The sequence below is a fragment of the Laspinema palackyanum D2c genome, assembly GCF_025370875.1.
Classification (GTDB): domain Bacteria; phylum Cyanobacteriota; class Cyanobacteriia; order Cyanobacteriales; family Laspinemataceae; genus Laspinema; species Laspinema palackyanum.
On record NZ_JAMXFD010000001.1, the window covers coordinates 95,853 to 326,538 of the forward strand.

Sequence of the window (230,686 nt, forward strand, 5' to 3'; positions counted from 1 at the left end):
ACTGTCCGGGGTGTACCCTAATGCTGGCAACAAGTAACTGACGATTAGTTTACTCTCAACTTCGCTCTCGTTTCGGCAAAGGTCTGGATGGAAACTCAAGGTTTTTACCCGGATTATCCGGTGCCTTACGGAATCGTTTTAGATCTTACCTGATCTGAGGTAAAACCCGAACAATATCTTAATATTTTTTAACAAAAAAAGCCGATCGCCACTGAATCGAGAGGGTGCGTTACTTTAGATTGTCGCGCACCCGATGATCAGGGATGTAACTGTTTTCAATTTGCCGATCGCTCTTTAGAACCCGAAAAACTCTCTTTCAACTTGGCGATCGCACCTTGGATAAAATTCGGCTGTTTTTCTGGAGGACGCACTGCTAACTCGATAGGATCTTCGGCATATTCTTTCCCTTTTAAGCGATACCCATATTCCAGATTCTGTTGATTTTTTCGCAGAATAGGAAACAAGCGAAATCCGCCTTCTCGCAACTCTTCCTCTGTATCAAAAATCGCTTGATTAATCTTACTGGTTCGATTCACCATCAATGAACCCACGGGAAACCAGTTCTTTTTGCCTTGTATCCGCATAAAAATATGAAATTCGGGCATATCCCCTTCTTTCATTTTCTCATACTTCTGTGCTGCCTCTTCCCGCTTTGCTGTGCCTTTGCCGCTTTTCTTGCGCGGTTGCACTTTCCCAAATCCCTGTTGTGTCGTCACTTTGGCTTCCTCCTGGGTGGTATTTACAAAAGTTTACAGTATTTCTCAGAATTCTGCAATCCTTTTTGTCGTTTGTCCTTGGTTGTTCGTCCTTGGTCCTTCTGGGTTGCTTGCAGAGGGGGACCCCACCCTAACCCTCCCCTTGCCAAGGGGAGGGGACCGGAGATGCCGTCAATTGCTAAATATAGGGTTGATTCGCGAATCAACCCTACAGTTTGGAGGCGTCAGGGGGGCTACAATTGCTCATCCTCGGGTGGAATGATTTTTAACTGCAAGGTTTCGGAAGTTTCAACGGACATGGGGAGGCGATCGCTGACGGCATCTAACTGAGTCCGCATTTCCTTCGTCAGAGTGAGAACACAATCAAAATCAATCTGTTCCTCTTGCACGAGTTTCGCCAATTCTGAAAACGGTGTTTTATACGTCGATCGCTCATAACTGGAGAATTTAACTCGATGCATTTGCTTGATCCGTTGAGCTTGCATTGCCGATTTGAGGCGCTTTTCCACATAACTCAATTCCGACTCCAGTAACGCCGCTTCCTGCTTTAATCTTGTATATTCTGCCGCTAGAACCTGCACGTTATCCGTTGCTGGATCTCGCTGAGTCATGCCTTCAATTTCCATCAGACGGCGATGCACATAAGCTAAATAAATCGGGTCGAGGGTGGCATATCGAACTTGGCTCTCACTTAGCGATCGCCTTCCCCAGTCACTTTGTTGCTCTGAACTATCTGGACGAGGTAACCCGCACAATTCACAAGCTAAAGTTTTGAGTTGAAAATTGGAGGTTTCTAACATAAACAACGGCAAACTTTTCGCCAAAAGTAACGTACAAGTTACATTTCTGGCTTGGGCTTTTCCTAAAAACCTCAAATCATAACTGGCATTGTGAAACACTTTTTCAATGGCAGGGTTAGCCATGATAGTGTTGATAAACTCGGCAGTTAATTGGGGGCGATTAAGAACATCTAAGAGATAAACCCGGTTCATTAACAGTTCTAGGGAGTTGGGGAATTCTCCTGGGAAGTCTGGCAAAATCTGAATCAGAGAAAGTCGGGGGTTTTTGGTTCGATAATCCGCCACTTCTGTATCCACCCAAAGGCGTTCAACTTGGGTACAGGTGGCGATCGCATCTTTAATATCCGTGGGATCCGTTAAATAGGGCATCGTCCTAACTCGGGGTGATTATTCTTGATCGAGGTTAAATCTCTAGGGTACTGGGAATTTAACCCCGAGTGAAGGGCAACCCGTCCTAGAAAGAGTGCCGAAGGGAATCTAAGTTATCTTTGAAAGAGTCCAAACTCTGAAAATGCTAAACAATCGACAGCGAACTCATTAAACTCATATATGAAAAAAGCGCTAATTTGTGGAATTTCCGGTCAAGATGGAGCCTATCTAGCCCAATTACTCCTTTCCAAGGGCTATACGGTTTGTGGTACCTCTCGCGACGCGCAAATGTCATCCTTTCGCAATCTGACCCGCTTAGGCATTCGCGAACAAGTCAAGTTAGAATCCATGTCCCTAAATGACTTTCGCAGTGTGTTACAAATTTTGACAAAAATTGAACCCGATGAGGTGTACAATCTCGCGGGACAAAGTTCTGTGGGGCTATCCTTCGATCAACCTGTGGAAACGTTAGAAAGTATTGCCACCGGGACGCTGAACTTGTTGGAAGCGATTCGGTTTACGGGAAAAACCATTAAATTTTATAATGCGGGGTCCAGTGAATGTTTTGGCGATACGGGCGATCGCGCGGCGGATGAAACCACCCCATTTCGGCCCCGCAGTCCCTACGCTGTCGCCAAAGCTACCGCCTTTTGGGAAGTCGCCAACTATCGGGAAGCTTACGGATTATTTGCCTGTTCTGGAATTTTGTATAATCATGAGTCTCCCCTGAGACCCGAACGGTTTGTCACGCAAAAAATTATTGCTGCTGCCTGTCGGATTGCCGGGGGGAGTCGCGAAAAAGTAAACCTCGGGAATATTTCCGTACAACGGGACTGGGGTTACGCGCCGGAATATGTAGAGGCGATGTATTTGATGTTACAGCACCCGGACCCGGATGATTATGTGATTGCCACCGGGGAAACCCATCGGTTGGAGGATTTTGTGGCGATCGCCTTTTCTAGTGTGGGACTGGATTGGCAGGAGTGGGTCAATATTGACACCAGTTTATATCGACCCACCGATATTGCCGTGGGTCGAGGCAATCCAGGCAAGGCGAAAGCCAAGCTGGGATGGGAGGCGACGTCGAAAATGCCCGAGGTGGTTAGACAGATGGTAGAGGCCAAAAGGCAAGGGATTTAAGCAACACCGGGCGGGCAACAACCGGCGGGGGCAGCAGCAACAACCGGCGGGGGATTTATCCCCCGCCGGTGTTGCGAGGGGTGCAAAATGTCCGTTGAAACCGACTGAAAGCCTTATCCCGTAGTATTTTTAGTCGGTTTTAACCGACTTTAGCTATTAGGCGGGGGTTTTAACCCCCGCCGGTTCCCCCCGCCGGTTCCGCCGGTTGTTGCTTTCAAATGTCAGGGTTTTGTAACAGGTGGATACTCAATTGGCGACTTTTACTCCCCCTGAGATTGAAGACAAAAATCGACGTGAAATTTAACATTTCAGACCCAGAAAGTTTGACAAAATAACAGTGCCACCAATCTAGCCTCAACACCTTGTTGTCTAGGCAAGAATCATTATGTAAATTGGAGATGAGCTCGTGGCTATTGCCAGTATCAACCCGGTGACGGGAGAAACGATACAAACCTTTACAGCCCTAACCGATGCGGAAGTCCAGGCTAAACTGGAAAAAGCGCAACAGGCTTTTGAAAAATATCGGCGGATTCCTCTTGCCCAACGGGCGGTATGGATGAATGCCGCAGCGGATATTTTGGAAAAAAATAAAGAGCACTATGGGAAAATCATGACCCTGGAAATGGGCAAAACCCTCGCTTCGGCGATCGCAGAGGCGGAAAAAAGTGCCTTGGGTTGTCGGTATTATGCAGAGAATGCCGCCCAATTCCTGGCAGATGTTCCCGGACAAACCGACGCCAGTAACAGCTTTGTGCGCTACCAACCCCTGGGCCCGGTTTTAGCGGTGATGCCCTGGAACTTTCCATTTTGGCAAGTATTTCGCTTTGCGGCCCCGGCCCTGATGGCGGGAAATGTGGGTCTACTCAAACACGCCTCCAATGTGCCGCAATGCGCCCTTGCCATTGAAGAGATTTTTACCGAAGCGGGATTTCCCGAGGGTGTCTTCCAAACTTTGTTAATAGGTGCTGACAAAGTAGGGAACGTGATCGCTGATGATCGCGTCCAAGCAGCGGCTTTGACCGGATCCGAGTTTGCCGGTTCCAGTTTAGCGGAAAAAGCCGGGAAATATATCAAGAAAACTGTCCTAGAATTAGGAGGGAGTGATCCGTTTATTGTAATGAAGAGCGCGGATCTAGAAGTTGCCGCAGCAACGGCGACCAAAGCGCGGATGATTAATAATGGGCAGTCTTGTATCGCAGCAAAACGCTTCATTGTCGAAGAAGCGATCGCGGATGAATTTGAGCAACGCTTGATTGAGCATTTCAAAGCATTACGGGTAGGAGACCCAATGGATCCGGCCACGGATATCGGACCCCTGGCCACTCGCTCAATCCTAGAGGAATTACACCAACAAGTGTTAGCTTGTGTGGAAAATGGAGCAAAAGCGGCGACTGGGGGCATTCCTTTAATTGATCGTCCCGGAAACTTCTATCCGCCAACGCTAATCACCGATATTCCCCTCGGAATACCGGCAGAACGGGAAGAATTTTTTGGACCCGTGGCCTTGTTATTTCGGGTGGCCAATATAGATGAAGCGATCGCCCGGGCGAACGATATTCCCTTTGGTTTGGGTGCTTCTGCTTGGACGAACGAACCCCAAGAGCGCGATCGCTTTATCGAAGAACTCGAAGCCGGTGCCGTCTTTATTAATGGCTTAGTCAAATCCGACCCGCGCCTGCCCTTTGGTGGCATCAAACGGTCCGGATATGGACGCGAATTAAGCATTCAAGGCATTCACGAATTCGTGAACATCAAAAGCGTTTGGGTCAAATAAACCCTAACCTTACCCTGACCGATTGTCAGAGGTTCCTAACTTACCGAACCCCTGGGCAATCTCCGCAGGTTCTCACTTTTACCACCGTCATCAACCCCACATTTCTCTGAGGTAACACAAGATTATGGGTGAACTTAACACCGCCGAACTCTTAGTTCATTGTCTGGAAAATGAAGGCGTCCAATACATTTTTGGACTCCCCGGAGAAGAAAACCTCGCCGTTTTAAAAGCGCTGAGTAACTCTTCAATTCAATTTATTACCACCCGTCACGAACAAGGCGCGGCATTCATGGCCGATGTTTACGGACGGTTGACCGGAAAAGCCGGAGTCTGCCTCTCCACCTTGGGTCCCGGTGCCACCAACTTGATGACAGGGGTCGCCGATGCCAACTTAGATGGTGCTCCTCTTGTCGCCATTACTGGACAAGTCGGAACTGATCGGATGCATATTGAATCCCATCAATATTTAGACTTGGTGGCAATGTTTGAACCCGTCACCAAATGGAACGCACAAATTGTCCGTCCCAGCATCACCCCGGAAATTGTTCGCAAAGCTTTTAAACGGGCACAAACGGAAAAACCTGGGGCGGTTCATATCGATTTACCGGAAAATATTGCCGCCATGCCGGTTGTCGGTGAACCCTTGAGAAAAGATAAGCAAGAAAAAAGCTATGCCTCTTATCAAGGATTAAATGAAGCAGCAGCAGCGATTTCTCGGGCGAATAATCCCCTCATTTTAGTCGGAAATGGCGCAATTCGCGCTCATGCCGGGTCTGTGTTAACGGAATTTGCCACTCGCCTGCATATTCCGGTGACCAATACCTTTATGGGGAAAGGCGTCATTCCCTATACTCATCCCCTTGCCTTGTGGACAACCGGATTGCAACAGCGTGATTATATTACCTGTGCGTTTGAGCAAACGGATCTGGTGATTGCCGTGGGCTATGATTTGATTGAGTATTCCCCGAAAAAATGGAATCCAGACGGAAAAATTCCAATCATTCATATTAATGCAACTCCTTCGGAAATTGATAGTAGTTATATCCCAATTGTGGAAGTGGTGGGGGATATTTCTGACTCGTTGATGGAAATTTTGCATCGCGCCGATCGCCAGAGTAAACCCACCCCTCACGCCTGCGAACTTCGCGCCGATATTCGCGCCGATTATGAACAGTATGCTACGGATGATGGATTTCCCATCAAACCGCAAAAACTGATTTATGACTTGCGCCAGGTGATGGGACCGGATGATATTGTCATCTCTGATGTGGGTGCCCATAAGATGTGGATTGCCCGCCACTATCATTGCGATCGGCCCAATACCTGTTTAATTTCCAATGGATTTGCTGCAATGGGAATTGCGATTCCTGGCGCATTAGCGGCTAAATTAGTCTATCCCGATCGCAAAATTGTAGCCGTAACCGGCGATGGCGGATTCATGATGAACTGCCAAGAATTAGAAACCGCCCTGCGCGTCGGAACCCCCTTCGTAACCATCATCTTTAACGATGGCGGATACGGACTGATTGAGTGGAAACAACAGAACCACTATGGCGAATCTGCCTTCATCAAATTCACCAATCCCGACTTTGTGAAATTTGCAGAAAGTATGGGATTAAAAGGCTATCGCATTGAATCCGCAGCGGATTTAATTCCCACTCTGAAAGAAGCCCTCGCCCAGGATGTTCCAGCGGTGATTGACTGTCCGGTTGACTATAGCGAAAACATCCGCTTTAGTCAAAAAGCAGGCGGATTGAACTGCACCATCTAAATCACCATGAGTTAGGAGTTAAGGAATGAGACAAAACGCGGTACAATTAAGCCCTCATTCTTAATTCCTAACTCATGAAAATTGCCACTTGGAACGTTAACTCGATTAGAACTCGATTAGAACAAGTAACCGACTGGTTACAGACCAACCCCGTTGAGGTATTGTGCTTGCAGGAAACAAAGGTAGTCGATGCGGATTTTCCGCGATCGCCCTTAGAAGCATTAGGCTATCACCTTTATATCTCCGGCCAAAAATCTTACAACGGGGTTGCTTTATTAAGTAAAACTCCCCTCACCGATGTCAGCATCGGTTTCACCCCCATCCTCGGTCCAGAAGTCGCCGAATTAGACGAACAAAAGCGCGTCATCACCGGAGTTTTTGAAGATATTCGCATCCTCAATCTCTACGTTCCCAATGGTTCATCCGTCGGCAGTGATAAATATAGCTATAAACTAACCTGGCTGAAAACCCTGGAAAACTATCTTAAAAATATTCTTGACAAAACCGATAAATTATGTATTTGCGGTGACTTTAATATTGCCTTAGAAGCCATAGATATTCATCGAAAAACCACCCCCAATGATATCATGGCCTCCCCCGCAGAACGGGCCGCCTTAACCCAAATTTTAGAACTCGGCTTAACCGATGCCTTCCGCCTATTTAATTCAGAACCGGGACAGTTTAGCTGGTGGGATTATCGCGCCGGTGCCTTCGCCCGAAATCGCGGCTGGCGCATCGACCATCATTATGTTACCCCGAAGCTGAAAGAACGGGCGATCGGCTGTACCATTGACACTGCACCCCGGCAGTTATCCAAACCCAGTGATCACACCCCAGTGATTTTAGAATTAGAGTGATTTCAGGCGAGTAGGGTGGGCAATGCCCACCCTACTAGATGGGTTTAAAATCATTCGGAGGGTTAAAGATGAGCCATTCATTATCTATGGATGACGACGAATTAGCCAAAATGAAAGAACTGCTTGAATTGGCTAAAATTACTGAGCATCAGATGAAAGAGGTAGCTGATTTAACATTGGAGATAGACCAAAAATATGAAAAACGGTTAGCTGAAATTAGAGTGGCCGAAAAGATGGAAACCCAGGGGATTGAATAGCAAAAATAAAGTAGGGTGGGCAGTGCCCACCTTCAGCCTCGTGAGGGGCTTCAGCCAACTCGTCGGTGGGCATTGCCCACCCTACAATTACTCTAAATTATTTAGGATTTAATGTGAAAGATTGCGTCAGTCGGTGGGCAATGCCCACCCTACAATTACTAACTATTGCTTTAAACACGGGAGCAAAAAAGTTAGCAAAACTTTAGCCATTTAAACCGGAAATGGCTGGGTTAAGGTGAGCCTAGGGATAGGTTGTGCAATTCTTTGATGGCATTGCCTAAAATGTCTGTTGTTGGACCTAAACTTGTCAGTCTAAGCTAATCCTGACCTCTACAGCTAGAGTTTTTCCTAACCCGATTTGCGATCGCCTCCTTAATAAGCTGGAGCCTTGGATCGCAAAGCGAAACCCATACCACTAGCCAGCTTGATCCCCGAATCATTAAGTGGGAACTCCCTGACATCTGTACCCACGGACGGAAAGGGAACAGAACCCACATCAACTTCTGATTGTTGCTAATATTTTTTCTAGGCTTTTAAAAACAACATGAAAATTGTTTAACCTCAAACCCTGAAAGAGTGAGGTTTTTTTCACAGTGTAACTATCGCTATGCCTTCTCGTGTTGAGACTCACTGTCAATATTCATTTTCTTTAAATAAACCCTTTATAATGATTTAATCTTCAAAATAGATATCTTATATTGACATTATTTCCCCGGGTTACTAGATTGGGGATAGCCCAAGTTGAGAGGTCAAACGACTTAACCGTTACATCAGACCCAACCCACCAGTTTCCTTTGCATCCTTTCTGGTTTTCTATCCCAGGAGATGGAGTGAGAATCCATCTGAACTGCCCGTTCAGGAGACTGGAGGAAATTTTGTCTTGCTTTTGATTCAATTCATGAATCATCACCGATATTATTTCTCAGCGACCCTAGTTTCGGCAAAAACTTAAGGCGTCTGTTGTTTATCGACAGCGCCAACATCCTGAAAACCAAAGGAGTCAACGATTATGACCACTGTTCATCGAGAAAAAGTCAAATGTCCCTGTTGCAAAAAAGCTCTAACAATTGATGTTTTAGGAAGCACCAATTCGGTCGGTTGCTATACAGATTTTCACGGCCTCACAATGGGTTATGCACCCCTGCCCATTCTCATGAATACTTGCCCCAATTGTGGGTTTTCGGGTTACCGTCAAGATTTTAGCACTAAATTAGATAAAAATCTCAAAAGTCAAATTGAGACAGTGATTACCCCATTGTGCCCAGCAGAAGAACTCAATGCAGGGCGTCGCTATGAACTCCATGCAAAAATTCGGGAAATGGCGGGGGATAATGCTTGGGAATTGGCCCAGGAATATCTGAAAGGAGCATGGGCGGCATTCGACGAACAAACAGTCAATGAGACCCATTTACGTCAGTTAGCTATAAATTATTTCGAGAAAGCTCTAGCAGAACAGCTTGTGCCTCCGGATGAGAAACCAAATATTACCTATTTGATTGGGGAACTATATCGGCGCATTGGTGAGATTGAGGCGGCGCACCAGTATTTTAATCAGGTGATTCAACAAGCGGAAACCAACCCAGCATGGGACAAAATGGCAAACTATGCCCTCCAACAACGGGATAATCCGCAACTAAGGTTTAAAGCTTAGTTAAACCCAGAGCGAAGTGGTTCCTGAAATCAGGAGTGCGAGCATCTTGCTTGCTCTTTATTCTAGCGAGCAAGATGCTCGCACTCCTCTCCTCTAAATATCTGTTCATCATCAGTCCGGGAACCGCTATAGCATAAGCTGCTGCCTATCTAAATTGGCAATTCAAAAATTACGAACTCCTCGGATTACCAACATCTTCCTGAATTGCATTCTCCCATTTCAATGTAGTAGCTAAATCCAGACCCTCCCCAAAATCAGCCCTAAACGGTATCGTTTTTCAGGATTTCCATCGATTAAACCCAGCCCAGAGGTAATATGAATAAACTGAATGTTTTCCTAGTCGGATTAGCAGTTGCATCGGTCTTTCAGACACCGGCAATCCTCGCTCAACCGATTACTCCCACCCCTGATGGGACGGGAACCGAAGTCACTTCAGAGGGAAATCAGTTTAATATTACCGGCGGCACTCTCTCCCCGGATAACAGCAATTTATTCCATAGTTTTGAACAATTTGGCCTAGATGCGGGTCAAGTGGCGAATTTTCTCTCTTCCCCCGAGATTCAGAATATCCTCGGACGAGTCACCGGGGGGGATGCCTCAATTATTAATGGCTTAATTCAAGTCACTGGCGGCAATTCTAACTTATTTTTGATGAATCCTGCGGGGATGCTCTTTGGACCGAATGCGGCCTTAAATGTACCCGCTTCATTTACCGCTACGACTGCGACGGGTATCGGATTTGGAAATGATTGGTTTAATGCCGTTGGCGAGAATAATTGGGCGAATCTAGTCGGAACTCCCAGTCAATTTGCCTTTGATATTGCCCAACCGGGGGCTATTGTTAATTTAGGAAACTTAACTTTATCAGGCAATCATGACTTAACCCTGTTGGGTGGGACGGTGTTAAATGCCGGAACGCTTTCTGCACCTGGGGGAAATATCACCATTGCCGCAGTACCCGGAGAGAGTCGAGTTCGCATTTCTCAAGAGAACCATTTGCTGAGTTTAGATTTGACCCCCTCGGGTACAACCGCTTTGACTTCCCAACTGACTGCGCTAAGTTTACCGGAACTGTTGACAGGGAGTGGGGTGAGTCATGCCAGTCAGGTGCAGGTGAATCCCGATGGCACCATTACCCTGACGGGTTCTCAACAGCAAATTCCCATCCAACCGGGAGATGCCATAGCTTCCGGTGAGATTGATACAGTGGGAGAAACCGGCGGCATCGTCCAGGTATTGGGAGAGCGAGTTGCCGTAGTCGATGGGAATATTGACGCCTCGGGGATAAATGGCGGTGGGACAGTCCTAATCGGGGGAGAATATCAGGGAAAAGGGCCCGTTCCCAATGCCTCGAATACGGTTGTGAGTCAGGATTCGATGATTTCGGCAAATGCAATCTCCCAGGGAGACGGGGGACGAGTGATTATTTGGGCGGATGATACCACAGCATTTCATGGTACAATCAACGCCCGTGCAGGGGTTGAACCAGGGAATGAACCGCAAAATGGCGGGTTTATAGAGGTATCCGGGAAGGAAAACCTGATTTTTCGCGGGTTGGTGGATTTAAGCGCGCCTTATGGGAGTATGGGGACGTTACTCCTCGATCCAGAAAATATCAGTATTGTCAGTGGGGGAGCAGATGATAGCGAACTCAACGCTGATGTTCCAGTGGGACAAGCGCAAGGTGTAATTTTGTCGGGGGATGGGACTGGATACTACACAATCTCCGAATCGGCTTTAGAGACTTTGCCGGGGAGTGCAAATGTCATCCTAGAAGCGACGAATGATATTACTATTGAAAACTTGGCTGATAATTCCCTATCTTTTCAGACTGGAACGGGTTCAATAACCTTTACTGCCGATGCTAACAAGGATGGAACCGGATCGTTTCTCATGCAAGATCTAAATGATGCGATCTGGGCACCCGGGAGAAATCTCTCTATTTCAGGGGCGAGTATAACCACTGGAACTCTGGATACTAGGTCCATTAATGGAGGAGGAGCAATTAATCTAACTGCGACGAATGGCAACATTGAAACCGGCAATATTAATACTAGAGCCTGGGCATATGAAGGGTCATCCGGAGCAGGTGGTTCAGTTACCTTTTCTACAACCAGTGGCCGCATTCAAACCGGCTATATTGATACTAGATCTAGAGCAGAGAAGGGGTCATCTGGAACAGGGGGTTCAGTTACCTTAGAGGCTACAGAAGGAATTGCGACCGGCTTTCTTGACATTGGTTCTTATGGAATTCAAGGTAGTAGTAGTGATGGGGGTAGCAGTGTTATAACTACTTCAGGGGGTGATATTGGGATACAATCAATACATACTACTAGCCATTCCGGTACTCTACAGTCCGGCAATGCTGGCTCTGTCCAGATTCGTGCAGGAAATCAAATTAGCATTAATGATAGTGGTGCGTGGGGGATTGGCACCGAAAGTTCAGGTCCTGGTAGTGGGGGTAAGGTAGAGTTAACCGCTAATGAAATTGCTCTATCTATAGCTTACATTATTACCTCGGATCAACCACTCATCCTCGAAGGAAATGTCACCCTGAATAGTCCGATTGCCCTGACCACCGGGAATGCACCGATTACCGTGACGGGACGTGTCGATGGCACTCAACCCTTAACTTTAAATAGCGGCACTGGGAATATTAACATCACCGGAGCTATGGGCAGTGTGACCCCAATTGGTGACTTAACGGTAAATAGTACCGGCATCACGAACTTTGGAGGGCCAATTTCTGCCCCAGGGAGAAACATTTCTATTTCAGGAGCGAGTATAACTACTGGAAATTTGTTTACTGGAGCCATTAATGGAGGGTCAATTAATCTAACAGCAACGAATGGCGGCATTCAAACCGGCGATCTTGTTACTAAAGGCTATGCATCTAGCGGGGTAGCTGGAAATGGGGGTGCAGTTACCTTAAATGCTACACAAGGAATTACTACGACCGGCATTATTGAAAGTATTTCCGATTCAAAATCAAGTGCAGATAGTAGTGATGGGGGAAACATTACGATAATTACTTCAATTGGTGACATTGAAATACAATCGACAATACATTCTGCATCTATTTCAAATGGAACTTCTCATAATGGGGGCAATATTGTTCTACAAGCACCAAATGGTTCTATTTATACACGTGCTGCTATTTCTACCGCCAGCCGTTCTTGGAACGGAACTGCTGCCGGGAATGGTGGATCGCTCAACATTGAGGCAGGAAATCTATTTAGTAGTAGTAACCTTAATCCCAATTGGGTGGGGATTGGCACTGACAGTGGAGGTAAGACAGGTTCTCGTGATGGGGGTCCTATAAATTTATCCGCTCCACAAATTGAGATATCATCTCTACCTGGCATACAAGCAACTCTAGTTGGTATGGACACAACACCTGGGATGTACACAACGAATCAACCGATCGCCATCCAAGGAAATGTCACCCTGAAGAGTCCGATTACCCTCGCGACAGGAAGTGCACCGATTACCGTGACTGGACTTGTGGATGGCAATCATCCCTTAATTTTAAATACCGGCACTGGCAATATTAGCATTACCGGAGGCATTGGTAGTGTGACCCCTATTGGTAACTTAACGGTGAATAGTACCGGCATCACGACTTTTGGAGGGCCAATTTCTGCTGCAAGTTTGACCACCAATGCAGGTGGGACAACCCAACTCAATGGGAATGTTACTACCACGGGAGGTATCGCACAAGTCTATGGAGATAATGTTCTTACTAATGGCGATATTACGTTCACCGGCAACGCGCTTAACTTTGGGGGAACGGTCTCGGGAAGTGGGAATCTGACGCTTAATAGTAGCGGACTGACTCGATTGGGCGGAACTGTTAATGCTGGCAGTCTGACTACCGATGCGGGGGGAACAACCGAACTGAATGGGAATGTTACCACGAGCGGGGCAGTAGGGCAAGTGTATGGAGATAATGTTACCACGATTGGCGATATTATCTTAACCGGGAATGAAATCGACTTGGGTGGGAATGTGACGGGAACGGGTCGTTTAACGCTGCAACCCTTTACTCCTGGTCAATCCATCGCCGTGGGGGTGGAGGCAACGGGGTATGGCACGACTGATGCTTTAGATTTGACGACGGAAGAAATGGCCCGGTTGCAACAGGAGTTGAGTGAGGTTTATATTAATACCACCGGCACTATTAATACCGGAACGTTAACGGTTGCCGACCCGCTGAGGTTACAAGGGGGAACTCTATCTCTGGGAGGCAATATTACCGGGACGGATAACGCCTCAATTACCCTCAATAGTAGCAATATCAGTCTCAGTGGGGATACGACGATTACCACCGCTAGTCGTGATATTACCTTTAGTGGCAGTGTCAATGGTGGCAGTTATAACCTGACTACTCAAGCATTCAGTGGCAGTGCGATTCTGAATGGGGATATGACGGCGGGGAATCTGACGTTTAATAATAGAGTTACCCTGAATGGCGATACGATATTAACGGCGGATGAGGTCAACTTTGGGAGTAGTGTGACGGGAACGGGGTATCATCTGACGTTGCAACCAAATTCCCCCAACAGCGCGATCGCCATTGGTGGGTTATCGGACACTAGCGCATTCGATATAACCACCGGGGAACTGGGGTATTTAGGAAATGGGTTTAGCGGGATTACCATCGGACGCAGTGACGGCAATGGTGCAATTACGATTGAGAATGGCGGGGTCACGTTCCCAGATCCGGTGACGTTGCGATCGCCGTTAGCAGTCGGAACCCTGACCACCAATGGTCCCATTACCCTGACGGATAATGCTACTCTCACCCTGGAGATTTACAAAACTAATCTGAATGATAATATTACTGCCACAAATCCCACAGGAAATGCCATTGACTTCGGAAGCGGTGCAGTCCAACTGGGAGATAATGTAACAGTTCAAAGTAATGGGGGAAATGTCAGCTTTGGCGGTGCAGTGGATGGTAATTTTCTGCTGACGGTGAATGCCGGTTCGGGTCATTTAACCTTTGGGAGTGAGGTGGGTAGTTCTAACCCGTTAACGGGTCTATCTGTCACTGCTGGAAATACAGAAATTGCCAGTAATATCACGACCAATAATGGAAATATTACCTTGAATTCCCCGAGTAGCTTAACCGGAAGCAGTAGCATCAATGCGGGAACAGGAACGATCGCATTTAACCAGACTTTTGCAGCGGGAAATCATCCCTTAACCCTGACTGCCGATGAAATTAACTTCCTGGGGGGGAATAATAGCGTTAGCGGCAGCAGTAGTCTGGTTTTACAACCGGCGACGCCAAGTCTAGCGATTAATCTAGGCTATACTGTTGACAATTTGGGACAATTAGACATCACTCAGACGGATTTATTGGCTTTACGAAATGGATTTAGTTCGATTACAATGGGCAGTGCCTCCGGTAGCGGTGCAATTGATATGGGAACTGTTACTTTTTACGACCCCATTATATTGCGATCGCCTCAAGTCGGGGGAACCCTGACCCTCAATGGTGCAGTTAGTCTGCTGGATGATGCTACCTTGACGCGGGACATTGCGGGACTGACAACTTTGCTCAATGATATTTACACGGAAGGAACCGATATCATTTTTGAGGAAGATGTTCTACTGGGTGCTGATGTCACCTTTAGTACCGGAGAAAATCTTCCCGGCAATATTATTTTCAAAGGTCTCCTGGATGGAAATCGAACGCTTAATTTGATTTCTGGATTGGGATATATCGATTTTCAGCGTCCGGTTGGAGTCTTTGAAGCGTTGGGTAATTTAACCTTTGGACCCGCAGCAGAAATTAAAGTCGGCGGTGGGATTCGCACCCAGAATAGCGATTTAACGTTCAACAGTCCGGTGAATTTGCAACGGGATTCTAGTTTCAATACAGGTGAGGGAATTTTAACCTTTAATGACAGCATCACTGCTGGCACTAACGCACTGATTTTAGCGGGGAATGAGATTAATTTAACCGGAAATGTCAGTGGCACTAACTATCTGGAAATTCAACCCTCGATCGCCACCCAAGGGATGACTATTGCAGGAACAGATAACAATACTGCTGTGCTGGATTTGACTCAAACAGAATTGAGCTTAATTCAACCCGGATTTAGTGAAATTCGCTTGGGACAAAGTAGCGGTTCTGGAACCCTTAATGTCAATTCCCTCACGGTGGGTCAACCCACTACGATTCGGTCCGGGGTGGGAGTGGTGAATCTGAATGGTGCTTTGACGGCAACGGGTAGCGCTGGGGTGACTCTGGAGGCGCAAACGACGAATCTATATTCTAATATTACGACAGAAGGCGGCCCGATCGCCCTCAATGGTGGAGTGCAATTACCCAATGATGTTACCCTCACCAGTAATAACGGTGATGTTACTTTTACCGGGACTATCGATGGTGCGAATAGCTTATCGGTGAATGCCGGACGTGGGAATGTGCGCTTTGAAGGCGTCGCTGGAGGCGTGAACCCCTTGGCAGGACTGGACATTACCGCAGGAGAAACCTTCGTCAACGGTGGCGGCATCTATACTCAAAATAGTCCCCTGACGTTTAACTCCTCGGTGACGGTGAGTGGCAATAGTACCTTGTCTACGGGAACCGCAACCCTCACGTTTAATCAAGCGGTGAATGCGGGAACGGGAGATTTAACCTTAACTGGGGATGAAATCAACTTTGGCGATCGCATCAGTGGGACGGGTTCTCTGGTGTTGCAACCGGCAACTCCCTCTCAGGGAATCACCATCGGGGATTCCGGAAACACTGCCGGTTTAGATATGACTGCCGCAGAATTGGCGCAGTTACAAGATGGATTCCGCAGTATTGCGATCGGACGCACTAATGGCAGTGGTAGTGTGGTGATTCAAAATGCCAGTTTTAATGATGCCGTTGCCGTGCGATCGCCGGACGGTGAAATCACCGTGAATGGCGCGGTTTCTGGGAATGGAGGCATTACCCTCAATGCCTCTACCCTCAATCTGAATAGCGGATTGAGTAATACTGGGGGGGAAATGAACCTCACCGGAAATACACAAATTGCCAATGCTGTCAATCTCAGCAACAATGGGAATATTTCTCTCTCCGGTGCAATTAATGGCAGTGGGAGTCTGGCGATCGATGCGGATACCTCTCAGGTTACGTTTGGTGGCGCAATTGGCAGTAGCACTCCCCTAGAACAGTTAACCGTCACTGCTGGGAATGTGACCGTACCCGGCGCAGTCGCCACCACGAACGGCATCACCTTGAACAGTCCCGTGAGTGTCACCAATAGCGGCGGTACCTTTAATGCAGGCACAGGCAGTCTCGCCTTCAGTTCCTCCCTCACTTCCCAGTTCCAGGATCTAATCTTTACCGGCAATGAGATCGACTTTGGCGGTCCCCTAAGCGGTAGCGGAAAAGTCTTCCTGCAACCGGCAACGGCATCAACGCATATCGAAATAGGGGGTTCGGGGACAACTGCCAACCTGGATTTAACCGCTACAGAACTCGCCAATTTCGTCAGCGGATTCCACAGCGTCACCATTGGACGGACTGATGGCAATAGTAATATCACGATTGGTACTACCTCTCTCCCAGTTCCGACTACAGTCCAGTCTGCGACAGGTGCGATCGCCGTGGATGGAACAATCACCAGCACAGGAGGTCTCACTCTGACTGCACCCACGGTCACTCTGAATGCCAATATTAACAATTCTACCGGCACTGTGAATATCCAAGGCCAAACCGAAATTAATAATGCAGTAAATGTGAGCAATAATGGGAATATTGCCTTTGCTGGCGCGATCGATGGCAGTGGAGAATTGACCTTAAATTCCGGCAGTGGTAACGTGCAGTTGAGTGGTGCAGTCGGCAGCAGTACCCCATTACAGCAATTGACCCTTGATGGTAATCTCGCCACGGTTAACGGCGCAGTCGCCACCACTAACGGCATCACCTTGAATAGTCCCATCCAACTCGGTGCCAATGGCGGCAACTTTAACGCCGGAAGCGTTACCCTGACCTTTGGTTCCACCCTCACTGCCAATACCCAAGATTTAACCCTCACTGCCAATGATATCAACTTAGGCGGTGCCGTCAGTGGGACAGGGAACCTAGTCCTAGAACCGACAAACCCCACCCAAAATATGGCGATCGGCGCTGCTAATGGCAATGCTGGATTCACCCTCACTGCTGCTGATATCGCCAACCTGCAAGACGGATTTACAGGGGTGACGATTGGACGGAGTGATGGCAGTGGCACCGTGGCGATCGGGACCATCACCCTCCCTGACCCCACCATTGTGCAAGTTCCTCTGGAACCCGGTTCTATCTCCGTCAATGGCAACACCACCCTGATCGGCAATGGTTCCCTCACCTTAATTGCTCCCCAAACCCAGTTAGGGGGAAATATTACCTCACAAAATGGCAATATCGCCCTGAATAGCAACGCCATTGAACTCGGCAACGATGTCACCCTGAGTACGCAAAATGCAGGTAACATCACCCTCAGCGGTACCATCAATGGCGCGAATCAGTTAACCGTGAATGCTAGTGGAAACGTGGAATTAGGCAATTCCTTGGGAAACATCACTGCCTTAACGGGATTAACCGTCATAGGTCGAAATCTCGCCTTGAATGGAGATATCACCACCAATCAGGGGAATGTCAACATTGATGCACCGATTTCCTTGCAACGCGATACGTTTGTAACCACTGGCAGCGATGCCACGGGATATGGCGATGTGACCGCCACCAGCACCATTGATGGCAACTATCGCTTACGGATCAATGCCGGTAACGTGAGAGTGGACGGGGCGATCGGGGGGAATCAACCCTTAGAAAGCGTGACCGTTGTGGCGAAAAAAGGCATTAACTTGCAAGATGTTACCACCGACGGTGGCGATATCCGACTCCGTGCAGAAGAAACGATCACCACGGGTGATCTCTCCACCCGTAGTGAGACTGGAGAGGGGGGTCAAGTTGAGCTAGAAGCCAAGGGCGATATTACCACGGGAAATATTACTACCAGCGGATTTTTAAATGCCGGAAATGTGCTAATTAACAGCATTTTGGGGAATATAAGAACGGGAAATATTCTAGCCACCTCAACCCAAGGAGCAGGTGGGACCGTGAACCTCAATGCTGCAGGGAATGTGAACACCGGAAATATAGATACCAGCGGATATTCAGAAGCGGGTGAAGTTAACTTAGTGAGTACCGGAGGGGGAACGATCTCAACGGGAAATATTACCGCACTCTCGGAGCTAGGAGGCCCCAGTACGGTCACGATTTCCACGTCAGGTGAGGTGAGGACAGGAGTGATCACGGCCAAACCGGAACCGGCACCAGAACCGGAACCGGAACCGGAACTGGAAGCAGAACCGGAACCAGCACCAGAACCGGAACAACCTCGATCGCCTCAGCAATCTACGCGGATTCAACCCGCCTCAAATGTGCCAACCCAGGCGGCAGGTAGCGTCCCGACAACAGAAGAGAGTGGGACAGATTCACCCAGTACCAACCCATCCGGTGAATCCGCAGCACAACCGGCAGTCGCTACCCCAGAGTTAGGAGGGACAGAAACAGCCACCCCACGGGTTGTGGAATCCCCGGCGATCGCCACAGCGGAGGTTTTGCAACCCGTACAGGATCCGGTGCAATCCCCCCAACCCGAGGCAACGACTCCAGCACCCGCAGGGGTAGGTCCCGATCACAGTCCACCGGCCAATTCCACCGCACCCGTGGAAACGGCATCTGGTGCAATCATAGCCATGCCAGAGGGAAACCCCGCTCAAACCCTGATACCAAGTTCCACCCCCTTGGAAATCGTCACCAACCCCGGAAACGTTCAAATCCCTCAAGCTACGGTTCTCAATAACCCGGTTTCCATGTCTCAAATCCTCGATATAGCGCGCTATAACCTTAACCAGAACTTGGCATCCGGGAACCTCGTTGACGCTGTGGGTGGCATTGAAGAAATGCGATCGCAAGAATTTACCGACTATTTTGGCTCCGAGTTCCAAGAAGTCCCCACCAGCCTCCAAGGGATTCGCGATAGCCTGGGTAACATCAGCCGCGAAACCGGCTCAAACCCAGCAATAATTTATACATTAGTTCAGCCGGAGCAACTTGAATTGATTGTCATCACCGCCAATGGTGCTCCCATTCGTCGAACTGTAACGACGGACCGGGAGACCCTACTCAAAGCCGTGACAGCATTTCGGGGAGAACTGACCACTCCCAATCGTCGCCATTCCCAGAACTATTTACAGGAGGCACAACAACTCTATCAGTGGCTAATTGCACCCATCCAACCTGAACTAGAGGCAAACGGGATTGATACTCTCCTGTTTAGCATGGATTCGGGACTGCGCGCTTTACCAATCTCCGCCTTACATGATGGAGAACAATTCCTCATTGAAAAATACCCCGTTGCTTTGATTCCCAGCATCAGCTTAACCAATATGCAGTATCGCTCCTTGGCGAATACCCGCGTCTTAGCAATGGGAGCCAGTACCTTTACGGAACTCAATCCCTTACCTGCGGTCCCGGTGGAACTCTCCACCATCACTGAGCAGCTTTGGCAAGGTGTCCAATTGTTAAATGCTGACTTTACCCGTGCCAATCTCGTGGCAACGCGCCATGACTATCCCTATGAGATTATTCATCTGGCAACTCATGGGGAATTTAGCGCCGGTGCCTTGAGTAATTCCTATATTCAATTATGGGATGAAAAACTGACCCTGGATCAATTGCGAACCCTGGGATGGCAGAACCCCCAAGTGGAGTTATTAGTCCTCTCTGCCTGTCGGACTGCGCTAGGGGATGAAAAAGCCGAATTAGGCTTTGCGGGATTTGCCTTACAAGCGGGAGTCAAAACAGCGATCGCCAGTTTATGGTATGTGAGCGATGAAGGCACTTTAGCCTTAATGAGCGAATTCTACAAGCAGTTACGCACCGCACCCCTGAAAGCAGAAGCCTTGCGCCAAGCTCAAATCGCCATGATTCGCGGGAATGTGCAAATCGAAAACGGCATCCTGCGATTCAGAGGAGAATCCCAGGGGATTTCTCTACCGACTGAATTCTTTGGCACCCAAACAACCCTTCTTTCCCATCCCTATTACTGGTCGGCTTTCACAACCATAGGCTCTCCTTGGTAAGTCCCGTTCTCAATCTGTAATACTATCAGACAACCGAATTGGGTATCACTCCTGATTGTAGAGTTAGCCTGATTTAGACTCGTGATCACACTGTAAATTCCCGGAAAAAACAGTCTGCTCTCATCCCCTGTGCCCCTTCTCCCAAAAAGGGCGGCAAAAGTGCGATGCTCTCGGGCTGGAGACTTCGGAAAACCGCCTCTAGCCCTTTTTTTTAGAATCGGTTAAACTAAGCAAAAGACTGATTCATTTATCCATAAATAAAGATGTTCTTAGTTACTGGAGCAACAGGCAGTTTAGGACGGCGCGTGGTGCGGGTTTTGACCAGCAGACAAGCCCCTGTACGGGCTTTTGTGCGGTTGAGTGCGGACTACAGCGAGTTAGAAAACCGAGGCGCTGAGATATTCATTGGCGATTTGAAGCGGGAGCGAGATATACAAAAAGCCTGTGAAGGAGTGAAGTATATCATCAGCGCTCATGGCGGGAAGGAAACCGGAGGCGCACAGGCGATCGACTATCGCGCGAATATTGACCTGATTGATTACGGGAAAGCAGCCGGAGTCGAGCATTTTGTGTTGATTTCTGTCCTGGGTTGCGATCGCGGTTATCTGGATTCCCCCGTGTTTAAAGCCAAGCGCGAAGTGGAAAAATATTTACAAAAAAGTGGCTTGACTTACACCATTTTACGTCCTTCTGCTTTTGACTCGGCTTTAATTCCCTTTGCACAACGATTCAAAGAAACGGGGATTTATTTAAGTCTGGGGGACTTGCGAAATCGCACCTCCCCGGTGAGTACCGATGACTTAGCCAAAATAGCCGCAGATTCCGTATTAGTCCCGGAGGCAGCAAATCAAATTTTCCCGGTGGGAGGCCCAGAAATTCTTTCCCGCGAAGAGATTCCCAAGATTTTTGGCCGAATTTTTAATCGAGAACCCCTGATTATTAATCCACCGATGATGGTCTTTGATGGAGTCCGCAATGGGTTGGGATTGGTGAATCCAGGTTTACAGAAATCTCTGGGAACTGTGCGAGTGTTGGTTTCTAATGAGTTTTTCTGCACTGCACAAGAGATAGACACTTTAGAGTCCACCTTTGGGATAAAAATGGAGTCTTTAGAAAGTTTTATCCGCCGTTATGTGAGTTGTTGATTCAGGTATTTTGCGTCTTTTTATGACCTAGGATTATAGCAGAAATAGCGAGATAACTCTTGGAAAAGTTGTCTCGCTATTTTTATTTATATTTAAAGTTTCCTTCTAAGAAGGGTTACAGTGAGCCCCGCTACTTTTAAGAGGTAGAGTTAATCGATAAAAATATTATTTTTTGTTACAGAGTGAGGAATATTTAAAGCAATAATGCTATAAAATAAATATTTACTTGACGCAAATAAGGTGGGTAAGATGCGGGGAAGATTAAGACTCAAAATCACAAGTAAGCAGGTTGTGGAATGGGTCATTTTGGCAATTCTTTATGGATTGTCTGGTAAAATTGGATTACAGTTTGCTTCTCTCCCGGGCAATATTACGGCAATATGGCCCCCCACAGGAATTGCATTAGCAGCGGTCTTGCTACGTGGCGATCGCATCTGGCCTGGAATTTTTGGGGCTTCTTTTGTATTAGCACTCTATGATCTCCTGACCCTAACGCCACCCCTTGCGATCGTTCCGGCCCTAGCAATTTCCGTGAGTCAGGCGATGGGTAATGCGCTTCAGCCGCTGATCATCAGTTGGTTAATTCACAAATTGCTTCCTTCGCGCGCTCTGCTGACCTCGATTAACCACATCAGTCTATTCATTTTGTTGATTACCATTGGCCCCTGTATTAGTGCCACAATTGGGGTGACAGGTTTCTACCTCGGAGGGCTGATGTCTGGGTCTGACTATCTGGTAATGTGGTTGACTTGGTGGTTTAATAGCGTGCTGAGTTATCTCCTCTTAACCACACCCTTTCTAGCATGGCAGTGTTCGCCGGTTCCCAAGAAAATATCCCCGAGTAAAATCGCTGAAACAATTGCTTTACTTGGCTCAGTCCTGTTAGTAAGCTGGATGGCATTTATTCGAGGATATTCTTTTGAGTACGCATTGATTCCTTTGCTGATTTGGTCAGTCTTTCGATTTGGCAAGTTTAGCGCCACCCTGTTAGTTGTTTTAGTCTCATTCATCGCCATCCTCGGTACGACTCAGGGTGTAGGTCCATTTGTTAAAACTTCTACTCACGAGTCTTTGTTGTTGTTACAATCTTTTATGAGCGTTTGTGCGATTACTTGCTTGGTGTTATCTGCTGCCATCGATGAACGGGAAACGGTTGAGACCAAACTCCGGGAGGCCAACCGGCAGTTGCAAGAGAGCAAAAGCAATTTGGCACAATTGATAGAAGCCATTCCCGTTGGAGTGGAGGTTTACAAGCAGGACGGAGAACTGACGTACCTGAATAAAACCGCAGAACAGTTACTCAATATCAAACAGGGAGCAACACCCTCTGCGGAAGAAATCCCTGATATTTATAAAATTTATCGTGCTGGTACGACTGATCTCTATCCCGTTGAAGAAATGCCTTTTATGCGATCGCTGGCTGGAGAACGGGTGCGGGTGGATGACCTCGAACTTCACCAACCAGACCGGATTTTGTCTTTAGAAGTGGCAAGTACCCCCCTTTTTGATGAAAGGCGTACTGTAGTCGGTGCAATTGTGGCCTTTCAAGATATTACCGATCGCAAACAAGCTCAACAGGTCATCGCTGACTATAATCGCACTTTAGAAGAAAAAGTCGCCAGCCGGACTACGGATTTACAAAGAACTCTGGCTGAACTGCAACGGACCCAAGCTCAATTAATTCATACGGAAAAAATGTCCAGCCTCGGCCAAATGGTCGGTGGTGTGGCTCATGAAATTAATAACCCGATCAATTTTATTTATGGAAATATCACTCATCTGGAAGAATACTTTCAAGATTTACTCAACGTCCTAAATATCTACCAAGAAGAATACCCCACTCTCCCAGACCCTCTTCAAGAACGGGTAGATGAGATAGAGATTGAGTTCTTAGAGGAAGACTTACCCCAACTTCTCAAGTCTATGAGGTTGGGTGCCCAACGCATTAAAAAAATTGTTGAAAATTTACGCAATTTTTCGCGGTTGGATGAGTCGGAGTTGAAGTCGGTGAATATCCAGGACGGGATTGAAAATACCTTGATGCTGGTCCAGTCTCGCCTGGATAATCCGCGTAATGCTCCAAAAATTCAAGTGATTAAAGAATATGAAAGCCTCCCAGAGGTGGATTGTTATGCGTCTGAACTGAATCAGGTGTTTCTCAATCTGCTGAATAATGCGATCGATGCTTTAGAGGAACGCCGATGGACGGTGAGTAGCTTGGGGGAGGGGAATTCTATAAATACCAGTCCCGATCTGATCCAGCCTTCATCCCAGGTGAGTTATTCTGTACCCACGATTTGGATTCGCACCGAGAGGGTTGGAAATGAGGCGATCGCCATTCGGATTACCGATAATGGGGTGGGGATACCTGAAGCGGTCCTTTCCAAGGTTTTTGACCCATTTTTTACAACAAAACCCGTGGGTTCAGGGACGGGTTTAGGGTTATCGGTTTGTTATCAAATTGTTGTGCAACAACATGGGGGTCAATTAACTTGCCTTTCTACTCCGGGATTGGGAACAGAGTTTAGGGTTCAGATTCCGAGAGTTCCGAACTCTTTAATCTAGCGATCGCACCGGAACAACCCTAGAGCCCCTCTCTCCATCAAAAAGGGGGAGTCTACATAGACTCCCCCTTTTTGATTGGGTAATATTCCGTTGTCAGACTAATTAATTGTTGCTGCATTTAAGCGGTTCCTGATTGACTGGATTTAACCTGCTGAATGATGAGAATTAAACCGATTAAGCGCTGCGTTTGAGGGAACCATCGGAATATAATTCCATTGGCACTAACTCTAGTTTTCCGTTGACTTGCACTTTCGAGTAAACCATTTTAACGAATTGGGCGGTGTGGGTCCGATAGCGAGGTAACATGATTTTGTCCTCCGATTGGCTTCTTCTTTTCTTATACTCCCATTATCTCTCTGTTCAGGATAAATTAGGGTGATTTGAGGACGAAGGCAGGGTGATAGTTACCTGACGTGAAGCCGATCGCCCTCATCGGTAACCGTGATTTGAAACACAGTCTCGGAGGAGGATAATTAATTAAAAGTTACCAACACTCTAATAACCTTTTGTTAATCCGTAATAGGTCATTTATTTAGACCCTTCTGCCTAAGAGACTTCCCCCTCAGTCCCCCGAGAATGGCGATGAACCATAAAGGTTAAAACTGTTTCATCAATGCCCTTCAATTGCAGGGAACCAAACTTAACAATTTCATCATCATGGAGATAATCTGCCACCGCCGCAGACACCAGAATTGTACCCGGATCGGCAGATTCCTGTAGGCGGGAGGCAATATTCACACTGGGACCGATCGCCGTATAATCCGATCGCAAATTGCCGCCAAACATCCCCACCACCGCAGTCCCTTGATGAATCCCACAACGGAACTGGACCCGAGGTAAACCCTGCTGTTCCCAGTTCTCATTCAATCGATCGAGCGCTTGTAACATTTGTCTGGCGGTGGCGATCGCCCGTCTCACTTGTTCATTCGGCGTCAAATCCTCCGGTGCACCAAACATGGCCACGATCGCATCCCCAACAAACTTATCCACCGTCCCGCCATTATCAAACACCGCCTGAGTCATTTCCGTTAAATACTGATTCAGTACCTCCGCCACCCGGCGCGATCGCAACGTATTCGCCAACTGCGTAAACCCGACGATATCGCTAAACAAAATCGTAATCAACCGAGGTTCCGGACGTAAATCCAGAGATAACTCCCCAGAGGCCGCTTTTTGGACCATAGAAGGGGGTAAAAAGCGGCGCAGGACTGACTCAGTTAAATAAGTATTCAACTGGGCCACCCGGCGCTCATTTTCCTTGAGGGCCAGTAAGTTCCTCACTTCCGCTAACAACTCGCGATCGTTAAACGGTTTCGCCAAATAAGCATCCGCCCCCTTTTCCGCCCCTTCAATGCGCGTATCCTCATTCACCTTCGCCGTGAGCAAAATAATCGGCGTTCCCCGTAACGACTCATCCTCTCGAATCATCTGGATCATATCCAAACCCGAGACTAACGGCATCATCAAATCCGTAACAATTAACTGGGGACGATGGTGGAGCACCACATCAAATCCTTCCGCCCCATTCCGGGCCAAAATGACGCGATATCCTTCTTTTGTGAGAATGCCTGAGACGTAATTTCGCAAATCTGGATTGTCATCCACCACCACAATCGTCGGGTGGAGAGTGTGAATCGTTGAAGGTTGTGCCGGTTGCACCATCCCTCCGGGACCGATAAACCCGACCCCATCCTCTTCCATCTGGACATCAGCCAACTCTACAGAGGCCCGGGCCGGTTCTACCCCGGTGGGAACTTCAATAATTTGGTCCGGGGGTAAGTGAGAATTGCCCAGGGGTAACCAGACCATAAAAGCGGAACCTTCCCCATAATTAGATTCAACGGCAATGGTTCCCCCATGTAGTTCCACCAATTCTTTCGCTAAGGCCAACCCTAATCCACTGCCTTCATAAGAGCGATTTGCGGACCCTTCCGCTTGACGAAAACGCTCAAATAGGTGAGGAACTTGATCCGTGCGGATGCCAATTCCTGTATCCTTAACTTGGAGTAAAGAATAATCTCCAGCCTGTTCTAAAAAGACCATAATTTTACCTCCAGAAGCGGTAAATTTCATGGCATTGGAGAGGAGATTGTAGAGGACTTTATCAAATTTTTCCAAGTCCAAATATAACGAAGGACAAGGTTGTAAATCCGTAGTGATTTCTATACCTTTTTTCTCGCAATAGGGGCGAAAAATTTCCACGGTTTGGGAGACAAAGGCGAGTAAATCGCAGGGACGAAACGTCGGCTGCATCCGACCAGCATCGAGACGTTGTAAGTCCAGAAGTTGATTGACCAATCGCAGGAGGCGGCGGGTATTGCGTAGGGCGATCGCCGCTTGGTCCAAGGGTAAATCTTGGTGATGCTCTACGGCAGATTCCAAAGGACCCATCATTAGAGTTAAGGGAGTGCGGAACTCGTGGGAAATATTTTGGAAAAATTCCGTTTTGAGGCGGTTGAGTTCCAGGAGTCGTTCCGCCTGCTGACGAGTTTTTTGGTAGAGACGAGACTGCTGAACCGCGATCGCCCCTTGTGCAGCCACCGCTTGGGCTAAATCGATTTCCGACTGATGCCAGTGTCGGGGTGCTCGGACTTGGCGCAGGGTAATGCTGCCGATAATTTCGCCATCAGAGATTAAAGGAACGACTAATAAAGCCTTGGCGGGCGATCGCAGGGGTAAATCCATGACATTCCATTCCGCCTGCTTGTCCAAGTCATCCACCACCACCGGAGCCCGAGTGGTGAGGAGTTGTTGCAACACCGGATTTCCGGCGATCGGCACCACTGATCGCGGCAATTCCCCGGAATTAGAACGAGGTTCCCCTTTGACTTCCTCGGAGGGATTAGCAGAAGAAATTCCCCCCTGTTGAGTGTCTTCATCCTCCAGTCGTTCTCCCTCCGATGCCTCCACCGCTTGTAAGGCCGCATCGTATAATCCCACACACTGTACATATTCATCTTCCACCGTCCATAACGACAGGGCACAACCATCAGCCTGTAACGCTTGGCCGAGTTGTTGGGCGATCGCCGCAAAAATATCTTTCGGATTCAGACTCGACCGAATCGCCGTGGTAATCGTATTCACCAGGGCCTCGCGCTTGGCGAGGGCCTGGACCTGTTCATAAGCGCGCGCCTGGGACAGGGACAACACCGCCTGATCCGCCACCATAAACACCAGTTGCACCTCATCATCCTGCCACTCCCGACCAGATCCACATTGGTGCAATGCCAAAACTGCCATCAGTTCCAAGCGAAACATCAGAGGGACCACCAAGCAGGAGCGAATATCTGCCGCTTTTAACATCTGTCGCCGTTGCTGGAGTTGAGGCGTCTTTCCCTGTAACCGTTCATCGGTTTCCACATCATTGATCACCTCAATATCGTGGGTTTCCCAAACCGTCTGAGCTAATCCCTGGGGTTCTGAAATCGGTCCTGCGGGAGCAAGTGGCAGTTTTGGCCCTTGACCATTGGACTTGATCGTGCCGAGTTCCCGCTTTTGATACATAAACCATTCATCAATAAAGCGGCCATCCTGATAGGGACGTAGAATGCAGTAGCTCACCTCAAACATTTGGCCGAGGGTATCGACAATCGTCTGCAAAATCTGCGCCTCAGTCGTCCGAGAGCGAATGGTGTTGGTAATGGCATTGAGCAACGATTCCTGGCGCAGAGTGCGGCACAGTTCCCTTGTCCGCGCTTTCAAGACATTGTGGGTATCTAATGCTTGTGCCACTAATGCCTTGAGTTCATCAGCATCCCAGGGTTTGGTGACATATTTAAAAACCTTTCCCGCATTGATGGCATCCACCAGGTCCTCGACATCAGTGTAAGCGGTCAAGATAATCCGGATGGCATCGGGATACTGAGTCGCTGTCAGACTGAGTAACTCAGTCCCACTCATTTGCGGCATCCGCTGATCGGAAATAATCACCGCCACGTCCCCCTCCTTGGCGAGAAGCTCTAACGCTTGTGGGGCATTTTCTGCCGTCAGCACTTGATAGTCCCGATAAAAGGTGCGATAGAGCAAGTCGAGATTATCTGGTTCGTCATCTACTACCAGAAGTTTCGGCTTATTATCTGTTTCGATACTCATGCACCGCTCTCCTACAATCAGGGGGAGTTATATCCAATTTCTTATTGTTCTCTTGACTGGTTTTTAGGGTTACCGAACCGCAGAGGCTGACGCAACCTGTACCGAGGTTCTTGAGTAGGGGTCATTCTGAATGTACACTACTCAACATGATCCCGATGGGTTAGGGGTTAGGGGTAATAGATCACTCGCCTCATGCACCCTGGCAGATTTACCCCTTGAGTTGCATCCTGATGGAAAAATTGATGAGGGCGATCGCCCCACGGATGGGTCGAAATTATGGGTAATAATGACGATATTCTACTGGCAACCGTCGGATCCTGCATGAGAAATTTCACCGATTTCCCATCGCGGTCCTTCGTTCCCGTTTCACTCCGCGTTTCCTGAGACAGAAATTTCCAAATTTAAACGGTCCGCGTTGCACGGATAGTTGGGGCCAAAAACCCCAATTCGGGTTCTTTCCTACACAATTGGCGGACGAATGCTCTTAAACAGTCACGGAAGATTGAGCAGATCTCGGCTGCATTGGGTCTTTAGAAGTAACAGGTAATTCAATGATAAATTCACATCCCCCTTCGGGTAGATTTTCAAAAGTCAAGCGGCCATGATGTCGGTCTACGATAATTTTATAGGCGATGGATAAGCCTAATCCTTTGCCACTCCCCACAGGTTTGGTGGTAAAAAACGGATCGAAAATTTTGGTTTGATGTTGGGGGAGAATGCCACAACCTGTATCCCGAATCCGAATTTGCACCCACTCTCCTGTCGGGAGGTTCGGGGTTTGACTGGGAAGGAGACTATCCCAGGGAAAATGAGATTGAGCAATCACGGCGGTGGTGATCGTAATTTGCCGATCGCCCATAAGATTCCCGGGGAAATGGGTCGAATTGCACCCCTGATCCGGTGGTTCAATGGCATCGATCGCATTGGAAAACAAATTCATAAACACCTGATTCAGTTGTCCTGGGTAGCAACATAATCGGGGAATATTGCCATAAGATTTAATCACCTCAATATCATGGAGACGATGGGCTAATAAAATCAGGCTACTATCAATCCCTTCATGCAGATTAACCCATTTTAATTCTGCTTCATCTAAGCGAGAAAAATTGCGTAACGTCAAAACAATTTGCCGGACCCGTTCAGCTCCTTCCTTCATGGAATGAAGGATTTTTATGATGTCAGTCTGAATAAAATTGACATCAATCTCCGATTCAAATTCAGCAATAGATTGGGGAACGGGCTGCAAGTTTTCTCGATAACGGTCTACAAGTTCTACGAGGTCGGAGCTGTAATTTTCAATATGAGGAAGATTGCCATAAATAAAATTAATTGGATTATTAATTTCATGGGCAACCCCGGCCACCAATTGACCTAAGCTAGACATCTTTTCGCTTTGAACCAGTTGAAATTGTGTGTCATGAAGGGACGCAATTAATTTGGTTTTTTCATCCAGGGCTTTTTTAAGTTTTTGAGCTTGCGATCGCGCTTGGCGAGCTTGGTCCTGGGTACGTTGATATAACTGCGCCTGAGTAATCGCGATTCCTAGATGCAAGGAAACCGATTCCATCGCGGAAATTTCATCTTCATGCCAATCATAAGCTTGGGGTTTGATTGCCGAAACATGACCTAATAAAGTTTCGCGATGCCAAATTGGAATACTTAATAAACTGCCAATTTGTAGCTGTTGAAATAAGGCGCGATCACGCTCTCCAAAATCTGAACTTTGAGTATTCGCGACTGCGGTAACTTCTTGTCCGAGCAAACTTTCAATCAATCCCGACTCAAACTGAAAAAGCTTGATTTCTATCCCTATAGCCAGAGGATGTTGATCCAGAAAACTCGATTGACTGGGGCGAGAGACTCGGTGAGTAATTCGCAGTGATCGGCAGAGGTGATGGATACTTTGAATTAAAGAAGTCGGAGTTGAAAATAATATTAAATCGGCTTTTGTGAGAGTTAATAATTCCGATAAAGCCGTCTCAATCGTGCGATCGAGATTTAAAGAAGTCCGAATTCGTCCGGCTATTCGGTTCAGAACTTGTTCCCGTTGGGCGTGTTTTTTGGATTGGATATAATGCCTTGCATTGAGGAGGGCGACGGCTGCCTGTTGTGCCACCATTTGAGCAAATTTCATTTCCGACGGGTTCCACCGATGAGCAACCCGGGTGTAGCTCAGATAAACCGTGGCGATCGCTTCATTTTGGTAGAGGATGGGCACCATCAATGTAGACTGTAACCCGGCACCAAGCAACAGCAATGGCTCTATTTCGGCCATCGCTGCTGTTTCGATATCCCCAACCACCCAAGGACTTTGCTGCGATCGTAAAGTATTCCAGTCTTTCAATCCCTCCACTTGCAAGGGGACTCCGATCGCCTGATGGCGCAGGGGTGACCCTGGGGATTCCTGCTGGCGATGATAAACCGCCATTTCCATCAAGGTTTGTCCCTGGAGATCATGGAGAATTAACCCCGCACAGTCTGCCTCAAAAACCTCACACATTTGCTGGACGATCGCCTGATAAATCTCCGTCTCATCCAAGGACCCATGAATAGCCTGGGCGATCGCATTTAAACGCTGTACCGATAGAACTTGTTCTCCCACCCCTGGGAGTTTTTCCCCGCAAACCGGATGGTTTTCAGATAGATTCCTGGGCGCTTGTGGGGATGTCACTGTTCCCGGACTTGCGGTTAAAGATTGAAAAATTTCCGCTTCCCCGTTGCCCTCACCATCGGTATTTTTATTTCCACAGACAGAGGCAGAAATCTTTTCTTGAGAGGATAATCTTTTTTCAGAACAAAGTTGCTGGACTTTGGCAACTGTCCCTCGGTCAATTTGGCCCAAAAACTCCAAACAATCCAGCCAACCAGCAGTCCATGCGGCATTTTCAGCCTCGTTCTCCCCGAGGCGCAAGTGAGTTTGTCGCCCCAGGAGTTCGGCGATCGCCATTCGCGGCGATGTCCGGTTCACAGAACCGACCTCCTGGGGGTCACACGGAAAAATATCTGCATTCATCAGAATTTAACCTCATGTTATAATTGATAATGATTATTTATGTTTTTATGCTTTTTGTCCACTTTATATTTATTTTATATTTGAACCCCCTTATCAGCTTATGTTATAAGAGTAGAGGGTTCCCTTCGTGTCAAAACCAATCCGTTTCAACCCCCTTAATGTGAACTCCTCGTGAACTCCTCTTTCACGTCCCCAACCCATCGCGATCCCCCTGCCTCTGAGCCATCCTCGGGAGGTGCATCTGGCTTTTTGATCCGCGCCGCCCAACCCAAAGATCTCAGCAGCCTCGCCGAGATTTTAGTCGATAGCTTTCATTCTCGCGAAGGACTTGGGGGTTGGCTGTATCCCATTTTGCGCCTGGGAATTTATGAAGATTTGCGAGTGCGACTGCGATCGAACTCGTCCCATTGTATTTGCTTGGTGGCGATCGACCCCCAATCGGAATCGCCCTCCTGCTATGAATCCGTCCGAGACTCCCCATCGGGGAATGGCGTGATTGTTGGCACCGTAGAAATGGCCTTGCGCTGTATCAACCCTTGGACCTTGGGAATGACTCAGTTTCCTTACTTGTCCAATTTAGCCATTGGTGACTCTTATCGCCGCCAGGGGGGAGCTCGTCAATTGCTGCAAGCTTGCGAAGGCATAGCCCTAGATTGGGGATTCCAGGACCTGTACCTGCACGTTCTCGAAAATAACCGACCGGCAAGACGACTTTATTACAAAGCAGGCTATCGAATTCACTCGATTGAGTCGGGGTGGGGTCCTTGGTCTTTCGGGCAACCCAAACGAATGCTTTTGCACAAAGCACTCGATCGCAGTTGAAGCAAGGCGATCTCCGCCTCTAGGAGACCCGCTGAGGATCGAGAAGATATACCCCGGATCTTCACCAAATCTATACCGATTAGCAACAAGCCGGGGCAAAAAACCCGGTTTCTGAATCATTCGGATTGAATCGAGTACAAAAGTCCTAGCAACTCCACTCCTTCTTTTTGACCAGCAGTAGGCGGACTTTACTCCCCTAATTTTAAAATTATCTGAGGAGTCCAGCCGACCGGGTTTATCTCCCTTAAACGGCGCTCCCCGGCTTGTTTGCAAGCAGGAGACCGCTGCTCTTGAATCCGTGAAAATTTTTGAGAGCCAGGTAAACCTGCGTTTAAATAGAAAAGCACGTTTATTTGTCTAATTAGGGAATGATAAACAAGAGCAAAAATTTATTCCTTAAATTTGGGGACTTTTTTAACCCCATCTTGTAGTCATGAGTTGCCCGGTTTAGATGTAGTGATTTTCGGCATGAGAAGGGAACCCTCAAATGACTCAATACAAACATGAGGACCGGAACCAAAATAGAGAGGCCCAAGGAGCTAATCCCTTGGGTCCCCTTCCGTCTGACTCTCCCTCTCGCCCTCCCGTCAAGGGAGAGAGGAGCAATCCTTCTCGTGCCTTGATTAAATACGCTCATAGTGCTCAAATTTTGACTCAACTCAATAGCGGTCAACTGTTTGTTGTGGACAGTCGTCGGCGCTGCGGATTGATTGTTTATAAACAGTTTCATGCGGAGTTTGTAGGTCCCGGGGCCGCCGTTGGAGGCATTTTTGACATTGAGTGTCAGCAAACGATTCCCGTGGGGGATCTGGTGTTGCTCTATCCGGAAAGTTACGAAGAACGGCAAAAGGCATTTGCCATTCGCCGCCATTGGATCCGATTAATGGAACAGCTTACGGTCCAGCCGGTGTCATTGCACCGGACCCAAATGCTGCTGACTCAGTTTCAGCATTATTTCGATCGCGAAACCGTGATCCGACTCCCCGATGAGGCGATCGCCCGATTGGTCGGGGTCCTCCCCCAAACTGTGCGGACCATCCGCCGTTTAGAACAAAAATCCCCGGTCAAGGTGGCGGCGGGCTAAGCAACAACCGGCGGGGGTTTAAACCCCCGCCTAACAGCTCAAGTCGGTTGAAAACCGACTGAAAACACCATCCCATAAGACTTATAGTCGGTTGAAACTGACATCTTGCACCATTCTCAACAACCTGCGGGGGATAAATCGATTGGCGGCCTCAGAGCTGCGAGTCGGTTAAAAACCGACTGCAAGTCTGATACAGTGGTGTTTTCAGTCGTCTTTAGACGACTTTAGCTGTTAGGCGGGGGTTTTAACCCCCGCCGGGTGTTGCCACTTTAGCTGTTAGGCCGCCAATCGTTCAAACCCCCGCAGTTTGTCCCTGAACTCTGCGTTGTGGACGGTCTAATCTCCGAAATTAAATTCCTGCAAGCGGGATAAGGTGCGCTGATTTTCCTCCGGGGTGCCGAGGGTAATTCTTAAACCGCCCCCGGTGTGACGAATCAGAGTCCCTTGGGCCTTGAGTTCCTCAGTGATGCGAGTCAGGGTGGGACCGATCGCCCCTTGGTCCTGGAGATTCGGGCGCAGGTAGATAAAATTAGCTGCACTCGGCCACAGGAGAAATTTTTGCAGGGGTTGCAATCGTTCCCCGAAGCGATCGCGCTCGGTTAAAATTTCGGGAATGGTACTCAGGAGTTCCTGACGATGGGCGATCGCCATCGATGCGGCAATCTGGGAGAATGCGGGGAGATTGTACGGCAGACGGACTTTTTCCAGGGTCGCCGTGAGTTCCGGATGGGCGATCGCATAGCCCACCCGCAGGGCCGCCAAGCGAAAGGCTTTGGAAAAGGTCCGCATAATCACCCAATTTGGATGCTGGAGTAACTCACTCACCACACTGGTTTGACTAAATTCAAAATATGCCTCATCGATCGCCACCAAAATATGCGGTGGCAAACTACGGATCCAATCCAGTTCAGCCCGGGTTAAAGCATTGGCCGTGGGAGAGTTAGGATGGACCACGAACACCACCCGAACCGGGGGATTTTGGGTATTGGCAACCGCTGCCTGTGCTGCTGGGATGTCGATTTCAAAATTCGTCTCGTTGCGCCCGACTTCCACCACAGGAATGCCCAGGGTTTGGGCTAAAATCCCATACATGGAAAAAGTGGGATGGGCGACCAAAACCGACCCTTCACCCCCCAAACAGGTGGCAATCAGTAAAGAGCGAATTAGTTCGTCGGAACCATTGCCGAGGGAAATATGGGTGGCGGTGATGGGGGAATCAGGGAGTTGGGCTGATTCGTTGACATATTCAGCGATCGCTTGCTTTAAGGAGGCATGACTCCCATCGGGATAGCGATTCGTTTCAATCTCCTGTTGATAGGTCCATGCCAGCTTTTCTTTGAGGGCCGCAGGCAAGTCGTAGGGACTTTCATTCGTATCCACCCGATCAATTTGGGCAGGTTTCTTCCCCCCAGGGGAATCGAGAGTACCACCCGGGTGGGGAGTATAGGCAATCAGTTGAGCTAGATCTGAGCGAAGAAAACTCAGCATAGAATTGTAGAACCATGAAAAAGCCGCAATTGGGTGACAAGCACCGCTGTCTTTAGTATCGGTGTTTGGGTTAACTTCGGGCAATAGGCTTTTTTGCCTCTGGGGTATTTTGGGGTCAGGATGGGGCATTGGAGGCGATCGCCACTCCCGGGGACTCCCCTGGGGGTTGTTGTAATATTTCAGGGCATCAATCAGTTGGGGCAAAGGGTATGGAATCATTCTGTCGGAACTCACCCTTGCATAAATACTCTAAAATGTTCAGGGAATAGCAACAGGCTATTCTCTGATTACCGAGGGTTCTGGAGCCAGTTTACCCAACCGGGACTGCACTTACCCTCATAAAGACAAAGCCGGTTGGAGGGGACAACTTCGGAGGCAGCCCGGTTAACCCCCTGATTTTCCCTCCGTTAGTTATGTTATTGTTAACGTTGACAATTTCGACAAATGCAAGTACGCGAGACGGGGACTGATTGTGGAAAAAATTAAACTAGCGATCGTAGGTGTTGGTAACTGTGCTAGCTCCTTGGTGCAGGGAATTTACTTTTATAAAGATAAGACTTCTGAAGAAGCGATCGGGTTAATGCACTGGGAGATTGGCGGGTATAAACCGAACGATATCGATGTAGTCGCGGCTTTTGATATCGACCGCCGAAAAGTCGGCCAAGATGTCTCTAAAGCTATCTTTGCTGAACCGAATTGTACGACGGTTTTCTGCGAAGACATTCCCGAAATTGGCACGAAAGTCAGTATGGGAAGAATCTTAGATGGGGTCTCGGAACATTTGGTCAATTATGCAGATAAATATACCTTCATCCCCAGCGATACCCCAGAACCAACCCGAGATGATGTCATTGCTATTTTAAAAGAATCCGGCGCTCAGGTCCTCGTGAATTATCTCCCGGTGGGGTCGGAAGAAGCGACGAGTTTTTATGCAGAATGCTGCTTAGAAGCGGGAGTTGCATTTGTCAATTGCATTCCGGTCTTTATTGCCAGCAATCAGTTATGGGCCGATAAATTTGAATCCCGCAATATTCCCATCGTCGGCGATGACATTAAATCCCAGCTTGGGGCGACGATTGTTCACCGGATGATTACTGACCTGGCTAAAAAAAGAGGGGTCAAAATAGAACGGACTTATCAACTCAATACCGCAGGAAATACGGATTTCTTGAATATGTTAAATCGCACCCGCTTAAAGTCTAAAAAAGAATCGAAGACGGAAGCGGTTCAGTCGGTCTGTGAAACTAGATTGGAGGATGAAAATATTCATGTGGGGCCGAGTGATTACGTCCCCTGGCAAAAAGATAATAAAGTCTGTTTTATTCGAGTGGAAGGCAAACTCTTTGGAGATGTGCCGATGAATATTGAAATGCGCCTGTCCGTGGAGGATTCGCCGAACTCCGCAGGGGTGGCGATCGATGCGATTCGTTGCTGCAAATTGGCCCTCGATCGCGGAAAAGGTGGCGTCCTCTTTTCTCCCTCTTCCTATTTCATGAAGCATCCGCCTAAGCAATATCCCGATGGTGATGCCTACCGGATGACCGAGGAATTTATCAACGGATTTAGAGAGTATTAATCAACTCCCCATCGCCTCATTCTTGACGAGTGAGGCGATAATTTTTTGAAAAACCAGCCAGTTTCAAGCTCAATTCTTGCCATCCCTGTCTCCCTAAATCTTGCCTAAATTGTCGAATGTTTGATGTTTGTGTTATCGGCCATGTCACCCAGGACCGGATTAGAATTGATGGGAAAGTTGTCCAAGAAATGGCTGGTGGGACGGCAATTTATACCGCCAGTGCCTTAAAAACTTTGGGGTTAAATGTGGCCGTATTAACCAAAACCTCTGGTGCAGACCGGATTTATCTGTTAGAAGAATTAAAAAATCGGGGCATTGCTGTTTTTTGGAGCGAAAGCCCCGAAACCACCCAGTTTGAAAATAGTTATCAGCGCGATCGCCTGGATAGTCGTCAACAAAAAGTCCAGGGGGTTGCTTCCCCCTTCACTCCCCCAGACTTAGGCCAAATTCAATCCCGGATCTTTCATCTAGGCGCACTCACCAATCAGGAGATGTCCCTGGAATTTCTGCAAGCGGTTTTCGCAACCAAAGCCTTAATTTCTTTAGATGGACAAGGATTTTTACGGCAAGTCATTCATCAAACAGTCCAGGCAAAAGATTGGGCGGAAAAACTACCTGGACTGGCTGGAGTAGATATTTTAAAAGTGGATATCCAAGAGGCACAACTGCTATCGGGAAAAACCGCCATCGAACCGGCGGCGATCGCCCTGCATCAGTGGGGAGTTCGAGAAGTCTTAATCACCGCAGGAAGTCAAGGTTCTTGGGTTTATCAATCCGGGACTCTGAAGCAAATTCCGGCCTTTCCACCTACTACCTCCGTCGATCCAACCGGCTGCGGAGATACCTACATCGCCGGTTATTTATATTCTCGATTAACCGGAGAACCCTGTCATCTTGCTGCCAGATTTGCCGCCCAAGTTGCCACCCGCAAACTCGAAAATTTCGGTCCCCTCCGGGAGTGGCAAACGGGCGAATCAATGCCGAGTTAAAAATCGGGGGGGAATTAACAAACCGACAGATCCCCAGATCTATCGGTTGCGTCAAATCTTACGAAACCCCCATTTTCGATGAATCCTCCCCTGGATGGGTGACCCGATAAACATGAATAATCCGCTGTAAACTGGTCAATAAACTGGCGATCGCTAGGACCGACAACGCCACAGGCAACTGATCCACAATTAACCCCACCGCCATCACAATCACCCGAGGCAGTCGGGGAAACCACCCCACCTTGCACTCAATCTTCAATCCTTCCGCCCTTGCACGGGTATAACTAACCATCTGTGACCCCAGCAGGGCCAACAAACAAATCGGAATCGAGGGATATTCTTGACGGTGGATCAATAAAATTGTGATGCCAATCAAGATGGCCCCTTCGGAAAATCGGTCTAAGACCGAATCAAAAAACGCCCCAAACGCATTCTGTTGATTGAGTAACCGGGCCACGGCCCCATCGATCGCATCTAGGGGCATTGCGATCAATCCCATTAACAATCCCCCCCACAACGGTTGATCATTGGCAATCACCCCTGCCGCCAAAATATTCAACAACAAGCTCAATAATGTAATCGTATTGGCAGAAATGCCCAGTTTTGCCATCCCCTTGGCAATGGGTTCAACGATAAATTTAGTGCGATCGCGCGCCCAAGTCTCCACAACTGCTAACCCTTTAGACTGAATTTTGATTTAGCTATGGTAACCTTCCCAACCAAATTCCGGCGAAAACGGGGACGGATAAAGCACACAGCATGAAATCCCCCCAGTTCGTAGTAACGCCTTCAGGCGTTCTCTTCGTTCGTAGTAACGACTTCAGTCGTTCTCCGGTGTTCGTAGTAACGCCTTCAGGCGTTCTCTTCGTTCGTAGTAACGACTTCAGTCGTTCTCCGGTGTTCGTAGTAGCAACAACTAACGGGGGTTTAAACCCTAACAGCAACAACCGGCGGGGGATAAATCCCCCGCCTAACAGCTAAAGTCGGTTAAAACCGACTGAAAGTCTTATGGGAGGGTGTTTTTAGAAACCGGCTGAAAGTCTTACGGGGTAGTGTTTTTAGTCGGTTTTAACCGACTTTAGCTGTTAGACGGGGGTTTAAACCCCCGTCGGTTGTTGCCTTCAGTCGTTATCCCCACCCCCCCTCCAATCAAAACCGATCGCGTTTACCCTAGATAGTTGACTCAACCCTCAAACCGGATCATGACTCAGACGAATCCGATTGTTTCTGCCGAATGGCTATTCCAACACCTGGACGATCCGCAAATTGCGATCGCCGATTGTCGCTTTTCCCTTGCCGATCCTGAACTGGGACAACACCAGTACCTCCATCACCATATTCCCGGTGCTCACTATCTGCACCTGAATCGCGATTTATCTTCCCCAGTCCAACGACATGGGGGACGACATCCCCTCCCCGATGCCGAACTATTCGCCCAAAAATTAGGGGCAATCGGGGTCACCTCTCCAGAAGTCTTACTCGTGGTTTATGACGACTCCCGATTTGCCTTTGCCTCCCGACTCTGGTGGTTAATGCGCTATCTGGGACACGATCGCGTTGCCATTTTAGATGGCGGATTTAAAGGGTGGCAATCTGCCGGATATCCCGTCACCGATGCGATTCCTCGGTCCAATTTGGGGACCTTTTCTCCTCAAATCCGCCCCGATCGCCTCGTGGATATCGAGACCGTCAAAACCCGGTCCCCCTTGCCCGAAGTCGCCCTCATCGACTCCCGAGAACGCGATCGCTATCTCGGCAACCATGAACCCATCGACCCGATCGCCGGGCACATTCCCGGTGCACTCAACTATCCCTGGCAAGAAGTCACCGACGAGAACGCCCAAGTCAGACCCCACAGCGACCAAGTACAACGCTGGGCTGATATTGCCGGGTCCGAGGAAATTATCGTCTATTGCGGGTCCGGGGTTACTGCCTGCGTGAATCTCCTCTCCCTGGAAATGGCAGGAATCCCCAACGCCAAACTCTACGCCGGAAGTTGGAGTGATTGGTGTTCCTATCAGGTGGAAGACTCATCCCCTAACCCGTGAACCTCCCCTGCCTCTGGTTTCTTGCACCAGTCCATGTCAAAATCAAGCTAAATTAGCCTCAAAACTGAACCGAATTATGACCATGATTCCTGCTTTAGACCGTGCCTTTCAACAAGGACGTGCCTTAAAAATTATCACCGGATTGACCAACTTTGACGCCGAGAAGGTTGCTACCGTGGTTCGGGCCGCCGATCGCGGGGGTGCGACTTTCCTCGATATTGCTGCGGATCCGGCTTTAGTCAAATTAGCCAAACAGTTGACCGATTTACCCATTTGTGTGTCTGCCGTTGAACCAGAAAAATTTGTCGCCTGTGTAGAAGGCGGTGCAGATTTAATCGAAATTGGTAACTTTGATGCCTTCTATGCAATGGGACGGCGCTTTGAAGCCGCTGAAGTGCTGCAACTGACTCGGGAAACCCGCGCCTTACTGCCGAATATCGTGCTGTCTGTCACCGTTCCCCATATTTTGGAATTGGATCAGCAAGTGGATCTAGCTGAGGAATTGGTGAAAGCTGGTGCAGATATTATCCAAACCGAAGGCGGCACCAGCAGCAATCCCGTCCACGCGGGTATCTTAGGGGCGATCGAAAAAGCAGCACCCACCTTGGCTGCTGCCTCCGCCATTTCCCGGGCAGTTTCTGTGCCGGTTCTGTGCGCCTCGGGGATTTCCACGATCACGGCACCGATGGCGATCGCTGCTGGGGCCGCTGGGGTAGGCGTCGGTTCAGCAATTAACCGTCTGGATAATGAACTCGCGGCGATCGCTGGGGTCAAGAGTTTAGTAGAAGCCTTATCCACCGTTAGCCGTTCCACCATCCACGCCTAATTCTCCATTGAGTTGGGTGAGTTGCCATAACTTTTGAAGAAACGACTGAAGTCGTTACTACAAACTTATGATAACGACTAAAGTCGTTTCTTCAGTTCGTAGTAACGACTTCAGTCGTTATCCCCATCAAAGCTAAAAAATCGCCACTACAGTTCATTTGGGTTACAACTGAGTTAAAACAACAGGTTGATCGGCTTGAAATGTCCAACACTTTTTTACATTTACACTCCGTTCGATGCTTACCCAGTCCTCTCCAGTCCATAAGCCGCAATTCATGAAACCCATTCTCTTGACCCGCCCTCGGTTCCAATCCTTGGGGAAATTTCGCCTTCGCACGGTTCTGGTGGTTCCGTTTATTATTCCTGTCTTGCTCTCCACTGGACTGGTGGGGTGGTTGTCCTTTCGCAGTGGACAGCAAACCGTCAATGAACTTGCCAGTCAACTGCGGGGGGAAATTGCCCTCCGAGTGCGAGAAGAGGTGCAGCGTTATTTAGATCGACCCCATGTGGTACATCATCTGAATGCCCAAGTGTTTCGTAAAAATGCACTTGACCGAGAGGACCCGGAAGTGCTGCTGGAGTATTTTTGGGAACAAAGTCGCGAGTTTTTGGACTTGGGGACGATCGCCTATGCCAATGAACGGGGGGAGTTTGTGGGGGTCAACCCCTTAGAGCATTATCTGGTGTTGTCCCATGAGCGAACTGGGCGGAGTTTACAGCGTTATGCTCCTGGGGAGGATGGGAAACTGGGGGAATTGCTTCGGGAACGTCCTAACTATGATTCCCGAACTCGCCGTTGGTATCAACAGGCGGTGACGGAGGGGAGGCCAATTTGGACTGGGATTGAACCCAGTGCGATCGGGCAACGGTTGGATATTTCTGCGGTGTATCCGGTTTATGACCGCGATCGCCAGTTTTTGGGAGTGCTCTTATGGGATGTCCCCGTCTCAGGAATTAACCAGTTTTTAGAAACCCTCAAGATTGGCAAAACGGGCGAGGCATTTATCCTCGAACGCAATGGTTTACTGGTTGCCACCTCGACGCGAACCGCTACTTTGATTCCGGGACGGGATGGGGAGGAACCTCAACGGCTGCCTGCCACCCAAAGTCAAAATCCGCGCTTAAATGCGGCCCTCAATGCCTTAATTGCTGAGTTTGGGTCTTTGGAGAATATTAAGCAATCCCAGGGGGTAGAATTTTTCCTCGAAGGTGGAAAGCACTTTCTGCAAGTGATGCCGTTTCGGGACGATCGCGGGATTGATTGGTTGATTTTAGTGGGGATACCGGAAGCGGATTTCATGGAGGAAATTCATGAGAATACTCAGCAGACGGTGGTGCTCTGTTTGTTAGCCCTGATGGTCTCGATTTCCTGTGGGGTGGCGATCGCTCAATGGATTTTACGGCCTATTCTGCGGGTGACGCGCTCCTCGGAACAAATCGCCACCGGCCAACTCGATCGCCATGTTTATGCCCGAGGAATTATTGAACTCGAAAAACTGGCGGATTCTTTTAACCAGATGGTTGATCAGCTTAAAGCCTCTTTTAGCGCTTTAGAACAGGCGAACCGTGACCTGACCCATCACGAACAAGAATTAGCCGCCTCCAAAGAACAGCTTGAGGCGGTTTTAAATGCAGTTCCCGGTTCGATTTCTTGGGTTAATACCAGTGGAACTTATCTCGGGGTGAACCGTTATCTAGCCGATAGCCTGAATTTAGACCCGGAAGACATGGTGGGTCGAAAAATTGGGTTCGCCCAAAATAGTCATGAATATGCTGAGTTTATGCAGCAGTTTCTCAACAGTTCAGACCTCTGTGCATCCCAGGAAATTTGCATTGTGGTTCAGGGTAAGCCCCGGTATTATTTAATGGTGGTGCAGAAATATCAGCAAGGAACAGCGACGGTATCTGTGGGAATTGATATTAGCGAATGGCGCTATGCTCAACAAGAGAGCGAGAAGCTCAAAGGGGAAAATATCCGCATGAGTGCTGAATTGGAAGTCACTCAACAACTGCAAAAATTGCTGTTACCCCAACCTGAAGAATTAACCGCAATTGAGGGGTTAGAAATTGCGGCTTTTATGGAAAGCGCGGAGGAAGTGGGGGGAGACTATTATGATGTACTCAATTATGATGGGGTGGGGACGATCGCCATTGGAGATGTCACTGGACATGGACTCGAAAGCGGGATCCTCATGGTCATGACCCAAACAGCGGTTCGCACCCTCAAAGAGAGTCGGGAAACCGACCCGGTAACGTTTTTAGACACCCTCAACCGCACGATTTATCACAACGTCCAGCGCATGAAGACCGATAAAAATCTCACTTTAGCTGTGTTAAACTATAGTCAGGGCCAAGTGAGTATCTGCGGACAACATGAGGAAATTCTGGTGGTCCGTGCGGATGGACAGATTGAGCGGGTCGATACAATGGATTTAGGCCTACCCATCGGGTTAGATGAAAACATTACTGACTTTATTGCTCAGATTTGTGTGGAACTCAACTCCGGAGATGGCATCGTGGTTTATACCGATGGGATTACTGAGGCTAAAAATAGAGACAACCAACGATATGGAGTGAATCAATTGTGTGACTTCATCACTCAGCATTGGCACCAATCTGTTGAGGAAATTAAACAGGCTGTGATCGCAGATGTCCGAGAGTACATTGAGGGCCAAAAAATGCTGGATGATATGACTTTGGTCGTCATTAAACAAAAATAGGTTAGAAAGGAGTTCAGACGGTCATGAGTGAAATATTTGGAGACTATCTTCCCGATTTACCTCCCGGGCATGATTATTTAGATCTGGGATTTTCCGCTAACTCTCGCCCCATTAAAAACCGCTGGCGAAATAATTTACTTTCGGCTTATTTTGTTGCGGATTATCTGGCTACCTTTTTGCCCATTGATGAAGATGACCCTGCGGCTAAACGGCGTCAACAAGACTACAAGGCTTCCGTGAGCTATGTGGCCAATGAACTGTTAGAAAATACGATGAAATTTCATAGTCCCTCGGATGAATATCCGGTGAGATTTGGGATTCATTTCATCGATGGTCCGGAAAAAATAATTGTTTTAATGTCCAGAAATACGGTGACCCGTGAAGCAGGCGATCGCTTTAAAGCCTTTATTGAAGAACTGCTCTCCTCGGACCCGCAAGAGCTATATCTGAAACATCTGGAACAAAATTCCCTAGACGAAAATAGTCAGGATTCTGGCCTGGGGTTTCTGACCATGATTATTGACTACTCTGCAAAATTAGGCTGGAAATTTGACCCAATTCCCGACCATCCCCGACTCTTTCTAGCGACCACCCTGGTTCAATTGGTGTTATAACCTTATGGTTTGGATTTTAACCGTAATGAGTCCAGTTCAGGTAAACTTTAACCAGAGCACCTGCTCCGGAGGCAATAGAAGATGAATTTTCAAGAAATCAAAGGTGAAGACTACAGTGTACAGTACATTCCGGAATCCGTAACGGTTAAACTTCAAGGAGAACTCAGTCTCACAGGGTCAGCAGATTATGCTCCGATCTCCCGGTTATTGAATGACATTGCTGAGCTCAATCCCCCCACGATCACCCTAGACCTTACCAAACTGGAGTTTCTGAATAGTTCGGGGATTAGTATGCTCTCTAAGTTTGTCATTTCTATGCGAAAAAAGACTCAGATTAAACTGGCAGTGGTCGGTTCTGATGAAATTGCGTGGCAACGAAAGTCGCTGCAAAACTTACTGAAACTTTGTCCTAACTTACAGTTAACCCTAGAATAATCCCGATTGTAAAAAAAATACCCTCAGCCTTGATGTCGAACAATTCAGAGAACAAAACCCGCTGAAGTGGGTTTTGTTCTCTGAATGGGTGAAATGATTCAGATGCACCCGACTGGATGGAAACTCACTGTCTTATTTGGTTTTCGCTTCTAAATGTTCCAAGCGACTGCGGAGTTCCTGGTTTTCTTTCTTAATCTGGTCAAGTTCTTGGCGTAATTGCTTCACCGCTTTATCGGAACCGATATTTTTCTCAACCTTAGAAACAGCTTCTTCGGCAACGCGACGAACTCGGCCATCGGGAGTGGAATTCGCTAAACTTTGTAGAATGGCGATCGCTTTGGGTGTTTCCATTTGTCCCAAGGCGGAGGCAACCGCAACTTGCGTCAGGAAAAAAGTTTCCGCAGATAAGTCGGAAAGACGGTCCAAAATTCGCTCTAAATTCCCCGGAGTTTGACCTGTCGAAATGCCACCCAGGGCACGAATTGCCGCTAATCGCAGGGGTTGGGGTACACCATTGGCGGTATAATCCAGAATGATATTGAGAGCATCTTCTGAGGTTTTGAGCTTGCTTAAGCCAGAAATTGCCCCACTGCGTACCACTTCATTCCATCCGGCGCGTTCCTGCAACACTTTTTGCAAACGGGCGATCGCATCCCCTTCATCCAGAGGTTCGTTCCGTTTTCCGGCACAGATTGAGGCAACTGCTCTTGCTGCTGCCGCTTCTACATTATAACTCGCATCTCCCTGTTCCAAGACTTGGGCGATCGCCTGATAGCTTTCCGGGGTTTTATGCTGTGCTAATGTCTCCACCACCGCATATCGCACCCGCGCATCTTCATCCGCTAACCCGACGATTAATTCGTCAAAAGCTTGGTCCAATTTAATCTTACCCAGTTGTTTCGCAACCTCTAAGCGCACCCCCCAAAACCGTTCGGTTTTTAAGGCAGAACCAAGGGCTTTAACCGCTTCTAATCCGCCTTTTTTCGCTAAGGCAATCGCCGCATAAATTCGCGATACCGGGTCAGGGTCATATTGTAACTGCGCTTTCAATTCAGCGACTGGATACTCTAAATGCACCGTTTTGAGGGTGGCATTTCCCACATCAAAGCTAATATAACTCGGCTTTTCCCCAACGGCAAAGTAGAAACTCTGTTCCCGCTGATTCACGCGCACCGTAAAGGTTTTCAGGGGTTCGCCATTCTTGTACCCAAATCCAATGGGAATTTTGAGGTCAAATAACTCCTTCTCATTCCCTTTTTCCCCGGTGGTTTTGACATGACTTTGGGTGACAGTCACTTTCGCCAGTTTGCTGTCTCCATCCCAGTTGTAAGAGACTTTGTAATCGGGATGACCCCCGCGATACACATATTGGTCAAACAAGAACATCAAATTTCGACCCGTGGCCTTTTCAATGGCCCGCAGCAAGTCCACGGTTTCTACGGTTTGATGAGCGTTATCATTGACAAAGGTATGAACGGCTTTAAAGAACAGTTCATCCCCTAACTCTGCCCGAATCATGTGATAAACACAAGCACCTTTTTCATACAAGTGGCGGTCATAAAGCTCGATCGCCTCCCGATAAACGTGAGTGACAATCGGTCGCCGATAGCGGGTTTTATCTTCATTCAAATAACTCCGCGCTTCATTCAGCAAATAATAGGCCGCATCTTCTGCCCCATATTCTTCATCAGTCCATAACATCTCGGAATAAGAAGCCATCCCTTCTTTAATCCAGGCATGGGACCAATGTTTAATTACCACTAAATCCCCAAACCACTGGTGGGCGAGTTCATGGGCAACTAAACTTTCCGTGCGTTGGTTATCCAGTTGGGCGCGTTCATCCAACAAACAGCGATCGGTCAGTAGGGTAGTTGAAGTATTTTCCATGCCCCCGAAGATAAAATCTTCGACGCACACTTGGGCATATTTAGGATAAGGATAAGCATAGCCAAATGCCTGACTAAAATATTCCATCATGCGCGGGGTTTTACCCATGCTGCGACGGGCATCTTCTTCCCGACCTTTGGCTACATAGTAAACCACAGGTTTGCCGTTCCATTCATCACAAATTTCGGCAAAATCTCCCACCGCTAAGGTCATTAAATAGGTGGGATGAACTTGTTTTTGGAACCAATGATAAATTTTATCGCCGCCTTCTTCTTCCGTAGAAATCAGTTCCCCATTAGAAATGGCGAGGTAGGGTTTGGGAACCCGAACGCGAATTTCTGAGGTGGCGAGTTGTCCGGGGTAGTCAAAGCAGGGAAACCAGAAGCGGGAATCTTCATCTTCCCCTTGGGTCCAAACTTGGACGGATTTCTGAGGATAATGGGCATCTGGGGCGATAAAATAGATGCCACGTTGGGGCTGTTCGACCCCGTAGGTGACTACGAGGGTGAGGGGATGTTCTGCTTGAGTGGGTTGGGTGAGGTGAATGTCTAACCGTTCCCCATCATAATCAAAGGGTTGGGGGGTATCGCTGACGGTGACTTCCTGAATATTCAGGTTGACGGCATCTAACGTCAGGCGATCGATGCCGGTTCTCACGGGCATGAGTCGAATGCTACAAGTCCCTTGATAGCTTTGATTCGCCAAGTCAAGGGCCAAATCTAAGCAGATATGTTCGACTTGTCCGGGGCGATCGGGATTGTAATGGGGTTTGGCCCCCGGGAGTTCAAAGGTTTTATGACCGTTGTTTTCTGTATCAAAATAAGAGTATTGGTTTGACATGGTGATGAATCTATCTTTAAGACTGAATTTGCTGCAATTGAGCTAATGAACGCTATCTTATACAGGGTAACGTTTTGCGGTGATAATCACCACCCTGGATAGATGGCAGCAGGGGTAAGCTAGGTATGGAGGCGACTCGGTGGCGGTGGGTTGTAGATTCAGGTTAGGGGGTTAAGAATTGGGAATGAGTGATGGGGTCAGGGATTCAGAGTTTAACGATAACACAGACTGGGTGTTGGGCATTGATGGGGGAGGGACCAAGACGGTTTGCTTGGTTATGGATGAAACTGGGTCGATCGCCGGACGGGGTGAGGCAGGGCCATCGAATTATCAAACCATTGGGTTGGCGGCAGCAGGGGAGTCCATCTCACAGGCGATCGCCTTGGCGGTGAAGGAACTCCCAGGGGTGGCGATCGCAGGAATTGGCGTGGGTTTGGCCGGGGTGGGACGTCCGGCGGATGTCCAGGTGGTGCAAGGTTTGGTGGCGGGGTTGTACCCGGAGAGTCCCCTGCCGATTCGCTGGAAACTCGGTTCTGATGGGGTGGTGGTGACTCATGACTGCGCGATCGCCTTGGTGGGAGGGACGGGATCCGCCTCTGGGGTGGCGATCGTTGCCGGTACGGGTTCGATCGCCTATGGTTGCAATTCCCAGGGAGAAAGCAAACGCGCAGGCGGTTGGGGATATCGATTTGGAGATGAAGGCAGCGGGTATCAAATTGCGATCGCGGGGTTAAAGGCAGCGGCGCGATCGCAGGATGGGCGAGGACCCAAAACCGTCCTCACGGATGCTTTCCTAGATTATCTCAACCTGAATCAGTTAGAAGACTTAATCGAAGTCATCTATCGCCGGGGATGGGGGGTGACGGAAATTGCTGCATTGTCTCCCTTGGTCGATCGCGCTGCTGCTGCTGGAGATGCGATCGCCATCCAGATTCTGGAGGATGCTGCTGCTGAGTTGGTCCTGATGACTCAAACCGTTGCCTCGGCCCTTTTTACCCCGGAACAGGCATTTGAGGTGGTCACCATTGGCGGAGTCTGGCGCAGTGTCTGCCATTTGGGCGATCGGTTGGGTGAGTCCCTTCGCACCCAATTTCCGGCAGTTCAAGTCATTTCCCCTCGCCATGAACCCGCCTATGGTGCCGGTTTATTGGCCCTGGAACGACTCGGGAAGAGGGTACTGTCCCCCTGATAAGGGGATGTTTTTCATAGCGTCTCTGGCGGACCATTTGTCATAACAAAAGCGGGCAAGATGCAAAGCCTATGACATAGCTTATCCGGAATCGGGCTTTTAAAGGTCTATCAAAACACTGCCAACGGGAGTTGGATTTAAAATAACACTTAAAAATACGTTTCCCAATCTGGATTGGGTTTAACATGAACCTAGAACGAGATTCTAAAGCGGTGTATCGACAGATTCGGAATTATCTCGTGGGTCGCTTCCTCGGTGCAACTCGGGATGAAACCTTACTGCAAGAAACAATAAAATGCTTATTTTGCAAGCTGTATTTTCAGCAAAATCCGTCCTTATTTGACCCGATTCATGACAGAACAAATGTAGAGGCGATCGCCCGTCGATATCATAAGTCTTTTGCCCAACTGCGTCTACTTTTGCCGACCCTGTTTCCCCCTGAGCAACCTTTGCTTCTCGACCCTCATAGTCTGGCTCAAATTGATATCCTGCTGAATACTGCTAACTTGGAAACCCCCCTTCATGACCCCTTTGGAGACATCTATGAAGTGTTTATGGGGTCACAGATTCGCGGACAGGAAGGGCAGTTTTTTACGCCAATGAATGCGATCGCCTTATTGGTGGCTTTAGTCAATCCTCGTCCTGGAGAAACCCTCATTGATCCAGCTTGTGGGGCGGGTGGATTTTTAAGTGTGGCGGCTCGCCATTTAAAAACAGCCGGTGCCTCTGTTCCACAAATCCTCTCTACAGTTTTTGGACTAGATAAAGACCAGTATCTCGCCGGATTAGCGGCAACTCGTTTATCTCTGTTGACCCTCAAATCGGCTCAGGTCTTTTGTGCGGATTCCCTCGCTTGGGAACTGGAATCTCTCGCCCCCAATTTTGCCATAAATCCTGACAATAATTCATCCAATTCCCAGCCTTTGCCCTTCCCAACTCAGGTCGGTGAATTTGATATTGTCCTGACCAATCCTCCCTTTGGGAGTCGCATTGTTGCCGCATCTCCCCAGGTTCAGGCTACCTTTGAATTGGGATATCGATGGCGGTTAGAAAAAGATAGCCTATCTTTTAAAAAACTGCCCAAATTGCAACCTTCTGTACCCCCCCAGGTCTTATTTATGGAACGATGTTTATCCCTGGTTCGGCCCGGAGGTCGGATTGGCATGGTGGTTCCTGAAAGTCTAATTTCTAGCAAAACCTATCGGTATGTGGTGGATTATATCCAGTCAAAATCTGTGATTAAAGCCGTGATTGGAATGCCCGATGTGTTATTTAAAATCTCCGGAAAAGGCGGCACACATACCAAAACTTGTCTCCTTTTATTACAAAAAAAATTGGGGATAACAGCAGAGGATGAAAGCAACCCCTCTATTTTCATGGCGGAGGCTCAATGGTGCGGACGGGATAGCCGGGGACAACCGATTGACCGAGATGATTTACCGGAAATTGCCGCCCGCTACCGAGACTATGAAAAAGGAATTTTAAGGAAACCGAGTCAGTTAGGCTATTGGATGACTTGTGATCGCATTCAAAATGGCATTTTAGCCCCGCATTATTACAATCCCGCTGCTATTTCAGAATTAGCCAACCTCCAAAACAGTCATGACTTTATTTCTATGGGAGATTTGATATCCCAAGGGATGATAGAGGTCAGCAGTGGCGATGAAGTGGGAAAATTGGCCTATGGGACAGGAAATATTCCTTTTATCCGCACTTCAGATATTTCTAATTGGGAAATTAAAGCCGACCCTAAACATTCGGTGAGTGAAGAAATTTATCAATCCTTAGCTGCAAAACAGGACCTGCGCGAGGGAGATATTTTGATGGTGCGCGATGGCACTTATTTAATTGGAACTTGTGCGTTGATTACCGCTGATGATACGCACATCCTTTATCAAAGTCATTTCTATAAATTGCGCGTTCGGGAAACCTGTCCTTTCTGTTGTTATTTGTTGTTGGCGGCCCTAAGTTCAGTCCCGGTGCAAAAACAAATCTTGGCAAAGCGTTTAACCCAGGATATTATTGATTCTCTAGGGAATCGAATTCAGGAGTTGATTTTACCGATTCCCAAGGATCAAGGGCGTCGGGACAACATCGCGCAGATGGTTAAACAGACGATTCAACACCGAATAGAAGCTCGAAAATTGGCCCGCCAAGCTTGTTTAGAATTAATTGCAGGATGTAACCCAGACTTATGGCAGAAATGATGCCCTTGACGCCTCAACAGACCTCTGATGGGTCTTTTACGTTTTATTCCCCGGAATTTGGCGAGCTGTTTCATTCGTACCACGGGGCGCGCCAAGAGGCGCGGTGTAAATTTGTAGAACCCACGGAGTTAGCGGAGAAAGCCCAAAATCCCCAGGTGCGAGTGCTTGACTTGTGTTATGGATTGGGGTACAATACCGCATCAGCATTAGAGACGATTTGGTCAATTAATCCAGCTTGTTGGGTGGAGTGGGTCGGGTTGGAATTGGATGCCGCGATTCCCCAAGCCGCGATCGCCCAAGGGTTACTTCAAAGTTGGCGATCGCCCATTCCCAAACTTCTAGCTGCACTGGTTAGCGCAGAAGCAGAGGGCGAATCGACTATCCCGGGAGTCCATTGCTCGGTCCTAGAGTTGCAGGGTGAATCTAGGTGTGCCAGGACGGTGAGTACCCCCCAGTTCCAAGGGACTTTATGGCTGGGAGATGCCCGAAAAACCATTCAACAGGTGGTGAATCAAGGGTTTCAAGCCGATGCCATATTTTTAGACCCGTTTTCCCCTCCCCATTGTCCGCAACTGTGGACCGTTGAGTTTTTAGGGTGGGTGGCGCGCTGTTTGAGTCCGACGGGAAGATTGGCAACTTATTCTTGTTCGGCCTCGGTGAGAACGGCATTAATGGCGGCAGGCTTGAAAATTGGGGCCACTGCGCCGGTGGGCCGACGATCGCCCGGAACTGTGGCGAGTTTTTGCGATCGCGATTTACCCCCTCTTTCCCCCCAAGAACAGGAGCATCTACAGACTCGGGCGGCGATTCCCTATCGAGACCCCACCCTGTCGGATACCGCTGAGGAAATTCGCCAACGGCGTCAACAGGAGCAAGACTTATCCCCCTTAGAACCGACCTCTAATTGGAAAAAAAGATGGGCCAGCATTGCAGAAAAATAGTGAGGGATCAATCGCTTTACAGGGGCAGATAGTTAGGCGGGGAGGTAACCTAAACCCCGGTTAACCTGATCGGCCCGCTATAATCGAGAAGGCGATGAAGGTAAAATCTCATCGCGGTCAATGAGAAAAACTTTACATTTTTTAAAAAAGATGGCCGAGACCGGAAAAACTCCGGCATTCTTTATAAAGTCTCTGTAAAACAGCGGATTTTTTAAACAAACGCGGTCCAAATAATGTAAAGATAGTCAGAGATAGTACCAAAAGCGATTAATTTACTCAGTCGCTTGACGCAGAACTAGCTAATAGAAATACTCAGAGCAAGGTGTTTGTCTGTGAACTTCCTTGATGCAGAACAGTCCAAAATTCTCGTCGTAGACGATCATCCAGCCAGCCGGATGACGGCAGTGGCTCTTTTGTCCGTAGAAGGGTATGAAATTCTGGAAGCTGACAGTGGCCCTAGTGCCCTGGCTTGTGTGAAGGAAACCCAGCCCGATTTAATTCTGCTGGACGTCATGATGCCTGGAATGGATGGATTTGAGGTATGCCGCCATCTGAAACAAGATGAGCAAACCCGCCTGATTCCCATCATTTTCGTGACCGCACTCAATGATCGGCGATCGCGGATCCGGGGGATTGAAGCGGGAGGTGATGACTTCCTGACTAAACCCTTCGATCATCTAGAACTATCCGCCCGAGTGAAATCCCTTGTCCGCCAAAAACGGCTCAATGAGGACCTCGACCATGCGGAACAAGTCCTCTTTTCCATTGCCCGGACTGTGGAAAGTCGCGACCCCAATACCGGGGACCACTGCGAACGATTGGTCTCTCGTGGACAAGCGTTTGGCGAGTTTCTCCACCTTTCCCGCAATGAAATTCGCGATTTAATGTGGGGGGGATACCTCCATGACATCGGCAAAGTGGGGATTCCCGATGGGGTGTTACTCAAAACCGGGAAACTCACCGCCCAAGAGTGGGAAATCATGAAACAGCACGTGGTGATTGGGGAGAAAATTTGTCTACCCCTGCGAACCATGCGCGGCGTCCGTCCTCTGATTCGCCATCATCACGAACGATGGGATGGGACGGGATATCCCGATGGGTTGGTGGGGGATGAAATTCCCTACATTGCCCAAGTGTTTCAAGTGGTGGACATTTACGATGCCCTCACCAGCGAACGGCCCTATAAACAGGCGTTTACCTCAGAAAAAGCCCTGGAAATTATGGCTGAAGAAACGGCGAAGGGATGGCGTAACCCGCAACTGGTGGAACAATTTACGACTTTTATTCGGACGACGGAGATGGGAGAACCGGCAAGGGCAGTCAATCGCATTCACCTGATTGAATCAGAAGAACCCGCTGCGATCGCCGGAAGTTGGCGTCTTGCCAATGGCTAGGCCCCGGTTTTCCCCGGGGCGAGCGCCCTTAACTGTGGCGATCGGGATGTCATTGTGGATGTGTTTGCTTCAATAGAGCGGAAACCGCGCTATACTCCGTTGAGATTAACGGGCTCAAAGAAAATGGTAGCAGTAGCGATTTTAGCCGCTGGACGCGGGACACGCATGAAATCAGACCTTCCCAAGGTCTTACATCCTTTGGGGGGGCGATCGCTGGTTGAACGGGTACTCGATAGTCTCTCGGCAATTCAACCTTCCCGACGTTTAATTATCGTCGGCTATCGAGGGGAACTCGTCCAAAACGAACTGATTCAACGATTTGACACTTTAGAATTTGTCGAACAAACAGAGCAATTAGGAACGGGTCACGCCGTCCAACAGGTAATTCCCTATTTAAAAGACTTTACCGGGGATTTGTTGGTTTTAAATGGCGATGTCCCCCTCTTACGACCAGAAACCATTAAGCGGCTACTGGATACCCACAAAGAACAAGGGAATGCCGCCACCATTCTCACCGCGCAACTACCCGACCCCAAAGGGTATGGCCGGGTCTTTTGTGACAGCGAAAACCTGCTCAAGGAAATTATTGAGGACCGGGATTGTACCGCCGATCAAAAGCAGAATCGGCGCATTAATGCCGGTGTTTACTGTTTCCGTTGGCCGGACTTAGCCAAGGTTTTACCCCAATTAAAATCGGAGAACGATCAGGCAGAATATTATCTGACTGATGCGGTTAATTACTTAAATCCTGTGCGGATTTTAGATGTGGAGGATTACCAGGAAATTCTCGGCATCAACGATCGCAAGCAATTGTCAACGGCCTATCAAATTTTGCAAACTCGGGTCAAAGATGACTGGATGGCCGCTGGGGTCACTCTCATCGACCCGGATAGCATTACCATCGATGATACGGTGACCCTCGCCCCGGGTGCCATCATCGAACCCCAAACCCACCTGCGCGGACAAACCACCATCGGTTCCGGTTCTCGCATCGGTCCCGGGACACTGATTGAAAATAGTCAGATAGGGGATCAGGCAACGGTTTTATACTCGGTGATCACAGACAGTACCGTAGCTGCCGGAACCCGTGTCGGACCTTACGCTCACTTACGCGGTCAGGCCCAGGTGGGAGAAGGCTGCCGGATTGGTAACTTTGTAGAATTGAAAAATACAAAGTTAGGAAATCGCAGCAATGTATCTCACTTATCCTATTTAGGCGATACCACCACTGGCGATCGGGTGAACATCGGTGCCGGAACCATTACCGCCAATTACGACGGCGTAAACAAACATCCCACCCAAATCGGCAGTGGGACGAAAACGGGTTCTAATAGCGTCTTAGTTGCGCCAGTCAAACTCGGCGAAAACGTCACCATTGCCGCCGGTTCGACGATTACCGACGATGTGGAAGATGACAGTTTGGCGATCGCCCGCGCCAGACAAGTGGTCAAAAAAGGCTGGAAACTGAAGGCGAAAGAGTAGGAACTCCCTTCAGGGATAAGCGGCAGGGTTCAACCTGCCGCTATGAGGATTGGGGAGAATGCGTTAATGCTTTAGACTTAATCCTCCCTCCGAAAACCCCAGAACCCCCAACATCCTCAGAAACTCGATAAACTAGAAAAGGGCATCTTGTCTTTATTCTGGAGTCACATCATGATTTGGTTATTCTCCCTCTTCTTTGTTTTACTGTTAATTTCTGCTACCCCCTTACTCGGAACCTTGAAGGTTAGGTGGTCCTTTGAAATTATGGTGGGATTGTTCGCCTTTTTTGCCGTGGCAGGTTGGGGGCTGTTTTTGGGGTATTCTCTATTGTTTCAGTAACCCCCTAATAATCATAATCCCGCCAGAGAAACTCTGACGGGACTGATTCGTATAATTGGTTCTCTATAAAGTATCCAGACCTTCTGTCAATTTAGGATGACAGCTTACTCGGTCGGTCTGAAGTTCAGCACCCAACTTTCTTTTGATGCGCTTGAATCTATATATCTACTGTAGCGAACCTATCCGCTTCAGTGGTCTGTCTGAGGAGGGAACTGTCTCTCTGCCTTCTGTGAGAACTAGCGGAGTAGACTACTCTACTCATCGGTAGAGAGAGCTTCCTTGTGGAATTTTCCGCTCTCAGATTTCGATATATATGGGCGCACACACTCCCATTATTTTATTCTCTGTCAAGATGCTACGATTGTCAATACCTTGAACTGATATTTTTTGGGGAGAAAAGTTTCGGGTCCCCTCACCCAGAGTTAGAAACCGGGTTTCTTGCCCAAAATTCTGCTAACTTGCAACAATCTGGTTCAGAAACCCGGTTTCTGGTCCCATTGAACTCACCTAGGCGATGCCGACACCCATTTCTGGACTCATTTCCAAGGCATCGCCGATGCGATCGCCGGTGTGATAGGCAGCGAGAACCACCTCACAAGTTTTACCCCAGGCGATCGCGCCTGTAGCATCAATCCCGATCGCCCCGAAATCTCGTTTATTCCGTTCCGCTTCTGCAAACGATCGCTCAAAAGCATTCATCAACGATAATCCATCCGTCACACGCACCACAATTCGCGCCGCGAGACACTCATCGATAATATCTTCCCCAATTCCTGTGCAACTAATTCCCGCCTTGGGATTGGCGTAATTTCCCGCAGGCATTGCCGAATCGCTGACGCGCCCGATTCGCTCAAATCCTTTCCCTCCCGTGGAGGTTCCTGCAGCAATTTTACCCTCGCGATCGAGTACCACAACCCCAATCGTTCCCCGTCCCGAGGATTCTGCCACCACATTCGCCATACTGCGGGAAAAATTATCTTTGCGTTCCTCCATCCACTCCTGCAACCGCTTATCCGTGAGTGGATTATGAATCGGCAGTTGCAATTCGCGCAACAATTCTGCTGAACCGAAATCCGACAACACGCGATCGGGGGAATTCTGTAAAAATAGGGCTAAATCGATGGGATTTTTAACCCGAGAGACATTGATTGTTCCGCTAAAGCGTTGCAAAGTGCCATCCATTAATGCTGCACTCATCCGAATTTGTCCATCAGATTGCAACACCGAACCTGTCCCGGCATTAAAACGCGGTTCGTCTTCCAGGAGTTTGCATCCGCGCACCACCGCTTCCGTGGCAGAGGCCCCTTGCATTAAGATACCATACACTTCCTCTATAATGGTATGGAGCGCGCCGCGCACCGCTTCAAGTCCACCTTTGTCTTTAAGAGAGTTCCCCGCGCCACCGTGAATGATCAGCTTGGGTTGTACCGCACCCGTTGTCATGAATTCAGCCTCTGCCTTCGGTTAATATCCAATCTTTTATGGTAACCCAAAGAGTACCCTTTGCCAGCCACTAATGGGGGCATTTTGGGGAGATTCCCCAGTTTATTCTAGGGATTGAGCTTGGGAACGGCGACGGCGACAGCGTTCCGAGCAGTATTTCACCTCATCCCAACAATCCGCCCATTTTTTCCGCCAGGTAAAGGGACGTTGACAGACGGGGCAGATTTTTTCGGGAAAGTCAGCTTTTGCTCGGACTCGGCCCATAAAGGTTAATTCTTGCTGCGGTTTGGGTTGTATTATAAGCCATTTTCACCGGATGGGAAAGCCTGCTCAGGGTTAAGGCCGAGTTAGAGGGCGATCGCCTGAATTTTCAGTGATTTAATGTCTATAAAAATGGATTATTTCTCGCACCTACCCTAAGACAGATATTCGGTCGGATGCGGGGTATAAATTGAGTGAAATGTATTTTTTGATTCATCCTGACGGTAGAGGGTTTTTCTGGAAAATTTTGATTTAATTGAATCTATTGTAAAACTCAGTAAATTAGGAGAATTAATGATGGCTTACCAAACAAAAGAAGATTTACCCAACGATGTAAAAGAAAAACTACCTGAAGGCGCACAAAATATTTTCTTCACCGCTTATAATAGCGCTTCCTCCAATGGAATGAGCGATGGCGCAGCTACAGATGTGGCCTGGAATTCCCTGCGGAGTAGCTATGAGGAAGGAAGTGATGGCAAATGGCATCCACGTCCCCAAGTTGGTGCTCATCGCAGCCCCACGGGGACTATGCCCGGAGCCTAAAATCGGAATTTGGAGCGACTCAATTAGGGATGCGATCGCAATGATCGCAAATAGGTTTTCATAAAAAAAAGGACAGGGTATTCCCCTGTCCTTTTTGGCACGCTTTGCAATGTTATAAAGCGTTCCCCAGTGTTATGAGGTAAATTTTATAGGAGTGCGAGCATCTTGCTCGCTATTAAGACAAGCGAGCAAGATGCTCGCACTCCTATAAATATCTATATCCCCCCAAGTCTGGGAACCGCTATAAAGTTCTAATTCCTTTTAATTTGGTCCAACAAATCATAAAACGGCTGCCAATTATCTTCCTGAGCGATCGGTTCCCAAACCGCCTCAATTTTAGGCCGGAGTATCACCGTTTCTGGATTGTATTTAGCCATCCGTTCTCGCATTAACTCTAAATCCGCTGTTCCCACAAACTGCAATAAATGGAAATAGGCTTGTTGCCAAGATGCGAACAGTTCTGACTCGGTTTCCAGAGTGCCAAAAATGCAGTCACTGTTTTCCCTCCACTCCGGACAAAACTGCTGTCTGAGTTGCCAAAAGAATTCCGGATACTCCACCTGAGACTCCGCCAAAAGTTGCAAAGTTAATTGCACCAACTCCGTTGCTGCCTCTTCTGGCATTTCTTTCCCAAATCCCAACTTACTCAGCATCAGTTGGCGATATTCTCGGTTATAATGGTCGTAATATTCTTCTAAAGCGGCTTCCATGTCCGCCTCATCAATCACAGCCTTTAAAGGCACTTGCAACATTTGCAGGTTCCAGCGACAGATGGCGGGTTGATTGCCGTAACTGTAGCGCCCATAATAGTCAAAATAGGCGGCTGTAAACTTTAAATTGTAAGTTGGAATAAAGGCAAAAGGTCCATAATCGAAACTTTCCCCAGTGATGGACATATTGTCAGTATTTAACACCGCATGGCAAAATCCGGCTGCCATCCATTGTGCCGTTAAAGTAGCCACCCGTTGCACCAATTCTTGATAAAATCGGGCATATTTCTCTTTCGGGTTTCCCGTACCCTGGGAAGTCAAGGGCGGTAGAGTATCATTGAGGTGGGGATAATAATGGGCGATCGCCCAATCTAAGAGTTTTTCAATTAAATCTTTTCGTCCTAAATAGTGCAACCGTTCAAAGGTGCCAAATCGAATATGAGATTCACTAAAGCGGATCATCACGGACGATCGCGTAGGAGAGGGTTCGTCTCCTCGCCACAATTGTTCGCCGGTTTCAACTAAGCTTAAACAGCGAGAGGTTCTAACTCCCATCCGATGCAACATTTCCGCTGCTAAAACTTCTCGGACTCCACCTTTTAGGGTTAACCGTCCATCAGCATGACGGGAATAAGGGGTTCTGCCACTGCCTTTGGTGCCAAAGTCGTAGAGTTTGCCATCAGTACCCCGGACTTGAGCGTAGACAAAACCCCGTCCATCGCCTAAATTGGGGTTATATTCTCCAAATTGATAGCCATGATAGCGCAGGGCTAAAAACGGTCGTACCCCCTGAAAATAACCAAAAGCTTCGATAAAATCTTCATCGGTTACGGTTGAGGATTCTAATCCTAATTTTTGTAATAATTCGTCATTGCGAAATCGGAGAAGATGCTGGGGAAATTCAGCAGCCGGAACGATATCGTAGTAGTCTTCACCCAAGGATTCTAGGGCAGTTTCAAGGTGCAGAGACAGAAATGGATTGGCGCGTTTTCGAGCTTGAGCAGAGTCAGCAACAGTCATAAAAGCAACGGTTCTTTACATTGTCTTGTTCTATTTTAATCTATTTTAATGTTTTGGAATGATAAATGAGGTGCAGTCCCACGGAAAGGCTTTCAGGGTGGGGTTTTTGGGGGTTTAAAACCTTTTGCAATAAAGTGTTACGGTTATTTACACCTCCAAGGTCGGGTGGTCAAGCTACAATACAAGTATGAGGTTTGCTTGAAGGAATCGACTAGAGTCGGGTGCTTGAGAAACCTATTAATTTTTGGATGAGGTAATCCGTCATGGCTCAAGTTTTAACTAGAACCCAAAGGCTCGCAAATACCCGGAATCATGGGTCAAATTCCGAGGGGAATCAAGGCAATACCATTCCCCTGAGCCTACGCATTGAAATGGCACGGGACGAAGCCAGGGCGATCGCAGCAGCAAAAGGCATTGAATCTCCCGAAAGTGCAGTAGCATGGGATATTGTCGAGGAACTCCTCAGCGTCGCAGCACACAGAAGAACCCAACAACCAAAATCGGCTTTTGAACGCTACTGTTTAGAGCATCCAGATGCTTCTGAAGCTAAGATTTACGATGTTTAATTCTCCAGTAAAATAGTTGATTTTGTGGCCCAATCTTACTCTCCAGATTGGGCTTTTTTTTATTTATTTTTTAGATTAAAAATTATTACAATTTTGGAAATTTAGTCAAAAATACGGTACTGCTGATCGCTTCAACTGCCGGAAACTCGGTTGTCAGCGATCGGCATCGAGGTCAAGTATGATCTCGATCGCAGGGTAGTCATGAATGCGATCGCACCCAAATCTCCCTCTTGCCGCCAGAATTGAAAGAATTATTTACGAACTCTCTTTAACCCTTATGAAAATTTTTGATAGCAAGCACCCCAAAACCCTGGAAGAATTATTTGGTGATATCTTGTTCTCCGGCCAAATGACAAAAACCGATCGCTATCGTCTGCGGACGGCAATCTTACGCAACTCCCTGACTGAGGAACATCAAGATATTATCAATCGCCTCATCTACAGCACTAAACGCGGCAGACTCCGCATGATGGATTAATCAAATTCGCACGGTTCACCAACCCAACATCACTTCCCCCGTTCGTAGTAACGACTTCAGTCGTTATCTTCAGCACTTCCCCCGTTCGTAGTAACGACTTCAGTCGTTATCTTCAGTCGTTCGCAACTATTCACCAACCCAACATCAGTCTCCCCGTTCGTAGTAACGACTTCAGTCGTTATCTTCAGTCGTTATCCAGCCGATCGCAGGTGCATCAGATCATCAGTTAACCAAATGAGTGAGTATATCTATCTGACGCACCTTGCCGCTTTCAATTTATTTTTCCCGTCACACTGATTCAGTAGTTTTTTCAGGCACCTCCGGTACAGGGTCATATCCCCCCGGATGTAACGGATGACAGCGCAACACCCGACGGAATGCCATCCACCCCCCCCGCCTGGGTCCAAAACGGTCGATCGCCTCGATTGCATATTGGGAACAAGTTGGATGAAATCGACAAGTAGGCGGAAATAACGGAGAAATTAACAGTCGATATCCTCGAATTAACCGAATCATCAGCCATTTCATAACTTAATCGAATAGAAAATTGCCAGGGTTTATTTATTTTGACTCGTTCTGGGACTCCCTAATCTCGGGAAGTCTTAAATTTTTTAGAGGTTGACGATCGCCCGATGGCCTCAATCCCCTACACTCATAGAAACCTTTAAGATATTTTAGTCATTGAATTCTGTGTTAACTTCCCTATTCCCATTAGAATCCATTTTACCCCTGGGGTTACAAGTAGCAGCCGTTGGGTTGTGGTTGGGGTTGCTACTGATTGTTGCTGAGGGGTTGCATCGTTTTACCCAAACTGATTCCGAAGTGGTTCGCAAAGTCGTTCATATTGGCACCGGCAATGTGATGTTGTTGGCATGGTGGCTACAGATTCCCGGTTGGGTGGCGATCGCTGCTTCTATTATAGCCGGGGCGATTGCCCTGATTTCTTACAAATTTCCGATTCTCCCGGGAATTAATAGTGTCGGACGCCAAAGTTTAGGAACATTTTTCTATGCCATTAGTATTGGCATCTTGGTGGCCTGGTTTTGGCCGTTAGAACTTCCTCAATATGCCGCGATCGGGATTTTAATCATGACTTATGGAGATGGTTTAGCCGCTTTAATCGGTCAGCGGTTCGGTCAGCATCCCTATCAACTTTGGGGAGAAAAGAAGAGTTTAGAAGGGTCCGCTACGATGGCTATAGTTAGTTTTATGGTCACCGCTTCTATCTTAGCCCTTGTAGAGGGAAATCTCTGGAATATTGGGTTAATTGCCCTTGGGGTGGCAGGGGTAGCGACCGTCTTAGAAGCGTTTTCTAAACTGGGAATTGATAATCTCACGGTTCCCATTGGGAGTGCAGCGTTCTGCTTTTTCTTGCATCAAGTTTTGTAAGGGTTGTCCCTGGAACTTCTCGTACTCTGGAGAGGTTTTTTATCAAATTCTCCATAAAAAGAACCCCATCGGTAAGGATAGGGTAGGGATGGGGTTCTTTTTATGTATTTCAACTAATTTCAACACTCAGTTTTTTTTACCCTCCTGTCCTAATAGGACCTAGGACCATTCTTCTTCTCGGTTGGGATCGCCGTCAAAGGGTTGAACCCCGGTTTCCGGATATTTGTCATCGTTGGGTCCAAAGATTCGAGCGGCTGCTTCTGAGACGTGTTGGAAAAAGTCACCAATGGTTTTTGAAAGGTTCATGATAAAACTCCTCATCAGGTTTATTTAGGTTAACCGAGTCAGCGATCGCAATCCCTAGACCTCGTTACTTTTTACTTTACCTGACTTCCCTAGGAAGCGGTCACTTTTGCAATATTTTTTAGGATAACTTATTAGTTCGCAATAGTTGAATCCCCGACTAAACTGGAATGGGGCGGGAGAATGGGTTTACAATTTGTTACGATTTTAAATCCCCAGTAATCCGCATTAAATTATAGCATATTTATCCTTAAATCCCGTCTTTTTGGGTCAATCTATACTCAGAGGAATACCCTCGGAAAAATATTACTTCTGATATTTTTAATGAATTCCACCATAACCCAGGGTGGAAAAATTGCTGAAAATCCCAGGAATTGTGAGCGATCGCTGACCTCAATCCGAGGATTTTTATCCGGACCCCGTGACAAATTTTGGTAAATGCCACTATAATTGAACCAACCCCTCTCAGCAAGGAAGCTGGCACATGGCAACTGCCACTGAACCGAATGATCTCAATCCGCAACCCCCTTTCCAAGCGGGTAAAGACGGATCAGAACTGACTGTTGTCCCGGAGGACTATAGTCTGTTGACCGATCTCTATCAATTGACAATGGCCGCCTGTTACACCGGGGAAGGTTTGGACGGCAGAACCGCCAGCTTTGAGCTGTTTGTTCGCAGACTTCCTGAAGGCTTTGGTTATTTAATTGCAATGGGGTTAGCTCAAGTTTTTGAGTACCTAGAGCAATTCCGGTTCACCGAGGTGCAGATAGCCAGTTTGCAAGCCACTGGAATTTTTTCCAGGGCCTCTGATAAATTTTGGTCCCTCTTGGCCGATGCAAGGTTTGAGGGTAATGTTTGGGCGGTTCCCGAGGGAACAGCAGTCTTTGCCAATGAACCATTACTCCGGGTGGAGGCTTCCCTGTGGCAAGCTCAAATCGTCGAAACCTATTTACTGAATACGATTAATTATCAGACCCTTGTCGCCACGCGATCGGCGCGTATTCGCGATGTCGCCGGTCCCGAAGCCTCAATTTTGGAGTTTGGTACCCGACGAGCCTTTAGTCCTCAAGCCTCGCTGTGGGCTGCACGAGCAGCTTTGGCCGCTGGAATGGATGCCACCTCGAATGTGTTAGCCGCACTTAAATTAGGTCGGAAACCTTCGGGAACGATGGCTCACGCTTTGGTGATGGCCCTCTCAGCGACGGAAGGGAGTGAGATGCAGGCGTTTCGAGCGTTCCAGCATTATTTTCCCGGTTCTCCCTTACTCATTGATACTTATGATCCGATTGAAGCCGCGCGGAAAATCGCCGATCGCCTCCAAGCGGGAGAAATGGAAGTGGGAGGAGTGCGCCTGGATTCCGGGGATTTGGTCCAATTGTCTAAACAGGTCCAAGAACTGCTTCCCGATGTCCCCATTTTTGTGAGTGGGGATTTGGATGAGTGGAAAATTGCTGACTTGAAAGCCTCGGGTTGTCCAATTGATGGCTTTGGCATCGGGACTAAGTTAGTCACAGGTACTCCCGTAAATGGGGTTTATAAAATTGTAGATATTGATGGCGTGCCGGTGATGAAAAATTCTAGTGGAAAAGTCAGCTATCCCGGACGGAAGCAGATTTTCCGACGCTATCAGGATGGACAGATTGCGGGCGATCGCCTGGGATTGGTCAGTGAATCGGTTCAACCGGGTGAAGTGCCGATGATGCAGCTACTTTTCAAAGAGGGAAAGCGGGTTCATCCTCCGGAAATGTTAGAGGCGATCGCCGAAAGAACCAGGCATTCCGTGGAGTCGCTTCCCCCAGAACTTCGCCGGATCAATCACCCCAGGGGTGCATCGGTAGAGATTTCGACTCCCTTACAAACACTGACGGCAGAAACCTTGCAAAATTATAAAATGTGAGTCATTGTTTCAACCACCGACTCTTTTAAACAGTCCGGGTGCACCATCAGCGAGTTTTGCCTTGACCCTCAATTTCTGTTTTTCTCCGGGAGTGGTGAGGACTTGCAAACTCAGCACTCTAGCATTGATAGATTTTGTCGTTCTCACCCCCTCATTGAAAGATGATTACCCTTGCACTTTTTGGTACCAGTGCCGACCCCCCGACCAAAGCCCATGAAGAGATAGTGAGTTGGCTGTCTCAAGAGTTTGATGCCGTGGCGATTTGGGCGTCAGACAATCCCTTTAAATCTCATCAAACCCCCCTGTCTCATCGATCGCAGATGTTACAGTTGCTGATGGAAGACCGGGATAATCCTCGGGATAATCTCTACTTTGATGCCGAACTCAGCCAACCTCGGACCTTAGAAACGGTGCGAATTGCCCGCCAAAAATGGCCTGAAGCTGAACTGTATCTGGTCATCGGGTCAGACTTAATTCCCCAGTTGCCTCGGTGGTATCAGGTGGAGGAGTTGCTCTCTCAAGTCAATCTGTTGGTTGTCACCCGACCGGGAGCACCCATCCAGCAACCGGAACTCGACAGACTCCGGGAACTGGGTGCATCGGTGGCGATCGCTGAGTTGCATCTTCCTGATGTTTCCTCCACAGTTTATCGTCAAACTCAAACCTCACAAGTTATCACCCCCCCAGTTGCCCGTTATATCCAACGGGAAAACTTATACGCCTATCGGGATGTGAGCTAAACCAATGGCAGCGTCTTTGGGCCTTCCACTCAACTTTAAAGTGGGAGTTGATAATGCAATCTTCTCCGTCGATCCCGCACAAAATCGCTTGCTGGTTCTCCTCGTCATGCGCGAAAGTGAACCCTTTCTCGGACAGTGGAGTTTACCCGGTACGTTAGTTCGTCACGGGGAATCCCTGGAAGATGCAGCCTATCGCATTTTATCCGAAAAAATCCAAGTCCAGAATCTCTACCTAGAACAACTGTACACCTTTGCTGGACCGGGACGCGACCCCCGCGAACTTTCCGACTCTCAACCCTTGCGCTATCTGTCCGTGAGCTATTTTGCCTTAGTCCGGTTTGAAGAAGCACAATTGATGGGAACTGGAGTCCGGGGGATTGCCTGGTATCCCCTGGATGAAGTGCCGCATCTGGCTTTTGATCACAATCGCATGGTTGAATACGGTCATCGCCGCCTGCGGAACAAACTGGAATATAGCCCGATCGCCTTTGATGTGCTGCCGGAATTATTTACCTTAAGTGAATTGTATCAACTCTATGCAACAGTTTTAGGGGAAAATTTCTCCGATTATTCTAATTTTCGGGCCAAAATTCTCAAACTGGGCTTTTTATCCGATACAAAAATGAAAGTATCTCGCGGTGCAGGGCGGCCAGCAGCCCTCTACCGCTTTGATGCCGAGGCATTTGCTCCGTTGAAAGATAAACCTTTAGTGTTTATTTAGGGATAGTTTTAACCCCAAATTTTACCCGTTTATCCCCCAATTGGTTACTCAATCTTATGAAAATTGCGATCGCCCAACTCAATCCCACCATTGGAGATCTCCAAGGCAATTCCCAACAAATTCTGCAAGCGGCCACCCAAGCTGCCGCCCAGGGAATTGACCTAATGCTGACTCCAGAACTCTCTTTGTGCGGTTATCCCCCTCGGGATTTACTCTTGCGTCCGAGTTTTATTGAGGCAATGTCTTGGCAATTACAACAACTGGCCCAAAAATTACCTCCGGCAGTCGCCGTTTTAGTGGGAACCGTGGAAACCCATACCCTCGCCCATACCACCGGAGGCAAATCTTTATATAATAGTATCGCCTTACTTTTCAATGGCAAAATTCAACAATATTTCCACAAACGGCTGTTGCCGACCTACGATGTGTTTGATGAAAATCGCTATTTTGAACCCTCCTATGTGAGTAATTATTTCAATTTAGGTGAGTTGGGCATTCCTTCTCACCCCGAGGTTTCTCCCCCCATCCGCATTGGGGTAACCATTTGCGAAGACTTATGGAATGATGAAGAATTTTGGGGAAAACGGCAATACCCCACTAATCCCATTGCCAATTTAGTTGAAGAAGGGGCGGATATCATTATTAATTTATCCGCCTCTCCCTACAGTATGGGGAAACAAAAACTCCGAGAAGCAATGCTCAATCATGTCGCAGTCCGGTATCACAAACCGATTATCTATGCCAACCAAGTCGGAGGCAATGATGACTTGATTTTTGATGGATATAGCGTGGCGTTTAATGGAGTGGGAGAACGGGTGGCCCTCGCTGCGGGATTTCAACCGGATTTAGTGGCGGTGGAGTTCGACGAAAAAAGTCGAGAGTTACGTCCCCTTTCCCTCAATGGTGGGGCGATCGCACCCGTGACGCCACCCCCAGCAAAACCCCTGAGTCAACCGGAAGAGATCTGGTCCGCCTTGGTGTTGGGAGTGCGAGACTATACCCGCAAATGTGGATTTTCTAAAGTGGTGATTGGGTTAAGTGGCGGGATTGATTCGTCTCTGGTGGCCGCGATCGCCAGTGAGGCGATCGGACCGGAAAATGTGCTCGGCGTCCTCATGTCTTCCCCCCATACCTCTCAACAATCGGTGATTGATGCACTGGAACTCGCCGAAAACCTCGGCATGAAAACCTACTCCCTTCCCATTGCGGATTTAATGGCAGGTTATGACAACACCCTAGAAGATTTGTTTGCCGACTCCCCCCGTGATGTCACGGAAGAAAACCTACAAGCGCGGATTCGCGGGAATTTATTAATGGCCATCTCCAATAAATTTGGATATCTCCTGATTTCCACAGGGAATAAATCAGAAATGGCCGTGGGATATTGTACCCTGTATGGCGATATGAATGGGGGATTAGCTGCCATTTCTGATGTGCCAAAAACTCAAGTTTATGCCATTTGTCAATGGCTCAATTCCCGAGAACCGGGGAAAATTGTTATTCCTGAAAGTGTCCTAAGTAAACCCCCGAGTGCTGAACTCAAACCGGGACAAATTGACCAGGATTCCCTGCCGCCTTATGACATTTTGGATGATATTCTCGATCGCCTGATTCACAAGCATGAATCCATTCCCCAAATAGTCGCAGCAGGATATGACCCCGCCTTAGTGCAACGGGTGGTGAAGTTGTTAAATGGGGCGGAATTTAAGCGCCGACAAGCCCCCCCGGGATTGAAAGTCACCGATCGCGCCTTTGGAACAGGGTGGCGGATGCCGATCGCCGCCAAAGTGCCCCAGATTCCCCTCTCTCGGGAATAAGGGCAAATCGACAACCGGCAAGGGTTTTAACTCTTGCCGGTCTTGTTTTATGGAGGCACCCAGTCTACCTGTACCCCCAAGATGGAGCGGGAATCGGGGTGCGAGAGGGGCTGATGATTGATTAAATGGGTCTATCGGCTTTATAGAATAAAAAAATATCAAAGTAGATGCACGAAAGTAGATGCAATTAACTCGATGACTGAGTTATTTAATGAGCATCACCAGGGGCGATAGGGTTCCCTGATCTGATTGCTGCGAGTGTCGTTGCGGAGCAACTTGGTCAGAACCACTGGCAAAAACACTCAGTATTAATGTAATAATCGCCGCTAAAAATAGTTTTTCCCACATGATTGGCACACCTTCCTTATCAATGGCCGATTCAACTCCTCTATTAGTAGAATCCCTGATTAACCGGAGCCGGTGAGTGATTTAGATCGCAAAGGATTGGTGAGATTTGAGCAAATGGGAGTGCGATCGCGATCGCACTCCTTGGGTAAATTCACCCAGAATGGGCAACCCCAGGCCGGGGATCGCCCATTCTGCGGTAGATTCAGTTCATTTACCTCTAAGCCGGTTAAATCCCAAATCTCACCATCGGACAAAAAGTTTACAACATTAATCGCAGCAATAGTAACCCCATTGAACCGACAAAACGCATAAAACCGCCCCCGCCTGACTCTCCTTCTTCTGGATTTTGAGCCGCTGCAATTTGAGCAAGCAGGACCTCGGTGGCTTCAAAAGCCTGAGTATTGTTTTGAATTGCAAACAATTGTTTCGCATATTCCGCATCGCCTTGAGCACCGGAGAAATCGCCTGTATCCGCACGAACGATACTCCGTGCGAGATAAGCGGGAGCAAATTCCGGATCCAGGACTAATGCCTGCTCGAAATAGGCGATCGCCTTTTTATGATTGTTGCGCTGGGCTTCTGCAACCCCCCAGTTATAAACATCCTCGACCGCTAACACCGTCTGCGGAGTGCCGATTGATCCTTCGAGATTTGCCCCATCCAACTGTGCCCCAGTGAAGTCCACATCCACAAGATACGCCTCTCGCAAATCTGCACCCCGCAGATCCGCACCCTGGAGATTCACCCCCATCAGGTTCGCGCCAAACAAAGATGCACCCTTGAGGTCCGCACCACTGAGGTTCGCACCCGTGAGTTGAGCACGACTCAGATTCGCCCGGACCAAATTTGCCCCACTCAGTTGAGCATTTGACAGATTTGCCATCACCAAACCCGCACCACTGAGGTCGCACTGGGCACATTGCTTGGTGGAAAGCAGTTGTTGGGTATGTTGAATATTTTCGGCAGTGGCAACAGTCGTCAAGCACAGGGTACTAAACAAGACGGAGGGAAGGAGAAATTTTCGGTTCATAGTCGATCCTTAATGGCTACAGAAACACAGGAATCTCGCCCTGGGAAAAACCCGTGGAATCAATGCTGGAATCAACACGTTGACCCCAGAGGTCACTTGATTATTTTAAAGGGTTTGGGGAGTTGCCAACGGGTCAATCCCAGGGATCGCTGGGGTGGTGGTGGGTGTCTCTTGGGGTATCGATGCGATCGGCCTCACCAGGTTCTGTAGAGTTCAGTCACACTTTGAACCCAGGCGGACTCACCGGGCCCCTCGCCTGCGATCGCTGCATCAGGAAAACTTTTAGGAGATATTAGTTATATTAATAAGTGGGAAATAGCTATGTCAACTTCGCCTTACTCTGGCCAACCCCCAGAACCCCAGCCGCTGTGCGATTTGAGATCCCGTCTACTCCAGACCGTTGGCAAGGAGTTTCTAGCCCCCCTAGAGATCGTTCACCAGTCCACCTATTTATTAGCCTGTTTTGGCAATACCTGGGAAATCGCGACCTGCATTCAACATTTGCATCGCATTCAAGAGGCGGTTGAACAAATGAATTCAGTTTTAGAAAAGTGTCTGGAGGCACCCAGAGAAGGGGACTGAATTAAAGCTGTTGCTATAGCTATTTTTTCGGACTTTCTTCTAGTCTCTCTTTAAGTTAAATTCTGCCCGTTGCTTTCTGATTAGCTATCTTTCTAATTTTTTTATTCCACGGATCAGCATTCAATTCAATGTTTTTTGAGCCAGACCTCGGGGTTGGTTGGCTGGCTCTCTTTTTTGGATTTATGAATCCTGAACACCTGACCGATTCAGATAGGTGTTGGGCATGGAAATTGTGTACTATTAGCGAGCAAGATACTCCCCCGGACAAAAATGTAGGCGCATAACTGTGGGACTATAGATGATGGAGTCGTGCCGATCGCCTTGAGGACAGACCCAAGACCTGTCTCATACACAGGGGCAAAATGGAGCGGATCTGCAACAAAATCACCCCCAAATTTTCATGGGGAATCCGTGACCTAAATTTTAGCGCCCCAGTGGTACTCTTAAAAAGGCCAGGGTTAACATGGCCTGAGACAAGGCGGTGATGCAGCAGACCTCGATCTGTTCTTGTGGCGCTATTTCGCACAGTCCAATCGGCGATCGCATCTTGTTGATCGCCGGGGAGAAGTGACATCCGTCCCCAGTCCATTCCGCAGTTGCAAGGCGATCGCCACCGCGTAGATCTGGGATCCTCTGAACAACCCGTTAGCCATAATCTTGTGCCAAGACAATCCCAGAGTTCCTCAACTGGGAGATCCCAGAGCGATCGGATCCGTTGAGATCCCCATGAGCACTTCTGAAAGAGTCCCTGATCAGGAAAATAAGCTTAGAGGGTCCTGGGATCATAGAGTCAGGCGATCGCGCATTGAGATTAACTCAATCTCCCTTCCCCGATCTCCCCGTCAAATCTCAATTTACGGATACCGGGATCAGGCCAACAATCCCGATCTGGATTGCCTCAATCGGTACTATTTTAACAAACCCTGAGGCGAAGTCTTTTTTCTCCTTCTCGTTATTTACCTGCATTATTATAGACGGGCATTTCATGAAACCTAAGTGGCTGTTTTTTTTAGCAATATTAACCCTTATTTTGTTGGGAGTTCGCGAGGTGACCCAGGTCCAAAAAGACCCCAGTCCCCCTGCTACCTTTACCACAGAAACACCCGACACAGATTTTCCCCTAGTCCCAGGAAGCTACTGGGTTTATGAAGGGATGACTCAGTGGATGCCCCCAAATTCAGGGGAAGTCAAACAAACCCCGATCACCTGGAAAATGGAAGTGGTAGATACCTTGGAACGGGGCCCGTTGAAAGTTGCGATTTTAAAAGGATATCCCGCTGATGTAGCCTGGTATAGTGACGGAAAAGAACGGGGAGACCATCTGATTATTGAAGTATCGCCGGGAAGGTTTTATTTAGTCAGTGATGAAAGAGCCCGACAGGTCTTACAACGGTTAACCGATGAGGCAGATGTCTTGGTGAACCTACTGGAAGACTTAGAACTCTTGCTAGATCTGCCCCTAATTCCGGGGAAAGTGTTTGGTTCCTCCGAACAAATCACGCGCCTTGATGGTGGATATCGATGGAACGTTGAGACATCCGAACCAGTGGGATTAGACGCCGAGGGAATTTCATCCCGGGAGGGTCATATTCAGTATCATTTAACCTTCCGAACTGCACCGGATATGATGAGTATTTATTTTGTCCCCGGCATCGGTATTACTCGATATCAATATCAACATCATGGGGCGATCGCAGAAACTGATCTAAAATTAATTGAATATTATCCGGGAAATTAGCGGTTTTAAAATTAAAAGCAGATTCACCCGGAACTTTAGGCGGTGCGATCGCCTTTAGGTCAATCCAGTTTCATCCAAAACTCAGGGTCATCCCCGTTGAGTTGCCTACTGAATCCGCTGGGGTTTTTAAGGTCCCTAAACCCTTATTTTGGCCATTTGAGGAGTTCAAAAATTGTAGCTGATCCCGACAGGGGGGTAAGTTAACTGAGGCCGTATTTATCCACAAGCTAAACTAGCTCACTGCGGGAGCAGCGACCAACTGGGTTACTCCTCTATTCATTTTGTACGAATTCGATTGACTGGGAGAGACCGAGAGTTCATTGACTCGCTGAATCACATCCAAAAAGTCTTTAACTTCCGATGGACTCCGAAGAATAAAAACTCGTTTATCTCCACAACATTGGTCGATTTTTTCCCGGACCAGGGAACGCTCTTGTTTCATATAGTTCCAAGTCTGACTCAACCCTTGCAAAAATCCATATTCCTGGATATTTTGAGGGTAATTACTTAAGAAAAATTGCCGTAATCTACCCTCCGGTTGAAATAATCTTTTTAACAGTCTCCACACACAAACATTGGAAGGTAAGTCTAACCATATAATTGTGTCAGCCGCAGCAAAACGCCGCTCGTAAATAAAATCTGGATTCGTAGGATCTCCATTTCCTTCAATAATCCAAGCCGGTTGTTGGAGATAGCTTTCTAACCGATTTTTGCCATGAGATTCCGTTGTCACAGACTCTCCCCATTGGCCCAGGATGGCATCAGCATGAATGACCTCTACATTTACAATTGAACAGAGGTGATGAGCGAGGGTGGTTTTTCCCGATCCTTTAGGCCCGATAATTGCTATTTTCTTCATATTTCTATTATTCATGAATTGGGTGTTAGCCTCAGTTAGTAATTTTAAGTTTAGTTTAAGATTTCGGGAAGGATGATCTATCTAACAGCATAGATTTTTTGAACAAACTTGGAAAAATCGGTGAGATAGGAGATAACTAAGAAAATTAATTTTAAATTAAGTTAGGAATTCCAGAAATCCTGGGGAATTAATTTTCTCAATGACTGAAGTTATAATTTACTAATTTCAGAAATACTGACCTCTAGGATTAGGAAGAATTAAAGGGTTTTCCTCGTCCTAAACGAGGGGAAAATCTGTAAATTTAGATACAAAATTTAGAAGATTTTGAGCCCTGTGGAAGGACTGGCTCCCACTGGCATCTGAAACCCCTGTTGTTAGGTATGGTAAAGCCTAATTGGGTATTTTGAAATCTACCCAAATATATATCTCCGTATATTCCACAGGTTGTAGCTACAAGGCGGAATACCCGATAAATTCCAACGTCTTTGAGAGTCAGGGGGACGGGTTTCCCTACGACTCATCTAGGTTTCAAGTTGTTTGCCCTCATGCCATGAGCAGCTCGGTTTTGAGATCTCTCTCTGGAGTTAGTCTAACTGACGAGGCCGATCGGATGCCTCTATCTAACTGTAGATTTGTTAAGATATCTGTATTTTTACGGGGTCCCGAGCAAGGGGGAAGAGAGGGAAAGAGTGGGGAGAGGTTCTGACAAGTCCAGGTTTTTGACCCAGAGGATGATGGAGACAGCCTCTGGTCCTCTCTTCAGTGTGTGAGGGAGGACGATCGCACCGCAAACTGTACCCCGTCCTAGAGGGGGAAGATCGAGGAGACTAGAGAAAGGGTCTCCCGGCTGGAGTTCATAAAATTTAACAATCAGCCGATGGGCATTGGGGAGAATCTGGGAAAGGGAGCCGGTAGGGATGGCGATCGCCCCGCCGGATCGAGAAACCCTAAAGCGGAACCGCGATCGCAGGCGATCGCCCTTTGCATTCCCACCCCAATGACCCCAGACAACCCAATGATTTTGCCCCCCTGACCCCCGCCATTACCCCGATCCCCACCGCCAATTCCAGGCAAGTAATGCAGTAGTCTATATTGAAGTACCGTATTCGGCATAAGCCACCCAACCTCAAGATTATGAACGCTACTGTTTCCGGACCTCCCCTCACGGTTCACATTGGATCGAGAAAAAGCCAATTGGCTTTAGTGCAAACCCATTGGGTGCAAGAAGAACTCCAAAAACATTTTCCCGATCGCCGGTTTGAAGTTCATACCATGAGCACTCAAGGGGACATCATCCTCGATGTTGCCCTGGCCAAAATTGGGGATAAAGGACTCTTCACCAAAGAATTGGAAGTCGGTATGTTGCAGCGAGAAACCGATCTCGCCGTCCATTCCCTCAAGGACCTCCCCACAAATCTACCGGAAGGACTAATCCTCGGATGCATCACCGAACGGGAAAATCCCGCCGATGCGCTGGTGGTCCATGAAAAACACCAAGATAAACAACTGGAGACCCTACCCCCAGGGGCCGTCATTGGCACCTCCTCCCTGAGACGACTCGCTCAGTTGCGCCATCACTATCCCCATTTGGAGTTTAAAGACATTCGGGGAAACCTAAACACGCGATTAGCCAAACTGGATGAAGGACAGTATGACGCGATTATCCTCGCCTTCGCCGGATTACACCGACTGGGAATGGGCGATCGCATCCATCAAGTCATTCCTGCTGAAATCTCCCTTCATGCCGTTGGACAAGGTGCATTAGGCATCGAATGCCGCGCCAATGACCCGGAAATCCTGGAACTCATCAAAGTCCTGGAACATCAGGAAACCGCTCAACGCTGTCATGCAGAACGAGCCTTTTTACGCCGACTCGAAGGCGGTTGCCAAGTCCCGATCGGTGTTAATACTGAGATCAAAGACAACAACCTCACCTTAACCGGCATGGTTGCCAGTCTCGATGGCAAGCGACTCATCAAAGAAAAAGTCGCAGGTCCTGCCACCGACGCGGAACAACTCGGCATCCAACTCGCCGAAACCTTGCGTCAAATGGGAGCTCAAGAAATCCTCGATGAAATCTTTGCTCAAATTCAGCGTAGTTAATCCCACCTAGGGAGATAAATTTACCGGGAGAGTACGGTTAAGTCTTTTGCGCGAGTGAATTTTAGTAGAGATGCATTCGATCCGATGCGTCTCTACTTCACCCTTGCACTCACAGTAGCGAAGACTTTATGACTCACTCCATTAACCCGTTTGCCATAGCCCTACAGTTTACCCTCAAATGGGAAGGGGGGGCCGGACATCCCCAGGACCTCGCCGGTGCCGTCAATCGCGGGATTAGCCAAGGCACTTATGATACCTATCGTCGCAACAAAGGTTTATCTGTCCAGTCGGTCCGGTTGCTGACGGACTCAGAACTGGAAGAGATTTATTATCACAGTTACTGGAAACTGTCCAAAGCGGATTTGATGTGTTTGCCCTTGAGTATCGTGCATTTTGATACTGCCGTCAATTTTCATGTCCCTGGCAGCATTGAATTTTTACAAGAAGCGATCGGGGGGTTAAGCATTGACGGCAAATTGGGCCCGAATACCCAACGCGCTTTGGAGAAATACAACAATCTGGAAACGGCTAAACGGTATTGTCATAGCCGGATTGCTTATCGTCATCAGCGCGTTAAAGCTAATCCCAGTCAGGAGATATTTTTAGAGGGATGGTTAAAGCGCGATCGCGATTTACTTGCCTATATTGAGCAATTGCCTCAATCCGCCACCGGGACGCCACCGGAGAAATCTCCCATCTTCTCCTCAGTCCCGCCATTGCCGGATAAAACGCCGGTGAAGGAACCCCCGACCCTGGACAAATCCGAGCAAAAATCAGAAGAAGTCTTTAAAAAACTCCAGCAGGCGATCGCCTTGCTGCAAGATGTCGTTGATACCCTCAAAACCACCCGATAGCCGTCATTTCCCTAGCGCCACCCCGGAAGCATTGACCTCCTCGCAATCTAGTTTTTCATCTAAACATCTCTACCATGTCCCAGATTTACGATACCCCTCCACAGGTATGATGGCGGTACGGATAACTTAAGGGAACTACGCGAGTGAAGTTAAAAATATTATTTGTTGCCGCAGAAGCGGCTCCCATTGCTAAAGTGGGTGGCATGGCAGATGTCGTCGGATCCTTGCCTAAAATTCTCAGAAAGATGGGACATGATGTCCGCATCTTTCTTCCCTACTACGGCTTTCTCCCGGATAAAATGGACATTCCCGAAGACCCCATATGGTCCGGCTATGCCATGTTCCAGGATTTTTCCGTCTATGAAAGTGTCCTACCTGGAACCGATGTCCCCTTGTATTTATTTGGACATCCCTCCTTTATGCCTCGGCGGATTTATGCCGGGGAAGATGAAGAATGGCGGTTTACCCTGTTTTCCAATGGTGCAGCGGAATTTGCCTGGAACTACTGGAAACCCGATTTAATCCATTGCCACGATTGGCATACCGGCATGATTCCAGTCTGGATGAATCAATCCCCGGATATTGCCACCGCCTTCACAATTCATAACTTAGCCTACCAAGGACCTTGGCGCTGGAAGTTAGAACAGATGACCTGGTGTCCCTGGTATATGCAGGGTCATAATACAATGGCCGCAGCGGTGCAGTATGCCAATTTGGTGAATACCGTTTCTCCCACTTATGCCGAGCAAATTAAGACCCCGGCTTATGGCGAAACCCTAGAAGGGTTAATGTCTTTTATCAGCAGTAAATTAGTTGGAATTGTCAACGGGATTGATACGGATTCTTATAATCCCGAAACCGATAAATATTTAGAGCAAAATTTCACCGCTGAAACCATCGAAAAGCGGATTGCAAACAAGATTGCTCTGCAAGAAGAAGTCGGTCTGGAGGTGAATAAAAAAGCCTTCTTGATTGGGATGGTAACCCGATTGGTGGAGCAAAAAGGTTTGGATTTGACCATTCAGATCCTGGACCGATTTATGGCTTATACCGACTCCCAGTTTATTTTGCTGGGGACTGGCGATCGCAACTATGAAACCCAAATGTGGCAACTGGCGACCCGCTATCCCGGACGCATGGCCACCTATTTACTCTACAATGATTCCCTCTCTCGCCGCATCTATGGCGGAAGCGATGCCTTCCTGATGCCGAGTCGCTTTGAACCCTGTGGAATCAGTCAACTCTTAGCCATGCGCTATGGTTGTGTTCCAATTGTTCGTCGCACTGGGGGTTTAGTGGATACCGTCAGTCACCATGATCCCGTGAATAAACAAGGGACAGGTTACTGTTTCGATCGCTATGAAACTTTAGACCTATTTACCTGCATGATTCGCGCCTGGGAAGGCTATCGTTATCAGGATTATTGGCAACAACTCCAAATCCGAGGGATGCAGCAGGACTTTAGCTGGAATAAATCCGCCAAAGAGTATGTCAAGATGTATCATTCCATCTATGGCATTACCGAAGAACCCGACGAAGCCCTTGAAGCAGCAGAAAGCGCTCAATCTTAGGCAATGATTAGATGCTGAAATAGCCAGGACTAAAAGCCGGGTTTCTCTTCCTAATTTATGGCATTTCTGGCCAGAATTTGGGCAAGAAACCCGGTTTATAGCTGTTACCTTCCTAAAATTTGAGCGCGGATGAAATCTTCGGGATTTTCTGCCACCCATCCCTGGTCCGAAGTAGCGCGAACTTCAAAATGGAGATGGGGTTCAGTGCTATCAGGATTCCCCGAGTAACCAACCCTGCCGATTTGTTGAGACTGCCGCACCTGTTCACCCAGGGTCACCGAGATTTCACTCAAATGGGCGTAGCGAGTTTGTTTACCCCCGGCATGATTAATCACAATGAGATTGCCATAGGCACCGCGATCGCCTGCAAAAACAACCACCCCATTATCCCCCGCTAAGACTGGGGTTCCGATCGCCGCCTTGTAATCAATCCCACTATGAAACTTCGGTTCTCCACTGCCTGAATTTAACCGAGTATAGCCAAATCTTAAAATCGGTTCCGCTTCGACCGGGAGGGGATAACCGGGAATAGGATTCAAAGTCGGATCCACAAAAGATGTCACAGTTCCGGACCCTTCTGGATTGGTACTGGACCAGATGACTCCGGGAACAAAAACAACCAGAGGAGGGGAAACTAAACAGCCATTATTATCAAAAATTGCTGCTGCGGGGATCTTATAAATTGCTTCTAAGTCATTCCAACTTTGTCCCGGTTGGACTCGGACCTCTATCCCATCAAAAGGAGCAATCCGAATGGATGTTCCCACCGGCGCTAAACCACTTTGTAGAGGCGGATTCATCCCCATCAGGGTTTCTGGTTTCAGTTCATATTGGGCGGCAATACTTTCGACTGTTTCACCGTTCGCAATCTGATGACGTTGAATGCGATCGAGTGCCGGAAGTCCCAACATGGCCGGACAATTATTTGTCGGCGTTTCGGTATTGGCCGTGGCACTCCAGGGAGTCAGGGTTAGGGAGAGAAGGGTGGGCAAGAAAATCAGCCAACGGGATAACATCATAGCAATTCCACGGTAAGTATTGAGAGTGAATCCTCTATCAAAGTTCAGGCTAATTTTGGAAAATCAAGGTTTTTGGTTCGATTTTAACATGATTTTTCACCCCCTGCCCTCCCACCGTCGTTTCTTCTTCCTGTTCGTAGTAACGCCTTCAGGCGTTATCAATGTTCGTAGTAACGCCTTCAGTCGTTTCCGGACGTTCAACGTCACGACTTCAGTCGTCTCCGGATGTTCGTAGTAACGACTTCAGTCGTTCTCTTCCCCAAGTTCCAATCTCCCGAAATTAAAGATATTTTTATGGTGTAAAAAATATTATTCTTGTGATTTTTGCATAACAATTCCCTGGCTTTTAATTGACAATATTAAGTGAAATGTGACTAATGAATTACCTCTAAAAGGTAGGGGCGATTCGCGAATCGCCCTTAAGAAACGACTGAAGTCGGGACGTTGAACGAAGAGAACGACTGAAGTCGGGACGTTGAACGAAGAGAACGACTGAAGTCGGGACGTTGAACTGGGGGAAATGTTGGAAATTGGGGGGCTTCAAGCAGCCCAAATAACAACAATCCCGTCCGAATGCCTCGAACGGGATTGTCTCTTATAGGGATTATTAAAAAGGCCAAGGGCCTGTGTTATGAACACCTGAAACGGTGCGGTTTGTTATGTTTCTACTGTATCTGAATCCTGGGTGTCAGATTATCCCCCTTTGGATAGAACTCCACGAACCAGTAGAGAGAGACGGATTGAGAGAGGTCCCTCGCTGGTCCCCATTCTTGGACTGGATTTAACTTAAAATTCCGGCAATCATGCCAGCGAGTAAGACAAATCCGATCGCCACATTTTGACCAAAAATCTGGCCGTAAGTGGTTCTGGGAATGTCTTCCTGGCGCAGTTGGAGATATTCCCAACTCCACAGCAGAATGGCGATCGCCACGGCAACCCAAAAGGGTATGGTCAGATTTAACTGGACTCCCTCCCAAATCAATAATCCCGCCGTCGCCAAAAAGAAGAAAGCAACCGCTTCTGCCGCCCGACTGCCAAAAAATAAGGCACTAGAGTTCACCCCCAACCGGCGATCATCCTCGCGATCGCTCATGGCATACACCGTATCAAATCCCAAGGTCCATAACACCGTGGCCCCCCATAAAATCCAGGTGGAGGTCTCTAAGTGAGATGCCGCTGCACTCCAGCTAATCAGGACCGCAAATCCCCAGGCGATGGACAAAACCAACTGAGGAACCGGAAACACTCGTTTCGCCAGAGGATAGCCAATAATCACCGGGACTGCCGCCACGGACAACCCAAAACTGAGGGGATTGAGATACAGTGCCAGAATCCCTGCACAAGCAAAAGCGACGATCGCAACTACAATGCCAATTTTGATGGAGAGTTCGCGGGATGCCAACGGGCGATCGCGCGTGCGTTCCACTTGCGGATCAATATCCCGATCCCACAAATCATTCACCACGCAACCGGCGGCACTGGTTGCCAAAGACCCTAAAATAATCACCCCAACCAGAAGTACCGGGGGCGTTCCTTCCGCCGCTAAAAATACGGCCCATAGCGCCGGAATCATTAAAATCAGGCGTCCGGCAGGTTTATTCCACCGTAACAGCCGAATTACTGCTTGCCAAGTCGGTTCGCTCGGGTTGGGTTGTGACGTCACCATTACATTTACTTAAATTAATTCGCGAGATGTTTCATTAATACGATATCGTTATCTTGGGTTCAACAGTGGAATCGATCCCTAACCCCGGGATATCGGTTGGATGCATTCTCGTCATCCAGAGCGAAAATTTGTCAATGCCTTAATTAGCAACCTCCGGGTGAGTTAAGCCAATCCCACACAAAGAATGCAACAGTTGCCTCTTTGACCGGAGATATTCCTCAATTCCGGTTCGATTCCGGCTTGCACCCCATAGTCACGCATCGCCGCCTTACTTTCCTGGAGGGAAAAACAATGACCTTGAGCAAATCCGTTCCCATCGTGAGGATTCCGGATCCCGATGTGGGGAAACAACATATTCTCGCTGCGATCGATATGGGAACGAACTCCCTGCACATGGTGGTTGTCAAAATTGACCCAACCCTACCGAGTTTTACGATTATGACCCGGGAAAAGGAAACCGTGCGTTTGGGCGATCGCGAGATCAAAACGGGCAACCTCAAACCGGAAGTCATGGCACGCACTCTCTCAGCGCTGCGACGCTTCCAGCAACGCGCTGAGAGTCTGAATGCCGAACAAGTGGTTGCCGTGGCTACCTCTGCGATGCGCGAAGCCCCCAATGGCAGGGACTTTCTCAAGGAAATTGAAACCGAACTGGGACTCCGGGTCAGTTTAATTTCTGGACAGGAAGAAGCGCGACGAATCTATCTCGGCGTTCTCTCGGGGATGGACTTTAATGAAGAACCCCATATCATTATTGATATTGGGGGCGGTTCCACGGAACTGATTTTAGGGGATGGTCATGAGCCCCGGTTCCTGAGTAGCACGAAAATTGGGGCCGTGCGTCTGACCAGCGAATTTATTACCACGGACCCGATTAGTAACAGCGAGTTTGACTTTTTGCAAGCTTACATTCGCGGGATGTTAGAGCGTCCAGTAGAGGAGTTGCAGGCGCAGTTGTACTTGGATGAACAGCCTCGGTTAGTGGGGACCTCGGGAACCATTGAAACCCTCGCCGTGGCGATCGCCCGGGAAAAACAGGGACTCGAACCCTCTCCCCTCACCGGCTATCAATTCAAATTAAAAGACTTATCTGATTTTGTCCAACGCTTGCGGAAACTCTCCTACCATCAACGGTTAGCCATTCCGGGGATGTCGGATAAGCGCGCCGAAATTATCCTCCCGGGTGCTTTAATTTTGCTCGAAGCGATGACTTTGTTGAAGATGGACTCCCTCACCGTCTGCGAGCGATCGCTACGAGAAGGCGTCATCGTCGATTGGATGCTCACCCACGGTTTAATTGAGGACCGTCTGCGCTACCAGAGTTCCATCCGGCAACGCAGTACCCTCAAAATTGCCCAAAAATACCGCGTTAATCTCGACTCTGCCGAACGAATTGCCGGATTTGTTCTAACTTTATTCGATCGCACCCAAGGGTTACTCCATGACTGGGGTTTAAATGAACGAGAATTACTCTGGTCAGCCGCAATTTTGCATAACTGCGGGATTCATATCAGTCATTCCGCTCATCACAAACACTCCTATTATCTAATTCGTAATGGGGAGTTGCTGGGATATACGGATACCGAGGTGGAAATCATTGCCAATCTCGCCCGTTATCACCGCCAGAGTGCACCGAAGAAAAAGCATGATAATTATCGGAATTTGACCAGCAAGCCCCATCGCAAAATGGTGAGTCAATTGAGTGCGTTGTTACGCTTGGCTGTTGCCCTAGACCGCCGCCAAGTTGGGGCGATCGCTCAACTCGGTTGCCGCTATTTCCCCAACACCAAACAACTGCATTTAATCCTCCATCCCAATGAACCGGATGATCCGTGCGTTTTAGAACTCTGGAGTTTGGACCAGAAAAAAATCGTATTTGAAGAGGAATATGACATTCAGTTAATTCCAAAACTAGAAGCGGTTCCGGTTGCCCTGCGCTAACCGTTTTATTTCCTGATTTTGCTAACCCTTTAATCCGGTGTCTGCAAGCCATGAATCTTTCTTTTGTTTCCCGCTATCTTCACAGTTTAAATCGTTACAAATGGCTAGTTTTGGCGCTGATGACTGCCGGATTGGGCATCGGAGGTGTGATGGCTTTGCAGATAGAACCCATTCCCAAATATATTGCGACGGGTTCTTTACGCGGGACTGAACTGCCGGATTCTTTGTCGGAAACCACCCGGCAAATTATTAATCAAGGGCAGCAATTTTCTCAGCCGGAAGAGTTGGTCCGGTTACTGTTGGCGGATAATGTAATTCAAGCGGTGGCAGATAATGTGAATCTGTCTCCGGTGGAAGTTCGCGATCGCCTGTTATTGAAACTCCCCAGTCCCGAAACCTCCGGGTCTCTCCGGGTGATGTATCGAGATAATAACTCCGAACGCGCCCTCCAAACTGCATCGGGACTGATGCAGGCAATGGTCCAGCAGAGTCAACTGATTAATACAGCGCGTCTCAATGGCGTGGTGGAACAGCTCAATCTCCGCCTCTCCCAAGCGCGTCAAGAACTCCAGTCCGCCCAACAAAATTTAGATGAGTATTATGGAGTCGATGAGGCAGAGCGATCGCAACTGCAACAAGCGGTGACCCTCAAACAAGAAAGACTGACTCAGATCCAAACTGCCATAACGGAAGCGACTCAGGCGCAAGGGGAAATGATCAGCAGTTTGAGGATTGCTGAATCCCCCCAAGTTGCCGAAACCAAAGCCAATCAACCCTTTATTGCAACCTTAACCCTCGGGGCGATCGCGGGATTAGCCTTCAGTGCTCTGGTTATTTTACTCTTAGCTTTAGTCACGAACCCACTTCATTACAAAGCCTTTCGCCGTCAGTTATTGACCGCCTATAAAGGACGATGCCCCATTACCGGCTGTGATGTAGAAGAGGCCCTGGAAGTGGTTCGTCTCGACCCCCATCAGCCAACCCGTTCTAGTGATATCTGGAATGGCTTAATTTTGAGGGCGGATATTCAACGCTTATTCGCCGCCAAACAAATTGCGATCGAACCCGGAACATTGCAAGTCCTGCTTTCTCCCGAATTAGGCCAAACCAACTATGGCAAATTAGCCGGTCGGCGGCTGTCTGTCCCAGAGGAAGAAGCCCATAGACCTAATTTAGATGCCCTAGATGCACATTATCGCCAATGTCCGTGGAACACTGACTGTACTCCAGAACCGAAAGAAACCGAAGATTTAACATCAGTTTAATTGGCGGGTCTATTGTCCGTAATTCCACCGATAATGCCCAGAGTTGGCGGATTCTGCCCTCTTTAGTTCGGTGCAGTTTTCTTTAAACTTTTCATAAAGAAAAGCCTAAAAATCTGCAAAACTTCATCAAATTTTCACAATTCTCTGCCACCCAGTAAAAATAAAACAATTTAATGACTCCCCGAAGGGATAAAAGGTTCAATCCATTTTAAATCAAGGGCTGTAGCGGGGGATGGAATGCAAAAAATCCCAGTAAAAGTTGCCTGAAAACCTTCTGTATTCATATCTTCTGGAGTTGCAGACTGGGTTATTCTCACCCCCCTCAAAAAACAATTTATTTTTTTATCTTTCTTGTCCAGATAGAGCAGAAGGAATGCGTATTAGGGATTATCAGTTACCCTAGGCAATTCCTTTATGCGCCTCTCTACTATTCTTGTTCTCTCTACTCTGTTATTTGCTAATCTTGCTCCGAGTGCCAAGTCTTTCTCCCTAGAGCCTTTGGCTACCGACAGTAAGGGATTCTTTTCTCATCCCTATTTAGCAAGCTTCACCTTACCCTCGGAAAACAACCAGATTAACCCTTGCGAGACTGAGGATAGCAAACCGGGTTGCAGCCGCCGGGACTTGCGCGCTTCGGAAGGAGAACAGTCCCCGACTGATAGCATCCTGATCGCTCAAAACCTCGTGAAGTCTAACCAAGCTGAGCCTAACTGTCCGATGATGAAAACTCATCACCAAGTGGGACGCGGTAGTGGGCGATGCGAACCCTAAGTCACGAACAAACTTTTTCCTCACCGCAAACATTCCTATCCAATCGCCTTTTCCTTTTGGGTATAGCAATGTTTGATTCCTTCAATCAAAAGCCGGTAGTCACCTTGAGGACTACCGGCTTTTGATTTAGGGGAGATGGGGGAGAGCCCCAATCGAGATGGGGGAGATGGGTCATTTGTCATTTGTCCTGGGTTGATAGGGGAGATTGCCATCGAGATGGGGGCTTTATTCGGGTCCCCGGAGGTTTTGATAGCGGGATAAGGCATAGGCATCAAATAAGATTCCGACTACGCTACAGGTGAGTCCAATAACGATCGCCCCTTGGAGGGGATGACCACTGCCAAAGGTGGATAAGAATTGTAACAACTGCTTAACAGCGGATTGACCGAGGTGGGTCAGTCCGGGAAGGTGGGCGATCGCCTCGGCAATGACTAATCCACCGGCCAAGGTTAGGGTCGGGACGGCAAAACTCAGTAAACTGGTTAATAATAGCGATCGCAGAACATGAGGAAACCTATTCATAAAATCAAAACGGGATACCGATAAACTCTCTTTTTCGCCTGAATCTGAAACGCTTTGATTTATAAGATAGGCCCGATCGCAGCCCTCAAACAGTTCTGTCACAAATATTAAATTTTGATTAAAAAAGTTGTTTAAAATTTGTAAACAACTCCACCCTTACCTGTCGTCACGCCCCTCAATACTCCTTTGACTCAAACTAAGTCAACCTCCAACTTAAGCCAGTGGTTTCAACGGTTGCTCTCCGCCATCGTCCTCGGTGGACAGGTGATCTTTCACCTCGTCTCCGGAAAAATTCACCGCCGCAACACCATCGAACAGATGGCCCTCGTCGGACCTGATTCCCTCTTTATCGCCCTCCTCACCGCCAGCTTTGTCGGCATGGTGTTCACCATCCAGGTGGCGCGGGAGTTCCTCAACTTTGGGGCTGGAAGCGCCGTGGGTGGGGTGTTGGCGATCGCCTTAGCGCGGGAACTGGCCCCAGTTTTAACCGCGATCGTTCTCGCCGGACGAGTCGGTTCTGCCTTTGCCGCAGAAATCGGCACCATGCAAGTCACCGAACAAATTGACGCCCTCTACATTCTCAAAACCGACCCCATCGATTACCTCGTCATTCCCCGAGTCCTCGCCTGCTGTATCATGCTCCCCGTGTTGACCCTGCTCTCCTTTGCCACAGGAATGATCGGGGGAATGCTGATCGCCACCAATTTCTATCCCATTTCTCAAACCGTCTTTCTCGATTCCGTCCGCAGCTTAGTCCAAACCTGGGATTTAATCACCGCCTCGATTAAAGCCTTGTGCTTTGGCGGGTTAATTGGCATCATTGGCTGTAGCTGGGGCTTGACCACCACCGGAGGGGCCAAAGGCGTAGGACAATCCACCACCACTGCCGTTGTTACCTCCCTACTCGCCATCTTTACCTCCAACTTCTTTCTCTCCTGGCTGATGTTTCGCGGCATGGGGAGTGGGGTCTTCTAATCGGATTCCGCGACTGAGCCTTTAAAATAGAAACATTCACTTCTCTATCAGCCTCGATCGCAATACAGGGTACTGTTGTGACCACACCAACTTCCACTTCCACCTCAACCTCAACCCAAGAACTGGCTCCCAGTTACGTCCTCCCTTGGGCCTTTATCATCGGCAGTATTCCGCTCTTGGCCGTACAACCTTTGGCGAGTTTACCCATAGCCGCCTTCGGGTTATTTTTAATGGTCCAAGCGGCAACCATTCGCCTGCAATTTACCCCGAAAGCCTTAGATGTTTATCGCTCGGGAAACTTGATTCGCTCCTTTCCTTACGCCGAATGGATCAATTGGCGAATTTTCTGGCCTGGAGTTCCCATTCTGTTTTACTTTAAGGAAGTGAAAAGCATCCATTTCCTGCCAGTTTTGTTCGATCCCAAACAACTTCAAGCCTGTTTGGAAGAACGCTGTCCCCGGATTTAAGGCCGATCGCCATCGTTGTACCACCGATTCTTTTACCCCTTTGAAATCCCACCCTATCCCCAACCTCGGGCTAGAGGCGCGATCGGGCCCTTGAATGGTTCTTTGACAGCACGCATCCCCGCCTTCCTAACTCCCTGCTCGGCTCTGGGTCATCTCTAAAGTTTAAAATATTTTGCCATGAATGCAGACGAAACACACAATCCAGAACCCTTAGAAACTCAGGACAAATCCGACTCCCCAGAGCCGTTTGAGGCTTCCTCCTCCTCATCGCTCTCGGAGGATTCCACTCAGGGGATCAATCTCTCAGAAGACCTCTGGAAAGAGCCAGAACCCTCTATCCCCGATGAAGCGGCACTACCCCTACCAGAGTTGACCCTACCACGGGCGGAGTCGCAGAACTGGGAACCGGAAGCGGAACTCCCAGTGGAACCCTCGGACCTACCGGAGGAAGAACCACCGGCAGAGGAACTCACGGAGGAAGAACCACCGGAGGAAGAACCACCGACGGAAGAACCCCCGACGGAGGAGATTGCGTCTCCCCCCTTGGCGATTGAGGATGAAGCGGCATCCTTGGCGCGACGGGTGGCGCAATTACAGGAACAAGAACGGGAACTCAAAGCTGCTATTTTGCAATTGCAGGCGAGTCGTGCCGAACTCTTGCAAGAACAGACAGAAACCCAAGCAGCGATCGGTCGCTTGGTCCAAGATGCCTTAACCGAACTGGAACAGCGCAAGCACAATTTACAAATTTCTGTAGAACAACTGGAACGCCGCCAAGAACGCATCCGCACGGAAATGCGAACCACCTTTGCTGGGGTGTCCCAAGACCTCGCGATTCGGGTTCAGGGCTTTAAAGACTATCTGTCCGGCAGTTTGCAGGATTTGGTCAATTCCGTGGAACAACTGGAGTTAACCCCGCCAGAACCGGAACCGGCGAAAATGCCTCCGAAAGCAGCAGCAAAAGGTGGCGATCGCACGGGTTCACCCACTCCCACCTTTGGCGAACAGCCGTTTCAAGACCGCGCAAAACAGATTCGCCGGTTGTTGGATAAATATCGCACCATGCCGGACTATTATGGTCCGCCGTGGCAAGTCCGGCGCACCTTTGAACCCGTACACGCCGAACGGCTTTCCAACTGGTTTTTTACCCAAGGTGCAAGAGGTGCAGTCCGGAGCTTGGGGAGTCGCTTACAAAATATTCTGGTGGCATCAGCAGCCATTTCGGTCCTGAAGAGTCTCTATGGCGATCGCCTCCGCACCCTCGTCCTCGCCAATTCTCCCGAACGTCTCGGCGAATGGCGCAGGGGTTTACAGGACTGTCTCGGCATTTCCCGGATTGATTTTGGTCCAGAAGGGGGCGTGGTTCTCTTTGAGGCTCCCGAAGCCCTCTCCCAAAAAGCGGACCGCTTGCTTAAACAGAAGCAAGTTCCGCTAATTTTGATTGATGAAACGGAAAACCAAATCAACCTTGGACTCCTCCAATTCCCCCTCTGGTTAGCATTTGCTGCTGATCCAGAATTGCCTACCCTTTAACCCTTTGGGTCTTTGGTCCTTACCTAAGGACCAACCCCAAACTTGACTCTAAATTGCTTAAAACTGAGGATAAACGTTTATGAGTTTGTGGCTAATTTTAAATGGGTTGTTGTTAATTGCTGCTTACCTATTTGGTTCATTCCCTACAGGTTATATTGTGGCTCGACAGTTGAAGGGAATTGATATTCGTCAAGAAGGGTCGGGTTCAACCGGGGCGACTAATGTCCTGAGAACTGTGGGGAAAGGACCGGCTTTGGTGGTGTTTCTGGTGGATATTTTAAAAGGGATAGCCGCGATCGCCCTGGTGCGTTTTGCTTACGCTTTGCCAGTGGTCCAGAAACTCGCTGCAAATATTGGACCTGCTGCCAGTTGGCTGTCTTGGATGGTCATCCTCGCTGGATTAGGGGCGTTGTTGGGTCATACCAAATCAATCTGGATTAATTTCAAAGGTGGAAAGGCGGTTGCCACCAGTTTAGGGGTGCTATTTGCTCTAAATTGGGCGATCGCCCTCGCCGGGTTTGGGGTCTTTGGAATTGTCCTAGCCTTTACCCGCATTGTCTCCCTCAGTTCAATGTTAGCCGCCCTCGCCCTACCGGGGATCATGTTTGCAATGCATCAACCCCTGTCCTATCAAATTTTTATGTTAGCGGCTTCCCTCTATGTCATCTGGCTACACCGCAGCAATATTAATCGCCTACTTTCTGGCACCGAACCCCGCATCGGCCAAAAGTTACCCCAACCCTCGGAAAGTATTCCCTCTTAGGATGGCAGTACAGTAGCCAGAAAATTACGGAATTGGGTTACAAAAATGCAGGGAATTAGCAACAGATTCCGTTGGTAAAATCTGGTTTTTTGTCTATCTCATACTATTAAAATGTCCTAGGACTGGATACAGCAACAACCGACGGGGGTTTAAACGATTGGCGGCCTCATAGCTAAAGTCGTCTAAAGACGACTGCAAATCTTATACCGTGGTGTTTTCAGTCGGTTTCAACCGACTTTAGCTGTTAGGCGGGGGTTTAAACCCCCGCCGGGTGTTGCTAGACGCAGATGCCTAGTTCGTTTAACTTCCTAGTTGTCGCGATCGCTCCGTTGCTGCTTCCACAGCTTCGATACAGGCGGAGCGAAATCCGGCTTTTTCTAACTGCGCGACTCCCGCTATAGTTGTGCCTCCGGGACTGGTTACCCGGTCTTTCAGTTCTGCCGGGTGCAGTTGGGTTTCTTGAATCAGAGTCGCTGTTCCCAATACGGTTTGTAAGGCGAGTTGGGCGGCAATGGCTCGGGGTAGACCAGCACGAACGCCGCCATCTGTCAAGGCTTCGACAAAAATTGCTACATAAGCGGGTCCAGAACCGGAGAGGCCGGTGACGGCATCCATCAAAGACTCGGGAACCTGGACTACATCTCCCACGGCTTGTAAGACGGTTTTGGCCCGTTCGAGGTGTTCGGGTTGGACTTGAGTTCCTGGGGCGATCGCAGTAATCCCAGCACCAACAGTTGCCGGGGTATTCGGCATGGAGCGGACAATTGGTGCGCCGGGAAAAGCCCGTTCTAATTTACTTAGGGGGACTCCGGCTAAAATGGATAGGATGACTGGGACTTGTCCATTTTGGCCGGGGGAAGGTAAGGCAGCGGTGACGGACTCAAAGACTTGGGGTTTGATGGCGAGGAGCAAGACTTCTGTTGCTGCCGCCACCTTTGCATTGTCTCCAGTGACTCCGACCCCATACTGTTTCGCTAAAAACTCGCGTCGCTGCTGCACGGGATCGCTAATCAGAATATCCTGTGGCTGATAAGCGGCACGAGCAATTAGGCGGGATAGGAGCGCTTCTCCCATTACCCCGCCTCCAATAATTCCTAGTTTTACCAACAACGGTTGCTAATTTCCTGTAAAGGGTTTAAGGTCCTTGGTCAACTTGGCTATAAGGGCGATCGCTGACCAAGAACGGTTCATTTACTTTGCCTACTGTGCCATCCGGACTTGTTCCGGGGTCCAGCTTGTTTGGACAGAGGGAGGACGGGCGGTCCGCAGGTGGGGTTGCAGGACATCGTGAACCACACCGCTTTGAGTGCTGACTTGAACACAGCTGGGGGTAAACAGGAAAATGCTTTCCCCAATTCGTTCTTGATGCCCATCTAAGGCATAAGTCCCACCGGCAATAAAATCAACGGCTCTTTGAGCTTGGTCCGGATCCATCATCGTCAGATTGAGGACGACGGATTTGCGTTCCCGCAGGGCTTGAATCGCTTGAGGCATTTCCTCAAAGGATTTCGGCTCCATTACCACCACTTCAGAAATCCCGTTGGCAGCCCCAGGTAGACCGATCACGTTATTGATAGCATTCATACTTGATCCCATTGCGCCTTCTGCTCCAACCATTCCCATTCCGGTTGTGGTCGTCCGCACGGGAGTGCGATTCCGGCGAGCTTCTGCTTCGGGAGAGGCTGCGGGTTGGTCTTGGTAAAGGTTTTGGTATCCTTCTCCTTCTATTTCGTCGTACTCATACTCGTAATCCACAGATTCGTTGAGTCCGACCATATCTCGTAGCTTAGAAAAAATCGTATTCACGGCTTTTGCTCCATCAAAACTAGGGTAACATCAGGGCATTCTGTCTAAAATCCCCATTCCAGCCCAAATCAATTTTGGATGTTAGTTCGGTATAGACTCAGGTTCCGACTCAATCAACCCCTAATCAGAGGTGGAGTTCCAACGACTGAGTGCGGCTTAACCCTTGGCTCCCGCTTCGGTTATAGATGCCCTTGAGCGTGACTGAGCGCCGGGGTAAACCCCGTTGAGGAAGGAACTCTCTCCTAATAGGAAATGCACTCCATTCGCCATGCCCAACCCTACCCAAGTTATCAGTTTATTGTATATTGCCATAAGTTGCCGATTATGCCCAAAATTTTCCAGACTTCTTGCTGGGAATTTGGTGCAATCGGGGGCGGTGGTTGATCACTATAATTGAAAACTGGATTTGAATGGGATTTGAACTGGATTTGGGAGGGGTGGAACCCGGAGATTGCCGATCGCGATTGGGATTGGACTAAAGGGGGTAAGGGGAAATGATTCGCCCACCTTTTCCTCAATTCTAACGGTCCGGGGCTAGATTTTACGGCGATCGCTCTCCAAATAGGATTGTCCCTAGTCTGACCATTGTGGACCCAGATTGGACAGCTAAATGATAATCCCCTGACATTCCCATTGATAACTCCTGCATGGAAATCTGATCCCAATTTTGGGCCTGGATTTCTTGAGCGAGTTGACGAGTGCGCTCGAACAGGGCCAGGGTTTTTGCTTGATCCAATCCCAAGGGGGGAATGGTCATTAATCCTTTGATTTCTAAGTTTTTACATTGATTTAGGGTCGCTAAATCCTCGATGAGTTCAGGAATCTGCCACCCAGATTTGTTGGGGTCGGGTACGATTTTTACTTGGAGGCAGACTTTTGGTTTAATTTCGAGTCCGTCCGCCAAGCGATCGATTCGTTGCGCTAATTTCAAACTATCAATAGAATGGATCCACTGAAAGTGGTCTAAAGCGGGTTTAACTTTATTACTTTGTAGGTGTCCAATCAGGTGCCAGGTTAGACCGGGCAGGTCCCCGAGTTGCTCCGATTTCGCTTGGGCTTCCTGAAGGCGACTTTCCCCAAAATCTCGAATTCCCGCCTGATAAGCTTGCATCATGGCATCCACCGACACCTGTTTGGTGACGGCAATCAGTCGGACTGATTCGGGTAAGTGGGCGCGGATCTGAGCAATCCGTTGGGCGATCGTCATTGAAACGTGCGTTTGTGGATGAGTTGAAGTTCAGCGAATTCCTGAGTTTGCCCCATGCGTCTGAGCAATCGCAAGCGGTTTTCGACGAGGAGGCGAGCATCGGCACGGGTGACCGGCTCAAATCTTAACCCGTCTATGCCAGAAAGCGCTAAAAAAAATAGGCGTTGGGCATAGAGGGTCGTGAACAACTCCTGATTTTGTTCGATCAGACACACCCGATAGAGTAGACCAAAAGTAGGATGATTTAAGTAAGTTTCAGTGTTCATTCAGGTTCAGATGAGTACCGTTAATCATAACGGTTATAGAGTCACTAAGGTCCCTCTGGCGGAGTCAGTTGGTATGGAGTTTCGGGATGTGACCCGTTTCTCCCCTGAGTTTTTGCCGCAAGCTTGGACGGGGATAATTTTATCAGAAATCGTGGAAATCCCCATACTCTTAGGCTAGGGATAGATAATAAATTCAATAATTCTTCCCCGGAGTGGCCGCGTCTCGTGTTCTACGACTCATCACCGAGGGAGACACTCCCTCTCGTCAATTCTATTATCTAACTGCTGCAAAATGACCTACTTTCTTCTTTTAAGCTGCAGCTAGATTCTCATCTTCTGCACCGCCATCAAATTGGAGTGATTGCTGCATTAATCATCGGCATTTTTATCACATCTGGAGCGAGCGATCGCCATTGTCATCACCCTTCACCGGATGCGATCGCCATCTGCAATGCCGCCAGTTGGGCGCGGGCTTTATCTAGGGACTCATACCATTCTTTTTCCGGTTCACTATCAGCAACAATTCCGGCCCCCACTTGTCCCCAGACTCGATAGTTTTTTCCATCATTTTTGGCAGTTTCCGATGCCTCTGGCGCAAATAATAAGGTCCGAATCAAAATATTCAAATCAAGCTGTCCTCGCCAGTCTAAATAACCACAGGAACCATAAAACAGACTGCGCCGCACTGGTTCTAGTTCTTCAATAATTTCCATGCATCGGACTTTGGGACAGCCGGTAATAGTGCCACCAGGAAAGGTGGCGCGAATTAAATCAATACTATCGCGATCGCCACGGAGAGTACCCACGGCATTACTCACCAAATGCATGACATGACTGTACCGTTCAATGGTCAACAATTCGTTAACTTCTACCGTTCCCCATTCGCAAACTCTCCCTAAATCATTTCGTTCCAAATCGACCAACATAATATGTTCGGCACGTTCTTTCCGGTTAGCGAGTAATTCCCTGGCGAGTTGTTCATCCAGTTCGGGCGTTTTCCCCCTAGCACGAGTTCCAGCAATCGGACGAGTCTGGGCAGTTTTTCCTTGTAATTGCACCAATCGTTCCGGAGAACAACTCACCACATCTCCCCAGGGAGTCCGCCAATAACTAGCAAAGGGAGAGGGATTAATAGTATGCAAGGTCCGATAAACGTCCCAACTTTCCTGCTGAGTTGTTGTTTCAAATCGCAGAGATAAATTGGCTTGAAATATATCCCCAGCGGTGATATATTTTTGTGCTTTCCTAACCCGTTCTTCATAGTCAAATTGGGACAAATGAAACTGGGGGTAAGGGGAAATAACACCTTCGGTATTAGGGGATTGGTGAGGAGAGGGTTCCGGGGTGAAAGAGTTTTCTAATTTCTGTTCGAGGAGGTCCAGTTCATCGCGATCGCTACTGGCAATCCACAACTGTTGTTGATGATGGTCAAGAATTGCAAAGTTGGCGGGTTCATACCAGTAACTCACCGGAAAGGGCAGGGGATCATCGTTCAAATGGGGGAGGTTTTCAATTTCCCAGGCTAAATCATACCCCAACCATCCTAACCATCCTCCGGTGAAAGGAAGCGCATCGCGATTAAGGAGTGGGAGGGAATCAAGTTCTTGAATGGGTTCAGATTTTTCTGGCTGTTTGCGCTTAAGCAATTGCCGCAAACTAGGCAGAATTTCTCCAACTTCTGGCGTCCACAATTGAGGACGGTTGTCAATCCATCTCGGTGCACCGGCACAGATAGAATATCTCGCTTCTGGAATGGGAGTGGGAGTCGGATAAGGACTTTCTAAAAGGGTGGCGATCGCCGCTTCTGGTTGCTTGTTTTCAGATTGAGGGATGAGAAATAAGGCCTCAAAGACTTGAGTACCCGTCCGCTGTTTTAACGGCAGCGATCGCCAATACCAAGGGGGAATGGATGTTGTATTTAATCGCTTCACACTTGCCATCCCCATAAGAAACGCATCCCCCAAAATCCTACCAATATGGCGATCGCCACCCAGTCTCCATTTCTCAGTTTTAACGGATGCCACTGCACCCGATGGGTGTTCGGGGTAGTAAATCCTCGCACCTGCATCCCTCCGGCAATTTGTTGAGCACGCAATAGCAGATTTTCCAGCAATCTTTCTACTACAGAAAACCAGACTTTAGTGGTTCCCCGCAAGCCTAATTTTTTCCAATTAATTGCCCGAGTTCGCACAGAACGAATTAAGTTCTGAACTTCTTCTAACACTAGGGGGATAAAGCGCAGGGATAGGGTTAAAGTTAAGGCAATTTCCGTAGTGGGAATATTAAACCGTTTCAGGGGACTCATTAACTCCTCAATTCCCGCAGCAATCTCTTCCGGGGCAGTAGTAAGTAGATAGAGATTGGTGCTATAAATTAGGGTAAAAAATAAAGTGCTGATCCGGATTCCTAAATCCAAAGAACGACGGGTAATTGTAAACCGCCCTTGCTCAAATAGGACGTAACGGTAATCAGTGGGTTGGGGAAGTTCACTGTCAATCGTCTCCTCCGGTTCGGGGGTTTCTTCACCCCAGCCAAAGGGATTGTACCAAGGATTTCTGACGGGTGTCGGAGGGAGAGTGAGGGGTTGGCGATCGAAGGTGATTTCTTGGGCGGGAAGGCGCGGTTGGTGTTCTACCGGGAGTCCATCAGGTGCGATCGCTGTAATCAGACAAACTAACAGAGATAGGCTTAACAACCACCCCATTTGTTTGCGCCAAACTCGCAAAGGAATTAAGGCACTAATCGTAATCAAAATTAGCAGTAAAACCAACCCAAGCCGCCAAATCGGATTCGCTAAGACTGGCGCAATTAAAAAGCTCATCAACCACAGCAGTTTGACTCGCGCATCCAAGCCATGTAACCAGGTAATGGGTTGTTCTAAATACAAGCCGATAGGCAGCGATCGCAATAAATCCATCGGATTCGAGAAAGTAAATGTTCAAAGCTTCTAAAACCGCTGTCCAAGGGGTTCGGGTTCACCCTGTCTTTTTTGTAGGGGAATTTCATAAATTACCCCCACGCCGAATAGCCAGTTATTGGAACAACCTAAACCTTAACGGCTCGATTGGTGGTATTATTATCCTCAAAGTCACGAGCTTTTTTCCCACGCCATAACAACCGCAATGGACTCCCAGTAAATCCCAGTTGTTCACGGAACTGACGCTCGATATAACGGCGATAATTATCGTTAAATCGTTTCGGGTCATTCACAAACAAAGCAATGGTGGGAGGTTGACTGGTAACCTGTGTCCCATAATAGATTTTGCCCTGTTTTCCTTGACGACTGGTCGGAGGGCTATGCCAATGCAAGGCATCTTTTAGCACTTCATTAATCACTGAAGTGGAAACCCGACGAGAATGTTCTTCCGCCGATTTATCAACTAAATCAAGGATGTTTTCCACCCGTTTTCCGGTGACGGCACTCACAAAAATTGCTTCTGCCCATTCTAGGAAATAGAGGCGACTTTTGATATCTCGTTCATAGTCATAAATGGTATAGGAATCTTTCTCGATCGCATCCCATTTATTAATCACCATGACGCAGGCGCGTCCTTCTTCTTCGATTCGTCCCGCCAGTTTTTGGTCCTGTTCCGTTACCCCATCCACGGCATCAATGACCAACAGCACCACATCCGCCCGACGAATCGCTTTAAACGCCCGGTTGATGCCAAAAAATTCTGGTCCATATTCCACATTTTTCTTTTTCCGAATCCCGGCAGTATCGATAATTCGGTAGGTTTTTCCGTTCCGTTCCACAAAGGTATCGATACTGTCGCGAGTCGTTCCCGAAATTGGACTAACAATTGCCCGCTTTTCTCCGACAAAGGCATTGAGTAAGCTAGATTTACCCACATTGGGACGTCCAACGATCGCCACTTTAATTTCCGGCGTTTCTTCAATTTCAGAAGGCGGGGGCAAGTGGGGAATCACCATATCTAATAAATCTCCCGTTCCACTGCCGTGAATGGCAGAAATGGGATAAGGTTCACCCATGCCTAATTCCCAAAATTCTGCCGCTTGGGTCAATCCTTCCATTAAGGATTCACACTTATTTACAGCTAGGACAACCGGGACTTTTTGATGACGCAACCAGTTGGCAATTTCGCGATCGGCTTCCGTAACCCCTTGTTGTCCATCCACAACAAACAGCGCAACGCTGGATTCGGTCAGCGCTGTCAGGACTTGTTCTCGAATTAGGGGTAAAAATTCGGTCTCATCATCAAAGACTAATCCGCCAGTATCGACGATCTGAAAATCTCGGTCTTGCCAGAAGGCATCTCGATAGGTGCGATCGCGGGTGACTCCCGGTTCATCATGGACGATCGCCTGTTTACCCCCAGCAATCCGATTGACAAGGGTTGATTTGCCCACGTTAGGGCGTCCGATAATAGCAACTATAGGTAAAGCCATAGAGGTGAAGGTTCCTGGGATTGAGCGAAGCAATCATATCTGTTTATTTTTTTATTATAGCGAACCGAGGCGATCGGCACGCTTATTAATTAGCCCACATCTTTACCCGGGGGCTTCCCCTCTGTAGCTAACTCCCACTCTTTAATCGCTTTTCGTCTTACCGACAGGTTAAACTTTCATTCACCGCTGCAAAATTTTCGTTGCTTTCTTTGTCAATCAGTCGCTTATAGTGTTCGGGGTTTTGAATCAATATGACTCGGGCCGTATCTAAGTCCGTATTTCTATAAGTTAACTCTCGTCTGCCTGAGAGTTCAATCGTCTCATCTAGCATTTCACTGGGGTCAGGTTGATAGGTAAAAATCGTGTTTCCCTCTTGTTCTCGAATCCTGAAACTCGCTTGTTCCCCTAATGGATTGGGTTGGCCCGCAGCCGGAGTATATTCGCAAATTCGGCCTGCTGTCTGTTCGGTACAGCTAATCAGTCCAATTAAGGAGACTAAGCTCAAGCCTAGGGATATTTGATTAATTCTCATGAGTATTCTGAGTGGTCATATTCTATGATTTTCACTGTTCATTATATCACATAAAATCCATTTAATTAATTATTAATTTGGCAAAATTTGACAAATTTAATATTTTATTTACCTAAAAAATTTACCGATTTAGGATTTATTTAAAAGGAAGGATGTATCACAGAATTTCGGTTTAATTGGAGCTTCAAATAAAAAAGCGCCCCCAATCGGGATCGCTTTGGGTTTGTGGATTTGCACAGATGCAGGGGCGATCGGCTTAGATATCCCCCTCCGCATCCGGGTCAATTCCGAGCGATCGCAAACGTTCCGCTAATCGTGCCGCTTTCCGTTCTGCCGCTTCCGCACGCTGTTTTTCCTGTTCCGTTCGCTGTTTTTCCTGTTCCGTTCGCTGTTCTGCCGCTTCCGCACGCTGTTTTTCCTGTTCCGTCCGCTGTTTTTCCAACTCAGCGCGTTCCGAACCAATCAACAACAGATTCCCTTCCAAATCCCACCACCGTAACCACAATTGGTTTTGATTTTGATAGGTCCCATGCCATAATCCCAACTCCACTCCCATCGGCTCAATTGGATAATGACCTCGTTCATTCGGTTCTATCATTTGATAAGAAAAATCCGTCAAATGATAAACCTCTAACTGACCCGACTTGATTTCATAAATTCCATAGTAAGGAATGCGGATAATCTGTTCATACACCCAAAACTTACCCGGTCTAACCGTTTTTCCCTCCACAGACACCCCCAGCGGAGTTCTATCGCGTTCTTCCGCGCCATTGCCACTGGCAAACTCTAAGGCAATCAAAGGGGCCCTCAATTCTCGCCAAAACACATAAGAACGACGCACCTCCCCATCCAGTTTCGGGGGCACATTCGGCACATAAAACCAATCCGGGGCCTCCGCTCCCTTTTCCGGGGGGTCCGTTTCTCGCCAGTAAATGCCGCTATCTTGTCCAATACAATACTGTCCATCCGGATGCCGTTGCTCTAAAACGGGTCCGAGGGAATCAGTCAGTAGTATGCTCTGGGGATGCTCCTGAAAATTTTTCACAAACGTGCCGTCTTCTTCTGGTAGTTGCGTATGGTCAGGGAATGGCGCTAGGCGGTTGATATCGGTTACTGTTTCGCTCATAAAAAAATGTTTCCCTTAGCTTTTATTTATTATCTCAAATTGGTGAGGAAATAGGCTAAATACCCATGACAAATCCTAACTCTCTGCTGAAGTTGAGACCCATCATAAATCCCTTCAAAAATCATAGCAATCAGCAATGGGTAAAGTCTGACTCGGGCTGCATACCAGATATTTAGATATACTTTACGATTGCGCCTGACTAACCCAGTGCGGCGATCGCATCTTTAACTGTCACCATTAGTGTCATTGGCTCGATCGCAGAAGCAGTAAATCCACACTTTTCATAAAACTGCTTGGCATCTTCCGAAATCGCATGAACAAGAATTGCCCGAATTCCTGCAATGTCAGCCGCTTTCAGGGTTCGCAGAATGGCATCTCGTAGCAGTGCACGCCCAATCCCTTTGCCTTGCCAGTGGCGATCGACAGCCAGTCTTCCAATCACCATCACCGGAATCGGATCCGGCATATTCCTGCGCGATCGACCTGTTGCTGTGGTTTGGGCCACGGCCCCCTTTGCAAGACAGTAATATGCAATCACCACCTCCCCCGCGCATAGAACATAAGTTCGGGAAGCCCCCTCAGCTTCATTTTTTAACGCACGGCGTTTGAGCCAGTCATTGAGCGGGTTGTTTCCTGAGTCAAAGGTCTCAATTTGATGGGACGAATTCAGTTTTTCCGGAGGGCGAAGCGCGTCGCGATCTAATCCCACGGAGAGTTAGTGCTTAAGAGATGGTGTAACTTGGCGTTTGGCTGAGGGCCTCCATCCAGCAGGGTGACAAATTCCTGATATTTTTGGTGATCTAACCCAAAAAAAGTCCGGTCTAGCAAAGCATCTTGTGCTTTTTGATAGGCTGATTCCAGCATGAACTCGGACCGGCTTTTTCCCTGGATGTGAGCGGCTTGATCAATCAGATCCCTCTGACTCTGTGTGGCTCGGATGTTGATCGTTACATCACGAGTCTGGCGAGATGAGTCTTCAAATTCTGAGCGAGACATAATTTTAAACCTAGCAGCGACATGGATATAAGGCGACTTCATGCCGACCCATCATTAAATAATATTAGGCAGTTGTACATACAATGTCAATACAAACTCTAGGGTTGACCCCGAACCTAACCTTGATAAGCCCTGCTTATCACTCTCATCAGGATTGCTGGAGGTGAAACCCCTTTACAAATCGTTACAAACCCGTTAATCTAAAAACATCATAACTACCTCGACAAACCAATAGCAATCATAAAACTATGACCACCACTTTACAGCAGCGCGAAAGCGCTAATCTGTGGGACCGCTTCTGCGAATGGGTCGCTTCTACCGAAAACCGCCTCTATATCGGCTGGTTCGGCGTGTTGATGATCCCCACCCTCTTAAGCGCCACTGTTTGCTACATCATCGCCTTCATCGCTGCTCCCCCCGTGGACATCGATGGTATCCGCGAACCTGTTGCCGGTTCTTTACTGTACGGAAACAACATCATCTCTGGTGCAGTTGTTCCTTCCTCTAACGCGATCGGCTTGCACTTCTACCCGATATGGGAAGCAGCAAGCTTGGATGAGTGGCTCTACAATGGTGGCCCTTACCAGCTCGTGATTTTCCACTTCCTCATCGGCATCTTCTGCTACATGGGTCGTGAGTGGGAACTCTCCTACCGCTTAGGTATGCGTCCTTGGATCTGCGTTGCTTACTCTGCACCTGTTGCAGCAGCTTCTGCAGTGTTCTTGATCTACCCGATCGGACAAGGTTCTTTCTCTGATGGTATGCCCTTGGGTATCTCTGGAACCTTCAACTTCATGTTGGTGTTCCAAGCTGAGCACAACATCCTGATGCACCCCTTCCATATGTTGGGTGTTGCCGGTGTGTTCGGTGGTTCCTTGTTCAGTGCCATGCACGGAAGCTTGGTTACTTCCAGTTTAGTTCGTGAAACCAGCGAAACCGAATCTCAAAACTACGGTTACAAATTCGGTCAAGAAGAAGAAACCTACAACATTGTTGCCGCTCACGGTTACTTTGGTCGTCTGATTTTCCAATATGCTTCCTTCAACAACAGCCGTTCTTTGCACTTCTTCTTAGCTGCTTGGCCGGTTGTGGGTATCTGGTTCACCGCTTTGGGTGTGTCCACGATGGCCTTTAACTTGAACGGATTTAACTTCAACCAGTCCATCATTGACTCTACGGGTCGTGTTGTGAATACCTGGGCTGATGTGATTAACCGGGCTAACCTGGGTATGGAAGTGATGCACGAGCGTAATGCTCACAACTTCCCCCTTGATTTGGCTGCTGGTGAAGCGACTCCGGTTGCTTTGACTGCTCCTGCTATCAATGGTTAAGTTTTAATCTTTGAATAAAAAAGCGCTCCCAATTGGGGGCGCTTTTTTTATGTTTTAATCAGATTGGGTTCAATGATTTCAGGACTTACGCAGATTTTGAGAATTCATCCTAAATGTAGAGGCGATTCGCGAATCGCCTCTACATTTAGGTTTTGCTCTCCCCCAATGCGTAAGTCCAGGATTTAATAAAACCAAATTATTTAGGTTAATTGAGACTGAATATAATGTTGAAATACCGGATTGAGGAGGAACCGATATCCCGATTCAACGGGCAGTTTTTCCACTAAACCGCGTCGGGCTAAAGATTGAACCCCTTGCCAAAATTCAGATTTGGATAATCCAGTCTCTGCGGGGTGCGGAGAAATCTCGACGGCTTCCCCTTGACCCGCTAACCAGCCACTCACGGTTTTCTCCACCTCAGATAATCGTTCTAAATGAGCTAATAATAAGGGTTCTAAGTCACCTAAAAATAGTTCAGTTGGGTTAGATAAAAATAAGGAAAGGTTTCCGTTAAACAGTTCGAGGATAGTGGAAGCAATAATATTTAACCAGCAAGGATGACCTTGATAAAGGCGAATTAATTCTTCCCATTGAGTTTCATCCTGCAAGCCTTTATCTTTGATGATTTGTTTAGCTGATTCTGCTTCTAAGCCGGGGATGTGTAAGCTTCTCAGAGGGCGTTTTTCCGCTTCTAATGTCGCCAGTTCTCTGGCATTCTCCCAACTCAGGAGGATGACACAACTGGAGTGAGATGAGGTGGCAAGTTGTTTAAAAAATTTGCCATACTCTTCATATTCCGCTAAATATTGACCAGCTATTTCACCGCTTTTAAATAGATTCTGGACATCATCCAGGATGATTAAACAACGAAATGAACGCAAATACTCGATCAGTGTAGAGCAAGGTTTGGGTTGTGACTGGGAAAAAAATTGGTATAGATCGGTTTGTAAAGTCGAGAAGGAGGGAGGATTCCCCAGACTTCGCCAAATAATGTAATCAAATTCGGTTTGAATATCTTGAATCAGTATCATGTTCTACCCAAGAGAGACCTGAGTTGTCAGAAAAAATCAGTTTAGATGAATTAGTTGATTATTGTAATTTCAATCGTCAGGAAAATACTAATATTAGGCAACTAGCTATTCTTCGGGAAAAGTCTGCCGAAGAAGAACCCAAATGTCAATGTTTAACTCTGGGGTTTGTAGATGAAACTAATAATCTGGTTTGCCTTCCCAGTGGTGTTCCTGTAGGACGGAAGATTATTGTTAAAGATTTAGATAAAAAATTAAGTGATTTTTTGGGCGAGCGCGATTTCAGTCTGGTTGAGTTAAAACAAAGATCTATCCTATTCAAAGCGATTAAGATAGCGAGTATCATCTTTTGGAGTCTGGTGATTTTACTGGTATTATTTCCCTTGCTGGGACGCTTGATTATGACTCAAGCTTTAGCTGCTGAATTAAATCCGCCTTCATCCTTGGAAATTACGCCAAATATGGTTGCATTTTGGGGCACCTCAAACACTCAACAAGCTTTTGAGCAAGCTCGTCAAACAGCCTATCAAAAGGCTCAAGAATATGCGGAACGGGAATTAGAGCAATGGGAAGCCGAATTAATTGATCGCCTAGATACAGATTTTTTAAATTGGTATTTTAATTATTTTAATCAAAGAACACAAGAACTTCTAATTTTTTTAGACTATTTAGGTGAAATGGCTATTACAGGATTTGACCCGTCTATAGTTGACGATAGAATTAAAGACCGGATCCTGTCCAATATTAACAGAGAATTTGCTCGGCGCGTTGTTAGCTCAAAATCTGCCAAAAGTAAATTTAAGACAATCGTGATAGATACAACTGAGTTGTATCTGGGCCAACTATCTTACGGACTAAAAAATGTTCCCAGGAAGTATAACCTTGCTCAAGCAGACTGGCAGGAATATTTAGATACAATCAAGGTCAGATTAGAAAATGAACGAGGAAATGAATCATTGTCCGTAGAAATTGTAGGCGCAGGAAGTTATCTGGCAATTAAAGCTGGCTCTTTAATTGCAGCTAAAGCAGGTAGTAAAATTGCGGCCAGCTTACTTTCTCGCTCAATAGTATCTATAATTGACCCGGCTATTGGTCTTGGATTAATTGCCTGGGATTATTGGGATTATACCAATGGAGTTGCTATAAACAAACCGCGTTTGCGAGAGGATTTAGTTGAGTCTCTACATGAAATCAAAAAGACTCTTTTAACGGATCCTGAGTTTGGTGTAATGTCTGCGGTGAATGAATTAGACGAAAAAATCGCAGATAGCCTTTAAAGTTAATGTGGCGCGATCGCAGCAATAAGATTGCCAAAAAAGCGGGTTTTCAAAAAAAACCGCTTTCTATGCTGCCTATAGTCTGATAGAAGAAGGAAGCGCGACTCCCGAAAAGCGATCGCTTCTATAGAATCGCCCCCAGAGGAGTTTCTTTCAATGCAGGTTTCTGGCAAAATTTCCCGGCTTTAGCTCCCCCTGCTATAATCGACTTTAAATGACTGACAAAGGGCGCTTGAGTGGGACTGTTCCTGGCTTAGTCAGAGCATTTGTAACAAACTTGGATAAATCTGATTCCATATCTGAGGAAAAACTGACTTCAACCCATGCCAACCGTCTTAAGATTTGAAGCCTATCGCTTTTATTTTTATAGCCATGAACCTAATGAACCACCCCATATTCATATTGATAGAGATAATCTTTCAGCGAAATTCTGGCTATCTCCAATATCTTTAGCTAAAAATATCGGGTTTAATGCTAAAGAATTAAGAAAAATAGAATCCCTGGTGGAATCAAATCAACAAAAATTTTTGGAGGCTTGGCATGAATATTTTGACAGTTCAAACTGATATCCGGGTGAAAAATGTTCTCATCCATGAAGATACTTTTAGTGTTGAATTAATGGATGGACGCACTCTCACCGTTCCTTTAGCTTGGTTCCCTCGACTTTTAAAAGCTACTCCCGAACAATTAGAAAAATGGGTAATTTGTGGCGGGGGTTATGGGATTCACTGGGAAGAAATCGATGAGGATCTTAGTACCGAAGGATTATTACGCGGTGCTCCGGCTCCTCGGAATCAAGCGCGAGCATAAGCCAAGAAACCGGGTTTTTTCAAAGAAATCCGGTTTCTTGTTTTCTCATTCCGCCATTAATGATCATGCCAGAACCCGCGCTTGAGCAATCTCTCTGTGACCGATCGCCCGAACTTGAGAACTCAATAGAGAAACAATGGCTATAGTTTCTCCTGTGAGGGTCATAAACTCTACTTCATAGCCCAAACCTTCTTGATGGACTAAAACAACCGTGCCAAGGTCGCCCGGTTTTAAATCATACTCCGGTAAATTTACCGTTAAAACAACTCGGTCTAATTCGCTAATCATTTTACTTAAATTCACTAATTTTATTCGAGTGGATAGGCAGTGACCAGTCTAGGAATATCATCTCCACTAGAAATAAACCAAACAGAACGTAATTGGGGGTTTCTGCCATCTGGTGTCATGACTCTGCCTTCAATAACATACCTTGTCCCGAACGGAGATGCTTCTATTTTAGCTAATTCATGGTTAGCTGCATGATTGATTAAAGCATTAGCCATAATTTCCCACGAATCAACTTCAAACCCAAAGTTGAGAAAAAATTTTGCCTTACTTTTGCCATCAGGATGAGTCAGTGACAGTAAATATTGGGTAATTTTTGTCTGAGGAACGATGGCTTGTTTATAATTCGGTAATTTCACAGACGAATACTACGCGACATAAATGGCCTCTTGTTCTACCCTACCGCGAATCAGAGGGTTAAGCGATCGCCCACTAACCAAATCCACTTTTCTGCCTAGACTGTCTTCTAGATAAAATTTAACATCCATGTAACGGTCAAATGTCACTCGCCCGTCAAACTCTACTAGAATATCCACATCACTCTCCGGTCTGGCTTCATCCCTCGCAACAGACCCAAATATCGCCAGAGAGCTAACGCCAAAATCTTGTAATGTCTGCCGGTGCTGTGCCAGTATTTCTAATACCTCATTTCGTCGCATGATTCATCACGATGATCAAATAGTAGAGTCTTGAAAGAACCTCAATCTCCTAATTTAGGACTCCTGTTTTACAAGTGACTGAATTTCTCCATTAAACCTTTGGTTAATCGTCTCTATGACCTGGGCTTCTTCTGGTGTAACGATGCCATCTAATTCAGCCAGTTTTTCACATTGAGCGAGAAGCGGTATAGCAAAATCGCTATTAATTTGTTCGAGCAAGGTTTGCAATGGCGGGGGTGATTGGAGATTGCTGGCGATCGCATCCAGTGAAGCGGGACTAAAGTTCAAAGTTTGTAACTCCGGCAAAATTTGTTCCCAAGTTTTATCCGGATTCCCTGCTAAAATGAGATGAACGAAAATCCGATCCATCAGGGATTGTTGCTCGATCGCCTCTTCTAAATATTTTTGACTTTCTACTTGCGTTTCTGCGATCGTTGCTTCCATTGTTAACGGATTCTGGTAATTTTCTTGATAAAAATGGCAGGCAGCATATCCGAGGGCATACATGATCACTGCATTGCTACTGGCTCCAATTACCGCTCCAGCTAAGGGTATATTCCCCAGCAGGCCCACTCCGGCTTCAATGGCTAAATTACCGCCCAAGGATAAACTAAAAATGGCTAAGGCTTCACCTTTGCGCTCTGGAGCTTCCAAATCATACCCATAAACCGCAGCAATTTGATAAATTAATTCGGCTGATAATGCCGTTGTTGCCGCTAAATCTGCCCCTAACATCGCCAGGGCGCTTCCAGGAACTAAGCTACTCGCCAATCCGCTTCCCGCTGCAATTAAAGCTTTTTTTAACATCAGGCGATGGGCAATTTCTTCAGGTTTTTCCTGGGGATATTGCTGCTGTAACTCTCGAACTTCTGTTTCAGCTCTGACTACATCTACTCCTTCTATAAAATGGACGACCCAATCAACCTTTAACGCTTTAGTTAGATTTTTCAGCAGAGGACTCTTTTCAATTATTCCTAGGATATACCCCGCTCCTTTGGTTGATTGCATGGCGGTATATTTAGCGGTGTCGATCGCCACTTTACCCGTTTGGAATGCTGTATTGGCAATCGCACCGCCAAATTCAATGGCGGTACCTTGAGCAGTTTTGATCGCCACCTTACCCGTTTGGAATGCTGTATTGGCAATCGAACCGCCAAATTCTGGCGCATTCTGGAAAACTGCTTGACCTGATAAGGTAGCTTCCGTAATTCCCCCCCAAAGGTTTGTTGCGCTTTCCGTTGCTACTTTACCTGCACCCGAAGCCATCCCTGAAATCCCGCCACCAACTTCTGTAACTTTTTCCAGAGAAGATTTACGAGCTTGTTCGGTAGCATCTGCGATCGCGTCCCCTGCTTGTTTCGCCTTTTTGGTCATCTGCTCCCAAAAAGATAGCTGTTTTGATTCCTCTTGAAGCGATAATGAGTTATCTGCTTTCACCTCAACCAGCTTATTATTATTATTATTATTTTCAGATTCATTCGCGATCGCTTCCGGTGTTTCTGTCCGTACAGGTTCCGCTTTTTCTACAGCAAACTCTTGTTCCCACTCCGGAAAATCATCGCCGCTCTGTTGGGCGAATATCTTCACTCTCGCCAAAGTTGGAATTCCTCTATCAATTAAACCCCTCTGAATTATCGGAATTACGCTCTGTTGTTGGGGTACTTCGTCTGATTCAAGTTTCACCTGCAAACAATCATTTTTCCAACTCGCTTTAACCGCAATTCCTGGGGAGTTTAGCCACCGCTTGATTAAAGTGGCGATCGCATTCACATCCCCCTGTTGAGCCGCTTCCTCCAAACTGACAACAATCTGCGCCTCCACTTCAAATTCTTCACTCCAATTGGGAAATTCTTCCGGTGTTTGTTTCCCGTAAACCTTCACCCGCTTGATAGATTCAGCCCCCAAAGTTGGAACCCACTTCCGGATAAGCGCCACTAATGTTTCTTGGGGGGGTACCTGCGCTGATTCGAGCATAATTTGCAGGCAATCATTTTTCATTGAGGCTTTAGCGGTAATGCCTTTGGGTTGCAGTTTGCGGTTCATTAGGGTGGCGATCGCCTTGGCATCTCCCTGTTTGGCCAGTTCCAGAAGATTCGGCTGATTCATATCTAGCAGAGACGGCGAGTCTCTCGGATAAATTTGAGTTTAATTATACCTCCATTGCCCGCAGCAAAAGATAAACAGGCTACTCAATTTGGGTTTAATCAACTCTCCTGCTGGGCGAGGATCCGCCTGAAATCTGGAACTCTACCCCTGGGATATCCACCGATTTGGCTGCGAGGGAAGCGACTCCGGTTGCTTTGACTGCTCCTTCTATCATACGGAATCCGGTAGTTATAGGTCTGTTAAAAGGAGCGCAACTTAGTGGACCCCACCCTAACCCGGACCTTGCAAAGGTCCGGGAACCATTAGATGAAATTAAAACGACTTTTGATAACCGGATTCCGTATCAAGGGTTAATCTCAGATTTGACTAAAAAAAGCGCCTCCAAATTGGGGGCGCTTTTTATTTGGGGCTAGACAGAGTTCTGACAACCTATCCCAGAACCCATCTAAGGGAGGTCAAACTTTAGCCGGGTTAGATTTGCTGGCGGTAGCGTTTGCTTTGCCGTTTTTGGTCTGACCATTGCCATTGCGGGGTTGAAGAACGCCGTAACCGCCGTGGTTGCGTTCGTAAATCACATTAATTTCACCCGTTTCGGCATTGCGGAACATATAGAAGTCATGATCCACGAGTTGCAGTTGTTCCAAGGCATCGAGAACCGTCATCGGAGGCATGGCGAAATATTTGGTTCGCACCACTTCCTCTGGAAGTTCGGGGGTGCGTTCGCCAATGAGGTCCTCGACCAGGGGTTGCTCTTCGAGAAGCGCTTCATTAAGCGTATCTGGCGCTTGAGTTTTCTGAGCGTGACGTTTTTCTTTGTACTTACGCAATTGGCGAGCGATTTTATCAGCGACTAAATCGATGCTTGCGTACAGATTTTCACTGCTCTCCTCAGCTCGAATGATAGTACCATTTGCAAAAATGGTCACTTCAGCAGTTTGTTTAGAATTGTTCCGAGGATTTTTGGCCACAGACAGATGAACGTCTACTTCCGTGGTCAAGTTTTGAAAGTGACTCACTGCTTTTTCAACCTTTTGGTTGACGTATTCGCGAATGGCCTCGGTTATTTCAATATTTTTGCCGTGGATAACAAGCTTCATATCAATCTTCCCACTGAAGACTCCATCGTATTAATGATTTAGATTTTAGGGTTTGGAGGGGTGATAAAAAACGCGAAATACGCATCTCCAAGCCTGGTTTCTAAAGAAATAGACGGAGGGAAAGCGGGGCGGGTAATGCCGCTTTCCTAACATTAGTTCTTTTGCCCGTTTTTGGCGTTTCGCTCGCTTAAGAACGGAGCCAAAACTTATCAAGGTTGACTACGCTTGAAAGGGTGGAATTACTCTGCCCTGAGTTGCCCCGAGATTATGGCAGATCTTTCAGGCATCGCGGTTGGGAATTTGCTAAGGCGATCGCCCTTCAGTCACCGGAGTCACCAGAGACTGTGGATAACTCGTCATCAACTGCGATGGCACGAGCTTCAAAGTCTGATGAAGATGATCATAGCAATCAAGAGCCCAAATTGTAAGTCTGGGAGACTTGAGTCAGAGGGTTCTGTGAAATCCTGTCCTCGGGGACAAGGCCATCTAGCCTACGGGCTCAGTCAACTCAATAGTGTTGTAGGTTCTATAATAGATGGCTTTTGGGAAACTCCTCCTGTGCTGCAATTCAACTCCTTACCTTTCACACTACCACCTTGGATTGAGAATTACACCGAATTTTGTTATCTCTTCAAAATTCGTTGCAATACGTTACGAAATGACAATCCAGCTACCCTGGGCTATAGTAGTTGTCCGGATTCCCAACCTGATATTTGTCTAATTTTCTGCCAAAAACCCCTTGCTTTTTTGGATGATCTATAGTAAAAGTCTAGCCAATACTGTTGAAGCCAGTTCCCCGCGTCGGCGTTGTGGGTTCTACAATTTTGATCGCCTCCCCTATCAGGAGGCTTGGACCTGGCAGCAGTCTTTAGTGGCTGCCCGACGGTCCAATCCAGATTTAGAGGATGTCTTCATTTTGCTGGAACATCCTCCAGTTTATACCTTGGGAAAAGGGGCGAGTTTAGAATTTCTCAAGTTTGACCCCAGCTGTAGTGATGTGGAACTGCATCGGGTGGAGCGTGGGGGCGAGGTTACCTATCATTGTCCCGGTCAAATCGTGGGGTATCCGATTTTGAATCTGCGATATTACCAGACGGACTTGCACTGGTATTTGAGGCAGCTAGAAGGGGTGATTCTTCAGGTGTTGGGGGAGTATGGCTTAAAGGGCGATCGCATTGCCGGGATGACCGGAGTTTGGCTAGAGGGGCGAAAAATAGCGGCGATCGGGATTAAAGTCAGTCGATGGATTACGATGCACGGTTTTGCCCTGAATGTTTGCCCGGATTTGAAAGGGTTCGAGCAAATCGTTCCTTGTGGGATTGCCAACAAACCCGTGGGGAGTTTGGCTGAATTTGTAGAGGGGATTAACCCCGATCGCGTGCGCCAGCAAATCGCTACAGCGTTTGCCGATACCTTTGCCGTTGAATTGACTGAGTTAAAATTGCCTACACAGGGCGAGCCGATTTAAGAGCCATCGACACCGAACCCGTGCGATCGCTCTGGCTTTTGGGGTGCATCAACAAAGAAAACTCAGAGAGGATAAGCGAAAAGCGGCATTTATCCATCCAGCTCAAAGCGGCTGCATAGCCAACACCCGGTTACCCGGTGAGCGATCGCCTGTTCCCCGGTGTCGGAGGATCGCGCTTTAAAGATTAAGAAAGGATAAAGAATTGCAGGGCGGATCAACCGGACCTTCATTCCTAGGACCCATGACTGCCTGTGATTGTCGCCCCCTCTCTTGAAAAACTCTCCTATCAACTTGATTGCACATCCGCGCACCTGATTCAGGGTAAGCGCGGGAATTTTAAAATCCCTTCCCCAATTATGAGTTCATCTACCAACTCCAGGGATCCCTTTGTTACCCAACTCCTTGAATTTAGTCAAAAGGCAGCAGTCTCAAAACCATCAAGACTGTGGCGGCGTTTTTTCCCAAGCAAAATTGAGCCCCAATCAGACCTAGAGATCGCCAGCTCCGATTTTACCGCCAATTCCTTTGAATTCTCCACCGAGGCAGCGGAACCCTTGTCTGCCCTCAAAGAACGAGATACTAAAGCCTTAGCCGAACTATTCGAGGACGAAGAGATCGAAGCCATCCAAGCCGATATTCTTCTGTGTTTGAGCTTCCTCTCTCCCGCACCCTGTTGGGATGAGCAAGCCTTTGAGTTTTTAAAAGAATTCCTTTAGCCCTCGGATTTTTTGCGTTATAATAGCAAGATAAAGCATCAAATCAAACCCAAATCCGATTAGGTTGCAGGGCGATCGACAAGTGTTCGCCCTGCAACCTAATTCCTACATTGCCCATAGCCAAAAGCAATGTCCTTTCCCAAACCTTGTCCCCACTCCGAACACCTGATTCCATTGAAAAGACTCAAGGCCAATTCACCCGCAGACCGAAGGACTGGGTAGCACTTGGGCCAGTTCACGACTACAATAACAAACAAGCCGAAAGATTTCTAAATCATCAACCCTGAAAGGAAGAGATAGCCACTTTACCCTAAATAGGCTTAACCCAAAGGGAACAAAGCCGGAGAAATGTAGACTCCTCCATGCATTCTTTACCGAGAAAATTTCTCTATTTTCTCTTTCCATCCCCCATCCCCGGTTACCCAACCCCCGTTACCTAACCCTCGTTTTTCATCATTTTTTTGATATGCCTTCAATAGCCCGAAAAAACCTATTTGAAGATCTCCCCCGCTTTTTGGTTGCCCAAGCGGGCATTATGTTTGCGGTGAGTTTGATTACCATCCAAACGGGAATCTTCAAAGGGGTCATGCGCTCAACCGCCTTACTGGTGGACTATTCTCCAGCGGATATTTGGGTCACGTCCCAGGATATGGAAACCTTAGAAATGACCCTCCATATGCCCTACAAGCGACTAAAAGAAGCGCAAGAAGTGGAAGGGGTCGCCCAAGGGGAAGCGCTGATTGTCCAGGGGACCCTGTGGCGAGATTCAACAGGGCATATTAACCATGTCCGGGTGTTTGGATTTGACCCAGATGGGGAACTGTTCGTCCCGGGTCAAATTGTCCGAGGCAGCTTAAGCGACCTCCACAAACCCTACACCATGTTTGTGGATGAAGCGAGCTTTGATACCCTCAAGGTCTCATGGTTGGGGGACAAAGTGGAAGTGGGGGCATTTTCCGCCACGGTGGTGGGATTCACCCATGACACTCAATCGATTGTGGCGAGTCCCTATATTTTCACGTCCTTGGACAATGCGGATGCCTTCACCACGACTCGTCCCAGTGAAGAGGCAGCTTCTGAAGTCCAAGAGGATCCAGAACCCTTAACGGAGGATGATCCGATCACCTACATTTTGGTCCAAGCTGAACCGGGACAAAATTTGCAGGAACTCAAAGAGAGACTGCAAGAGGCATTGCCCTATACCCGGGCTTATACCCGGGAAGAAATGGCCCAACTCAACCGCGTGTATTGGCAAGAACGGACGGGTATTGGCTTTGTGCTGAGTTTAGGGGCCGGGGTGGGGGTGATGGTCGGCATGGTGGTTGTCGGACAGATTCTGTACGCTTCTGTCTCGGATCACATTAAAGAATTTGGCACTCTCAAGGCGATGGGGGCCTCCCAGAGCGTGATTTATGGGGTGATTATTGAACAGGCCCTGTGGATGGCTGTCTTAGGATACCTGCCAGGAATGCTGCTGTGCTGGGGGATCCAATATTGGGCTCTGGCGGCCCAGGGATTGACCATCTTGATTTCACCGGGAACTGCTGTGGGAGTATTTGGGATCACTGTGGTGATGTGTGTATCTTCTGCAATTTTTGCCATTCAGAAAATCAACCGAGTCGATCCAGCGATTGTTTTTAAAGCCTAGGTTGCAATTCTTGGAGGGATTGGTCATAATTACTCAGACCGATCGGGGGATGACGATTTGAAAAGTGGCACAGACAATGAAACTAGAGTGAGGGACTACTGCCAGAATGCGATCGGGCATCCTCTTAACTTCTAAATCCTGATTGTTTTGCTCTCACAGCCTACCGTCTATAGCATATTCACTAAACATTGAGACTAATGACTGCTTCACTAAACTTTAATGAATCTATGGGAAATCTCTCCACTCAGGTGATTGCACCCCCGTTAGTCGCACCCACAGCGGCACCGACAACAATAAGTGCGATTAAAGCTAGAGGCGTCAAGATGGTCTTCGAGTCCGGTTCCGAGGAGTTTCACGCCCTCAAAGGGATTGATTTGGAAGTCCGTCCCGGAGATATCCAACTTTTGATGGGACCATCGGGTTCGGGCAAAACGACTTTACTCTCAATTTTGGCTGGGATGCTAACCCCAACAGCGGGAACGGTTAAATTACTTGGGGAAGAAATTACCTGGATGTCCCGGGCTGAATTATCCCGGTTTCGTCGAGATAATATTGGCTTTATTTTTCAAGGTTTTAATTTATTTCCCGCACTCACGGCGGCGGAAAATGTAGAAGTGGCGCTGAATTTGAAAGGAATTCGGGGACGCAATGCTCACCTAGAAGCGCAGCATCTTTTGGAACAAGTGGGGTTGGGAGCGAAGGTTCATCAGTTGCCTCGGGATTTATCCGGGGGACAAAAACAGCGGGTGGCGATCGCCCGCGCTTTGGCAGGTCATCCTCAGTTGATTATGGCCGATGAACCCACCGCAGCGTTAGATTCGCATAGCGGTCATGCGGTGATTGAACTGCTTCGCAAATTGGCAAAAGAAGGAGGCAGTACGGTCCTCATGGTGACTCACGATCCGCGTATTCTGGATGTGGCCGATCGCATTCTCTATCTCGAAGATGGGGAATTACAAAAGCCCACTTCCGCTTAAAGTTAGGGGATAGAGAGTCTCACTCCGATGGCTCTAGTAAATTAAAATTCAACACAGGGAGCGAAATGCTCCCTTTATTTTTGCCTGATTTTAGCTCCAATTCACCCAAATTTTGAGAAATTATTAATCCCCCAATAGAGGAAGAAAGCCAACCCGACTGCCCAGACGGGAATTAAGGCTAACAAAGTTTCTTGAGAGAACCATCGATTCAAAAAATTACCCTGTATGCTCTGTATTGGGCCCGTGGGCTCGCGACCGACTTGAATCTGGGTTTCGGTTCCAGAAAATTGGACTTGAATGCCGGTAGGATTATTGTCTTGGGGATTAGAGGACACAAGTGCGATTGTGTCAAGTTTTTGAATCTCTAAATCCGTTGCTGTTTCTCCCATTAAAAAATCGTTTTGTGATATTTGGAGTGATTGCCTTGCCATCCCAATTTGACCCGCGATCGCAGTAGACTCATAGATCTGTGGATCGGTAGCCGTTTGTGCGGGGTGGCGGCGGTAAAATCGCACATTTTCAACATTCAGATTACCCGGTATCCATTGAGTCGAGGGTTCTGGAACGATCGCCGCGATCGCCGCTTGCTCTCTCAAAGTTAAGGTTAGCCCTGTTTCCTCGGGAATCCAGGTAAATTCTAAGGCAGTATCGGGGTTGGGGCGACTACTCCCGGACTGAAGTTCAGTAATTTGATATCCTCGTAAACTCACCCGCAACGGCTGATTGCCAAAGTCAAGTTCTAGCACATTGGGACGAATGGCCGGTTGTAAGACAAGTTGGAGACGACTGCGATCGTAACTGAACTGTTCGACCCAGGTATGTTGTCTTAACCACAAGCGTTTGAGGGTCAGCTCACTCCGGCGATCGGCTTCAACGGGCGTGATTTCCCATTCACTCTCCGCAGCAAGGAGATCAATTGTGAGACTTGATAACTGATTCAATCGCGGAGCATTGGCACTTTCAAACCGTCCGGTTAAAGTGAAGCTTTGTTTCCCGGCGATCGCCATCTGACGCAACCCGCTTATCCCCTCAAATAAGACAAAACTTTGCGGTGATTCTCCATATCTAAAGCTAAGTTCTTCTACTAGAATACTCCCTTCAAAGGGATGGGGAAATCGGACGAATGTTACCAAGGGTAGGACGGCTAGGCAGAGGGCAATTAATGCGATCGCCCGATAGAAATCTTGGGGGAGTCTCCCGGATTGCTTCCGGGGCGGATCCTCTGGGGGAATGGACTGTAGTCTGGGTTTAGAAATGCCCGACTTTCCAAGGGAATTTCCCAAGGGGGGAACGGTTCGGGTCAGTGTTGGCAAATGGGTCATATACCAGACCATCAATTCAATCAGATGGATCAACAACCAGAAACCTTGAAAGGCGAATTGCCAAATCCCCAGCAGTAGCCATTTGAAGGGGACGAATAAAATCATGAAATCTTTCTGGGCGATCGCTTCCTTGAGTTGAGCGAACAGTCGCTGTATCCACATTCGGAGTTCTGAAGAGGCCCACAACAACAATTCAATCAACTGAATTCCCAGCCAAAACAGGTTAACCAGCAGGTTCCAGATTCCCACCAGAACCCACCGACCCAATTCCTGCACCCCCTTAAAAATTAGTCGAACGGTTGGTTTCACAGATGGTTCTAAGGCTTTGATTGGTTTAAGACAAGAGCATCATACCATTTTAGATTTTTTACCCGGGCTTGAGGCGATCGTCTGGGGTTGGTCCAATCCAAGGGCGGTTTAAGCGCTAATCCGCAATTCGGTTGTGATAGGTCTGTAAAAGCCCGCACCCTGTTCTGGAAGCGTTCCGTAAGGAAAGGGTGGGGAAAAAGTGGACAAAGGCGTAGAAGGCAGGCTACAAGAGTAAGGGAGAGTCTTTGACAACCGGATTGGGTATGAGCCCTGCCTGTCAGAAGGTGTAAGGAGAAATATCTGCATTGAGGTTTATATTGCCCAAATTCTGTCTCAGCAACCTAGGGGAACTTATCCGCCACCGGCTGTACCCCCGCAGGAGAGGAAGGGCTAGGTCTCTAAGACGGGGGATTGGGAAGTTGAGTCTCAACTTTGTAAGGCTTGTTGTAGGAAAATCTATACCAATAGATAGAGGTGATTTTCTGCCTTTTCCTCTGGTTCTCCTTCCTGAACGGGGATTGATAAATTTTTCTTGTGATTCACAAGTATTTTGGATGGATTATATCATTTTAGTTGATGGCGATCGGTGTAGTTTTTTCGGGAGAAAGTGGGTAAACTCATGTATAGAGAGTTTCTCACGCGAGCAACTCTCTAAAAGGACGTTTTATCCGAAGGAATCCCGGTGTTTATAAGCTGATGTAAGAGTTTAATCCCGCCAGGAGAAATCACGGGTGCTACTGTTGAGACCGATGCTTCAGGGAAGAGGCTTTGGGTGCAAACATCAATCCGCGATCGCCTGAGCTGTCGTTTTCTCTCTACCCTGACGAGTATTTTTGCTTATTGCCAAAACTGTATTATTGTTGTAACATAAACAGAAGGGCTTGCCCCTAACGAAGGAACAACACCAGGAACATCACTCTGTAGAGAGATAGAGATGCACTTTGAGTGAACCCTACACCTTCAAACCCAGTCTAAAAGGAAAGGAGACTCATACAGTCACAGCAAGAAGCAGTTGCGAAGAAGCTAGACGTAAAGTTTTTCTAAAATTTATACCCTTGCCTACTCCCGCAGCAGGATTCAGGTCAAGAAAGGGAGGTGGTAAACTCAGTCTACTAAGTAGCAAGCTCTCTCATTCAGTGGGGGAAACCCCCCTGTTACCCAGCTTTAAAAGTACGGGGATTGCCCTGTTTAAGGCGCTGTCAAAGGCAAATGAAATAGTGCATGATCTGTAAATAGAGGAGAATATCGTGGAAGTAGATTGGCACAACAGACCTAAAACTAGAAACGCGATCCTAGGGGGTTTAACGGTTAAAGCCTATTATCCCCTAGTTTCTAAGTTGAAATCTAAAATCCCTCTTCTTTCACTTCCCATACATTGGATTGCTCAAATCCTCGTGGACCCGGGAAACGGGAATATTAAGGAAACTTTAACGTGACCAGGACTGACTCTAATCTCAATAACCCTTTACTCAATTGTAGATCTGACATAAGATAGAAGAAGTCAAAATCATAATGACTTTGAGTTGACTAGGCGTCACCCCCGGTCTGGTGCAGCAAACAAGCCCCCCCGAACAGGCATCTGTAAGGCGCTGACCCAAATCGCGAGGAGGATGTAACCCAGTCAGTGAGACCAAACCGCGAAATGCTACCCGTTGAGTGGGGCGAGTGCTTGCTACGCATAAGAATGTATTTCGTTTGGAGAACTGCAAAATGCCCACAATCAAATCTCGGCCAACCACTGTTAAGCAAACTTATATGGGCGCACGACAAAGCGATTCTACTGATACCATTCGTTCGTATTTACATGAAATTGGTCGTGTGCCGCTGCTGACCCATGAGCAAGAAATTGTCTTTGGGAAGCAAGTGCAGCAAATGATGGCGTTTTTGGAAGCGAAAGAAGCGCTAGAGAAGAAGCTCAAACGCGAACCTACGGAAGAAGAATGGGCCGAGGCGGTTGGACAAAGCGTTGGAGATCTCAAGAACTTGGTCAAAATCGGTCGGCGATCCAAGCAAAAGATGATTGAAGCGAACCTGCGCCTGGTGGTGGCGATCGCCAAGAAATACCAGAAGCGCAACCTAGAATTCCTGGACTTGATCCAAGAAGGAACCCTCGGATTAGAGCGGGGTGTAGAGAAATTCGACCCGATGCGGGGATATAAATTCTCCACCTACGCCTACTGGTGGATTCGTCAGGCGATTACGCGGGCGATCGCCCAACAAGCGCGGACAATCCGCCTGCCGATTCACATCACCGAGAAACTCAACAAAATCAAGAAAGTGCAACGGGAACTCACCCAAAATTTAGGCCGGAGTCCTTCTCCTTCCGAGATTGGTGAAGCCCTGGAGTTAGAACCGGCACAGATTCGGGAATATCTGTTAATGGCACGTCAGCCAGTTTCCCTGGATCTGCGAGTGGGAGATAACCAAGACACCGAACTGCAAGACCTCCTAGAGGACGCAGATGCTTCTCCGGAAAATTACATCACCCAAGAATTGCTGCGGGAAGATTTAGAGAGCCTTTTGGCAGAACTCACCACTCAGCAGCGGGATGTGATTATTTTGCGATTTGGCCTAAAAGATGGGCGGGAATTGTCCCTAGCCAAAGTCGGTGAAAAACTCAATCTCAGTCGCGAACGAGTACGCCAATTGGAACATCAAGCGCTCGCGCACCTGCGCCGTAGACGAGCCAATGTGCAAGAGTATTTAGCCAGCTAATTTATGGCTAATAGCAATGAGCTATTGGCGTTGAAGATGCGGAAGGGGATCTATTGAAGGTCCCCTTCCGTGTTTTTTAGGGGAGGATTGGGGGGATGGGGGAGAATTGGGAGATTGGGGAGAATTGGGGGATGGGGGGGACTTACAAGAGTAGGTTTTTTACGTTCATGGTAATTTACTTCAAATTAATTGCACTTCCGGTCCCCTCCCCTGTGTCTTGGTCCGGGTTAGGGTGGGGTTCCCTCCCCTTAAAATGTAACCCGATCGCGCAAGCGTTCTGATAGGGTGGGACCAATTCCTGAGACCCGTTGCAAATCCTCCACGGACGTGAACGGTTGCTCTTGCCTGGTGGCAATAATCCGAGAGGCTAAAGCGGGACCAATTCCGGGTAACGCTTCTAACTCCTGCTGAGTGGCTCGATTCACATTGATTCGCGCTTCGGGAGATAATGCGGCAACTGGAGTGGACTCGCCACATTGCTGAATCTGCTGTTGGATTTTGGCCTCAATGTGGGTGGGTAATCCTAAACGAGCGGTGCTATAAAGGCGTTCAAACTCTCGTTTAAAATGGGCAGCGACGAGGGGAGAGTCAATGACCAAGAGGGTTTCATCATTACGAGAATTAGCGGCGGCGGACCAGTTATGAGACCCGGTGATCACGATGCGATCATCTAAGAGGGCAAATTTATGATGGAGGCGATCGCCCGGAGGTAATTGCGGAACGCCTACCGTATCCAGGGGCGTAGACCAAGGTTGGTTGGCCTGATCATACTGACAATTTTGATTGGGTAAAGCCACCCCCATCATGTCCAACCCTTCGCTATAACTGCGGTAGGCAAAACTGGGATCAATCAGAGCACGGACCTGTACCCCAGTGCGATGACGAGCATAAAGGGTATCGCTCAACTGCTGTTTTGAGAAGACAAACAGGGCCAGGTCCACGGATTGAGTGGCGAGATTCAATGTATTGGCGATCGCCCCATTGACACTCTGCGCCCAAGGAACTCGCGCCCCCGTCGGCGCAAATTGCACCCCCACGGAACTGGCCCCCAAATTCACCGACTGCTTCGGACGGAATGGTTTTTGCACTCCAAACAAACTATCGGGATCACCCCCGGGGCCATCTCCCCACATCAGGTTAAACTCTTGTTGGAATAAACCCGCCAATGCCGGACTGTCAATTTTGAGTAAATTATTGGGATTACCCAGACTGGTCTGAGAGAGAAAATCTCCGTGGATGTCACTGGTGGTAAAATTGGCCGAAGTGACGAGCACCCGGCGACCATCGGCGATCGCAAATTTGTGGTGCATCAACCCGCTGCCTTTAGAACCATCTGCCGTATCGTCAATTAAAGGCACTCCGGCATTTTTTAAAATGATTAAAGCATCCCCCTGGGCGATTTCCTCTGGACTGAGGACACCATCCTGGTTGCGATCGATCAGGTGACGCCATTCTTCATAACGAGCTTTGCTGCGTTCATCCAAACCGACGACTTGCTGCGGCGTCAACTCACTGAGGGCTTGGTTATAGGTATTTTCCAAAATCACCCGGACCCTGACACCGGATTGATGCTTAAGGGCGATCGCAATCGCAATCTTAGGCAACTGCAACTCCTGAACGGCCACATCCACCGTGGATGTCGCGCCATTGATAGTATCCACAATCAACTGTTCCAAATCATCCCCCGGTCGCGTGATGCCTCGGTAAGGCTCTGGGTACTCACGGACCGGATTCTGGTTCAAATAAACCTCCACAAAGGGATCTTGGGGTAGGGGAGGGAGTCGATGCAGGGTGGGCTGAATTTCCTTACACCCGCTTCCGAGCAGGCCCAGGGTCACCATCAGCAGAGGCCGGAGAAAGGGCCAGAATTTAGGGGATTGTGGGGTTTTTCGTAGGATCAGCAGTAGGAGCATAAGACCCGACAAAAGAGAATGGGGAGATGGGGGAAGGCAGATAGAAGACTTTAGGAAAAAAGTATCGGGAAAGAGTAGGGAGTGTTAACGCATGGTAGAATTGCGATCTGTTAAAAAAGATTTGTCCATCGTCTTCGCCCTCCTTGTCCGGCATCATAGCATTCAGGATAAGTTATTCTACCCTTTCGAGGGAAGGATCCATGTCAACAAAATTTTAAGGGTTCAATTCAGCAGTTGAACCGGCAGGGATTGGGTTGACTTAACGGATGTCTGGTGATGGCATGGAAATATGGCCGAAATTAGGTTTCGGCTCGGGGATTAGGGTAACATCGGATCTATTGCTGACTGAGGACGTTCGTGCAACGGAAAACAGTGGGCATAGACCAGAGCCTATGGGTTGAGGATAAGCTCTCATCACGAGTTGAAGTTGGAGGTTTGGGCCAGACAAACCAACACCAGTGTTTTATGCCGAGAAGAAAAAAAATCTTTCCATGCGGTCACAAGGGTTATGGTCAAGTTTGTCACCGTTGCGCCCAAGATCAAGAGGCCCAGGAGCAAGCGGTACGTTCGCTGGCGGAAAAACGACAGCAAAAAATGGAATGGGAAGCCACTTTTGACAATGACCCCATTGATTTGAGAGAGTTACCCGATTATGTGGTTCACAAAGCCCGGAATATTATCGAGGGACTCAGTGAACGGCGTAATTATCGAGAGTTTGGCGGGAAGCGCCTCCGTCACAATCGCTGTATTATCAGCATCCCGGTTACCCGAAACTATCGGATGATTTGCCGAGAGGAGGGGAATATTACGATTCCAGAATCTGTATTGTCACATGAAGATTACAATGTGTGCAAGCCGGGGAGTTAAGGGTGCTGAGTGAATGGAGCGTGAATTCTCGATCGCACCGATGAAAAGATTGATAAACTGCTTAGGGGGCGATCGCCAGTCCTCCCGGGTTATAGAGTCAGGCTCTTAGACCGATGGAGCGGCGATCGCTCCTTTAGTCGCTGCTGGATCAAGGCTCACGAGAGAGTAGCCCTGTAGCGGCTTATCCTCAATCTGAGTAAAGAGATGCAAATCTATTTAGATTACAGCGCAACTACACCGACTCGACCCGAGGCGATCTCTGCTATGCAAGACGCCCTCACCCAGGATTGGGGTAATCCTTCCAGCATCCATGAATGGGGCCAAAGAGCTGCAACGGTGGTGGAAAAGGCTCGAATGCAGGTCTGTAATCTCATCGATGCACCAGCGGATTCCCTGATTTTTACTGCTGGGGGAACGGAAGCGGACAACCTGGCGATTATGGGAGTAACTCGTCACTATCAGACCCCACAACATCTGATTATTTCTGAGGTGGAACATTCTGCAATCAGCAAAACGGTGGAGTTGCTAGAGCAGTGGGGATGGGGGGTGACGCGGTTGCCGGTTGATCGCCTAGGAAGGGTGAATCCCGAGGACCTGAAATCTGCTCTGCGCTCCGATACGGTGTTGGTGTCGGTGATTTATGGACAGAGTGAAGTGGGAACGGTGCAACCGATTCAAGAATTGGGGGCGATCGCTCGCGCGGCAGGGGTGTTATTTCATGTGGATGGGGTACAGGTTGTCGGGCGATTGCCGGTGAATGTGCAAGAATTGCCGGTGGATCTGCTCTCCCTCTCCAGTCATAAAATTTATGGCCCTCAAGGGGCAGGGGCGCTCTACGTTCGGGACGGGTTGGAACTGGTTCCTTTGCTGACGGGAGGGGGACAAGAATCAAATCGGCGATCGGGGACTCAGGCAGTGCCTGCGATCGCCGGATTTGGGATGGCGGCAGAATTAGCGATGGAAGAAATGCCAACAGAGACTGCGAGATTAATTCAATTGCGCGATCGCCTCTTCGAGTTATTAGCGGATACCCCGGAACTGATCCCCACAGGCGATCGGCTGCATCGTTTACCCCACCATGTCAGTTTCTGTCTGCGGGAGGATGCTCATAGTCGAGGCAGTCAACCCATCTCCGGCAGGGCGATCGTCCGTCAAATGAACCTCGCCGGAATCGCCATCAGTTCCGGATCCGCCTGTAGTAGCGGCAAACTCAACCCCAGTCCCGTCCTCTTAGCAATGGGATACAGTCCCACCGAAGCCACCGCTGCTGTGCGCCTCACCCTCGGACGACATACCACCGCAGCCGATATCGACTGGACTGCAATGGTCCTCAAGCAAATTTTAGCCAGACTGATGCCCAAATTAGCCCTTGCTAGACTTTAATTTCCCCGTCTGATTTTCTCTGCCTTTTGAGACAGAAGAAACTATTATTCGGCAAACCCTAAAAAAAGTTATAAACCGGGTTTCTACCGCAGTTTTTGCCGCAGTTTCACCGATTTGGACAGAAACCCTGTTTCTTGAGAATGTCAGCAAAAAGTCTGGTTTTCTGTTGACACTGGGTCGGGGGCTTTGTCCGCTGTAGCCGCACCCTTGAGGTGGGTTTTTCTATTCATAATGTCCCCCAGTGATTTTGCCTCGGAATACAACATATTGATAGAGATTGTAGAACAACATCACCGGAATCAGCGCCCCAATCATCACGATCATAATCACTAACGAACTGGGGTCCGCTGCGGCTTCGTAGATGGTAATTTGCGAGGGGATGATGTAGGGAAACACCACAAGGGCCAAGCCTAAAAATGTTAAGACAAACAGCAGAATTGTCCAAACAAACGGCATTCTTTCCTGTTTGCGATCCAAGCTTTTCAGCAATAGCCAAATTAACACCACACCCAGTAAAGGAATCAGGGCAAACACATAAACTTGGGGTCGGTCAAATAAGCGCATTCTGGCTTGTTCATAAAAGATGGGGGTGACAATGGTAATCAAAATTGCGCCGATTAAAGTTGTTATGGATGCCAGTTTGGCCGTCTTATAGTGGGTTTCTTGGAGTTCGCCAGTGGTTTTCCAAATCAGATAAGTTGATCCAATCAAAACATAGCCTTGAATTAAAGTTAAGGCCACTAAAATAGATTGCCAACTCAACCAGTCCCAAGTGCCGCCAATAAAATGACCTTTGGCATCGACTTCAATGCCTTTCAGGACAGCACCCAAGGCAAATCCTTGACCCAATGCAGCCAGAAAACTTCCCCCACCAAAGGCTAAATTCCACAAGACTTTGCGGGTAGATTGCTCTCGAAACTCGAAGGCCACCGCCCGAAAAATGAACCCAAATAACATCACAAAAATGGGAATATAAAGCGCGTTGAGAATGGTAGCATAGGCTAGGGGGAATCCCCCAAATAAACCCCCTCCCATCAACACAAGCCAAGTTTCATTGGCATCCCAAATATTGCTCAAGCTGGTCATTAAAATATCGCGTCTGTCTTCAGATGAAGCAGTCACGGATAAAATTCCTACTCCTAAATCGAACCCGTCCAACATGACGTAAAGAAACAGGAAGAGGGCTAAAATTCCAAACCAAACTTGAGGTAAAAAATAACTGAGTGTCTCCACGATCGCTCCTATTGTTTTGCTTCTACAGGTCGTTCATCGGGGATAAATTCTCCCGGTTGAGTTTCTAGGGCCGGTTGTGGTTCTAACCCAGGAATGGGTAAGTCAAATCGGGGGCCGCGACGAATAATCCGGCTGCCAAAATAGAGGACACAGAAGAATAAAATGCTATAAACGACTGCAAACGCAGTTAATGAGGTTAAAACATTACTCGCCGGAAGATTAGAAGCCGAATCAACGGTGCGGATTTGTCCATATAAAGTCCAGGGTTGCCTCCCCACACAGCGCACAATCCACCCGGATTCAATGGCAATATATCCCAAGGGTGCAGCAAAAATCCAGCTTCCCATTAACCACCGTTGTTGGCTAATATTTTCGGGAGAAAGTTTCCCGCGCATCCATTGAAGGGTAGAAATTAGCATTAAACCCGCTAAAAAGAACCCAATGGCAATCATGGTCCGAAAGGCATAGTAAATTAACCCGACTAAATGGGGTCGGTCCTCCGGTTGCCATTCTTTCAGTCCTTTGACGGGAAGGGTGAGTTCTTTTTTAAATTCCAAAATGTATCCCAAGGCATTGGGAACTGTAATTTCCCAGTCATTTTTCTGGGCTTTTTCATTGGGGAATGCTACTAAACTCCAATCTCCCCCTTGTCCAGCGGGAATGGTTTCCCATTGAGCTTCCATTGCGGCTAATTTGGCCGGTTGGTAGTGATAGACTTGTTCACCGCTTAAATGGCCGATATAGAGTTGTAACGGGGCCACTGCGATCGCTGCTGCCACGACAATTTTAAACGACTTACTAAAAAATTCATGGTGGCGATTTTTAAGAATGTAGCAGGCGCTAATTCCTCCAATCACAAATAGCGAGGTTTCCAGAGTGGCAAAAAACATATGCAGGACGCTGTTCAGCATGAAGGGATTGGTAATCGCTTCAAAATAATCCCGCACTACAAATTTTCCATCTACTAATTCTCCTCCTGCAGGAGTTTGCATCCAGGAATTGGCGGTTAAGATCCAAAATGTGGATAAATTGGACCCGACTGCCACTAAAATAGTAGACAAATAGTGAATCACGGAATTCACCCTTTCCCAACCAAACACCATAATTCCTAAAAAGGCCGCTTCTAGCATAAACGCCCAGGATGCTTCAAACCCAATGACACTGCCAAAAAAGTTGCCCACTGCTTCAGAAAACGGTGCCCAGTTTGTGCCGAACTGGAATTCCATCGGAATCCCTGTTGCCACCCCAATTCCAAAATTTAAGACAAATAATTTGGACCAAAATCGGGCATGGTAGTAGTAGTCTTTATTGCGCGTTTTCAGCCAAATTCCCTCGACAATTACCAAATAAATTGACATCCCGGTAGTCAGAACTGGCCACAGCATATGAAAAATAGCGGTCAGCGCAAATTGCATCCGCGATAACACTAGGGTATCGGAAAGAAAATCCACAAGTTCACCTCCTTCAGAGTGTTATCAAAGTTTAACAAACTTTTTAAAAATTAACGGTTATCTAAGCAACATTTATCCTCTAAATTTAGGGACCAGCATCCAACTCATAATTAAGGGATAAACATCCTCCATCTCACCAGGATATCCCGGGGATTAGACAGCCGAAAACCGGATTGGTTATGAATAGAACTTATACTCCATACGGTACTGATAAGTCTATAAAAACGAGCCGCGTCAAGCGGTATTTGTAGGGGCTTCGATGCGCAGGCTTCTACAATCCGTTTTTATAGACCTTTAAATACCGTATGGAGTATTAGACATCCCTGTACTTTACCCAGGCGCTGAATCAAAGAGCCTTTGGTAAAATCTCCGGGAGAATATCCGTCATTTTTTTCTTTTAAATTTTGAATTATCCTTAATTTTAGATTGTTGCTCGGTGACATAAGCCAAGGTTTTTTGGGCATCAGAGCCTGGGGTTTTCTCGGGGATATCTGTAATATGCCACCAGGCATAAATGAACCCTGCTGCCACGCCTCCAACCACCCCAAATAAAATACTCAGAGTGGTGGAATATCCCAACAAGCCAAACATAACCATAAAAAATATCCACATTCTAACCCCAAAAGAAATTCCTTTTTCTTTTGGGGTTTTGGGAGGTTTTTTGACAGGGGCTGTCCCTTTTTTATCTTGCAAGTTTGCCATATAATTGCTCTGAATCGGGAAAAGGTGAAAAATGGGCGAAATTATACACTGAGTTGGCTGATAATTGGCTTTAATTGGGCATCGATATCGGCGGTGGTGTCTAGGGAGATAACGTAGGGAAGTTCACTCTCACAAAAGACTTCAGCAGTTTGTTGTTGGCGATCGAGGAGATCAGCAGTGGCATCGGCGATATCTCCTTGGCGCTGATTGAGCCGATCGCGCAAGATGGCGATCGGGGCGGTACAATGCAGAATCTGCAACGGCAATCCTCTGTCTTTAGCAGCAGCGATCGCCTCTTCCCTCAACCCTTGCCGGTCATATTTTGCATCCAAAATCACCGTCCATCCCTCACTTGCTGCCATTATCCCCAATTCTAACAATCGAGCATAAGTCTGGGCGGTCATTTCTGCACTGTATATCTCATCACTCCCTGTGGATTGGAGGGGAATCCCCGCCAAATGCTTGCGGACTGCATCTGAACGGATCTGAATCGCCCCAGTCGCCCTCGCCAACTGGCGGGCGATCGTACTTTTTCCCGAACCGGATAAACCGGACATTAAAATCAATCGCCCTTGGCGAGGTTGGGTGTACTGCCATGCTAATTGATAATACTGGGCGGCGGTTCGCCATGCTTCTTCCTTCTCCTCCTGGGCAATGTTGGCATCATCTAACATCAATGAGGTCACTTTAGCGCGCACATAAGCCTGCCGACTTAAGTATAATCGTAACACTTGCAACCCTTGCCAGTCGCCAGTTTGTTCCAAATAAGTATTTAAAAACCCGTTAGCGAGGTCCTGCCGTCCCCGGGCTTCTATATCCATGACGATAAAACCAATATCATACATGACATCCACAAACCGAAAGGCTTCGTTAAATTCAATGCGATCGAACAGCAGAATCTGATTATCCCACCGGGCAATATTTTTTAAATGTAAATCCCCGTGACATTCGCGAATTTTATCCGTTTGCATTCGCTGCTCAAAGTTAGCGGACCGTTCAGCAAAAAAGTTGTCGCTGTAGGCTTTGGTTTCTTCAAATTGCTGGCGGGTTTGGGGTCCATTGATATAAGTTTGGGATTGCTTGTAATTATTATCGATCGCCTCCCGGATTTTAGCCACTGTGCCAAAACTTTTAATCGAGTCATTCGTTGGCGTTTGCCGATGGAACTCCGCCACAACTTGGCCTAATTGTTCCATCTGCTCTTGGGTGAGTTGACCCTGCTCAAATTGATGAATTAATAAAGATTCTTGAGGAAACTGCCGCATTTTCAAGGCATATTCGACGGGTTCTCCCTTGCCATTCAGTTCCAGGTGACTGCCCTTTTTAGTAACCGTCACGACTTCCAGATAGAGTTCAGGGGCAATCTGTTGGTTTAGGCGCAACTCTTCATCGCAGAAATGATGGCGTTTTTCCAGGGTGGAGTAATCTAAAAAGCCAAAATTAACTGGTTTTTTGACTTTATAAACATAGTCTCCCGTCAGCAGCAAAAACGAGGCGTGGGTTTGCATCAAGGTGATGGGTTCTTGCACTGGATGGGGATAAAAGTCCCCCTGCATCATCTCGGCGATCGCCTGGGGAAGTTTGGACTGACTCATGTTGTCCTCCATTGTCATAAATTCGGCTTATGGAAAGCGGAAGGATGAAATTTTCCACTTCATCCCTCCTGCTTTCGCTATTATCCTGCTAGGAGCGATCGCGTCTCTTCTTTCGATAACCGAGGGCCGTAGGTGGTAACAATCCGCCCTGCTGCTTTCGCCGCTAATTGTCCCGCTTCGGCATCACTCATGCCATGAGTCATTCCATACAAAAAGGCTCCGGCATACATATCTCCCGCGCCCACGGTATCGATCGCCTGCACGGAAATTGCCGGAATTTCGATGAGTTTTTCCCCATCAAAAATGATTGACCCTTTCGCACCCAGGGTAATCGCAAAGCGTTTGGCGAGGGTTTTTAAATGGGCAACTGCCTCATCAATGGTATCCGTTTCAGCCATTGTTAAGGCTTCACTTTCGTTGGCCAAAATAAAATCTAGTCCGGGTCCAATTATGTCCCACAAACCCTGTTTGAAAAAGTTCACCATATTGATATCCGAGAGAGACAGGGCAGTTTTAACTCCGGATTGACTGGCGATTTCTCGGGCTTTAATCGCCGCTTTTTGTCCCGTGGGGGAACTGACGAGATAGCCTTCGATGTAGAGATATTCCGATGCCGCAATTGCATCCGGAACCAGTTCCGTTGTTCCAAAACTGCCGGTAATCCCTAAATAAGTATTCATGGTGCGATCGGCATCAGGAGTTACGAATACCAGACATTTTCCGGTTACCCCTTCCGGTCGAGTTTGATTTTGTAAATTTGTCTCTACGCCGTTGCGGAGGAGGTCTTCCAGATAGAACGTACCCGTTTCATCCTGGGCAACTTTACAGGAATAAAAGCCTTTGCCCCCCAATTGACTGACGGCGATAATGGTATTGGCGGCAGAACCCCCACAACTTTTTTTACAAGGGCGATCGCTGAATTGTTCCAGAAGGGAATGATGCCGATCTTCCTCAATTAAGGTCATGACTCCTTTATCGATTTGCATCTGGGCCATGAGTTCGGGGGATATTTCATATTCTATATCCACCAAAGCATTGCCGATACCATAAACGTGATAATTGCTCATGAATTTGTTAGTTTTTACGACGATACAGGACAATAAATGTTGGCTTAAGCCCTACGATACAAAGCAAAAAGGAAAAAGGCAACAGGGAGTAACCTGCCTGCCTTTTTCCTTTTATAAAATCAGAGGTTGGATTGTCGGAACCCAGAGAAAGGATGCGATCGCCCCGGGTATGCCTGCCTTGGCGGATAAAACCGTTACCTGTGGACAGGAATCTCTAGTCCCCGGGACTCGCCTAGGATCACAGACTAGAATCAAACTAGGCAGTGACTCCTTCCTCCGCACTCTCTTCGTCGGTGGATTTCTCGGTATTTCTGGACTGGAGAATCGTCAAGACGATGCGATCGCCTTCCACATGAGCGCTTACCCCTTCCGATAACGGAAGTTCGCTCACGTGCAAAGCATCCCCCAGTTTGAGGTGGGTAATATCAATTTCAATGGAATCCGGGATATTGTCCCGGGTGCATTGGATCGGGAGTTCGGTCATCACCACATCTAAGACGCCCCCTTCCTGGGTGACCCCATAAGGTTCTCCCACCAAATGTAGCGGCACAACCAAATCCAAGCTGGTTCCTGCCGACACCGCAAAAAAGCTGATGTGGTAAACAGAGGTTGATTTCCAAGGATGAGTTTGAACTTCTCTGAGGATAGTTTTGCCCTTCCAGGAAAGATCGGGGATATTGAGATCCACCAAGGTATTGTTCACTGAGGCTTCTTTCAGCAATTTCTCAGCGACTTTGGCGGGAATCGTCAGGTCAATGGATTCGCTGCCTTGATGACCATACAGGGACGCCGGAATCAATCCTTCCCGTCGCAGGGCCTTGGGTTTGCTTCCTTCCTGGCGTTTTTGGCATTCAACGATGACTGTCATTTTAGGTGTTACTCGTTAGGGGTTAGCGATTAATGATGGATCGGACGTTGTTCACGGTTTCACCCGAGGGTCCGGGAAAAACGCTGCAACCTCCTATTCTATCAACAGCGGGGACAGATATTCAAGCCCGTTGGAGATATTGGTAGGTTTCGTTTTCCACACAGCGGCGTAATTCATGCAGCTTTTTCAGAGGATAGGTCAGTTTTTGATACTCCTCTTTGGACGGATCATCTCCCAGGTTTTCAATGATTTTTTCACTTTCTAGGATAATCGCATCCCGCAGAAAATACTTGAGAAGCTGGCGATTTTCTGGATCGAGTTTAATCAACAGCAGTTCTTCTTTATCTTCTTCTATTTTAATCACCGTCGGGTGAGATTTGCCTATCCTGGAAAAGTTCGTATGAGCCAACCACTCAAAAAAATTTTCTGTCATCTCTATCGTATGTGGTTCTTGCCCTTCTGTGTAAAAGCTGATATCTAACATTAGCTTTCCTCCTGGAATTCTGATTCCATAAACTCGCTTTCTGGAACATTCTCAGCCCAAGCTATTTGCGCTTTATCGAATAATTGTTTGGCATTCGGTGAAATGCGTCCGGTGGTCACCACTGCGATGATTGTCCCTTTATTAATAATTTTCTGCGCTTCTCCTGGATAAATAGTTTTTTTAGTCTTGATTTCGATGTAGGGCATCCCTCTATCCATTAAATTGTCTGTTAATCCCCCGAATTATCTCTTGGACGCGGGGAGCCTGATCTGGATTAATCAGCAAAATATCGCCATTTCGGTCGTTTCCCGTTGTTCTTTGACAGGAAATATTTTCTTTTTCTAATTGTTGGATCACCCCAGTAATCAAATTTTTGTGAACGGTCAATTTCTGAATCATTCTATCTTCATCAGTTTCCCATCCTTGATTTGCCATTTTTATGATGTACCTTTGAAATTTAAAAAATATTGTCAATAGATGGAAACGATCAAGACATGAAACCCATGTTACTCGGGGGAAAGGGTGGTGTTAATCCCCCAGGAATTATAATCTGGAGAACTGCCCCTAACAGAAAAAGGGGGACAGTCCCCCCTTTTAATGTATTTTAAATTTCCCCATTCAGGATGTCAAACCTGAGCTTAGACGGGAGTGCCGTTGGCATCTAAAAGACCGCGTTTGGGTCCGTGGATGGGGTCTTCAACGATGATGGTTTGGTCACGACTGGCCCCAATGGAGACGACGGCGATCGGGACTGCCATCAATTCGGCTAGATATTTGAGGTAGTCTAGGGCTTGCTTGGGTAAGTCTTCCAAGGTGCGACAGTTCATGGTGGATTGCTGCCAACCGGGAAGGGTTTCATAAATGGGTTTACACCGCGCAAACAGACGGGAACTGCTGGGGAAATTATCGCAGCGAGTGCCATCAATTTGGTAGGCAACGCAGACTTTAATTTCGTCGAGTTCGTCTAAAACGTCGAGTTTGGTAATGGCGAGACAGTCGATGCCGTTAATGCGGACTGCATAGCGACCGATGACGGCATCAAACCAGCCGCAGCGCCGTTTTCGGCCCGTGGTGGTCCCGAATTCTGCTCCGCGATCGCACAGAATATCGCCGATTCCCTCGGTCATTTCTGTGGGGAAAGGCCCTTCACCCACCCGCGTCGTGTACGCTTTCGCCACACCAATCACGCGATCGATCATCGTCGGACCGACTCCGGCTCCCACGCAGGCCCCACCTGCTACCGGGTTCGACGAGGTGACATAGGGGTAAGTCCCATGATCCAGGTCCAGCAGGGTCCCTTGCGCCCCTTCAAATAATATATTGCGCTTTTCTTGTACCGCGTCATAAATTTTCAGGGAGGCATCCACCACATGAGGACGCAGACGTTGAGCGTACTGCTCATACTCCTGGATCACTTCCTCCGGGTCAAGGGGAGGCAGATCGTACAATTTCTCCAAAATCACGTTTTTATAATTAATCGTCCAATTGAGTTGCTTGCGCAGCCCCTCGGGATCGATTAAATCTAAAACCCGAATCCCAATCCGTTCGGATTTATCGGCATAAGTTGGGCCAATTCCGCGCCCGGTTGTGCCGATTTTGTGGTTTCCCCGACGTTCCTCCGATGCCTGATCGATGAGGCGATGGTACGGCATCGTCACATGAGCCGTCTGGGAAATCATCAGATTTTCCGTAGAAATATTGAGGGCTTCGAGGCGATCGAGTTCTTCAATTAAAGTTTTTGGATCGATTACCGTTCCCGAACCAATGATACATTCGGTTTCTGGATAAAGGATACCAGAGGGAATCAGGTGCAGTTTGAAGGTTTGGTCCTTGACTACTACCGTGTGACCGGCGTTGACCCCCCCTTGGTAACGGACTACAACATCTGCCGATTTGCTTAACAGATCGGTAACTTTGCCTTTTCCTTCATCGCCCCACTGGGCACCGATTACAACGACGTTAGCCAAGGGTCTTTTTTGCTAAAGTTTACACAATCCACAATTATCTCCAAGTACCGTCCGACTTGTCAAATAAATTTTTGTTAAATTTCCGTTTCCAAAAAACCACACTAAAATATAACGTAATGGGCTTGACTCGGAGTGCATCTTTTCGATAGTCTAGATCTAATTAGCTCTCCGAACTCATTGACCCCTCACCCATCCACAAGAGGAGAAGCTGCTGTGGCTTTATATGCTGAACTGCACCGACATCTAGGAGGTTCGGTGGTGCCTCGGGTTCTATGGCGATATTTTCAGCGCCACGATCGCGAACTGGCGCTGCGCTTTCCCGAATATCTTGGGTTTGAAGAGTTTTACACCAAACCCCGGGATACCCTTGATGAGTATTTAGAACTCCACACCCTGGTTGAAAATGTCCAAAGCGTTGAAACTCTCCCCTATTTTATCTATCGGTTGATTCGGGGGGCCTATATTTTTGAAAATCTGGCCTATTTAGAACTGCGTTATACCCCATACCTGCGGACCCCTCATGATTTGAGTCAATCTCAGCGGATCGATCGCATGGCAGAGATTGTGGAAGTTGTCGGCAAGGCGTCCCAGTTACCGGAATATCCCATCGTCACTCGCCAAATTCTTTGTATGCATTCGCGCCTGCCGGATGAGGTGAATCGGGCGATCGTGGACTTGGCGAGTCAGATGCCGCAGTATGTCTGTGCGATCGATGTAGCGGGAGGGGACAATCATTATGGCGATCGCCTCGATGAATTTGTCAAACTCTACGCATACGCCCGTAACCTGGGTATAAATACCACCGGCCACCTCTACGAAACCCCCGACGGATGCCATCCGGAACTCCTCCCCTACTTAATGCGAATCGGACATGGGATTCAAATTCCCTTAAAACATCCGGAATTATTACCCGAAGTCGCCCGTCGCGGACAATGTTTAGAAGTCTGTCCCACCACTTATTTTAAAACTGGAACCCTCCAGGATATCCAAGACCTAAAAATCATCTTTGACCGCTGCTTTGAGGCCGGGGTTGATATTGCGATTTGTACGGATAATGCTGGATTACATGATATGCGCTTACCCTTTGAGTACGAAAGTCTATTAACTCAGGATATTATTGATTTTCGCCAGATGCAAGCCTGTCAGGAAGCCGCATTTCGTCATGCCTTTGCATGGCCTTATCAGCAACCTCCAGCCGAAATGTTAACGGATTTGTTGAAACCAGAATCTATGCCAGTCATGCCCGTGGGTTAGGGTAAATTATCATCCAGGATTTCCCCTAAATCATGGGTGTAATCCTTATAAATTAGGCCCCGACAGGGGCTTTTTTGTGGGCCGGTGAGTAGATTTACGGAGTTGGGTGATTCGCCTAATCTGCTAAGGTCTAAGTCCATCTTGACAAAGTAGCGATCGGCCTCTTATTATTAAAAATAAGGGAGTCCTCCAAAAAATTAGTAAAATCACCCCTTAATCATAACCCTCCTGAGATAAAATCAGACGCTCTAAAACTCAATCCCTTAACTCGAACCTAACTCGTTCATAGATTATGCCCCGGAAAAAGAAAGAACCCAGTGGATGTGGATGTGCAAGCATTCCGTTTTCGGTAATTCTCCTATTTTTAGGGGGGAGTTATTTTTTATTCACTCAGCGAGAACATTTGATCAGCCGATTGATACCCGAGGATGTCCGAGAAAATATTCCTTCGCAAATCGGTCAATTTATTCCCGAAGATTTACAAGCTAAAATTCCCTTTCTGAAGGGGTTTGATTCAGCGGATGCAGAGGAAATAACTCAGACTTTGCCCGAGGCAACCCCAACTCCAGAACTGCCACCACCCCCACCACCCCGGTTACCCCAAGCGCCAATTTCTAATCCCTCTCCACCCCCGCCAACGGCTGAAATTAAACCCCCAGGTAATTTACCCGAAAATCCCATAACCCCCTCCAATCCTCAAAGTCCTTGGGAAAAAAAAGCGATTCGAGGGATTTATTTTAGTCGCTACCAAATCACTAATAATGCAACGGAAGAAATGATTAGAGCGAGGGTCAGGTATTATCGCGATCGCGGGATTAATACCCTGATTCATGGCGTCTGGGGGAATGCTTGCACCATGTACAACAGTGCAGTTATGCAGGCAAAATTTGGCTATGAGAGTTGTCCCAATGAGTTTGAGGATAAATGGCTGGATTGGTTAATAGACGAAGCGCATAAACATGGCATGGAAGTCCATGCTTATTTTGAGAAAGGTATTAAAATAGATGAAAATAGTCCAGCATTCGATTTAGCCGTTCAGCGGGGATGGATTGTTCCGGGAGTGGACCGCACCCATCCCGGCGTTGACCATTATGTTTTGAATGTTGGCGTTCCGGAAGTTGCGGAATTGTTCACCAATATTTTGGTGGAGTTTGTCACAAAATATCCCAAAATTGATGCGGTGCAGTGGGATGATTATTTGGGATATCATGCCGAATTAGCGGGACAAGTCGATCGCACCCTGGAATTAACCAACTTTGTGAAGAAAGCGATTTCAGCAACAAAAGCCGCCAATCCATCGGTGAGTTTTGACATTTGTCATCATAATCCCTATTGGGCCAAACGCTACTTTGCAGCAGATTGGGAAAACTGGGGAGTCGATCGCGTGTTTATTCAAGTCTATGCCGATGAAAATTTCGCGCAAGAACTCCCCTATGTAGAGGCTTACGATGGGATTTCAATTACCGAACGACAATTTAACCGTTTAGAAGAATTAGTCAGGAATCCGAAAGTGGATAATATTTTGTTATTTCCGCTGTCAGGAGAACCGGAAAAAATGGCCGATGAGGTTAAGCGTTTGACGGCTAAGATTAAGTAGGATAAATCTGAAATCTTGCACTCGTTGCACCAACCGGCGGGGGATAAATCCCCCGCCTAACAGCTTAAGTCGGTTGAAACCGACTGAAAGCCTTATCCTGTGGGGTTTTTAGTCGGTTTTCAACCGACTGTAGAGGCGCTTCGCGAAGCGCCTCTACAGGCCGCCAATCGATTTATCCCCCGCCGGAGTTGAGAATGGTGCTTTTTTCTTAAACATCAATTGACTTTCAATCTCCGGGTTTTCTTCTGCTGCTGCCACCTATTCTGATAGAATTTTGTGGAGACAATTCCGGTCAGGGTTTACCTTGGAAACTAAACCATCAAAACGATTCGGTTTGTTCTTCATAGTCGTAAATGGTCAAACCCAGTATTTTCAGGTAGGCGCGATCGTCCGCGTTTAATTCTGGCTGATCTAAAATTTTGTTAATCTGGGTTTGCGTAGCTTGGTATTCAACCTCATTGGTGATAGGGCGAGGGGGAAATGCTGTCATGAGTTCTAAGTAGTAACGGCTAGGATTCTTTAAACCACTCGTCATTTTTCCAGTTCTCCTTACTATATTCTGCATGGGTCCAAACTGACTGACCCTCTCTCCTGAATATTTGACTTATTGCTGAGTCGGAGAATAGTGAAGCCGCAGAATTTGATGAACCTGGAGGGGAAGCATCGCATAGGTTTGCCCTTCATCATCAATAAATTCTACTTCATAAACATTGGGGGCGAGTTCTTCTACAATAGTTCCCACTTGACCGGGAATTAAGTGATGTTCGGGGATGGCTTCTAAAAGAGCAATCACATCACAGAGTTGGAAAGTTTCGAGAGTTAGAGTCATGGTTTTGTTTTGATGATATAACAACTGGTTAAGCGAGGAAATGTTTCCGAGATGCGGACAATCCAAGTGCTGCGAATGGTCGCAGTTTGACCTAGGCGCGTGACTGCAAAATCAATACAGTAGCGTTGTCCATATTGATCGTTCTCCGTGGGGACAGCATCATAGTTCTGGGCCGCTTCGGCTAAGAGATATTGTAATTCTTCCGCATCGTCACAGGTTAATCCTAACATTGACGCAAATAAGCGGGCTTTGTGTTTGCCGCGATGATGTTCGCTGTTGAGACTATAGTTTCGCAGTTTATCCAGATCGATAAATGCAGATTGAGCATTAGGGAGTTGCATATTAGATAATAAACGATTGCGCCTTTAGTTTATTGAGGTAAGCGGACCAAATCAAGAAAAGTCGGACCGCTGAAAAGATGCGTTGGGACTGGGTTTTTGAAGCGCTAAATCCATCTTTAATCTTTCTATTTTCAATGATTATCATCATAATTCACTTCTTACTTTCGTGCAAGAGTAACGCAGATCATTCATCCCTTTGTCCCGCTCTCTGTCAATTTTTGAGAGTCGGACTGAGAGGATAGCGCGTGAATTGACGGGGGATGGAGTGCGGAACTCTGGCCATTTATTCGGGATGAATGGGGAGGGAAATCAAAAATTCGCTTCCCTGTCCGGGGATGGAATAACATTCAAGTTTTCCGCGATGTTTTTCGACGACGATTTGATAGCTGATGGATAAGCCTAATCCGGTTCCGGCACCGACGGGTTTGGTGGTGAAAAATGGATCAAATATGCGCTGTCGGACTTGCTCTGTCATGCCGGTGCCGTTGTCGGAAATTCTGATTTCAATTTGGTTTTTCCCCGGGCGGGTGGTTTGAATTCGGATGTAAGGGGCATAATTTGGGGGGGCTATGGCGGGATCGACTTCGGTCTGGGTGACGCTGGGTACCAGGGCTGTATTTTGTTTTGAGTTATTTTTTTGTAGGGGTCGTTCTAAGGCATCGATCGCATTACTCAGCAGGTTCATAAAGACTTGATTCAGTTCACCGCCATAGCACTCGACTAGGGGCAATGTATCGTACTCTTTAATAATTTTAATTTCACTTCGTCCCGGTTTAGCTTTGAGGCGATTTTGTAAAATCAAGAGAGTGCTATCGATGCCTTCATGGAGGTTAACCGATTTCATTTGCGATTCATCTAACCGGGAGAAGTTTCTCAAAGAAAGGACGATTTCGCGGATGCGGTTGGCTCCGACTTTCATAGAAGATAAAAGTTTGGGAAGGTCATCAATGATAAATTCTAAATCGATATCTTCGATGACTTCTTGGATTTCGGGGACGGGTTCTGCATAGTGGGTTTGATATAATTCTAATAAATGGAGTAAGTTGTGGATGTATTCGGTGGCGGGTTCGATATTTCCATAGATGAAGCTAACGGGATTATTGATTTCGTGGGCAACTCCCGCTACCATTTGACCAAGGCTGGACATTTTTTCGGTTTGGATGAGTTGGGTTTGGGTTTTTTGCAACTCTCGTAAGGTGTGTTGGAGTTGTTGGGCTTTTTCGCGGGCATGGCGGGCGGAGTCTGTGGCGCGGGTGTATAATTCGGCTTGGGAAATGGCGATCGCCACTTGATTGGCGATCGCTTTGAGGAGTAACAGTTCGCGATCGCTCCATCGCCGAGGACCCTGACAGTGACCACAACTAACTAAGCCAATTTCCCCATTCAAGGTTTGAATCGGTAACGCCACAAAGGCTTGATAACCCCATGCGGTTTGTAATTTCTGGTAGTCGGGATTTTGGCTTTGCCTCACGTCGTCTACCTGAATGGTTTCCCGATTCAAGAGTTTAGCCATCAGGCAACTTTCTGGATCTGTGGGATAGTACCCTAAGAGGCTGGTTAAGTCCGGATTGTGAGATTCTTTGACCACCTCCCAGCAAGGGGAGAGAGTAGGAGTTGAGCCATTGTGAGAAGCATTGATATTTCCTGACCCTTGGGGACGATACCAGATAAATAAACAGCGATCGACCTGCAATAAGGACCGGATTTCACTCACAGCAGTTTCCAGAATGGTATCGATTTCTAGGGAGTTCCGGATTTGGTCGGTGAGGCGGTTAATTAAGGCTTCTTGTTTGGCGAGTTTCCGATAGCGTGATTCGGATTTGCGTAATTTGGCCTCCGCTTGTTTGCGATCGGTGATATCGCTGGCGATGCCATCGATTCGGAGGGGATTGCCCTCGCGATCGCGTACTAACCGAGTGCGTTGCCGCAACCAACGAACCTCTCCCGAGGGTCTCACAATCCGATATTCTAAGTCTGTACTGCCGGTTTCCAGACTACTTTTAAAAGCTAGATCTACCACGGACCGATCCTGGGGATAAATCACTTCCTGCCAGAGATTGAAGTTTTCAAAAAAGGCTAAGGAAGGTCTTTGGTATATGGTTTCCACTGCCGGACTCAAATAGAGCACTTCTGAGGTGGTTCCGGAAACGGACCAGACGACATCATCGATGGACTGTAAGATGCCGTTGAGGCGTTCTTGGCTTTGATGTAATGCCTCCGCGACTAACTTCCGTTCTAGGGATTCCCGTTGCAATTGTTCCAAGGCTTGCCTTAACTCAAAGGTTCGATTTTGAACCCGCGTTTCTAGTTCGTCATTGGCTTCTTGGAGGGCTTCCTCCATCCGCTTGCGTTCGGTGATGTCCGCAATGGTTCCCACATAATCGCTGCCGTTACAGTCTTTGTCGCGTTGGCAGATAGCTTGGCCCCAAACCCAGCGTTCGGTGCCATTTTCATCTAAAAACCGAAACTCAGATTGGAAGGGTAATTGCTCTTTTACAGACTGATGCCATTCCTGGAACACCCGATCGCGATCGCTCGGATGAATCGCCTCAAACCAATCTCCAGTTTTAGCTTGGTTTTCAGTGAGTCCGGTAATTTGAGATAAGCGCTCATTCAAATACAAAAATTGACCCGCTTGACTCATGCGGAAGATTCCCACCGGGGAAATCGATGCCAACGTATGATAGCGATATTCGCTTTCTTTCAGGGCAGATTCGGCGCGTTTTCGCTCGCGAATATCCTGGGCTAAACAGACGATCGCCTCAATAGAACCTCCTTGATCTCGCATCACGGACGCCGAAAAATACACCGGGATAGTCTCCCCATTTTTACTCAAAAACTCTACTTCTTTCCGACCAATTAAACTATTGGCTATTCCGGCTTTAGTTGCCAATTCATCATAGGTAATCCGGTCTTTCAAAAACAGGGTAATAGCGTGTCCTAACAGTTCGGTGTCGTCTTCATATCCCAGCAAGAATAAAGTGGCAAAATTAAAGTCTCGAATTGTTCCATCGGGGTTTAAAACAATTAAACAATCAATCAGTGATTTAAAAATATTATCAACATAGTGCTTGGAGACGGTTTTTTTTGTGAGTTCTTCTGCCATGCTATTAAAGGTATCCGCTAAAATGCCAATTTCGCTGCTGCTGTTGATCTGAACGCGGACATCTAATTTACCTTCCCCGATGGCAAGGGCTGCATTTTTGAGCTTGATAATCGGTTTGGCAATATTTTCGGCTAACAACAAACCCAAGCTAATGGCTAAAAACGCGATTAAAACAATTAAAACAATATTAATTAAGTTGGACTGAGCCGTGTGATTTATAATCAATCTCTCCTCTTCTTTAAGCTGAGCAATAGAGAGGGCTGTCTGAGCATCTAATTGTTGTACAAAAACTTCTTCTAATTCTTCTAATTTTTGATAAATGCTAAAAACCGGATCCGCTATATTTTGAGACTTTAATTGAATAATTTCTTGGGCAATTCGGTCAATCTCTTGGGTGACTTGCTTCACCTCTTCCAGGAAAGCTTGCTCCTCTTCACCGTGGGGGGTTAACTGCTCTAATTTAACAATCCATGTTTGTAGAGTTTGATAGGCTTCTTGATATTCCGTGGATTCTCCCCCTACGAAACTAGGGGGATTGTTCTGGTTTTCACCCAAACCCTCTAGTTCGGATTGGAGTAGAGCATAGGAGGTCACTTCAGTGATCATCCGCAGAGAAGTTGCTTTTATTTCTTCCAGGGCCACGATTCGGGGAATTTCATGAGTAGAAATTTCCTCAATTCTTCTAGTGATTTTTTGGTTGGAATTGACATAATTAATGCCCAGAAGAGCGACAATGGCTGTTAACCCCAAAAAACTGGAAACTAATTTTGTTTGTAACTTCATCTTTTTTTGAACGAAGAATAAAAATAAAGGGAAATAGATGAACCATTACTCTAGGGATTAGGTCGATGGATGAAGGGACCTAACTGGGGTCATGAATCGATCCAATAGAGGCAGGCGATCGCTGCGGGACCTCCCCCGGTAGATTTACCGGCAAGGCGCTTTTAGAGATGAACCCGGGTATAGCAGAACCAAGAGACAGCTTGGCGATCGCCTCTTTTCTCCATTGATTGTGATGCCGAAGAACTCCCCCCTCGATTCAGGACAGTCGCCTGGGAACCTAAAAAGGGGTTCATTCACACTCCCTGAGTCAGAATCAAAGAGGTGGTTGGTGCTACCCTATTCTAAGAGTTCCCGTTTGACCTGTTGGGTTGACTAGAATGTTTTTATTTCTTTCCAAGCTGCTTCCCGTCTTCATTTACCCCCTCGGACTCAGTTGCTTATTGATGCTGGTGGCATTAGTCACTCTATGGAAACGTCCAAAATGGGCATCGGTGGCGATCGCCTCAGCGTTGGTGATTTTGCTTCTGAGTAGTAATGGATGGGTTGCCAACGGCATCGCCCAATCCCTAGAATGGCAGAATTTACCCTCTGGGGAACTCCCCAATGCAGCGGCAATTGTTGTCTTAGGCGGCGGCATCAAACCGGCAATTTACCCTCGTCCCTGGGTGGATGTCAGTGAAGCGGGCGATCGCGTCCTGTATGGGGCCCAACTCTACAACCGGGGAAAAGCACCTGTAGTCATTCTCTCCGGGGGTCGCATTGACTGGAAAGGCGGAGGCCCCCCGGAAGCAGAAGACATGGCCTACATTGTAGCCGCAATGGGGGTTCCCACTTCCGCGATTCTCCTGGAATCCAACTCCCTAAATACTTATGAAAATGCCGTGGAAGTCCGCAAACTCCTAGAAGCGCGAAATATTGAAAAGCGCATCTTACTCGTCACCTCCGCCACCCATATGCCGCGATCGCTGCGGATCTTCCAACGTCAAGGCATCGATGCCATTCCGGCACCCACGGATTTTCTCGTCTCCCAACAGGAAAGCGATGAACTCTCCGAATCCTGGCAATCCGTGACCCTGAACATTCTCCCCGATGCCTATCGCCTCCAACAAACAACCCAATCTCTCAAAGAATATATTGGCACCCTCATCTATCGTCTCAGAGGTTGGCTATAAGGCTGCCAATTCTCAGAAATTGCCGAAATTTGCCCCCCTCCCGGTCCTTTGAGGCAGATGTTAGAATCAAAAGCAGTTGTCCTAGAGCATCGGTACCCTTTTAGATTCCAGGGACAAGAAACCGGGTTTCTACCTCCAAGTCAGTTACGAAGTTCCAAAAATTTTGTCCAGAAACCCCGTTTCTAACCAATGAAGTACCGACGCCCTAAAGGATCGGGATGGAGCTCAGAAAGCGGGTTGTTTTATAAAATTCAGGCATTTTTTCTAGCCCATTAGAACAGAATCTCGGTTTCTATTTCCCTGAATTGAACTCTGGGGCGATAAAAAAAGATTTAGGTAAAAATAATTATGATGCTTCCCAACGAGTTTCCCCAAAGTGCACCGATTCCTCAAGATGTGGCTCAAAATTTAGAATCGGCAAAAGTCACGCGGGAGTTTTATCACGAACTAGAATATCGACAAGCCTTTGAGGGGTATTGTCAGTGGTACTATCAGACCGCAGAACGTCACCGCCAAGAGGTTAAAAAAATGCGAGGTGATATTAATATTCTCGGCTGGTTTACCCGGCGAAAATAATAGGTGATGTTTTCAATTAGCAATTAGCAAGACCGCTAATTGCTAATCAGTCAGCGGAGTTTACACCGAGTCAGTTGAGCTTTTATTCAATGGCTTCTATCTCATCTTCGCGGAAATGGGCTTTAAACTTTTTGTCAAACTGAACATAGACTGGCAGGTTAGCACTCACGGGTCTCCCCTGCCATTCCGTAACAATGCCGATGACTTCGCCTTCTTGACCCTTGACATCATAGGGTTGATTGCGATGTTCGGGGCTGTGGTAAACGATAACCGACTGTGTGATGCGGACGCGATCGCCAACTTTCATAGATCTCTGTTAATTCTAATGTGCTTCTCTTCTCTTACCGACTGCACGGACCAAAAGTGCAGGGTTTCAGTATCTTATCAAACAGCGTTTCCCTTTGGTCCTTGGTCCTTGGTCCTTGGTCATTGGTCATTTGTGCTTGGGGAATGGGGGAATGGGGAGATAGGGGGGATGGGTGTTTTATTCTTGTTGTTGTTGGAAGATTCTTTCGCGGAGTTGGGTGAGTCCTGCTGAGTCGATTTGCCACCAGGCGGCAAAGCCTACGGCTGCGCTGATGAGGGTCACAGCGACTAGAAGGGCGATGGTTTGGGAAAGAGTTAATCCGGTGCGATCGCCCTTGGACTGGCGACGACGGCCCGGGGATGGGTCTTCCTCTTCATAAAGTAAAGCTTTAGACGCATCGGAGAGTTCATCCTCGGATAATCCCGTAGGAGGGAGTTGATTCGGGTCGAACAGGACCAGTTTTTCCGGGGAAATGCGGCAATAGGAGAGGACCACAGAAACATTATCATGGCCGTTCTTTTCATTGGCAAGGTCTACCCACCATTGGGCCGCTGTTTCTACGGAAATTGCCCCGCTAAACAAGTCATGGGCGCAATCGGACCAAAATTGCTCCACGCGATCGTTATCGCTTAATCCGTCGGAACAGAGTAGCAGCAACCCATCTTCTTCCACGACAAACCGCTGAATCTGGGGGCGCAATAAGTCCCCTTCCCGGGTGCCTAGGGCTTGGGTGAGCGCCCCACCATCGCGGCGACGGATGGCTTGGGAATAAGGGGCGCGACCGAGGCGGACCTCTCGGGAGGCGACATCATCATCTACGGTGAGTTGTTGGCAATAATTGGGGGTAATCCAATAGGCGCGACTGTCGCCAATATGAACCACATAGAGTTCATGGGCGTTGGCAAATTCTTGACCACTGGCGGTGGTGACTTTTTGGGGGAGTTGCAGGGTCATGACTAAGGTTGTCCCCATGCGCTGCCGGGAAGCCCGTCCTTGTTTGTCATTTTGGGCGGCGATCGTGTTGTTGACCACGCGCAGAATGGCTTCTAGTTGTTCGCTGACGACTTCAGGCATGGCGAGGCCCGGTTCTTCGGCGATTTCCCGCATCAGGGCTTGAATGGGCAGTTTCAGGGCTTGGACGGCCAGTTGACTGGCGACTTCGCCCCCTTCATGTCCTCCGACGCCATCACAGACAACGGCTAAGTGATTGAGGAGGGGATGGGTATGGGGTTTATCGATTTGGGCGATGTCATTGAGGGTGGGATAGCAGGAATCTTCGTTATGGTGGCGATTGGGTCCTGAGTCGCTAACTCCGGCGACGCGCACACGGAGGGGTAATTGGGCGGTGAGTTCGAGGAGGAGTTGGTTGACTTGGGGGGCAATCGCCTGGAATTCAGCATTGGGACGCCGCATTTGTTTACCAATCTCTTGGAGGCGATCGCCCACTGGGGCGGCCACTTTTCCCGCCCAAGTTAACCAGTGATACCCTAAATCTTGTAAATCCGGTTGGGTAATTAAACTGGCATCGCCATAGAGTTCTCGCAACCAGACTCGCGACCCCTGGACCCGGATATTGTCGGCTTTGAGTAAACTAGAGGCGACGCCCAATTCTAGTAAGGGTTTCCAGAGTTGCAGAATTTGCCATAACCAATAGACTTGGCGGACTGGGGGACTCTGGGGCCAGAGTTCCAACATTCCCGGATAAAGGGTGGCGGTATTGCCATCGACGGGGACATTATCGAGTAATAACAGATTGGGGGCGTTGGATCCTTCTCCGAGGGGACAAAACCCATAGACCTCGGGAATATGAAGGCGATGGGGATATAATTGAAGGTAGCTCAAAATCGCCTCGGGTAATGTCTCTGGAACGAAAGGGGCCAAGGCGGGTTGAATATCGAGCCAAATTTGGGGACTCACCACACGGTAGCGATCGCCGATGAGTTCGCCAATGGGATACCCCGCTGCTGCGGAACCCACCGCCCACAAGTAGCGGTACAGCAAGGGGGTTTGACAAGCATCACAGAACCGATTTCCCACCGGGTTTTCGGGCTGGGTACAGGTTGGATTCGGACAATAGAGTGGCTCAGAACTGCTCATAATCTCTGCGTGCAATGACAGTATGAAAAGATGTCGATCGTTCCTGGCGATCGGTCCAAAGCCAGCCTACACTGGTTGTAGCTACTCCAAACAGCCTCGACCGTTACCGTGCCGCCAGTCGGGGAACGCCAATGGCGAGATTTTTGGGACTGGATGGACCTGGGGTCGGTGGATTGGCGAGGAAGACCCCATTAATTTTATCCCGAACCTACTCCAATCGGCGATCGCGACCGGAACACAATCTCGTAATCTATCTTAACCTTGGAAGAAGACGCTATGGCACTTGACCCCATCTCTGCCATTCTCCTGTTTTTCAGCCAGCTTAATCCGGCGGTTTTATGGTTAGCCGTTGGCATCATTCTCTGTGTGATGGAACTGGTTCTCCCCACTGCCTTTGTGGAATTTCTGCCCGGAGTCAGTGCCTTAATTGTTGCCGGACTCTCCTTATTTATCCCCAATTTTTTGATTCAGGTGGTGTTATGGGTGGGACTCTCGGCTGTCTTTATTGTCCTCTTTAGGCGGTTTTTGTCCAAGCAAAAAGTACCCCCCTCTCTGGCGGAGGCACAAGAGGCGCAAACCTTAACGGCAATTCCTCCGGGAGAGGCGGGACGGGTAATCTACGATGGGAACTCTTGGCGGGCTAAATGTTCCGATCCCGAAGAGGCGATCGCCCCCCATCAACCTGTCTTTGTTGTCGGACGCCAAGGGAATACTTTGATTGTTATTCCGGAGCATCTGTTGCATTCATAAACTTAATGGATTCAGAGGTGATTGGGTTAACTTGAGGGTTACCTTTTTCCTAAGTGAATGGTTTCAATTTTAGCCAGATTCAACTTCAAATTGGAGGTTTACGGTGGAACAATTTATCTTTATTATATTTTTGGCCCTCGGCGGTTCTGCCCTAGCCGGTAGTGTCAAAATTATCAATCAAGGGAATGAAGCCTTGGTTGAAACTTTGGGAAAATATAATGGCCGAAAACTAGAACCGGGACTGCGATTACTCACCCCCTTTATGGACAAAATTGTTTATAAAGGAACGATTCGAGAAAAAGTATTAGACATCCCCCCTCAACAATGTATTACTCGCGATAACGTTTCGATTAGTGTGGATGCGGTGGTTTACTGGCGGATTATGGACATGGAAAAAGCCTACTATAAAGTAGAGAATCTCCAGTCTGCAATGGTGAACCTAGTCCTAACTCAAATTCGCTCAGAAATGGGTAAGTTAGAACTGGATGAAACCTTTACCGCCCGGTCAGAAATTAACGAGATTTTATTGCGAGAATTGGATATTTCCACCGACCCTTGGGGGGTGAAAGTCACTCGGGTAGAATTGCGGGATATCGTTCCTTCTAAAGCGGTGCAAGATTCGATGGAATTGCAAATGGCCGCAGAACGTCGTAAACGGGCCACTATTTTAACCTCAGAAGGGGAACGGGAATCGGCAGTTAATAGTGCCCGAGGCAAAGCAGAGGCGCATATTTTAGATGCAGAAGCGCGTCAAAAAGCAGTAATTCTGGATGCGGAAGCGCAACAAAAGACGATTGTTTTAAAAGCGCAAGCAGTCCGCCAAGAGCAAGTTTTGAAAGCGCAAGCGACGGCAGAAGCCTTGCAAATTATCACAAAAACCCTCAAAGATAACCCCGATGCTCGGGAATCTTTACAGTTTTTAGTCGCTCAACAATACATGGAAATGGGGTTAAAAATTGGGGCGAGTGACAGCAGTAAAGTGATGTTTATGGACCCGCGCACCATTCCCGCCACCTTGGAAGGAATGCGATCGATTGTGAGTGAACAAGAACGGTAAGGGTGGGGGATAACGACTGAAGTCGTTACTACGAACCTAGATAAGATAACGACTGAAGTCGTTACTACGAACCTAGATAAGATAACGACTGAAGTCGTTACTACGAACCTAGAACTTAAATTTCTTCGTTTGTAGTAACGACTTCAGTCGTTATCCGGGTAAGCCCAACTTAAACACTGCCATTTTGTTGCAGTAAATGACATTTATTGCAGAGTCCAAAAAACTCTAAGGTATGGTAAAATATCTTAAATCCGTGAGCCTTTTGTAGTTCCACTTCTAACTGATGAACCGGACATTCATCGAGGGGGAGGGATATGCCACATTGTAAACAAGTCAGGTGGTGCCGGTCTTGTTTTAGGCAACTATAAAGGGACTCGCCATTTGCCAAGGTCCGCACCTGGACCACCCCTTCCAACTTCAACGCTTCCAAGGCGCGATAGACGGTGGCAAGACTGACGCTTTGGTTACGATGGCGCAACTCGACATAAATATCTTGCGCGGAAATGGAGTCGTTGAGGGTTTTGAGGAAATTGAGAATACGTTCTTGAGACCGGGTGCGTTTGACTGTCATGGGATTAGATTAACATCTGCATGGGTTCGTCTGGCCTACATTTCTGAAGTTAGACGAGGTTGAGGGTTTGAAAAAAGCCCGGGTGTCAGTTTGGGGATTAAAATAAAAGATGCTGTGGCATCTAATGGCATTATCACCAGAAGTTAGGGCGGATTGTTGTGACTTTAAAGAAATATCAGGCTCATATCTATGTTACTCTGCGGCCTTCGGTTTTGGATCCGGCAGGAACTGCCGTGGAGTCGGGATTGCAGAAAATGGGCGATCGCAATGTGGAAGGGGTCCGCATTGGCAAATATGTGGAATTGACGATTACTTCGGAATCCCCTGAAGCAGCAACGAAACAACTCGATCGCATCTGTGACCAACTTTTAGCCAATCCTGTGATTGAAAACTATCGGTTCGAGTTAGTTGAAGTGGCAACCATGATGAAGGCGGGGGCATAATACGGTGAAATTTGGAGTTGTAGTCTTTCCAGGTTCCAATTGCGATCGCGATGTGGCGTATGTCACCCAAGGATTACTTGATCGTCCCACCCGGTTAGTCTGGCATCAGGAAACGGATATCTCGGATTTGGATGTGGTGGTGTTACCCGGAGGATTCAGCTACGGGGACTATTTGCGCTGTGGGGCGATCGCCCAATTTTCCCCCGTCATGCCGGAAATCATCAAACACGCCGAACAGGGTAAATTAGTCCTGGGAATTTGTAATGGGTTCCAAGTCCTTACAGAAGCGGGACTGCTACCGGGGGCCTTAATTAGAAATCGCGACTTGCACTTTATCTGCGATCGCGTCCCGATGAAGGTGGAAAATACCCGTCTGCCTTGGACTTCCAACTACCAATCCGGGGAAATCATCACCCTACCGATTGCCCACGGGGAGGGCCGCTACTATGCCGATGCGGATACCCTCGCCCAACTGGAAGAGAATGGACAGGTGGTGTTTCGCTATTGCAGTCCCCAAGGGGAAAGTAATCCGGAGAGTAATCCCAATGGGTCCTTAAACCAGATTGCTGGGATCTGCAATTCCCGAGGGAATGTTTTAGGCATGATGCCCCATCCCGAACGGGCATCGGACCCCATGTTAGGGGATACCGATGGGATGAAATTGTTTGAAAGCGTGTTAACTGCTGCGATCGCTGGAGTCCGATAACGGTTTGGAGTCAGGAGTTGTTTGAGGGGACCGGAAAAGAGGACTTCTCCCCCCTTTCAAAAGTGGACCCCACCCTAACCCTCCCCTTGCCAAGGGGAGGGGACCGGAAAAGAGGACTTCTCCCCCCTTTCAAGAGTGGACCCCACCCTAACCCTCCCCTTGGCAAGGGGAGGGGACCGGAAGTGCACTTAAAGCGGTTAGGTCCTCTTTTTCCGGTTTCGGTACTGTATCGGTCAGAAACTGGGTTTTTTGTGAAATATTTGGAGCAATTTGTGCTAAATCTGGGCCAAAAACCTGGTTTCTTGTCCCTTGAGAATCAAGACTCTATTGATACTTTCCATGAGAACAACAACTTTAGCAATGCTACCAATGGAAATCGGAACTCGATTGCGATAAGCTAGGATTTAATTTCCCCGAGACAGGAATGGGGAAGGGAGTAGATTTGGAACGGGCGAAAAAATAGAATTATAAACGTCATGGTTACGGGGAAACGAATTCACAACTGATTCAATCGTGAAACGAACCCAGGAAAACCCAATTGTTCAGACTAAAGAAGGGAGGGAGATCGTGAGGTCACCTAAATTAATGGGATGGGTGTTAGCGTTGTCTGTGATGATAACACCTCAGTTAGCCGTTGGACAATCTATTGAAGAACTTTCGCAACAGGGCAATACTGCATTTACGGCGGGAAATTATGCCCAAGCGGAACAGATTTGGCGTCAGATTGTGACGCAGGATGCGAATAATCCAGCGGCTCATATTTGGCTCGGGTTATCCTTATTTTATCAGGATAAGGTGGAAGAGGCAATCGCCCAGTATCGGCAAGCGTTAGTCTTGGACCCAAATAATGCCAGTGCGTATAATAATTTGGGAAATGCCTACACCGATCGCCAACAACATGAGGAGGCGATCGCTGCCTATCAGCAAGCATTACGCCTGAACCCCAATCAAGGGCAGACCTTTTTTAATCTAGGAGTTGCCCTCACTGCGGTGAAGCGAGGGGATGAGGCACTCGCTGCCTATCGTCGCGCAGTCGCCCTTGATCCGAATGATGCGGAAGCGCAAGTAAAAATTGCTAATTTGCTGGTTCGGCAGAACAAGTTAGATGAGGCTGTCACTGCTTATCGGACGGCGATCGGGCTCAATGCCAATGATGCGGAGGCGCATCTGAATTTGGGGTTAGCTTTAGCGCGTCAGGATAAAGTAGACGAGGCGATCGCCGCCTATCGGCAAGCGCTGAATATCAATCCCAATCTCGCCGAAGTGCATAATAATTTGGGTGTGATGTTGCGACGGCAGAACAAGTTAGAGGAAGCGACTGCCGCTTATGAACGGGCGATCGCCATCTCACCGAATCTGGCTACAGCATATAATGGGTTAGCCGCAGTCTATCGAGAACAGGGCAACTTGGACCAAGCCATTGCCGCCTATCGCCGTGCTTTAGCCCTCCCGGATCGACCGGCAAATCCAGCCAGTGCTCATACTTTGGCGCATAATGGATTGGGACTAACCCTGAAGCAACAAGGCAACATTGCGGAGGCGATCGAGCAATTCCAACGGGCGATCGAACTCTCCCCCAATTACGCCCCAGCGCAATACAATCTCACTCAAGCTCAACAGCGATCAAATTAATTCCCCCAAGGGACGCGGCAATCCCGCGTCCTCTTTCTTTGCCAAGAGATCATCGCTAAAAAGGCAGTTGATTCCCGAGCGCAGAAATAACAATAGCTCGTGATCAATAGATTACAATTCATCTGATTTGGTTGCAAATTGTGATTTTTTATGAAAATTTTGTCATGTCCGGACAGAAGTAGGGGTGGGGTCTATCCTCTAAGGGAACTCCAAAAAATAAAACCCGCAAAAAGTTCAACGTCCCCCCTTGACGGGGTTTCTTTAAAGATGACTCAGTTCATGAGTCACTACGAACGTTTATATGATTTATTTGTTGGAAATCCCTAAGTATTAGACCCGGGGACTGCCGGTAAAAAACCTACCGTGGTAAGCCCCCATCTCCCCCATTCCTCGATTACCGGAACAGGAACTGCCTGAGTTGTAAAACCAGCCAGTAACCGAATGGTTGAGAATTGCCCAATTCGGGGTTAAATAATTTAAGCTCTTTCGCGATTTGTGAAGATTTGTGTCTGACCTAAAAAAACCCGCTCGTTCTCTAGCTGGAATTGCCGGTCTTGTGGCGATCGCCACTTTGATCAGTAAAGTCTTTGGTTTAGTGCGTCAACAGGCGATCGCCGCTGCTTTTGGGGTCGGTCCTGCCTTTGATGCCTATAACTATGCTTATGTGATCCCCGGTTTTTTGCTGATTTTACTCGGGGGCATCAATGGACCCTTCCATAGCGCGATCGTCAGCGTCTTGGCTAAACGTAAACCGGAAGAAGCAGCCCCCCTCGTCGAAACCATCACCACCCTGATTGGCGGATTGCTGCTGATTGTCGCCGGGGTTTTAGTCCTGTTTGCCGAACCTCTGATGGGTTTAGTCGCACCAGGTTTGAACATTTCAGCAGCAGAAGCAGCGGCCCAGGGCCTTTCTACCCCAGAATTTGAAACCCTGCAACTGACCCATGCGATCGCCATCCAACAATTCCGGATCATGGCCCCCCTCGCTCTCCTCGCCGGATTGATTGGCATTGGATTCGGAGCCCTCAATGCTGCTGACCATTATTGGATTCCCTCCATCAGTCCCCTCTTTTCCAGTGTGGCGCTCATCGGTGCTTTAGGCATCTTCATCCTGCAAGCAGGCCGTGATATTGGCCTTCCTGAATATGCCATGACGGGTGGGATGGTGTTAGCTTGGGGAACCCTTGCCGGGGCGATTCTCCAGTGGGTGGTGCAAGTGGTGACCCAGTGGCGCAGCGGCTTAGGAACCTTACGTCTGCGGTTTGAGTTTAATCATCCCGGGGTTAAAGAGGTGATGAAGGTCCTGGGACCGGCCACCTTCTCCTCGGGAATGCTCCAAATTAATGTCTATACAGACTTGTTTTTCGCGTCTTACATTCCCCAAGCGGCGGCTGCTTTAGGTTATGCCGGACTGCTGGTCCAGACGCCCTTGGGGATTGTTTCTAATATGTTGTTAGTGCCGCTATTGCCGGTATTTTCCCGATTAGCTGACCCCAATGATTGGCCACAACTGAAACAGCGGATTCGCCAGGGGTTGATGCTGACGGGGCTAACAATGTTACCTCTGGGCGCTTTTACTATTGCTTTGTCCGTGGCGATCGTGCGCGTCATTTATGAACGCGGGGCCTTTGACCAAGCCGCTTCAGCATTTGTCGCCCCGATGCTGATGGCCTATGGAATTGGGATGTTTGTTTATTTGGGACGGGATGTGCTAGTCCGGGTGTTTTATGCCTTGGGAGATGGGGATACGCCGTTTCGGGTGAGTATGGTGAATATTTTTCTGAATGCGGTCCTGGACTTCTTTATGGTGAGAGCATTTGGCGCACCGGGTTTGGTTCTCGCAACGGTGGGAGTGAATATTATTTCGATGCTGGCGCTGTTGATTTTGCTCGATCGCAAGCTGAATGGATTGCCTTTAGCCGAGTGGAGTAAACCGATCGCCTTGTTAACCGGCGCAAGTGCGGTAGCCGGTGTGGTCAGTTGGGTGATTCTCCAAGGTTGCGATCGCTACTTTGAAGGGACTGGATTATTGATTTATCTCGTGGAATTGGGTCTGTCTAGTTTGGGGGGATTCTTGGTATTTGTGGCGATCGTCACGCAAATCGAATTACCCGAAGTAGATATATTTATGCAGCGCATCCGTCAACGCTTTGGGCGATAAACTGGAGCTGAAGCCCGGATTTTGATTGCCTTAATAGCCCGCTTGAGCGGGCTATTTTAATGGAGAACAATTCCAAAGTAGGCATGGAGTCTAATATAGGTTCTGTTCCGCTTGTTGGAAATAAAAGGCGATCGTTCCGCCTAGAAATATCACCCCGGTAAAAATTAAAACAGTCCCGATCGCACTAGCTTGTCCCAATCCGACTTGAATCATCTGCCAGTTAATCAAGAAAAATAGCCAGATAATTTGTACCTTCATCCATCCAAACAGTTCACGCACCAGTCCTAACAGTCGGTCCCCTTGGTCCTCGGTTATCGGGAACGGACTCTCTAACAGTTGCGGCAACAACGGGGAAAGGGTTAAAACGAGGTAAATACAAGTTCCCATGCTGGGTAATAGCCACAGAATCGGTTTGGAACCCCAGTTATCCGGTTGTCCAGTGATGCCAAAATGAATGGGGATAGTCTCGGGAAGGTTTCCCCAGGATTGGACAATCGCCAGAAAGGTGCAGAGAATCCCGGCTAAAGCGGCAATTTCCAAAGCCAGTTCCAGAGGCGATCGCACGATTGCTTTTAACAGACTTTCCGTGTTTTTGTTTCTATTCATAAGCATTTTTAAGCCAAGGTGATACCGATTGTTTTCTATCTTAGCGAATTACCTCGGAACCGGCTTGCCTCTTCCGGGGTAAATGGGTCACCCTGTTTGCATCGGCTTACCCTAGAGAAGAGAGTCAGCTAATTCATGTCGATCCTAACCCCTCCATACTTTTGATTTGTCCGGAAATCTCCATATTCATTCTGTTCTTCCATCCCGGTCTCTAATAGGAGTCTATCTCTCGATTTCAAAGTAACGATCTTGACAGAATCCTCAAAATTTGGTATTAAAAATAACAAACGGGTATCATCAGAATTTCCGGCGGCATATAGCCCGCTTAAATGAATTGTCCTCAGACTGCAAGACGCGCTATAACTGCTCTTATCAAGAGTTCTTAACCATAAAAGAAGGCCAATCGTACTCCACCGGGAAGGAGAGAGCTACTATTAGGGCATCGGGTCATAATCCAGCTCACAATCTAATCCCCATAAAACAAGTCCATGTTAGATAACCTTGATCTCAAACTTTCCCTGGATAAAAAGACATATCACGAACAGATCGAAGCCTTGATGCAGCAGATCCGACAGCTCCAACAAGCCTGTTGGGAAAAAAAACTCACCTCTATCTTCGTGTTAGAAGGTTGGACGGCTGCCGGGAAAGGGTCTCTGGTCAAAAAAATGGTCGGTTATATGGACCCCCGGGGATTTCAAGTTCATCCGATCTGGCCCCCCAATGAAGAAGCGCGGCAACACCATTTTCTGTGGCGATTTTGGCAAAAACTGCCAGCGCGAGGCAGTATGGGAATTTTCTATCACAGTTGGTACATTCGGATGTTAGAAGATCGGTTATTTGGCCGACTGACGGATGCCGAAGTCCCCACGGTGATTCGACAAATCAATGCCTTTGAGCGGCAGATGGTGGATGATGGCGTGGCGATCGCCAAATTCTGGATTCACATCAGCGAAAAAGAACTGAAGCGACGGCTGAAAAAATCTGAGGCAGACCCCCTCACCGCTTGGCGAGTCCGTCCCGAAGACTGGCAACAAGCCAAAAAATACGACACCTACAGGGCCTTAGCCGAAGACATGGTGATTCAAACCAGTACCGGACCCGCTCCTTGGACCCTGGTTGAAGGAGACAATCAGCGCTGGGCACGGGTGAAAGTGCTGGCCAAAATGGCAACCACCCTCACCGAAGCCCTCGATCGCCTCCATTATCACCTACCCGTGCCGAGTTTACCCCCCCAAGAACAACTCCAACCCACGGAACCGGATTTTCTCTCTCAAATCGATCTGAGTGTGAGCTTAGATAAACAAGACTATAAAAAACAACTCCGCAAAGAACAAGTTGAACTCACGAAACTGCAACTGGAGATTCACGAACAAGAAATCCCCGTCCTCGTGTTATTTGAAGGATGGGACGCCGCTGGCAAAGGGGGAGCCATCAAACGCTTGACCGATGTCCTCGACCCCCGCAGTTATGCCGTCAATGCCTTTGCTGCACCGAGTACGGAAGAATTAGCCCATCATTACCTCTGGCGGTTCTGGCGACGATTACCTCTCCCAGGCACCATTGGCATTTTCGATCGCAGTTGGTATGGTCGAGTTTTAGTCGAACGCATCGAGGGATTTGCCAGCGAACCAGAATGGCGCAGAGCGTATCGAGAAATCAATGAATTTGAAGAACAACTCACCAGTGCCGGTTATGCCGTGGTTAAATTCTGGCTGCATATTAGCCCGGAAGAACAACTCAAGCGGTTCAATGAACGCAGCAACAATCAGTTTAAGGAACATAAGCTCACCGATGAAGATTGGCGCAATCGGGAGCAGTGGCCCCTCTATAATGTGGCTGTGAATCAGATGATTCAGCGGACCAGTACCCCCTCGGCCCCTTGGACAGTGATCCCGGGGAATGATAAATATTATGCCCGAGTCAAAGTGATCCAAACCGTGATTCAGGCGATCGAGACTGAAATCAAACATCGCAAATAATTCGAGAGAGTAGGGTGGGCAATGCCCACCGATATGAAGGTGGGCAATGCCCACCCTACTCCTTTAACAACCGAATAGGAATGATTTATTTTGTGGAATACCCTAATAGAAAGTTCCTAGAGTCATCTGCGGTGAAAAAGCGGCAATGTTGGAGGCGATCGCCGCCCGATACTCCTGCATCGCCCCTTCTACATCATTGAAACTGCGAAATTCTGCACCATCGTAAGTCGCGCCCGAAAAGTTAGCATCCCGCAGATCCGCATCGGTAAAATCCGTCCGGGTCAAATTTGTAGAATTTAACCGAGCTTGATTTAATAAGGCTGAACTTAAATCCGCCCCGGTTAAATTCGCCCCGGTGAAATTCACCCCGCGCAGCTTGGCATCCGTAAAATTTGTAAACCTCAGATTCGCCCCGGCGAGATTAGCGCCACTCAGCTTTGCCTCGCTCAAATTCACCCCATCGAGATCAACGCCAGTCAAATCTACCCCATTCAAAAAAGCGCCACTGAGATTCACCCCCGTCAATTGCACGCGATCGAGGATGGCACCGCTCAACCGCGCACCACTCAGATTGGCCCATTTCAAATTGGCCCCAGTCAGGTTGGCACCGCGTAGGTTAACCCCTTGGAGATTGGCCCCACATAAATTGGCCTCGCGCAAATCTGCCCCTCGGAGATTGGCACTGCTGAGATTGGCTCCACTCAATTTCGCCTGATTCAACTGGGCCTTGACCAGAAAGGAACCCTGGAGATCCGCTTTTGTCAGATTTGCCTCGGTTAAGCGGGCGTCACTGAGTTTGGCAAAATTAAGATTAGATCGATTGAGGGCAGCGCGAGTTAGATTGGATTTAGTTAAAAACGAGCGAGCGAAATTCACGCCTTCGAGATAGGCACCGGTGAGGTTAACCCCAATCAGGGTCACCCCCATCAATTGCGCTCCACGCAAGTCTAAACCCGAAAAGTCTCTAATTCCCTGGTCGTAAAGGGTCAGCCAATGATTAATATTCATTATGGGTGCTATTTGTCTCAACCGAGCACTTTGGAGGAACTGAGAATTTCAATTTTAATTGCTCAACTTCTATCAAGTATGGCGCGGGATTGAAGGATTAACAGAGGATTTTTTATTAATCTTTGTAACACTTTCATCGCCTCGATTGGATGACTCTTAATCAGTTTAGAGAAAACAACGAACCCCGTCGGTTAACTGCCCCGGAACGACCTTTGAGGGGTCTGCCACTCTGCCTCCGAGGGCAGAACTGGTATCCGGGAGTAGGCTTTCTCTTGGGTCTAAATTCGATTCTACTGCGGTTGACCTTCAGAAAAATTTAAGAAACTCATAGATTTGTCAAGCAAAATGTAACAAACCAGAATACCTCCGAATAAATACTTAAATTTCCCCCAGTTCCCCAGAGTCCCCCCAGAGTCCCCCCAGAGTTTCCCCAGAGTTCATTGTTTTTACTGAACTACAGCCGTAGGAGCATACAGAAGATGATTCGATCGCCCGTTAACTTGCACCTTGAGGACGTCCACCAATGTTTTTAGTCATAACCCAGCTTCTCCTGTGGGTAATTGTCGCCCTCCTGATCTGGTATGTCCTCCTCCAGCTTATTCCTCGGGAATATCTAACCTGGCTCGGGGGCGCAATCCTGTTAAGTATTATCATCTTGGCGTTTTTCTTTCCCACGGAACAGGGGGTTGCCACCTTGTGGTACATTCTCTCGTTTCCCCTGCGACCCCTAGGATTGTGCATCATCCTCTTATGCACGGCCACCCGGAGACCTAAACAGCGACTACATCTGGTTTGTGCCGCCCTCGCTGTCTTGGTTCTGTGTAGTGTTCCTTGGCTGGCGCAAAACTATCAATATTGGTTGATTCGCTCTAATTTCCCGATCGCCTCAGTTTGTCCAGCCCAGGGAAACCCCAATCTTGTCCCCGTTGTAGGCCGTCCCGAAGCGATCGTCCTCTTATCCTCGGGCATTTCTCAGCCTTCTTTGCCCTATCAGCCCGAATTGATAGAAGCAACAATGAGCGATCTCATCGTCACCACCGTTCGTCAGTACCAACTCCAGCAACAGGTGGGCCACTCCCCGAGGGTGATTATCGCCGCCCGACCCCAACCCTTTCCCTGGCAAGGGGTGAGCGCTCCTTGGTATTCGGTCAACTCCACAGATATCCTGGAAGCGGACATTATTAGAAGCCTATTAATCGCCCAAGGCGTCTCCCCTACTCATATTTTTGTTTTAAATAAGGTGGAAAACGTCCGGCAAAGTGCCGAAGCCGTTGGAGAACTCCTCCCTCCACGGGCTAACCGCAACCCTCGGGTGATTGTCGTCGCCTCAGTTTTACACTTACCCAGGGCCAGCCTAGCCTTTCAACGCCTGGATCTCGATGTCATCCCGCGATCGCCCAGTTTCTACCCAGAAATCTGCGCCCTAGACCAAGTTCGCACCGGCATTTATGACATCATCCCTAATGCCACCAGCTTAGCCCTCACCAGCCGAGTTGTGGAGGAATTCTACACCTTGATGTACTATTTCCTCCGGGGTTGGGTCGAACCTTGTGCACGTTGCTTGTCTAACTAAATGGGAAGCTTGGGTAGATGGAGTTCATGTTCGTAGTAACGACTTCAGTCGTTACCGCGTTACTTGGCTGATGCCAAGTAACGCCCCTGTGGACGCTTCAGATTCACTCCCCAAACAGGCGCTTAAGCCTAGAAGGGTGCGTGTCATGGCGATCGCCATGACACGCGAGCAACGACTGAAGTCGTTACTACAAACGAGGCGGAAACGACTGAAGTCGTTACTACAAACGAGGCGGAAACGACTGAAGTCGTTACTACAAACTTAGACCCTCTCCCCATTCCCCCCATCTTCCCCATCCCCCTCTACACTAAAAGAGGGGTAAAAACATATCAATTTGACATGGCTCGCTCAAAACTTCAAAAACTGGCCTCTTATATGCGTCCCCACTGGCAGAATGCCTTGGTGGGGGTGGTGGCCCTATTTATCGTCAATGCTCTGGGGGTGTACATTCCCCTGCTGATTCGCAATGCAGTGGATGAGCTCGGAGTCACTTTTAGCTTCGATCGCATTCTGTACTTTGTCGGAATCATCCTCCTCCTCGCCTCCCTGATGTGGGTGATTCGGGTCGTCTCCCGGATGTATCTGTTTGGGGTGGGACGTCAGGTGGAGTTTGACCTCAAACAAGGCATTTTTCAGCACGTCCTCACCCTGGAACCGGCCTATTTTGCCCTGAACCCACCGGGAGATTTGATTAACCGCGCCACCTCGGATGTGGACAATATCCGACGTCTGCTGGGATTTGCGGTGTTGAGTGTGGTGAATACAATTTTTGCTTATGGATTGACCCTGCCGGTGATGTTGGGGATTAATGTCCGGTTGAGCCTGTTGGCTGTGGCGGTGTATCCGTTTATGCTGATTATCGTGCAGTTATTTAGCGATCGCCTCCGCACTGAGCAGTTGGAAGTCCAAGAGCAACTTTCGGGACTCAGTGACTTGATTCAAGAGGATATGAGCGGGATTTCTTTGATTAAAATCTATGCTCAGGAAGAAAACGAACGCCTTGCGTTCCGCCAACTCAATCAACAATATTTACGAGCCAATCTCAAATTAGCCCAAACTCGAAGTTTTCTGTTTCCTGTCTTGGGGGGATTAGCCAGTTTAAGCTTATTGGTGTTACTGACTTTTGGTGCCGGGGCGATCGCTGATGGGGTAATTTCCGTGGGGGATTTCATCGCCCTGTTATTGTATGTCGAACGTCTGGTATTTCCCACCGCCCTCCTCGGATTTACCATTACGGCATATCAACGGGGAGAAGTGAGTATCGATCGCATCGAGTCTATTTTTGAAGCGAAACCGAAAATCCAAGATACACCGGAGGCGATCGCGCTTACCGAACAGGCTCAAGGTCATTTGAGGGCCAATCACCTCACCTACAGCTATCCCGAGGCGCAAATCCCCGCCCTGAATGCTTTGAGCTTTGAGATTACCCCGGGTGAGACGGTGGCGCTCGTGGGTCCCATTGGTTCGGGAAAATCCACCCTCGCCAATGCCATCCCCCGCTTACTGGATATTGGTTCTGGACAACTCTACCTCGATGGCAAAGATATCACCACCCTCAAATTAGAAACCCTGCGGGGGAATATCGCTTACGTTCCCCAGGAAAGCTTTTTGTTTAGCACATCCATCCGGAACAACATCCGCTATGGGAAACCCCTGGCAGAGGACCCGGAAATCATCGAAACCGCCAAACAAGCTCAAATTCACCCGGAAATTCTCAATTTTCCGCAACAGTACGAGACGATGGTGGGGGAACGGGGGATTACCCTTTCCGGAGGACAGCGCCAGCGCATGGCCCTCGCTAGAGCGCTGCTGATGGATGCGCCAGTGCTGATTTTAGATGATGCTCTCTCTAGTGTGGATAATCAGACGGCAACGGATATTCTCCAAAATCTGTCCTCGGGGACGCAGCGCAAAACGGTGTTGTTTATTTCCCACCAAATGTCTGCTGCTGCCTCTGCCGATCGCATCTTTGTCATGGATCGCGGGGCGATCGTTCAAGTTGGGACTCACACTGAATTAGTAGAACAACCGGGTTTGTATCAGCAACTATGGAATCAACAAAAGCTAGAGGCACTCTTGCACTAAGCTGGGAAAGCGGTGACAATAAAGCCTTTAAATCCGCATTTTGAAGCATGACTCTAGCCCTTTGTGCTTCTGATTTCTCTCGGGGATAGGCGTTCTGATTCCCCTTCAGTCCAGATTCCCTAGCACCTGAGTCTGGATATTCTTGGCAGTTCTTTTGGAATGAATTAACATGGAAACGGAAAAATTTATCACCATTGATGACGAAACCATCTCACTGCGGCAAGCCCTCGGGTATCTGCGGACCAGTGGCGACTTGCAACAGTTTATCATGAAGATTCTGCGGCAGCACGTCATCGAACAAGAGTTGCAAAGCCAAGCTGATTTAGAAATTGATGGCTCCCTGTTAGAACAGGCAATCATTAACTTTCGTCTTCAAAATCAATTGGTGCAATCGGACCGCTTTGACCAATGGCTACAAAGTCAAAGTTTAACTTATGGCACATTTCGCAATCAGTTCGCCGCTGGGTTAAAAATTGAGGAAATCAAAAATAAAGTCACCGCTGAACAAGTGGAAGACTATTTCCAGAAAAATCAGCAAGCTTTTGAGCAGGTTGTTCTTTCCCGCATTGTAGTAGAACAATATGATAAAGCTGTAGAACTCAAAACTCAATTAGAACAAGCAGGAGCGAGTTTTGAAGCTTTAGCAAAAGAGCATTCTATCGCCGGAGAACGGGCCTATAATGGTATGATGGGAGCGATTTTGTTTAGTCAACTTCCCCCCGCTATTCGGGAGGCGATTTCCAAGGCTCAACCGGGAGATATTGTCGGTCCATTGGAATTGGAAGGTCGCTACAGTTTATTGCGCTTAGAACAACGAATTCCCGCCACCCTAGAGGGACAACTCAAACGCCAGCTTCAAGAGCAATTGTTTGAGCAGTGGTGGCAAAGCAAACTGCAAAATAAAAACGTGAAGTTGCAGGTGGAATAACGTAAAAAACTATAGACGAGAAATTTCTCGTCTATTTTCGCGTTTTTACAACCGTAATGAGTGGTGCGATTAATCGGGTCGTTCATGCACATTATTTGGGGGCGATCGCCGGTTTTGAGAAGGGCGATCGCCTCTGGACTAACTGTCCCAATTAAAAGACGTAAACTCTACCATTTTCATCGAAATAAAGTTCGCGATCAATCCGCTGTCCCGCATTAGCGCGGCGGATAGTAACGGTGACATTATTATTTCTTACGTTGGACTCTAGGTTAAAGTGCAACAGAACCTGACTATAACCTTCGATGGGTGGATTGATCTGAACGTGCAAATTCCGATCGCGATCGCTTTGGGCGTTGGGGTTAATCGTATAATCACCCAACACTACTTGTCCTCCATCGCTTAGGCGTTGAATTTGGCTATTTCGGACACTATATTCCAGGGGAATTCCTGTATTATTGACGACAGTAAGACTCACCGGACGGTTAACATTGACCGTGGCTAAGGGTTGCCAATATCCTGGCTCTCGTTCTCCAGTAGGGCTGGGTTGAGAAATCCCTAGGCTCGGGTTCATTAACAAAGTGGCTAGGACGGTTGCTGTTACAACAATTTGGCGCTTCATAAGGTTTTTGCGGTATTGACCAAGTGGCGAGTTGGGAGGGTTAGCCCCCGTCTTTGATAATTACTATAAACTGCTTTTGTCTCCTTGTCAGTAGCCCAGGGGAAAAAATTAGGAAACGATCGCCTAACATTGTCTCAAATACTTAACAATTTTTAATAAATCTTACTTGACAAACTTAGCCAAATTTGCTTAAAGTTGCAATTTTTGATTAACCCAACGACAAGGGGCGCAATACTCCGCCTAGGGCAGGCCGGGACAGTAAAGGGAAGACAACCGGGTTACTGCACAAATTTTTACTGATGAGCAATAAATTTAAGCCAGGAACCCGGTTTTTTATCCTCTGGAAATCATCCTAGACTGATCGCCTAATTATTTCCAATTTTCCCAAGTATTGTTAAAAATGGACGTATTGGGAAAGGCAATGGGATTGCCGCTATCAACCAGGCGAGTTTGTAACTCTTCTAACTGGGGTTCCCGTTGGGGGAGATTGTCCACTAACTGATAGGGGAGGATGCCTTTTTCTAGGGAAAAATCGGCGGTTAAGCCTGCGGCAACTCCAGAGGACCATTCAAAGGAATGAACCCGATAGGCAGCGGCAGCAATATGGCTCGTGGCGATGCTTTTTCCAGCAATTAAGAGGTTATCAATCCGTTGGGGAATTAAGGCCCGGAGGGGAATTTGGAAGGGATAAGCGGTGCCAGCACCCCGACGTTCTCCTTCCAGTTCGGTGTTACCGGGCGCTTCCGGAGGCGAGAGGGTCATGCAAGGATGAAAGTCGATCGCATAGTGGGCAATTCCCACAGAATCGGGGAAAATTGTAGAGCGCGATCGCGAGGGTCGTCCTTCCAAATTCGGTCGTTGCCCGATCGCCTCTAAAGTTTGTAATCCCGAAAGAGATTCCCACAACCTGCGATACTCCTCCGGCAACAAACTCGTGCGATAAAATTCGTCAGAATAATCCGCCCGAGAAATATCAATTTCCCAAACGGTAAACCCATCGGGATGACCCCAACCGGGCCGCCCAATAATCCGACGTCCCTCGCGCATATAAGGATATTTCGATAATCCATTGGCGGTTCCCATGGGCGAATCGAGTCCAGAAAGATAGCGATGATTTGGATTAGGCTGTTTAACCCCATCTCCTAACTGAGAATCAGTAGTTCCCTGGACCAACCAATAGAAAAAGCCGATCGCGTGTTCTTCTCCCGCTTGCAGGGTTTCGGTTCTTAGTCCTCCCATCCAACCCCCCGGTTGCAGTTGCCCACTGGATTGCAACTGTTGTCGAGTATAGATTAAATTATCTTGAGCCGTTCCCGGTCGATAATCATTTCCCCAAGTCCAGTTTTGCATGGAGATATCCCCGGGATTAATAGGATATTCTCGGGGGTTAGAGGGGAGAGTTTTCTGATATTTTTCGCTCCAGATCCGTCGGTAGGTATAAACTAAATTAAAATTCGCCAATCGTTCCAGTTCATAACTGTAATAAGGCGCGTAACGGTCGTAAAAGGCCGGTTTGACGTGCTGTTGGGGGTCCTTAGTCGCTTGCATAGCGAACGTATAAGTAAACCCTTGAGTACAGTAGGGATTGCCCTCTGCGTTGGAAGAGGAGGGTTCAAGGGGCGATCGCGGATCAACCCCGAGGCGGTAGGGTATATCCGCTAACCCGATTAGTTCTCCGGTTTCCGTGGCATCGATCACATACCATTGGGCCGGTTGTGCGACATTGTTCCCATTTTGGGAATTGCGATCGCCTGTCATCGGCACAAACCGCACAAGGGTTTTATGAAACCGGGCGGAATTTTCGTAGCGATAGGCATCTTCCAGGATTTGCGAGAGGGGTTCCGCATTTACGGGGGGCTGACCTGGGGCCGGTTCGATTTGAATGGCGATCGCACTTTGAATTTGTTCGCCACCTTCGGTCCCTGGGGAAATATCCAACTCTTTAATCACCGTGTTGGGATACCATTTGAGAGTCCCTTTCCCCCGTCGGGCCGCTCTTTCCAATTGGTCAAAGAGGAGTTTATGACCGTCATACGGCATAAAACAGGATTCACTCACCCAACATTGACCCGGGTTGAGGCGTCCATACTTGCGCCGGATGCTCTCGCGAAATTCCAAGTATCCTTGAGGATAAAATAACTGTTGTCGTTGGGTGGGTCGTTCATCCAGGGCCGAAGTGCCTTGGGAGGAAATTTGACCCCCGATCCAGTCGGTAATATCCGTGATGCAAACCGTCCGACCCGCCAATAAGGACTCGTAGGCGCTGGCAGCACCTGCTAATCCACCCCCGGCGACTAAAATTTCGCAGGCAACTTCTTGATCTGGGGCACGAGGGGGTGTGGCATCCGCTACGGAAGTCGCTAATGCCAGGGTGATTAAGCTCACGAGGAGACTGAAACAGGACCGAGTTGGGGAGATGCCTCGAACGAGATGCTGTGGTAAAAACTGCGATTGACGCTGCATAGGTATCGAATTGGGTAAGCTGGTAAACGGTTACTTTGAGAAAGGGGATCCGCAGTGTCTGTAACAGTAGTGTCTGTAACAGATGCTACTTTTCCTCCTTGTTCATGTTAGCTATACGGAGGTGAATTGGGGAATTCAGGTTGCAAAATTTGGCGATCGCTCTACTCTATTCAGTAGGGATTCAGGGATTAAAGGTCTTTAAATCGATTGAACCCGTGGAAAATTTAGGACGTTATTAACCTATGCACGTTACCTCATCCAATTTACATATAAAACCGTTTGAAAATCCCGGGTTTGACGGGGACCCGTCCTGGGAGCATCCCCCAGAGGAGAACGAAGCTCTGTTGCACAGTATTGTTAATAATATTCCCGGGGCCATTTACCGATGTACCTATCAAGGTAACTGGAAAATAGCGTTCATTAGCAAAGGAATTGAGCAAATTTCTGGATATCCTGTCTCCCATTTCCTCCACCATCCCATCCCTCGATTTAAAACTCTTGTTCATCCCGAGGATCAAGGGATTGCTCAACAGATTGTGGAAGCGGCGTTATTATCTCAACAGCCTTATCGTTTAGAGTACCGAATTATCAAGGCCGATGGGACGATAGGTTGGGTCCGCGAAATCGGTCAAGGCATCTGCGATCGCCAGGGAAATCTCTGCGGATTGGATGGCATCCTCTCTCCCTTGGCTGAGGTTGACTCTCGCCCCCTTGACCAAAATCGCCGAGAATTATCCCCAGAAATTGCCCCAAAATTGACCATTTTAGAACAAATTAATGAAGGATTTTTAAACTTAAATTCCCAAGGCCAGGTCATTTATATCAACCCCCAAGGGGAAAAATTATTACAAACCAGCCGTCAGACCCTTTGTCAACCTAGGGAAACTCCTGAATTTTTTCCCGAATTGGCTCAATTTTTTGCAGATTTGCAAACCGCTTTAGCGGGTCCAAATCCTCGACCTGTAGAAGCCTGTTATCCCTATCGCGAAACCTGGCTAGAGGTTCGTGTTCATCCTTATGACGGAGGCATATTAGTCTTTTTAAGTGATATCACCTCCCGCAAACAAGTTTTAAATTCCTTACGGCAACGGGAAAATCTCTATCGGACCTTTGTCAAAAATTTTCCTAATGGCGTAATCTTGTTATTTGACCGAGACTTGCGTCATACCTTGGCGGAAGGTCGGGATTTAGAGGCGATTGATTTAGCTAAAACGGATGTAGAAGGAAAAACACTCCAAGAGGCATTTCCCTCGGATATTTGCCACACCCTGGAACCTTTATATCGGGAGGTACTCGCCGGGGAAACTCGCGTGACAGAACTCACCTTTGGCAGTCGCATTTATTTGACCCAAATTCTTCCTATCAAAAATGAGGCGGGAGAGGTTTTAGGGGGTATGGTCATGACTCAAAATATGACGGAATGCAAACTCGCTGAAGGGGAAAATGCCCGGTTAATTGCTTCCTTACAGAAAAGTGAAGCTAAAACTCGGGCAATGGCTTCTTTACTGTCGGAAGCAGAAAAATTAGCTCATGTGGGATGTTGGGAATTTGAAATTGCCACAAACCGAATTATTTGTTCTGATGAAGTTTACCGAATGTTGGGATTAGATTTGAAGGAAGTCTCGCCAACCTATCCAGAATATTTGCAAAAAATTCACCCGGAAGACCGAGAGACTGCTGCACAAGTGATTGAACGCGCAATTGAGGCAGGAGAATCCTATCAGGTAGAACAGCGCATCGTCCAATCTGATGGTTCAATTCGATATATTTCGGCCAATGGAGAACCGATTTTTAATGAAGCGGGGGAAGTCGTTAAGGTTTTGGGGAGTCTGTTAGATATTACCGATCGCCATTTATCCCAGCAAGCTTTAATTAAGTCGGAGGCGCAGTTAGAATTGCGGGCGCGGGAGTTAGAAGAAACGCTGCATGAACTGCAACGCACTCAAACTCAACTCATTCAAACTGAACGGATGTCTGGGTTGGGCCAGATGGTGGCGGGAATTGCCCATGAAGTGAACAATCCGGTCGGGTTTATTTATGGAAATATTGTTCATGCGACTTCTTATATTGAAGATTTAGTGGATTTAGTCAATCTTTACCAAAAACATTACCCCGAACCAGACCCGGAAATTTTAGAGCAGATTGAGGAAATAGATTTAGAGTTCTTATTTGAAGATTTGCCTCGCTTGTTGCGTTCGATGAAAGTGGGGGCGGAACGCATTCGGGAAATCGTGCGATCGCTGCGGAATTTTTCTCGATTAGATGAAGCCGACAACAAACAGGTGAACCTTCATGAAGGGATTGATAGTACCCTGTTAATTTTACAGCACCATCTCAAAGATGACAGCCCGAATCCCAACTCGGATCATAATATTACCGTGATTAAAGAGTATGGAGATTTACCCCGAGTTCATTGTTACCCCAGCGAACTCAATCAAGTATTTTTGAATATCATCACCAATGCGATCGATGCTCTCAAACCCCAGGAACCCCCACGCCAAATCACCATTCGGACTGAAGCAGTCATCCGTGAGCAGACCTCTGTAGAACAGGCCAGTCCTGACTGGATTATCATCCGAATTATCGATAATGGTCCAGGGATGACAGCGGAGATTCAACAACGAATGTTTGATCCGTTCTTCACCACCAAACCTGTGGGAATGGGGACCGGGTTGGGATTATCGATTAGCTATCAAATTATTGTGGAACAACATAAGGGCAAGTTAACTTGTTCCTCGGAAGTGGGAAAAGGGACAGAGTTAATCGTGGAGTTGCCCGTGCATCAAAACTATGAGGAACCGGCGTTGTTTGAATGAATATTCTGGAGTCAAAAAATCAGGTCATGCGGTCAAAAATAAAAACCTTAATTTAGAGGGGTTCTAGTTCTTTGACCACTCTAAGAATCACCCAACAGATTAAAACACTGGCTAATCCGAGTTGCCACAATCCACAACCAATCAACAGTCCGAGGGCAGCCGCGACCCAAATTGCGGCTGCGGAGGTCAATCCCCGAACCCGATCGCGATCGCGCAAAATCGTTCCCCCTCCCAAAAAACTGACCCCGGTAACAATGCCTTGAATGATTCGACTAAAGGCATCGGTACTGTCTAATGCCACCCCCAGTTGCACCGGCAACAATGCCAATAGGGTTGTGGCAAAAGTAACCAGCATATAGGTTCTTAACCCCGCAGGTTTATGTTCTCTTTCGCGATTGAATCCGATGACTGCCCCGACGAACAATGATAACCCCAGTCGTCCCAACAAGTGCAAGGTATCAACAGGAGCAAGGGTGCTAAGATTTGACAAGGTAGAGTTGGCTCCATAGAGTCTGTATCCGTTACTGTACAAGGAAAAGGGTCAAAATGCCACCTCGCCCTCCGAAGGATCCGGACTAGATGCAGGGTCTAATAAGTTTCTTTTATAGTTATAAAAGAGGGTTTTTCGGGTTTAATCCCGGGCATGACGATCGCGATGAAGTTAGCCATCCCTTTCCCTTGAGCATTTTGGTCGGGCATAGGGTCTCATCAGCTCGGTTTTGAGCCGGGTGGAATCAATTTAAATTATATAAAAATAATTTATTCCCAATCAAACTATGCCTTTAGATAGAGGTCAACCTAGGTGGAGTTATGAGAAAAAGATAAAAGAGAACAGTGAAACAAACGAGATGGCTATGCCTAAATCGACGAATTCTCTCTCTTTTCCATCCTCGGATGAACTTCTTTGTTATTATTTGAATTCCACAAGTGAGATTCAGGTAATTAAAAGTGAATGTCGAGAAAGTTGGGATTTTGAGCGTGTTGTATTTCCGGGACAACGGCTTTTTTTTGAAGCTCTTTCTACAGCCCATTTAGAAATTTACAAGGCGAAAAATTCAGGTTTAGAGTTGGCGGCTCGGGTGAAATGCGATCGCTTGCAAGTTACGCAGGAGAGCAGTTCATCTTTCACAACGGTCTCTCAATTCCTAGGGCAACAACTAGCAGCTTGTTAAGTTTCAACAAAATTCTGGGTGATTCATAGGAGTTTAAACACTGCCTATTGATGTAATGATTGGGTGATGCATGGGTGTTAAAAAGAGAGGAGAAGAAGCCATCGCTTTTTCTCCTCTCTTTATTTTAGTTACGGTTTTGACAAAAATCCGGGTTAGTTGGGGGTCCCTCCAATGAGCAAAAGCCGAGTCCAAGGGTACAGTATGGGTTAGAAACCCGGTTTCTTTACAAAATCCGGGCTGATTCGCCACACAGAAAGGGCCAGAAACCGGGTTTTTAGTCCTATCTATTTAAGACTTCACCGGAGTCCTAGCGCTTAAATAACTCAGGACTTCCGCCGATTTTAAGACCCTACGCAACTTTTGAGTGTCCCTTTTGGTGTAAAGTAGAGGCGATCGCAGTCAGGATCGAGAGGGCATCCGGGGCGAGGGTTGAAGCTGGGGTGCAAAATTTAGCCGGTTGAGGATGCGATCGTTACTACTCACGAACGAGGCAGGACTATGCGGACTTACACGATGCAAGAAAGTACCCAAGTTGCGAATCGGGCCACGGCGGATATTACCCAGTGGTTGCAAAATTCACCCCGGACTATTTCGATTCAAAATGTTGAAAATGACCCACACTATCGCGCCATTGATGTGGATTTACTGGTGACGACGGACAGGGGAGAATCTAAGCTAGAAATCAAAGGCGATCGCTATCATAAAACCGGAAATTTCTTTTTTGAAACCCACAGCAATCGGGAAAAAGATACCCCCGGTTGCTTTCTCTACACCGCAGCGGATTGGTTATGCTATTATTTTGTGAAAATCGGCCTGTTGTACTTGCTGCCGATGCCTCAGACCCGGGATTGGTTTCTGGACAACCTCGATCGCTTTCAGTCCAAGTCCACCACGACTCCCATTAGAGGAGGGGGTCATTACACCACCGTGGGACGGCTGGTCCCGATTGCAGTGGTCCTCCAGGAAGTCCCCGAGGTGAAAACATATCAACTCCCCTCAGCTTGGGACGGCAAATCGACACAAGGGCAGTGAACGCTATCTGGGATGTGGGATGCGATAATCCCCGGGGATAGGGGGGTTTCAAACCAGTCTGGCTTCAGCACAGGTGCTCAACCCTTCCGCATTCATGCAATGGATGCCAGATCTCAGTTAAAACTGAGAGGGAGAGAATCGTTAATTAGAGGGAGTCTGCTGTGGATCCGGAGAAGCAACAACAGATCATGGGGTATTTCATCGAGGAAGCTCGGGAGCACCTCGAAACCATCGAAAAAGGACTGTTAGAGTTACAGTCCACCATGAACGATCAAGAACAATTGAACGAACTATTTCGCGCCGCACACTCGGTCAAAGGGGGTGCAGCGATGTTGGGCTTTGGCAGTATCCAAAAGACAGCCCACAGCTTAGAGGATTGTTTTAAGATTCTCAAAGAGGAGCCAGTTCCCGTTGACCAAAAGTTGGAAACCTTATTTTTAAAAGGGTATGACACCCTGCAAAAATTACTGGAACGCCTCCAAGGGCCTTTTGGGTTGAGAGAAGAAGACGGGGCAGAAATTGTCCAAAAGTCCCAGCCTGTGTTTGAGGAACTGAAAAAATATCTGGATGCTCTCGTCAAGGGCGGGGGTGAAGCGGATGCTAGTCGTGATGTTGGGTTAGAGATTGCCAACGAAGTCATTAATCTGTTGCGACAAATGTTGATGCTATTCAAGCAAAAGCCCGATGCAGAAAACCGCAAACGGATCGGGACCCTGTGCAATCAACTGGCTGAAATGAGTCCGCAGATGCAGAATTGGCAAACTTTGGTGAAAACTGCTGCCGGGGCGATCGCCAATCCGAAGAACAGCTATGATTTAATCGCCCCGGTGACGATTAAAGAACTCAAATATGCCAGCGATTTTATCGCCGTGGGCAAACCGGATACGATGCCCCCGAGTTCCTTATTGTTGGAATTGGCGGGTCAGTCACCCCCCCCAGCAGGTATCAAGCTCAAAGACAAGGAGTTTATCATTACGGCAGAGCCACAAGCAGCAGCACAGAAACTCATCGAAACCTTTGATAAAAAACAGCTTACTGTCCTGACGAAGTTGTTAGTCAAAGCGGTGAAATCCTAATCATTTCCAGACCCTTACCGGAGGCTTAAACAGGATAGAGGGCGGCTCGTAGAAATTAAATCATTCTATTGGTCTGTGGGAGCATCTTGCTCTCTATAAGTAGTAGGGAGCAAGGCGCTCCCACTCCTTAATTGTCCGGTATTCCTCTAGGGTTAGGGAGTGGGCCAAATCCGTTGCTCGTAGGCATCAACATTGGGATCTGGGTCGGAATGGTCGTGGCTGTGGCTATGACCGTGATACTGGGTGTGACCGTGACCCTCTGACTGGCGTATCGCTGAGGACCCCACCCTAACCCTCCCCAAGACACAGGGGAGGGGACCGGAGGTGCTCTTATGGGGAAAAACCCTAGTCTTGGAAGGGGGATAGAGTGGGGCATCCCTCGGGTTAGTCTTGACCTGAACTGATGTAAGATAAAGAATTAAGTATTAATAACCCAGGATTTTTTAGGCGGTCAAGGAGGCAGTTTGGCAATTTTCAAAGGGCAGATTTATCTATCTCCAAAGCCGGTTTCAGCCTTTCCCTTCCCCCCAAATTTATAAATTTTCCCTAAATTGTCCCGGTTGTGGTGTATAATCAAACTAGACTGACCCAAGCTAAAACTGGGGGTGGATAACTTTAATTGGATATAACCAAACGTTAACGAATCGATAAGTCAAGAACAGGAAACTCGGTCACTCTACGGATGCAAGCGAACAGAAGGGTTCGACTTGGATCGAGTTTGTTGCCGTAATCAAACCCAGTCATTTAAAAGGATAGAACTTGTATGAGACTGCCTCATACTTAGCGTTTGAGTCTCAAAAAAAAGCATCACTGAAACAAATCGCATCAGGCGATCGCCCTGGGGGATCGGGCGGTTGTAATAGCTTGTTGCGGACAAGCGATCGCCGTTCAATCTTGATTTTTATACAAAAAATTGAGGGAATAGGCTCAAGAGGCCCAATTGCCGGATCTACAGTCCCGATGTTTCCTTGATGCAAAATGATTTGTCTTCCCTCCAGAGGGTGAGAACGTTGCAGAGATTGGGTCCAAAAACTCAGTGTCTTAACTCTATCCCGATGGACTCCGAACTATACCGCATGGATCTCCAGTTTGCCTTCCAACTTATAAACAAACGCAGTGGCGTTTGTCCTGTCCTTTTTTTTCAATTTCTTGATGTTTTTATGAGTATCATCAGTAGATGCCCCGTAGCGGGCGAAACAGACTTACAACAGATTGCTGATCTAGTGAAAACCTGTGAAGTCGATGGTTTACTAGACGAAGATAAATCAATCGCAGATCTTAAATGGATCGTTACCACCTCATCGGTCCGGTCCCGGCGTTTATGGAAAGACTCGAACGGTCACCTGCGAGGATTTGGACAACTTTGGATACCTGAACCGGACGAAGGACTCGATGGATATTTGTGGTTCTACGTTGACCCCAAAGATTCCCTGCAAAATAGCTTTACCGATGGCATTATTCCTTTAGAAACCGAGATTTTAGATTGGGCAGAAAATCGCCTGCGGGAGATTGGCAACAAGAGTGGACTGAGTATCCACTTACATACCAAAACTCGCGCCGAAGCCTTAGTTAGAATTTCCAGCCTAGAACGGCATAATTTTAGCCTAGAACGAACCTTTTTGACCCTGGTTAAATCCGACCTGGAAACCCTACCCCCCCCAGAGTTTCCCCCGGGATTTACCCTGCGATCGGTAGAGGCCCCCAGAGATAATCAAGCCTGGGTAGACTTATATAACGAATCCTTTATCGACCACTGGGATCACCACGATTTAACCCTGAGTAGTTTTGAGGATTGGCAACAAGATCCGAACTACCAACCGGAATTTGATTTAGTGGCAGTCGCCCCCAATGGCACCTTTGCCGCCCTCTGCCAAAGTTCCCTCCAAAACTCCTTACCTCATTCCAGCAAAACCGGCTGGATTAGCTGGTTAGGAACCCGCCGGGGCTTCCGCCGGATGGGGTTAGGACGTTCCATCCTCCTCGCTGCCATGCAACGACTCTACTCTGCCGGTGCAACCAGCATCAAGCTAGGGGTCGATGCCGATAGTACGACAGGTGCAACGCGCTTGTATGACGCGATGGGCTTCCATCCGGTCCAAAGTTGGCTGTCCTACGTTAAAACACTATAGAAAACTGTTCAACGTCCCGACTTCAGTCGTTCTCTTCAATTGTTCGTAGTAACGACTTCAGTCGTTCCCTCCTGTTCGTAGTAACGACTTCAGTCGTTCCCTCCTGTTCAACGTCCCGACTTCAGTCATTCTCTTCAATTGTTCGTAGTAACGACTTCAGTCGTTCTCTTCAATTGTTCGTAGTAACGACTGAAGTCGTTCTCTTCAATTGTTCGTAGTAACGACTGAAGTCGTTATCCGATCGCCCAGGGTTCAGGGAGTGCAAGCATCTTGCTCCAGTCTTAGGGAGCAAGATGCTCGCACTCTTTTCATAAGCATTTCTATAATCCATAATAAAATTTGTACCACAACCGGCGATGCCGGTGCCTGCTTGATCGGATTGGATTAACCCGCAACCATGAAACAAAAAATCTGGATTCTGCTCTGCCTGCTGAGTGCGATCGCCATCATCTTAGTGAGTCTTACTCGCCATCCATCCCCGGTATCCTTTGAGCCGCCGGATGCTCCTCTCTCACAGCAACCGGCAGATCCAGTCCCCCCCCTTCCCGAACCCAGTCCCCTCACCCTGGAGTTCAGGCGGGCTCCCGCAGTTGTCCCCAGTCGCCTGATGGCCGATTTAGAAGCATTAGCCTTTGATCGCTCAACTCCAGATAGCCGAGAACAGTCCCGAGAGTATATCCGCAGTCGCCTCGTAGCCGCCGGATGGGCACCGCAATCTCAACCCTTTGCAGACGGAATCAACCTGATTGCCAAAAAACCGGGTAGGAATCCTGAAGGGGGAAGTATCCTCCTCGGCGCACATTATGATACCGTTCCCGGTTCTGCCGGTGCCAGTGATAATGGCAGTGGGGTGGCGGTGTTGTTGGAAGTGGCGCGACTGTTGCAGGACCGGCAAACTGAGCGATCGCTAGAGTTGGCCTTTTTTGACTTAGAGGAAATCGGATTACATGGCAGTTTTGCCTTTGCCAGCGATCCCAACTTAATCGCGGACTTGCGCGGTGCGATCGTGGTGGATATGGTGGGATATGCTTGTTATCAAGCGGGATGTCAGGATTATCCCAGTCAACTCCCTATTCAACCGCCTAGCGATCGCGGTGACTTTATTGCCGTTATTGGGGATACGGAACATTTACCCCTGCTGGAAGTGTTCCAGATGGAAACGGCGGCTAATAATTTACCGCCAGTTTATACTTTACCCGTTCCCTTTAAAGGGTTATTGATTCCGGATACCCTGCGAAGTGACCATGCTCCCTTTTGGTATCATGGGATTGGGGCAGTTTTAGTGACGGATACGGGAAATTTGCGATCGCCGCACTACCATCAACCCAGTGATATACCTCAAAGCATTGATCAGCCCTTTTTTATCGGTTCCGCACAACGGATTGCTGATGTGATTGTAACCTTATTAGAGAGTCAGGGAAGCCTAGAAACGAACTCGATTCGGACTGAGGCCAATTTGGGGATGTAAGCCGTTTGAATGCCAGGGAAGTAGATTTACGGATTGGGAGTGCGAGGATCTTGCTCGATTTCTTCATGTCAAACTCATAAACGATTGCTATAGAATTAAGGAGAAAACCTAACTTGGGAATCCGTTATGTTAGAAGCGCCCACTCAGATCACCCATCAGGATTTAGCCACCGAAGCGATCGCCTTGATTCGGCAAGCGGGGTGTGAGTATGGGGAGATCCGTCTGTGTCGTTATCGCGATCGCAGTCTAACCGCACGGGATCGCTCCTTAAGTAACTTGAGCGATCGCGTGAGTGCAGGATTTGGGGTGCGGGTGTTACATCAAGGGTCTTGGGGATTTGCGGCGAGTCCCCGCAGAACAGCAGCAGAAGTTAGACGAATTGTGGCCCTCGCGGTAGAGATTGCCAAAGGCAGTCACCTCACGCAACAGACGCCGGTGAAGTTAGTCCCAGTAGAGGGATATCGAGATAGTTATAGGACCCCGATTGAAATTGACCCGTTTACCATTCCTATTGAGGAACAAGCGGATTTGTTGTTAGAGATTAATGAGCGGTTGTTAGGGTATGGCGATCGCGGGATTAAAAAAGCTTCATCTTTCCTGCGCTTTACCCAGGAACAGAAAATTTTTGCCTCTACGGAAGGGTCGTTGATTGAACAAACGATTTACCGCAGTTATCCAGGATATAATTGTACCGCGATTGCCAATGGAGATGCCCAAAGTCGCAGTTATGAACGGCCTCCGTTGAATTGCGGCTATGAACATATTGATAGGGCAGATTTGCTGGGAGAAGTGGACCGCGTGGCAACGGAGGCGATCGCCAAAGTTCATGCTCCCAAGGGCCCTTCGGGAATTAAAACTACTTTAATCCTGAAACCCACCAATCTGTTTCTCACGATTCATGAATCCGTCGGACATCCCACGGAACTCGATCGCGTCTATGGTTATGAAGCGAACTTTGCCGGGACCAGCTTTGCCACCACCGACGGCTTAGGAAGTCTACAATATGCTGCCCCTTGGGTCAATTTTAAGGCCGATCGCACCCAACCGGGGGGACGGGGAACAATGGGATATGACGATGAAGGAGTTATATCACAAGAATGGTACGTTGTCAAGGATGGAATTTTAGTAGATTATCTCACCGATCGCGAGACGGCAGCGCGACTGGGACGAGGGAGCAGTAATGGATGTGCTTATGCGGATAGTTGGTATAACGTGCCGATGGTACGGATTCCCAATCTCGGCTTAGAACCGGGACCGGATGGGGGGAGTCATACAGCGACTCTCGCCGAAGCGATCGCCGATACCGAAGACGGGATTTTAATTGATGGGATTGGTAGCTATTCCATCGACCAACAACGGCGGAATTTTCAATTTGGCGGGGATGCCTTTTGGCAAGTCAAAAAAGGAAAAGTTGTGGGAATGTTAAAAGATGTCACCTATCAGGCGATGACCACGGATTTTTGGAAAAGTGTGGATGCGATCGGGCCCAAATCGGAGCAGATTCAGTGTGGTACCAATCTGTGTGGAAAAGGAGAACCGATGCAGGTCGCCCAAATGACTCATGCCTGTGTCCCCGTCCGAGTTCGAGACATTTTCATTGGCGGCCCTTCTTAAAGAAGGGTGGAGTCAACTCCCCGAATCCATGAAACCCGGTTGCTGAATTCATCAAAAATGGAGCAAGCGGTAGGGACTGTTCCCCAGTCCCCATTCTGTGAGTCACCGGGAAGAAAAAGGTCGGTCCTCTGTGGCCAGAAAATACCAGAGGCCCGACTCAATTTATCAAAAATTCAAAAAAACAGGGAGACAAGGGCAGAGATTGCGGATAGAATCAGAGTAATAAAACTCGCTTGAGCCCAAAATATAGGAGTAACCTGACCCCGAGCAGCAAGCACAAAAAACAACTGAAATAAGACCCAGAGAAACCCTCGCTTTTGAACCTTACCGTCCGGCCATACCCGACGACTATAAAAAAAAGCGGTTTTCTTCAGATTTCCCTTAAAAATGTTATTCAATAAAAACACCGATTGATGCCACAACTAAAACTCAGCGATTCCATACTCAATCGCCAAGAACTAGCGTCGTTGGATGTGTTGGTTTCCCCCATCTGGATTTGGGACTTGGACCAAAATCAGGTGTGGTGGGCAAACGCTGCGGCCCTAAGTCTGTGGGGGGTAAAAAGCATAGCAAAACGGCCCGAAGGAACTTGGAGTAACCCATTTGACGAGAATTCAAGCGGGATTGAACTCGACCTAGAACAATTAGAGCAGGGTACAACAGTGGTGAAACAATGGACCTTTCAAGCGGATGGTGAACCCGTATCCATTCGATGTGCTTGTTCGGGAATTCGGATTGAATCGGGAAGAATGGGGGTGTTAGTTGAGGGAATGACGGAGGTCATGAAGCGCCATGACTGGGAACTTTGGCGCTCAAATGAAGTGCTCAAGCAGGCAACGGTGATGATTTCTCTGTACAAAACCGATGGCACGATGGTGATGCAAAACCCGGTGGCAAAACGGTGTTATGGGGAGGGAAATAGGGAAAAAAACGCCTGGAAAGAGCGATTTGTCCAGAGTAGGGATGGGGAACGAGCGTTAGCTTGTCTTGAACAGGGGAATGTCTTTTATCATGAAACCCAGATGCAAACGTTGCAGGGGGTGCGCTGGCACGCCGTGGAGATTCGCAATGCTAAGGATCCGGTGACGGGCGATCGCGCGATTCTGGTGAATGAGAAAGATATTACAGAACTCAAGGAAGCGGCAGTCCAACTCGAACAGCGCGATCGCCTCTTAGAAGGGGTGGCATTAGCAACTTACGCGCTATTAACCGCCCCCAATCTATCTGAAGCGATTTCTAAGGCATTAGCTGAATTAGGAAATGCCGCCGGAGTCGATCGCGCCTACCTGGTGGAAAATTACCAAAGTCTGACCGAAGAACATCTGATGCGGATCTGCTGGGAATGGGTTGGGGAGGGGATTACTTCCTCGAAGGAGAAACCGGAATTCCAAACCCTTTCTTATGAGGAAAATTTACCGGGTTGGTATGAGACTCTCTGTGCTGGAAAAGCGATCGGTCTCAGGGTTAAAGACTTAAGTGACAATGAACGAAGGCTGTTAGAAGCCCAAGGGATTCAATCTATTTTAGTCATGCCGATCGCCATTGAAGGGCGGTTTTGGGGGTTTATCGGCTTTAACGATTGCCATTATCAACGGCAATGGTCCGAAACAGAAGAATCAATTTTGAAAGCGGCAGCGGGAAGCATTGGAGGGGCAATCGCCCGCCACCAAGCGGAGTCTAAATTGGCGACCTTGAATGCTCAGTTAGAGGCGATCGTAGAGGAACGCACCGCCAAATTAAAAGCCGCCAATGATCGACTCAGAGCGGAAATTTCTGAAAAAGCTAAAATCGAAGAAAAATTGCGCCATAATGCGTTTCATGACGCCCTAACGGAACTGCCCAACCGGACGTTATTTATGCAAGAACTGCGTCAGGAGTGGGAACGGGGGAAACAAAATCCTAACTATTTATTTGCGGTGCTATTTTTGGATCTGGATCGGTTCAAAGTGATTAATGATAGTTTGGGACATGGGGTGGGCGATCGCCTGTTGATTGAGATTGCCGAACGCCTTCGCAAGACTCTGGCAGTGCGTCCCCATAGTTTTCGACGCAATGAACACGCGATCGCCCGCTTGGGAGGGGATGAATTTGCTATCCTCCTCAAAGATATCCGCGCCTTACGCACCGCAAGGCGGGTGGCGGAACGAATTCACGCTTGCTTAACCCGTCCTTTTGCGATCGAAGGACAAGAAGTGTTTACCAGTGTGAGTATTGGGATTGCCCTCAGTTCCCGGGGTTACGAACGCCCCGAGGACCTATTACGGGATGCCGATATCGTCATGTACCGCGCCAAAGCGCTGGGACGCTCTCGCCATGAGGTGTTTGATACCGCCATGCACGATCGGGTGGTGCGCTTGCTCAAGCTAGAAAATGACCTGCGGCGGGCCTTTTCCGAAGGAGAAAAGCGATCGGCCAATCCCCGGTTTTACCTGTCTCCCACCCCAGATTCACAGAACAATGATAGCGCAGAAGAATTGGGGATTCAGACCCCATCCCTGCCCTTTAATTCCGTCAAAAAACCCTTCGCCTTTACCTTGCATTATCAGCCGATTGTTTGCCTAAGAACCGGACGCATTGAAGGATTTGAGGCGCTCTTGCGATGGGAACATCCTGAGTTGGGGTTAGTGCCACCGGGGGAATTTATCTCCATCGCCGAGGAAACCGGCTTAATTGCCCCCCTCGGTCAATGGGTACTCCGTGAGGCGTGCCAACAGTTGCGTCTCTGGCAAGACCAATTTCCCCAATTATTACCCTTAACCGTGGCAGTTAACCTATCGGGACGACAATTTTCCCGGGTTGATTTAATCTCACAAGTGGATCGGATTTTGGCCGAAACCGGGATCGATGGCAGTATGTTAAAGCTGGAAATTACGGAAAGCGCGATCGTGGATAATCCCGAATTAGCCACGGAAATGCTGTTGCAGCTTAAACAGCGGAAAATTAACCTCTGCATGGATGACTTTGGCACCGGGTATTCTTCTTTGAGCTACTTACATCAGTTCCCCCTAGATACTTTGAAAATTGACCGTTCGTTCGTGAATCGGATTGGAGTGGAGGGAGAAAATTCCGAAATCGTGATGACAATTGTGAGCTTGGCTCACGATTTGGGCATGGAAGTAATTGCCGAAGGGGTAGAAACATCGGCCCAGTTAGAGAAACTCCAACAACTGGGATGTGCGATGGCTCAAGGGTATCTGTTTTCACCCCCGGTTGATAGTGAACAGGCGACTCAATTGCTCATTCAGGAAGGAAAATTAGTCACCAAGTTGGTAACATTGGACAGACCCACCGGATGAGTCTGGGTTAAGGGTCTAAAGGAGTGGTTCAAGGGCGCGATCGCTGGTCTTGATCAGCCAAATACACCGCCACTAAAAACTCCTGTGCCGAAACCTTTTGATTCAAAGAACCCTCCATAATCGCCTGTTTAACCTGACTGGCTAATTGACGACCAATTTTCCCTCGCGCCTCGGGGTGCGATCGCCTAGGAAATCAAACCGATGATTGCTGCGGGAGACAAGAAACCGAGTTTCTCACCGCTACCTCATGGGAAATTTAAGAGGGATAAAGGAGGGCGATCGGGCTGTTTCACCCCTGTCAGATTGTGGTATTGTAAAGTTATCCCAATTGGTGATTAGCGATGGAAGGATCCGTAAGTCTTCACATTCCCCAAGAACTCCTAGAAAGCGCCCAACGCCTGAGCAGTCCTGATGAAACCTTAAATGATGTCGTTATCCTGGCATTGGAGCAGGAAGTGCGACGTCGAAAAGGATTAGCTGCCCATCAAAAAATTCTAGCCTTCCACAAAGAATTACCGCCTCAACCGGATGATACCGAATTGATTCATCAGATTAGAGAAAGCGAAGGACGAGAGGATTTATAATCATCTTTCGCTATCCGGATTTGAGGAGTTTTTTTAATCTCCAATTTTATCTAAAATTTAATCTTACTGACCAATTTATAAGCGTTAATTGTTGACTTTAGGCAGGTAAGCCATATATCTTGACTGCCCTTTAAACAGAAGCAAAAACGTAAATCTACCCCATGATTATCTGCCAAGATGATAAAATAAACTATCAGCTCTCAAGTTTTAAAATTTTATGACCCCAGCAACTGCCCCCATTTTAATGAGTGAGGACCAAGCCTTATCCTTGGTAGAATCGACCCTGAAGCAATCCCAAGCGGATGGCGTGTTTGTGAGTCTGAGTGATGGGGAATCTTCTCTGAGTCGGTTTTCTGAAAATCAAATTACCCAAAATATTAGTCGCAGTCGGTTTAATGTGACGATTACCAGTTATTTTGGCAAGCGGAGTGCTTCGGCATCGACGTCGGAACAGGATCCGGAGGCGATCGCAGAGACGGTGAGGCGATCGGAAGAATTGGCGCGAATTGCACCCGAGGACCCGGAATGGGTTCCCCTCCTGGAACCGCAATCCTACGATCGCCGGATTCCCGCTTTTGATGAGGCGACTGCGACGGTTTCTCCCCTGCGGCGAGGAGAACTGGTGAAACAGGTTTGTGAGAAGGCGGCAGAATCCGGGGTGGAAAGTTCCGGGACCCTGAGTGTGGCGGCGACAAGTCGGGCGATCGGCAATTCTCTGGGAGTATTAGCCAGCGATCGCAAAACGGAGGCAGAATTCAGCGTGACGGCTAAAATTGGTAAAGGTTCGAGTTGGACTTCTCGGACTGCCTTTGCGATCGATCGCCTCCCGATCGCCGAAATGACCGAACAGGCGATCGCCCGTTCCGTTGCCTCCCAGTCTCCCCGCAAAATCAAACCCGGTGTATATCCCGTCATCGTTGATGCAGCAGCGTTTGCCGACTTACTCCCTTGGGTCATTTGGAATTTAGATGCAAGGGCAGCAGATGAAGGGCGATCGTTCATGTCTCACACCGATGCCTCGGGCAAATCTGCCGGTAATCGCGTCGGAGAACCCCTGTTTAGTCCCTTGGTCCAAGTCCAGCGTAATCCCGCCCATCCCTTATTGCAATCCGGCACATTTTTCGAGGATGGATTGAGTAATACAGCCTTGGAGATCATCACCGATGGCATTCCCCAAACCCTCTCCTACAGTCGGTATTGGGCGCAACAGCAGGGCAAACAACCCACCGGAATGATGTATCCCATCGCCATGACAGGTTCCGACGCCAGTCTCGCCGATTTAATTGCCCAAACTCAACAAGGTATCCTAGTAAGTCGCGCTTGGTATGTGCGGTATATCAACCCGCGCACCTTAGAAGTCACCGGCATGACTCGCGATGGTACATTCTGGATTGAAAATGGGGAAATTGCCTACCCCATCGAAAACCTGCGCTTTAATCAAAGTTTACCGGAACTGTTGCGAGATGTAGATGCCCTCACAACGGTGCAACGCTTTGGGGGTAGCGTCGTTCCCGGTGTGCGCGTCAAAGCCTTTAATTTCACGAGTAACACCGATAGTATATAACCTCATCCAGAAAGCCTCAAGCGTTAACAGGCAAGGGACCGGAGAGAAACTTTTCCAGCAACTCTTCAGTCCCTCCAAACTTGACCATTTTTGGTTTATAATCGGATTCAGTTGGTTTCTTTAAATTGTTATAAAGTAGGTCTCAATGAAATTTCCAATATCGATTATTTCTAGCTTATATCGCACAGTCCTCCGCCATCCTAAATATCGTTGGCCTCTCATTTTAGGAAGTTTACTCTATCTGATTAGTCCTTTGGATATCTCCCCCGATTTCATCCCAATTTTAGGGCAAATTGATGATGTGGCGTTACTGTTTTTGTTCGTGGGGGGCATTTCAGAACTACTCACCGAATGGATGCAAAGCTTAAATCCCAGTAACGTTCAGGCGGAAGTTCATTCGGAATCCTCCCATCCTGAAACTCAAACCGTTGATGTAGATGCGGTTTCGGTGGATTAGGCGATCGCATCATCTGGCGAGTTGCTGATGTTTTAATTGTCCTTTATTTAACTTGGTCATCTATCATGCTTGTGGAATCCCCAACCCAAACCCAGTTTTATACCTGGAAAACCTATCGATGCGCTTATCAAGTTTATCCGGGAGATGACTCCCAAATTCCCTTAGTGTTAATTCATCCGATTGGAGTGGGTTTATCCGGTAACTTTTGGTATCGGTTTTGCCAAGAGTGGTATCAAGCGGGCAACACCAATCCCATTTATAATCCGGATCTACTGGGATGTGGGGATAGCGATATGCCTCGGGTGACTTATACCCCCGAAGATTGGGCAGAACAAGTCCTCTATTTTATTAAAACAGTTGTTAAAAAGCCTGTAATTATCGTCACTCAAGGGGCTTTATTTCCCGTAGCGGTTAAATTAGTGCAACTGGACAAAGAATTACCCCCAGGGGAAACTTCGTGGATTCAAAAGCTGGCTTTATCTGGCCCTCCTGGGTGGAAAATTATGACCCGAGAAGCATCACCCACACAGAACAAACTTCTGTGGAATTTGCTATTTGATACACCATTGGGAACGGCATTTTATCGGTATGCCCGTAGTCGAAAGTTTTTAAAATCATTTTCGATTAAAAACTTGTTTGAAAATCCCGATTCTGTAGATAAAAATTGGCTGGATATGTTGGAAAAAGGGGCAGCCAATTTGGAAACTAGACACGCGGTGTTTGCCTTTCTTGCTGGGTTTTGGCGGGAAGATTATGAAGAGGCGATCGCCAGTATTCAGCAACCCACTTTAGTGGTGATTGGGCAAAATACTTCTAATATTAGCCGGGAAGGATTAAAGGAGACCCCCGATGAGCGATTGGCGGCTTATTTGAATGCCTTACCGAATGGAAAAGGGGTGAAAATTAATGGGCGGAATGTTTTACCCTATGAAGCAACCGCCGAATTTGTCCAGGCGATCGCGCCCTTTATTCGAGAAGGATAACTAACATGGTGCGTCAGAGACTTAAGTTATTATATGATTTCATCAAATATCGGTCTGATGCACCTTAGCCATTCTCTTGACAAAAAGAGGAATTTATGTCATTAGAATATGAATTAAGAATTGTCACCGATTGGCAACCATTGGACATTTTAAACCTGTTGTCACGAGAACTGGAACTAGAGTGGGAAGAGACGAGGTTGTTTGGTCCGGGGATTGTATTAGGGGCTACTCCCGAAACGGAGCATCGTCAATCGATGATGATGGAAACCTTTGGATTTCAACCCACTGTGGATGTATGGTTCTGGCTGGATTCTCAGGAAAATTACCAATGGGGAAAGCAGATGTTGCTAGATGCATCTATGTTAGTTTTGAATCATCTATCCGGAGATGCAGTTTTGTTGTTTAATTCCGAATCTACGGTATTACAAAGAATATCAGGATCCTTAATTTTCAATCAAAAAATTCCTTTGACCTCTAAAGATGAAATTGAGAAATTCAATCAACCCTTTTATATCCAAACTTTGCGTTCGCTGTTACTGTCCGAAATTAAAGAGTGACGTTGAATCCGGCTCCCCTTCTCCCATTTTGGGAGAAGGGGTTGGGGGATGAGGGCTGCTAAATGGTCAGATGTAGCCGAAGCCGATCGCCTCAGAGTAACCCGTCCAAAACAAAACCCTCCTTGTTCAAAAGGAGGGCATTCTCATTCAGGATATCCTTTCCCAAAACTTAATAAGCGTCTTGTAACTCGTAAAATTCTGGGGAAATATAATCCTTCCGTAACGGCCAACCGACCCAATCTTCCGGCATCAAAATCCGCTTCAAATTTGGATGTCCTTCATAAACAATGCCATACATATCATAGGATTCCCGTTCCTGGAAATCGGCGGCTTTCCAGATCCAGTAGACCGATGGCACTGAAGGATTTTCTCTGGGAACGAACACTTTGATGCGAACTTCCTCCGGGCGATCGGCAAAGTCCGTGACCTTAATTAAGTGATACATACTCACCAAATCTTGTCCCGGACCTGGATCGTAACCGCACTGACATTGGAGATAATTGAATCCGTAGGCATAGAGTGCCGTAGATAACGGAATCAAAAATTGAGCATCAACCTTGAGGATTTCTACCCCCAGATGATCCGGTTCTAAAGCTTCATGTTGAAAGCCATTTTCAGTCAACCATTTAGAAACTTTCCCCGTGGGGACAATTTTCTCTTCAGAAGCTTGGGTTTCTTTCTTCTCTTCAGGCACGTTTTTCCTCCTTCTTCTGACTCGCTTTGAGGGCGGGGGGTACGGGCATTCCGATCGCCTCGGTTAACTCCTTCGGTGGGTTTTGGCGCGTGGCAGACTGCAAATAAGTCCCCGTCAGAATCGGGTCAACCGCTTTCATATTGTGCTGGCGAGTGTAGTAGCGGTGGGATTGCTTAATTTGACCTCGTTCCTGGATCGCATCATTGGAGATTTTCTTGCGAAGTTTGATGATTGCATCAATCACCGCTTCGGGACGAGGAGGACACCCCGGCATATAGACATCCACGGGAATCAGTTTGTCCACTCCACGCACTGCGGTGGGTGAATCTGCCGAAAACATTCCGCCGGTAATGGTGCAAGCGCCCATTGCGATCACATATTTCGGTTCCGGCATTTGCTCATACAGACGCACCAAAATGGGTGCGTATTTCATGGTAATCGTACCGGCGGTAATGATTAAATCCGCTTGGCGAGGACTAGAACGAGGGACCAAACCGAAGCGATCAAAGTCAAACCGGGACCCGATTAAGGCGGCAAATTCAATGAAACAGCAGGCAGTGCCGTACATTAGGGGCCAAAGGCTAGAGAGTCTCGCCCAGTTGTGGAGGTCATCAACGGTGGTGAGGATGACATTTTCTGAGAGTTCCTGAGTGACTTCCGGTCGGGCGATCGGGTTGATGAGCCGTCCTTCACTCAGATTTGGGGGAGTTGAATTAGATTTCATGACCATTCTAAGGCTCCTTTACGCCATGCATACACGAGAGCAATCACAAGGATTGTGATAAAAATGAGGGCTTCAATAAAGGCCAACACTCCGAGTCGGTGGAATGCGACAGCCCAGGGATACAGAAAGACAGTCTCAACATCAAAGACCACAAAGACCAGGGCAAACATATAGTAACGGATATTAAACTGGATCCATGCCCCGCCAATGGGTTCGACGCCGGATTCATAAGTGGTTCGCCGTTCAGGAGAGGTTGCTTTGGGTCTAACTAATCTCGATGTACTGAGGGCCAGGATCGGGACTAGGCTGCAAACTAACAGGAAACCCAGGAGATATTCGTAGCCGGAGAGGACAAACACAATAAGTAACTCTAGCCAGATAGGACTTGTACGACTGGTTTACATTTTTACATAATTGTGGAGGCAGCCGCTAAGAGAACTGTTTGTCTGGGATGGGTCCACCCCGAGGCCCGTCTTCTGTGAGCACATCACCTGTTCGTAGTAACGACTTCAGTCGTTCTCTTAGGTTCGTAGTAACGACTTCAGTCGTTATCCAGTGTTCATCGCGATCGCCAGCAACCCTTTCAGGAGAGTTTAAACCCTTGCCAGTTGTGGCTATGGGGGCAGTGGCGCGGTGATTATCCATCCGGAAACGACTGAAGTCGTTACTACGAACCGGAGGGAACGACTGAAGTCGTTACTACGAACATGGATAACGACTGAAGTCGTTACTACGAACAGGAGGGAACGACTGAAGTCATTACTACGAACTGGGGAGAATCGGGTGGGGCCGATCGCGAAGATTTAACCTGTAACCGTTAGGAATGGAAAGCGGTTCACTACTATGTCATAATCTTTAACATCGTTTTAATGTTTGGACCTTCCCATCCTTTGAGTTCGATGAACACTGAAGAAGCCGTTCAACCTCAAGAACTAGATCAGTATGAATGCCGCTCATGCGGCTACGTTTATGAACCCGAGAAGGGAGATGGCCGTAAAATTGCTCCTGAAACAGCCTTTACGGATGTTCCCCTGACTTGGCGCTGCCCGGTTTGTGGGGCCAAACCCACACAATTTAGCAACATTGGACCGAAAGGGACTGCCTCGGGGTTTAAGGAAAATTACGGTTTTGGATTTGGGGCCAATACCCTGACTGGGGCGCAGAAAAATATCTTGATTTTTAGTGCTTTGGCACTCGGATTCATCTTTTTTCTGAGTTTGTATGGTTTACGCTAAGGAACTGAGTTGCTAGAACCCCTCACCCTAAGCTCAAAGTAGCCGCTAACTGCCGGGGTAACGGCCCGATTGGTTTGGGTGTTACGCCCGTTGATGATTGAGAAATAGATAAATTTTGAAGGTGATGGACTCCATCTTAAAAAGTTTGAAACGAATTGTTGCATTGCTTGCGGTTGTCCTACTCTGTGTCAGTTGCAGCAAGGTCCCCTCTGTAAGTTACAACCCTTGGAATGTCGTCCCTTTACCCACAGAAGCTAATCTTAATGACATTAGCTTTACCGATGACCTCCAGCATGGATGGTTAGTGGGCTCTGAAGCGACGCTGCTAGAAACTGCCGATGGTGGCAAAACCTGGGAACTCAAGCAGTTAGGCTTGGATGACGAACGTTCTCGCCTGAATTCGGTTAGTTTTGCGGGTTCAGAGGGATGGATCGTCGGTGAACCTTCAATTTTGCTGCATACTACAGATACGGGAAAATCTTGGGAACAAATTGGACTCAGCGATAAGCTCCCGGGTAGTCCTTTAACGATTGTTGCTCTGGGGTCCAATTCGGCGGAAATGACCACTAATGTTGGGGCGATCTATCGCACCCAAGATGGTGGAAAAACCTGGAAGGCAATGGTAGAAGAGGCGGTTGGGGTGATTAGAAATCTCGATCGCTCGCCGGATGGGAAATATATCGCCGTCTCTGCGAAAGGAAACTTCTTCTCGATCTGGGAACCGGGTCAAAGTGCCTGGGCTCCTCATAATCGCAACAGTTCCCGACGCATCCAAAATATGGGATTTTCCGCTGATGGTCGTCTGTGGATGTTGGCCCGTGGGGGTCAGTTGCAATTTAGCACTCCAGAGGATCCGGAAAACTGGGATGAAGCGATCTATCCTGAGTTTTCTACAAGCTGGGGACTGCTGGATTTAGCTTATCGGACCCCAGATGAACTGTGGATTGGGGGCGGCAGTGGGAATTTACTCCAGAGTACCGATGGCGGCATCACCTGGAAAAAAGACCGTGAGGTAGAGGATGTGCCTTCTAATTTTTACAAGGTTCTGTTCCTGAATGAAGAGATGGGTTTTGCGATCGGTCAGCAAGGGATTCTCCTCAAATATGAAGGGACCTCGGAAGCGGCCTAACTTTAGGCCCTTAAGAACCGGGAGGGCGATCGCAGCAGTTTTCGGATTTTATTCCCTGAACTTGCTTGTGATGGTTTCTGAAGTTTTGTATCATAGATTAAGATTTTGCGCGTTGTTAGAGGAGGAATCTGAATGTCTACAGGCTCGACTGGAGAACGTCCGTTTGCTGATATTGTTACCAGCATTCGCTATTGGGTGATTCACAGCATCACCATTCCGGCCTTATTTATCGCTGGTTGGCTGTTTGTGAGCACTGGGTTAGCCTACGATGCGTTTGGCACCCCTCGTCCGAACGAATATTTCAGCCAAGAACGCTTGGAACTGCCGATCGTTCAGGATCGCTTTAATGCGAAAGACCAGATTAACGACTTGATGATTAAGTAAATCAATTTCAGGAGGTAGTCCATCGTGACGACAAATCGTTCAAACGAGCCAATTTCTTATCCCATTTTTACCGTTCGCTGGATAGCTGTTCATACCCTAGCTGTTCCTACGGTATTCTTCCTGGGTGCGATCGCGGCAATGCAGTTCATTCAACGATAAGTTTAGGAGAAGTCAATGCCATCTCGCAGTTCTAATCCCAACAAGCAACCTGTTGAACTTAACCGGACTTCCCTCTACTTGGGCTTACTTCTGGTCTTCGTTCTCGGGATTCTGTTTTCCAGTTATTTCTTCAACTAACTGGTGAAGTTTGTCTAGTTTGAGTTGATTTAACCAAGTCCGTAATTTTTAATGGGGAGGCAAGTGTCATGTCTGGAGAAACAAGAATTCCTTTGTGGATTATCGGTACGATCGCCGGGATGGGTGTCCTCACGGTTGTGGGTCTGTTCTTCTATGGAGCCTACGTTGGTGTAGGTTCCTCGATGTAGATTTTGGTTCTATCTGTATTAAGAGATTAACCTCTAAAATCTAACCATCCCGAATAAAAATGCCGCCCACTTTACAGCAGGCGGTATTTTTATGACCGTTATTCATAAAAAAACCCACACCCTCCAATATCCTCTAATGTTCGTAGTAACGCCTTCAGGCGTTATCTTTCCCCCGTTCGTAGTAACGACTTCAGTCGTTATCTTTCTTAGTTCGTAGTAACGACTTCAGTCGTTATCTTTCCCCCGTTCGTAGTAACGACTTCAGTCGTTATCTTTCCCTTGTTCGTAGTAACGACTTCAGTCGTTATCTTTCCCCCGTTCGTAGTATTTGCAGATATTTGGCGGCGATCGCAACAACCGCCATGAAGATCGGGAACCTTTAAACCCCAGGCGCTTGCCTGGGGGAACGACTGAAGTCGTTACTACGAACAAAGATAACGACTGAAGTCGTTACTACAAACAAAGATAACGACTGAAGTCGTTACTACAAACAAAGATAACGACTGAAGTCGTTACTACGAACAAAGATAACGACTGAAGTCGTTACTACGAACAAAGATAACGACTGAAGTCGTTACTACGAACAACGCTGAATCTTATCTTGACCCCTAACAGTTTATAGAGGCAAAATCGGTGGACCTGGGGGTGAAATTTGCCGTTCATGGGAGACTTTGTGACTCTCGCGTTGGGTTTGCATTTCCACAGCGATCGCCTCAAATTGCACCTGCAAACTGCCATAAGGCACCATTAACTCCCGACTGCCTTCCACATCCCCGAATCCCGTCGGCCAAAACTGAGTTAACCAGTGGGGTCCATCCAGAACCGTCCGACTTTGGCGATCGAGTACCCATAATTTCACATAAATTCGGGGTAGCATCTGCGGCAGTTGCACCGTGACTCTGACCGATCGCCCTGCGCTTAATTCTCCCTTGGGTAAACTCAGGCGCGGGTTGGGAACTGGCTGATCTGCCGGTAACAGCAAGAGGGCCGCCCCTTCAGTTTTAGCACTAGCAGCCGCAACCGCAGCTTCCGCAATTAACTCATCATCAACGACAATTTCCCGGGCTTCCCAGTCGATCTCCTCGGGTTCCAGAGGCATTCTGCGAGAGCCTTCTGGATGATTCTCATCTCCTGCCGCCTGTGCGATCGCCTCATCCATCTCAAATGGATTTTGTTCCGACTCCTCAGAAACTGGAGTAAAACTAATTTTCAGCCAATCGGACAATTCGCGATCGCCCGCCAAGGCATTCAACCGAGAAAAGAACCGATCCTGTAAATGCAAGGATTGAAACGCTTGATCCACCGGAGAAGCCTTTTTAGCAACCCGATCCGGTTCTGATTTCACCTCCAAGGAGGCGGCAGTTGCCTCAGATTCCGCTGGTGTAGTCGGCAATTCCTGGGGAACTGGTGCCCTCGTGTTCGGGGTTTCCGGTTCTGCCGGGGTGGCGATCGCCGGATCTGGCGGTTTCACTTCCTCTGCTGGCGGTGACGGTTGAGGACGATTAAAGCTTGGCAAATCCAGGGGTTTCCCGGCTTGGGGTGATTTTGCCTGGGGTTTAACAATCTGTGGCGGCAACACCTGATTTCCCGAGGGTTCAAAGGAAATCGGTTGACTCTTCTTAATCGTTTCTAGAATTTCATCAAACGAGGCATCGATTTCTTCAACATTCTGCTGATGAATCGATTCCCGAGAATGCTCTAATAGCTTATCCTCACTCAAGTCTGGAGAAATCGCCCCGAGTAAGTCATCTAAATCCGCAGTAATCGTAAACGATCGCCGTCTTAACTGAGTCCCACTGCCATCAGACAAACTCACCTCTCCTAACAGCAGATGACTTTTTGTCTGTTCTGGAATCTCCACAGGACAAGAGAATGGCATCGGTAGCGTTCCCGCAGACAGGGGATGTGCCACCTCAACAATTTTTGCTCCAGTCTGGGGATTTTGCAGCATCACCCGCAATTCTAAACCGGGAAGGCGATCGCCTATCTTGCCATCAACCGCCTCAATGCGTCCCTCTAACGTTAAAACTTTACCCCATTTCACCATATAGGTTTCCTGCTGCAACACCAGTTGCAAGGGCGGCAGTTTTTGAGGGTGTGCCTGGGGTGGGGAGGGGGGAACCGGAGGAGGACTGGTCCTGGACCCTTCCGCCATTGAGGGGAGGCGATCGGGAAAAGCGTACAATTTGCCCGGGAGGGAGGGGTCCGCAACGGGTGTGGTAGTTCCTGGGTTCTGTTCTTGTGGCAACCCTGCTGCCTCATCTTCAGCAACCGCTTCAGCGGCAGCTTGTAGGCGATCGGCCCCTTCCACCTGGGAAAATTCTTCTTCCTGATCCGATTCCGTTTCCTCCTCGAAACCCGAAGTCAGACCCCCGGAGAAATCGCTACCCCCTTCTTCCTCGATGGATAACACCTCAACCCGAATCGAACCCTGAGTCGTTTGGTCCAGAAAACAGGTAAAATCCCAAAATCCCGGCTTGAGGCGAGTAAACGGGATCACCACCATCAAACCCTCTGCATTCGTGCGAGTCCCCCGCTTCTGCATCCGACGCTTCGGCGGAAACTCTTCCGACGATTGATAAATCGCCCGAATCTCCACCGGCACATTATTCCGGCTACACCGCGCAACCATGCGATAGCGCCCTTCCAAAATTTCCACTTCTGGAGATTCAACGGAAAGCCACGAGCGATCGCCTTCTTTCTGGATCAGAAATTCCCAGTCTTCCATCGGTTCCGACACAGATAACCCTTGCCTGAGTTGTTTTTGCCAATTATGTCTGTCAGTTTAACCCACCTAGAGCGCATCTGGAATCACCCCACCCCCTTGAGTTGGCAAAGCCCTACACCCTCAAGGGTGCAGCTACACGAACAAAGCCTGCAAAGTCCTACACCCTCAAGGGTGCGGCTACACGAACAAAGCCTGCCTACGCAGGCTCAAGAGAAGAGAGACTTTTAAACACGAGCTTTGCTTTTCGTTCGTAGTAACGACTTCAGTCGTTTCCGGATCCCCCAACTCAATTAATTTATCATCAATACAAAACACTCCACTGCCATCATGAGCGATCGCCTCCAACAATCCCATTCTCTAACCCAATCTCTCCACCAAGTCACCGCCGACTTACAATCCATCGATCCAGTCCCGGGACTACTCAGATTTACCATCCTCGGATGCCTCAGTCTCAGCTTCCTCCTCATAGCCTGGATCACCTCCAACCCCATCCTCTTCGCCACAACTGCCACCCTAGGTGGCTTCCTCTGTGGATTTTGGCTCATCTGCACCCATGATATGACCCATCAAACCCTCACGGGATGGAAAAACTGCGATCGCCTGCTTCCCTACCTAGTCAGTTGGCCCCTATTCTGGCCTTACGGCGTTTATGCCACCCTGCATCCCTGGCATCATGCCTGGAATGGCATCGATCTACGGGACCCGGAACGAGTGCAATGGACGGAACAAGAGTATCAACAAGCTCATCCCGTGGTGCAATTTTATATTCGCCACCAATGGGCGATCGATATTACCATCTTTGGCGGCATCGGACTGATTCTCAAAACTCTACTCAAAGGACTCCAATTCCAACAACAAATTCCCCGATTGCGACACCGATTAATCCGGGATATACTTGGCAGCCTGAGTATTCATGCCCTGTTATTCATCGCTGCTTATCTTCAGGGAAAAGTGCTGGATTATCTTTTGTTGTGGCTCATTTTAGAACGGGCGATCGGACTCGTCATGCAAACCCGAGACCATATAGAACATTATGGACTCTGGGGAAAATCAACCTCACCTCACCTCACCCAACTCTATGCCGGACGAAATATTGCCACCCATCCCCTGATCGGATGGTTAATGGGAGGATTGCCTTATCATGCCATCCATCACGCCTTTCCCGGCATTCCCTTTTACCACCTTTCGGAAGCCTGCGATCGGATTCAAACTGTTTTAAAAGACCATGATTTGCCCCTGATGAAACTAGACCCCGGTTATCTCACAACGGCTTATCAGTTAGGGAAAAAACCCGTTTTAATTGGTGCAAGTGATGACACTATAGCGCGTCTAAATCAGTTTGACACGAGGGACCAGGTAGGATAAAATAAAAGTTTATGTACAAAAAGGGTGCAAAACATGAAAATTAGTGCTCACTTAGACACAATATCAACAGATTTCATTGATTTAACAGAGTTCATCGACAGTACAAATAATATTAGAGAGTGGAAAAAAGGTCAAGCAGTTATATTGAACCTACAAGGTTGGTCTTATGCAGAAATTAGCCTCATACTAAAGATGTCCTATAGGTCGATTGCTCGGGCAAAAAAAGAATACAAAGAACAAGGAGTTTTGGGATTAAAACTTAAATATAAAGGCTCAAAAGGTTATTTAACTGAAATTGAAAATAATGAAGTAAAAACTTGGCTACTTGAAAAACCTGAAAGGCGAAATATTTCTGAGCTTGAAAGACATCTTATTGAAACCTATGATGTAGTCTTTAAATCACCACAAAGTTACTATGATATCTTGAAAAACAGTCAACTAACTTGGCAAAAAGCGAATAAACAAAATACTAGAAAAAACCCAGAAGCTATAAAAAAAAGAACCCTAGAGATTGTAGCAATATTAGAAGAATTTAAGCCGGAGATAGAATCTGGAACCCTATCTGTGTATGCTTTAGACGAATGTCATGTCCAAGGTGATGATGTTTGTAGTTATCTATGGGGTGACTCAAAAGATAGAGAAGTTATAGCTATAAATAACGAACGAGATCGTCAAACTTATTATGGAGCGTTAAATTTACTGACTAATCAGTTTATTGCTAGTCCTTATGAGGCGGGAAATGGGGTAAATACAGTGAAATTTTTGAAAGAAATTAAAGCGGTTCATACTCAAGAGGATTCGGAGCAGAAAATCCTGTTAATTTGGGACGGAGCCAGCTATCATAGAGGAGAAGAAATGAAAAACTTTTTAACTTTGCAAAATCACGAAAAGGAGCGACAAGATTGGTCAATTATTTGCGAACGTCTTCCCACTTATGCCCCGGAAGAAAATCCCGTTGAGGGAATTTGGCTACAGGTTAAAAACTTTATTAGGTGCTTCCATTACCGATGCAAGAGTTTCGCTTCAGTAAAACGATTAGTGGAGATTTTCTTCAAATATCAACTTTTTAATCGTCCTAATTTGAAAAAGTACGATGCTTTTGCCAAACTGATTTAGACTCGCTATAATCTGTTCGGCATCTAAATGAAAGATTAGAAAAGCATGAAACCCTTGGAGTGAGGTCTGTAGTATTCATTTTTGTTCGTCAACTGTCCTTAGCCCTTTCCCCACTTCCAAAAAATCGGGTTTCTGCGATCGCCTCCGTTTTCCCCAAGCTCATCCCAGAAACCCGGTTTCTCACTATCCCTGCACCGGGGAAATAGCGGCAGAACCTCCCGGGGAAGATAACTGGACACCGCCCAGTCAAGCTTGGCATAATAGATCAAACAGCAATAACGCCTGTCCTATGACTCTTTCTGTCGATCGCCCTGTTCTCTATCCTGATTCTGATGGCCAACCGATGGCAGATAATACGCGCCAGTTCCAATGGATTGTCCTAATTAAGGAAAATTTAGAATGCTGCTTTGCAGATCAACCCAATGTCTTTGTCGCGGGTGATCTGCTTTGGTATCCCGTGGAGGGGGAACCCAAGATTCGGGTAGCTCCCGATGTGTTTGTCGTGTTTGGGAGAACCAAGGGCGATCGCGGTTCCTATCGCCAGTGGGAAGAGGGAAATATTGCCCCCCAGGTGGTGTTTGAGATTCTTTCGCCGGGAAATCGCCTCCAGGCAATGGTCAATAAACAGCTATTTTATCAACGCTATGGGGTGGAAGAATACTATATCTATGACCCGGATCATCATGATTTTGTGGGTCTTCAGCGGGTGGAGGGGGAATTGCAGGTGATTGAGGCGATCGCTCAATGGACTAGCCCTTGTTTAGGGATTCGCTTCGAGTTCACTCCCGAAGCTTTGACGATTTACCGCCCCGACGGGGAAAAATTTCTCACAACCATTGAACTAGCCCAGGAACGAAAAGCAGCCAGGGAGGAGGCAGCAGCAGAACGCCAACGGGCGGAAGCAGAACGCCAGCGGGCGGAACGGTTAGCGGCACAGTTGCGGGCGTTGGGAATTGAGCCGGAATCGTAGTTCATGGCGATCGCATCTTGGCTGGCAAGAGTTCGTGGAGTGTCATATCTGGCTGCCGTTGATATCTGCGAATTTTGCCTTCTGGAAACGTCCGCCAACGTGCGATCGCCGCCCATCGGGTTGAAGTCAGCGCCAATGGGTGGCCTGATCTGAGCAACGTGAGAGATGCAGCAGAGGAGGCTCAATTGGCTTATCAATACTGGGCGATCGCTCTTACCGTCAAGCTTAATCCAGATTTTTAGTTAGAAGCAGCCTATAATAAATTTAATTCTAGTATTGAGCGAGATATTCTATGACGGCAAAACCGCTAGAAATCGAGGGGACTTGGGAAGAAATTGTCAGTCATTCCGATGCTTTAGCTGGATGTCAGATTTGGGTTAGGGAAGGGGCTATAATGGGGTGTCCGCTCTCTGGTGTTTTTATGAGTCAGAACCCACCGACGACCCCCATAACCTGCATCTGCTTTCTACGTTCTGGGTGGAGCTCATTGGTATTGACCCCAGCTTTGAAGTGGGGTCAAATTTTTCGATGAATGTGGCGATCGCAGAATCAGTTTATGAACGATGATTCCTCCTCCAATCCTGAAATCCTCTTTGAAATCGTCACACCTCTTGGCTTCTGCGTTCGCCCAACTGCCGAGTATTGGCAGTTTATTGTCACCGTTAAGCATCCAATCATGATCAACCGCTGGACCGAGGTACAAAATACATTAAGCGACCCAGACGAAGTTCGTCTTAGTAAAACTGATGCTCAGGTTTACCTATTCTACCGTAATGAGGGTACAAAACGTTGGGTCTGTGCTGTGACTAGACGCTTAAATGGAGAAGGATTTTTAATAACAGCCTATCGAACCAGTGCTATTAAGGAAGGAGAGCAATTATGGCAGAAGTAAAAGTATTCTATGACCGCACCGGCAATACACTTGTTGTCTGGTTTGGTAATCCTCAAGATGAGGTCGAAGCCGAAGAAACCGGCGATGAGGTGATTTTAATGAAGGATCAACAGGGGCAAGTAATTGGGTTTGAAAAGCTCAACTTTTTACCTCCTTCTGATCATCCCATACGCATTGCCTTTGAAACAGTCGCCCTCTAAGTTTTCGGTCATCGCTTTGGCAATACTTACTCGCTCATGGCTAAAGTTATCACTACAAACCTTTTAACTCGGCCTTGATCATGAGTCAGCAACTCACCCACGGGGGGAGCATCCCGTTTTGCTCAATTAGATAACACAGAAGCAGGCTGCGATATTTAATTTTTTGGATGATGAAGGCTCAAATGAGTGGGACTGGGGGCAGAGGGGTTGACGGTGGGATCTGGTGTTGCGATCGCCTCTAAGCGACTGGAAAGTTGGACCTGGCAACCGATAGCCTAGAAACCCCGTTGCTCACACCCCCACCGCAGAAAATTCACATCGATGCTAATCATGCCATTGCTCCTGAAAACCTGGGCGAATGGCAGTTTCCATATCTTATAGGGTTTGGGAGAACCTTGATATTTCAAACACCCGGCAACTTCATTTAAGGTTGTGGGAAGAAAAGGGGATTTGGGCTGAATTAAAATTCCTGTGCCACTGTCCGTTAAAATGATTTCTGTTCCCACTTCTAAGGGATAGTTTTTTCGCATTTCGGGAGGAATAATAACCTGTCCTGTTTCAGAGACTTTAATGATTTTCATGGATAAATTAGGTAAATTTTAGGGAAATAATTGGCAATCCGATCCGCTGCCCAGTTCCGGGCTACCATCATAGAACCCCTCCAGGAAGGGGTCAGAGGGAGTGGGGGATGCTGACGAGGGGGAATGGGTCGAAATTTGGGCGATCGCCTCCTGCGATCGCACAATCACTAAAGTTTCACCCTCTTCGACTCGGCGCAAGTATTCCAATGGATCCCGTTGAATTTCCTCAATCGTTACTCTAACCATAAAAAAACACCGCTCACACGAAAGCATTTGCTACAAACTAGCCCAGAAACCTACAGCCTAGAAACCTTCTGTCATCACCTCTGCCTCCTCACCCAAATCTTACAAAGAAACCCGTAGTAGGAAGGGGTCTGGTTTCCAATTTAGGGGGATTTCTAGGATAGTTTCATCCTTTGAGTGATCAATCGCTAAACAATTGTTCTAGGTCTTGTCTGCCCTGTACAACCCGCAAGATTTCGACTATTTCTCCTCTGACCCGATAAAAAATAATGTAGCCATCTAAAGGTAAGCCGCGCAAATCAGCCAATAAATACTCGTAACTTTTTCCCAGATAAGGAAACTGAGTTAAGTATTTACATTTACGGTTAAATTCTTGAAAAAACCGCTCCCCTGCTGTCAGATTTCGTGCTAAAAAATACTCAGAAATCTGATTCAAATCTTGACTGGCGGATAGGGATATCCGGTACTGACTCACTGCGCTTCTCCCTTGGCTTGGTGAAAACGCTCCAGAATGTCTAAAACAAAGGTTTCCCCATCCAAACCTTCGCCATTATCCAATTCTAAGGCGGCAGATTGTACTTTAGCGCGGGTTTCCGTAAGCCAGTCTTGGTATTCAGTTTGCAATTTTTCTAGCAATTTAAACGCTGCATTCACCACTTCATCAGGATGGCTAAAATTGCCCTGGGCTAACTGGGCGGCGATAAACTCTTCTTGTTGCTTGTTTAAGGTAATTTGCATGACGTTCTCCCGAAACCTGCTTTCTCGCCATTATAGCGAGTGGGTAGGTGATTCGGATGCAGGTAAAGAAACCCCGTTTCTTGCCCTCCACCCACATCCCATAAACCCAGTTTCTGCCCTAACCTTTGCCGCCTCACCCCAATCGGATTGAGCAACCCGGTTTCTCAACCCCTCAACCCCTCCAACCGCAGAAAATACACCCGCCCCCCATTTAATATCATCATTAATCCGGTCTAACGCACCCTAATCCTACTGACTACATTCGTTTTAGCAATTCATCGTACTCCTCGGGTGTGCCAATCCAATACCAGTAAATAGGGTCGCCTTCGAGTAAACCAAAAACACGATAATTGAGACTGACACGAGCAGTATAAATCCGTTGTTTCTGACTGACTTGCTTGAACTGAAGACTCGGATGATCAGGATCTTCTTGCCAAAGGGCGTAAGCTTTATTGGCTTATTCTTGAACTGATGCAGGCAAATCACTTAGCCGCTTGCGAAATGACTTTGTGAGGCTTGATTTCATTTTTGAGTTGGGAAGACCTCATCAAGTGGAACAGTTTCTCCTGCTGCGATCTCCTGCCGCACCATTGCCGCCATCTGATCCCATTGATCGTCTGTCGTTGTAGCAAAACGGATTTCCCATTTTTGCTCATCCTGCAACTGTGCCAAAAATCGAGCCGCGATCGCATCTTGTTGGTCGGGTGGGAGTTGTTGGATTTGGGCGATCGCCTGTTGAAGTAGTTCTGTCATTTTTCAGTAGCAGTTAACACCGCCAAATCACATCGCTTCTGTATTTTACCCAAGGCTGTGATTTTTTGGGTAGGGTGGCCAGTTCCGTCCCCGTCTCCAAATCCCACAGTTTCAGGGTTTTATCATCCGATGCCGAGACCGCTCGTTTTCCGTCCGGGGCGATCGCGACTGCCATTACCCTGCTACTATGCCCACTGAGGGTGGCGAGTTCCGTCCCCGTCTCCAAATCCCACAGTTTCAGGATTTTCTCATCCGATGCCAAGACCGCTCGTTTTCCGTCCGGGGCGATCGCGACTGCTGCTACACCCCCACCGCAGAAAATTCACATCGACGCTAATCATGCCATTGTTCCTGAATACCTTGGCGAATGGCAGCTTCCATATCTTCTAGGGTTTTGGGGGGACCTTGATATTTCAAACACCCGGCAACTTCATTTAAGGTTGTAAGAAGAAAAGGGGATTTGGGCTGAATTAAAATTCCTTTGCCAGTGTCCGTTAAGATGATTTCTGTTCCGACTTCTAAGGGATAGTTTTTTCGCATTTCTGGAGGAATAATAACCTGTCCTGTTTCAGAGACTTTAATGATTTTCATGGATAAATCAGGTAAGTTTTAGGGAAATAATTGGCAATCCGATCCGCTGCCCAGTTCCGGGCTACCATCATATAGCCCATCCAGGAAGGGGTCAGGGGGAGTGGGGGATGCTGACGAGGGGGAATGGGTCGAATTTCGGCGATCGCCTCATGCGATCGCACAATCACTAAAGTTTCACCCGCTTCGACTCGGCGCAAGTATTCCAATGGATCCCGTTGAATTTCCTCAATCGTTACTCTAACCATAAAAAAACACCGCTCACACGAAAGCATTTGCTACAAACTAGCCCAGAAACCTACAGCCTAGAAACCTTCTGTCATCACCTTTGCCTCCTCACCCAAATCTTACAAAGAAACCCGTAGTAGGAAGGGGTCAGGTTTTCAATTTAGGGTGATTTCTAGCATGGTTTCATCTTTTTAGCGATCGTATCTTATTAAATCGTCCCAGCAACCGGGTTTCTTGCCCTCCACCCACATCCCAGAAACCCGGTTGTTGCCATAACCGCTGCCGCCTCACCTCAATCGGGTCAAGAAACCCCCTTTCTTAACCCCTCAACCCCTCCAACCGCAGAAAATGCACCCGCCCCGACTTATCCCCCGCCACCACAGTCACCCCATCCGGGGCAAGGGCACAACCATAAAACTCTGCTTCAGCTGTAAAACTGGCAATTTCCTCCCCCGTGGCTAAATTCCACACCTTCAGGGTGTTATCAAATGAACCAGAAACCGCCCGTTGCCCATCGGCGCTGATGGCTACGGCATATACCCAGCCACTATGACCGGTGAGGGTGCGTTCGGTTGCTCCCGTGGCTAAATTCCACACTATCAGGGTCTTATCCTTTGAACCAGAAACCGCCCGTTGTCCATCGGCGCTGATGGCTACGGCTTCTACCGAGAGACGATGATCGGTTAGGGTGCGTTCGGCTGCCCCCGTGGCTAAATTCCACACCTTCAGGGTGTTATCAAATGAACCAGAAACCGCCCGTTGTCCATCGGCGCTGATGGCTACGGCATATACCCAGTCACGATGACCGGTGAGGGTACGTTCGGCTGCCCCCGTGGCTAAATTCCACACCTTCAGGGTCTTATCCTTTGAACCAGAAACCGCCCGTTGCCCATCGGCGCTGATGCCTACGGCTTTTACCGAGAGACGATGACCGGTGAGGGTGCGTTCGGCTGCCCCCGTGGCTAAATTCCACAGTTTCAGGGTCTCATCCCTTGAACCGGAAACCGCCCGTTGTCCATCGGCGCTGATGGCTACGGCTTCTACCGAGAGACGATGACCGGTGAGGGTGCGTTCGGCTTCCCCCGTGGCTAAATTCCACACCTTCAGGGTCTCATCCATTGAACCGGAAACCGCCCGTTGTCCATCGGCGCTGATGGCTACGGCTTCTACCGAGAGACGATGGCCGGTGAGGGTGCGTTCGGCTGCCCCCGTGGCTAAATTCCACAGTTTCAGGGTGTTATCCTCTGAACCAGAAACCGCCCGTTGCCCATCGGCGCTGATGGCTACGGCATATACCCAGCCACTATGACCGGTGAGGGTGCGTTCGGTTGCCCCCGTGGCTAAATTCCACACTATCAGGGTGTTATTCATTGAACCGGAAACCGCCCGTTGCCCATCGGCGCTGATGGCTACGGCTTCTACCGAGCCACGATGACCGGTGAGGGTGCGTTCGGCTTCCCCCGTGGCTAAATTCCACAGTTTCAGGGTGTTATTCATTGAACCGGAAACCGCCCGTTGCCCATCGGGGCTGATGGCTACGGCTTCTACCCGGCTACGATGACCGGTGAGGGTGCGTTCGGTTGCCCCCGTGGCTAAATTCCACACTATCAGGGTCTCATCCATTGAACCGGAAACCGCCCGTTGCCCATCGGGGCTGATGGCTACGGCATATACCCAGCTACGATGACCTGTGAGGGTGCGTTCGGTTGCCCCCGTGGCTAAATTCCACACTATCAGGGTGTTATCCTCTGAACCAGAAACCGCCCGTTGCCCATCGGCGCTGATGGCTACGGCATATACCCAGCCACTATGACCCGTGAGGGTACGTTCGGCTGCCCCCGTGGCTAAATTCCACACCTTCAGGGTCTTATCCTTTGAAGCAGAAACCGCCCGTTGCCCATCGGCGCTGATGGCTACGGCTTCTACCGAGCCACGATGACCGGTGAGGGTGCGTTCGGCTTCCCCCGTGGCTAAATTCCACACTATCAGGGTCTTATCCTTTGAACCAGAAACCGCCCGTTGCCCATCGGCGCTGATGGCTACGGCTTCTACCGAGCCACTATGACCGGTGAAGGTGCGAATCAGTGGCCCGCCGGGAGGGGTGAGGGTGGGGATGAGGGGACGGAACCAGGTGGTTTCGCGCCATTGTTTGGCCTGTTCCAGTAAAGCGACAATCTCTGGCTTATCAAAGGACAACAACCGCCCCAGAAGTTGCCCCGCTAGTTGAGTTTTATCCGATGCTAAAATATGAGCCGACAACCGCAACGTCCCAGGGATTAATTGCAGGGTTTCCCTCTGTTCCGGGTTCAGCAAGACATCCGAACTCATTGCCAAATCATAATCTTCAATTAAGGCTTGCACCCCGAACTCTGCCAGTTTTGCTTGGATAAAGTCAAAATCCGTCAGCAATTGCTGTAGTCGTGCAGTTTGGGCAGTCTCGACGAGATGACCAGGCAGGGTGTCCAAGGCATAGCGCCGCTTTTCTGCGGAGAGTTTGTTGAGTCGATCGCTGAAGTCGGTCATAAGTCATTGCTAAGGGTTGAAGCAGGAGCGGGCATCGGTTCCTAGTTATTACTATAATGAATTTAATCGCAATATTGAGGAGGACATTCTATGACAGGAAAACCGCTAGAAATCGAGGGAAGTTGGGAAGAAATTGTCAGCCATTCCGATGCCTTAGCTGGATGCCAAGTGCGGGTGACTGTTCTTTCTCGCCCACCCCAGTCCCCATCTCCAGACAACCCTCCCCGCTTTCGTCCCGCTTCCGGTCGCTCTTTACTCAGACAGGCCGGAACTTGGTGCGGTGATGACCTGGAGGATTGTCTAAAAATGGTTTATGAGACTCGTGGCCCTGTGTTATTCAGCTAATTCTTCTCCTCACCTTTTCCATACAAGTCTTCCCACAAATTATCAACGATCGCCTGTTCAATATCCCGCAACGAGATACCCGCTTTTTGGACAGTTTTTAAATTAAACAAAAAGTCCTGAAAACTTTTGTGATAAATACTATAAACATCCTCTCCATTGACAAAGCGGTGCCGTAAAAATTGCTCCCAGTCATCCAACACCTCCTGCACCGTCAAGGGGTCTTCCTCGGCAAAATCTGCCAACAAATCGCAGGATACCGGCTTACGAGTTTTTGACAATAAATAGATGATTTTTAACTTCGTCCGGGGTAAGGGTTTAGTCACCATCCCCATCCGCTGCCAATGCTGCTCATAATATTGCTGCAAACCCTTGGGCAAACTTTCCAACTTCAAATCCGCATATTTCCCCCGCTCAATATCATCCAGAATGTACTTTAAATACATAAAATTAGTTTCGCTATTCTCCGCCAGCACTTGGCTAAATTGCGCCTCTGTCACCCCTTGGGCAGTTAGCCAGCGCTGGATGGGTTCCCGTTGGCTGCGATAGCGAATAAACCCTCGGATATCTTCTAAATTCGTGGGATAATACTCATCGGACATCATATCAAACTCCTGCTGGGGAGCCGAGACCACAAAAGGCAAAGACTCCGGGCGTTTGGTCAGGATAAAATAGACGCCATTGGGTAAAGTTCCGGGGAGATAGAGGACATTTGAACCCGGATTTTGGCTGGTTAAGTTCACCTCATCCAAGGCATCCACCGCAATCACTAAACGGTCAGTTTTTGCCGCCGCTTCCGTTAATAATTTGCTCAAAAAATTGCCATTGCGGGTATTATCCGGATGTAGGGGTAAATCGTAGGCTAACCCATAGCGTTCAATCAGTTGAGCGCAGATACTTCTCAGGAAATCTTCCGTGCTGGTGCGGTTTTCGGACAGGATATTAAAATAAGCCAGACATCCGGTTTGCTGCACATATTGCGCTAACAACGCACTTTTGCCTACCCCGGGGTCTGCTTCAATGATAAAATAACCCTTGGCTTGCTGCTGGCAAAATTGCTGAATCGCCTCAAACACATATTCTCTGCCAAAAAATTCCTGGGTTTTTTCCTCAATAAAAGCCGCAAAATCCGCCGGGACGGGACTCGGGCCTTTTAAGGTGGTCAGCAATTGATTAAACTGTTCATCTAACCCCTGACACGATGCAATAAAGGTATCCACTCCCTCATCAATTCTCCCCCGAATTTGCTGGAGTTCCTGGTCAATATTGCCCACTTTCCCGCCAATTTGGGTGAGCAAATCGTGGGTTAAGGTATTAAACACCACGGGATTATGTTTGATTTCTAAGCGGAAATAATGCACCAATCCCGGGAGATATAAATTCTTAAATGCTCGCCCTAAGACGGGAGGCGCTTCTCGCAACCACTGGTGTTCCTTTTCTAGGCGCTGCATCAATTTCTGACTGATATCCTGCTGTTGGGGTAGCTGCAAACTCCCTTCACTTCCCGGGGACTGTCCGGCCTCGACTATGGTTAAGATTTGTTGATAATCGTCAGTAATTTGCTCAATTCGTGTTATAATCACCCGGTGATATCGGTCCCATTCCGGTGATTTTTGACAATAGTCGCGAATCTCTTTTAATGTGCGCTGATGCGCTTTGAACAGTGCTTGGTCAATATCATCATTGCGTTCCCCAGCTTTGCGCTGCGCCCATTCGCGACATTCGGTAGCTCCAACTCCTAATACAGCACCGGCAAATAACTGTAGAATAATAGATAACATCCGCTAACCCCTCCCCTCACAGACCGAACTGGATTTCGTTTTTATTTTACTCTATTTTACATGGATTTAGGAGTGGTGTAGGAGATGTATCTGTGGACAGGCGATTCTCGAATCGCCGCTACATTTTGGGGTGAATTTTTTCAGGCGATTCGCGAATTGCCGCTACATTTACATTTAGTACGCCAGACTCGCGATATATCCCCCCCAACATTGAAAACCCCGGTAAAACAACCGGGGTTTTATACAACTCACCTAGGCAGTCATGACCCTTAAACCAAAGCCGGTTGAGGAACGGAAATCGCTTCGCCGGATAAACTGAAGGCGCGGGATTCGGTAATTTTGACCTGGACTAACTGTCCCTTCAACTGATTAATATCCCCGGTAAAGAAGGTGAGACGGTTGCCGCGTGTTCTTCCCATGACTTGGGTGGGGTCTTTGGCATTCTGCTCCTCGACTAGGACTTCTTCAATCCGTCCGAGATAGCGCTGCGATCGCTCGGCAGCCTTAACAGATACTAAGTGATTCAACCGTTGCAGCCGATCGCTCTTAACCTCTTCGCTCAACTGATTCTCCCACACCGCCGCTGGTGTCCCCGGACGTGGGGAATAAGCAGCAGTATTCAGCATATCAAAGCTAATCTCTTCTAACAGTTTTAGGGTATTTTCAAACTGTTCCTCAGTTTCCCCAGGGAACCCGACGATCGCATCGGCACTGATAGAAGCATCGGGCATATAGTGGCGAATCATATCAATAATACGGCGATATTTTTCATGGGTATAACCCCGCGCCATCGCCTTCAAAACTTCATTATCCCCCGATTGAAATGGGATATGAAAATGTTCGCAAACCTTCGGCAATTCTTGACAAGCCCGAATTAATCTCTCAGTGAAATACCGGGGGTGAGAGGTGGCAAAGCGAATCCGTTCAATTCCCGGGACATCATGGACGAAATAGAGCAAATCCGTGAGGGTATGTAAATTTCGTCCCTCCGGTGTGGTTCCGGGTAAATCTCTGCCGTAGGCGTCGATATTTTGACCGAGTAAGGTGACTTCTTTATATCCCTGGCGTCCGAGTTCTTCCATTTCGGCGCGGATTGCTTCTGGGGTGCGGGATTGTTCGATGCCACGCACTGACGGGACGATGCAATAGGTGCAGCGTTCGTTACAGCCGTAAATCACGTTTACCCAGGCGGTAACTTGGCTCTCCCTGCGCGGTTTGGTGATATCCTCCATGATATGCACCGCCTCAGTCGCTACCACTTGGTTCCCGGCGAACACCTGTTCGAGCAAATCCTCTAGGCGGTTGGCGTGTTGGGGTCCCATGACCATATCCAATTCCGGCACCCGGCGCAGGAGTGCTTCTCCTTCCTGTTGTGCCACGCAACCGGCAACGATGAGGGTGAGGTTGGGTTGTTGGAGTTTGCGTTTCGCTTGCCTGCCTAGGTAGGAATAAACTTTGTGCTCGGCATTATCCCGAATTGAGCAGGTATTGTAGAGGATGAGGTCGGCTTGGTTGGGGTCTTCGGAAAACTGGAACCCCATATTTTCCAGGATACCTGCCATGCGTTCGGAGTCAGCTTTGTTCATCTGACAGCCGAAGGTGGTGATGTGGTAACGACGAGGAATAGAGGACATAACGTGCTATTTTTCGCAAATGAACGGGCCTGTTGGGTCAATGGCAGTCTGGCACTCAACCGGCGATAGGCGACGATCGCCCCGGGGAAAGCCATGACTCGGATGCAAACATAAACTATTATTATAAAGCTTGCTGTCAATTTTACCCACTGGAAATGGAAGTCAGAACCCTATGATTCAGGAGCGATCGCAATATAAGGAAACCTGGGACAACCTCGCCGCCAATATGGATGAGGCGAAACTCTATGTCGCCGGACATACGGATGAGGCCGAATTAGACCGCACGGGACTCAATACGGTGAATCGAATTGAGAATTTTGTGGGCATTCAACCGGAAGATATTTGTTTGGAAATTGGCTGTGGGGTGGGTCGAGTTGGCAAGTTTTTAAGTCCCCAATGTCAGAAATGGATTGGCACCGATATTTCGGCGAATATGCTCCAATATGCCGCGCAACGTCTGGAAGGATTGGATAATATTGAATTAATTGAATTGAGTGGGGTAGGCTTACAGGAAATTGCCGATAATTCCATTGATTTGGTCTACTGTACGGTGGTGTTTATGCACCTGTATGAGTGGGACCGCTATCAGTATTTAAAAGAAGCGTTTCGAGTGTTAAAATCCGGGGGACGCTGCTTTTTTGATAATGTGGATTTGACCTCCAGTCATGGCTGGGAGGTGTTTATGGCGGGGTATGCTTATCCCATTGACCAACGTCCGGCCTATTTGAGTATGTGTTCCACGGGGGAGGAATTAGAAACTTATGCGAGGCAGTCGGGCTTTTCCGGGATTAAAATCCATCGCTGGGGAGATGCGCGAGTCGGGGTGACGGGGATAAAACCGTGAGGGTATGGGGGTGTCGTCAATCGATATCCCCGGCGATCGCAGATGGTTGAATTGGCGGGTCACTGTCCAACGGTGAACTGGCTGCAATGTTAAATCACTTATTAATATGAATCCAATTTTGAAAGAAATAAAAACAACTCTCATTAACTTAATTGGTCAAGGTGTGGCACTGGTACCGGCAATTTTAATTGCTTTGGTCGTGTTAGGCATAACTTGGTATGCTGCCAATGTGGTTCGTCGTCTGACGATGGCGGGAGGACGGCGAGTAGTAAAGAATAGATCCCTCCGAATGTTAATGGTTCAAACGGCTTATGTTGCGGCATGGTCTGTGGGAATTATTGTAGCCTGCGTTCTGGCATTTCCGGGTTTGGCATTAGGAGATATAATTGGGTTATTGGGGTTAAGTTCCGTTGCCATTGGTTTTGCCTTTCAGGATATTTTTAAAAATTTCCTGGCGGGAATTTTGCTGTTATTGCAGGAACCCTTTAAACTCGGAGACCAAATTGTTGTAGAAGGATATGAGGGAACCGTAGAGGAAATTGCGATTCGTTCGACGCAAATCCGCACTTATCAAGGGGAGCGAGTTGTTATTCCAAATGCGGTGGTTTTTACGAATGTGGTGCAAGTCAAAACAGCGTTTTCTCATCGGCGCACAGATTTAGCAATAGGGGTGGATTATAATACACCGTTACCGCAGGCAGTCGATACACTTTTAAAGGCGGTGTCCAAAGTTCCCGGGGTGTTATCGAAACCGGAACCGGAAGTTGATATTGTGGGGTTTGGAGAGAGTTCAATTGATATGATGGTGCGATATTGGACGGAACCGGAGAGACCCTCGGTGCGACGGATTCAAACGCAAGTGGCGATCGCCCTCAAAGATGCTTGCGATCGCGCCAATATCAATATTCCCTATCCCATCCGCAGCCTGTATTATTATGACCAAGAAAAGTTTGCCGATAATAGTCCCAGTTCGGGAAATGGCGATCGCATCTAGGTCAACAAAGGTGAGAGTTCTAGTTCCCGCGTAGCATTCGTCCTTGGATGACTTTCCAGGTGGCGGGGGTGACTTCCGATGCTGCATGATAGCAGCGAACTATCAACCCATTGGCATAAAAATAATCCCCTAATGCCTGCTTTTCTTCGGGGGATAGCTGGAGACGATCGCTGGACAAATTCAGAGCATTTAACCAAGTTTGACGAATGCGATCGCGAAACTCATAATGCACTTGATAGGCAGAATTGGTATCGGGAATCTCCGGTTGCAGGGATTGCAAAGCGGCGATCGCCTCCTGGCAATCTTTAAAAATTCCCACCTCTTCTACCAATCGAGTTAGAATACTAACAAACGCCAAATCTCGGGCGCGATCCAGGGCAAAATTGTTGGGAGCATCTAGTAAACAATCCAGGTCCAGAACCAGTTGACGAGCGCGATCCCGAGCCAGTTTTCGCGCCAGTTCCCGAGTCAATTCCCCAGCGGATTTTTCCACATCCAAGGGGCGATCGCAAATAAACGCTAGATTTTTGGTAAAATCCTCCGCTAACCGGCCTGCACGAGTGATCAGTTCAGACAAATTAAACCCCAAAATTTCGCACAAACTCAAAGCCACATTTTCCGGAGATTCTACTTCCCCCCTCTGCTTAAATTGCTCACCGAGGCTATCCGTAGGATAGGGATTTTCTCGGGATAAATCCGGTTCTAATGTGGCGTTTAAAACCAGCACCAAAAACAGCGCCGCCGTTCTTTTAGCCGCTGGTGAAAGCGTGCCACTATTCTCCTCCGTGGATTCAGAGGCCCATCGCAAAAGCGATCGCAACTTACTGGTTTTTAGGTATTTTTGAGCCGCTGATTCCATTAAAATCAGTAATTTATCCGCCGTGGGATGGCGAATCCCTGACACAAATAAAAAGATTTCTTGCCAGTGGCGCAAGGTTAGATTTTTAGCCGAAATTTGAGCGGCTAAATAATAGGTATCGATATAAATAGCGGTAAAATATTCTTGCCAAGTTACTTGAGTGAAGGCAAAGCGGTCCGGCCCAATTTGCAGCAGTAAACCGGACCGCAAGGCGATTTTTTCCAGCATTTTCTCAACCCGATAGCGGTTCTCCGCAATGGTAGGGGTTAGGGATACCGCTGGATTTTTGTTCGAGGGATGATTGGCCTTTTCATTCGGATTCGTGGGAACCGTCGGCAAGGAGTTTTTACGCCCTGGGGTTAAAGGGGGTGAATTTTTGTTAGAATTTTCCGTGGTGTTAGCATTAACATTAGTGGGTACAGAAAAGGGAAAATACTCATCTTTATGTAAATCTAACAAATGCACGGGAATCCGACTGCTCAAGTCGGCACCGGAAAAAACTGCCCGCTCGGCGATCGCACTTCTGAAGGCTAATTGAGCCAGCCACAATTTTGCCAATTCCCGATTCATTTCCAGATTCGGTGAGACATCCGGAGCCGTGGCAATGTTTCCCGCAGCTTCCAGTAAAATGTGAGAAGTTCGGAGATAAAGCGTTGCCCGATTTTCCGGTAGAGAGTGAGTCCGGTCATACATCAAGCAAAGCAAGGTAAGTGAGAGAGGAGACGCAGATAAGGATCGGGCATGAGCATTTTCTGGTCGTTCTAAATCCATCAGAAGTGAGTCACCACTGGGGGTGGTAGCGGAGGGGGTGTTATACCACTGTCGGATCAAACTCGTTTGTTGTGCATCGTCTAACGGGGCGATCGCCACCGGATAAAAGCTGCGCCAGTGATGGTTAAAGACCCCGGCACGAGAACAAGCTACATAGCGATTTTTGGGATAAGTTTCCATAAACCCTTCCAGACGGGCGATCGCCTCAGCAATCACAAACGAGGGAATAGTATGCAAATCATCCAGTAAAATTAAGCATCGACCTTGAGCTAGTGCCTCTCGAACTAATCGTTCCGCCACCGGAAAACTACAGCGACGAAACTCATCAGCGATCGCTTTTTCAATTTCACCCTCCCCACTACTCACGACTTTCAGGGGAATAAACACTGGAATATACCCCCGGCGGACCACCCCCCCGAACCGGGTTCCCCGGAGGGCTTCTAGGCCGATTTTCCTCAGTAAGAGAGACTTTCCGGAACCAGGCGCACCCCAGAACATCACCCCATCCCGTTCATTGATCACTGCGATCGGGGATTTAAGGGTAGACTCCACGGAAGAAGCATTCGGGTTCGTCGTTTCAGGTTCATCCATCTCCCTCACCTGCATCTCCACATAGAGAGATTCTAACGGCACTGGATCGCGAGTTCCTAACAGATCAATCGTGGCATACCGTTGGAGATAGAGGTTGACATAAGTCTCCGAGGCAGAGGCGATCGCCTCCTTGGTTTTTTTATCCGGAGTTCGGGGAAAAATGCCCAATAATTTACTCTTATCTTCCAACAGCGTATCTGTGGCAATTTGAGCAATACTGGTAGCGGCATCCGCAACAATCGTTTTTCGGGGAATCATCATATAAAAAAATTGGGTCTAATCTGAGATTAGCCCTATTATGAACTTACTGTTTGATGTTCTCATTCTGGCAAAAGTTAGAAGATTCGACAAGAGACCCAAACTCAGTTGTCAGATGCGGTTCAACCCGATAACCAGTGAAACCCAGAAATCAACGGTTCCACTGGTTAAACCGGACTGCTAAAAGACCCAGAGTCTTAAACCACTGCCATAGCTTTACTGGCAAAAATTTTCTCGATCGCCTCTTCAACTACCTTATCCGGCGTTGAAGCACCGGATGTCACGCCAATCACCAGGGGTCCTGATGGTAGCCAATTTTCGGCGATTTCCAACTCTTGATGCAAAGGTTTATGTTCGATGCGATTTCCCGGGAGAATCCGACTGGCACTATCAATATGATAAGACGGAATTCCTCGGTCGATCGCAATTTGTTGTAACTGCGTCGTATTTGAGGAATTATACCCACCAATCACCACGATCGCATCCACTTGATCCTCGACCAAATCTAACATCGCATCCTGGCGTTCTTGGGTGGCATCGCAGATTGTATTAAAAGCCAGAAAATGCTGATTTAATTCTGCCGGACCATATTTTTTCATCATCGTCCTTTCAAACAACTTGCCCATTTCTTCCGTCTCACTTTTGAGCATCGTGGTTTGATTCGCAATCCCAACTTGTGCTAAATCCCGGTCCGGGTCAAATCCGGCGGAAACAGCCTTACTGAATTTAGCCATAAATTCAGCTTTATCCCCACCGTTGAGAATATAATTAGCAACATAGTCCGCTTCGGCCATATTCAGGACAATTAAATAAGTTCCCGCAAAAGAACTGGTTGCCAGGGTTTCTTCATGCTTGTATTTGCCATGAATAATGGAAGTGTAATTGCCTTTTTTATGTTTTTCTACACTGTTCCAAACTTTAGAAACCCAAGGACAAGTAGTGTCTACAATTGTGCAGCCTTTTTCATTGAGCAACTGCATTTCTTGAACCGTAGCACCAAAAGCCGGTAAAATGACCACATCTCCCGCTTGGACCACTTCAAAATCTTTTTTTCCTTCCTCAACGGGGATGAATTCAACATTCATCTCTTGGATATGTTGATTCACGCTGGGATTGTGGATAATTTCATTGGTAATCCAAATGCGTTCCGTAGGAAAATGCTGGCGAGTTTCATAGGCGATCGCCACGGCGCGTTCAACCCCCCAGCAAAATCCAAACGCTTGCGCCAGACGAATCGTCACCTCGCCGCGAGTCAAGGTGTAATTATTTTCTCGGATTTGCTGAATCAGGGGACTTTGATAAACGGAGTTCATCACCCCGGTTACTTCTTCTTGGTGACCAAATCCCTTGCGATGGTAGTTATCAGACTTTTGCAGTGCGCGTTTGAAAGCTTTAGTGTCCATGCCGTGAAATCCTAGCTTCTTTTCTCTTGATTGTAGAAGACTTAGGTTACAGGGAGTGGGGAGATGGGGAGGATGGGGAAGTTCGTAGTAACGACTTCAGTCGTTCTCTTAAGTTCGTAGTAACGACTTCAGTCGTTCTCTTAAGTTCGTAGTAACGACTTCAGTCGTTTCTGCGTTACTTGGCGTAAAGCCAAGTAACGCCCAGGTCAGGCCCTGGCTCCAGTACCCACCCCAGCAGGCGGTAGACCCTTGGATTGCTCGTGTTATGGCTTAAACCATAACACGAGAGCAACGACTGAAGTCGTTACTACAAACAAGAAGAAACAACTTCAATCGTCACAGCGAATATTTTCCCCATCCCCATCCTTAAATTGGATCAAATACCATCAAGGCAGTGCGCCAGACTAAGTAACCTTGCTCGTTGAGATGTAACCCGTCGGTGGTGAGTTCGAGGCGGAGATTGCCTTGGGAGTCGGAGAAGAGGGGGTAGAGGTCCAGGAACTCGACCCCTTCCTCGGAGGCGATCGCAGCGAGTTCACGATTGATGTCGCGGATCTGCTCGTTGGGGATATTCAGGAGGCGATCGCGACCCTCCCAAGTGGAACCAGCGCCACTGTGGGGCAAAATGGATTGGACGACAATCCGGGCGTTGGGATGAGCCCAGACCAGATCCCGAACGATCGCCCGTTGATTTTCAACAACCTCGGACGGTGCAACGCCGCGAATCAAGTCATTAATCCCAATCATCACAAAAATCACCTCGGGATTGCTGTTGTCAAATAACGGTAACCGTTTCAACAACCCCGAAGAGACTTCACCAGAAATCCCTTGATTGAGCCAAGTGCGTTGGGGAGGTAGCAGTTCCGGGGGAAACCAGAGACTGATGGAATCTCCAGCGAGAACCCCGAGACGTTCCGGGGGATTAGCGGCGATCGCCTCCGCCTCCCGCTGTAACTGAGCCAACCATTGCTCATAATTCCACTGATGACGGGGACCTAACTCAGGCTCCGTGACTGGGGTTGGGGAACCCGAAGCATTCTCAATGGCACTCGAACCATTCCCCTGTAATGCCGACAAATTTTGCAGATCCGAGGACGAACTTTGAGCGCGGACAATCAGTAAAATGACCGTGAGCATCAAGATCCCATTCGTCGCCAGGGATAACAACGCCCAGGGAGGTATCTTTGACCAAGACATGGCCGCGAATTTAGACAGAACCGGGTTTGAACGCAAATTTAAACGCAATGCCGTCGATCGCTACGCAACAATAAATTCCCGACCTACTCTGCACCTTCAAGCGGACCTTGCCCGGAAGCTTATCCCTACTCGTCGCACCTGGGGGCAAAAAAAATGCGGTCAGGAGATACTTCCAGTGTATTAAAAATCCTCCTAAGACCGCAAATATAGCGAATGATTAAAATTTGAGGGTGCAAACTGCACCGATAGGCTAGGGACTTCCCCCGGCCATCCCGCGATTATCCTTGAGGAAGCCACTGTAAGCTTCCATACCATGTTCCGCAATATCCAAGCCCTTTAACTCTTCGTCTTCCCTGACTCGAATACCCAGGACAGATTTAAGCACCAGCCAGAAAATAGTGCTCAGCAGAACAGTCATGCCACCAACGGAGGCCACGCCGAGGAATTGGACTCCCAGTTGGGCGAGACTCCCGGTATAGAATAAACCGCTGTCTACATTAAACAGACCCACGGCTAAGGTTCCCCAGACTCCATTCACGAGGTGAACTGAGGTCGCCCCAACCGGGTCATCAATTTGGATACTGTCAAAGAAAGTCACGGAGAACACCACCAAAATGCCCCCGATGGTCCCAATAATGGCAGCGCCAAAAACGGTGACCCCATTACAACCGGCCGTAATCGCCACCAGTCCGGCGAGGATGCCGTTGATAATCATGGAAAGGTCAGGTTTGCCGAGATACATCCAAGCCACGATGGTTGCAGAAATAGCACCCATAGCCGCAGCAATATTCGTAGTTACAGCAATATGGCCGATGGTGTGGTCAGCCGCCATCGTCGAACCTGGGTTAAAGCCAAACCAGCAGACCCACAGAATCAAGCATCCCAAGGTAGCGATACTCATGTTATGTCCGGGTAACGCCACGGGACGTCCATCTTGATATTTACCGAGACGTGGCCCTACGAAAGCAGCCCCCATCAGGGCAGCCCAACCTCCCACGGAGTGAACTGCAGTGGATCCGGCAAAGTCCATAAAGCCTAAAGTGGAAAGCCAGCCCCCACCCCAGACCCAATGTCCGGTGATGGGATAGGCAATTCCCACCAGTAAGAGACTGAAGATTAAGAAGTCCACAAACTTAATCCGTTCAGCAACAGCACCGGAAACAATAGTGGCTGCAGTACCGGCAAAGGCGACTTGGAATAAAAACTTGGCAGCTAGAGGGACTCCAGTCCAGCTTAAAGAATCGAAGACTCCCGCGTAAGCTTCGTTCGTCGCGGGACTGTTGTCCGGTCCGGCGAGGAAAAAGCCACTAAAGCCGATGAAGGGGTTGCCATCCCCGAACATAAAGCCGAATCCGATCGCCCAGAATGCCACCGTCGCTAAGGCGAAGACGATCAGGTTTTTGGAGAGGATGTTGACGGCATTTTTTTGACGGCAAAAGCCCGTTTCCAACATCCCAAACCCGGCGTTCATAAAGATGACCAAGATGGAGGCAATCACCACCCACATGGTATCCAAGGCGATCCGGAGTTCTTCGGTGTCCGTTAAGGTTTCGGGTAGGTCCCCTGGAGGGGCTTGGGCAACCGCAGAGTAAGCCGATAGCAGTAAAATAATGCTGGCTAGGGGAATGCAGGCTTTCCAGGAAGGGGAGAGTCTCCCAATAGCAGAGGACAATTTTTGAAAAATCGAGTTCTCCGGGCGCAGGGGGGCATTCCGACGGGAAGAGGGCCGCCTACGATATCTGGGTTTTGATTTCAGGTTGAAGTTGAATTTAGAGGTCATTGTCGGACTTTGCGGTGAATGGGTCAAGCACAGGGAATTGCAAAGAGCAAGTGGGTGCTTTAGAAGTGGAAAGCTGGAGCAGTCGCCTACGTCTGATTGGTCGTAGGTTGTCCCCCATTTGCACGTTCCAGACTTCGGAGCTGGTGATTTTCTAAAATGACTTACGCTAGGGAACCTCGGATGAGCGCCGAAACCTGACGCAACCGTCCCTGTTTTCGGAAAAAGCCGACGGATCTCCATGCTCCGAGTCACAATGATTGCACCAATTCTGGGAATTTCATTCTGTATCAGAGTTTACATTTATTGAGACGCTTGTTTCGGTTGCTGGAGAGAAAAATCTCCGACTTTTTCCCCAAATGGCGGCTTTTGATGGCTCAAACCTTTCCATTGGCAAGGGTCGGCATTCCTGGGTCCCTCTGGAAATCAGGGCATCTGAGTTAAGTATTCTTGATAACCCAGTTGATCTAAACGTGCCTGCTTTTCCATCACTGAGTCTTTGAGGCTTTGACGGTACTGTTGCACGAGATCCAGCAATTCCGGCTGATGGGTAGCTAAAATTTGCACCGCTAACAATCCCGCGTTTTTGGCATTCCCGATCGCCACGGTTGCCACAGGAATTCCTCCGGGCATTTGTACAATAGAGTAAAGAGAGTCCACCCCGCTCAGGTGCCGACTGGATACGGGAACCCCAATCACGGGTAAAGGGGTCAGTGCCGCCACCATTCCCGGGAGATGGGCGGCCCCTCCTGCACCGGCAATAATCACTTTCAGTCCGCGATGATGCGCCTGGGACGCATACTGCACCATCCGTTCCGGGGTACGATGAGCGGAGACGATCGCCACCTCTACCGGAACCTGAAATTCCTCACAGACGGCGATCGCCTCTTTCATCGTCGGCAGATCCGAATCGCTGCCCATAATAATGCCGATTTGGCGTTGACTCATTGGATGTTTTAAGATTTTAGATTGGAGATTTCAAATTTTATAGGAAAAATGTTAAATTTGAAGGTTTAAATTTTAGAGTTTAAAGTTAAAAATTAAGGTAAGGTGGGAGATTTCAGATGCAGCGCCTTCTTCAAAGGACTAACTCTCGGAAATTGAACCTTAAGTTTAAAGGACACTTAACCCAAATCCACCCATTGCACCAGACTGGGAATCGGAAACTACCCTCATTCCCACCCTAAAATTGAACAGCCCAAATCCCTCCGCTAAACTCTCCTAAACTCTCCTAATCTCTTTTAGATTCGCACTCACCTTTTTGTTTGATAACAACTTCGATGACTCCACTATCACGCCTCCGTACTCTTCTGCCCATCTCGGGTTGCACCAACTTGGATATTATCAATGCTCAACTTCCCGGTTATGAAGACTTGCACTGGCTGCGAATTGATCAACAGGGTGCGATCGCGGTGATTCAACCCATGAAAACCGAGAAGCCCCCCCTTCCCTCTGTGGAAAATTTACAAGACATGGCTTTACTCGATGTAGAAGGGGACTGGGTTTCCTTGGGGGGGGTCGATCTCCAAATTAATGGCGCTTTAGGACTAGCCTTTCCCGATCTAGAATTGGCTGATTTTGACAAACTGCAGGACATTTGTCAATTTCTTTGGCAGGAAGGCGTAGATGTTTTTCTCCCCACCCTCGTCACAACTTCGGTGGAAAATATTCAGCGATCGCTCGCTACCCTATCGGCGTTTATCAACAACCCCGAATATTCCTGTCCCAAGAATCAACGAACGGCTAAAATTGGGGGCGTCCACTTAGAAGGACCCTTCCTCAATCCGGACAAACGCGGCGCCCATCCAGGAGAATATCTCCTCCCCCTCACCCTATCCAATGTCAAGCGCGTTTTAGGAGACTATGCCCAACTGGTCAAAATTATCACCCTGGCACCGGAATTGGACCCCAGTGGTGAAACCCTAGACTATCTGCACTCCCTGGGGATTACCATTAGTTTGGGTCACTCCCTCGCCACGGCAGAACAAGCAACAGCCGCCTTTAATCGGGGTGCAAGGATGGTGACTCATGCGTTTAATGCCATGCCGCCGATTCATCACCGGCAACCGGGCTTATTAGGGGCGGCGATCGTCCATCCGGAGGTCAAATGTGGGTTAATTGCCGATGGTGAGCACATTTCTCCGATTACCATTGAGTTGCTGCTGCGCGCCAGCCACTACTACAAGGGCATTTTTCTAGTTAGTGATGCGCTCTCTCCCTTGGGACTCCCCGATGGGAAATATCCCTGGGATAGTCGTCAAATTGAAGTGATTAACGGGACCGCCCGTTTAGAAGATGGCACCCTTGCCGGAACTACCTTGCCGCTGCTTACCGGAGTGCAGAATTTAGTCAAATGGGGACTCTGTGAAGTGGGAGATGCGATCGCCTTGGCAACGAAATCCCCCCGATGGGCGATCGCCTTACCCCAGTTAAACATTGGTCAACCGGCTTCTTTATTGCGCTGGCATCTCGATGAATCGGAAAATTTGTTAACCTGGGAGCGACTTGGACCCCTGGACTAGCGGCATAAAGCCTCTCCGGGGCCACTTCAAAGCGCCAACTGGATTTAATCTGATGTCCTCAATCATTGCCTTAATCGCCCACGATCGCAAAAAAGATGAGATGGTAGCCTTTGCTCAAAAGCATTCGGCTATCCTGTCCCACTATCATTTGATTGCCACCGGGACCACCGGCACCCGAATTAATCAAGCCACGGGACTCGAAGTCCAACTCATGCAATCAGGACCGATGGGGGGAGATTCTCAAATTGCCGCCCAAGTCGTCGAAGGGACCGTTAAAGCGGTGATTTTCCTGATTGATCCCCTATTTGCTCAACCCCACGAACCCGATATTCAGGCACTCCTACGAATTTGCAACCTCCAGCAAACCCCCCTGGCAACCAATCTTGCCACCGCAGAAGCGATTATGCCCAGTTTGTCCCCTGCTTGATCCCCTAAACCGGCAACGGGAAAAGGTCGGGGACTGGCTACTTTTTCATTTGAAAGAATGTGGTAAGTTAAGAGGCTGGAGACAACAGAGCAACAGGCATTCCAATGAACGCAGTAGATGATAAAACCGTAGTCAGGGAGTATTTTAATGCCACCGGGTTCGATCGCTGGCGCAGAATTTACGGCACCGAAGAGGTCAATAAAGTTCAGCTGGATATCCGCAAGGGACATCAGCAAACGGTCGATCGCGTCCTGGCGTGGCTACAAGCCGATGGCAATTTGCAGGGGTTATCCATTTGTGATGCCGGTTGCGGTGTCGGCAGTCTGAGTATTCCCCTCGGACAAGCCGGTGCAATGGTCTATGGCAGCGATATTTCCGAAAAAATGGTGGCGGAAGCCTACCAACGGGCGAAGGACCTGTTCGGTCCTAGCAATACGATTTCTTTTGCAGCCCAGGATTTAGAATCGTTAAGTGGGCGCTATCATACGGTGATTTGTCTGGATGTGCTGATTCACTATCCCCAGGATAAGGCGGGAGAGATGATCGGCCATCTCTGTTCTTTGGCACAGGACCGGGTGATTCTGAGTTTTGCCCCGAAAACTGTTGCGCTGAGTGCTTTGAAGAAGGTTGGGGAATTATTCCCCGGTCCGAGTAAAACAACTCGGGCTTACCAACATCGAGAAGCAGATATCATCGCGATTCTGGCTAAAAATGGCTTTGCGATCGCTCGCCAAGAGATGACCAGCACTCGGTTTTATTATTCTCGCCTCCTGGAAGCAATTCGGCGCTAACTGAGGAAAAATCCCTCTCAGCCACCCGATGACAAGGGTCAAGACAGTAGGCTAAAATTTCGGGAAATTTTACAAATTCCGGTGGAGTTTATGAAACCGATTAAAACGGTGGCGGCGGGTTTGTTGCTGGCTTTTGGATTTTTTTGTCTGATCATGGCTGTCTCGGGGTTAGCGGAAACTGATCCCAATGATCAAGCCGACGGCAGAGATCTCGCGATCGGAGGATTCGGGATTGGAATTCCAGCAGTGGGGGTGGGTGGATGGTTAGCCTGGGGTCTCTATCGCGAGGGCAAAAATAAAAAGCTGGCGTTGGATAAGGAGGAACGCGATCGCCTCCAGGGGATCTTTTTCCAAATGATCCGCGAACGCAATGGTCAAATTACGGCCCTCCACTTTGCGATGGAAACTCAGCTTTCTGCTCATCAAGCCAAGCAATATTTAGAAGAACAAGCCAAAGAGTTTAATGCCGATTTTGAGGTGAGCGATCGCGGGGATGTGGTCTATCGATTTAAAGTCTAAAGAGATTGTCTCAATCCCGGAGTATTTCCGGGTTTAAATCGAGGAAGAATGAAGGATGGGGGAAAGTAGAGTTTATCAAAAATACCGACCTATAAAACCGATTAGATTGAAATTATGAAAGGGTTGAAAAAATCAGCATCCGCACTATTGATGCTCCTAGGACTCTCCGTTTTAGGAGTAGCTACGGAAAAGTTAAACAATCCGGATACTCCCGCTCAAGATAGAGAGGAACTGAAAGCTTGCATTCTTTTATTGGGGTTCCCTTTTACCCTTCAAGGGGGGGCAATGGCTTGGGGATTATATCGGGACAATAAGGAGGGTTATCATTTGCAGGTTAAACAGGAACGCGATCGCATTCAGTCGATTTTTTATCAGGTAATCCAGGCCCATGATGGCAAAATTACGGTGATGCGGTTAGCATTAGAAGCCGGATTATCTGTGAAAAAAGCCCGAAAATTTTTAGATGAAAAAGCCGTAGAATTTGACGCTGATTTTGAAGTCAGCGATCGCGGCGAAATTTACTACTCGTTTAATTTTGGATAACTCCCTATCCAGTTGGGTAACCAGACTCGCACTTCAGGAGTGATATCGATGGCGCAACTTTTTATGGTAACTGCCTCAATTTTGGCGGGACTCTCCGTCGCTGCCGGGGCCTTTGCCTCTCACGCATTGAAACCTCACCTCAGTGAGAGGTCGATGGAAATTTTTGAGACGGGCGCAAAGTATCAAATGTATCACGCCTTGGCCCTGTTGTTCGTGGGATTGGTTTTAAGTCAAACTGAAACCCCCTCGATTTGGCTGCGAGTGGCTGGATTTGCCTTCATCGCTGGCGTCTTGCTCTTTTCCGGAAGTTTATATACCCTCAGTTTATCTGGGATCAAGGCGTTAGGTGCGATTACACCCATTGGGGGTGCCGCTTTTTTACTCGGTTGGGGTTGTTTAGCCGTGGCAACCTGGAAAATGTAGGGAAGTGCAAGCACCCCTTGCGAAAACCGGCGGAGGAACCCCACCTCTGCCGGTTTTGACTTTTCTACAGGCAAGGGTTTGGGACCCATTGGGATGGGGTCTTGACGTTTTGAATTTTCGTGGATTCAATAGGGAAAGAGAGAGGGATTCGTTGCTGATGACTACCCCAGGGAATGGAACAGTCCCCGGAATAGAGGCAACGGGTCCCTAGGCTCAACTGGTTCCCCTCTATCTTTCTGACTTCCGGAGTTCAGTATGAAAGTCTGGCTGCACGGTTTGTTTTCGGTAATTTTCTGGCTATGGAATCTCACATTTTTAGGCATTGTTTATCTGGGTATCTTACCTTGGATAGCCATCCCCTTAATTCGGGCAACCGTTGAGGGAATCATCCCCGTAGAATTTACCTTGGCAGTCACCGGGGCGATCGCCATTCCCACAGTTTGTACCATAATCGGGACCAAATTACGCAAACATCCCTTACAACTGATTCGCCTGTTTTATGGCGTCGAAGCGCCCTTATTTGCCCTCTGCCTGGTGCGGTTATTCATGTTGCGAGAAATGACCGGCGCCAGTAATCTGCTCGTTGGAACTGCCGGGGTGGCAATGGCTGCATTTGGACTAGAATTATTCTATGGCTATGCCAAGGGCGATCGCAAGTTAGCTTGGCTACAACTCGCCACCCACAGTTTAATGTTATTAATGGGCCTCTATCTCGGCGCATTATTACTTTTCTATGTTGTTCCCTTCACCGTCTTTTTTGCCGGTTACCTTATCAGATTTGAGTGGGTACAGGGAATCATTAATCTATTCGAGTATGAATCCTGGAATGCAATCTGGTGGGTCCCTTTTTCATTTTTCTTATGGGGATTCAGTGCCACCTTATTCATTGCCATGCCTTCCGCCCTCGCTACCTTTCATATCTATTCCGGCTACAAAATCATCAAACAATTTGCCGCTCAATACGGACGAAAATGGGCAGTATTTGGGTCAGGCGTCGTAGTGACAGCCTGGATGGTGCTATTTTTATCGTTTCAACAGCAACCCCAAATTCAAGCCTTTAAAAGCTTAGAAAACCCAGCAGCCACGGATCGAGAACGGCAAGAATTGTTAGGAAAATCGAACTTAATTCGCCAAGGACTGCTCAACGCTTATTTACTTTCCTATCGCTATTTGAGTACCCATGAAGATAATAATCACATCCAGGCCATGTATCAGGACCTCTTGGGAATAGAGGAATCTACCGCGCAAGTCTTGCAGAATTGGTATAATGGGTTAATGTCACCCTTTTTGTACCAAGGGTCGCGAGAAGATAGCGAAAAAGCCGCCACCCTCTACGAGCAATTTTTTGATACGCCCATCCAAAAGGGAGAAGCCAAAACCATTTTACACGCGGCGCAATCCACCTTTAATCGAGAAGAAGCCAAAGCGGGATTACTGAATATTAATGAACAACGAGTTTTGCTAACTCAACAAGAAATTATTGTCACGGAACGGGGAGATTGGGCCGATGTAGAATTGTATGAGGTTTATGAAAACCAAACCCCTCAAGATGAGGAGGTTTTTTACTATTTTTCCTTGCCGGAAAGTGCAGTATTAACCGGAGTTTGGTTAAATGAAACCGCCGATCGCAGCGATCGCTACGTCTTCCAGATTTCCCCCCGGGGTGCCGCCCAACAGGTGTATAATGACCAAGTGCGGCGCAGTATTGATCCAGCACTATTGGAACAAGTTGGACCCCGACAATATCGCCTCCGAGTGTTTCCCGTCCCCGCCCGCCTCACTTCCTTTGACAATACTAACCGCCTAGAACAGCCGAAACAACATCTCTGGTTAACTTATAAAGTCATGCAAAGCGCCCAAGGTTGGGCGATGCCACAACTGGCAGAAAAACGGAACGTCTTTTGGAATCGCACAACCCAGCGCCAGTATAACGGAGAAACAGTAAAACGCCTCGGTGATGCTTGGATGCCGGAGTTTCTCCCGGCAACTAATCCCCCCTCACTCACCGCACATCAGGTCACTTTACCGGGAGATTACCAGATTTTCGCACAACCTTTAAGTGACAGAGATTATATTTTACCCCAAGGGAAACGGATTGCTGTCATCGTTGATCGCTCTTATAGTATGCGATCGCACGGCAAAGAAGTCACAGAAACCGTAAATTGGCTAAAACAAAACGGATTTGCCGATAACCGTTTTGATAACAACGATGCGGATATTTATTTAACCGCCTCACCCGGTGGGATTCCCCTGCGTCTGGACAATATCGGTGAGTTGAATCCAGCCAAAATCACCTATTATGGCAGCCTCAACTATCGGGAAATGTTGCAGCAGTTTCAGGAATTGCAGGGGAATACAACTTATGATGCCGTCGCCTTAATTAGCGATCGCGGCAGTTATGAATTAGCCAAAGATAGCCCTGATTTGCTCACCCTCTCCAGTCCCTTATGGATGGTCCATTTAGGGGGATTACCCCGGGCGTATGATGACGGCACTTTACAAGCCATTCAAGGCAGTTCCGGAGGCGTTTCCACGGACCTAGAGGAGGTATTACAGCGCATCGCCACCACCGCTAAATTAGGCCAATCTACGGTGAGTGTGGTGGATGGATATCGCTGGGTTGTAGAGAAACCGGCGAAAGCGGATCTCGCCACCTTACCGCAAACTTTAGCCAATGCAACAGTTCCAGACAAAGCGGGATTAGAAGCATTAGGGGCAAGGCAACTGATTTTGGCGTTATCTAAACAGATGAATGCGGCAAGTATAGCGGATTTAGATGCAATTCATGCCATTGCCAAACACTATGAAATTGTCTCCCCTTATTCCTCGGCGATCGTGCTGGTTAACGAGGAACAAAAGCAACAGCTAAAAGAAGCAGAATCCCGCAGCGATCGGTTTAATCGGGAAATCGAAGATGGGAAAGAACAATTGCAGCAACCGGACGATATGATGAGTGTGCCGGTTCCGGAACCCCATGAATGGTTAGGAACAATTGGGGCGATCGGGCTGTTGATTTTTGCCAAGCGCAAATGGGGTAAAAAATCTGTGAGATAATTCCTCGTAGGGACCAGGAACAGTAAGGTGGGCAGTACCCACAATTGCAGTTTCCTTGTTAATAGGCTATATAGCGTGAAGAGAACCCCACCCTAACCCTCCCCTTGCCAAGGGGAGGGGACCGGAGGTGGAGTTAATCTGAAATCTTGCACCAATTGCAACAACTGTCGGATCTCCTCAAAAATTTATTTCTCCCCTTTCGTAAAACACCTCTTGCTGACCCGTTACTCCCCTAACGAGCAAATCAGTTGGAATCGAGAGGTTACTATGGCAACGACACTGGCACAAATTGGACAATATCTGGATAACCGGGGAGGGGGCTATGATTTGCAAGAGGCCAACTCGCAGATTATCACGGGATATGAGGCGCAGAATGTTGAGCGATTTCTCATTGTGATTCAGTTACAGGAAGAGGGGGAGTATCTGTCTGTGTTTGTCCCCGAACTGTTGCAGGTGAAAGATCATGTTTATAAAGGGGTGGTGTTTCAAACCATGCTGGCGATCGCCTGGTCCGTGAAGTTCCTGCGGTGGGAATATGACCCCAGTGATGGGGAAATCCGCGCCAGTATTGGGTTTGCCTTGGAAGATGCCGCCTTGACGGAACGCCAATTTAACCGGGTTCTGGACGCGCTGATTCATCTGGTGGATGAGGTAGCGATGCCGCGTCTCCAGGCGGTTCTGGCAACGGGCAATGATCCCGGGGTTCCTGAGATGGCACAAGATATCGCTGCTGCACTGGCGCAATTGCTGCCCGACGGGAGTTTAGAAGCACTCCAACAGGCGATCGCCTCCCATTTGCAGTCCCGTTCCGAAGGGGAATAATCATGGCAAACCGATATCACCAGCAGTCAGGAGGTGACCGATGAGCGATTTTCGCATAGACAGTTTCGAGTCCGGGATGAATGGCGATCGCGTAAATCTACCCTTGCTAGAATCTCGTGTAATCCCTGATAATCATGGCTGTACCCGTCGTCAGGGCGATCGCAATATGGACTTTATCGAAGCACTTTGCCACGAACTCAACGAACTGGTGCGCCAAGGGTGCCAGTACCCACCGCAACATCTCCAGCGGCGGAAAATTATGGACCAAATTGTTCGGAAAATCGAACAGTCTCGCCAACTCGATCTCAAGCGCACCCGGGAGAACTTCCAGGACTATTCTGATGCCTTACAGCAGACTTGGCTGTATTTTTCCAAGAACCTATACGAAAAATACGACCCCAATCTCCCCGGCAGTTGCCTGATACCCTGGTTAAGGACGTATCTGGAAAAACGACTCCTCGAATTCCAGATCGGCGACTGTACTCGCCCCAAGGACCCCAAAACCGGCGAACGGAAGCGCCGGAACATTTTCTACGCGCAACCCGTGGCAGACTCCGAGGGCAACTTACTCAATCCCCTGGACTTGATCGCGGCAGAAGGCGACCCCCAGCCCCTGCTGAATGACACCTTAGACTGGGTGACAACCGACCCTAGCGGCATCTTGCAGCGAGTTACCATGCGCGATCGCCAGGATATAACAGCCCAAGTGGTCTTGAAATTGCTCTTACCTCCGGATTGCCTAAATCAGACGGAACTCGCCAAACACTTGCACCTGCCGCAACCCAGCAGCATCCAAACGTTCTATAAAAAATCCCTGCGCCTGTTGCTGGAATATTGGGAATTCGACGACCCCCAAATTCAAGAAATCTTGGCATCCAAAAAAACCAGCAAAAAACAACCCGGAGGTGAGTCCTAATGAGTACAACCCAGATTCGAGAACAACCGATAGATGACTTCAGTATCACCATTCCCCTCACGGAAGAAGAGAGAGACATTGCGGATATCTTTGCCGTCACCCAACCCAACCCCGAAGCAGCAGAACGAGTGCGCTGTAACACCCTCAGCGTGATTGCCGTCGCCTTTTATTTAGACCTGCACCAAATCGAAACCGATATCACATCCGCACAACTCTGGAACCGAAAACAACGGCAAACCCAGGATATTGCCGACTTGCCCTTACCGGGAATCGGATGGATAGAATGTCGCGCCTTTAGTCCGGACCAAACCGAAATCCGCCTCCCGCCACACCCCAACCCCCAAAGAATTGGCTATGTCGGAGTCGAACTCAACCCCGACACCCCCGAAACTGCCAAACTCCTGGGATTTGTCGCCCATTCAGACAGCACAACCCCCCTGGAAACCTTACACCGAGAGCAATTAGGCTCCCTAGACAATCTCCTTGATGTCCTCACCCGTCTAGAACTCCTAGGGGCAATTTTAGCCGCCCGAGACGACTCACCCCTACCCGAAACCCTGCGCCAAAGAGCCATTACCGAACTGCAACGAGTCTACGCCGCCAGTCCCCACGAACCCTGGGAATGGGCCGGTTTAGCGGAACAGCGATTATTTGACGACACCCTCACCCGTAACAGCAAAGACCTGATGGTAACAAAAAACCGAGAAACCCCCACCCAATCAGACCCCGATAAACACCGCCTCCAGCAGCGCTCATTTTTAGAGTCCGTCCTCGAAGAAATGGACGAACAATGGCGCAAATTAAGCGAATAACTCCAGTCGCAACAAACGGCGGGGGTTAAAACCCCCGCCTCATAGCTAAAGTCGTCTAAAGACGACTGCAAGCCTTATCCCGTGGTGTTTTTAGTCGGTTTCAACCGACTTTAGCTGTTAGGCGGGGGTTTTAACCCCCGCCGGGTGTTGCCGCTACTTACCCCGCCGGGTGTTGCCGCTACTTACCGCACTCCCAAAACCTCATAACAATGGGAAACCCTATCTCGTCCCCCCCAACCCAAATCACAACCCAAACCCATCACCATGACAACCACTCTCGAACAAATCACCCAATTCCTCGACGCCCAAAACTGGACCTATCAAACCGAACCGGAAAACCACTGCATCCACCTTACCAGTGAGGGACTGCCAGTCATCCTCAACCTAGAAGAAAATGGCGAACTCTTAAACTGCTTTATCCCGCAACTCCTCACCATCCCAGCAGAACATCCCTACGCCGAAACCGCAATGGCAACCCTGCTGCACCTCGGATGGGAACTCAAACTCGTGCGCTGGCAACGGGACCCCTCCGATGGCGAAGTCCGCATCACCACCGAAATCCCTCTAGAAGATGGCACCCTCACCCCCCGCCAGTTCCAACGCACCCTCACCGAGTTAGTGGAGTTAGGAAAACGCACAAAACAGCGCCTCGAAACCGTATTAACCACCGGAGACGACCCCGGAATGCCAGACCCCTCGGGTCCCTCCACCGGGCATGAGCTCCTCAAATTTCTGCAAGCGCTGATAGAGGCAGAACTCCCAGGAGGGGAGGAAGATGTCCACCGCCTATTATCCGCCCATCTCTCCTTACTAGACCAACGGTTTGTGGCAGCAATCACCACCCTCGCCCATGTTATCTATACTAAAGGGGATTTAGAACAGTCGGAGATGATGGCGGCATGGATTGGAAACCTCAGTATCCGCATTCAAGAGTTTTCCGGGGGTAATGTTCTGGAGAATCAGAAGATTGCCATTGCCGGTTACCAGTTAGTCTTAGAAGCTCATCCCCGAGAGCGCGTTCCCGACAAATACGCCCAAACCCTCACCAACCTGGGGGTTGCTTACTGCACCCGCGCCAAATTTGGAGACAATAGCGCAGAAAACCTGAGTTTGGCAATTGCTGCCTATCAGGAAGCTGAGAAAATCCGCCGCGAACTGAAATTGTCCAAGGATTTGGCAACCACTCTCACCAACCTGGGGGTTGCTTACTGCACCCGCGCCAAATTTGGAGACAATAGCGCAGAAAACTTGAGTGAGGCAATTACTGCCTATCAGGAAGCTGAGAAAATCTGCCGCCAACTGAACTTGTTCAAGGATTTGGCAAGCACTCTCAACAACCTGGGCACTGCCTACCTCACCCGCGCCGATTTGGGAGACAATAGCGCAGAAAACCTGAGTTTGGCAATTGCTGCCTATCAGGAAGCTGAGGAAATCTGCCGCCAACTGAACTTCTTCAAGGATTTGGCAGGCACTCTCACCAACCTGGGGACTGCCTACCGCAACCGCGCCGATTTGGGAGACAATAGCGCAGAAAACCTGAGTTTGGCAATTGCTGCCTATCAGGAATCTGAGGAAATCCTCCGCGAACTGAAGTTGTTCTTCAAAGATTTGGCAAACACTCTCAACAACCTGGGGGTTGCTTACTGCATCCGGGCCGAATTGGGAGACAATAGCGCAGAAAACCTGAGTTTGGCAATTGCTGCCTATCAGGAAGCTCAGGAAATCCGCCGGAATCTGAACTTGTTCAAGGATTTGGCAGGCACTCTCAACGATCTGGGGAATGCCTACCGCAACCGCGCTCTATTGCGAGACAATAGCTCAGAAAACCTGAGTTTGGCAATTGCTGCCTATCAGGAAGCTCAGAAAATCTACCGCGAACTGAACTTGTTCTTCAAGGATTTGGCAGATACTCTCACCAACCTGGGGAATGCCTACCACAACCGCGCCGAATTTGGAGAAAATAGCGCAGAAAACCTGAGTGAGGCAATTGCTGCCTATCAGGAAGCTGAGGAAATCCGCCGCGAACTGAACTTGTTCAAGGATTTGGCATATACTCTCAACAACCTGGGGATGGCCTACTTAACCCGCGCCGAATTGGGAGAGAATTCAGTAGAAAACCTGAATTGGGCGATCGCTGCCTATCAGGAAGCGTTACAATACTTGCCACCCAAATTACAACCAGCCAACTGCCTGACAACTGCCAAAAATCTCGTTCGCTTGGCAATGGGTCGCCAGGACTGGAATCTCGCCCTGGATGCCTCCCAAAAGGCCATTGAGGCCCTAGAACAAAGCCGCGCCTGGGCGAAAACTGAGGCCCTGCGTCAGGATATCATCCACCAGGGGATTCGGGTTTATGAAAATGCTATCCAAGCTGCGGTGAATTGCGATCGCCTGGATTTGGCCCTGCAAATTGTCGAACGGGTGCGCTCTAAACGTCTGGTAGACTTGATGGCAACCGCAGACCTCTATGCCGATGGTCAGGTTCCAGAATCGGTGCGCCAAAAACTTGACCACCTGCAACAGCTACAACAACAAATCGACGCCCAGCGTTCCCTCCTAGAAGGTTCCTCCGATTCCTCCACCGGCAACAAAAGTCCCTTCGCCGCCATCCACCGCGCTGCTACCGAGGCCCTCAGTGAGGAAATTCTCGCCCTGGAAACCGCAAAACAGCAGGTCCTGGATGCACTCAGTCAGGAGGATAATGTCATCGCCAAACTCCAACAAGTCGTTCCCCTGGAGTTGGCACAAATGCAAGAATTGCTGGATAAACCCACCGTCGCCCTCCTCAGTTTCTATACTACGGATGATGATACTCACATTTTCATCCTGCGCGGCGATGGCAGTCTCCACCGTCATACCTGTGCCGGTCAAGGATTCAACACCCTCCAGGGCTGGTTAGTGGAGACCTGGGTGACGCCTTATGCCGGGATTGGGGCGGCGAACGAAGCGGAACGACAGATCCGTAATGAGATATGGCAAGACCAAATGCCGCAGGTTTTGCAGGAACTCTCCCAGCGTCTGGAGTGGGATAAACTCATTCAAGACTACCTAGAAAATATTGAGGAACTCATCCTCATCCCTCACCTATACCTGCATCAAATCCCGTTTGTCGCCCTGCCTACGGACAGTGGGGAATACTTCGGAGACCGATTCCGGTTACGCTATGCCCCCAGTTGCCAGGTGTTGAGCTTCTGCCACAGTCGTCCCTCGGTACAGGATACCACCTACGGCACCGTAGAAAATGCCACGGATGATTTACCCTTTACCCGCTTTGAAGGGGATATCGTGGCCCAACTCTTTCAGATCCCCCCAGAACGCCGGTTGCGGGGTAGTCAAGCGGCCACGGGGGAGGCCTATCGCGGTCTTTTGGAGGTCTGTACCCATCTCCTCTCGTCTCACCATGCCGAAACTCGGTTTGATAATCCCCTGGAATCGTTCCTCCGTCTGGGCAATGGCACGATTACGGTCAGCCAATTACTCTCCCCGGGGTGGCGCTTCCCGGAACTGAGTGATATTTTTCTCTCCTGCTGCGAAACCGGGTTGAATCTGCCACAAAACCTCGCCGATGAACTGATTACCCTGGGGACCGGGTTTCTCTGTGCCGGGGCCCGGGCGGTTTTGAGCAGTCAGTGGTCCGTCGGGGATATCTCTACGGCGCTGCTTTCGGGATTGTATCATGAAGCTCGCCAGAAAGGGTGCGATCGGGCTTCGGCGCTGCAACAGGCGCAACGGCAATTGCGGGAGTTGACTGTGGATGACTTTGTGAAGGAGCAAAAAAAACGGTTGTATCAATTACAGAAACAAGCTGAAAAGGAGGGGAATCTTCAGGCATCGGAGGATTATACGGGTATTCGCACACTGGTGGATGATTTTGTGAAGAAAATCAAGGATCCAACTGTCCGGCTTTTTAATCACCCGGTTCATTGGGCAGCTTTTCGATGTGAGGGGTTGGGGTAGTGGCGACACCCGGCGGGGGATAAATCCCCCGCCTAATAGCTAAAGTCGGTTGAAACCGACTGCAAGTCTTATCCCCTGGTGTTTTTAGTCGGTTTTTAGCGGACTTAGTGGTGCAGTGGAGACACAAATATTTAGAGGAGTGCGAGCATCTTGCTCGCTTTAGAGGATAGCGAGCAAGATGCTCGCACTCCTCTAAAATGTACCTCATAGCACTGAGAAAGGCTAGAACGATAACGCCTGAAGTCGTTACTACGAAATAAGATAAGATAACGCCTGAAGTCGTTACTACGAAATAAGATAAGATAACGACTGAAGTCGTTACTACGAACTAAGAGGGATAACGACTGAAGCGCTTTGATTGCTTTTCAGTCGGTTTTTAACCGACTTTAGCTATGAGGCGGGGGATAAATCCCCCGCCGGACCCCCGCCGAACTTACCGCAATCGGCCCGATCGCAAGATACTAATCACTAACCACAACCCAATCAAACTCGCTGCTGCAAATAGGATATCACTCAAATAATAGACGTTACTCACTGCAGCTTGTGAGGAAACGACGGCTGCCCCCATAATCAGAGACCCTACCAATATACTAAAAGAAAGCCGATTGGCGGAGGAATCTACGGTGCGGCGTAGGGCCTCAACGTCTTTCATGGCGACGTTCCAAATTAAACTTTCTGAGGTTACTCGATCGAGTAAGACCTCAAATTGTCTGGGAGATTGCAAGGAGAGATTTTTGATATCTAGGGCGGTTCTGAGTAACCCTTGTAAGGGTGCTTCCCCAATTAATTGCCGTCCGAATAAGTCGGTCATTAGGGGTTTGATTTGTTCGGCGAAGTTGTAATCGGGGTCGAGATTGCGGGCGATTCCTTCTAGGTTGGCGATCGCCTTGGCACAAAGTCCCATGTTTGCAGGCATCCGCAAGCGATTGTTGCGGGAGACTTCTAGCACTTCATAGAACATTTGGCTAAAACTCAGTTCAGACAGACTTAGGTTATAATAGCGCCGCAAGAGGCGATCGTAATCACTTTCCAGATTGGCGACATTGACTGTCTTACTCGTGGAACCGGCCATATCGATCGCCAGTTGACTGCATCGTTGGGCGTCTAAATTCACCATTGCCAACAGCATCTCAATCAGCAATTGTTGGGTTCTCGGGTCCATTCGTCCCACCATCCCACAATCAATTAAGGCAACTCGTCCATCCCGCAAATAAAACAAATTCCCTGGATGCGGGTCGGCATGGAAAAATCCATCTAAACAAATTTGTTGGAAAAATACCCGCGTCAATAAATTGGCGATCGCCTTCCGTTGGTCAACTCTATCAACTCCGGGCATTCCATCATATTTTGCCAGCAAAATTGGGTCTCCATCAACCCACTCCATCACCAGCAATTTTTCTGTGGTTAAATTCCAATAAATTTCTGGAATCGCGACTTTTGTTGGGTCAAACCAGCGACTCTTGGCTAAATTGCGCCGCAGTTTATCTCCATTTGCCCCTTCTTCTGTAAAGTTTAACTCCCCACGCAAGGCGGTCCCAAATTCTTCCGCCAAACCGACTAAATCGTAAGAGTCTCCAAACTCGGCGATCGAGACTAATTCTGCTAATCCCGTCAACAAGGTAATATCTTGTTCTATGATTTTTTCTAATCCGGGACGTTGCACTTTAACCGCAACTTCCTGGCCATTTTTGAGAGTGGCCCGATGGGTTTGGGCGATCGAACCCGCTGCAACAGGTTCTGTATTGAGGGTGGCAAAAACATCCTCAATCGGTTGTCGCAATTGTTGGCGGATGGTTACCTCTACATCTTCCCAGGGGACTGGAGGCACTTCCGCTTGTAATGCCGTCAGTTCATCAATATATTCCTGGGGTAAAAGGTCGGGACGGGTACTCAGCAGTTGGCCGACTTTCACATAAACGGGTCCGAGATCGACGAATATGTTCCGGAGGACTGCTGGTGGTGGCAATTTCGGTTCATCGGTTTTGCCTCCCGTCAACAACCGTCTCATGTAGTCCCAACCATTACGCAGGACGACTTCAAAAATCTCCCGTTGACGGGCGCTAGATTGAGTAAGGTTTGACCACATTTGAACTCTCACCAGTTAGAGGTATATTGGAAGAATCAAGAACGGGGAAAAATCAAGAATTCCACACAATTAACGGAGGGTCTCCCGCTGTTTAAGCGGAGAGGACCCGTCTTTAATCCTCCCCAAGACACAGGGGATGGGGTTAGAGACTCTTAAAAATAGTCCCGTTTTGATGGATAATCCAGAGATTCTTCCCGTTTTATTCTTACTTTGTCTCGATCTTTTCTCGTTTAGCCTTCTTTGTCATCTTCTTCGAGACGGATTATATCTTCGTCCCCCAGAAATTCTCCATTTTGCACTTCGATTAAGACGAGGGGAATCACCCCCGGGTTTTCCAGGCGATGGGGGGTACAGACGGGAACGTAGCTAGACTGGTTTTGAATCAGTAGGGATTCACTGTCACCACAGACGATTTTGGCAGTCCCAGAAACAACGATCCAATGTTCACTCCGGTGATAATGAATTTGGGTTTTCATCCGATGTCCAGGTTTGACTTCGACTCGGGAGATGCGATACCGTTCTCCGGTTTCTAAGACGGTGGCGCTTCCCCAAAATCTCTGTTCGGTATGAAGTCCGCTATCGGAGGTGTTCACGGGTTCTAATTCGGTGGGGTTTTTGGTTTCTGTCATGGATTTATATTTCCTTGAGATTCAAGTGGATTGAGATGCGCCAGATGGCCGATCGCCCTAAACAAATATAACGGTTCCCCCAGTGATGAGATTCCGATTCCCGAATTCATCTGTCCCTCATCAGTCCTCGGGGTGCTATATTATAATTCGGGACTAAATCGGGGGTCGTTTTCCAACTGTTTCAGGACTTGTTTAATATCCTGAGTGCGGTCTTTTTTGACAATTAAGGTAACATTGCGATCGCGCACAATCACGATATCCTCTAATCCAATGGTGACGATGCGTTCATCGTCGCTACTGGCATAGAGAATTGCACCGCTGGTGTCGAGTCCGATATGGTTCGCGAGTTCCACATTGGTTTGGTCGCCTTTGAGGAGTCGTTCCAAGGCGTTCCAGTCGCCTAAATCATCCCAACCAAAGGCGGCAGGAATCACATAAGCTAACTGGGTTTTTTCCATTAACGCATAATCAATACTCTTTTTGGGGAGTTCGGCATAGGCTTCTACCCCTTTTTGGGCTAGGGGTTCAAAAATCTCCGGAGCATGGGTTTTTAGCTCCTCTATGACCACCCCAGCGCGAAAAATAAACATTCCGCTATTCCAGGTATAGCGGCCTGTGGCGATAAATTCCTCGGCTTTGGGGCGATCGGGTTTTTCTGTAAAGCGGCTGACGCGGTAGGCGTTTAATCCCTGATAAGGGGCGACTACCTCTCCTTGTTCGATATAACCGTACCCGGTTGAGGGTTCCGTGGGTTCAATTCCCAGGGTGACGATCGCCGCTTTTTCCGTTGCCAGTTGACTCGCTGCCGCTAGAGTTTTTCCGTAGGCATCCTCATCGCCAATCCAGTGATCGGCGGGGAAAAATCCGACGACTGCCTCGGGACCCTCGCGGCGCTCAATTTCGATCGCCGCCCATGCCACCGCAGGCGCTGTATCCCGTCCCTGGGGTTCAATCAGAATGTTTTTTTCCGGGAGTTGGGGTAACTGTTCCTTGATGCCATCAGCAATCTGGGCATTGGTAACCACCCACAATCCGTCCCAACCTCCGGCGACTGCCAGCAACCGATTGGCGGTGGCTTGGAGTAGACTGACTCCTGTGCCATCTAAACTTAGAAACTGCTTGGGTCGCGATCGGCGACTCAGGGGCCAAAAGCGTTCCCCTTTCCCCCCAGCCAGAATTACGGGTATCATGGACAATTTTTCTTAACGGTTATTATGGTTTGCCTTATTATAACCGCTCAGGCTGGGGGCTTCGCGACGGGATGGCTAATCCGGTAAAAGTCACCCGATTAGCCCAGTTGTAACAGTTCTTCTAACATCAGACTCTCTAACACCGAGTTGCCTACCTGTAACTGAGACTTGGCCGCCTCACTTAGCTGTAACTGTCTGCGGGATTCCTGGTGAAAATCTGGCCCTTCCTCAAATCCACTGGCTTTTAATTTCTGTACCGCCAAAGCACAAGCTTCCGCCTTTAAATCCAGTTCTGGCATCAGCAATAATGAATTCTGAACTAACCATCGACAAGCATCGGGATCAACTTCTGCCAGTTCATAAGTTGCTTCTTTCAACACTTCTTCGATCGCTTTAGGGGTCGGTAACACCTTCAAAAAGTTTTTCACTGCAATCACTAAAGCAGGATTCCTCGCCTTGAAAACATCGAGGGCTACTTCTGTATGTAGCCGTTCCTTCCGGTCACTTTTGACACTTTTTAAAGGAGACATGAATACCGTCCTATCCTTTGCCACACAAGGGGTAAGGTTTTGTAACATAGCTAATCGATGGGGTTTTTATAAACGATCGGGTAAATTTAAGTCAATCCCACTCTCAAAGAGATGGCAGGGGCGGGGGAGTCTTCACCGTTGGGGTCCTCTGCCCCGAAGCCGTGGGAACTCCGGAAAGGCCAAAGGCTTTAAAATTATGGGCTAGAGTGGCATTGATGATGAATTCACCTACTGTGAACTTTTTTACAAAAACAAAGTGAAGTATTGGTGAAGGTCCCCGGAACCTTTAAATCCGGCAAGGGGTTGGGGAGTTATTGCGTTTTGTTAACACGCCCTAACAATTCACGAGTAATTCACAATCTCTGCTTAGGGTGTAGGTCAATGACTGAATCAGCTCATTCCCCGGGACACCCCTGATGGTCTGAAGTTTACAGAAAATTTTCTCGGGACGGGTCGGAATTTAGCTTAAACGGTTGTTGGTTTCCATCAAAAGCATGAACTGGGGGTTACATTATGAGTTCTTGTCCTTGCTGCTCTTATCAACTTTTGCGCCACATTCGCAATAGTCAGGTTGATTGGTTTTGTCAACATTGTTGGCAATTCATGCCAGATTTTTCTACTTCCCTCCGTTCCTCCCAGAGCCTGAGTCACTTCCATAATCAAGTAGACTTGGTTACTACTGAGCCCGGATGGAATCGCGAACCTGATCGCCATCCCCATCCGATTAATTTATCCGACTCCTTGCGATTTAAGAATGCCAAACCAAACCGGGAGAAAACTCCCCTCTTGGCTTCCCCGACAACTCAACTGTTGTACCCGGAGAAAACTCGACTGTTGGTCGGAACTCGGGAAATTTCATAAACAACTGCCTTACGGATCCTTAAGGGTGGCGATCGCTTTCCCGGTCAGGGTCAGGCGCATTAAATCAATTTTGCCCTCTACTTCATTTATCTTTATTGATAAAACACCCAATATTTATTCACTCCATTGCAAAATTTTTCGGACATCATAAGCTAAATTTTCCGCCTTAAATGGCTTAAGAATGGCCCCAGCTCCCCCTAATTCAATCAGTTCTTTTTGTTCGCGAATTTGAGCCTTAGCCGTTAACCAAATGGTGGGAATTTGTTCAGTAGCCGCATTGCTTTTTAATTCCCGAAATGTACTGGGTCCATCCATCTCGGGCATCATGACATCCAGTAAAATGGCGTCGGGACGTTCAGATTGAGCTAAAGCAATCCCTTCCCGACCGGAACTGGCGGTGAATACCTCCCATCCGGCCACTACTTCCAAGGAAAATTGGATGATTTCCCGTAAGCCATCTTCATCATCAATGACTAAAATTCGTTTGTTCATGGTGGGCCTCCTATGGAGAAGTTTCCGGGGTCATTTCAGGTAAGGTAAAATAAAAGGTACTGCCTTCATTGAGAACGCTTTCCACCCAAATTCTACCGCCATGTTGCTGGATGATACTGCGACAAATCGCTAATCCTAATCCCGTGCCTCCTTTTTTCCGGGAATCCGAGGCATCAACTTGATGGAATCGTTCAAAAATACTTTCCATTTTATTTTCGGGAATGCCCCGACCTTGATCTTGAACCGCAAATAAAATCAGGGATGGCGAGGGGTCGGCATCAAGTTTTCCCAGAGGGTTATGAGCAAGGGTTCGCCCTTGTACGGAAATCCCAACCGTAGAAGCTGGGGGGGAAAATTTGATGGCATTGCTTAAGAGATTAGTCAACACTTGAATGATGCGATCGCCATCAATCCATAACTCCAAATTGGGGTCACATTCCACCTGAAAATTGACCTCGGCGCGATTTGCCATAACTTGCATGGTTTCGATCGCCTTTTCAATCAAGTCCCGGGGAGAATACCGTTCCTTGATTAAGGCAATTTTGCCGGAAGTTAACCGTTCTAAATCTAGAATATCATTGACCAAGCGCACCAGGCGATCAGCACTTTCTGCCGCGATCGCCATCACCCGTTGCCCCTTCTCTCCCACGGGGTCAATCAACCCGCTGGAAATCAAATTCAAGGCCCCGTGAATCGAAGCTAACGGGGTGCGAAGTTCATGACTCACCACGGAAATAAACTCATCCTTCATCCGTTCGATCGCATCCCGTTCCGTAATATCCTCCCCAATACTCAGCGTCCCAATTTCCACCCCACGCAAATCGTGCAACACAGTATTATTCCAAGCAATAATTTTCTCCTGTCCAGACTGGGTAAGAATAATACTCTGAGGATGAGAATAAAAATCTGGGGTTCGCAACTCCTCTAACAGTTCCGAATGCCTGCGCTGCTGATGCGTCGGAATAAACAACTCAAACCAATCCTTACCCTGAATTTCTGAAAGCGCATACCCTACCAACTCCAGGAAAAACGGATTGGCATATTCAATCGCACCCCGGCGATCAAGTCCCACCACCGCTAACTGCACCGTTTCCAACAACCTGCGCCAGCGTCGTTCCGATTCGCGGACTGTTGCTTCGATTTCCTTTTGTTTCGTAATATCTCGGGCAATACTAGAGAACATCGTCACCGCCCCATCGCGGGATTTATGGGCGATAATCAACTCCGAAAGGGTAATTTCCGCCCCATCGGGAGTCACTAGGGCAGTTTCGCCAATCCAAGTCCCCTGGGCGATCGCCGTGGGAATGCCCTCATTTTGAATGATGTCATTGGCTGACCCGGTATGAGACCGGAAAATCTGAAACGTTTCTAAGGGGCAGTTTAGGGGGACCCCCAGAACCGTGCGCGCCGCCTTGTTTAAATAGAAAACCGTCCCATCCACACTCGCCGAGAGGATAAAATCCGGAGTTGCCTCCAGAATCTCGATTAATTTCGCCCGTTCCGCTTCCGCCCGTTTGCGATCGGTAATATCCCGCAAACACAAGGTAAACACCTGTTCCCCGGCAATTTCCACTTCAGAAATAGAGACTTCTGCGGGAAACTCCCTCCCATCGTGGCGCAACCCAATAATTTCCCCAGACTGGTTCATCATCTGGGCGAGATGGGCAGAGCATCCCCCTCCACTCCCCGCAGATTCCCCGGTCCTATCTAAGCATAACGGCAATAATTTCTCCAAAGGTTGCCCCAGCAATTGAGCCGCACTATAGCCAAAAATCCGCTCGGCGGCTTGATTAAATAAAGTAATTTGTTGATTGCTATCAATAGAGATAATCGCATCCCCAGCCAATTCCAGAATCGCCGCAATCCGGGCCCGGGACGAGTGCAACTCCTCCCGGGCGCGTTTGCGGGCGGTGATATCTTGAATCTGGGCAATTAAATAAAGGGGGCGTTCTCGGGAATCCCGGACTAAGGATGCACTCAACTGAACCCAAACCACCTGTCCTTGTTTGTGACAGTAGCGCTTCTCCGTCTGATAGGAGGGAATCTCCCCGGCGAGTAAGTCTTGGAGGGGCTGTAAATCCGTGTCTCGATCCTCGGGATGGGTGACCTCGTGAAATGTTTTTTCCAGCAATTCCCCTTCGTCATAGCCGAGAATCTCGCATAAGGCGCGATTGACTTTTAACCAATGACCATCGGGGGCCACCAGTGCCATGCCAATGGTGGCATAGTCAAAGGCATTACGGAACCGTGCTTCACTGGAATGTAAGGCGGATAAGGCTTCGGTGCGATCGCTGACATCTAGGACCAGGGACAAGACGGAAATTAACTCCCCCGTTGGGGCGAACATGGCTGAATAATACCATTCACAATCAATCACCCGTCCGTCTTTGGTGTAGTTGCGATTACAGCAGACCGTTCGCGGTTGTTGTCCGGAAACCAGCAGGTTCCGACGCTGGGTGACCGCTTCCATGTCGGCTTCGTAAATCAAGGCATAGTCCATATCGGATTTGCCAAAGACTTCCTCCGCGTGCCAACCAAAGATTTTTTCCGCTTGGGCGGACCAATTTAAAATTCGCCATTCCCGGTTCCATTCGATGACCGCCAGGGGGGTATTTTCCACATGGAACTGCAAGCGCTGATAGGCGCGTTGTAAGACTTGTTCAACGCGCTGGCGGTGTTGGAGTTCGTTCTCTAGGCGTTCGTTGGCTTTGCGTAGTTGTTCCGTGCGTGCGCGGACCTGGCTTTCTAGGTCCTGTTTGGCTTGTTGTAAGGCTTGTTGTGAGCGTTTGCGTTCCGTGGTGTCTCGGAAAAAAATCGAGAGTCCATCTTTGGCGGGGTAGATGTAGTTTTCAAACCAGCAATCGTAGGGGGGATAATATTCTTCGAGGTAAATGGAGGTTTGTTGCTCTAGGGCTTGCTTGCAGGCTTGATAAAATTGCAGTCGGGTCACTTGGGGAATTTCGGTAAATATTTTTTGGCCGATCAGGTCTTCCCGAGGTTTTTGCAGGA

At 48.2% G+C, this 230,686-nt stretch carries 205 protein-coding genes (2 of these 205 only partly in view); 113 read left to right on the plus strand and 92 right to left on the minus strand.

Annotation, left to right across the window (positions count from 1 at the left end):
- The 3 genes from NG795_RS00415 to NG795_RS00425 all read right to left on the minus strand — a co-directional run.
- Window positions 1-99, minus strand: partial view of an AAA family ATPase gene (locus NG795_RS00415; protein WP_367286699.1) — the start only. The gene continues 1,371 nt to the left of window position 1, outside the view; the window shows 99 of its 1,470 coding nt (coding positions 1-99); the start codon lies at window positions 97-99; its stop codon lies off the left edge, out of view.
- Window positions 100-275: 176 nt separating this feature from the next.
- Window positions 276-716 carry an HHL1-like protein gene (locus tag NG795_RS00420; RefSeq protein WP_367286700.1) on the minus strand — a complete coding sequence of 147 codons (441 nt, stop codon included), beginning with the start codon at window positions 714-716 and terminating at the stop codon, window positions 276-278.
- A 233-nt stretch (window positions 717-949) separates the two neighbouring features.
- Entirely contained in the window at window positions 950-1,885 is a 936-nt protein-coding gene (locus NG795_RS00425) for a ribonuclease D (RefSeq protein WP_367286701.1), read from the minus strand.
- 180 nt (window positions 1,886-2,065) lie between these two features.
- On the opposite strand from NG795_RS00425, the gene NG795_RS00430 reads away from it, so the two are divergent.
- The 9 genes from NG795_RS00430 to NG795_RS00470 all read left to right on the plus strand — a co-directional run bounded on the left by NG795_RS00430 (window position 2,066) and on the right by NG795_RS00470 (window position 24,184).
- The gene (locus tag NG795_RS00430) at window positions 2,066-3,025 is read left to right on the plus strand and encodes a GDP-mannose 4,6-dehydratase (RefSeq protein ID WP_367286702.1); all 960 of its coding nucleotides are present in this window, start codon (window positions 2,066-2,068) and stop codon (window positions 3,023-3,025) included.
- Between the two features lie 406 nt (window positions 3,026-3,431).
- Complete coding sequence (locus NG795_RS00435) at window positions 3,432-4,799, plus strand: NAD-dependent succinate-semialdehyde dehydrogenase (RefSeq protein ID WP_367286703.1); 1,368 nt, start codon at window positions 3,432-3,434, stop codon at window positions 4,797-4,799.
- A 124-nt stretch (window positions 4,800-4,923) separates the two neighbouring features.
- The gene (locus tag NG795_RS00440; RefSeq protein WP_367286704.1) at window positions 4,924-6,570 is read left to right on the plus strand and encodes an acetolactate synthase large subunit; all 1,647 of its coding nucleotides are present in this window, start codon (window positions 4,924-4,926) and stop codon (window positions 6,568-6,570) included.
- Window positions 6,571-6,644: 74 nt separating this feature from the next.
- Window positions 6,645-7,427, plus strand: a complete 783-nt coding sequence (gene xth / locus NG795_RS00445) for an exodeoxyribonuclease III (RefSeq protein WP_367286705.1) — start codon at window positions 6,645-6,647, stop codon at window positions 7,425-7,427.
- A gap of 68 nt (window positions 7,428-7,495) precedes the next feature.
- Window positions 7,496-7,684 (plus strand): hypothetical protein, encoded by a 189-nt coding sequence (locus NG795_RS00450; protein ID WP_367286706.1) that lies wholly within the window; start codon window positions 7,496-7,498, stop codon window positions 7,682-7,684.
- A gap of 1,009 nt (window positions 7,685-8,693) precedes the next feature.
- Entirely contained in the window at window positions 8,694-9,335 is a 642-nt protein-coding gene (locus NG795_RS00455; protein ID WP_367286707.1) for a DUF2225 domain-containing protein, read from the plus strand.
- 315 nt (window positions 9,336-9,650) lie between these two features.
- Window positions 9,651-20,474: a CHAT domain-containing protein gene (locus NG795_RS00460; RefSeq protein WP_367286708.1), complete on the plus strand. Its 10,824-nt coding sequence runs from the start codon at window positions 9,651-9,653 to the stop codon at window positions 20,472-20,474.
- 263 nt (window positions 20,475-20,737) lie between these two features.
- Window positions 20,738-21,619: an SDR family oxidoreductase gene (locus NG795_RS00465; RefSeq protein ID WP_367286709.1), complete on the plus strand. Its 882-nt coding sequence runs from the start codon at window positions 20,738-20,740 to the stop codon at window positions 21,617-21,619.
- A 249-nt stretch (window positions 21,620-21,868) separates the two neighbouring features.
- Entirely contained in the window at window positions 21,869-24,184 is a 2,316-nt protein-coding gene (locus NG795_RS00470; RefSeq protein WP_367286710.1) for a sensor histidine kinase, read from the plus strand.
- A 174-nt stretch (window positions 24,185-24,358) separates the two neighbouring features.
- On the opposite strand, the gene NG795_RS00475 is transcribed toward NG795_RS00470, so the two are convergent.
- Together NG795_RS00475 and NG795_RS00480 are read right to left on the minus strand one after the other, a co-directional pair.
- On the minus strand, window positions 24,359-24,490 hold the full coding sequence (locus tag NG795_RS00475) for a hypothetical protein (RefSeq protein WP_261203978.1): 132 nt from the start codon (window positions 24,488-24,490) through the stop codon (window positions 24,359-24,361).
- 240 nt (window positions 24,491-24,730) lie between these two features.
- Window positions 24,731-28,276 carry a response regulator gene (locus NG795_RS00480; protein ID WP_367286711.1) on the minus strand — a complete coding sequence of 1,182 codons (3,546 nt, stop codon included), beginning with the start codon at window positions 28,274-28,276 and terminating at the stop codon, window positions 24,731-24,733.
- 130 nt (window positions 28,277-28,406) lie between these two features.
- Between NG795_RS00480 and NG795_RS00485 the strand changes: the two genes are divergently transcribed.
- Entirely contained in the window at window positions 28,407-28,601 is a 195-nt protein-coding gene (locus NG795_RS00485) for a hypothetical protein (RefSeq protein WP_367286712.1), read from the plus strand.
- A gap of 159 nt (window positions 28,602-28,760) precedes the next feature.
- Here the strand turns inward: NG795_RS00485 and NG795_RS00490 are convergent, their stop codons facing one another.
- Entirely contained in the window at window positions 28,761-31,244 is a 2,484-nt protein-coding gene (locus tag NG795_RS00490; protein ID WP_367286713.1) for a GAF domain-containing sensor histidine kinase, read from the minus strand.
- 216 nt (window positions 31,245-31,460) lie between these two features.
- Here NG795_RS00490 and NG795_RS00495 point away from each other — a divergent pair, with 216 nt between their 5' ends.
- Window positions 31,461-32,111 carry a GNAT family N-acetyltransferase gene (locus NG795_RS00495; protein ID WP_367286714.1) on the plus strand — a complete coding sequence of 217 codons (651 nt, stop codon included), beginning with the start codon at window positions 31,461-31,463 and terminating at the stop codon, window positions 32,109-32,111.
- A gap of 487 nt (window positions 32,112-32,598) precedes the next feature.
- On the plus strand, window positions 32,599-33,195 hold the full coding sequence (locus NG795_RS00500) for a hypothetical protein (protein WP_367286715.1): 597 nt from the start codon (window positions 32,599-32,601) through the stop codon (window positions 33,193-33,195).
- 336 nt (window positions 33,196-33,531) lie between these two features.
- Here NG795_RS00500 and NG795_RS00505 read toward each other — a convergent pair whose 3' ends face one another.
- Window positions 33,532-34,683, minus strand: a complete 1,152-nt coding sequence (locus NG795_RS00505; protein ID WP_367287142.1) for a histidinol-phosphate transaminase — start codon at window positions 34,681-34,683, stop codon at window positions 33,532-33,534.
- A 472-nt stretch (window positions 34,684-35,155) separates the two neighbouring features.
- Here NG795_RS00505 and NG795_RS00510 point away from each other — a divergent pair, with 472 nt between their 5' ends.
- Both NG795_RS00510 and NG795_RS00515 read left to right on the plus strand, forming a co-directional pair.
- Complete coding sequence (locus tag NG795_RS00510; RefSeq protein WP_367286716.1) at window positions 35,156-36,259, plus strand: inositol-3-phosphate synthase; 1,104 nt, start codon at window positions 35,156-35,158, stop codon at window positions 36,257-36,259.
- A gap of 116 nt (window positions 36,260-36,375) precedes the next feature.
- Window positions 36,376-37,248, plus strand: coding sequence for a PfkB family carbohydrate kinase (locus NG795_RS00515; RefSeq protein ID WP_367286717.1), 873 nt, complete (start codon window positions 36,376-36,378; stop codon window positions 37,246-37,248).
- 58 nt (window positions 37,249-37,306) lie between these two features.
- On the opposite strand, the gene NG795_RS00520 is transcribed toward NG795_RS00515, so the two are convergent.
- Window positions 37,307-37,915, minus strand: coding sequence for a CDP-alcohol phosphatidyltransferase family protein (locus NG795_RS00520; protein WP_367286718.1), 609 nt, complete (start codon window positions 37,913-37,915; stop codon window positions 37,307-37,309).
- A 535-nt stretch (window positions 37,916-38,450) separates the two neighbouring features.
- On the opposite strand from NG795_RS00520, the gene NG795_RS00525 reads away from it, so the two are divergent.
- From NG795_RS00525 to NG795_RS00545, 5 genes are all read left to right on the plus strand, one after another.
- A complete protein-coding gene (locus NG795_RS00525) occupies window positions 38,451-39,296 on the plus strand; it encodes a sulfurtransferase (RefSeq protein ID WP_367286719.1) in 846 nt (281 codons plus the stop codon).
- A 76-nt stretch (window positions 39,297-39,372) separates the two neighbouring features.
- Entirely contained in the window at window positions 39,373-40,122 is a 750-nt protein-coding gene (locus NG795_RS00530) for a DUF561 domain-containing protein (RefSeq protein WP_367286720.1), read from the plus strand.
- 274 nt (window positions 40,123-40,396) lie between these two features.
- Window positions 40,397-42,841, plus strand: a complete 2,445-nt coding sequence (locus NG795_RS00535; protein ID WP_367286721.1) for a SpoIIE family protein phosphatase — start codon at window positions 40,397-40,399, stop codon at window positions 42,839-42,841.
- A gap of 23 nt (window positions 42,842-42,864) precedes the next feature.
- A complete protein-coding gene (locus tag NG795_RS00540; RefSeq protein WP_367286722.1) occupies window positions 42,865-43,455 on the plus strand; it encodes a slr1658 family protein in 591 nt (196 codons plus the stop codon).
- Between the two features lie 81 nt (window positions 43,456-43,536).
- Window positions 43,537-43,890, plus strand: a complete 354-nt coding sequence (locus NG795_RS00545) for a slr1659 superfamily regulator (protein WP_367286723.1) — start codon at window positions 43,537-43,539, stop codon at window positions 43,888-43,890.
- Between the two features lie 132 nt (window positions 43,891-44,022).
- Here NG795_RS00545 and NG795_RS00550 read toward each other — a convergent pair whose 3' ends face one another.
- Complete coding sequence (locus tag NG795_RS00550; RefSeq protein ID WP_367286724.1) at window positions 44,023-46,617, minus strand: M1 family aminopeptidase; 2,595 nt, start codon at window positions 46,615-46,617, stop codon at window positions 44,023-44,025.
- A 184-nt stretch (window positions 46,618-46,801) separates the two neighbouring features.
- Here NG795_RS00550 and NG795_RS00555 point away from each other — a divergent pair, with 184 nt between their 5' ends.
- The 6 genes from NG795_RS00555 (at window position 46,802) to NG795_RS00580 (ending at window position 54,169) form a co-directional block, all read left to right on the plus strand.
- Window positions 46,802-47,806, plus strand: coding sequence for an N-acetylglucosamine kinase (locus tag NG795_RS00555; RefSeq protein ID WP_367286725.1), 1,005 nt, complete (start codon window positions 46,802-46,804; stop codon window positions 47,804-47,806).
- A 185-nt stretch (window positions 47,807-47,991) separates the two neighbouring features.
- Complete coding sequence (locus NG795_RS00560; RefSeq protein WP_367286726.1) at window positions 47,992-50,013, plus strand: N-6 DNA methylase; 2,022 nt, start codon at window positions 47,992-47,994, stop codon at window positions 50,011-50,013.
- On the plus strand, window positions 50,001-50,954 hold the full coding sequence (locus tag NG795_RS00565) for a tRNA (5-methylaminomethyl-2-thiouridine)(34)-methyltransferase MnmD (protein ID WP_367286727.1): 954 nt from the start codon (window positions 50,001-50,003) through the stop codon (window positions 50,952-50,954). Before NG795_RS00560 ends, NG795_RS00565 begins: the two co-directional genes overlap by 13 nt.
- Window positions 50,955-51,286: 332 nt before the next feature.
- Window positions 51,287-52,348, plus strand: coding sequence for a response regulator (locus tag NG795_RS00570; protein ID WP_367286728.1), 1,062 nt, complete (start codon window positions 51,287-51,289; stop codon window positions 52,346-52,348).
- A 123-nt stretch (window positions 52,349-52,471) separates the two neighbouring features.
- Window positions 52,472-53,830 carry a bifunctional UDP-N-acetylglucosamine diphosphorylase/glucosamine-1-phosphate N-acetyltransferase GlmU gene (glmU, locus tag NG795_RS00575; protein ID WP_367286729.1) on the plus strand — a complete coding sequence of 453 codons (1,359 nt, stop codon included), beginning with the start codon at window positions 52,472-52,474 and terminating at the stop codon, window positions 53,828-53,830.
- A 147-nt stretch (window positions 53,831-53,977) separates the two neighbouring features.
- The gene (locus NG795_RS00580) at window positions 53,978-54,169 is read left to right on the plus strand and encodes a hypothetical protein (protein WP_367286730.1); all 192 of its coding nucleotides are present in this window, start codon (window positions 53,978-53,980) and stop codon (window positions 54,167-54,169) included.
- A gap of 507 nt (window positions 54,170-54,676) precedes the next feature.
- Here NG795_RS00580 and NG795_RS00585 read toward each other — a convergent pair.
- Window positions 54,677-55,612: an isoaspartyl peptidase/L-asparaginase gene (locus tag NG795_RS00585; RefSeq protein ID WP_367286731.1), complete on the minus strand. Its 936-nt coding sequence runs from the start codon at window positions 55,610-55,612 to the stop codon at window positions 54,677-54,679.
- Between the two features lie 102 nt (window positions 55,613-55,714).
- A complete protein-coding gene (locus NG795_RS00590; protein WP_207089695.1) occupies window positions 55,715-55,876 on the minus strand; it encodes a DUF2256 domain-containing protein in 162 nt (53 codons plus the stop codon).
- 294 nt (window positions 55,877-56,170) lie between these two features.
- Here NG795_RS00590 and NG795_RS00595 point away from each other — a divergent pair, with 294 nt between their 5' ends.
- On the plus strand, window positions 56,171-56,416 hold the full coding sequence (locus tag NG795_RS00595) for a ChaB family protein (RefSeq protein ID WP_367286732.1): 246 nt from the start codon (window positions 56,171-56,173) through the stop codon (window positions 56,414-56,416).
- A gap of 251 nt (window positions 56,417-56,667) precedes the next feature.
- Here the strand turns inward: NG795_RS00595 and NG795_RS00600 are convergent, their stop codons facing one another.
- Window positions 56,668-58,146, minus strand: a complete 1,479-nt coding sequence (locus NG795_RS00600) for a protein adenylyltransferase SelO (RefSeq protein WP_367286733.1) — start codon at window positions 58,144-58,146, stop codon at window positions 56,668-56,670.
- Between the two features lie 263 nt (window positions 58,147-58,409).
- Between NG795_RS00600 and NG795_RS00605 the strand changes: the two genes are divergently transcribed.
- Window positions 58,410-58,712, plus strand: coding sequence for a Calvin cycle protein CP12 (locus tag NG795_RS00605; RefSeq protein ID WP_367286734.1), 303 nt, complete (start codon window positions 58,410-58,412; stop codon window positions 58,710-58,712).
- A gap of 277 nt (window positions 58,713-58,989) precedes the next feature.
- The gene (locus NG795_RS00610) at window positions 58,990-59,190 is read left to right on the plus strand and encodes a hypothetical protein (protein WP_367286735.1); all 201 of its coding nucleotides are present in this window, start codon (window positions 58,990-58,992) and stop codon (window positions 59,188-59,190) included.
- A gap of 288 nt (window positions 59,191-59,478) precedes the next feature.
- Here the strand turns inward: NG795_RS00610 and yidD are convergent, their stop codons facing one another.
- Window positions 59,479-59,718 carry a membrane protein insertion efficiency factor YidD gene (yidD, locus tag NG795_RS00615; RefSeq protein WP_367286736.1) on the minus strand — a complete coding sequence of 80 codons (240 nt, stop codon included), beginning with the start codon at window positions 59,716-59,718 and terminating at the stop codon, window positions 59,479-59,481.
- A gap of 162 nt (window positions 59,719-59,880) precedes the next feature.
- On the opposite strand from yidD, the gene NG795_RS00620 reads away from it, so the two are divergent.
- Window positions 59,881-60,579, plus strand: a complete 699-nt coding sequence (locus NG795_RS00620) for a diacylglycerol/polyprenol kinase family protein (RefSeq protein ID WP_367286737.1) — start codon at window positions 59,881-59,883, stop codon at window positions 60,577-60,579.
- A 159-nt stretch (window positions 60,580-60,738) separates the two neighbouring features.
- Here the strand turns inward: NG795_RS00620 and NG795_RS00625 are convergent, their stop codons facing one another.
- On the minus strand, window positions 60,739-60,885 hold the full coding sequence (locus NG795_RS00625) for an isochorismate synthase (protein ID WP_367286738.1): 147 nt from the start codon (window positions 60,883-60,885) through the stop codon (window positions 60,739-60,741).
- Between the two features lie 481 nt (window positions 60,886-61,366).
- Here NG795_RS00625 and NG795_RS00630 point away from each other — a divergent pair, with 481 nt between their 5' ends.
- Entirely contained in the window at window positions 61,367-62,779 is a 1,413-nt protein-coding gene (locus NG795_RS00630; protein WP_367286739.1) for a nicotinate phosphoribosyltransferase, read from the plus strand.
- 9 nt (window positions 62,780-62,788) lie between these two features.
- On the opposite strand, the gene NG795_RS00635 is transcribed toward NG795_RS00630, so the two are convergent.
- On the minus strand, window positions 62,789-62,926 hold the full coding sequence (locus NG795_RS00635) for a hypothetical protein (protein WP_367286740.1): 138 nt from the start codon (window positions 62,924-62,926) through the stop codon (window positions 62,789-62,791).
- Between the two features lie 14 nt (window positions 62,927-62,940).
- On the opposite strand from NG795_RS00635, the gene NG795_RS00640 reads away from it, so the two are divergent.
- From NG795_RS00640 to NG795_RS00650, 3 genes are read left to right on the plus strand one after another with little or no spacing between them, the layout of a single operon-like run.
- Complete coding sequence (locus NG795_RS00640) at window positions 62,941-63,519, plus strand: nicotinate-nucleotide adenylyltransferase (protein WP_367286741.1); 579 nt, start codon at window positions 62,941-62,943, stop codon at window positions 63,517-63,519.
- Between the two features lie 4 nt (window positions 63,520-63,523).
- Window positions 63,524-64,240 (plus strand): NUDIX hydrolase, encoded by a 717-nt coding sequence (locus NG795_RS00645; protein WP_261203943.1) that lies wholly within the window; start codon window positions 63,524-63,526, stop codon window positions 64,238-64,240.
- A gap of 56 nt (window positions 64,241-64,296) precedes the next feature.
- Entirely contained in the window at window positions 64,297-66,057 is a 1,761-nt protein-coding gene (locus NG795_RS00650) for an NAD+ synthase (RefSeq protein WP_367286742.1), read from the plus strand.
- A 204-nt stretch (window positions 66,058-66,261) separates the two neighbouring features.
- Here NG795_RS00650 and NG795_RS00655 read toward each other — a convergent pair whose 3' ends face one another.
- Window positions 66,262-66,405 (minus strand): QAALIT motif small membrane protein, encoded by a 144-nt coding sequence (locus NG795_RS00655; protein ID WP_367286743.1) that lies wholly within the window; start codon window positions 66,403-66,405, stop codon window positions 66,262-66,264.
- 259 nt (window positions 66,406-66,664) lie between these two features.
- On the minus strand, window positions 66,665-67,435 hold the full coding sequence (locus tag NG795_RS00660; RefSeq protein WP_367286744.1) for a pentapeptide repeat-containing protein: 771 nt from the start codon (window positions 67,433-67,435) through the stop codon (window positions 66,665-66,667).
- A 321-nt stretch (window positions 67,436-67,756) separates the two neighbouring features.
- On the opposite strand from NG795_RS00660, the gene NG795_RS00665 reads away from it, so the two are divergent.
- Window positions 67,757-68,017, plus strand: coding sequence for a hypothetical protein (locus NG795_RS00665; protein WP_367286745.1), 261 nt, complete (start codon window positions 67,757-67,759; stop codon window positions 68,015-68,017).
- Between the two features lie 515 nt (window positions 68,018-68,532).
- Here the strand turns inward: NG795_RS00665 and NG795_RS00670 are convergent.
- Window positions 68,533-68,670, minus strand: coding sequence for a hypothetical protein (locus NG795_RS00670; RefSeq protein ID WP_367286746.1), 138 nt, complete (start codon window positions 68,668-68,670; stop codon window positions 68,533-68,535).
- A gap of 332 nt (window positions 68,671-69,002) precedes the next feature.
- Here NG795_RS00670 and NG795_RS00675 point away from each other — a divergent pair, with 332 nt between their 5' ends.
- A complete protein-coding gene (locus NG795_RS00675) occupies window positions 69,003-69,755 on the plus strand; it encodes a hypothetical protein (protein ID WP_367286747.1) in 753 nt (250 codons plus the stop codon).
- Between the two features lie 232 nt (window positions 69,756-69,987).
- Here NG795_RS00675 and NG795_RS00680 read toward each other — a convergent pair whose 3' ends face one another.
- Window positions 69,988-70,614, minus strand: coding sequence for a P-loop NTPase family protein (locus tag NG795_RS00680; RefSeq protein WP_367286748.1), 627 nt, complete (start codon window positions 70,612-70,614; stop codon window positions 69,988-69,990).
- An 870-nt stretch (window positions 70,615-71,484) separates the two neighbouring features.
- Entirely contained in the window at window positions 71,485-71,727 is a 243-nt protein-coding gene (locus tag NG795_RS00685) for a hypothetical protein (RefSeq protein ID WP_367286749.1), read from the minus strand.
- Between the two features lie 21 nt (window positions 71,728-71,748).
- Between NG795_RS00685 and hemC the strand changes: the two genes are divergently transcribed.
- The 3 genes from hemC to glgA all read left to right on the plus strand — a co-directional run bounded on the left by hemC (window position 71,749) and on the right by glgA (window position 75,142).
- Window positions 71,749-72,717 (plus strand): hydroxymethylbilane synthase, encoded by a 969-nt coding sequence (gene hemC, locus NG795_RS00690; RefSeq protein WP_367286750.1) that lies wholly within the window; start codon window positions 71,749-71,751, stop codon window positions 72,715-72,717.
- A 128-nt stretch (window positions 72,718-72,845) separates the two neighbouring features.
- Window positions 72,846-73,571 carry a glycoside hydrolase family 108 protein gene (locus NG795_RS00695; RefSeq protein WP_367286751.1) on the plus strand — a complete coding sequence of 242 codons (726 nt, stop codon included), beginning with the start codon at window positions 72,846-72,848 and terminating at the stop codon, window positions 73,569-73,571.
- Window positions 73,572-73,714: 143 nt separating this feature from the next.
- The gene (gene glgA, locus NG795_RS00700; RefSeq protein ID WP_367286752.1) at window positions 73,715-75,142 is read left to right on the plus strand and encodes a glycogen synthase GlgA; all 1,428 of its coding nucleotides are present in this window, start codon (window positions 73,715-73,717) and stop codon (window positions 75,140-75,142) included.
- Between the two features lie 104 nt (window positions 75,143-75,246).
- Here the strand turns inward: glgA and NG795_RS00705 are convergent, their stop codons facing one another.
- On the minus strand, window positions 75,247-76,161 hold the full coding sequence (locus NG795_RS00705) for a peptidoglycan DD-metalloendopeptidase family protein (RefSeq protein ID WP_367286753.1): 915 nt from the start codon (window positions 76,159-76,161) through the stop codon (window positions 75,247-75,249).
- Window positions 76,162-76,942: 781 nt separating this feature from the next.
- Window positions 76,943-77,827: a 4-hydroxybenzoate solanesyltransferase gene (locus tag NG795_RS00710; RefSeq protein ID WP_367286754.1), complete on the minus strand. Its 885-nt coding sequence runs from the start codon at window positions 77,825-77,827 to the stop codon at window positions 76,943-76,945.
- A gap of 291 nt (window positions 77,828-78,118) precedes the next feature.
- Here NG795_RS00710 and NG795_RS00715 point away from each other — a divergent pair, with 291 nt between their 5' ends.
- From NG795_RS00715 to NG795_RS00725, 3 genes are all read left to right on the plus strand, one after another.
- Complete coding sequence (locus tag NG795_RS00715) at window positions 78,119-79,768, plus strand: Ppx/GppA phosphatase family protein (RefSeq protein WP_367286755.1); 1,650 nt, start codon at window positions 78,119-78,121, stop codon at window positions 79,766-79,768.
- 50 nt (window positions 79,769-79,818) lie between these two features.
- Entirely contained in the window at window positions 79,819-81,033 is a 1,215-nt protein-coding gene (locus tag NG795_RS00720) for a hypothetical protein (protein ID WP_367286756.1), read from the plus strand.
- Between the two features lie 414 nt (window positions 81,034-81,447).
- Window positions 81,448-81,804, plus strand: coding sequence for a hypothetical protein (locus NG795_RS00725; protein WP_367286757.1), 357 nt, complete (start codon window positions 81,448-81,450; stop codon window positions 81,802-81,804).
- 225 nt (window positions 81,805-82,029) lie between these two features.
- On the opposite strand, the gene NG795_RS00730 is transcribed toward NG795_RS00725, so the two are convergent.
- Window positions 82,030-82,326 (minus strand): hypothetical protein, encoded by a 297-nt coding sequence (locus tag NG795_RS00730; protein WP_367286758.1) that lies wholly within the window; start codon window positions 82,324-82,326, stop codon window positions 82,030-82,032.
- Window positions 82,327-82,512: 186 nt separating this feature from the next.
- Between NG795_RS00730 and NG795_RS00735 the strand changes: the two genes are divergently transcribed.
- The 4 genes from NG795_RS00735 to plsY all read left to right on the plus strand — a co-directional run bounded on the left by NG795_RS00735 (window position 82,513) and on the right by plsY (window position 86,064).
- A complete protein-coding gene (locus NG795_RS00735; RefSeq protein WP_367286759.1) occupies window positions 82,513-83,301 on the plus strand; it encodes an MlaE family lipid ABC transporter permease subunit in 789 nt (262 codons plus the stop codon).
- Between the two features lie 77 nt (window positions 83,302-83,378).
- The gene (locus NG795_RS00740; protein ID WP_367286760.1) at window positions 83,379-83,768 is read left to right on the plus strand and encodes a DUF3119 family protein; all 390 of its coding nucleotides are present in this window, start codon (window positions 83,379-83,381) and stop codon (window positions 83,766-83,768) included.
- Window positions 83,769-83,945: 177 nt separating this feature from the next.
- Window positions 83,946-85,301, plus strand: a complete 1,356-nt coding sequence (locus tag NG795_RS00745; RefSeq protein ID WP_367286761.1) for a DUF3086 domain-containing protein — start codon at window positions 83,946-83,948, stop codon at window positions 85,299-85,301.
- 79 nt (window positions 85,302-85,380) lie between these two features.
- Entirely contained in the window at window positions 85,381-86,064 is a 684-nt protein-coding gene (gene plsY, locus NG795_RS00750; protein WP_367286762.1) for a glycerol-3-phosphate 1-O-acyltransferase PlsY, read from the plus strand.
- Window positions 86,065-86,364: 300 nt separating this feature from the next.
- On the opposite strand, the gene proC is transcribed toward plsY, so the two are convergent.
- The 11 genes from proC to NG795_RS00805 all read right to left on the minus strand — a co-directional run bounded on the left by proC (window position 86,365) and on the right by NG795_RS00805 (window position 96,407).
- Window positions 86,365-87,174 carry a pyrroline-5-carboxylate reductase gene (gene proC, locus NG795_RS00755; RefSeq protein WP_367286763.1) on the minus strand — a complete coding sequence of 270 codons (810 nt, stop codon included), beginning with the start codon at window positions 87,172-87,174 and terminating at the stop codon, window positions 86,365-86,367.
- A 90-nt stretch (window positions 87,175-87,264) separates the two neighbouring features.
- Complete coding sequence (locus NG795_RS00760; RefSeq protein ID WP_367286764.1) at window positions 87,265-87,870, minus strand: cell division protein SepF; 606 nt, start codon at window positions 87,868-87,870, stop codon at window positions 87,265-87,267.
- A gap of 541 nt (window positions 87,871-88,411) precedes the next feature.
- Window positions 88,412-89,077, minus strand: coding sequence for a YggS family pyridoxal phosphate-dependent enzyme (locus tag NG795_RS00765; protein ID WP_367286765.1), 666 nt, complete (start codon window positions 89,075-89,077; stop codon window positions 88,412-88,414).
- Complete coding sequence (gene pipX, locus NG795_RS00770; RefSeq protein WP_367286766.1) at window positions 89,074-89,343, minus strand: transcriptional coactivator PipX; 270 nt, start codon at window positions 89,341-89,343, stop codon at window positions 89,074-89,076. Before pipX ends, NG795_RS00765 begins: the two co-directional genes overlap by 4 nt.
- Window positions 89,344-89,762: 419 nt before the next feature.
- Window positions 89,763-91,367 carry an anthranilate synthase component I gene (locus tag NG795_RS00775; RefSeq protein ID WP_367286767.1) on the minus strand — a complete coding sequence of 535 codons (1,605 nt, stop codon included), beginning with the start codon at window positions 91,365-91,367 and terminating at the stop codon, window positions 89,763-89,765.
- Complete coding sequence (locus tag NG795_RS00780; RefSeq protein WP_367286768.1) at window positions 91,271-92,260, minus strand: energy-coupling factor transporter transmembrane component T family protein; 990 nt, start codon at window positions 92,258-92,260, stop codon at window positions 91,271-91,273. Before NG795_RS00780 ends, NG795_RS00775 begins: the two co-directional genes overlap by 97 nt.
- 128 nt (window positions 92,261-92,388) lie before the next feature.
- Window positions 92,389-93,753 carry a ribosome biogenesis GTPase Der gene (gene der / locus NG795_RS00785; protein WP_367286769.1) on the minus strand — a complete coding sequence of 455 codons (1,365 nt, stop codon included), beginning with the start codon at window positions 93,751-93,753 and terminating at the stop codon, window positions 92,389-92,391.
- 157 nt (window positions 93,754-93,910) lie between these two features.
- Complete coding sequence (locus NG795_RS00790) at window positions 93,911-94,285, minus strand: hypothetical protein (RefSeq protein WP_367286770.1); 375 nt, start codon at window positions 94,283-94,285, stop codon at window positions 93,911-93,913.
- Between the two features lie 256 nt (window positions 94,286-94,541).
- Complete coding sequence (locus NG795_RS00795; protein WP_367286771.1) at window positions 94,542-95,411, minus strand: Uma2 family endonuclease; 870 nt, start codon at window positions 95,409-95,411, stop codon at window positions 94,542-94,544.
- 199 nt (window positions 95,412-95,610) lie between these two features.
- Complete coding sequence (locus NG795_RS00800; protein ID WP_367286772.1) at window positions 95,611-96,120, minus strand: GNAT family N-acetyltransferase; 510 nt, start codon at window positions 96,118-96,120, stop codon at window positions 95,611-95,613.
- Complete coding sequence (locus NG795_RS00805) at window positions 96,111-96,407, minus strand: type II toxin-antitoxin system TacA family antitoxin (protein WP_367286773.1); 297 nt, start codon at window positions 96,405-96,407, stop codon at window positions 96,111-96,113. Before NG795_RS00805 ends, NG795_RS00800 begins: the two co-directional genes overlap by 10 nt.
- Window positions 96,408-96,655: 248 nt before the next feature.
- Here NG795_RS00805 and psbA point away from each other — a divergent pair, with 248 nt between their 5' ends.
- The gene (psbA, locus tag NG795_RS00810; RefSeq protein ID WP_261197103.1) at window positions 96,656-97,738 is read left to right on the plus strand and encodes a photosystem II q(b) protein; all 1,083 of its coding nucleotides are present in this window, start codon (window positions 96,656-96,658) and stop codon (window positions 97,736-97,738) included.
- A gap of 200 nt (window positions 97,739-97,938) precedes the next feature.
- Here the strand turns inward: psbA and NG795_RS00815 are convergent, their stop codons facing one another.
- Window positions 97,939-98,769, minus strand: coding sequence for an ATP-binding protein (locus tag NG795_RS00815; RefSeq protein ID WP_367286774.1), 831 nt, complete (start codon window positions 98,767-98,769; stop codon window positions 97,939-97,941).
- Window positions 98,770-98,792: 23 nt separating this feature from the next.
- Here NG795_RS00815 and NG795_RS00820 point away from each other — a divergent pair, with 23 nt between their 5' ends.
- From NG795_RS00820 to NG795_RS00830, 3 genes are all read left to right on the plus strand, one after another.
- Window positions 98,793-100,043: a hypothetical protein gene (locus NG795_RS00820; RefSeq protein WP_367286775.1), complete on the plus strand. Its 1,251-nt coding sequence runs from the start codon at window positions 98,793-98,795 to the stop codon at window positions 100,041-100,043.
- A gap of 323 nt (window positions 100,044-100,366) precedes the next feature.
- Window positions 100,367-100,609: a DUF4160 domain-containing protein gene (locus NG795_RS00825; RefSeq protein ID WP_367286776.1), complete on the plus strand. Its 243-nt coding sequence runs from the start codon at window positions 100,367-100,369 to the stop codon at window positions 100,607-100,609.
- On the plus strand, window positions 100,584-100,853 hold the full coding sequence (locus NG795_RS00830) for a DUF2442 domain-containing protein (protein ID WP_367286777.1): 270 nt from the start codon (window positions 100,584-100,586) through the stop codon (window positions 100,851-100,853). Before NG795_RS00825 ends, NG795_RS00830 begins: the two co-directional genes overlap by 26 nt.
- Before the next feature lie 63 nt (window positions 100,854-100,916).
- Here the strand turns inward: NG795_RS00830 and NG795_RS00835 are convergent, their stop codons facing one another.
- The 5 genes from NG795_RS00835 to hpf form a co-directional block, all read right to left on the minus strand.
- Entirely contained in the window at window positions 100,917-101,156 is a 240-nt protein-coding gene (locus NG795_RS00835) for a DUF4926 domain-containing protein (RefSeq protein WP_367286778.1), read from the minus strand.
- A 5-nt stretch (window positions 101,157-101,161) separates the two neighbouring features.
- The gene (locus NG795_RS00840) at window positions 101,162-101,497 is read right to left on the minus strand and encodes a DUF6883 domain-containing protein (protein ID WP_367286779.1); all 336 of its coding nucleotides are present in this window, start codon (window positions 101,495-101,497) and stop codon (window positions 101,162-101,164) included.
- Between the two features lie 9 nt (window positions 101,498-101,506).
- Window positions 101,507-101,797 (minus strand): nucleotidyltransferase family protein, encoded by a 291-nt coding sequence (locus NG795_RS00845; RefSeq protein WP_367286780.1) that lies wholly within the window; start codon window positions 101,795-101,797, stop codon window positions 101,507-101,509.
- Window positions 101,798-101,851: 54 nt separating this feature from the next.
- Window positions 101,852-103,903, minus strand: a complete 2,052-nt coding sequence (locus NG795_RS00850; protein ID WP_367286781.1) for an EcsC family protein — start codon at window positions 103,901-103,903, stop codon at window positions 101,852-101,854.
- Between the two features lie 455 nt (window positions 103,904-104,358).
- Entirely contained in the window at window positions 104,359-105,000 is a 642-nt protein-coding gene (gene hpf / locus NG795_RS00855) for a ribosome hibernation-promoting factor, HPF/YfiA family (protein WP_367286782.1), read from the minus strand.
- Between the two features lie 751 nt (window positions 105,001-105,751).
- Here hpf and lipB point away from each other — a divergent pair.
- The 4 genes from lipB to NG795_RS00875 all read left to right on the plus strand — a co-directional run bounded on the left by lipB (window position 105,752) and on the right by NG795_RS00875 (window position 109,809).
- Window positions 105,752-106,468, plus strand: coding sequence for a lipoyl(octanoyl) transferase LipB (gene lipB / locus NG795_RS00860; protein WP_367286783.1), 717 nt, complete (start codon window positions 105,752-105,754; stop codon window positions 106,466-106,468).
- Window positions 106,469-106,824: 356 nt separating this feature from the next.
- Complete coding sequence (locus NG795_RS00865) at window positions 106,825-107,184, plus strand: hypothetical protein (RefSeq protein ID WP_367286784.1); 360 nt, start codon at window positions 106,825-106,827, stop codon at window positions 107,182-107,184.
- Between the two features lie 466 nt (window positions 107,185-107,650).
- On the plus strand, window positions 107,651-108,832 hold the full coding sequence (locus tag NG795_RS00870) for an FtsX-like permease family protein (RefSeq protein WP_367286785.1): 1,182 nt from the start codon (window positions 107,651-107,653) through the stop codon (window positions 108,830-108,832).
- 323 nt (window positions 108,833-109,155) lie between these two features.
- Window positions 109,156-109,809, plus strand: a complete 654-nt coding sequence (locus NG795_RS00875) for an ABC transporter ATP-binding protein (protein WP_436836025.1) — start codon at window positions 109,156-109,158, stop codon at window positions 109,807-109,809.
- Window positions 109,810-109,910: 101 nt separating this feature from the next.
- Here the strand turns inward: NG795_RS00875 and NG795_RS00880 are convergent, their stop codons facing one another.
- Complete coding sequence (locus tag NG795_RS00880) at window positions 109,911-111,440, minus strand: hypothetical protein (RefSeq protein WP_367286787.1); 1,530 nt, start codon at window positions 111,438-111,440, stop codon at window positions 109,911-109,913.
- Window positions 111,441-113,150: 1,710 nt separating this feature from the next.
- Here NG795_RS00880 and NG795_RS00885 point away from each other — a divergent pair.
- On the plus strand, window positions 113,151-114,155 hold the full coding sequence (locus NG795_RS00885; RefSeq protein ID WP_367286788.1) for an RNA polymerase sigma factor, RpoD/SigA family: 1,005 nt from the start codon (window positions 113,151-113,153) through the stop codon (window positions 114,153-114,155).
- Window positions 114,156-114,403: 248 nt separating this feature from the next.
- Here NG795_RS00885 and NG795_RS00890 read toward each other — a convergent pair whose 3' ends face one another.
- Window positions 114,404-116,068 carry a phospholipase D-like domain-containing protein gene (locus tag NG795_RS00890; protein WP_436836016.1) on the minus strand — a complete coding sequence of 555 codons (1,665 nt, stop codon included), beginning with the start codon at window positions 116,066-116,068 and terminating at the stop codon, window positions 114,404-114,406.
- Between the two features lie 465 nt (window positions 116,069-116,533).
- On the opposite strand from NG795_RS00890, the gene NG795_RS00895 reads away from it, so the two are divergent.
- Together NG795_RS00895 and NG795_RS00900 are read left to right on the plus strand one after the other, a co-directional pair.
- A complete protein-coding gene (locus NG795_RS00895; RefSeq protein WP_367286790.1) occupies window positions 116,534-116,935 on the plus strand; it encodes a DUF7682 family zinc-binding protein in 402 nt (133 codons plus the stop codon).
- Window positions 116,936-117,139: 204 nt separating this feature from the next.
- A complete protein-coding gene (locus tag NG795_RS00900) occupies window positions 117,140-118,318 on the plus strand; it encodes a cysteine desulfurase family protein (RefSeq protein ID WP_367286791.1) in 1,179 nt (392 codons plus the stop codon).
- Between the two features lie 222 nt (window positions 118,319-118,540).
- Here NG795_RS00900 and cydB read toward each other — a convergent pair whose 3' ends face one another.
- The 10 genes from cydB to NG795_RS00950 form a co-directional block, all read right to left on the minus strand.
- Window positions 118,541-119,551, minus strand: a complete 1,011-nt coding sequence (cydB, locus tag NG795_RS00905; protein ID WP_367286792.1) for a cytochrome d ubiquinol oxidase subunit II — start codon at window positions 119,549-119,551, stop codon at window positions 118,541-118,543.
- Between the two features lie 8 nt (window positions 119,552-119,559).
- A complete protein-coding gene (locus NG795_RS00910) occupies window positions 119,560-121,002 on the minus strand; it encodes a cytochrome ubiquinol oxidase subunit I (RefSeq protein ID WP_367286793.1) in 1,443 nt (480 codons plus the stop codon).
- 384 nt (window positions 121,003-121,386) lie between these two features.
- On the minus strand, window positions 121,387-121,695 hold the full coding sequence (locus NG795_RS00915; protein ID WP_367286794.1) for a hypothetical protein: 309 nt from the start codon (window positions 121,693-121,695) through the stop codon (window positions 121,387-121,389).
- 50 nt (window positions 121,696-121,745) lie between these two features.
- Window positions 121,746-123,299 carry a bifunctional aminoglycoside phosphotransferase/ATP-binding protein gene (locus NG795_RS00920; RefSeq protein ID WP_367286795.1) on the minus strand — a complete coding sequence of 518 codons (1,554 nt, stop codon included), beginning with the start codon at window positions 123,297-123,299 and terminating at the stop codon, window positions 121,746-121,748.
- Between the two features lie 80 nt (window positions 123,300-123,379).
- Window positions 123,380-124,366 (minus strand): adenosine kinase, encoded by a 987-nt coding sequence (locus NG795_RS00925; RefSeq protein ID WP_367286796.1) that lies wholly within the window; start codon window positions 124,364-124,366, stop codon window positions 123,380-123,382.
- A 256-nt stretch (window positions 124,367-124,622) separates the two neighbouring features.
- Entirely contained in the window at window positions 124,623-125,234 is a 612-nt protein-coding gene (locus NG795_RS00930; protein ID WP_367286797.1) for a 50S ribosomal protein L25/general stress protein Ctc, read from the minus strand.
- A 121-nt stretch (window positions 125,235-125,355) separates the two neighbouring features.
- The gene (locus tag NG795_RS00935) at window positions 125,356-125,718 is read right to left on the minus strand and encodes a hypothetical protein (RefSeq protein ID WP_367286798.1); all 363 of its coding nucleotides are present in this window, start codon (window positions 125,716-125,718) and stop codon (window positions 125,356-125,358) included.
- A complete protein-coding gene (locus NG795_RS00940) occupies window positions 125,718-125,924 on the minus strand; it encodes a hypothetical protein (protein ID WP_367286799.1) in 207 nt (68 codons plus the stop codon). The genes NG795_RS00935 and NG795_RS00940 overlap by 1 nt, the downstream gene beginning before the upstream one ends.
- 4 nt (window positions 125,925-125,928) lie before the next feature.
- The gene (locus tag NG795_RS00945; RefSeq protein WP_367286800.1) at window positions 125,929-126,153 is read right to left on the minus strand and encodes a hypothetical protein; all 225 of its coding nucleotides are present in this window, start codon (window positions 126,151-126,153) and stop codon (window positions 125,929-125,931) included.
- A gap of 203 nt (window positions 126,154-126,356) precedes the next feature.
- A complete protein-coding gene (locus NG795_RS00950) occupies window positions 126,357-127,685 on the minus strand; it encodes an adenylosuccinate synthase (RefSeq protein WP_367286801.1) in 1,329 nt (442 codons plus the stop codon).
- 213 nt (window positions 127,686-127,898) lie between these two features.
- Here NG795_RS00950 and NG795_RS00955 point away from each other — a divergent pair, with 213 nt between their 5' ends.
- Window positions 127,899-128,939 carry an adenosine deaminase gene (locus NG795_RS00955; protein ID WP_367286802.1) on the plus strand — a complete coding sequence of 347 codons (1,041 nt, stop codon included), beginning with the start codon at window positions 127,899-127,901 and terminating at the stop codon, window positions 128,937-128,939.
- Window positions 128,940-129,231: 292 nt separating this feature from the next.
- A complete protein-coding gene (locus NG795_RS00960) occupies window positions 129,232-130,536 on the plus strand; it encodes a family 10 glycosylhydrolase (RefSeq protein ID WP_367286803.1) in 1,305 nt (434 codons plus the stop codon).
- A 319-nt stretch (window positions 130,537-130,855) separates the two neighbouring features.
- Here NG795_RS00960 and NG795_RS00965 read toward each other — a convergent pair whose 3' ends face one another.
- The 5 genes from NG795_RS00965 to NG795_RS00985 form a co-directional block, all read right to left on the minus strand.
- Window positions 130,856-131,071 carry a transcriptional regulator gene (locus NG795_RS00965; protein ID WP_367286804.1) on the minus strand — a complete coding sequence of 72 codons (216 nt, stop codon included), beginning with the start codon at window positions 131,069-131,071 and terminating at the stop codon, window positions 130,856-130,858.
- Between the two features lie 69 nt (window positions 131,072-131,140).
- On the minus strand, window positions 131,141-131,365 hold the full coding sequence (locus NG795_RS00970) for a DUF4926 domain-containing protein (RefSeq protein ID WP_367286805.1): 225 nt from the start codon (window positions 131,363-131,365) through the stop codon (window positions 131,141-131,143).
- Complete coding sequence (locus NG795_RS00975) at window positions 131,362-131,706, minus strand: DUF6883 domain-containing protein (protein ID WP_367286806.1); 345 nt, start codon at window positions 131,704-131,706, stop codon at window positions 131,362-131,364. Before NG795_RS00975 ends, NG795_RS00970 begins: the two co-directional genes overlap by 4 nt.
- A gap of 283 nt (window positions 131,707-131,989) precedes the next feature.
- Entirely contained in the window at window positions 131,990-135,595 is a 3,606-nt protein-coding gene (locus NG795_RS00980; protein ID WP_367286807.1) for a PAS domain S-box protein, read from the minus strand.
- Between the two features lie 161 nt (window positions 135,596-135,756).
- Window positions 135,757-135,888, minus strand: a complete 132-nt coding sequence (locus NG795_RS00985) for a hypothetical protein (protein WP_367286808.1) — start codon at window positions 135,886-135,888, stop codon at window positions 135,757-135,759.
- Window positions 135,889-135,972: 84 nt separating this feature from the next.
- Between NG795_RS00985 and NG795_RS00990 the strand changes: the two genes are divergently transcribed.
- Together NG795_RS00990 and NG795_RS00995 are read left to right on the plus strand one after the other, a co-directional pair.
- On the plus strand, window positions 135,973-136,767 hold the full coding sequence (locus NG795_RS00990; protein ID WP_367286809.1) for a YdcF family protein: 795 nt from the start codon (window positions 135,973-135,975) through the stop codon (window positions 136,765-136,767).
- A 348-nt stretch (window positions 136,768-137,115) separates the two neighbouring features.
- Entirely contained in the window at window positions 137,116-137,343 is a 228-nt protein-coding gene (locus NG795_RS00995) for a hypothetical protein (protein ID WP_367286810.1), read from the plus strand.
- Window positions 137,344-137,425: 82 nt separating this feature from the next.
- On the opposite strand, the gene NG795_RS01000 is transcribed toward NG795_RS00995, so the two are convergent.
- Window positions 137,426-137,650 carry a ferredoxin-thioredoxin reductase variable chain gene (locus NG795_RS01000; protein ID WP_367286811.1) on the minus strand — a complete coding sequence of 75 codons (225 nt, stop codon included), beginning with the start codon at window positions 137,648-137,650 and terminating at the stop codon, window positions 137,426-137,428.
- Between the two features lie 177 nt (window positions 137,651-137,827).
- Complete coding sequence (locus NG795_RS01005; protein WP_367286812.1) at window positions 137,828-139,747, minus strand: protein phosphatase 2C domain-containing protein; 1,920 nt, start codon at window positions 139,745-139,747, stop codon at window positions 137,828-137,830.
- Between the two features lie 22 nt (window positions 139,748-139,769).
- Between NG795_RS01005 and NG795_RS01010 the strand changes: the two genes are divergently transcribed.
- The 3 genes from NG795_RS01010 (at window position 139,770) to NG795_RS01020 (ending at window position 141,554) form a co-directional block, all read left to right on the plus strand.
- Complete coding sequence (locus NG795_RS01010; RefSeq protein WP_367286813.1) at window positions 139,770-140,006, plus strand: hypothetical protein; 237 nt, start codon at window positions 139,770-139,772, stop codon at window positions 140,004-140,006.
- Between the two features lie 17 nt (window positions 140,007-140,023).
- A complete protein-coding gene (locus NG795_RS01015) occupies window positions 140,024-140,497 on the plus strand; it encodes an NfeD family protein (RefSeq protein ID WP_367286814.1) in 474 nt (157 codons plus the stop codon).
- A 103-nt stretch (window positions 140,498-140,600) separates the two neighbouring features.
- On the plus strand, window positions 140,601-141,554 hold the full coding sequence (locus tag NG795_RS01020) for an SPFH domain-containing protein (RefSeq protein WP_367286815.1): 954 nt from the start codon (window positions 140,601-140,603) through the stop codon (window positions 141,552-141,554).
- Window positions 141,555-141,723: 169 nt separating this feature from the next.
- On the opposite strand, the gene NG795_RS01025 is transcribed toward NG795_RS01020, so the two are convergent.
- On the minus strand, window positions 141,724-142,125 hold the full coding sequence (locus NG795_RS01025) for a Fur family transcriptional regulator (protein WP_367286816.1): 402 nt from the start codon (window positions 142,123-142,125) through the stop codon (window positions 141,724-141,726).
- Window positions 142,126-142,283: 158 nt separating this feature from the next.
- Between NG795_RS01025 and purS the strand changes: the two genes are divergently transcribed.
- The 4 genes from purS to murJ all read left to right on the plus strand — a co-directional run bounded on the left by purS (window position 142,284) and on the right by murJ (window position 147,067).
- The gene (purS, locus tag NG795_RS01030) at window positions 142,284-142,568 is read left to right on the plus strand and encodes a phosphoribosylformylglycinamidine synthase subunit PurS (RefSeq protein ID WP_015150774.1); all 285 of its coding nucleotides are present in this window, start codon (window positions 142,284-142,286) and stop codon (window positions 142,566-142,568) included.
- Between the two features lie 4 nt (window positions 142,569-142,572).
- Window positions 142,573-143,274, plus strand: a complete 702-nt coding sequence (purQ, locus tag NG795_RS01035) for a phosphoribosylformylglycinamidine synthase subunit PurQ (RefSeq protein ID WP_367286817.1) — start codon at window positions 142,573-142,575, stop codon at window positions 143,272-143,274.
- A 567-nt stretch (window positions 143,275-143,841) separates the two neighbouring features.
- Window positions 143,842-144,906, plus strand: coding sequence for a tetratricopeptide repeat protein (locus NG795_RS01040; RefSeq protein ID WP_367286818.1), 1,065 nt, complete (start codon window positions 143,842-143,844; stop codon window positions 144,904-144,906).
- Window positions 144,907-145,411: 505 nt separating this feature from the next.
- On the plus strand, window positions 145,412-147,067 hold the full coding sequence (murJ, locus tag NG795_RS01045) for a murein biosynthesis integral membrane protein MurJ (RefSeq protein ID WP_367286819.1): 1,656 nt from the start codon (window positions 145,412-145,414) through the stop codon (window positions 147,065-147,067).
- Between the two features lie 90 nt (window positions 147,068-147,157).
- On the opposite strand, the gene NG795_RS01050 is transcribed toward murJ, so the two are convergent.
- On the minus strand, window positions 147,158-147,673 hold the full coding sequence (locus NG795_RS01050; protein WP_367286820.1) for a DUF1648 domain-containing protein: 516 nt from the start codon (window positions 147,671-147,673) through the stop codon (window positions 147,158-147,160).
- Between the two features lie 488 nt (window positions 147,674-148,161).
- Between NG795_RS01050 and pap the strand changes: the two genes are divergently transcribed.
- Window positions 148,162-149,652, plus strand: coding sequence for a polyphosphate:AMP phosphotransferase (pap, locus tag NG795_RS01055; RefSeq protein WP_367286821.1), 1,491 nt, complete (start codon window positions 148,162-148,164; stop codon window positions 149,650-149,652).
- Window positions 149,653-149,754: 102 nt separating this feature from the next.
- Here pap and NG795_RS01060 read toward each other — a convergent pair whose 3' ends face one another.
- Window positions 149,755-150,660, minus strand: a complete 906-nt coding sequence (locus NG795_RS01060; protein WP_367286822.1) for a pentapeptide repeat-containing protein — start codon at window positions 150,658-150,660, stop codon at window positions 149,755-149,757.
- Between the two features lie 523 nt (window positions 150,661-151,183).
- Between NG795_RS01060 and NG795_RS01065 the strand changes: the two genes are divergently transcribed.
- Window positions 151,184-152,233, plus strand: coding sequence for a YdcF family protein (locus NG795_RS01065; protein ID WP_367286823.1), 1,050 nt, complete (start codon window positions 151,184-151,186; stop codon window positions 152,231-152,233).
- A gap of 143 nt (window positions 152,234-152,376) precedes the next feature.
- Here NG795_RS01065 and NG795_RS01070 read toward each other — a convergent pair whose 3' ends face one another.
- The gene (locus NG795_RS01070) at window positions 152,377-152,511 is read right to left on the minus strand and encodes a hypothetical protein (RefSeq protein WP_367286824.1); all 135 of its coding nucleotides are present in this window, start codon (window positions 152,509-152,511) and stop codon (window positions 152,377-152,379) included.
- A gap of 61 nt (window positions 152,512-152,572) precedes the next feature.
- Here NG795_RS01070 and NG795_RS01075 point away from each other — a divergent pair, with 61 nt between their 5' ends.
- Window positions 152,573-154,318 carry an ABC transporter ATP-binding protein gene (locus tag NG795_RS01075; RefSeq protein ID WP_367286825.1) on the plus strand — a complete coding sequence of 582 codons (1,746 nt, stop codon included), beginning with the start codon at window positions 152,573-152,575 and terminating at the stop codon, window positions 154,316-154,318.
- A gap of 169 nt (window positions 154,319-154,487) precedes the next feature.
- Window positions 154,488-155,246 (plus strand): peptidylprolyl isomerase, encoded by a 759-nt coding sequence (locus NG795_RS01080; protein ID WP_367286826.1) that lies wholly within the window; start codon window positions 154,488-154,490, stop codon window positions 155,244-155,246.
- Between the two features lie 151 nt (window positions 155,247-155,397).
- Here NG795_RS01080 and NG795_RS01085 read toward each other — a convergent pair whose 3' ends face one another.
- Together NG795_RS01085 and NG795_RS01090 are read right to left on the minus strand one after the other, a co-directional pair.
- Window positions 155,398-155,865: a hypothetical protein gene (locus NG795_RS01085; RefSeq protein ID WP_367286827.1), complete on the minus strand. Its 468-nt coding sequence runs from the start codon at window positions 155,863-155,865 to the stop codon at window positions 155,398-155,400.
- 369 nt (window positions 155,866-156,234) lie between these two features.
- Window positions 156,235-158,328: an FAD-dependent oxidoreductase gene (locus NG795_RS01090; protein ID WP_367286828.1), complete on the minus strand. Its 2,094-nt coding sequence runs from the start codon at window positions 158,326-158,328 to the stop codon at window positions 156,235-156,237.
- A gap of 242 nt (window positions 158,329-158,570) precedes the next feature.
- Here NG795_RS01090 and NG795_RS01095 point away from each other — a divergent pair, with 242 nt between their 5' ends.
- Window positions 158,571-161,144, plus strand: a complete 2,574-nt coding sequence (locus NG795_RS01095; RefSeq protein WP_367286829.1) for a PAS domain-containing sensor histidine kinase — start codon at window positions 158,571-158,573, stop codon at window positions 161,142-161,144.
- Between the two features lie 52 nt (window positions 161,145-161,196).
- Here the strand turns inward: NG795_RS01095 and NG795_RS01100 are convergent, their stop codons facing one another.
- Window positions 161,197-161,634 (minus strand): MgtC/SapB family protein, encoded by a 438-nt coding sequence (locus tag NG795_RS01100; protein WP_367286830.1) that lies wholly within the window; start codon window positions 161,632-161,634, stop codon window positions 161,197-161,199.
- A 286-nt stretch (window positions 161,635-161,920) separates the two neighbouring features.
- On the opposite strand from NG795_RS01100, the gene NG795_RS01105 reads away from it, so the two are divergent.
- The 12 genes from NG795_RS01105 to NG795_RS01160 all read left to right on the plus strand — a co-directional run bounded on the left by NG795_RS01105 (window position 161,921) and on the right by NG795_RS01160 (window position 177,076).
- Entirely contained in the window at window positions 161,921-162,316 is a 396-nt protein-coding gene (locus NG795_RS01105) for a DUF1830 domain-containing protein (RefSeq protein WP_367286831.1), read from the plus strand.
- 498 nt (window positions 162,317-162,814) lie between these two features.
- Entirely contained in the window at window positions 162,815-163,348 is a 534-nt protein-coding gene (locus NG795_RS01110) for a hypothetical protein (protein WP_367286832.1), read from the plus strand.
- Between the two features lie 161 nt (window positions 163,349-163,509).
- Entirely contained in the window at window positions 163,510-164,424 is a 915-nt protein-coding gene (locus NG795_RS01115) for an Hpt domain-containing protein (RefSeq protein WP_367286833.1), read from the plus strand.
- Between the two features lie 1,160 nt (window positions 164,425-165,584).
- A complete protein-coding gene (locus NG795_RS01120) occupies window positions 165,585-166,553 on the plus strand; it encodes a GNAT family N-acetyltransferase (protein ID WP_367286834.1) in 969 nt (322 codons plus the stop codon).
- Between the two features lie 397 nt (window positions 166,554-166,950).
- Window positions 166,951-168,021, plus strand: coding sequence for a M28 family peptidase (locus NG795_RS01125; protein ID WP_367286835.1), 1,071 nt, complete (start codon window positions 166,951-166,953; stop codon window positions 168,019-168,021).
- Between the two features lie 126 nt (window positions 168,022-168,147).
- Complete coding sequence (locus tag NG795_RS01130) at window positions 168,148-169,635, plus strand: TldD/PmbA family protein (protein WP_367286836.1); 1,488 nt, start codon at window positions 168,148-168,150, stop codon at window positions 169,633-169,635.
- Window positions 169,636-170,048: 413 nt separating this feature from the next.
- Window positions 170,049-172,931, plus strand: coding sequence for an EAL domain-containing protein (locus tag NG795_RS01135; protein ID WP_367286837.1), 2,883 nt, complete (start codon window positions 170,049-170,051; stop codon window positions 172,929-172,931).
- Between the two features lie 341 nt (window positions 172,932-173,272).
- The gene (locus NG795_RS01140) at window positions 173,273-173,515 is read left to right on the plus strand and encodes a YlcI/YnfO family protein (protein ID WP_367286838.1); all 243 of its coding nucleotides are present in this window, start codon (window positions 173,273-173,275) and stop codon (window positions 173,513-173,515) included.
- 217 nt (window positions 173,516-173,732) lie between these two features.
- A complete protein-coding gene (locus tag NG795_RS01145) occupies window positions 173,733-175,079 on the plus strand; it encodes a TldD/PmbA family protein (RefSeq protein WP_367286839.1) in 1,347 nt (448 codons plus the stop codon).
- Window positions 175,080-175,224: 145 nt separating this feature from the next.
- Window positions 175,225-175,536, plus strand: a complete 312-nt coding sequence (locus NG795_RS01150) for a YkvA family protein (protein ID WP_367286840.1) — start codon at window positions 175,225-175,227, stop codon at window positions 175,534-175,536.
- 65 nt (window positions 175,537-175,601) lie between these two features.
- Entirely contained in the window at window positions 175,602-176,519 is a 918-nt protein-coding gene (locus NG795_RS01155) for an alpha/beta fold hydrolase (RefSeq protein WP_367286841.1), read from the plus strand.
- A 95-nt stretch (window positions 176,520-176,614) separates the two neighbouring features.
- Window positions 176,615-177,076: a SitI3 family protein gene (locus tag NG795_RS01160; RefSeq protein ID WP_367286842.1), complete on the plus strand. Its 462-nt coding sequence runs from the start codon at window positions 176,615-176,617 to the stop codon at window positions 177,074-177,076.
- A 169-nt stretch (window positions 177,077-177,245) separates the two neighbouring features.
- On the opposite strand, the gene NG795_RS01165 is transcribed toward NG795_RS01160, so the two are convergent.
- From NG795_RS01165 to ndhC, 3 genes are read right to left on the minus strand one after another with little or no spacing between them, the layout of a single operon-like run.
- Window positions 177,246-177,770 carry an NAD(P)H-quinone oxidoreductase subunit J gene (locus NG795_RS01165; protein WP_367286843.1) on the minus strand — a complete coding sequence of 175 codons (525 nt, stop codon included), beginning with the start codon at window positions 177,768-177,770 and terminating at the stop codon, window positions 177,246-177,248.
- Window positions 177,763-178,500: an NADH dehydrogenase subunit K gene (locus NG795_RS01170; protein ID WP_015150277.1), complete on the minus strand. Its 738-nt coding sequence runs from the start codon at window positions 178,498-178,500 to the stop codon at window positions 177,763-177,765. Before NG795_RS01170 ends, NG795_RS01165 begins: the two co-directional genes overlap by 8 nt.
- The gene (gene ndhC / locus NG795_RS01175) at window positions 178,491-178,853 is read right to left on the minus strand and encodes a photosynthetic/respiratory NAD(P)H-quinone oxidoreductase subunit C (protein WP_015150278.1); all 363 of its coding nucleotides are present in this window, start codon (window positions 178,851-178,853) and stop codon (window positions 178,491-178,493) included. Before ndhC ends, NG795_RS01170 begins: the two co-directional genes overlap by 10 nt.
- A gap of 540 nt (window positions 178,854-179,393) precedes the next feature.
- On the opposite strand from ndhC, the gene NG795_RS01180 reads away from it, so the two are divergent.
- From NG795_RS01180 to NG795_RS01205, 6 genes are all read left to right on the plus strand, one after another.
- Window positions 179,394-179,729 carry a rubredoxin gene (locus NG795_RS01180; protein ID WP_367286844.1) on the plus strand — a complete coding sequence of 112 codons (336 nt, stop codon included), beginning with the start codon at window positions 179,394-179,396 and terminating at the stop codon, window positions 179,727-179,729.
- A gap of 124 nt (window positions 179,730-179,853) precedes the next feature.
- Window positions 179,854-180,858, plus strand: a complete 1,005-nt coding sequence (locus NG795_RS01185) for a photosynthesis system II assembly factor Ycf48 (protein ID WP_367287143.1) — start codon at window positions 179,854-179,856, stop codon at window positions 180,856-180,858.
- A gap of 132 nt (window positions 180,859-180,990) precedes the next feature.
- A complete protein-coding gene (gene psbE / locus NG795_RS01190; RefSeq protein WP_367286845.1) occupies window positions 180,991-181,242 on the plus strand; it encodes a cytochrome b559 subunit alpha in 252 nt (83 codons plus the stop codon).
- Window positions 181,243-181,266: 24 nt separating this feature from the next.
- Window positions 181,267-181,401: a cytochrome b559 subunit beta gene (gene psbF, locus NG795_RS01195; protein ID WP_015150282.1), complete on the plus strand. Its 135-nt coding sequence runs from the start codon at window positions 181,267-181,269 to the stop codon at window positions 181,399-181,401.
- A 15-nt stretch (window positions 181,402-181,416) separates the two neighbouring features.
- Window positions 181,417-181,539 (plus strand): photosystem II reaction center protein PsbL, encoded by a 123-nt coding sequence (psbL, locus tag NG795_RS01200; protein WP_367286846.1) that lies wholly within the window; start codon window positions 181,417-181,419, stop codon window positions 181,537-181,539.
- Between the two features lie 68 nt (window positions 181,540-181,607).
- Window positions 181,608-181,727, plus strand: coding sequence for a photosystem II reaction center protein J (locus NG795_RS01205; RefSeq protein WP_015150284.1), 120 nt, complete (start codon window positions 181,608-181,610; stop codon window positions 181,725-181,727).
- Between the two features lie 616 nt (window positions 181,728-182,343).
- On the opposite strand, the gene NG795_RS01210 is transcribed toward NG795_RS01205, so the two are convergent.
- Window positions 182,344-184,467 carry a hypothetical protein gene (locus NG795_RS01210; protein ID WP_367286847.1) on the minus strand — a complete coding sequence of 708 codons (2,124 nt, stop codon included), beginning with the start codon at window positions 184,465-184,467 and terminating at the stop codon, window positions 182,344-182,346.
- A 315-nt stretch (window positions 184,468-184,782) separates the two neighbouring features.
- Here NG795_RS01210 and NG795_RS01215 point away from each other — a divergent pair, with 315 nt between their 5' ends.
- From NG795_RS01215 to NG795_RS01245, 7 genes are all read left to right on the plus strand, one after another.
- Window positions 184,783-185,820, plus strand: a complete 1,038-nt coding sequence (locus NG795_RS01215; RefSeq protein WP_367286848.1) for a fatty acid desaturase family protein — start codon at window positions 184,783-184,785, stop codon at window positions 185,818-185,820.
- 33 nt (window positions 185,821-185,853) lie between these two features.
- Window positions 185,854-186,936, plus strand: coding sequence for an IS630 family transposase (locus NG795_RS01220; protein WP_367286849.1), 1,083 nt, complete (start codon window positions 185,854-185,856; stop codon window positions 186,934-186,936).
- Window positions 186,937-187,225: 289 nt separating this feature from the next.
- Window positions 187,226-187,906, plus strand: a complete 681-nt coding sequence (locus NG795_RS01225; protein WP_367286850.1) for a Uma2 family endonuclease — start codon at window positions 187,226-187,228, stop codon at window positions 187,904-187,906.
- Window positions 187,907-187,980: 74 nt separating this feature from the next.
- Window positions 187,981-188,148 (plus strand): hypothetical protein, encoded by a 168-nt coding sequence (locus NG795_RS01230; RefSeq protein WP_367286851.1) that lies wholly within the window; start codon window positions 187,981-187,983, stop codon window positions 188,146-188,148.
- A 157-nt stretch (window positions 188,149-188,305) separates the two neighbouring features.
- Window positions 188,306-188,473 carry a hypothetical protein gene (locus NG795_RS01235; protein ID WP_367286852.1) on the plus strand — a complete coding sequence of 56 codons (168 nt, stop codon included), beginning with the start codon at window positions 188,306-188,308 and terminating at the stop codon, window positions 188,471-188,473.
- Window positions 188,463-188,798, plus strand: a complete 336-nt coding sequence (locus NG795_RS01240) for a DUF4258 domain-containing protein (protein WP_367286853.1) — start codon at window positions 188,463-188,465, stop codon at window positions 188,796-188,798. The genes NG795_RS01235 and NG795_RS01240 overlap by 11 nt, the downstream gene beginning before the upstream one ends.
- Window positions 188,786-188,998, plus strand: coding sequence for a DUF2283 domain-containing protein (locus tag NG795_RS01245; RefSeq protein WP_044195547.1), 213 nt, complete (start codon window positions 188,786-188,788; stop codon window positions 188,996-188,998). The genes NG795_RS01240 and NG795_RS01245 overlap by 13 nt, the downstream gene beginning before the upstream one ends.
- 275 nt (window positions 188,999-189,273) lie before the next feature.
- Here NG795_RS01245 and NG795_RS01250 read toward each other — a convergent pair whose 3' ends face one another.
- The 9 genes from NG795_RS01250 to NG795_RS01290 form a co-directional block, all read right to left on the minus strand.
- A complete protein-coding gene (locus NG795_RS01250; RefSeq protein WP_367286854.1) occupies window positions 189,274-189,579 on the minus strand; it encodes an AbrB/MazE/SpoVT family DNA-binding domain-containing protein in 306 nt (101 codons plus the stop codon).
- 18 nt (window positions 189,580-189,597) lie between these two features.
- Window positions 189,598-189,825 carry a type II toxin-antitoxin system Phd/YefM family antitoxin gene (locus tag NG795_RS01255; RefSeq protein WP_367286855.1) on the minus strand — a complete coding sequence of 76 codons (228 nt, stop codon included), beginning with the start codon at window positions 189,823-189,825 and terminating at the stop codon, window positions 189,598-189,600.
- A gap of 178 nt (window positions 189,826-190,003) precedes the next feature.
- Window positions 190,004-190,297 (minus strand): type II toxin-antitoxin system RelE/ParE family toxin, encoded by a 294-nt coding sequence (locus tag NG795_RS01260; RefSeq protein WP_367286856.1) that lies wholly within the window; start codon window positions 190,295-190,297, stop codon window positions 190,004-190,006.
- Window positions 190,294-190,560: a ribbon-helix-helix domain-containing protein gene (locus tag NG795_RS01265; RefSeq protein WP_367286857.1), complete on the minus strand. Its 267-nt coding sequence runs from the start codon at window positions 190,558-190,560 to the stop codon at window positions 190,294-190,296. Before NG795_RS01265 ends, NG795_RS01260 begins: the two co-directional genes overlap by 4 nt.
- 522 nt (window positions 190,561-191,082) lie before the next feature.
- The gene (locus NG795_RS01270; RefSeq protein ID WP_367286858.1) at window positions 191,083-191,313 is read right to left on the minus strand and encodes a hypothetical protein; all 231 of its coding nucleotides are present in this window, start codon (window positions 191,311-191,313) and stop codon (window positions 191,083-191,085) included.
- 13 nt (window positions 191,314-191,326) lie between these two features.
- On the minus strand, window positions 191,327-191,575 hold the full coding sequence (locus NG795_RS01275; protein WP_367286859.1) for a WD40 repeat domain-containing protein: 249 nt from the start codon (window positions 191,573-191,575) through the stop codon (window positions 191,327-191,329).
- Between the two features lie 71 nt (window positions 191,576-191,646).
- Window positions 191,647-191,904 carry an AbrB/MazE/SpoVT family DNA-binding domain-containing protein gene (locus NG795_RS01280; RefSeq protein WP_367286860.1) on the minus strand — a complete coding sequence of 86 codons (258 nt, stop codon included), beginning with the start codon at window positions 191,902-191,904 and terminating at the stop codon, window positions 191,647-191,649.
- Entirely contained in the window at window positions 191,901-192,149 is a 249-nt protein-coding gene (locus NG795_RS01285; protein WP_367286861.1) for a type II toxin-antitoxin system Phd/YefM family antitoxin, read from the minus strand. The genes NG795_RS01280 and NG795_RS01285 overlap by 4 nt, the downstream gene beginning before the upstream one ends.
- 298 nt (window positions 192,150-192,447) lie before the next feature.
- The gene (locus tag NG795_RS01290) at window positions 192,448-194,652 is read right to left on the minus strand and encodes a hypothetical protein (protein ID WP_367286862.1); all 2,205 of its coding nucleotides are present in this window, start codon (window positions 194,650-194,652) and stop codon (window positions 192,448-192,450) included.
- A 90-nt stretch (window positions 194,653-194,742) separates the two neighbouring features.
- Here NG795_RS01290 and NG795_RS01295 point away from each other — a divergent pair, with 90 nt between their 5' ends.
- Window positions 194,743-194,997, plus strand: a complete 255-nt coding sequence (locus tag NG795_RS01295) for a hypothetical protein (RefSeq protein WP_367286863.1) — start codon at window positions 194,743-194,745, stop codon at window positions 194,995-194,997.
- On the opposite strand, the gene NG795_RS01300 is transcribed toward NG795_RS01295, so the two are convergent.
- On the minus strand, window positions 194,994-196,775 hold the full coding sequence (locus tag NG795_RS01300; protein ID WP_367286864.1) for a P-loop domain-containing protein: 1,782 nt from the start codon (window positions 196,773-196,775) through the stop codon (window positions 194,994-194,996). The two genes, NG795_RS01295 and NG795_RS01300, sit on opposite strands and share 4 nt — an antisense overlap.
- 84 nt (window positions 196,776-196,859) lie before the next feature.
- Here NG795_RS01300 and NG795_RS01305 point away from each other — a divergent pair, with 84 nt between their 5' ends.
- The gene (locus tag NG795_RS01305) at window positions 196,860-197,048 is read left to right on the plus strand and encodes a hypothetical protein (protein WP_367286865.1); all 189 of its coding nucleotides are present in this window, start codon (window positions 196,860-196,862) and stop codon (window positions 197,046-197,048) included.
- On the opposite strand, the gene miaB is transcribed toward NG795_RS01305, so the two are convergent.
- The gene (miaB, locus tag NG795_RS01310) at window positions 197,045-198,409 is read right to left on the minus strand and encodes a tRNA (N6-isopentenyl adenosine(37)-C2)-methylthiotransferase MiaB (RefSeq protein WP_367286866.1); all 1,365 of its coding nucleotides are present in this window, start codon (window positions 198,407-198,409) and stop codon (window positions 197,045-197,047) included. The genes NG795_RS01305 and miaB overlap by 4 nt on opposite strands.
- A 130-nt stretch (window positions 198,410-198,539) precedes the next feature.
- On the opposite strand from miaB, the gene NG795_RS01315 reads away from it, so the two are divergent.
- Together NG795_RS01315 and NG795_RS01320 are read left to right on the plus strand one after the other, a co-directional pair.
- Window positions 198,540-199,253 (plus strand): class I SAM-dependent methyltransferase, encoded by a 714-nt coding sequence (locus NG795_RS01315; RefSeq protein ID WP_367286867.1) that lies wholly within the window; start codon window positions 198,540-198,542, stop codon window positions 199,251-199,253.
- A gap of 106 nt (window positions 199,254-199,359) precedes the next feature.
- Window positions 199,360-200,247: a mechanosensitive ion channel family protein gene (locus NG795_RS01320; protein ID WP_367286868.1), complete on the plus strand. Its 888-nt coding sequence runs from the start codon at window positions 199,360-199,362 to the stop codon at window positions 200,245-200,247.
- A 19-nt stretch (window positions 200,248-200,266) separates the two neighbouring features.
- Here NG795_RS01320 and NG795_RS01325 read toward each other — a convergent pair whose 3' ends face one another.
- The 5 genes from NG795_RS01325 to purE all read right to left on the minus strand — a co-directional run bounded on the left by NG795_RS01325 (window position 200,267) and on the right by purE (window position 208,051).
- Window positions 200,267-202,729 (minus strand): NACHT domain-containing protein, encoded by a 2,463-nt coding sequence (locus NG795_RS01325; protein WP_367286869.1) that lies wholly within the window; start codon window positions 202,727-202,729, stop codon window positions 200,267-200,269.
- 194 nt (window positions 202,730-202,923) lie between these two features.
- A complete protein-coding gene (locus tag NG795_RS01330) occupies window positions 202,924-204,129 on the minus strand; it encodes a 4-hydroxy-3-methylbut-2-enyl diphosphate reductase (RefSeq protein WP_367286870.1) in 1,206 nt (401 codons plus the stop codon).
- Window positions 204,130-204,495: 366 nt separating this feature from the next.
- Window positions 204,496-205,326, minus strand: a complete 831-nt coding sequence (locus NG795_RS01335; protein WP_367286871.1) for an SGNH/GDSL hydrolase family protein — start codon at window positions 205,324-205,326, stop codon at window positions 204,496-204,498.
- A 250-nt stretch (window positions 205,327-205,576) separates the two neighbouring features.
- Window positions 205,577-207,106 (minus strand): ammonium transporter, encoded by a 1,530-nt coding sequence (locus tag NG795_RS01340; RefSeq protein WP_367286872.1) that lies wholly within the window; start codon window positions 207,104-207,106, stop codon window positions 205,577-205,579.
- Between the two features lie 423 nt (window positions 207,107-207,529).
- Window positions 207,530-208,051 carry a 5-(carboxyamino)imidazole ribonucleotide mutase gene (gene purE / locus NG795_RS01345; protein WP_367286873.1) on the minus strand — a complete coding sequence of 174 codons (522 nt, stop codon included), beginning with the start codon at window positions 208,049-208,051 and terminating at the stop codon, window positions 207,530-207,532.
- Between the two features lie 332 nt (window positions 208,052-208,383).
- Between purE and nagA the strand changes: the two genes are divergently transcribed.
- From nagA to NG795_RS01400, 11 genes are all read left to right on the plus strand, one after another.
- Window positions 208,384-209,625 (plus strand): N-acetylglucosamine-6-phosphate deacetylase, encoded by a 1,242-nt coding sequence (nagA, locus tag NG795_RS01350; protein ID WP_367286874.1) that lies wholly within the window; start codon window positions 208,384-208,386, stop codon window positions 209,623-209,625.
- 52 nt (window positions 209,626-209,677) lie between these two features.
- The gene (mgsA, locus tag NG795_RS01355) at window positions 209,678-210,052 is read left to right on the plus strand and encodes a methylglyoxal synthase (RefSeq protein WP_367286875.1); all 375 of its coding nucleotides are present in this window, start codon (window positions 209,678-209,680) and stop codon (window positions 210,050-210,052) included.
- 104 nt (window positions 210,053-210,156) lie between these two features.
- Entirely contained in the window at window positions 210,157-210,843 is a 687-nt protein-coding gene (bchM, locus tag NG795_RS01360; RefSeq protein WP_367286876.1) for a magnesium protoporphyrin IX methyltransferase, read from the plus strand.
- Window positions 210,844-210,933: 90 nt separating this feature from the next.
- On the plus strand, window positions 210,934-211,362 hold the full coding sequence (locus tag NG795_RS01365; protein ID WP_367286877.1) for a hypothetical protein: 429 nt from the start codon (window positions 210,934-210,936) through the stop codon (window positions 211,360-211,362).
- 114 nt (window positions 211,363-211,476) lie between these two features.
- Entirely contained in the window at window positions 211,477-211,905 is a 429-nt protein-coding gene (locus NG795_RS01370; protein ID WP_367286878.1) for a hypothetical protein, read from the plus strand.
- Between the two features lie 48 nt (window positions 211,906-211,953).
- The gene (locus tag NG795_RS01375) at window positions 211,954-212,328 is read left to right on the plus strand and encodes a DUF423 domain-containing protein (protein ID WP_367286879.1); all 375 of its coding nucleotides are present in this window, start codon (window positions 211,954-211,956) and stop codon (window positions 212,326-212,328) included.
- 255 nt (window positions 212,329-212,583) lie between these two features.
- Window positions 212,584-215,382: a TIGR02921 family PEP-CTERM protein gene (locus NG795_RS01380; protein WP_367286880.1), complete on the plus strand. Its 2,799-nt coding sequence runs from the start codon at window positions 212,584-212,586 to the stop codon at window positions 215,380-215,382.
- A gap of 267 nt (window positions 215,383-215,649) precedes the next feature.
- Window positions 215,650-216,204, plus strand: coding sequence for a hypothetical protein (locus tag NG795_RS01385; protein ID WP_367286881.1), 555 nt, complete (start codon window positions 215,650-215,652; stop codon window positions 216,202-216,204).
- A 40-nt stretch (window positions 216,205-216,244) separates the two neighbouring features.
- On the plus strand, window positions 216,245-217,120 hold the full coding sequence (locus tag NG795_RS01390; protein WP_367286882.1) for a hypothetical protein: 876 nt from the start codon (window positions 216,245-216,247) through the stop codon (window positions 217,118-217,120).
- Entirely contained in the window at window positions 217,120-217,932 is an 813-nt protein-coding gene (locus tag NG795_RS01395) for a DUF1822 family protein (RefSeq protein ID WP_367286883.1), read from the plus strand. Before NG795_RS01390 ends, NG795_RS01395 begins: the two co-directional genes overlap by 1 nt.
- 264 nt (window positions 217,933-218,196) lie before the next feature.
- The gene (locus tag NG795_RS01400) at window positions 218,197-221,889 is read left to right on the plus strand and encodes a CHAT domain-containing protein (RefSeq protein ID WP_367286884.1); all 3,693 of its coding nucleotides are present in this window, start codon (window positions 218,197-218,199) and stop codon (window positions 221,887-221,889) included.
- A 433-nt stretch (window positions 221,890-222,322) separates the two neighbouring features.
- Here NG795_RS01400 and NG795_RS01405 read toward each other — a convergent pair whose 3' ends face one another.
- From NG795_RS01405 to NG795_RS01420, 4 genes are all read right to left on the minus strand, one after another.
- Window positions 222,323-223,975 (minus strand): ABC1 kinase family protein, encoded by a 1,653-nt coding sequence (locus NG795_RS01405; protein ID WP_367286885.1) that lies wholly within the window; start codon window positions 223,973-223,975, stop codon window positions 222,323-222,325.
- Between the two features lie 230 nt (window positions 223,976-224,205).
- Window positions 224,206-224,604 carry a cupin domain-containing protein gene (locus NG795_RS01410; RefSeq protein WP_367286886.1) on the minus strand — a complete coding sequence of 133 codons (399 nt, stop codon included), beginning with the start codon at window positions 224,602-224,604 and terminating at the stop codon, window positions 224,206-224,208.
- A 140-nt stretch (window positions 224,605-224,744) separates the two neighbouring features.
- Window positions 224,745-225,794 (minus strand): mannose-1-phosphate guanylyltransferase, encoded by a 1,050-nt coding sequence (locus tag NG795_RS01415; protein WP_367286887.1) that lies wholly within the window; start codon window positions 225,792-225,794, stop codon window positions 224,745-224,747.
- A gap of 98 nt (window positions 225,795-225,892) precedes the next feature.
- Window positions 225,893-226,324: a hypothetical protein gene (locus NG795_RS01420; RefSeq protein ID WP_367286888.1), complete on the minus strand. Its 432-nt coding sequence runs from the start codon at window positions 226,322-226,324 to the stop codon at window positions 225,893-225,895.
- 513 nt (window positions 226,325-226,837) lie between these two features.
- On the opposite strand from NG795_RS01420, the gene NG795_RS01425 reads away from it, so the two are divergent.
- A complete protein-coding gene (locus NG795_RS01425) occupies window positions 226,838-227,185 on the plus strand; it encodes a hypothetical protein (RefSeq protein ID WP_367286889.1) in 348 nt (115 codons plus the stop codon).
- 114 nt (window positions 227,186-227,299) lie between these two features.
- On the opposite strand, the gene NG795_RS01430 is transcribed toward NG795_RS01425, so the two are convergent.
- Both NG795_RS01430 and NG795_RS01435 read right to left on the minus strand, forming a co-directional pair.
- On the minus strand, window positions 227,300-227,677 hold the full coding sequence (locus tag NG795_RS01430; protein ID WP_367286890.1) for a response regulator: 378 nt from the start codon (window positions 227,675-227,677) through the stop codon (window positions 227,300-227,302).
- Between the two features lie 10 nt (window positions 227,678-227,687).
- Window positions 227,688-230,686 carry the 3' portion of a PAS domain S-box protein gene (locus NG795_RS01435; protein ID WP_367286891.1) on the minus strand. Its footprint extends 1,675 nt past the window's final position, so the window shows 2,999 of its 4,674 coding nt (coding positions 1,676-4,674); its start codon lies off the right edge, out of view; the stop codon is at window positions 227,688-227,690.

Coding starts and splice junctions, on each gene's coding strand:
- NG795_RS01305 (WP_367286865.1), top strand. CDS start 196,860: ATGTATCTGTGGACAGGCGATTCTCGAATCGCCGCTACATTTTGGGGT.
- NG795_RS01380 (WP_367286880.1), top strand. CDS start 212,584: ATGAAAGTCTGGCTGCACGGTTTGTTTTCGGTAATTTTCTGGCTATGG.
- NG795_RS00680 (WP_367286748.1), bottom strand. CDS start 70,614: ATGAAGAAAATAGCAATTATCGGGCCTAAAGGATCGGGAAAAACCACC.
- NG795_RS00540 (WP_367286722.1), top strand. CDS start 42,865: ATGAGTGAAATATTTGGAGACTATCTTCCCGATTTACCTCCCGGGCAT.
- NG795_RS00975 (WP_367286806.1), bottom strand. CDS start 131,706: ATGCAACTCCCTAATGCTCAATCTGCATTTATCGATCTGGATAAACTG.
- NG795_RS00455 (WP_367286707.1), top strand. CDS start 8,694: ATGACCACTGTTCATCGAGAAAAAGTCAAATGTCCCTGTTGCAAAAAA.
- NG795_RS00780 (WP_367286768.1), bottom strand. CDS start 92,260: ATGGATTTATTGCGATCGCTGCCTATCGGCTTGTATTTAGAACAACCC.
- NG795_RS00605 (WP_367286734.1), top strand. CDS start 58,410: ATGGCTCAAGTTTTAACTAGAACCCAAAGGCTCGCAAATACCCGGAAT.
- NG795_RS01000 (WP_367286811.1), bottom strand. CDS start 137,650: ATGAAAGTTGGCGATCGCGTCCGCATCACACAGTCGGTTATCGTTTAC.
- plsY (WP_367286762.1), top strand. CDS start 85,381: ATGAGTTTGTGGCTAATTTTAAATGGGTTGTTGTTAATTGCTGCTTAC.
- NG795_RS01150 (WP_367286840.1), top strand. CDS start 175,225: ATGAAATTTCCAATATCGATTATTTCTAGCTTATATCGCACAGTCCTC.
- NG795_RS01205 (WP_015150284.1), top strand. CDS start 181,608: ATGTCTGGAGAAACAAGAATTCCTTTGTGGATTATCGGTACGATCGCC.
- NG795_RS01080 (WP_367286826.1), top strand. CDS start 154,488: ATGGAAACGGAAAAATTTATCACCATTGATGACGAAACCATCTCACTG.
- NG795_RS01340 (WP_367286872.1), bottom strand. CDS start 207,106: ATGACCTCTAAATTCAACTTCAACCTGAAATCAAAACCCAGATATCGT.
- NG795_RS00795 (WP_367286771.1), bottom strand. CDS start 95,411: ATGAGCGAAACAGTAACCGATATCAACCGCCTAGCGCCATTCCCTGAC.
- psbL (WP_367286846.1), top strand. CDS start 181,417: ATGCCATCTCGCAGTTCTAATCCCAACAAGCAACCTGTTGAACTTAAC.
- NG795_RS00660 (WP_367286744.1), bottom strand. CDS start 67,435: ATGAACCGAAAATTTCTCCTTCCCTCCGTCTTGTTTAGTACCCTGTGC.
- der (WP_367286769.1), bottom strand. CDS start 93,753: ATGGCTTTACCTATAGTTGCTATTATCGGACGCCCTAACGTGGGCAAA.
- NG795_RS00720 (WP_367286756.1), top strand. CDS start 79,819: ATGAATCTTTCTTTTGTTTCCCGCTATCTTCACAGTTTAAATCGTTAC.
- miaB (WP_367286866.1), bottom strand. CDS start 198,409: ATGTCCTCTATTCCTCGTCGTTACCACATCACCACCTTCGGCTGTCAG.
- NG795_RS00440 (WP_367286704.1), top strand. CDS start 4,924: ATGGGTGAACTTAACACCGCCGAACTCTTAGTTCATTGTCTGGAAAAT.
- NG795_RS00645 (WP_261203943.1), top strand. CDS start 63,524: ATGGCAGCGTCTTTGGGCCTTCCACTCAACTTTAAAGTGGGAGTTGAT.
- NG795_RS01010 (WP_367286813.1), top strand. CDS start 139,770: ATGAAAAGATGTCGATCGTTCCTGGCGATCGGTCCAAAGCCAGCCTAC.
- NG795_RS01420 (WP_367286888.1), bottom strand. CDS start 226,324: ATGTCTCCTTTAAAAAGTGTCAAAAGTGACCGGAAGGAACGGCTACAT.
- NG795_RS01005 (WP_367286812.1), bottom strand. CDS start 139,747: ATGAGCAGTTCTGAGCCACTCTATTGTCCGAATCCAACCTGTACCCAG.
- NG795_RS01145 (WP_367286839.1), top strand. CDS start 173,733: ATGACCCCAGCAACTGCCCCCATTTTAATGAGTGAGGACCAAGCCTTA.
- NG795_RS01425 (WP_367286889.1), top strand. CDS start 226,838: ATGAGTTCTTGTCCTTGCTGCTCTTATCAACTTTTGCGCCACATTCGC.
- NG795_RS00940 (WP_367286799.1), bottom strand. CDS start 125,924: ATGCCCTACATCGAAATCAAGACTAAAAAAACTATTTATCCAGGAGAA.
- psbE (WP_367286845.1), top strand. CDS start 180,991: ATGTCTACAGGCTCGACTGGAGAACGTCCGTTTGCTGATATTGTTACC.
- NG795_RS00560 (WP_367286726.1), top strand. CDS start 47,992: ATGAACCTAGAACGAGATTCTAAAGCGGTGTATCGACAGATTCGGAAT.
- NG795_RS00990 (WP_367286809.1), top strand. CDS start 135,973: ATGTTTTTATTTCTTTCCAAGCTGCTTCCCGTCTTCATTTACCCCCTC.
- NG795_RS00500 (WP_367286715.1), top strand. CDS start 32,599: ATGACTCAATACAAACATGAGGACCGGAACCAAAATAGAGAGGCCCAA.
- NG795_RS00485 (WP_367286712.1), top strand. CDS start 28,407: ATGTACACTACTCAACATGATCCCGATGGGTTAGGGGTTAGGGGTAAT.
- NG795_RS01325 (WP_367286869.1), bottom strand. CDS start 202,729: ATGATGATTCCCCGAAAAACGATTGTTGCGGATGCCGCTACCAGTATT.
- NG795_RS01290 (WP_367286862.1), bottom strand. CDS start 194,652: ATGACCGACTTCAGCGATCGACTCAACAAACTCTCCGCAGAAAAGCGG.
- NG795_RS01185 (WP_367287143.1), top strand. CDS start 179,854: ATGGACTCCATCTTAAAAAGTTTGAAACGAATTGTTGCATTGCTTGCG.
- NG795_RS01280 (WP_367286860.1), bottom strand. CDS start 191,904: ATGAAAATCATTAAAGTCTCTGAAACAGGACAGGTTATTATTCCTCCA.
- NG795_RS01385 (WP_367286881.1), top strand. CDS start 215,650: ATGGCAACGACACTGGCACAAATTGGACAATATCTGGATAACCGGGGA.
- NG795_RS00965 (WP_367286804.1), bottom strand. CDS start 131,071: ATGACGAGTGGTTTAAAGAATCCTAGCCGTTACTACTTAGAACTCATG.
- hpf (WP_367286782.1), bottom strand. CDS start 105,000: ATGAAGCTTGTTATCCACGGCAAAAATATTGAAATAACCGAGGCCATT.
- NG795_RS01365 (WP_367286877.1), top strand. CDS start 210,934: ATGAAACCGATTAAAACGGTGGCGGCGGGTTTGTTGCTGGCTTTTGGA.
- NG795_RS00650 (WP_367286742.1), top strand. CDS start 64,297: ATGAAAATTGCGATCGCCCAACTCAATCCCACCATTGGAGATCTCCAA.
- NG795_RS01240 (WP_367286853.1), top strand. CDS start 188,463: ATGAACGATGATTCCTCCTCCAATCCTGAAATCCTCTTTGAAATCGTC.
- NG795_RS01155 (WP_367286841.1), top strand. CDS start 175,602: ATGCTTGTGGAATCCCCAACCCAAACCCAGTTTTATACCTGGAAAACC.
- NG795_RS00980 (WP_367286807.1), bottom strand. CDS start 135,595: ATGAAGTTACAAACAAAATTAGTTTCCAGTTTTTTGGGGTTAACAGCC.
- NG795_RS01105 (WP_367286831.1), top strand. CDS start 161,921: ATGCCTTTAGATAGAGGTCAACCTAGGTGGAGTTATGAGAAAAAGATA.
- NG795_RS01065 (WP_367286823.1), top strand. CDS start 151,184: ATGTTTTTAGTCATAACCCAGCTTCTCCTGTGGGTAATTGTCGCCCTC.
- NG795_RS00545 (WP_367286723.1), top strand. CDS start 43,537: ATGAATTTTCAAGAAATCAAAGGTGAAGACTACAGTGTACAGTACATT.
- xth (WP_367286705.1), top strand. CDS start 6,645: ATGAAAATTGCCACTTGGAACGTTAACTCGATTAGAACTCGATTAGAA.
- NG795_RS00875 (WP_436836025.1), top strand. CDS start 109,156: ATGGTCTTCGAGTCCGGTTCCGAGGAGTTTCACGCCCTCAAAGGGATT.
- NG795_RS01320 (WP_367286868.1), top strand. CDS start 199,360: ATGAATCCAATTTTGAAAGAAATAAAAACAACTCTCATTAACTTAATT.
- nagA (WP_367286874.1), top strand. CDS start 208,384: ATGACTCCACTATCACGCCTCCGTACTCTTCTGCCCATCTCGGGTTGC.
- NG795_RS01140 (WP_367286838.1), top strand. CDS start 173,273: ATGGAAGGATCCGTAAGTCTTCACATTCCCCAAGAACTCCTAGAAAGC.
- NG795_RS00870 (WP_367286785.1), top strand. CDS start 107,651: ATGCCTTCAATAGCCCGAAAAAACCTATTTGAAGATCTCCCCCGCTTT.
- NG795_RS00430 (WP_367286702.1), top strand. CDS start 2,066: ATGAAAAAAGCGCTAATTTGTGGAATTTCCGGTCAAGATGGAGCCTAT.
- NG795_RS01060 (WP_367286822.1), bottom strand. CDS start 150,660: ATGAATATTAATCATTGGCTGACCCTTTACGACCAGGGAATTAGAGAC.
- NG795_RS00730 (WP_367286758.1), bottom strand. CDS start 82,326: ATGAATAGGTTTCCTCATGTTCTGCGATCGCTATTATTAACCAGTTTA.
- NG795_RS01410 (WP_367286886.1), bottom strand. CDS start 224,604: ATGACAGAAACCAAAAACCCCACCGAATTAGAACCCGTGAACACCTCC.
- NG795_RS01135 (WP_367286837.1), top strand. CDS start 170,049: ATGCCACAACTAAAACTCAGCGATTCCATACTCAATCGCCAAGAACTA.
- NG795_RS01110 (WP_367286832.1), top strand. CDS start 162,815: ATGCGGACTTACACGATGCAAGAAAGTACCCAAGTTGCGAATCGGGCC.
- lipB (WP_367286783.1), top strand. CDS start 105,752: ATGATCTATAGTAAAAGTCTAGCCAATACTGTTGAAGCCAGTTCCCCG.
- yidD (WP_367286736.1), bottom strand. CDS start 59,718: ATGAAATGGCTGATGATTCGGTTAATTCGAGGATATCGACTGTTAATT.
- NG795_RS00985 (WP_367286808.1), bottom strand. CDS start 135,888: ATGAACCCCTTTTTAGGTTCCCAGGCGACTGTCCTGAATCGAGGGGGG.
- NG795_RS00480 (WP_367286711.1), bottom strand. CDS start 28,276: ATGAGTATCGAAACAGATAATAAGCCGAAACTTCTGGTAGTAGATGAC.
- NG795_RS00530 (WP_367286720.1), top strand. CDS start 39,373: ATGACCATGATTCCTGCTTTAGACCGTGCCTTTCAACAAGGACGTGCC.
- NG795_RS00725 (WP_367286757.1), top strand. CDS start 81,448: ATGCGCCTCTCTACTATTCTTGTTCTCTCTACTCTGTTATTTGCTAAT.
- NG795_RS00565 (WP_367286727.1), top strand. CDS start 50,001: ATGGCAGAAATGATGCCCTTGACGCCTCAACAGACCTCTGATGGGTCT.
- NG795_RS01255 (WP_367286855.1), bottom strand. CDS start 189,825: ATGGTTAGAGTAACGATTGAGGAAATTCAACGGGATCCATTGGAATAC.
- NG795_RS00670 (WP_367286746.1), bottom strand. CDS start 68,670: ATGGCTAACGGGTTGTTCAGAGGATCCCAGATCTACGCGGTGGCGATC.
- NG795_RS01330 (WP_367286870.1), bottom strand. CDS start 204,129: ATGGACACTAAAGCTTTCAAACGCGCACTGCAAAAGTCTGATAACTAC.
- NG795_RS00900 (WP_367286791.1), top strand. CDS start 117,140: ATGCAAATCTATTTAGATTACAGCGCAACTACACCGACTCGACCCGAG.
- NG795_RS01120 (WP_367286834.1), top strand. CDS start 165,585: ATGAGTATCATCAGTAGATGCCCCGTAGCGGGCGAAACAGACTTACAA.
- NG795_RS00550 (WP_367286724.1), bottom strand. CDS start 46,617: ATGTCAAACCAATACTCTTATTTTGATACAGAAAACAACGGTCATAAA.
- NG795_RS01130 (WP_367286836.1), top strand. CDS start 168,148: ATGTTAGAAGCGCCCACTCAGATCACCCATCAGGATTTAGCCACCGAA.
- NG795_RS00935 (WP_367286798.1), bottom strand. CDS start 125,718: ATGTTAGATATCAGCTTTTACACAGAAGGGCAAGAACCACATACGATA.
- NG795_RS00595 (WP_367286732.1), top strand. CDS start 56,171: ATGGCTTACCAAACAAAAGAAGATTTACCCAACGATGTAAAAGAAAAA.
- NG795_RS01125 (WP_367286835.1), top strand. CDS start 166,951: ATGAAACAAAAAATCTGGATTCTGCTCTGCCTGCTGAGTGCGATCGCC.
- glmU (WP_367286729.1), top strand. CDS start 52,472: ATGGTAGCAGTAGCGATTTTAGCCGCTGGACGCGGGACACGCATGAAA.
- NG795_RS01050 (WP_367286820.1), bottom strand. CDS start 147,673: ATGAATAGAAACAAAAACACGGAAAGTCTGTTAAAAGCAATCGTGCGA.
- NG795_RS01375 (WP_367286879.1), top strand. CDS start 211,954: ATGGCGCAACTTTTTATGGTAACTGCCTCAATTTTGGCGGGACTCTCC.
- NG795_RS00470 (WP_367286710.1), top strand. CDS start 21,869: ATGCGGGGAAGATTAAGACTCAAAATCACAAGTAAGCAGGTTGTGGAA.
- NG795_RS00675 (WP_367286747.1), top strand. CDS start 69,003: ATGAAACCTAAGTGGCTGTTTTTTTTAGCAATATTAACCCTTATTTTG.
- NG795_RS01390 (WP_367286882.1), top strand. CDS start 216,245: ATGAGCGATTTTCGCATAGACAGTTTCGAGTCCGGGATGAATGGCGAT.
- NG795_RS00790 (WP_367286770.1), bottom strand. CDS start 94,285: ATGAGAATTAATCAAATATCCCTAGGCTTGAGCTTAGTCTCCTTAATT.
- NG795_RS00970 (WP_367286805.1), bottom strand. CDS start 131,365: ATGACTCTAACTCTCGAAACTTTCCAACTCTGTGATGTGATTGCTCTT.
- NG795_RS00825 (WP_367286776.1), top strand. CDS start 100,367: ATGCCAACCGTCTTAAGATTTGAAGCCTATCGCTTTTATTTTTATAGC.
- NG795_RS00995 (WP_367286810.1), top strand. CDS start 137,116: ATGATGCTTCCCAACGAGTTTCCCCAAAGTGCACCGATTCCTCAAGAT.
- NG795_RS00765 (WP_367286765.1), bottom strand. CDS start 89,077: ATGACGATCGCCCAACGGATTGCTCAGATCCGCGCCCACTTACCCGAA.
- NG795_RS01015 (WP_367286814.1), top strand. CDS start 140,024: ATGGCACTTGACCCCATCTCTGCCATTCTCCTGTTTTTCAGCCAGCTT.
- NG795_RS00745 (WP_367286761.1), top strand. CDS start 83,946: ATGAATGCAGACGAAACACACAATCCAGAACCCTTAGAAACTCAGGAC.
- NG795_RS01295 (WP_367286863.1), top strand. CDS start 194,743: ATGACAGGAAAACCGCTAGAAATCGAGGGAAGTTGGGAAGAAATTGTC.
- pipX (WP_367286766.1), bottom strand. CDS start 89,343: ATGAACACTGAAACTTACTTAAATCATCCTACTTTTGGTCTACTCTAT.
- NG795_RS01250 (WP_367286854.1), bottom strand. CDS start 189,579: ATGAAAATCATTAAAGTCTCTGAAACAGGACAGGTTATTATTCCTCCC.
- hemC (WP_367286750.1), top strand. CDS start 71,749: ATGAACGCTACTGTTTCCGGACCTCCCCTCACGGTTCACATTGGATCG.
- NG795_RS01090 (WP_367286828.1), bottom strand. CDS start 158,328: ATGCAGCGTCAATCGCAGTTTTTACCACAGCATCTCGTTCGAGGCATC.
- NG795_RS00450 (WP_367286706.1), top strand. CDS start 7,496: ATGAGCCATTCATTATCTATGGATGACGACGAATTAGCCAAAATGAAA.
- NG795_RS01430 (WP_367286890.1), bottom strand. CDS start 227,677: ATGAACAAACGAATTTTAGTCATTGATGATGAAGATGGCTTACGGGAA.
- NG795_RS01400 (WP_367286884.1), top strand. CDS start 218,197: ATGACAACCACTCTCGAACAAATCACCCAATTCCTCGACGCCCAAAAC.
- NG795_RS01160 (WP_367286842.1), top strand. CDS start 176,615: ATGTCATTAGAATATGAATTAAGAATTGTCACCGATTGGCAACCATTG.
- NG795_RS00425 (WP_367286701.1), bottom strand. CDS start 1,885: ATGCCCTATTTAACGGATCCCACGGATATTAAAGATGCGATCGCCACC.
- NG795_RS00640 (WP_367286741.1), top strand. CDS start 62,941: ATGATTACCCTTGCACTTTTTGGTACCAGTGCCGACCCCCCGACCAAA.
- NG795_RS00850 (WP_367286781.1), bottom strand. CDS start 103,903: ATGAATCAGCCGAATCTTCTGGAACTGGCCAAACAGGGAGATGCCAAG.
- NG795_RS00505 (WP_367287142.1), bottom strand. CDS start 34,683: ATGCTGAGTTTTCTTCGCTCAGATCTAGCTCAACTGATTGCCTATACT.
- NG795_RS00925 (WP_367286796.1), bottom strand. CDS start 124,366: ATGAGCAATTATCACGTTTATGGTATCGGCAATGCTTTGGTGGATATA.
- NG795_RS00945 (WP_367286800.1), bottom strand. CDS start 126,153: ATGGCAAATCAAGGATGGGAAACTGATGAAGATAGAATGATTCAGAAA.
- mgsA (WP_367286875.1), top strand. CDS start 209,678: ATGTCCTCAATCATTGCCTTAATCGCCCACGATCGCAAAAAAGATGAG.
- NG795_RS00625 (WP_367286738.1), bottom strand. CDS start 60,885: ATGAACCTTTCAAAAACCATTGGTGACTTTTTCCAACACGTCTCAGAA.
- NG795_RS01220 (WP_367286849.1), top strand. CDS start 185,854: ATGAAAATTAGTGCTCACTTAGACACAATATCAACAGATTTCATTGAT.
- NG795_RS01085 (WP_367286827.1), bottom strand. CDS start 155,865: ATGAAGCGCCAAATTGTTGTAACAGCAACCGTCCTAGCCACTTTGTTA.
- NG795_RS00655 (WP_367286743.1), bottom strand. CDS start 66,405: ATGTGGGAAAAACTATTTTTAGCGGCGATTATTACATTAATACTGAGT.
- NG795_RS00610 (WP_367286735.1), top strand. CDS start 58,990: ATGAAAATTTTTGATAGCAAGCACCCCAAAACCCTGGAAGAATTATTT.
- NG795_RS01245 (WP_044195547.1), top strand. CDS start 188,786: ATGGCAGAAGTAAAAGTATTCTATGACCGCACCGGCAATACACTTGTT.
- NG795_RS00920 (WP_367286795.1), bottom strand. CDS start 123,299: ATGAGTCAGTCCAAACTTCCCCAGGCGATCGCCGAGATGATGCAGGGG.
- NG795_RS01070 (WP_367286824.1), bottom strand. CDS start 152,511: ATGGGGAGAGGGTCTAAGTTTGTAGTAACGACTTCAGTCGTTTCCGCC.
- NG795_RS00590 (WP_207089695.1), bottom strand. CDS start 55,876: ATGGGCCGAGTCCGAGCAAAAGCTGACTTTCCCGAAAAAATCTGCCCC.
- NG795_RS01075 (WP_367286825.1), top strand. CDS start 152,573: ATGGCTCGCTCAAAACTTCAAAAACTGGCCTCTTATATGCGTCCCCAC.
- NG795_RS01300 (WP_367286864.1), bottom strand. CDS start 196,775: ATGTTATCTATTATTCTACAGTTATTTGCCGGTGCTGTATTAGGAGTT.
- NG795_RS01335 (WP_367286871.1), bottom strand. CDS start 205,326: ATGTCTTGGTCAAAGATACCTCCCTGGGCGTTGTTATCCCTGGCGACG.
- NG795_RS00665 (WP_367286745.1), top strand. CDS start 67,757: ATGTCAACTTCGCCTTACTCTGGCCAACCCCCAGAACCCCAGCCGCTG.
- NG795_RS00475 (WP_261203978.1), bottom strand. CDS start 24,490: ATGTTACCTCGCTATCGGACCCACACCGCCCAATTCGTTAAAATGGTT.
- NG795_RS00535 (WP_367286721.1), top strand. CDS start 40,397: ATGAAACCCATTCTCTTGACCCGCCCTCGGTTCCAATCCTTGGGGAAA.
- NG795_RS01270 (WP_367286858.1), bottom strand. CDS start 191,313: ATGACAGAACTACTTCAACAGGCGATCGCCCAAATCCAACAACTCCCA.
- NG795_RS00465 (WP_367286709.1), top strand. CDS start 20,738: ATGTTCTTAGTTACTGGAGCAACAGGCAGTTTAGGACGGCGCGTGGTG.
- NG795_RS01405 (WP_367286885.1), bottom strand. CDS start 223,975: ATGTGGTCAAACCTTACTCAATCTAGCGCCCGTCAACGGGAGATTTTT.
- NG795_RS01395 (WP_367286883.1), top strand. CDS start 217,120: ATGAGTACAACCCAGATTCGAGAACAACCGATAGATGACTTCAGTATC.
- NG795_RS00630 (WP_367286739.1), top strand. CDS start 61,367: ATGGCAACTGCCACTGAACCGAATGATCTCAATCCGCAACCCCCTTTC.
- NG795_RS00815 (WP_367286774.1), bottom strand. CDS start 98,769: ATGATACTGATTCAAGATATTCAAACCGAATTTGATTACATTATTTGG.
- NG795_RS00515 (WP_367286717.1), top strand. CDS start 36,376: ATGTTTGATGTTTGTGTTATCGGCCATGTCACCCAGGACCGGATTAGA.
- NG795_RS00890 (WP_436836016.1), bottom strand. CDS start 116,068: ATGCTCCTACTGCTGATCCTACGAAAAACCCCACAATCCCCTAAATTC.
- NG795_RS01180 (WP_367286844.1), top strand. CDS start 179,394: ATGAACACTGAAGAAGCCGTTCAACCTCAAGAACTAGATCAGTATGAA.
- NG795_RS00885 (WP_367286788.1), top strand. CDS start 113,151: ATGCCCACAATCAAATCTCGGCCAACCACTGTTAAGCAAACTTATATG.
- NG795_RS00525 (WP_367286719.1), top strand. CDS start 38,451: ATGACTCAGACGAATCCGATTGTTTCTGCCGAATGGCTATTCCAACAC.
- NG795_RS01095 (WP_367286829.1), top strand. CDS start 158,571: ATGCACGTTACCTCATCCAATTTACATATAAAACCGTTTGAAAATCCC.
- NG795_RS01215 (WP_367286848.1), top strand. CDS start 184,783: ATGAGCGATCGCCTCCAACAATCCCATTCTCTAACCCAATCTCTCCAC.
- NG795_RS00555 (WP_367286725.1), top strand. CDS start 46,802: ATGAGTGATGGGGTCAGGGATTCAGAGTTTAACGATAACACAGACTGG.
- NG795_RS00930 (WP_367286797.1), bottom strand. CDS start 125,234: ATGACAGTCATCGTTGAATGCCAAAAACGCCAGGAAGGAAGCAAACCC.
- bchM (WP_367286876.1), top strand. CDS start 210,157: ATGAACGCAGTAGATGATAAAACCGTAGTCAGGGAGTATTTTAATGCC.
- NG795_RS01225 (WP_367286850.1), top strand. CDS start 187,226: ATGACTCTTTCTGTCGATCGCCCTGTTCTCTATCCTGATTCTGATGGC.
- NG795_RS00845 (WP_367286780.1), bottom strand. CDS start 101,797: ATGCGACGAAATGAGGTATTAGAAATACTGGCACAGCACCGGCAGACA.
- pap (WP_367286821.1), top strand. CDS start 148,162: ATGTTAGATAACCTTGATCTCAAACTTTCCCTGGATAAAAAGACATAT.
- NG795_RS00895 (WP_367286790.1), top strand. CDS start 116,534: ATGCCGAGAAGAAAAAAAATCTTTCCATGCGGTCACAAGGGTTATGGT.
- NG795_RS01025 (WP_367286816.1), bottom strand. CDS start 142,125: ATGACAGTCAAACGCACCCGGTCTCAAGAACGTATTCTCAATTTCCTC.
- NG795_RS01265 (WP_367286857.1), bottom strand. CDS start 190,560: ATGCAAATTACCTTAAACAAGCAACAAGAAGAGTTTATCGCCGCCCAG.
- NG795_RS01285 (WP_367286861.1), bottom strand. CDS start 192,149: ATGGTTAGAGTAACGATTGAGGAAATTCAACGGGATCCATTGGAATAC.
- NG795_RS01415 (WP_367286887.1), bottom strand. CDS start 225,794: ATGATACCCGTAATTCTGGCTGGGGGGAAAGGGGAACGCTTTTGGCCC.
- NG795_RS00830 (WP_367286777.1), top strand. CDS start 100,584: ATGAATATTTTGACAGTTCAAACTGATATCCGGGTGAAAAATGTTCTC.
- NG795_RS00960 (WP_367286803.1), top strand. CDS start 129,232: ATGCCCCGGAAAAAGAAAGAACCCAGTGGATGTGGATGTGCAAGCATT.
- NG795_RS00695 (WP_367286751.1), top strand. CDS start 72,846: ATGACTCACTCCATTAACCCGTTTGCCATAGCCCTACAGTTTACCCTC.
- NG795_RS00805 (WP_367286773.1), bottom strand. CDS start 96,407: ATGTCTCGCTCAGAATTTGAAGACTCATCTCGCCAGACTCGTGATGTA.
- purE (WP_367286873.1), bottom strand. CDS start 208,051: ATGAGTCAACGCCAAATCGGCATTATTATGGGCAGCGATTCGGATCTG.
- NG795_RS00585 (WP_367286731.1), bottom strand. CDS start 55,612: ATGACAACGGGTGCGGTACAACCCAAGCTGATCATTCACGGTGGCGCG.
- NG795_RS01170 (WP_015150277.1), bottom strand. CDS start 178,500: ATGGTCATGAAATCTAATTCAACTCCCCCAAATCTGAGTGAAGGACGG.
- NG795_RS00715 (WP_367286755.1), top strand. CDS start 78,119: ATGACCTTGAGCAAATCCGTTCCCATCGTGAGGATTCCGGATCCCGAT.
- NG795_RS00685 (WP_367286749.1), bottom strand. CDS start 71,727: ATGCCGAATACGGTACTTCAATATAGACTACTGCATTACTTGCCTGGA.
- NG795_RS00865 (WP_367286784.1), top strand. CDS start 106,825: ATGAGTTCATCTACCAACTCCAGGGATCCCTTTGTTACCCAACTCCTT.
- NG795_RS00705 (WP_367286753.1), bottom strand. CDS start 76,161: ATGATGTTATCCCGTTGGCTGATTTTCTTGCCCACCCTTCTCTCCCTA.
- psbA (WP_261197103.1), top strand. CDS start 96,656: ATGACCACCACTTTACAGCAGCGCGAAAGCGCTAATCTGTGGGACCGC.
- NG795_RS00460 (WP_367286708.1), top strand. CDS start 9,651: ATGAATAAACTGAATGTTTTCCTAGTCGGATTAGCAGTTGCATCGGTC.
- NG795_RS01370 (WP_367286878.1), top strand. CDS start 211,477: ATGAAAGGGTTGAAAAAATCAGCATCCGCACTATTGATGCTCCTAGGA.
- NG795_RS00710 (WP_367286754.1), bottom strand. CDS start 77,827: ATGGTGACGTCACAACCCAACCCGAGCGAACCGACTTGGCAAGCAGTA.
- NG795_RS00600 (WP_367286733.1), bottom strand. CDS start 58,146: ATGACTGTTGCTGACTCTGCTCAAGCTCGAAAACGCGCCAATCCATTT.